Source organism: Sphingomonas sp. BL-S-30 (genome assembly GCF_055521475.1).
Genome location: NZ_CM145481.1, coordinates 3838460 through 4057500, shown reverse-complemented (window position 1 = coordinate 4057500; position 219041 = coordinate 3838460). Strand labels below are relative to the sequence as shown.

The 219041-nt window shown below is 65.9% G+C and carries 186 protein-coding genes, 1 tRNA gene, 2 rRNA genes and 3 pseudogenes (2 of these 192 running past the window's edge); 80 read left to right on the top strand and 112 right to left on the bottom strand.

Features of this window, described 5'->3' with window-relative positions:
- The 3 genes from ACZ1I5_RS18850 to ACZ1I5_RS18840 all read left to right on the top strand — a co-directional run.
- Window positions 1-2169: ribosomal RNA gene (locus ACZ1I5_RS18850) — 23S ribosomal RNA — on the top strand; it begins 627 nt to the left of the window's first position.
- Between the two features lie 245 nt (window positions 2170-2414).
- A 5S ribosomal RNA gene (gene rrf, locus ACZ1I5_RS18845) occupies window positions 2415-2529 on the top strand.
- A gap of 88 nt (window positions 2530-2617) precedes the next feature.
- Window positions 2618-2694: transfer RNA gene (locus tag ACZ1I5_RS18840), tRNA-Met, on the top strand.
- 232 nt (window positions 2695-2926) lie between these two features.
- Here ACZ1I5_RS18840 and dinB read toward each other — a convergent pair.
- A complete protein-coding gene (dinB, locus tag ACZ1I5_RS18835; protein WP_465173997.1) occupies window positions 2927-3961 on the bottom strand; it encodes a DNA polymerase IV in 1035 nt (344 codons plus the stop codon).
- 57 nt (window positions 3962-4018) lie between these two features.
- Entirely contained in the window at window positions 4019-4672 is a 654-nt protein-coding gene (locus tag ACZ1I5_RS18830; protein WP_465170774.1) for a sulfite oxidase-like oxidoreductase, read from the bottom strand.
- Window positions 4673-4978: 306 nt separating this feature from the next.
- Between ACZ1I5_RS18830 and ACZ1I5_RS18825 the strand changes: the two genes are divergently transcribed.
- Window positions 4979-6214: a TolB family protein gene (locus ACZ1I5_RS18825; RefSeq protein WP_465170773.1), complete on the top strand. Its 1236-nt coding sequence runs from the start codon at window positions 4979-4981 to the stop codon at window positions 6212-6214.
- 207 nt (window positions 6215-6421) lie between these two features.
- On the opposite strand, the gene ACZ1I5_RS18820 is transcribed toward ACZ1I5_RS18825, so the two are convergent.
- The gene (locus ACZ1I5_RS18820) at window positions 6422-7018 is read right to left on the bottom strand and encodes a DUF1989 domain-containing protein (RefSeq protein WP_465170772.1); all 597 of its coding nucleotides are present in this window, start codon (window positions 7016-7018) and stop codon (window positions 6422-6424) included.
- A complete protein-coding gene (gene gntA / locus ACZ1I5_RS18815; RefSeq protein ID WP_465170771.1) occupies window positions 7015-7722 on the bottom strand; it encodes a guanitoxin biosynthesis heme-dependent pre-guanitoxin N-hydroxylase GntA in 708 nt (235 codons plus the stop codon). The genes ACZ1I5_RS18820 and gntA overlap by 4 nt, the downstream gene beginning before the upstream one ends.
- Window positions 7723-7867: 145 nt before the next feature.
- Between gntA and ACZ1I5_RS18810 the strand changes: the two genes are divergently transcribed.
- The 5 genes from ACZ1I5_RS18810 to ACZ1I5_RS18790 all read left to right on the top strand — a co-directional run bounded on the left by ACZ1I5_RS18810 (window position 7868) and on the right by ACZ1I5_RS18790 (window position 12151).
- Window positions 7868-8950, top strand: a complete 1083-nt coding sequence (locus ACZ1I5_RS18810; RefSeq protein WP_465170770.1) for an FAD-binding oxidoreductase — start codon at window positions 7868-7870, stop codon at window positions 8948-8950.
- Complete coding sequence (locus ACZ1I5_RS18805; protein ID WP_465170769.1) at window positions 8943-9344, top strand: hypothetical protein; 402 nt, start codon at window positions 8943-8945, stop codon at window positions 9342-9344. Before ACZ1I5_RS18810 ends, ACZ1I5_RS18805 begins: the two co-directional genes overlap by 8 nt.
- A gap of 92 nt (window positions 9345-9436) precedes the next feature.
- The gene (locus tag ACZ1I5_RS18800; RefSeq protein ID WP_465170768.1) at window positions 9437-10510 is read left to right on the top strand and encodes a winged helix-turn-helix domain-containing protein; all 1074 of its coding nucleotides are present in this window, start codon (window positions 9437-9439) and stop codon (window positions 10508-10510) included.
- A 91-nt stretch (window positions 10511-10601) separates the two neighbouring features.
- On the top strand, window positions 10602-10892 hold the full coding sequence (locus ACZ1I5_RS18795; protein WP_465170767.1) for a UvrB/UvrC motif-containing protein: 291 nt from the start codon (window positions 10602-10604) through the stop codon (window positions 10890-10892).
- Window positions 10889-12151 (top strand): NRAMP family divalent metal transporter, encoded by a 1263-nt coding sequence (locus tag ACZ1I5_RS18790; protein ID WP_465170766.1) that lies wholly within the window; start codon window positions 10889-10891, stop codon window positions 12149-12151. The genes ACZ1I5_RS18795 and ACZ1I5_RS18790 overlap by 4 nt, the downstream gene beginning before the upstream one ends.
- A 3-nt stretch (window positions 12152-12154) precedes the next feature.
- On the opposite strand, the gene ACZ1I5_RS18785 is transcribed toward ACZ1I5_RS18790, so the two are convergent.
- The 3 genes from ACZ1I5_RS18785 to ACZ1I5_RS18775 all read right to left on the bottom strand — a co-directional run bounded on the left by ACZ1I5_RS18785 (window position 12155) and on the right by ACZ1I5_RS18775 (window position 14756).
- Entirely contained in the window at window positions 12155-13258 is a 1104-nt protein-coding gene (locus ACZ1I5_RS18785) for an NADH:flavin oxidoreductase/NADH oxidase (RefSeq protein WP_465173996.1), read from the bottom strand.
- A 242-nt stretch (window positions 13259-13500) separates the two neighbouring features.
- Window positions 13501-14322 carry a ferredoxin--NADP reductase gene (locus ACZ1I5_RS18780; RefSeq protein ID WP_465173995.1) on the bottom strand — a complete coding sequence of 274 codons (822 nt, stop codon included), beginning with the start codon at window positions 14320-14322 and terminating at the stop codon, window positions 13501-13503.
- A gap of 2 nt (window positions 14323-14324) precedes the next feature.
- Window positions 14325-14756, bottom strand: a complete 432-nt coding sequence (locus tag ACZ1I5_RS18775; protein WP_465170765.1) for a hypothetical protein — start codon at window positions 14754-14756, stop codon at window positions 14325-14327.
- A 147-nt stretch (window positions 14757-14903) separates the two neighbouring features.
- Between ACZ1I5_RS18775 and ACZ1I5_RS18770 the strand changes: the two genes are divergently transcribed.
- The 4 genes from ACZ1I5_RS18770 to ACZ1I5_RS18755 all read left to right on the top strand — a co-directional run bounded on the left by ACZ1I5_RS18770 (window position 14904) and on the right by ACZ1I5_RS18755 (window position 18043).
- Entirely contained in the window at window positions 14904-15938 is a 1035-nt protein-coding gene (locus tag ACZ1I5_RS18770) for an acyltransferase family protein (RefSeq protein WP_465170764.1), read from the top strand.
- A 63-nt stretch (window positions 15939-16001) separates the two neighbouring features.
- Window positions 16002-16724 (top strand): hypothetical protein, encoded by a 723-nt coding sequence (locus ACZ1I5_RS18765; protein WP_465170763.1) that lies wholly within the window; start codon window positions 16002-16004, stop codon window positions 16722-16724.
- 39 nt (window positions 16725-16763) lie between these two features.
- The gene (trxC, locus tag ACZ1I5_RS18760) at window positions 16764-17207 is read left to right on the top strand and encodes a thioredoxin TrxC (protein WP_465170762.1); all 444 of its coding nucleotides are present in this window, start codon (window positions 16764-16766) and stop codon (window positions 17205-17207) included.
- Window positions 17208-17209: 2 nt separating this feature from the next.
- Entirely contained in the window at window positions 17210-18043 is an 834-nt protein-coding gene (locus ACZ1I5_RS18755; protein ID WP_465170761.1) for an aldo/keto reductase, read from the top strand.
- Between the two features lie 4 nt (window positions 18044-18047).
- Here ACZ1I5_RS18755 and ACZ1I5_RS18750 read toward each other — a convergent pair whose 3' ends face one another.
- On the bottom strand, window positions 18048-18452 hold the full coding sequence (locus ACZ1I5_RS18750) for a MerR family transcriptional regulator (RefSeq protein ID WP_465170760.1): 405 nt from the start codon (window positions 18450-18452) through the stop codon (window positions 18048-18050).
- Between the two features lie 62 nt (window positions 18453-18514).
- Here ACZ1I5_RS18750 and ACZ1I5_RS18745 point away from each other — a divergent pair, with 62 nt between their 5' ends.
- From ACZ1I5_RS18745 to ACZ1I5_RS18735, 3 genes are read left to right on the top strand one after another with little or no spacing between them, the layout of a single operon-like run.
- Window positions 18515-19159 carry a cation efflux transmembrane domain-containing protein gene (locus ACZ1I5_RS18745; protein ID WP_465170759.1) on the top strand — a complete coding sequence of 215 codons (645 nt, stop codon included), beginning with the start codon at window positions 18515-18517 and terminating at the stop codon, window positions 19157-19159.
- Window positions 19160-19207: 48 nt separating this feature from the next.
- A complete protein-coding gene (locus tag ACZ1I5_RS18740; protein WP_465170758.1) occupies window positions 19208-19594 on the top strand; it encodes a VOC family protein in 387 nt (128 codons plus the stop codon).
- Between the two features lie 56 nt (window positions 19595-19650).
- Window positions 19651-20439, top strand: a complete 789-nt coding sequence (locus ACZ1I5_RS18735; protein ID WP_465170757.1) for a hypothetical protein — start codon at window positions 19651-19653, stop codon at window positions 20437-20439.
- Window positions 20440-20446: 7 nt separating this feature from the next.
- Here the strand turns inward: ACZ1I5_RS18735 and ACZ1I5_RS18730 are convergent, their stop codons facing one another.
- From ACZ1I5_RS18730 to ACZ1I5_RS18695, 8 genes are all read right to left on the bottom strand, one after another.
- Complete coding sequence (locus ACZ1I5_RS18730; RefSeq protein WP_465170756.1) at window positions 20447-21490, bottom strand: rod shape-determining protein; 1044 nt, start codon at window positions 21488-21490, stop codon at window positions 20447-20449.
- A gap of 169 nt (window positions 21491-21659) precedes the next feature.
- The gene (locus ACZ1I5_RS18725) at window positions 21660-22400 is read right to left on the bottom strand and encodes a hypothetical protein (RefSeq protein ID WP_465170755.1); all 741 of its coding nucleotides are present in this window, start codon (window positions 22398-22400) and stop codon (window positions 21660-21662) included.
- A 453-nt stretch (window positions 22401-22853) separates the two neighbouring features.
- A complete protein-coding gene (locus ACZ1I5_RS18720) occupies window positions 22854-25514 on the bottom strand; it encodes a glycoside hydrolase family 3 C-terminal domain-containing protein (RefSeq protein ID WP_465170754.1) in 2661 nt (886 codons plus the stop codon).
- Complete coding sequence (locus ACZ1I5_RS18715) at window positions 25511-26449, bottom strand: alpha/beta hydrolase (protein ID WP_465170753.1); 939 nt, start codon at window positions 26447-26449, stop codon at window positions 25511-25513. The genes ACZ1I5_RS18720 and ACZ1I5_RS18715 overlap by 4 nt, the downstream gene beginning before the upstream one ends.
- A gap of 252 nt (window positions 26450-26701) precedes the next feature.
- Window positions 26702-28075 (bottom strand): Gfo/Idh/MocA family protein, encoded by a 1374-nt coding sequence (locus ACZ1I5_RS18710; protein ID WP_465170752.1) that lies wholly within the window; start codon window positions 28073-28075, stop codon window positions 26702-26704.
- 15 nt (window positions 28076-28090) lie between these two features.
- Complete coding sequence (locus tag ACZ1I5_RS18705; protein WP_465170751.1) at window positions 28091-29254, bottom strand: Gfo/Idh/MocA family protein; 1164 nt, start codon at window positions 29252-29254, stop codon at window positions 28091-28093.
- A gap of 24 nt (window positions 29255-29278) precedes the next feature.
- The gene (locus tag ACZ1I5_RS18700) at window positions 29279-29728 is read right to left on the bottom strand and encodes a cupin domain-containing protein (RefSeq protein ID WP_465170750.1); all 450 of its coding nucleotides are present in this window, start codon (window positions 29726-29728) and stop codon (window positions 29279-29281) included.
- 105 nt (window positions 29729-29833) lie between these two features.
- Entirely contained in the window at window positions 29834-31204 is a 1371-nt protein-coding gene (locus tag ACZ1I5_RS18695; protein ID WP_465170749.1) for an MFS transporter, read from the bottom strand.
- 146 nt (window positions 31205-31350) lie between these two features.
- On the opposite strand from ACZ1I5_RS18695, the gene ACZ1I5_RS18690 reads away from it, so the two are divergent.
- On the top strand, window positions 31351-32955 hold the full coding sequence (locus ACZ1I5_RS18690) for an alpha-glucosidase family protein (protein WP_465170748.1): 1605 nt from the start codon (window positions 31351-31353) through the stop codon (window positions 32953-32955).
- A 121-nt stretch (window positions 32956-33076) separates the two neighbouring features.
- Here ACZ1I5_RS18690 and ACZ1I5_RS18685 read toward each other — a convergent pair whose 3' ends face one another.
- Both ACZ1I5_RS18685 and ACZ1I5_RS18680 read right to left on the bottom strand, forming a co-directional pair.
- Window positions 33077-33994, bottom strand: coding sequence for a Gfo/Idh/MocA family protein (locus tag ACZ1I5_RS18685; RefSeq protein WP_465170747.1), 918 nt, complete (start codon window positions 33992-33994; stop codon window positions 33077-33079).
- A gap of 9 nt (window positions 33995-34003) precedes the next feature.
- Complete coding sequence (locus tag ACZ1I5_RS18680) at window positions 34004-35566, bottom strand: alpha-N-arabinofuranosidase (protein WP_465170746.1); 1563 nt, start codon at window positions 35564-35566, stop codon at window positions 34004-34006.
- A 93-nt stretch (window positions 35567-35659) separates the two neighbouring features.
- Between ACZ1I5_RS18680 and araD1 the strand changes: the two genes are divergently transcribed.
- The 4 genes from araD1 (at window position 35660) to ACZ1I5_RS18660 (ending at window position 43548) form a co-directional block, all read left to right on the top strand.
- Window positions 35660-36643, top strand: a complete 984-nt coding sequence (gene araD1 / locus ACZ1I5_RS18675) for an AraD1 family protein (protein WP_465170745.1) — start codon at window positions 35660-35662, stop codon at window positions 36641-36643.
- Between the two features lie 68 nt (window positions 36644-36711).
- Window positions 36712-37434 (top strand): FadR/GntR family transcriptional regulator, encoded by a 723-nt coding sequence (locus tag ACZ1I5_RS18670; RefSeq protein WP_465170744.1) that lies wholly within the window; start codon window positions 36712-36714, stop codon window positions 37432-37434.
- Between the two features lie 246 nt (window positions 37435-37680).
- On the top strand, window positions 37681-40380 hold the full coding sequence (galB, locus tag ACZ1I5_RS18665) for a beta-galactosidase GalB (protein WP_465170743.1): 2700 nt from the start codon (window positions 37681-37683) through the stop codon (window positions 40378-40380).
- A 222-nt stretch (window positions 40381-40602) separates the two neighbouring features.
- Window positions 40603-43548: a TonB-dependent receptor gene (locus ACZ1I5_RS18660; RefSeq protein ID WP_465170742.1), complete on the top strand. Its 2946-nt coding sequence runs from the start codon at window positions 40603-40605 to the stop codon at window positions 43546-43548.
- Window positions 43549-43730: 182 nt separating this feature from the next.
- Here the strand turns inward: ACZ1I5_RS18660 and ACZ1I5_RS18655 are convergent, their stop codons facing one another.
- Window positions 43731-45527, bottom strand: coding sequence for an IlvD/Edd family dehydratase (locus tag ACZ1I5_RS18655; RefSeq protein ID WP_465170741.1), 1797 nt, complete (start codon window positions 45525-45527; stop codon window positions 43731-43733).
- Complete coding sequence (locus tag ACZ1I5_RS18650) at window positions 45527-46663, bottom strand: aldose epimerase family protein (RefSeq protein WP_465170740.1); 1137 nt, start codon at window positions 46661-46663, stop codon at window positions 45527-45529. Before ACZ1I5_RS18650 ends, ACZ1I5_RS18655 begins: the two co-directional genes overlap by 1 nt.
- 104 nt (window positions 46664-46767) lie before the next feature.
- Here ACZ1I5_RS18650 and ACZ1I5_RS18645 point away from each other — a divergent pair, with 104 nt between their 5' ends.
- Window positions 46768-48063: a sugar MFS transporter gene (locus ACZ1I5_RS18645; RefSeq protein WP_465170739.1), complete on the top strand. Its 1296-nt coding sequence runs from the start codon at window positions 46768-46770 to the stop codon at window positions 48061-48063.
- Window positions 48064-48285: 222 nt separating this feature from the next.
- On the opposite strand, the gene ACZ1I5_RS18640 is transcribed toward ACZ1I5_RS18645, so the two are convergent.
- The 7 genes from ACZ1I5_RS18640 to ACZ1I5_RS18610 form a co-directional block, all read right to left on the bottom strand.
- Complete coding sequence (locus ACZ1I5_RS18640; protein ID WP_465170738.1) at window positions 48286-50004, bottom strand: cation acetate symporter; 1719 nt, start codon at window positions 50002-50004, stop codon at window positions 48286-48288.
- Entirely contained in the window at window positions 50001-50312 is a 312-nt protein-coding gene (locus ACZ1I5_RS18635) for a DUF485 domain-containing protein (RefSeq protein WP_465170737.1), read from the bottom strand. Before ACZ1I5_RS18635 ends, ACZ1I5_RS18640 begins: the two co-directional genes overlap by 4 nt.
- A gap of 230 nt (window positions 50313-50542) precedes the next feature.
- On the bottom strand, window positions 50543-51436 hold the full coding sequence (locus tag ACZ1I5_RS18630) for a hypothetical protein (RefSeq protein WP_465170736.1): 894 nt from the start codon (window positions 51434-51436) through the stop codon (window positions 50543-50545).
- A gap of 21 nt (window positions 51437-51457) precedes the next feature.
- Window positions 51458-52504 (bottom strand): DUF1176 domain-containing protein, encoded by a 1047-nt coding sequence (locus ACZ1I5_RS18625; RefSeq protein WP_465170735.1) that lies wholly within the window; start codon window positions 52502-52504, stop codon window positions 51458-51460.
- Window positions 52505-52614: 110 nt separating this feature from the next.
- Complete coding sequence (locus ACZ1I5_RS18620; RefSeq protein WP_465170734.1) at window positions 52615-53493, bottom strand: Nif3-like dinuclear metal center hexameric protein; 879 nt, start codon at window positions 53491-53493, stop codon at window positions 52615-52617.
- 6 nt (window positions 53494-53499) lie between these two features.
- On the bottom strand, window positions 53500-54414 hold the full coding sequence (locus tag ACZ1I5_RS18615; RefSeq protein WP_465170733.1) for a Nif3-like dinuclear metal center hexameric protein: 915 nt from the start codon (window positions 54412-54414) through the stop codon (window positions 53500-53502).
- A complete protein-coding gene (locus tag ACZ1I5_RS18610) occupies window positions 54414-55871 on the bottom strand; it encodes an alpha/beta hydrolase family protein (RefSeq protein ID WP_465170732.1) in 1458 nt (485 codons plus the stop codon). The genes ACZ1I5_RS18615 and ACZ1I5_RS18610 overlap by 1 nt, the downstream gene beginning before the upstream one ends.
- A gap of 232 nt (window positions 55872-56103) precedes the next feature.
- Between ACZ1I5_RS18610 and ACZ1I5_RS18605 the strand changes: the two genes are divergently transcribed.
- The 4 genes from ACZ1I5_RS18605 to ACZ1I5_RS18590 all read left to right on the top strand — a co-directional run bounded on the left by ACZ1I5_RS18605 (window position 56104) and on the right by ACZ1I5_RS18590 (window position 60682).
- Window positions 56104-57369, top strand: a complete 1266-nt coding sequence (locus tag ACZ1I5_RS18605) for an SGNH/GDSL hydrolase family protein (protein ID WP_465170731.1) — start codon at window positions 56104-56106, stop codon at window positions 57367-57369.
- Window positions 57370-57383: 14 nt separating this feature from the next.
- Window positions 57384-58286 (top strand): polysaccharide deacetylase family protein, encoded by a 903-nt coding sequence (locus ACZ1I5_RS18600; RefSeq protein ID WP_465170730.1) that lies wholly within the window; start codon window positions 57384-57386, stop codon window positions 58284-58286.
- A gap of 232 nt (window positions 58287-58518) precedes the next feature.
- On the top strand, window positions 58519-60465 hold the full coding sequence (locus ACZ1I5_RS18595) for a sialate O-acetylesterase (RefSeq protein WP_465170729.1): 1947 nt from the start codon (window positions 58519-58521) through the stop codon (window positions 60463-60465).
- A gap of 28 nt (window positions 60466-60493) precedes the next feature.
- On the top strand, window positions 60494-60682 hold the full coding sequence (locus ACZ1I5_RS18590; RefSeq protein WP_465170728.1) for a hypothetical protein: 189 nt from the start codon (window positions 60494-60496) through the stop codon (window positions 60680-60682).
- Between the two features lie 21 nt (window positions 60683-60703).
- On the opposite strand, the gene ACZ1I5_RS18585 is transcribed toward ACZ1I5_RS18590, so the two are convergent.
- From ACZ1I5_RS18585 to ACZ1I5_RS18555, 7 genes are all read right to left on the bottom strand, one after another.
- Entirely contained in the window at window positions 60704-61783 is a 1080-nt protein-coding gene (locus ACZ1I5_RS18585; RefSeq protein WP_465170727.1) for a sensor histidine kinase, read from the bottom strand.
- Window positions 61784-61857: 74 nt separating this feature from the next.
- On the bottom strand, window positions 61858-62007 hold the full coding sequence (locus ACZ1I5_RS18580) for a lmo0937 family membrane protein (protein ID WP_465170726.1): 150 nt from the start codon (window positions 62005-62007) through the stop codon (window positions 61858-61860).
- Between the two features lie 62 nt (window positions 62008-62069).
- Window positions 62070-64154, bottom strand: a complete 2085-nt coding sequence (locus tag ACZ1I5_RS18575; RefSeq protein WP_465170725.1) for a catalase — start codon at window positions 64152-64154, stop codon at window positions 62070-62072.
- A gap of 148 nt (window positions 64155-64302) precedes the next feature.
- Window positions 64303-65766: a class I SAM-dependent DNA methyltransferase gene (locus tag ACZ1I5_RS18570; RefSeq protein ID WP_465170724.1), complete on the bottom strand. Its 1464-nt coding sequence runs from the start codon at window positions 65764-65766 to the stop codon at window positions 64303-64305.
- Complete coding sequence (locus ACZ1I5_RS18565) at window positions 65763-67163, bottom strand: restriction endonuclease subunit S (RefSeq protein ID WP_465170723.1); 1401 nt, start codon at window positions 67161-67163, stop codon at window positions 65763-65765. Before ACZ1I5_RS18565 ends, ACZ1I5_RS18570 begins: the two co-directional genes overlap by 4 nt.
- 26 nt (window positions 67164-67189) lie before the next feature.
- The gene (locus ACZ1I5_RS18560) at window positions 67190-69922 is read right to left on the bottom strand and encodes a type I restriction endonuclease subunit R (RefSeq protein ID WP_465170722.1); all 2733 of its coding nucleotides are present in this window, start codon (window positions 69920-69922) and stop codon (window positions 67190-67192) included.
- A 407-nt stretch (window positions 69923-70329) separates the two neighbouring features.
- Window positions 70330-71304: an SDR family oxidoreductase gene (locus tag ACZ1I5_RS18555; RefSeq protein WP_465170721.1), complete on the bottom strand. Its 975-nt coding sequence runs from the start codon at window positions 71302-71304 to the stop codon at window positions 70330-70332.
- Between the two features lie 114 nt (window positions 71305-71418).
- On the opposite strand from ACZ1I5_RS18555, the gene ACZ1I5_RS18550 reads away from it, so the two are divergent.
- On the top strand, window positions 71419-72681 hold the full coding sequence (locus ACZ1I5_RS18550) for a DUF763 domain-containing protein (RefSeq protein ID WP_465170720.1): 1263 nt from the start codon (window positions 71419-71421) through the stop codon (window positions 72679-72681).
- Window positions 72682-73027: 346 nt separating this feature from the next.
- On the opposite strand, the gene ACZ1I5_RS18545 is transcribed toward ACZ1I5_RS18550, so the two are convergent.
- From ACZ1I5_RS18545 to ACZ1I5_RS18515, 7 genes are all read right to left on the bottom strand, one after another.
- The gene (locus tag ACZ1I5_RS18545; RefSeq protein WP_465170719.1) at window positions 73028-73684 is read right to left on the bottom strand and encodes a peptidylprolyl isomerase; all 657 of its coding nucleotides are present in this window, start codon (window positions 73682-73684) and stop codon (window positions 73028-73030) included.
- A gap of 71 nt (window positions 73685-73755) precedes the next feature.
- Complete coding sequence (locus tag ACZ1I5_RS18540; RefSeq protein ID WP_465170718.1) at window positions 73756-74088, bottom strand: GIY-YIG nuclease family protein; 333 nt, start codon at window positions 74086-74088, stop codon at window positions 73756-73758.
- Window positions 74089-74160: 72 nt separating this feature from the next.
- Window positions 74161-75579: an efflux transporter outer membrane subunit gene (locus ACZ1I5_RS18535; protein ID WP_465170717.1), complete on the bottom strand. Its 1419-nt coding sequence runs from the start codon at window positions 75577-75579 to the stop codon at window positions 74161-74163.
- Between the two features lie 12 nt (window positions 75580-75591).
- Window positions 75592-78768, bottom strand: coding sequence for an efflux RND transporter permease subunit (locus ACZ1I5_RS18530; protein WP_465170716.1), 3177 nt, complete (start codon window positions 78766-78768; stop codon window positions 75592-75594).
- 133 nt (window positions 78769-78901) lie between these two features.
- The gene (locus ACZ1I5_RS18525) at window positions 78902-80170 is read right to left on the bottom strand and encodes an efflux RND transporter periplasmic adaptor subunit (RefSeq protein ID WP_465170715.1); all 1269 of its coding nucleotides are present in this window, start codon (window positions 80168-80170) and stop codon (window positions 78902-78904) included.
- A complete protein-coding gene (locus tag ACZ1I5_RS18520; RefSeq protein WP_465170714.1) occupies window positions 80167-80583 on the bottom strand; it encodes a hypothetical protein in 417 nt (138 codons plus the stop codon). The genes ACZ1I5_RS18525 and ACZ1I5_RS18520 overlap by 4 nt, the downstream gene beginning before the upstream one ends.
- Window positions 80584-80896: 313 nt before the next feature.
- The gene (locus ACZ1I5_RS18515; protein WP_465170713.1) at window positions 80897-81511 is read right to left on the bottom strand and encodes a TetR/AcrR family transcriptional regulator; all 615 of its coding nucleotides are present in this window, start codon (window positions 81509-81511) and stop codon (window positions 80897-80899) included.
- Window positions 81512-81695: 184 nt separating this feature from the next.
- Here ACZ1I5_RS18515 and ACZ1I5_RS18510 point away from each other — a divergent pair, with 184 nt between their 5' ends.
- Window positions 81696-83933 carry a TonB-dependent hemoglobin/transferrin/lactoferrin family receptor gene (locus ACZ1I5_RS18510; protein ID WP_465170712.1) on the top strand — a complete coding sequence of 746 codons (2238 nt, stop codon included), beginning with the start codon at window positions 81696-81698 and terminating at the stop codon, window positions 83931-83933.
- Window positions 83934-84054: 121 nt separating this feature from the next.
- On the top strand, window positions 84055-85041 hold the full coding sequence (locus ACZ1I5_RS18505) for a DUF6607 family protein (protein WP_465170711.1): 987 nt from the start codon (window positions 84055-84057) through the stop codon (window positions 85039-85041).
- A gap of 172 nt (window positions 85042-85213) precedes the next feature.
- Here ACZ1I5_RS18505 and ACZ1I5_RS18500 read toward each other — a convergent pair whose 3' ends face one another.
- The 3 genes from ACZ1I5_RS18500 to epsC all read right to left on the bottom strand — a co-directional run bounded on the left by ACZ1I5_RS18500 (window position 85214) and on the right by epsC (window position 87501).
- Window positions 85214-85519: a ribosomal protein L7/L12 gene (locus ACZ1I5_RS18500; protein WP_465170710.1), complete on the bottom strand. Its 306-nt coding sequence runs from the start codon at window positions 85517-85519 to the stop codon at window positions 85214-85216.
- A 1-nt stretch (window position 85520) separates the two neighbouring features.
- Complete coding sequence (locus tag ACZ1I5_RS18495) at window positions 85521-86417, bottom strand: TauD/TfdA dioxygenase family protein (protein WP_465170709.1); 897 nt, start codon at window positions 86415-86417, stop codon at window positions 85521-85523.
- Window positions 86418-86580: 163 nt separating this feature from the next.
- Window positions 86581-87501 carry a serine O-acetyltransferase EpsC gene (gene epsC / locus ACZ1I5_RS18490; RefSeq protein WP_465170708.1) on the bottom strand — a complete coding sequence of 307 codons (921 nt, stop codon included), beginning with the start codon at window positions 87499-87501 and terminating at the stop codon, window positions 86581-86583.
- 257 nt (window positions 87502-87758) lie between these two features.
- Between epsC and ACZ1I5_RS18485 the strand changes: the two genes are divergently transcribed.
- The 4 genes from ACZ1I5_RS18485 (at window position 87759) to ACZ1I5_RS18470 (ending at window position 91915) form a co-directional block, all read left to right on the top strand.
- A complete protein-coding gene (locus ACZ1I5_RS18485) occupies window positions 87759-88523 on the top strand; it encodes an AcvB/VirJ family lysyl-phosphatidylglycerol hydrolase (protein ID WP_465170707.1) in 765 nt (254 codons plus the stop codon).
- Window positions 88520-88921 carry a DUF2147 domain-containing protein gene (locus ACZ1I5_RS18480; RefSeq protein ID WP_465170706.1) on the top strand — a complete coding sequence of 134 codons (402 nt, stop codon included), beginning with the start codon at window positions 88520-88522 and terminating at the stop codon, window positions 88919-88921. Before ACZ1I5_RS18485 ends, ACZ1I5_RS18480 begins: the two co-directional genes overlap by 4 nt.
- Window positions 88891-91479: a bifunctional lysylphosphatidylglycerol flippase/synthetase MprF gene (mprF, locus tag ACZ1I5_RS18475; RefSeq protein ID WP_465170705.1), complete on the top strand. Its 2589-nt coding sequence runs from the start codon at window positions 88891-88893 to the stop codon at window positions 91477-91479. The genes ACZ1I5_RS18480 and mprF overlap by 31 nt, the downstream gene beginning before the upstream one ends.
- Window positions 91480-91705: 226 nt before the next feature.
- Window positions 91706-91915, top strand: a complete 210-nt coding sequence (locus ACZ1I5_RS18470) for a hypothetical protein (RefSeq protein ID WP_465170704.1) — start codon at window positions 91706-91708, stop codon at window positions 91913-91915.
- Between the two features lie 37 nt (window positions 91916-91952).
- On the opposite strand, the gene ACZ1I5_RS18465 is transcribed toward ACZ1I5_RS18470, so the two are convergent.
- From ACZ1I5_RS18465 to ACZ1I5_RS18455, 3 genes are read right to left on the bottom strand one after another with little or no spacing between them, the layout of a single operon-like run.
- Complete coding sequence (locus ACZ1I5_RS18465; protein WP_465170703.1) at window positions 91953-92876, bottom strand: alpha/beta hydrolase family protein; 924 nt, start codon at window positions 92874-92876, stop codon at window positions 91953-91955.
- Between the two features lie 40 nt (window positions 92877-92916).
- Window positions 92917-93360 (bottom strand): EF-hand domain-containing protein, encoded by a 444-nt coding sequence (locus ACZ1I5_RS18460; protein WP_465170702.1) that lies wholly within the window; start codon window positions 93358-93360, stop codon window positions 92917-92919.
- A gap of 59 nt (window positions 93361-93419) precedes the next feature.
- The gene (locus tag ACZ1I5_RS18455; RefSeq protein WP_465170701.1) at window positions 93420-93902 is read right to left on the bottom strand and encodes a hypothetical protein; all 483 of its coding nucleotides are present in this window, start codon (window positions 93900-93902) and stop codon (window positions 93420-93422) included.
- 158 nt (window positions 93903-94060) lie between these two features.
- Between ACZ1I5_RS18455 and ACZ1I5_RS18450 the strand changes: the two genes are divergently transcribed.
- On the top strand, window positions 94061-94777 hold the full coding sequence (locus tag ACZ1I5_RS18450) for a response regulator (RefSeq protein WP_465173994.1): 717 nt from the start codon (window positions 94061-94063) through the stop codon (window positions 94775-94777).
- Window positions 94774-96111, top strand: a complete 1338-nt coding sequence (locus tag ACZ1I5_RS18445) for an ATP-binding protein (RefSeq protein WP_465170700.1) — start codon at window positions 94774-94776, stop codon at window positions 96109-96111. Before ACZ1I5_RS18450 ends, ACZ1I5_RS18445 begins: the two co-directional genes overlap by 4 nt.
- On the opposite strand, the gene ACZ1I5_RS18440 is transcribed toward ACZ1I5_RS18445, so the two are convergent.
- Together ACZ1I5_RS18440 and ACZ1I5_RS18435 are read right to left on the bottom strand one after the other, a co-directional pair.
- Entirely contained in the window at window positions 96108-96251 is a 144-nt protein-coding gene (locus tag ACZ1I5_RS18440; RefSeq protein WP_465170699.1) for a hypothetical protein, read from the bottom strand. The genes ACZ1I5_RS18445 and ACZ1I5_RS18440 overlap by 4 nt on opposite strands.
- 89 nt (window positions 96252-96340) lie before the next feature.
- Window positions 96341-96796: a hypothetical protein gene (locus ACZ1I5_RS18435; RefSeq protein ID WP_465170698.1), complete on the bottom strand. Its 456-nt coding sequence runs from the start codon at window positions 96794-96796 to the stop codon at window positions 96341-96343.
- A 149-nt stretch (window positions 96797-96945) separates the two neighbouring features.
- Between ACZ1I5_RS18435 and ACZ1I5_RS18430 the strand changes: the two genes are divergently transcribed.
- A complete protein-coding gene (locus ACZ1I5_RS18430) occupies window positions 96946-98034 on the top strand; it encodes a sensor histidine kinase (protein WP_465170697.1) in 1089 nt (362 codons plus the stop codon).
- Between the two features lie 4 nt (window positions 98035-98038).
- Window positions 98039-98836 (top strand): LytR/AlgR family response regulator transcription factor, encoded by a 798-nt coding sequence (locus ACZ1I5_RS18425; protein ID WP_465170696.1) that lies wholly within the window; start codon window positions 98039-98041, stop codon window positions 98834-98836.
- A 157-nt stretch (window positions 98837-98993) separates the two neighbouring features.
- On the opposite strand, the gene ACZ1I5_RS18420 is transcribed toward ACZ1I5_RS18425, so the two are convergent.
- From ACZ1I5_RS18420 to ACZ1I5_RS18405, 4 genes are all read right to left on the bottom strand, one after another.
- A complete protein-coding gene (locus ACZ1I5_RS18420) occupies window positions 98994-99545 on the bottom strand; it encodes a hypothetical protein (protein ID WP_465170695.1) in 552 nt (183 codons plus the stop codon).
- A 123-nt stretch (window positions 99546-99668) separates the two neighbouring features.
- Window positions 99669-101033 carry an MFS transporter gene (locus tag ACZ1I5_RS18415; RefSeq protein ID WP_465173993.1) on the bottom strand — a complete coding sequence of 455 codons (1365 nt, stop codon included), beginning with the start codon at window positions 101031-101033 and terminating at the stop codon, window positions 99669-99671.
- A gap of 2 nt (window positions 101034-101035) precedes the next feature.
- Window positions 101036-102226: a mandelate racemase/muconate lactonizing enzyme family protein gene (locus tag ACZ1I5_RS18410; protein ID WP_465170694.1), complete on the bottom strand. Its 1191-nt coding sequence runs from the start codon at window positions 102224-102226 to the stop codon at window positions 101036-101038.
- A gap of 72 nt (window positions 102227-102298) precedes the next feature.
- Window positions 102299-103234, bottom strand: a complete 936-nt coding sequence (locus ACZ1I5_RS18405) for a dihydrodipicolinate synthase family protein (protein ID WP_465170693.1) — start codon at window positions 103232-103234, stop codon at window positions 102299-102301.
- Between the two features lie 125 nt (window positions 103235-103359).
- Here ACZ1I5_RS18405 and ACZ1I5_RS18400 point away from each other — a divergent pair, with 125 nt between their 5' ends.
- The 6 genes from ACZ1I5_RS18400 to ACZ1I5_RS18375 all read left to right on the top strand — a co-directional run bounded on the left by ACZ1I5_RS18400 (window position 103360) and on the right by ACZ1I5_RS18375 (window position 112797).
- Window positions 103360-104076: a FadR/GntR family transcriptional regulator gene (locus ACZ1I5_RS18400; RefSeq protein ID WP_465170692.1), complete on the top strand. Its 717-nt coding sequence runs from the start codon at window positions 103360-103362 to the stop codon at window positions 104074-104076.
- Window positions 104077-104287: 211 nt separating this feature from the next.
- Entirely contained in the window at window positions 104288-107182 is a 2895-nt protein-coding gene (locus ACZ1I5_RS18395; RefSeq protein WP_465170691.1) for a TonB-dependent receptor domain-containing protein, read from the top strand.
- A gap of 938 nt (window positions 107183-108120) precedes the next feature.
- Complete coding sequence (locus ACZ1I5_RS18390; RefSeq protein ID WP_465170690.1) at window positions 108121-111060, top strand: TonB-dependent receptor domain-containing protein; 2940 nt, start codon at window positions 108121-108123, stop codon at window positions 111058-111060.
- Between the two features lie 92 nt (window positions 111061-111152).
- Window positions 111153-111602, top strand: a complete 450-nt coding sequence (locus ACZ1I5_RS18385) for a VOC family protein (RefSeq protein WP_465170689.1) — start codon at window positions 111153-111155, stop codon at window positions 111600-111602.
- Between the two features lie 124 nt (window positions 111603-111726).
- On the top strand, window positions 111727-112095 hold the full coding sequence (locus tag ACZ1I5_RS18380; RefSeq protein WP_465170688.1) for a YciI family protein: 369 nt from the start codon (window positions 111727-111729) through the stop codon (window positions 112093-112095).
- A 54-nt stretch (window positions 112096-112149) separates the two neighbouring features.
- Complete coding sequence (locus ACZ1I5_RS18375; RefSeq protein ID WP_465170687.1) at window positions 112150-112797, top strand: glutathione S-transferase family protein; 648 nt, start codon at window positions 112150-112152, stop codon at window positions 112795-112797.
- A 16-nt stretch (window positions 112798-112813) separates the two neighbouring features.
- On the opposite strand, the gene ACZ1I5_RS18370 is transcribed toward ACZ1I5_RS18375, so the two are convergent.
- The 3 genes and pseudogenes from ACZ1I5_RS18370 to ACZ1I5_RS18360 form a co-directional block, all read right to left on the bottom strand.
- Window positions 112814-113803 carry a 3-keto-disaccharide hydrolase gene (locus ACZ1I5_RS18370; protein ID WP_465170686.1) on the bottom strand — a complete coding sequence of 330 codons (990 nt, stop codon included), beginning with the start codon at window positions 113801-113803 and terminating at the stop codon, window positions 112814-112816.
- A gap of 78 nt (window positions 113804-113881) precedes the next feature.
- Window positions 113882-114664 (bottom strand): carbonic anhydrase, encoded by a 783-nt coding sequence (locus tag ACZ1I5_RS18365; protein ID WP_465170685.1) that lies wholly within the window; start codon window positions 114662-114664, stop codon window positions 113882-113884.
- Window positions 114665-114886: 222 nt separating this feature from the next.
- A pseudogene (locus tag ACZ1I5_RS18360) lies at window positions 114887-115114 on the bottom strand (alpha/beta fold hydrolase); the annotation flags it as partial.
- A 276-nt stretch (window positions 115115-115390) separates the two neighbouring features.
- On the opposite strand from ACZ1I5_RS18360, the gene ACZ1I5_RS18355 reads away from it, so the two are divergent.
- Genes ACZ1I5_RS18355 through ACZ1I5_RS18345 form a run of 3 tightly spaced genes read left to right on the top strand, consistent with a single transcriptional unit; the run spans window position 115391 to window position 117342 of the window.
- Window positions 115391-116188 (top strand): type 1 glutamine amidotransferase domain-containing protein, encoded by a 798-nt coding sequence (locus ACZ1I5_RS18355; RefSeq protein WP_465170684.1) that lies wholly within the window; start codon window positions 115391-115393, stop codon window positions 116186-116188.
- A gap of 46 nt (window positions 116189-116234) precedes the next feature.
- On the top strand, window positions 116235-116531 hold the full coding sequence (locus ACZ1I5_RS18350) for a putative quinol monooxygenase (protein WP_465170683.1): 297 nt from the start codon (window positions 116235-116237) through the stop codon (window positions 116529-116531).
- Between the two features lie 49 nt (window positions 116532-116580).
- Window positions 116581-117342 (top strand): alpha/beta hydrolase, encoded by a 762-nt coding sequence (locus ACZ1I5_RS18345; RefSeq protein ID WP_465170682.1) that lies wholly within the window; start codon window positions 116581-116583, stop codon window positions 117340-117342.
- 78 nt (window positions 117343-117420) lie between these two features.
- On the opposite strand, the gene ACZ1I5_RS18340 is transcribed toward ACZ1I5_RS18345, so the two are convergent.
- Window positions 117421-118143, bottom strand: a complete 723-nt coding sequence (locus tag ACZ1I5_RS18340) for an SDR family oxidoreductase (protein WP_465170681.1) — start codon at window positions 118141-118143, stop codon at window positions 117421-117423.
- A gap of 150 nt (window positions 118144-118293) precedes the next feature.
- On the opposite strand from ACZ1I5_RS18340, the gene ACZ1I5_RS18335 reads away from it, so the two are divergent.
- From ACZ1I5_RS18335 to ACZ1I5_RS18310, 6 genes are all read left to right on the top strand, one after another.
- Window positions 118294-119190: an AraC family transcriptional regulator gene (locus ACZ1I5_RS18335; RefSeq protein WP_465170680.1), complete on the top strand. Its 897-nt coding sequence runs from the start codon at window positions 118294-118296 to the stop codon at window positions 119188-119190.
- Between the two features lie 92 nt (window positions 119191-119282).
- The gene (locus tag ACZ1I5_RS18330; protein WP_465170679.1) at window positions 119283-119669 is read left to right on the top strand and encodes a BlaI/MecI/CopY family transcriptional regulator; all 387 of its coding nucleotides are present in this window, start codon (window positions 119283-119285) and stop codon (window positions 119667-119669) included.
- On the top strand, window positions 119666-121318 hold the full coding sequence (locus tag ACZ1I5_RS18325) for a M56 family metallopeptidase (RefSeq protein WP_465170678.1): 1653 nt from the start codon (window positions 119666-119668) through the stop codon (window positions 121316-121318). The genes ACZ1I5_RS18330 and ACZ1I5_RS18325 overlap by 4 nt, the downstream gene beginning before the upstream one ends.
- A 120-nt stretch (window positions 121319-121438) precedes the next feature.
- On the top strand, window positions 121439-121873 hold the full coding sequence (locus tag ACZ1I5_RS18320) for an excisionase family DNA-binding protein (RefSeq protein ID WP_465170677.1): 435 nt from the start codon (window positions 121439-121441) through the stop codon (window positions 121871-121873).
- Window positions 121874-122066: 193 nt separating this feature from the next.
- Complete coding sequence (locus tag ACZ1I5_RS18315; protein WP_465170676.1) at window positions 122067-123386, top strand: glycerate kinase type-2 family protein; 1320 nt, start codon at window positions 122067-122069, stop codon at window positions 123384-123386.
- A 32-nt stretch (window positions 123387-123418) separates the two neighbouring features.
- The gene (locus ACZ1I5_RS18310) at window positions 123419-125110 is read left to right on the top strand and encodes an L-lactate permease (RefSeq protein ID WP_465170675.1); all 1692 of its coding nucleotides are present in this window, start codon (window positions 123419-123421) and stop codon (window positions 125108-125110) included.
- Here the strand turns inward: ACZ1I5_RS18310 and ACZ1I5_RS18305 are convergent.
- The 3 genes from ACZ1I5_RS18305 to ACZ1I5_RS18295 are packed head-to-tail and all read right to left on the bottom strand — an operon-like array spanning window position 125091 to window position 127451.
- The gene (locus ACZ1I5_RS18305; protein ID WP_465170674.1) at window positions 125091-126458 is read right to left on the bottom strand and encodes a HAMP domain-containing sensor histidine kinase; all 1368 of its coding nucleotides are present in this window, start codon (window positions 126456-126458) and stop codon (window positions 125091-125093) included. The two genes, ACZ1I5_RS18310 and ACZ1I5_RS18305, sit on opposite strands and share 20 nt — an antisense overlap.
- Window positions 126451-127128: a response regulator transcription factor gene (locus tag ACZ1I5_RS18300; protein ID WP_465170673.1), complete on the bottom strand. Its 678-nt coding sequence runs from the start codon at window positions 127126-127128 to the stop codon at window positions 126451-126453. The genes ACZ1I5_RS18305 and ACZ1I5_RS18300 overlap by 8 nt, the downstream gene beginning before the upstream one ends.
- A gap of 35 nt (window positions 127129-127163) precedes the next feature.
- Entirely contained in the window at window positions 127164-127451 is a 288-nt protein-coding gene (locus ACZ1I5_RS18295) for a PepSY domain-containing protein (RefSeq protein WP_465170672.1), read from the bottom strand.
- Between the two features lie 249 nt (window positions 127452-127700).
- On the opposite strand from ACZ1I5_RS18295, the gene ACZ1I5_RS18290 reads away from it, so the two are divergent.
- The 4 genes from ACZ1I5_RS18290 to ACZ1I5_RS18275 all read left to right on the top strand — a co-directional run bounded on the left by ACZ1I5_RS18290 (window position 127701) and on the right by ACZ1I5_RS18275 (window position 133566).
- Window positions 127701-128705 (top strand): YncE family protein, encoded by a 1005-nt coding sequence (locus ACZ1I5_RS18290; RefSeq protein WP_465170671.1) that lies wholly within the window; start codon window positions 127701-127703, stop codon window positions 128703-128705.
- A gap of 266 nt (window positions 128706-128971) precedes the next feature.
- Window positions 128972-129466 carry a hypothetical protein gene (locus ACZ1I5_RS18285; protein WP_465170670.1) on the top strand — a complete coding sequence of 165 codons (495 nt, stop codon included), beginning with the start codon at window positions 128972-128974 and terminating at the stop codon, window positions 129464-129466.
- 26 nt (window positions 129467-129492) lie between these two features.
- Entirely contained in the window at window positions 129493-131412 is a 1920-nt protein-coding gene (locus tag ACZ1I5_RS18280; protein ID WP_465170669.1) for a RiPP maturation radical SAM C-methyltransferase, read from the top strand.
- A 144-nt stretch (window positions 131413-131556) separates the two neighbouring features.
- Window positions 131557-133566 carry a hypothetical protein gene (locus tag ACZ1I5_RS18275; protein WP_465170668.1) on the top strand — a complete coding sequence of 670 codons (2010 nt, stop codon included), beginning with the start codon at window positions 131557-131559 and terminating at the stop codon, window positions 133564-133566.
- A 536-nt stretch (window positions 133567-134102) separates the two neighbouring features.
- Here ACZ1I5_RS18275 and ACZ1I5_RS18270 read toward each other — a convergent pair.
- Genes ACZ1I5_RS18270 through ACZ1I5_RS18260 form a run of 3 tightly spaced genes read right to left on the bottom strand, consistent with a single transcriptional unit; the run spans window position 134103 to window position 141843 of the window.
- Complete coding sequence (locus ACZ1I5_RS18270) at window positions 134103-134348, bottom strand: hypothetical protein (protein WP_465170667.1); 246 nt, start codon at window positions 134346-134348, stop codon at window positions 134103-134105.
- A gap of 6 nt (window positions 134349-134354) precedes the next feature.
- Window positions 134355-136433, bottom strand: coding sequence for a response regulator (locus ACZ1I5_RS18265; protein ID WP_465170666.1), 2079 nt, complete (start codon window positions 136431-136433; stop codon window positions 134355-134357).
- Between the two features lie 22 nt (window positions 136434-136455).
- Window positions 136456-141843: a HAMP domain-containing protein gene (locus tag ACZ1I5_RS18260; RefSeq protein WP_465170665.1), complete on the bottom strand. Its 5388-nt coding sequence runs from the start codon at window positions 141841-141843 to the stop codon at window positions 136456-136458.
- Window positions 141844-142148: 305 nt separating this feature from the next.
- On the opposite strand from ACZ1I5_RS18260, the gene ACZ1I5_RS18255 reads away from it, so the two are divergent.
- Window positions 142149-143261, top strand: coding sequence for an acyltransferase family protein (locus ACZ1I5_RS18255; RefSeq protein WP_465170664.1), 1113 nt, complete (start codon window positions 142149-142151; stop codon window positions 143259-143261).
- 32 nt (window positions 143262-143293) lie between these two features.
- Here ACZ1I5_RS18255 and ACZ1I5_RS18250 read toward each other — a convergent pair whose 3' ends face one another.
- The 3 genes from ACZ1I5_RS18250 to ACZ1I5_RS18240 all read right to left on the bottom strand — a co-directional run bounded on the left by ACZ1I5_RS18250 (window position 143294) and on the right by ACZ1I5_RS18240 (window position 145001).
- Window positions 143294-143923 (bottom strand): JAB domain-containing protein, encoded by a 630-nt coding sequence (locus ACZ1I5_RS18250; protein ID WP_465170663.1) that lies wholly within the window; start codon window positions 143921-143923, stop codon window positions 143294-143296.
- Window positions 143854-144309 carry a hypothetical protein gene (locus tag ACZ1I5_RS18245; RefSeq protein ID WP_465170662.1) on the bottom strand — a complete coding sequence of 152 codons (456 nt, stop codon included), beginning with the start codon at window positions 144307-144309 and terminating at the stop codon, window positions 143854-143856. The genes ACZ1I5_RS18250 and ACZ1I5_RS18245 overlap by 70 nt, the downstream gene beginning before the upstream one ends.
- Before the next feature lie 149 nt (window positions 144310-144458).
- The gene (locus ACZ1I5_RS18240; protein ID WP_465170661.1) at window positions 144459-145001 is read right to left on the bottom strand and encodes a response regulator transcription factor; all 543 of its coding nucleotides are present in this window, start codon (window positions 144999-145001) and stop codon (window positions 144459-144461) included.
- 195 nt (window positions 145002-145196) lie between these two features.
- On the opposite strand from ACZ1I5_RS18240, the gene ACZ1I5_RS18235 reads away from it, so the two are divergent.
- The 3 genes from ACZ1I5_RS18235 to ACZ1I5_RS18225 all read left to right on the top strand — a co-directional run bounded on the left by ACZ1I5_RS18235 (window position 145197) and on the right by ACZ1I5_RS18225 (window position 148200).
- Window positions 145197-146345 (top strand): aldose epimerase family protein, encoded by a 1149-nt coding sequence (locus ACZ1I5_RS18235; RefSeq protein ID WP_465170660.1) that lies wholly within the window; start codon window positions 145197-145199, stop codon window positions 146343-146345.
- Between the two features lie 48 nt (window positions 146346-146393).
- Window positions 146394-147266 carry an NAD(P)-dependent oxidoreductase gene (locus tag ACZ1I5_RS18230; protein WP_465170659.1) on the top strand — a complete coding sequence of 291 codons (873 nt, stop codon included), beginning with the start codon at window positions 146394-146396 and terminating at the stop codon, window positions 147264-147266.
- A 76-nt stretch (window positions 147267-147342) separates the two neighbouring features.
- On the top strand, window positions 147343-148200 hold the full coding sequence (locus ACZ1I5_RS18225; protein ID WP_465170658.1) for a pirin family protein: 858 nt from the start codon (window positions 147343-147345) through the stop codon (window positions 148198-148200).
- 3 nt (window positions 148201-148203) lie between these two features.
- Here the strand turns inward: ACZ1I5_RS18225 and ACZ1I5_RS18220 are convergent, their stop codons facing one another.
- Entirely contained in the window at window positions 148204-149199 is a 996-nt protein-coding gene (locus ACZ1I5_RS18220; protein ID WP_465170657.1) for a UbiA family prenyltransferase, read from the bottom strand.
- Between the two features lie 137 nt (window positions 149200-149336).
- Between ACZ1I5_RS18220 and ACZ1I5_RS18215 the strand changes: the two genes are divergently transcribed.
- Window positions 149337-150560, top strand: coding sequence for a glycosyltransferase family 4 protein (locus ACZ1I5_RS18215; RefSeq protein WP_465170656.1), 1224 nt, complete (start codon window positions 149337-149339; stop codon window positions 150558-150560).
- 4 nt (window positions 150561-150564) lie between these two features.
- Here ACZ1I5_RS18215 and ACZ1I5_RS18210 read toward each other — a convergent pair whose 3' ends face one another.
- Both ACZ1I5_RS18210 and ACZ1I5_RS18205 read right to left on the bottom strand, forming a co-directional pair.
- Window positions 150565-151458 (bottom strand): sulfotransferase, encoded by an 894-nt coding sequence (locus ACZ1I5_RS18210; protein WP_465170655.1) that lies wholly within the window; start codon window positions 151456-151458, stop codon window positions 150565-150567.
- Window positions 151455-152510, bottom strand: coding sequence for a prenyltransferase/squalene oxidase repeat-containing protein (locus ACZ1I5_RS18205; RefSeq protein WP_465170654.1), 1056 nt, complete (start codon window positions 152508-152510; stop codon window positions 151455-151457). Before ACZ1I5_RS18205 ends, ACZ1I5_RS18210 begins: the two co-directional genes overlap by 4 nt.
- 126 nt (window positions 152511-152636) lie before the next feature.
- Between ACZ1I5_RS18205 and ACZ1I5_RS18200 the strand changes: the two genes are divergently transcribed.
- Window positions 152637-153362, top strand: a complete 726-nt coding sequence (locus ACZ1I5_RS18200) for a class I SAM-dependent methyltransferase (RefSeq protein WP_465170653.1) — start codon at window positions 152637-152639, stop codon at window positions 153360-153362.
- Here ACZ1I5_RS18200 and ACZ1I5_RS18195 read toward each other — a convergent pair.
- The 6 genes and pseudogenes from ACZ1I5_RS18195 to ACZ1I5_RS18170 form a co-directional block, all read right to left on the bottom strand.
- Window positions 153359-153532, bottom strand: a complete 174-nt coding sequence (locus ACZ1I5_RS18195; RefSeq protein ID WP_465170652.1) for a Trm112 family protein — start codon at window positions 153530-153532, stop codon at window positions 153359-153361. The genes ACZ1I5_RS18200 and ACZ1I5_RS18195 overlap by 4 nt on opposite strands.
- Window positions 153533-153549: 17 nt before the next feature.
- Window positions 153550-154611, bottom strand: a pseudogene (locus ACZ1I5_RS18190) (ABC transporter ATP-binding protein); the annotation flags it as partial.
- A 217-nt stretch (window positions 154612-154828) separates the two neighbouring features.
- Complete coding sequence (locus ACZ1I5_RS18185; RefSeq protein WP_465170651.1) at window positions 154829-155650, bottom strand: ABC transporter permease; 822 nt, start codon at window positions 155648-155650, stop codon at window positions 154829-154831.
- Window positions 155651-155687: 37 nt separating this feature from the next.
- Entirely contained in the window at window positions 155688-156533 is an 846-nt protein-coding gene (locus tag ACZ1I5_RS18180) for a phytanoyl-CoA dioxygenase family protein (RefSeq protein WP_465170650.1), read from the bottom strand.
- Window positions 156534-156553: 20 nt separating this feature from the next.
- The gene (locus ACZ1I5_RS18175; protein WP_465170649.1) at window positions 156554-157558 is read right to left on the bottom strand and encodes a methyltransferase; all 1005 of its coding nucleotides are present in this window, start codon (window positions 157556-157558) and stop codon (window positions 156554-156556) included.
- Window positions 157555-158700 (bottom strand): cytochrome P450, encoded by a 1146-nt coding sequence (locus ACZ1I5_RS18170; protein WP_465170648.1) that lies wholly within the window; start codon window positions 158698-158700, stop codon window positions 157555-157557. Before ACZ1I5_RS18170 ends, ACZ1I5_RS18175 begins: the two co-directional genes overlap by 4 nt.
- Window positions 158701-158983: 283 nt before the next feature.
- Here ACZ1I5_RS18170 and ACZ1I5_RS18165 point away from each other — a divergent pair, with 283 nt between their 5' ends.
- Window positions 158984-160918, top strand: coding sequence for a CocE/NonD family hydrolase (locus ACZ1I5_RS18165; RefSeq protein WP_465170647.1), 1935 nt, complete (start codon window positions 158984-158986; stop codon window positions 160916-160918).
- Between the two features lie 155 nt (window positions 160919-161073).
- Here ACZ1I5_RS18165 and ACZ1I5_RS18160 read toward each other — a convergent pair whose 3' ends face one another.
- The 3 genes from ACZ1I5_RS18160 to ACZ1I5_RS18150 all read right to left on the bottom strand — a co-directional run bounded on the left by ACZ1I5_RS18160 (window position 161074) and on the right by ACZ1I5_RS18150 (window position 165011).
- On the bottom strand, window positions 161074-161502 hold the full coding sequence (locus tag ACZ1I5_RS18160; RefSeq protein WP_465170646.1) for a ribose-phosphate pyrophosphokinase: 429 nt from the start codon (window positions 161500-161502) through the stop codon (window positions 161074-161076).
- 561 nt (window positions 161503-162063) lie between these two features.
- Window positions 162064-163881 carry an acyltransferase family protein gene (locus ACZ1I5_RS18155; RefSeq protein ID WP_465170645.1) on the bottom strand — a complete coding sequence of 606 codons (1818 nt, stop codon included), beginning with the start codon at window positions 163879-163881 and terminating at the stop codon, window positions 162064-162066.
- Window positions 163882-163943: 62 nt separating this feature from the next.
- Complete coding sequence (locus tag ACZ1I5_RS18150) at window positions 163944-165011, bottom strand: glycosyltransferase family 4 protein (protein WP_465170644.1); 1068 nt, start codon at window positions 165009-165011, stop codon at window positions 163944-163946.
- A gap of 147 nt (window positions 165012-165158) precedes the next feature.
- Here ACZ1I5_RS18150 and ACZ1I5_RS18145 point away from each other — a divergent pair.
- Window positions 165159-165278 (top strand): annotated as a pseudogene (locus ACZ1I5_RS18145) (IS481 family transposase); the annotation flags it as partial.
- Between the two features lie 1039 nt (window positions 165279-166317).
- On the opposite strand, the gene ACZ1I5_RS18140 reads toward ACZ1I5_RS18145, so the two are convergent.
- The 5 genes from ACZ1I5_RS18140 to ACZ1I5_RS18120 all read right to left on the bottom strand — a co-directional run bounded on the left by ACZ1I5_RS18140 (window position 166318) and on the right by ACZ1I5_RS18120 (window position 170051).
- Entirely contained in the window at window positions 166318-166557 is a 240-nt protein-coding gene (locus ACZ1I5_RS18140) for a hypothetical protein (protein ID WP_465170643.1), read from the bottom strand.
- A gap of 1 nt (window position 166558) precedes the next feature.
- The gene (locus ACZ1I5_RS18135) at window positions 166559-166795 is read right to left on the bottom strand and encodes a hypothetical protein (protein WP_465170642.1); all 237 of its coding nucleotides are present in this window, start codon (window positions 166793-166795) and stop codon (window positions 166559-166561) included.
- Window positions 166792-167154, bottom strand: a complete 363-nt coding sequence (locus ACZ1I5_RS18130) for a tlde1 domain-containing protein (RefSeq protein ID WP_465170641.1) — start codon at window positions 167152-167154, stop codon at window positions 166792-166794. Before ACZ1I5_RS18130 ends, ACZ1I5_RS18135 begins: the two co-directional genes overlap by 4 nt.
- A complete protein-coding gene (locus ACZ1I5_RS18125) occupies window positions 167154-167459 on the bottom strand; it encodes a hypothetical protein (RefSeq protein WP_465170640.1) in 306 nt (101 codons plus the stop codon). Before ACZ1I5_RS18125 ends, ACZ1I5_RS18130 begins: the two co-directional genes overlap by 1 nt.
- Window positions 167460-167693: 234 nt before the next feature.
- Entirely contained in the window at window positions 167694-170051 is a 2358-nt protein-coding gene (locus ACZ1I5_RS18120) for a GDSL-type esterase/lipase family protein (RefSeq protein ID WP_465170639.1), read from the bottom strand.
- 158 nt (window positions 170052-170209) lie between these two features.
- Between ACZ1I5_RS18120 and ACZ1I5_RS18115 the strand changes: the two genes are divergently transcribed.
- The 5 genes from ACZ1I5_RS18115 to ACZ1I5_RS18095 all read left to right on the top strand — a co-directional run bounded on the left by ACZ1I5_RS18115 (window position 170210) and on the right by ACZ1I5_RS18095 (window position 176599).
- On the top strand, window positions 170210-170824 hold the full coding sequence (locus ACZ1I5_RS18115) for a class I SAM-dependent methyltransferase (protein ID WP_465170638.1): 615 nt from the start codon (window positions 170210-170212) through the stop codon (window positions 170822-170824).
- A gap of 349 nt (window positions 170825-171173) precedes the next feature.
- A complete protein-coding gene (locus ACZ1I5_RS18110) occupies window positions 171174-172808 on the top strand; it encodes a hypothetical protein (RefSeq protein WP_465170637.1) in 1635 nt (544 codons plus the stop codon).
- Window positions 172790-174394: a Dyp-type peroxidase gene (locus tag ACZ1I5_RS18105; protein ID WP_465170636.1), complete on the top strand. Its 1605-nt coding sequence runs from the start codon at window positions 172790-172792 to the stop codon at window positions 174392-174394. Before ACZ1I5_RS18110 ends, ACZ1I5_RS18105 begins: the two co-directional genes overlap by 19 nt.
- A 59-nt stretch (window positions 174395-174453) precedes the next feature.
- On the top strand, window positions 174454-175620 hold the full coding sequence (locus ACZ1I5_RS18100) for a cytochrome P450 (protein ID WP_465170635.1): 1167 nt from the start codon (window positions 174454-174456) through the stop codon (window positions 175618-175620).
- A 40-nt stretch (window positions 175621-175660) separates the two neighbouring features.
- On the top strand, window positions 175661-176599 hold the full coding sequence (locus ACZ1I5_RS18095; protein ID WP_465170634.1) for a glutaminase: 939 nt from the start codon (window positions 175661-175663) through the stop codon (window positions 176597-176599).
- A gap of 5 nt (window positions 176600-176604) precedes the next feature.
- Here ACZ1I5_RS18095 and ACZ1I5_RS18090 read toward each other — a convergent pair whose 3' ends face one another.
- The 5 genes from ACZ1I5_RS18090 to ACZ1I5_RS18070 are packed head-to-tail and all read right to left on the bottom strand — an operon-like array spanning window position 176605 to window position 181036.
- A complete protein-coding gene (locus ACZ1I5_RS18090) occupies window positions 176605-177159 on the bottom strand; it encodes a virion core protein, T7 gp14 family (protein ID WP_465170633.1) in 555 nt (184 codons plus the stop codon).
- Window positions 177159-177557: a hypothetical protein gene (locus ACZ1I5_RS18085; protein WP_465170632.1), complete on the bottom strand. Its 399-nt coding sequence runs from the start codon at window positions 177555-177557 to the stop codon at window positions 177159-177161. Before ACZ1I5_RS18085 ends, ACZ1I5_RS18090 begins: the two co-directional genes overlap by 1 nt.
- 55 nt (window positions 177558-177612) lie before the next feature.
- Window positions 177613-179391, bottom strand: coding sequence for a phage tail protein (locus ACZ1I5_RS18080; RefSeq protein ID WP_465170631.1), 1779 nt, complete (start codon window positions 179389-179391; stop codon window positions 177613-177615).
- Window positions 179388-180392, bottom strand: coding sequence for a ubiquitin-activating E1 FCCH domain-containing protein (locus ACZ1I5_RS18075; RefSeq protein ID WP_465170630.1), 1005 nt, complete (start codon window positions 180390-180392; stop codon window positions 179388-179390). The genes ACZ1I5_RS18080 and ACZ1I5_RS18075 overlap by 4 nt, the downstream gene beginning before the upstream one ends.
- Complete coding sequence (locus ACZ1I5_RS18070) at window positions 180392-181036, bottom strand: phage connector family protein (protein WP_465170629.1); 645 nt, start codon at window positions 181034-181036, stop codon at window positions 180392-180394. Before ACZ1I5_RS18070 ends, ACZ1I5_RS18075 begins: the two co-directional genes overlap by 1 nt.
- 196 nt (window positions 181037-181232) lie before the next feature.
- On the opposite strand from ACZ1I5_RS18070, the gene ACZ1I5_RS18065 reads away from it, so the two are divergent.
- The 3 genes from ACZ1I5_RS18065 to ACZ1I5_RS18055 all read left to right on the top strand — a co-directional run bounded on the left by ACZ1I5_RS18065 (window position 181233) and on the right by ACZ1I5_RS18055 (window position 183986).
- Window positions 181233-181979 carry a helix-turn-helix domain-containing protein gene (locus ACZ1I5_RS18065; protein ID WP_465170628.1) on the top strand — a complete coding sequence of 249 codons (747 nt, stop codon included), beginning with the start codon at window positions 181233-181235 and terminating at the stop codon, window positions 181977-181979.
- 170 nt (window positions 181980-182149) lie between these two features.
- Window positions 182150-182542 (top strand): tetratricopeptide repeat protein, encoded by a 393-nt coding sequence (locus ACZ1I5_RS18060; RefSeq protein ID WP_465170627.1) that lies wholly within the window; start codon window positions 182150-182152, stop codon window positions 182540-182542.
- A gap of 4 nt (window positions 182543-182546) precedes the next feature.
- Window positions 182547-183986, top strand: a complete 1440-nt coding sequence (locus tag ACZ1I5_RS18055; RefSeq protein ID WP_465170626.1) for a FecR family protein — start codon at window positions 182547-182549, stop codon at window positions 183984-183986.
- A 21-nt stretch (window positions 183987-184007) separates the two neighbouring features.
- Here the strand turns inward: ACZ1I5_RS18055 and ACZ1I5_RS18050 are convergent, their stop codons facing one another.
- The 4 genes from ACZ1I5_RS18050 to ACZ1I5_RS18035 are packed head-to-tail and all read right to left on the bottom strand — an operon-like array spanning window position 184008 to window position 188685.
- Window positions 184008-185096 (bottom strand): S41 family peptidase, encoded by a 1089-nt coding sequence (locus ACZ1I5_RS18050; protein ID WP_465170625.1) that lies wholly within the window; start codon window positions 185094-185096, stop codon window positions 184008-184010.
- Window positions 185097-185140: 44 nt separating this feature from the next.
- Window positions 185141-186637, bottom strand: a complete 1497-nt coding sequence (locus ACZ1I5_RS18045) for a M56 family metallopeptidase (RefSeq protein ID WP_465170624.1) — start codon at window positions 186635-186637, stop codon at window positions 185141-185143.
- On the bottom strand, window positions 186634-187020 hold the full coding sequence (locus tag ACZ1I5_RS18040) for a BlaI/MecI/CopY family transcriptional regulator (RefSeq protein WP_465170623.1): 387 nt from the start codon (window positions 187018-187020) through the stop codon (window positions 186634-186636). Before ACZ1I5_RS18040 ends, ACZ1I5_RS18045 begins: the two co-directional genes overlap by 4 nt.
- A 48-nt stretch (window positions 187021-187068) precedes the next feature.
- The gene (locus tag ACZ1I5_RS18035; RefSeq protein WP_465170622.1) at window positions 187069-188685 is read right to left on the bottom strand and encodes a winged helix-turn-helix domain-containing protein; all 1617 of its coding nucleotides are present in this window, start codon (window positions 188683-188685) and stop codon (window positions 187069-187071) included.
- 127 nt (window positions 188686-188812) lie between these two features.
- Between ACZ1I5_RS18035 and ACZ1I5_RS18030 the strand changes: the two genes are divergently transcribed.
- Window positions 188813-189121, top strand: coding sequence for a UrcA family protein (locus ACZ1I5_RS18030; RefSeq protein ID WP_465170621.1), 309 nt, complete (start codon window positions 188813-188815; stop codon window positions 189119-189121).
- Between the two features lie 21 nt (window positions 189122-189142).
- Here ACZ1I5_RS18030 and ACZ1I5_RS18025 read toward each other — a convergent pair whose 3' ends face one another.
- The 4 genes from ACZ1I5_RS18025 to ACZ1I5_RS18010 form a co-directional block, all read right to left on the bottom strand.
- Window positions 189143-190468: an alginate export family protein gene (locus ACZ1I5_RS18025; RefSeq protein WP_465170620.1), complete on the bottom strand. Its 1326-nt coding sequence runs from the start codon at window positions 190466-190468 to the stop codon at window positions 189143-189145.
- On the bottom strand, window positions 190465-191856 hold the full coding sequence (gene chrA, locus ACZ1I5_RS18020; RefSeq protein WP_465170619.1) for a chromate efflux transporter: 1392 nt from the start codon (window positions 191854-191856) through the stop codon (window positions 190465-190467). The genes ACZ1I5_RS18025 and chrA overlap by 4 nt, the downstream gene beginning before the upstream one ends.
- Complete coding sequence (locus ACZ1I5_RS18015) at window positions 191853-192692, bottom strand: chromate resistance protein ChrB domain-containing protein (protein ID WP_465170618.1); 840 nt, start codon at window positions 192690-192692, stop codon at window positions 191853-191855. Before ACZ1I5_RS18015 ends, chrA begins: the two co-directional genes overlap by 4 nt.
- Window positions 192693-192805: 113 nt before the next feature.
- On the bottom strand, window positions 192806-193273 hold the full coding sequence (locus tag ACZ1I5_RS18010; RefSeq protein WP_465170617.1) for a nuclear transport factor 2 family protein: 468 nt from the start codon (window positions 193271-193273) through the stop codon (window positions 192806-192808).
- Between the two features lie 120 nt (window positions 193274-193393).
- On the opposite strand from ACZ1I5_RS18010, the gene ACZ1I5_RS18005 reads away from it, so the two are divergent.
- A complete protein-coding gene (locus tag ACZ1I5_RS18005; RefSeq protein WP_465170616.1) occupies window positions 193394-194383 on the top strand; it encodes an aldo/keto reductase in 990 nt (329 codons plus the stop codon).
- Between the two features lie 7 nt (window positions 194384-194390).
- Here the strand turns inward: ACZ1I5_RS18005 and ACZ1I5_RS18000 are convergent, their stop codons facing one another.
- The 6 genes from ACZ1I5_RS18000 to ACZ1I5_RS17975 all read right to left on the bottom strand — a co-directional run bounded on the left by ACZ1I5_RS18000 (window position 194391) and on the right by ACZ1I5_RS17975 (window position 200407).
- A complete protein-coding gene (locus tag ACZ1I5_RS18000; RefSeq protein ID WP_465170615.1) occupies window positions 194391-194546 on the bottom strand; it encodes a hypothetical protein in 156 nt (51 codons plus the stop codon).
- A 52-nt stretch (window positions 194547-194598) separates the two neighbouring features.
- Window positions 194599-195021 (bottom strand): hypothetical protein, encoded by a 423-nt coding sequence (locus ACZ1I5_RS17995; RefSeq protein WP_465170614.1) that lies wholly within the window; start codon window positions 195019-195021, stop codon window positions 194599-194601.
- A gap of 92 nt (window positions 195022-195113) precedes the next feature.
- Complete coding sequence (locus ACZ1I5_RS17990; RefSeq protein WP_465170613.1) at window positions 195114-195734, bottom strand: peptidylprolyl isomerase; 621 nt, start codon at window positions 195732-195734, stop codon at window positions 195114-195116.
- Between the two features lie 83 nt (window positions 195735-195817).
- Window positions 195818-198829 carry a TonB-dependent receptor gene (locus ACZ1I5_RS17985; RefSeq protein ID WP_465170612.1) on the bottom strand — a complete coding sequence of 1004 codons (3012 nt, stop codon included), beginning with the start codon at window positions 198827-198829 and terminating at the stop codon, window positions 195818-195820.
- Window positions 198830-198944: 115 nt separating this feature from the next.
- Window positions 198945-199874, bottom strand: coding sequence for a FecR family protein (locus ACZ1I5_RS17980; protein WP_465170611.1), 930 nt, complete (start codon window positions 199872-199874; stop codon window positions 198945-198947).
- The gene (locus ACZ1I5_RS17975) at window positions 199871-200407 is read right to left on the bottom strand and encodes an RNA polymerase sigma factor (RefSeq protein WP_465170610.1); all 537 of its coding nucleotides are present in this window, start codon (window positions 200405-200407) and stop codon (window positions 199871-199873) included. Before ACZ1I5_RS17975 ends, ACZ1I5_RS17980 begins: the two co-directional genes overlap by 4 nt.
- Window positions 200408-200615: 208 nt before the next feature.
- On the opposite strand from ACZ1I5_RS17975, the gene ACZ1I5_RS17970 reads away from it, so the two are divergent.
- Both ACZ1I5_RS17970 and ACZ1I5_RS17965 read left to right on the top strand, forming a co-directional pair.
- Window positions 200616-201503 carry a metallophosphoesterase gene (locus ACZ1I5_RS17970; RefSeq protein ID WP_465170609.1) on the top strand — a complete coding sequence of 296 codons (888 nt, stop codon included), beginning with the start codon at window positions 200616-200618 and terminating at the stop codon, window positions 201501-201503.
- A 64-nt stretch (window positions 201504-201567) separates the two neighbouring features.
- Window positions 201568-203034, top strand: coding sequence for a carotenoid oxygenase family protein (locus ACZ1I5_RS17965; protein ID WP_465170608.1), 1467 nt, complete (start codon window positions 201568-201570; stop codon window positions 203032-203034).
- 130 nt (window positions 203035-203164) lie between these two features.
- Here the strand turns inward: ACZ1I5_RS17965 and ACZ1I5_RS17960 are convergent, their stop codons facing one another.
- The 8 genes from ACZ1I5_RS17960 to ACZ1I5_RS17925 all read right to left on the bottom strand — a co-directional run bounded on the left by ACZ1I5_RS17960 (window position 203165) and on the right by ACZ1I5_RS17925 (window position 211320).
- Window positions 203165-203956 (bottom strand): DUF1295 domain-containing protein, encoded by a 792-nt coding sequence (locus tag ACZ1I5_RS17960; protein ID WP_465170607.1) that lies wholly within the window; start codon window positions 203954-203956, stop codon window positions 203165-203167.
- Entirely contained in the window at window positions 203953-205179 is a 1227-nt protein-coding gene (locus ACZ1I5_RS17955; protein WP_465170606.1) for an acetyl-CoA acetyltransferase, read from the bottom strand. Before ACZ1I5_RS17955 ends, ACZ1I5_RS17960 begins: the two co-directional genes overlap by 4 nt.
- A gap of 65 nt (window positions 205180-205244) precedes the next feature.
- Entirely contained in the window at window positions 205245-206117 is an 873-nt protein-coding gene (locus ACZ1I5_RS17950; RefSeq protein ID WP_465170605.1) for an RDD family protein, read from the bottom strand.
- Window positions 206117-207154: a stage II sporulation protein M gene (locus ACZ1I5_RS17945; protein WP_465170604.1), complete on the bottom strand. Its 1038-nt coding sequence runs from the start codon at window positions 207152-207154 to the stop codon at window positions 206117-206119. The genes ACZ1I5_RS17950 and ACZ1I5_RS17945 overlap by 1 nt, the downstream gene beginning before the upstream one ends.
- Window positions 207151-208461, bottom strand: coding sequence for a DUF58 domain-containing protein (locus ACZ1I5_RS17940; RefSeq protein WP_465170603.1), 1311 nt, complete (start codon window positions 208459-208461; stop codon window positions 207151-207153). Before ACZ1I5_RS17940 ends, ACZ1I5_RS17945 begins: the two co-directional genes overlap by 4 nt.
- Window positions 208458-209429: an AAA family ATPase gene (locus ACZ1I5_RS17935; RefSeq protein WP_465170602.1), complete on the bottom strand. Its 972-nt coding sequence runs from the start codon at window positions 209427-209429 to the stop codon at window positions 208458-208460. The genes ACZ1I5_RS17940 and ACZ1I5_RS17935 overlap by 4 nt, the downstream gene beginning before the upstream one ends.
- On the bottom strand, window positions 209405-210619 hold the full coding sequence (locus tag ACZ1I5_RS17930; protein ID WP_465170601.1) for a hypothetical protein: 1215 nt from the start codon (window positions 210617-210619) through the stop codon (window positions 209405-209407). Before ACZ1I5_RS17930 ends, ACZ1I5_RS17935 begins: the two co-directional genes overlap by 25 nt.
- Window positions 210616-211320 carry a DUF4129 domain-containing protein gene (locus ACZ1I5_RS17925; protein WP_465170600.1) on the bottom strand — a complete coding sequence of 235 codons (705 nt, stop codon included), beginning with the start codon at window positions 211318-211320 and terminating at the stop codon, window positions 210616-210618. Before ACZ1I5_RS17925 ends, ACZ1I5_RS17930 begins: the two co-directional genes overlap by 4 nt.
- Before the next feature lie 169 nt (window positions 211321-211489).
- On the opposite strand from ACZ1I5_RS17925, the gene ACZ1I5_RS17920 reads away from it, so the two are divergent.
- Window positions 211490-212302: a DUF7847 domain-containing protein gene (locus ACZ1I5_RS17920; RefSeq protein ID WP_465170599.1), complete on the top strand. Its 813-nt coding sequence runs from the start codon at window positions 211490-211492 to the stop codon at window positions 212300-212302.
- A gap of 20 nt (window positions 212303-212322) precedes the next feature.
- On the opposite strand, the gene ACZ1I5_RS17915 is transcribed toward ACZ1I5_RS17920, so the two are convergent.
- Entirely contained in the window at window positions 212323-213171 is an 849-nt protein-coding gene (locus ACZ1I5_RS17915; RefSeq protein ID WP_465170598.1) for a YncE family protein, read from the bottom strand.
- The gene (locus tag ACZ1I5_RS17910) at window positions 213171-215768 is read right to left on the bottom strand and encodes a TonB-dependent receptor (RefSeq protein WP_465170597.1); all 2598 of its coding nucleotides are present in this window, start codon (window positions 215766-215768) and stop codon (window positions 213171-213173) included. The genes ACZ1I5_RS17915 and ACZ1I5_RS17910 overlap by 1 nt, the downstream gene beginning before the upstream one ends.
- A 261-nt stretch (window positions 215769-216029) precedes the next feature.
- On the opposite strand from ACZ1I5_RS17910, the gene ACZ1I5_RS17905 reads away from it, so the two are divergent.
- The 3 genes from ACZ1I5_RS17905 to ACZ1I5_RS17895 all read left to right on the top strand — a co-directional run.
- The gene (locus tag ACZ1I5_RS17905; RefSeq protein ID WP_465170596.1) at window positions 216030-216257 is read left to right on the top strand and encodes an SHOCT domain-containing protein; all 228 of its coding nucleotides are present in this window, start codon (window positions 216030-216032) and stop codon (window positions 216255-216257) included.
- Between the two features lie 440 nt (window positions 216258-216697).
- Window positions 216698-218689, top strand: a complete 1992-nt coding sequence (locus tag ACZ1I5_RS17900; protein ID WP_465170595.1) for a hypothetical protein — start codon at window positions 216698-216700, stop codon at window positions 218687-218689.
- Window positions 218690-218781: 92 nt separating this feature from the next.
- Window positions 218782-219041: the 5' portion of an AI-2E family transporter gene (locus ACZ1I5_RS17895; protein WP_465170594.1), read on the top strand. Its footprint extends 820 nt past the window's final position; the window shows 260 of its 1080 coding nt (coding positions 1-260); the start codon lies at window positions 218782-218784; its stop codon lies off the right edge, out of view.

Here is a 219041-nt window from a genome sequence, read left to right as displayed (position 1 = left end):
TATCAAGCAAGCTTAAGCCGTTAGGTGTAGGCGCAGCGAAAGCGAGTCTGAATAGGGCGACTAAGTTTGATGTATTAGACCCGAAACCCGGCGATCTAGGCATGACCAGGATGAAGGTGCGGTAACACGCACTGGAGGTCCGAACCGATTAACGTTGAAAAGTTACCGGATGAGTTGTGTTTAGGGGTGAAAGGCCAATCAAGCCGGGAAATAGCTGGTTCTCCGCGAAAACTATTTAGGTAGTGCCTCGGATGGACACCGCAGGGGGTAGAGCACTGGATGGGCTAGGGGGTCGCGAGATCTACCAAACCTAACCAAACTCCGAATACCTGCGAGTGATATCCGGGAGACAGACGGCGGGTGCTAAGGTCCGTCGTCAAAAGGGAAACAGCCCTGACCTACAGCTAAGGTCCCCAAGTCGTGTCTAAGTGGGAAAGCATGTGAAACTTCCAAAACAACCAGGAGGTTGGCTTAGAAGCAGCCATCCTTTAAAGAAAGCGTAACAGCTCACTGGTCTAAATAAGAGGTTTTGCGGCGAAGATGTAACGGGGCTCAAGACACGCACCGAAGCTTAGGGTTCATCGCAAGATGAGCGGTAGCGGAGCGTTCCGTACGCCAGTGAAGGGATCTGGTAATGGATCCTGGAGGTATCGGAAGTGCGAATGCAGACATGAGTAGCGATAAAGAGGGTGAGATGCCCTCTCGCCGAAAGACCAAGGGTTCCTGCGCAAGGCTAATCCGCGCAGGGTGAGCCGGCCCCTAAGACGAGCCCGAAGGGGGTAGTCGATGGGAACCACGTTAATATTCGTGGGCCTGGTGGTGTGTGACGGATCTCGTGAGTTGTTCGCCCTTATTGGATTGGGCGGGCTTCGAAGAGGTTCCAGGAAATAGCCCCACCGTATAGACCGTACCCGAAACCGACACAGGTGGTCAGGTAGAGTATACCAAGGCGCTTGAGAGAAGTGTCCTGAAGGAACTCGGCAAATTGCCTCCGTACCTTCGGAAGAAGGAGGCCCTCACTATGCGCAAGCACTTTGAGGGGGCACAGGCCAGGGGGTAGCGACTGTTTAGCAAAAACACAGGGCTCTGCTAAGTCGGCTTCAAGACGACGTATAGGGCCTGACGCCTGCCCGGTGCCTGAAGGTTAAGTGGAGTGGTGCAAGCTGCGAAATGAAGCCCAGGTAAACGGCGGCCGTAACTATAACGGTCCTAAGGTAGCGAAATTCCTTGTCGGGTAAGTTCCGACCTGCACGAATGGCGTAACGACTTCCCCACTGTCTCCAGGACATGCTCAGCGAAATTGAATTCTCCGTGAAGATGCGGAGTACCCGCGGTTAGACGGAAAGACCCCGTGCACCTTTACTGCAGCTTCAGAGTGGCATTAGGAAAGAACTGTGTAGCATAGGTGGGAGGCTTTGAAGCGACGGCGCCAGCTGTCGTGGAGCCATAGGTGAAATACCACCCTGTTGTTTTCTGATGTCTAACCTCGATCCATGAAACTGGATCAGGGACCCTCTGTGGCGGGTAGTTTGACTGGGGCGGTCGCCTCCTAAAGAGTAACGGAGGCGCGCGAAGGTTGGCTCAGGACGGTTGGAAACCGTCTGTTAGAGTGCAATGGCATAAGCCAGCCTGACTGCGAGACTGACAAGTCGAGCAGAGACGAAAGTCGGTCATAGTGATCCGGTGGTCCCTCGTGGAAGGGCCATCGCTCAACGGATAAAAGGTACGCCGGGGATAACAGGCTGATAACCCCCAAGAGCTCATATCGACGGGGTTGTTTGGCACCTCGATGTCGGCTCATCACATCCTGGGGCTGGAGCAGGTCCCAAGGGTTTGGCTGTTCGCCAATTAAAGTGGTACGTGAGCTGGGTTCAGAACGTCGCGAGACAGTTTGGTCCCTATCTGCCGTGGGCGTCGAAATTTGAGAGGAGTTGACCCTAGTACGAGAGGACCGGGTTGAACATACCTCTGGTGTACCTGTCGTTTCGCCAGAAGCGCAGCAGGGTAGCTATGTATGGACGGGATAACCGCTGAAAGCATCTAAGCGGGAAGCCTCCCTCGAGATAAGATTTCATAGAGCCGTCGGAGACCACGACGTTGATAGATCGGATGTAGAAGTGCGGTAACGCATGGAGCTAACCGATACTAATTGCTCTATTTGCGCTTGAGAGTCCCACCATCAACGACAATCCTGGGTTCAGATCCAGCACTGTCCGCGATCGTCGGATGATTGACAGCAACGCCTAATAAACAACTACACCTGAATTCAGGCTAAAGCGTGCATCGATTTTAAGGGAACCCATCAAAGTATCACTTTGATGGGACCCGTAAGAACCGTTTTTCGAGACAGATCCTCACAAGGGATCTGCCCGCGGTCAGGAAACTGACCGCGAGCTGTCTCACCGGCCTCATTGCTTGGTGGCTATAGCGTCAGTGCCCCACCCGATCCCATCCCGAACTCGGCCGTGAAACCTGACTGCGCCGATGGTACTATTGCTCAAGCAATGGAAGAGTAGGTCGTCGCCAGGCATTGAAGCCGGTGAAACAACACGAAAAACGGATCTATCAGAACCCATTCACAGTCATCCACCCGCCAACCAGCGGGTGCGAACCTTGGCGCGGGGTGGAGCAGCCCGGTAGCTCGTCAGGCTCATAACCTGAAGGTCACAGGTTCAAATCCTGTCCCCGCAACCAACGTCTCAACTCCAACGCCGAAACGGCGACAGAACCCATCTCATACCAACACCCACAGCCCGCAAAGCATCCGCTTCGCGGGCCGCAACGCGTTCGGCCACGGCCTCCAAAAATGTCAGTGACCTTCATGACATTTTGCGCCCCAGACCCTCGAGTCAAAACACCAGCCTCCGACTAGAGACAATACTCCGACGATCGCAAAACGCCGGCGCTCTTTCTCAACGTCGAAACCTCACCCCAGTAGATCCAGCTGCGCTTCGTCCTCACCCCCATCGAAGGTCGACAGGGTCACCCCGATCAGCCGGATCCCCGCTCGCAGCGGGTACAGCGTCCGCACCAGCGCGATCGCCGTGTCGTGCAAGGTCTCGCGGTCGTTCACCGTCGCATGCCGTGTCCGGCTGCGCGTCACCGTCTGGAAATCGGCATAGCGGCATTTCACCGTCACCGTCCGCCCGCGCCCGCCCGATTTCTCGCACCAGGCCCATACATCGTCGGCCATCGCCCGCACGCCTTCCTCGACCTGCTCGGGTGTCTCGCGATCCTCGCTATAGGTCGTTTCCGAGCCCGAGGATTTGCGCGGCCGGTCCGGGTTGACGATCCGGTCGTCCTCGCCCCGCGCGATCGCATGATACCAGGCGCCGGCCTTGCCGAAATGCGCCTGCAGGAACGCCATTTCCTGCGCGCGCAGATCCGCGCCGGTGAAGATGCCCAGCCGGTTCATCTTCTCCGCGGTCTTCGGCCCGACCCCGTGGAACCGCCCGACCTCGAGCTTCTCGACGAACGCCGCGCCTCCGCCGGGCGTGATGACACATTGCCCATTGGGCTTGTTCTGGTCCGAGGCGAGCTTGGCCAGGAACTTGTTGTAGGAAATGCCGGCAGACGCCGTCAGGCCCGTCGTCTCGAAGATTCGTGCCCTTATCTCCGCCGCCGTCTCCGTCGCGGAAGGAAGCCCGCGCAGATTCTCCGTCACGTCGAGATAGGCCTCGTCGAGCGACAACGGTTCGACCAGCGGCGTATAGTCGAGAAAGATCGCCCGGATCTGCTGCGAGACCGCGCGGTACACCTCGAAGCGCGGCGGCACGAACACGAGCTCGGCGCAGCGCCTGAGCGCCGTGACCGATGGCATTGCGCTGCGCACCCCGAAGCGCCGCGCCTCGTAACTCGCCGCCGCGACCACGCCCCGCCCGCTCGGGCTGCCCACCGCCAGCGGCCGGCCGCGCAGCGACGGGTCGTCGCGCTGCTCCACCGACGCGTAAAAGGCGTCCATATCGACATGGATGATCTTGCGGGTCACGGCCCCGCCTTCTGGCACTGACGGCACGGTTCAGGAATAGCGCTCCTCGGTCCAGGGATCGCCGCGCATATGATAGCCGTTGACCTCCCAGAAGCCGGCCTTGTCGGCGGCCAGAAAGTCGATCCCCTTGATCCACTTCGCGCTCTTCCAGAAATAGAGATGCGGCACCACCAGCCGCGCCGGCCCGCCATGCTGGCGCGCCAGCGGTTTGCCCTGCCAGCCATGCGCCAGGATCGCGTCGGGCGCGGCAAAATCGGCCAGCGGCAGGTTGGTGGTATAGCCGTCATAGCCGTGGAGCAGCACGAACGCCGCGTCCTCGCCGGGCTGGACCAGATCGAGCAGGTCGCGCGTCAGCACGCCCTGCCAGTCATTATCGTAGCGCGACCAGGTGGTGACGCAGTGAATGTCGGTGCGGATGCCCGTCTGCGGCAACGCCATGAACGCCTTCCAGTCGAGCGCGACCGGGTTGTCGACCAGTCCGCTCACCGTCAGCATCCAGCGTTCGGTCGGCACATCGGGCTGCTGGCCCAGGTCGAGCACCGGCCAGTCGCGCACCAGATGCTGGCCGGGCGGCAGGCGCTCGGTGTCGGGGCGTGCGCTGTGGCCGGTCAGGAACTTGCCCTCGCTCGCCCAGCGCTGCTTCGATCGGGTGAGCTTGCTCGCTTCGGGGATGTCGTCGTCCATCCGTCGCTCCTGTGCCGTGCGCGCCCTGATTACAGCACGCGCTTCGCCGGCAACAGGGCCTTGTCGATCCGCGCCGACACGCCGACGCTGCGCCCCGCGAGATTGGCGATGGTGAGGCGCACCGCGCTGCCGAGCTGAGCGCTCTCGGACAGGGTCAGGCCCTAGTCCTGCTGCAACCACTGGATCAGCCCGGTGGTCGGGCCCTGGTCGGTGCGTCGAGTGGCGCAAAGCAATGTTAGCTATAAATCAGATATGCTATATGATCCGCGCAGGCGGAATCGCCGCTGCGTCGGGGAGGATTATCGAATGACGTTGTCGCGCTGGGTAGCCATGTCGATCGCGCTCGTAGCCAGTGTTGCGGGCGCCGAAACGCCCCGGCCGGCCGGGCAGTTCGTCGATCACCGCGACATCGGCGGGCCGGCGCATCCTGGCAACACCTCTTACGATGCGAAGACCGGCACCTATTCGATCACCGGCGGGGGCAGCAACATGTGGGCTGGGCACGACGCCTTCCAGTTCACCTGGAAGCCGATGTCGGGCAATGTCGCGATGCAGACCGACCTCGATTTCACCAGCCCGAAGCCAGCGCCGACCGCAGGCGGCTTCCTCCACCGCAAGGGCGGCGTGGTGCTGCGCCAGGATCTCGATCCGGATTCGGCCTATGTCGACGCGATCCGCATGAGCAACGACCAGCTCTCGCTGCAATATCGCGAAGTGAAGGGTGGGCAGACCCGGCTCATCTGGATCAACACCAGCCGCCTCGGCACGGTGAAGCTCGAGAAGATCGGCGACTATGCCTATCTCTCGGTGCCCGGCACCGATGGAAAGCTCCACCGCGCCGGCGGCTCGTTCAGGGTGAAGATCACCGGCACCTATTATATCGGCCTGGGCGTCTGTGCGCATGACGACACCACGAGCGAGACCATGGCGTTCAGCAAGGTGAAGATCACCCCGCTTCCCGCGAACGCGACGGGCCGTTCGAACGATACCGTGCTGCAGACCATCCAGGTCACCAATGAGTTCGAACAGACCGTGCTCCACCGCAGCAGCGGCCCGATCGCGATCGCCGGCTGGTCGCCCGACGGCAAGGACATCGTCTATCACACGGGCGGCGCGGCCTGGAGCGCCACCGGCTGGGACAGCGACCGGGTCGGGAAACTCACCGGCGCGGCACCCGCGCTGGCGGCCCTTCCGGGTGGCGACTGGGTCTATTCGAGCGCCCCGGCCGGTCCGGCCTCCGGGCTCTGGCGCGCCCGCGCCGATGGCAGCGCCCGCACCCCGATCGAGACGGGCGCGGGCAGCGCATTCGATCCGCGCCTGTCGCCCGACGGCAAGTGGCTGGTCTATCTTGCGACCGAGACGCCGGTCCGCACCCTTGCGGCCACGACCGATGTCGCGCTGCGCCGCATGCCGGTGACGGACGGCGTGCCCCAGCCCGACAAGGCCATCACCCTGTCGAAGTTCCGCGGCGGCGCAGGCTCGCTCGACAAGGCAGCCTGGTCGCCCGACAGCAGACTGATCGCCTTCGTCACGCGCGACTGAGGCGGGAGGGCCTCCGCTGGGGGATTTGACCGGCGTCAAAGCGCCACCGGCAGCCGGGGCGCATCCCACCATCCTCACCTGGATGGAGCCTTTGAGATGATCGCCAACGCCTTTCCGCTGCTCGTTATCGTCAGCATGGTCCTGTTCGCGCTGGTGCTCGGCGGGATCGGCATCGAGGACGCGGTCCGCCACCGCGGCGAGTAAGGCTCAGCCCGCCGGTTCGATCCGGTAGTGGATCGGCTTGAAGCTGCCGCCGTTGGAATCCGGCGCCGAACAGGCGGTGAGGCCAATGATCAGATCGGCCGCCGCGCGAAAGGCGATATGGTCTCCGGCCCTGCTGATCGGCGGCAGCACCTTGAGTTCGCCGGTCTCGCCGTCGACCGGCACGTTCATGAAGCAGTTGAACGCGGTCGGGATTCGGTCCGGCACCACGCCATAGGGCGCCAGCGCTTCGGCGAGATTGCCGAAACAGCCGCGGTGCGGCGCCAAGTCGTCATAGAGCAGCCGGAAGGTGTCCGCCGAGCAGGGCGTCAGCAGGAAGTCGTGCCGGCCGACCATGTCCTCGACGATCTCCAGCAGCACGTTGGAGCGATTCGAATAAAGCTTGTCGCCCGTCGTCAGATAGAGGCGCGAGGCATAGTCGAGCGTCCGCCCCGACGAGATCACCTCGTCCACATCATCGGCGTTGAAGGCCAGCAGATCGGCCACCTGCTCGCCGCGCGGGTCGATCACCACCAGCGTCTCGCCTTTGGCGAGCCGGAAGGCCGTGCCGCTGCGCTCGGGAATCTCGGTCACGTCGTTCACTTGGCGTCCCCTGCATAGCGAAACGGACAGGCCCAGTCCGAGCCCACCGCGCGACCGCTATATTGCCGCGCCTCGCTCGTGTCGCCGTGCCGCGCCAGCATCGGGTTGCGCGATCCGGCCAGCGCTTCGTCGCGCAGCAGGATCTTCTCGCGCATGCCCTCATATTTGCCCTGGGCGCGCAGCGTCTCGAACTGGTCGTGCAGGTTGAAGATCATCGCCGGCTTCGCGAAGCGCCGCGCCGGGCGGCTGGCATGCGGGTGCAGGCCGACGATGAAAAAGGCCTCGCCGCCGAAGCTCAGCGAGAAATGCGGGTTTTCCGGGTCGGGGCTGACGGCGGGATCATAATCCTGGCCGCGCCACACATCCTTGTCCGACAGCGACTGGACGCGTTCCCACAAGGCCGCCTCGAACCTGTCCTCGGCCAGATCCTCCGGCCCCTCGAACACCACCGCGAAGCTGCGGAACAGCGCAGGCGCCGCGCGATAGGCGCCGGCAAAGGCGATCAGCCCGTCATGGATGCGCAGATCGTCCCACGCGCTGTCGATGCGGTTACAGGCGAGCACCTGCAACGTGCCGCGCGCCAGGGCCGCCTTGGCGCCGACACAGGGGAAAGCCGGATCGTCGACCATGGCGTGCATCATGGCCTGCAATTCGTCCTGCGCATGATGCTGCCAGGGGTGAAGGGGGGTGCTGGGTGGTGACATAGCCGGGGGAAGACGCTTCACCGCCGCCGCCGTTCCCGGGATTCGCACTGATCTACAGCAAGCGCGCCGCGATGAAATAAAACGACATTGGGGCCACCTGCGCTTGGGCCGTCCGGGAGAATGTGACATTTTCCGGGCTATGCCGATGTTCGAACCGACTTCACGGCCGATGACCGATTATGGCGGATTTCATCAAAGCAGCGGCATCTATTGGCGCTTCGCCCCGCCTGATGTGGGGTCTTTATGGGCCGGCCTGTCCGAAGTGAAGGCACGCGGCATGGCCGTGCGTGTCCGCGGCGCCGGCCATTCGATGAACGGCTCCTCGATCCCACGCTCGGGCGAAGTACTGGTCGAGACCAAGGGGCTCGATTCCTATGTCTTCACCCGGCCCGGCACGATCACCGTCGGCGCCGGCGCGACGATGTGGGACGTGCAGCGGCTGCTCGCGCCGCTCGGCTATGAGCTGCCTGTCCTGAACGACGGCAATGCGCCTTCCTCCACCGTGGGTGGCTTTGTTTCGGCGGGGGGCTTCGGTGCGGAAAGCCGGCGGCATGGCGGCTTCTGGGAATGCGTAGAGAGTATCGACGTGGTGACGCTCGACGGCGCGGTGCGCACGGTCGGCCGGTCCGATCCGCTCTTTCCCTGGCTGTTCGGGTCGATGGGGCAGCTCTGCATCATCGTCTCGGTGACCATGGCCGTGCGGCCGCGCGACGGGGAAGACGCGGCCTTGCCGCTCGGCAAGCGGGGCCGCGTGCCGGCGAGCCGCCATCATTGGGAAAAGGCGATCTGGTTCTGTGCCTTCGTGCCGCGCCCTGCCTGGAGCCAGGCCCGGCGCGAGCTCGTAGCGATCGCGGAACGGCACCAGCATGCCTGGCAGGCGCGGCCGGCCTATGCCTATTCCCTGCCGTTCGGGCGCTTCACGCCGCCGCTGATCCATCCCGCCCAGCAGGATCTGGTCGCGGTCGGCATCTGGGGCGAGGAGCCTGAGGCGGGCTTCGATCACGCGGTGATCCGTGCGCTCGAAGCGGATTTCACCCTGTGGCTGCGCGCTCATCCGGATTTCCGCCGCTATGCCCAGGCCGAGCTTCTCTATCCCGGCTTCGATATCGCCGCCCATTTCGGCGCCGAATGCTTTGCCGGCTTTCGCAAATGGAAGCAGCAGCTCGATCCGTCGGGCCGGCTCGCGCCGGGCCTGCTCGATCTGCCGGCCCGCCGGGCAAGTGCGTGATCCGCCTGCCGGCCTGATCGGATCGGCCGAAGCACGCTTGGCGGCGCGCCCGGAGCAGGGCATGGTTCACCCGCCGCCGCCCGGCGGCATACACGGGCTCACCGCCGCTCCGGCGGTGCTGAGGGGAACGGGTTTGGATCTCGACGCGCTGCTCCATCATTATTTCGGCACGACGGCGATCGAGACGCTCGACGACGCGGCGATCGAACTGGGCATCGAGAGGCTCGGCACGGCCTTCTGGACTGAAGCCGAGCCCGGCCGCCGCTTCGCGCTCTGGGCGTTGCTGCACTCGCTCGGCGAGGCGCCAGATCCGGAGACTGCGTTCAAGACGGCGCGCGAGCGTGAGGCGGCCCATGCTTATGCCCGCGCGGCCTACCGGGCCGAACAGCCCTGACCGAGAGTCTTTCGCTCGCACAGGCGCGGCGGATCGCGCTCGCCGCGCAGGGTTTCGGCGCCGCGCATCCCGCGCGCGCCGATCAGGGTCATTTGCGCCGCACGCTCGACCGGCTCGCGCTGCACCAGATCGACAGCGTCAACGTGCTGGTCCGCGCGCATTATCTGCCCGCCTTTTCGCGGCTCGGCGGCTATGACCGCACCCTGCTCGATGCCGCCGCCTGGGGCCGCAAGGCCGAACGGCGGCTGTTCGAATATTGGGCGCACGAGGCGTCGCTGCTGCCGCTGTCGCTTCACCCCTTGCTGCGCTGGCGCATGGCGCGCGCGGATTCGGGCGTGGCCGGCTGGAAGAGCATGCGCGTCTTTGCCGGGGAGCGCCGGGCCGAGGTCGAGGCGATCCTTGCCCGCATCCGCGCCGAAGGGCCGCTCGCCGCCTCGGATTTCGAGGAGGGCAGGAGCAGCACCGGCTGGTGGGCATGGGGCGCAACCAAGCATGCGCTCGAATGGCTGTTCTGGGCCGGGCACATCACCACCGCGACCCGGCGGCGCAGCTTCGAGCGCGTCTATGACCTGACCGAGCGCGTCATTCCCTCCCGCATCCTCGCACTGCCGACGCCGCCCGAGGCGGACGCGCACCGCGCGCTGATCGAGATCGCCGCCCGCGCACACGGCATCGCCACCACGACCGATCTGCGCGACTATTTCCGCCAGACGCCGGATGACGCGAGCCGCGCGGTCGCCGAACTGGCGGAGCAAGGCGTGCTGGTCCCGGTCGCGGTCAGGGGCTGGACGCACCAGGCCTGGCTTCACCGCGACGCGAAGCGCCCGCGCCGGGTGCAGGCGGCGGCCTTGCTCGCCCCGTTCGATCCGCTGGTGTGGGAACGCGCCCGCACTGAACGCCTGTTCGATTTCCGCTACCGCATCGAGATCTACACGCCGGCGGAAAAGCGCATCCATGGCTATTATGTCCTGCCCTTCCTGCTTGACGATCGCCTCGTCGCGCGCGTGGACCTGAAGGCCGATCGCCAGGCCTCGCGCCTGCTGGCGCACCGAGTCACGCTCGAGCCCGGCGCACCGGCCGGGACGATGGAGCGGCTGACCTTGGAGCTGCGGCGCATGGCGGATTGGCTGGCGCTGGACGATGTCGTGGTCGGGCCAGTGGTGTGACGCACTTTCTTCCAACCCTTCCCCGGCGGATGCCAGGGAAGGAGAGTGTGCGTCGTCCGGGACCATTTCCGCCTCATGGCGTTATGCGGCCATGAGCGCCGAGATCGAAGAGCTGCAAAAGCGCATGGAGGCCGCTGCCGCCGCGCTGGATTTCGAGGAAGCGAAGCGCCTGCGCGACCAGCTCAATCTGTTGCGTGGCGGTGCCTCGGCCGAGGAGGCCGCGGCCGCCGACACCTCGGGGCTGATCCGCCAGCAGCCGGGCCGCATGGGCCTCGGCACCAGCCAGCAGCGCATGACCCCGCCGCCCGGCTGGACGCCGCCGAAGAAACCTGATCCGATGACTCGCGCGACCGGCCGGCGTCGCGCCAAGGATCCTTCATGATTCCCGAAAAAACTGCCCGCAGACCCGGCCTGATCAAACAGCTCGGCCCCGGCCTCATCACCGGCGCGGCGGACGACGATCCCAGCGGCATCGCCACCTATTCCCAGGCCGGTGCGCAGTTCGGTTTCGGCCTGCTCTGGACCTTGGTGCTGACCTATCCGCTGATGACCGCGGTGCAGCTGGTCAGCGCACGGATCGGCCGGGTCACCGATGCCGGCCTTGCCCGCAACATGGCCAAGGTGCTGCCGCGCTGGGCCGTGACCGGGCTGGTGCTGCTGCTGTTCGTCGCCAATACGATCAACATCGGTGCCGATCTCGCCGCGATGGGCGCGGCGGCCGAACTCGTCGCCGGGGCGGGCGGCCATCTGTTCACCGCTGCCTTCGCCATCGTTTCGCTGCTGCTCCAGGTCTTCGTGCCCTATCACCGCTATGCCGCCATCCTGAAATGGCTGACCCTGGTGCTGCTCGCCTATGTCGCCCTGATTCTGATGGTCCATGTCGACTGGGCGGCGGTCGGCTGGGGCCTGGTCTGGCCGAGCGTCGCGGGCGTCGGCGCGGTCACCACGATCGTCGCGGTCTTCGGCACCACGATCAGCCCCTATCTCTTCTTCTGGCAAAGCTCGCAGGAGGTCGAGGAAGTCGACCGGGACATCGCCAAGCACGCGCTGAACGACGCGCCGGACGAGGCGGCGGGCGAATTCCGCCGGATCAGCTTCGACACGTTCAGCGGCATGGCGGTGTCGAACCTCGTCGCGCTGGCGATCATGATCGGCACGGCGGCGACGCTCCACGCCTCGGGCAAGACGGACATCGCCAGCGCCGCCGATGCGGCCAGCGCGCTTCGGCCGGTCGCCGGGCAGTTCGCCTTCCTGCTGTTCAGCCTCGGTATTATCGGCACCGGTATGCTCGCCATCCCGGTGCTGGCCGGCTCAACGGCCTATGCGATCGCGGAATCGCGCGGCTGGAACACCGGCCTCGAACGCAAACCGCTCGAGGCGAAGGGTTTCTACGCGGTCATCGCGATCTCGACCCTGCTCGGTATCGGCATCGACTGGTCGCCGATCGACCCGATCAAGGCGCTGTTCTGGAGCGCGGTGATCAACGGCGTGGTCGCCGTGCCGATCATGGCGGCGATGATGATCGTCGTCTCGCTGAAGTCGACCATGGGGGACTATACCGCCCACAAGGCGCTGCTCTTCTTCGGCTGGGTCGCCACGGCGGTGATGGCCGCCGCGGCAGTGGCGATGGTGGTGATGTAGCGCTCAGCCCTTGAACAGGTCGCGAAACTGCCGCGGCTGCGACCGGAGATACTGGTCGGGCGCCTTGACCTGCCCGCCGAGATGCGCCGCCGCATGCCAGGGCCAGCGCGGATCGTAGAGGATGCCCCGGGCCAGCGCGACAAGGTCCGCATCGCCGGTGCCGATGATCGCTTCGGCCTGTTCGTAGTCGGTGATCATGCCCACGGCCACCACCGGCATACCGGTCGCCTGCTTCACTGCGCGCGCCAGCGGTACCTGATAGCTCGGGCCGGTCGGGATATGCTGCCGCGGGTCGAGCCCGCCACTCGACACATGCACTGCGCTGCATCCCCGTGCCTCCAGCGCCCGGGCAAAGGCGATGGTCTGGTCGACGTCCCAGCCGCCCTCGACCCAGTCGGTCCCGGACACCCGCATCGTCACCGGCTTGTCGGCCGGGAAGGCGGCGCGCACGGCATCGAACACTTCCAGCGGAAAGCGCATCCGGTTTTCCAGGCTCCCGCCATAATCGTCGTCGCGCCGGTTCGACAGCGGGGACAGGAACTGGTGGAGCAGATAGCCATGCGCGCCGTGCAGCTGCACCGCGTCGAGCCCGAGCCGCGCCGCGCGCTGCGCAGAGGCGACAAAGGCGTCGCGCACCCGGTCCAGCCCGACCTTGTCGAGCCCGAGCGGCGCATGGTCATTGTGGTGGAAGCCGATCGGCGAGGGCGCGACCGTCTGCCAGCCATGCGGGTTGCCGGGCGCGATCTGCGCGCCGCCCTTCCATGGCACTTCAGTCGATGCCTTGCGGCCGGCATGGGCCAGCTGGATCGCGATCGGCATGTCCGACCAGCGCCGCACGCTCTCGATCGTCCGCGCGATCGCCGCTTCGGTCGCGTCGTCATACAGCCCGACATCGGCATAAGTGATCCGCCCTTCGGGCAGCACCGCGCTTGCCTCGATCGTCAGCAGCGCCGCGCCCGACAGGGCAAGCGAGCCGAGATGCATCAGGTGCCAGTCGGTCATGCACCCGTCGACCGCCGAATATTGGCACATCGGCGCGATCACGATCCGGTTGGACAGGGTCAGCGCCCCGATCGACAGGGGTTCGAACAGCCTGGGTCCTGCCATCTTCATGTCTCCGCCATCGCAACCGGGGCAACATGCCGCCGCGCCGTGCAGATCGGAATGGCGCATCCGACAATCAACCGCACCCCCTATTTAAGGGTGAGTGCAATCAATGCCCCTTCCCCGGCGAAGGCCGGGGTCCAGTTGGGAAGGCTAATGTGACGACGCGCAACGCTAGTTTACGACTGTACTCCAACTGGACCCCGGCCTTCGCCGGGGAAGCGGCCTGCGCGGATAGTGTCACATCACCCCACGAAAGCCCGTTCGATCACATAATGTCCGGGCTTCGCATTCGACCCCTCCTCGAACCCGCACGCCTCCAGCATCGCGGCGGTATCGCGGATCATCGCGGTGCTGCCGCACAGCATCACCCGGTCATGCTCCGGATCGAACGCCTTGGCACCGGCCAGCGGCGTGCCGAACAATTGCCCGGTCTCCACCAGTGCATCGATCCGTCCGCTGGTGTGGAACGGCTCGCGCGTCACGGTCGGCACATAATGGAATTGCAGCAATGCCTGGTCGCCCACCAGCGGATCGCCGGCCAGCTGCGCGGTCAGCTCGTCATGATAGGCAAGGTCGCTCACGCGCCGCACTGAATGGACGATCACCACCTGCCCGAACCGGTCATAGACATCGGGGTCGCGCGCCACGCTCAGGAACGGGGCGAGCCCGGTGCCGGTCGACAGCAGGAACAGCCTTTTCCCGCCGAGCAGCGCATCGAGCACCAGGGTGCCGGTGGGCTTTTTGCCCAGATAGAGCTGGTCGTCCGGCCGGATCGTCTGCAGCCGCGAGGTGAGGGGGCCGTCGGGTACCTTGATCGACAGGAATTCCAGCTCGTCCGACCAGGCCGGGCTGGCGATCGAATAGGCACGCATCAGCGGACGGCCGCCGGCATCGTCGTCGCCGGGCAGCCCGATCATGACGAATTCGCCCGACCGGAAACGGAAGCTCGCGGGCCGCTCGATCGCGAAGCTGAACAGATGCTCGTTCCAGTGCCGCACCCAGCGCACCGGCACGGTCTGGAAGGCGGCATGGTCGGCAATGGTGCGCGGCGCGCGGACGGGCATGTTCATGGGTGCCCGGCGCCCGTGCCGGTGGCTGTGTCGCTGGCCATGGCGGTCGCGACGAAATCCGCCGCCTGGGCCAGTCGCGCCACCGCATCCTCGACGACCAGCCCGGCGGCCACCCGCTTGAGCCGCGCGATCGGCCCCTGCTGCGCGACCTCGAACAAGGCGAGCATGCGCGCCTCGTCGTCGGTCACCCGCGCCGATCCGGCGGCGCCGAAGCGGATCTGGCCGAAGCCGTCCTGGTCGAGCGTCGCCATCATCATGTTGAAATCCGGCAGCGCCTCGGCGATGCCGCGCCGCGCGAAGCCGGCATGGAGCGCATGGCAGCAGCACCGCCCGGCCCGCGCCGCGCCGACCCAGGTCCGCATCGCGACGAGCAGGAACTGCTCCGGTTCGTCGAGCCGGCGGATCGCGCGGTCGAGATAGCGGTACATGACGACTCCTTATTGCGAGTGCGTCGCATTATTGTGAAGCTGGACATGCGTCAATGCCGTAATGCCCCGAAGCGGGAGTGGGAAGGCCCAACCGCTTGAGGACGCGCCGATCGCGCTTTATCGTCCGGTGAAAAGGGGGAAGGCGGCGTGACGATCGACCAGCCGGGCGCGCCCGAACGCCCTTCGCAAAGCCCGCTCGAGCGTCCCCCCGAACGGCGGCGCCTGATCGGCCTGCAATATCTGCGCGGCATCGCCGCGACCGGCGTGGTCCTCTTCCATGTGACCGAGGCGGCGGGCGTGCCCTGGCGCTATGGTGCCTGGGGCGTCGACCTGTTCTTCGTGCTCAGCGGTTTCCTGATGATCGCGATCACGGATGGCGGGGCGCGGCCCTGGGCCTTTTTCAAGGATCGCCTGCTCCGCGTCGCGCCGCTCTACTGGATCGCGACGTCGGCGATGGTGGTGGCCGCGCTGATCGGCATCGCCCCCAATGTCGCGATCGATCCGGTGCGGGTGTTCACCTCCTTTGCCTTCATTCCCTATGGCCCGCAGATCATGCGGAACATCGCCTCGCCGATCCTCGCGGTCGGCTGGACGCTCAACGTGGAGATGCTGTTCTACACGCTCTTCACCCTGATCCTGTTCCTGCCGCGCTACCGGCTGGCGGTGCTGACCTGTATCCTCTGCGGGCTCGTGCTGCTCGGCAGGATGCTTGGTCCGAGCGGCCCGATCCTCGCCTTGTGGACTCTCCCGATACTCCTCGAATTCGTGGTCGGCGGCTGGGTCGCCATGATGTGGCTTCGGCCGGCGCTGCGCCGTCCGCGCGTCGCGCTGGCGGCGGTCGTGATCTTCGCGTTGCTGGCCCGCCCTGCGATGGTCCTGGTGACGGCGATGCTGGTCGGCACATTGATTCTGGAGGCGCGCGGCAGAGTCCCGACATGGCGGCCGTTCCTGCTGCTCGGCGACGCGAGCTATTCGATCTATCTGTGGCAGATCTTCCCGCTGCAATGCTGCTTCGTCCTCGCCCGGCTGCTGCACCTGCCGATGGCGCCGATGGCGGTGGTCGCGTTCTTCGGCGCGATCGGTGGCGGGATCATTGCCTATCTCCTGATCGAGCGACCGCTGCTGAAATTCTTCCATCGCCGCCGTACGCGGCGCGGCATCACCATCCCGTCCGGCCCATGATGACACTGGTGAGCGGCGCCGGTTTTTGATACCCTGCCGCAACGTTTTGCGGGGGCGGGCGATATGGCGACATTGGCGGGCGGTTTCGGGCGCGACAGCGTCTCCAGGGACCGCGGTTTCTTCCTGATCATGGCGCTGGTGATCTCGGCCACCGTGGTCGCCGGCTTCAGCCTCCAGCTCGTCGCCGGCCGGTCGAGCTTCGGCGCGCCCTGGTGGGTGCATGTCCACGGCATCACCTTCATGGGCTGGCTCGGCATTTATGTGACGCAGAATCTGCTCGTCTATCAGGGCAATCTCGCGCTCCACCGCCGGCTCGGCCGCTTCGCCGCTGTCTATGTCGGCTGGATGGTGCTGGTCGGGGTCAGCGTGAACACCCTGGCGGCGATCCATCACCGCATCCCGCCCTTCTTCGAACCCAATGTCTTTCTCGTGATGGACTGGCTGACCGTGCTGGTCTTTGCCGGCCTCACCTGGGCGGGCGTGCAGATGCGCGCGCGTACCGACTGGCACCGCCGGCTGATGCTCTGCGCCGCGATCCAGATCATGACGCCCGGCGTCGGCCGGCTGCTGCCGCTGCCGCTGCTCGGCACCTGGATCATCTGGACGATCTGGTTCATCATGCTGGTCTTCATCGGCATCGCGATGACCTATGATCTGTTCACGCGGCGCAAGGTGCATCCCGCCTATCTCTGGGGTTTCGGCGTGATCACCCTGGCGGTCGCGCTGACGCGCCCGCTTGCCTTCACCCCGTCGATGCTCGCGCTCACCGCTGCGCTGACGGGCTGATCCGGGAACCGCAAGCGCCGGGCAGGGTTGGAGACGCGCATGCCGAATACGGAAACCCTGCTGGTCGCCTGCCCGCATGACGGCGCGCTCAACCGCGTGCCGCGTGCCCGGCTCGACCAGAACCCGACCTGCGGCAAATGCCACCGGCCGCTCTTCGCGGGCAAGCCGGTCGATCTCACCGCGGCGAGCTTCGACCGGCATGTGGCGCAGGGCGATCTGCCCGTCGTGATCGATTTCTGGGCGGCCTGGTGCGGCCCCTGCCGAATGATGAGCCCCGCGTTCGAAGCGGCCGCGGCGCAGCTCGAACCCCGGGTCCGCCTCGCCAAGCTCGATACCGAGGCCGAATCCGCCATCGCCGCGCGCTACGGCATTCAGGGCATCCCCAGCATGATCCTGTTCCGCAAGGGGCGGGAGATCGCCCGCACCTCGGGCGCCATGCCGACGCAGCGGATTGTCGCCTGGATCGAACAGGCGCTCGGCTGATCATGCGCCTTCGCCCCTTCGGCAGCACCGCACGCGACGTCGCGATCATCGGCCAGGGCAGCTGGCGCATGGACGGTCGCAACCGCGCTGCCTCGGTCGCGGCGCTGCGCCGCGGCCTCGATACCGGCATGACGCATGTCGATACCGCCGAAATGTACGGCGATGCCGAACTGATCGTCGGCGAAGCGATCGCCGGCCGCCGCGACGAGGTCTTTCTCGTCTCCAAGGTCCTGCCGCACAACGCCTCGCGCGCCGGCACGATCACCGCCTGCGACCGCTCGCTCGCGCGCCTCGGCACTGACCGGCTTGATTGTTACCTGCTCCACTGGCGCGGCAGCTATCCGCTCGAGGAGACCATCGCCGGCTTCGAGCAGCTCGTGCGGGCCGGCAAGATCCTGTCCTGGGGCGTCAGCAATTTCGACGAGGACGACCTTGACGAAGCACTGGCCATCGCCGGTCCGGGCCGCATCGCCTGCAACCAGGTGCTCTATCATCTGGAGGAGCGCGCCATCGAACATGCCGTGGTCCCGTGGTGCGACCGCAACGGCGTGGCGGTCGTCGGCTACAGCCCGTTCGGCAGCGGCGCCTTCCCCGCGCCGTCGAGCCCGGGCGGCCGCGTGCTCGCCGGCATCGCGGCGGAGCATGGCGCGACCGCCCGGCAGGTCGCGCTCGCGGCGCTCGCCCGCCATGCCTTCGTCATCCCCAAGGCGTCCTCGCCGGACCATGCCGCCGACAATGCCGGCGCGGGCGATCTCATTCTCGACGACGCGGCGCTCGCCCGGATCGACGCGGCCTTCCCGCTGGGACGAAAACCCCGCAGCCTGCCGATGATCTGACTCCTCAGGCGCACGGTGCCAGCGCCTCGAGGATCCGGCAGTCGGATATGGTCCCGCCCCGGCACGACGAAATCAGCGTGCTCAACTCCCGCCGTAATGCGGCCAGGTCGGCCAGCTTGCGGTCGATCTCGGCAAGATGCCCGGTCGCCATCGCATCGACCGACCCGCAATCGCGCTGCCCCTGCGCGGCCAGATCGAGCAGCTCGCGTACCTGGTCGATCGAGAAGCCAAGATCACGCGCGCGCCGGATGAAGCTCAGCCGCGACAGCGCCTCGGTCCCATACGCACGGTAATTGCCCTGCGTCCGCCCCGGCGCGGCGAGCAGCCCGATCCGCTCATAATAGCGCACCGTCTCCACCTTGGTCCCGGTGGCCCTGGCGAGATGCCCGATCGTGAATGCGTCCGCCATGGCTTGACCCTGTAGTTGCTACAGGGTGCATATGCCCGTTCGACTCCTGATCTGTCGAGGGAATGGCGATGGCCTGCAGCAGCTGCGCGAGCGAGGCGACACCGACCAATGATCCGCGCTGGCGGCGCATCCTGTGGATCGCGCTCGCGGTCAACGCGGCGATGTTTGTGGGCGAGATGGGCGCGGGCGTCGCGGGCGGCTCGCGCGCGCTTCAGGCCGACGCGCTCGATTTCCTCGGCGATGCCGCCAATTACGCGATCAGCCTCGGCGTCGCCGGCATGGCGCTGGCCTGGCGCGCCCGCGCCGCGCTGGTGAAGGGCGGCACGATCTTCGCCTTCGGCCTGGCCGTGCTCGCCGCCACTTTCTGGGCCGCGCTTCACGGCGCCACGCCAAGGGCCGAGGTGATGGGCGTGGTCGGCTTCATCGCGCTCGTCGCCAATGCCGCGGTCGCGGCCCTGCTGTTCCGCTACCGCACCGGCGATGCGAACATGCGCTCGGTCTGGATCTGCTCGCGCAACGACGCGATCGGCAACCTCGCGGTGATGCTCGCCGCGCTCGGCGTGTTCGGCACCGGCACGGCCTGGCCGGACCTGATCGTCGCCGCGATCATGGCGGGGCTCGGCCTGTGGGGCGGCGCCCAGATCATCGGCCAGGCCCGCGCCGAACTGCGCTCCGGCCCCGGCATCAAACCGGCCACGGCGTCTTGACGCGCCCTCCCGCCCGGGCGAGAATCCCGGCGCTAGGGGAGAAACGCGATGTTCAGTCACATGACGGTCGGCAGCAACGATATTGCCCGGTCCAGGACCTTCTACGATGCGCTGTTCGGCGCGATCGGCGGCAAGCCCGCCTTCGAAGACGATAGAGGCCGGCTGGTCTACCGGCACAATGGTGGCACCTTCCTCGTCACCACGCCGATCGACGGCAAGGAAGCGTGCTGCGCCAATGGCGGCACGATCGGCTTCACGATGAGCGGCCCGGAAGAAACCGATGCCTGGCACAAGGCCGGCGTCGAGCATGGCGGCACCTCGATCGAGGACCCGCCCGGCATTCGCGCAGGCGGCTTCGGCAAGCTCTACCTCGCCTATCTGCGCGATCCCGACGGCAACAAGCTCTGCGGCGCGTACCGGGTGCCGGCGGGCTGACCTCACTGCGCGGTGCGAAGCCGAACCCTCGAATATTCCTATAGGCAGGTCAGCCCATGTCCACTTGCTTAGCCTGGTCAGCCGCGCTCGTTTTGATAGGGGCCGCAAGCATTGGGGCGGCGAGGACGCCGAACGCGCGCGAGATTGCAGCGATTGATCTGTCGAAGCCATTCGTCACGCGTTCGGCATGGCGTTTCACGGCCGTTCAGGGTCCTGAGATCGACGATTCAATCTCGGGAGACAAAGCGCCGGGCGCCATCGCGCTGTGCGTCAGCAACGACGGCGGGCGATCCTGTTCCCCTGATCTGCAACGAATATTGCAGTCGACTGAGGGGGATGATCTCTTTTCCCAACCCCATTTCCTGGGCAAGGCACAGGTCGTCACGCCCCGTGGGCAGGCGCTGCTGCTTGTGCAAATGGCCAGTCTTCACAGCGCCAACGGAAACCAGCGTGTGGCCACGCAGATTCTGGCCTATGATCGATCCCATGACCGGTTCCGGTTGATCTACGCAAACCAGACCGGGCGGAACAACAACGAAGATGTCCGCTTAGTGCGCGAGGGGCCGCTTGAAGGCGATATCATCTCGGCCGAGCCAACCCAAAACGCGCCTTACGGCTATTGGATCACCGTCAACAGGCTTACCCGGGCCTATAGTTATCGACAGGCGCTACGCTTTCGCAGCGCCACGACCTATGCCGACGGCAATGCCCTCGCGGTAATCGATTCCGAGATGCCGAATATTCAGCGTCGGCTCGGGTTGTGGAGGCCGGGCAACCCCATTCCGGTGCCAAAAACGGGTTGCTCCAAACCCCATTTGGTCAGGATGGAGCTCTGGTGCAGCTAGGCTGCGCTCAGGCCTCCACCATCACGCCGCTCAACACCGGGTCCTCCAGCGCCCGCCCGGCGCCCATCGCCACGCAGATCAGCGCATTCTCCGCGACGATCACCGGCAGGCCGGTGGCCTTGGCCAGCGCCTCGTCGATGCCCGCCAGCAGCGATCCGCCCCCGGTCATCACGATGCCCTGGTCGTAGAGATCGGCGGCCAGTTCCGGCTCCGTCCGCTCGAGCGCGCCGAGGACGGTCTCGACCACCTGGCCGACCAGGTCGGCCAGCGATCCGGCGATCTCGGCCTGGCTGACCTCGACTTCCTTGGGTACGCCGGCGACCAGGTCGCGCCCCTTCACGCGCATGATCAGGCTGGTCGATGCGGATTCCTCGCACGCCTTGCCGATTTCGATCTTCACCCGCTCGGCGGTGGATTCGCCGATCATGAGATTGTGCTTGCGCCGGATATAGGAGGCGATGGCATCGTCCATCCGGTCGCCGCCGACCCGCGCCGAAGTGCTATAGGCGAGCCCGCGCAGCGACAGCACCGCCACTTCGGTGGTGCCGCCGCCGATATCGACCACCATCGCCCCGATCGGCTCGGTCACCGGCAGACCGGCACCGATCGCCGCCGCCATCGGCTCCTCGATCAGATGGACCTTGCGCGCCCCGGCATTCTGCGCCGCCTGGCGGATCGCGCGGCGCTCGACCGGGGTCGCGCCCGAGGGGATGCAGATCGCGATCTCCGGATTGCGCGGCAGCCGGCTCTTCCCGCCATGCGCCTTGTCGATGAAATGCTTGATCATCTGCTCGGCGACGTCGATGTCGGCGATCACGCCGTCGCGCATCGGCCGGATCGCGCGAATGCTCTCGGGGGTCTTGCCCATCATCAGCTTGGCCTCGGCCCCCACCGCGCGCACGCGCTGGACTCCGTTCAGCGTTTCGAGGGCGACGACTGAGGGCTCGTTGAGCACGATGCCGCGGTCGCGCAGATAGACGACGGTATTGGCGGTCCCGAGATCGATCGCCATGTCATTGGACGATCGGCTGAACAGGCGAGGAATTCGCATTTAAAATCAATCACTCGAAAGGCGGCCAGGATACGCGGCACGCCGGTATTGGGGTAAAGAGCGGCGGCGTGGGCGCGTCGGCCGAACGCGTCAAGGGTCCGAAGCGGACCCGTGCGCCCGACCGGCCTGTGCGGGCGACGAAGGGGGCCGGAAGCGCCCCGCCCGGGCCTCATTTCAGCGGCGTCGCCAGCAGCTGCCGGCCCTTGCCCCGGGTCGTCAACGCCTCGAGCCTTGGTTCATGGATCCAGACGTCGCCGGGTCCATCGAGCAGGAAGCCAAAGCTGATCGACCAGCCCTTTTTCGGGACATGCGGGATTTCGAGCGCGAAGGGCGTCCATCCCGTCTTGCGATCGAGCGGTGCGGTCGGCGTGCCGTTGCCGGCGATCACGCCGCGTTTCTCGATCCCCACCGCCAGCCAGAGACGGACGTTCGCGCCCTTGTTGGTTGCGATATAGCCGCTGAAGCGCACGCCGCGCCCGCGATAGGGCGCGGCATCGACGATCTGCCGGAGCTGCCCGAAGCCCGCCGGCAAGCGGGCACGCGCCCCGATGCACAAGGGCGATCCATCCACCGGCGCGCGAAAGACATAGTCCCGGATCGCGGTCCCGGCCCGCTGCCAGTCGGTCCCGCCGATCGGGTCATTGTCCCGCGCCAGCATGAACTGGCCGCTCGACGGATCGCGCGCGATCATCATTTGCGGACCGGAGGATGTCCGCGAGACGTCCACCGCATCGCTCGGGTCGCCGGTACGGCGCACGCAGGTCGGTAGCCGCCCATTGACCACGATGTCCGGCCGGACGCCGGTCACCACGATATCGGCGGGGTGTGCCGCATCCTGCTCCCCGGCCAGCGCGCTGCCCGACAGCAGCATGAGCAGCGCCGCGGGCCAAATCCGTCGTGCCTGGGCCATCGCCCTTCTCCGTTCGTACGGGCATTCATTATACGCCGTACCGGTCGCAAGCATCTGCTTTATGAGGTGTCTCCGCGCGCGCCGATTCAAGCCGGCGCGCTTTCGTGCTGAACTCCCCGACTCGCCGGCCCGCGAAAGCCGTGCCGACTATTCGCGTTCAGCCCGAAGAAAAGCCTCATGATAAACCGATACCCCTCGCGTAATTCGGGAAATAATCCGTCCCTATCGCGGCAATACCGTCATGCGCCCGAATCGCATGATTCAGCTATTCCTGCGCCCCTCCAACCGCCCCGCTCCCTATTCGCCGCGCAACGCTCAAGAACCGCTCGATTTCGCCCCGCTCGCAGGTGCCTCGCGAAATTCGGCGACTATTCGACCGGATCGCGCAACGCCGCGCCTTCTCCAACACCTGTTGTAGGCGTTTACTGCGCCGGTCCGATCCGGGCGCGCGCTTTACTCAGCGAGCGCGGCAGACCCGGTCACCCGAAAGCCGGCGGCCATGGTCGCGGCTCCGGTTCCCGGCTGCCCGCCGCCGACCGTCAGCCCATAAGCCCCCGGCGCCACGATCCGCTTGCCCGCCTCGGTCACGCTCGACAGCCCGCGCGCATCCAGGTCGAAATGCACCCTGGTCGCGGCGCCCGCGGCCAGATGCACCCGCGAAAAGCCGCGCAGCGCCCGGACCGGCATGCCCGGCGCCTGCGGGAAGCTCAGATAGAGCTGCACCACTTCGTCGCCGGCGAGTTTGCCCGTGTTGCGCACCGTCACGTCGACGCCGAGCGCATCGCCCGCCTTCACCGTCGCGGCGGAGAGCAAGGGCTTGCCATAAGCGAAGCTGGTATAGCTCAGCCCGTGCCCGAACGGGTACAGGGGCTTGCCGGTGAAGTAGCGATAGGTCCGCTCCTTCATCGCATATTCCTTGAACGGCGGCAGCTGGTCGACTCCGGTATAGAAGGTCACCGGCAGGCGCCCCGCCGGGTTGTTCGCGCCCGACAGCGTCTCGCCGATCGCGGTGCCGCCGGCCTGGCCCGGATACCATGCCTCGAGGATCGCATCGGCATTGGCCGCCGCCCAGTTCACCGACAGCGCCGATCCGTTCATCAGTACCACGGCCAGCGGCTTGCCCGTCGCCTTGACGGCCTTCAGCACCTCTTCCTCGGGCGCGGGCAGGTCCAGGCTGGTGCGGTCGCCGCCGACGAAGCCCGGCACGTTCACCGTCATCTCCTCGCCCTCCAGCGCGGAAGTGATGCCCACCACGCCGATGACGAGGTCCGCGCCCTTGGCCGCCGCGACGGCACGCGCGAGCGCGTCGGTGCGCACCTCGTTCCACACGAAGCGCGGCGGGAAACGGCTCGGCGTCTGCTCGATCAGCACCTTGTGTTTCACGCCCTTCTCGAAGCGCATCTCGACCAGGTTGGCGCCGCGCTGCTGCGGGTTCATGTTGTCCGCGACGAGCTTGTCGTCGATCCACAATTTGGCGGATCGTCCGTTGATGCCGATCTTGTACAGCCCGTCGTCCGGCGCCGCCACGAAGCCGCTCCACCGCGCGGAGGTCACCGCCGCATCCGGAATCACCGCGGGCGTGTTGCGGCTATAGGCGATGATCGCATCGGTCCGGCTCACCGCCGGCGCGCCCGCGAAATCCGCGCCGCGCCAGAATTCGGCCTTGAGCCCCGGCGCTCCATCGGGCGTCGAGAGCGACGCCGTCGGCACCGGCTCGGCCGCGCGCAGGAAGTCGGTGCCCGGCTCGAACAGGATCTCCGCACCGGGAAAGGCCTTGCGGATACCCTCCAGCGCGCTCACCGGCGCGACCGGCGTGCCGTTGTAATTGCCGTTCAGCACATCGACCTGATCCGCCAGCGGACCGACCACGGCGATCCGCTTCACGCCAGGCTTCACCGGCAGCACGCCATTGTTCTTGAGCAGCACCATCGCCTCGCGCGCCAGCGTCGTGGCGAGCGCGCCATGCTTGGGCGAATTGAGCGCGCTGTCCGGAATGGCGTTGAACGGCACCATTGCCGGCGGGTCGAACAGCCCCAGCCGCATGCGCGCCGTGAACAGCCGGCGCAGCGAGGTGTCGACCACCGCCTGGCTCACCAGCCCCTGCTTCATCGCATCGACATAGCGATCGTAATCGGAAGTCGCGCCTGCGCTGCGGCCATATTCGGCGCAATCATTGTCGACGCCCAGCTTGAGCGAGATCGCCGCCGCCTCGGCCACCGTCTTGGTATAATGATGCCCGCGCTCGATATCGGCGATCGAGTCGCAATCCGACACCACATGCCCCTTGAATCCCCAGGCCTCGCGCAGCCGGTCCCTGAGCAGGAATTCATTGGCGCAGGCAGGCTGGCCGTTGATCGCATTGTACGCGCACATCACGGACTCGACCTTGCCGTCCACCACCAGCGCACGGAATGCGGGCAGATAGGTATCTTCCTCGTCGTGCAGGCTGACGGGGATATTGTCGCTGTGCCGCCCCGGCTCGGGGCCGCTGTGCACCGCATAATGTTTGGCGGTGGAGGACACGCGGTAATAATGCGCATCGTCGCCCTGCATGCCGCGCACGAAGTTCACGCCCAGCGTGGCGGTCAGATACGGGTCCTCGCCATAGGTCTCCTGCCCCCGGCCCCAGCGCGGATCGCGGAAGATGTTGATGTTGGGCGACCAGAAGGTGAGGCCCTGCATGATGCGGTGTTCGCCCCCGGCCTTTTCGATCAGGTTCCATTTCACCCGGCCCTCGGTGCCGATCGCCTCGCCCATCGTCTTGATCGCGGGCGCATCGAAGGTCGCGGCAAGCCCGATCGGCTCGGGAAATACGGTGGCGAAGCCGTTGTTCGCCACACCGTGCAGCGCCTCGCTCCACCAGTCATAGGAAGGCACCCCGAGCCGCGGAATCGCGCGCGCCTGGTTGACCAGCTGCGACGCCTTCTCCTCGATCGTCATCTGCGCGATCAGCGCATCGACGCGCTGCTCGGTGGGCAAGGCAGGGTTGCGCCATGGCGCCGGCGCTGTCTGCGCAAAGGCAGTGCCGGACAGCAGCAGCGCAGCGAGCGAAAGGCCAAGCCCCGCCCTCCTGCCTTCGCCGGGGAAGGAAGAAGAGAAAGAACCAAAAATCATTTCCGATACCCCTGCCAAAGCCATTCGATCGCCCCCGGCAAGGTCTGCCCAACCACCCGCTGGTCGACATGAACCGAGTCCCTCGCGAACACGTAATGATAGGAATAACCCTTCGCCTTCAGCGCCGCGGCCATGCGCTGGTTCGCCATCGGCCAATTGTGGAAGGTCGATTCCGGATCGTCGTAATGCAGGTCCTTCTCGCCGACATGCATCCAGATGCGGATCGGTTTCCGGGGGCTCTCGGGGACCAGATGCGCGTGATAGTCCCAGGCGCCCTCGGGCGTCGCAGGATCGGGCGGGCTCTGCTGGTTCACGAAGGTGCCCGAATAGGACAGCACCCGGCGATACCATTCGGGGTGGAACCAGGCCATGCTGAACGCCGCTGCCGCGCCGGAACTGGCGCCCATGGTCGCCCGCCCTTCCGGGTTTTTGGTGAAATTGACCCGGTAGTTGCGCGTCACCAGCGGCAGTACTTCGCGCTCGACGAACTCGGCATAACGGCCCGAGACCGCGTCGTACTCCAGCTCGCGCTCGGAGCCCTGCGCATCGCCGCCGCCCGACTGGATCATCACCGCGACCATCGGCGGCACGCGCTTCTGCGCAATCAACGTGTCGAGCGCGAGCGCCACCCGTGTCGCATAATCGCGCCCGTCCTGGACGACCATGAACGGCGTCTCGGTCCCGGCTTTATAGCCTGCCGGGATGTAGACGATCACCTCGCGGCGATAGGGCGCCGGTTCGGACTGAAGCTCGGCCTTCGCTGCAATCCGGTTGCCAAAGCCGTCCCGCTTCGCCGTCGTCTCGTTCTGCAGCTGCCGGATGCCGGGATAGATTGTCGAATCCTGCGACAGCATCACGAAGCCGTGCAGCGTGCCCATCGGCTGGCCCGGGTTGACCGCCATTTCCGGGGCATCGGTGTAGGCGGGGCCGATCACTTCCTCGGTCTTGGCGTCCTGCGCGAGGGCGCCAGTAGCCAGCAGAAGCGCCCCAACTGTTCCTCCCCACGCAGTGGGGAGGGGGACCACCCGCTTCTTCAGCGGGTGGTGGAGGGGACTTGGAGCGAGGCGACGTCGCCGCGCTCCAAGTCCCCTCCACCGCGCAAGCGCGGTCCCCCTCCCCATCTGCGATGGGGAGGAAAGAAGATCACCATCACCAAATCTCATCGCGTTAGCCCCTCCGGCCCGTCGTCAGATCGCATAACCCTTGCGCTGCGGCCGGCTGAGCATCGCGTTCGCCGCATCGTCGCCGATGAAGCGCTCCTTGACCGGGTCCCAGTGCAGCCGCCGTTCGGTGCGCATCGCGGTCCAGTGCAGCAGGCAGGTCGAGCAGGCCCGGTGCCCCAGCTCCGCCGGCGAGATGTTGGGTTTGCGCGTCCGGATCGAATCGATCCAGTTGCGATGCTGTTCGGGGCTGCGCGGCAGGTGGATCTCGTTCGGCCCGATCACGCTGTCGAGGATCTTGGGGTTGCTCGCCAGCAACCCGCTCGTCCCCGCCGCGGCGATCGCCGGATCGCTCGCCGTCACCCCGCCGCCGGTGCGCGTCACGAAGATCGAACCCTCCGTGCCGATGAACTTCACGCCATTGGGCAAGGCGCCGGAGATCTTCATCTCCACCCCGTTCGCATATTTGCCATAGGTCTCGAACGGCCCATGCACGTTCCACAACCCGCTCTTGGGGAACTCGGCCTTGCCCCAGATCTCGACCGGGCCGCTATGTTCGGTGTCCATGCCCCAATGCGCGATGTCGACATGGTGCGCGCCCCAGCCGGTGATCATGCCCGCGCCGAACTGTTCGCAGCGCAGCCAGCCCGGCCGGCTGAACGTGCCGTCCTGCGGATGCACGCGGATTTCGGTATAATAGACCTCGGGCGTCGTCCCGAGCCACGCGTCGTAATTCAGGTTGGCGGGGATCGGCATCGGCGGCGCCTCGGGCCCGGAAGGATCGCCCGGCAGGCCGATCTCGACATGCGTCAGCTTGCCGATCCGCCCGTTGCGCACCAGCTCGCACGCGCGGTGGAATTGCGGCCACGGGTCCTGCGATCGTTGCTGCGATCCGATCTGCAGGATGCGGTCGGTCTTCGCCACGGCGTCGGCCATCTGCCGCCCCTCGGCGATCGTCAGCGATGCGGGCTTCTGGCAATAGACATCCTTGCCCGCCCGCACCGCATGGATCGAATTCGGCGCGTGCTGATGGTCGGGCGTCGAGATGATGACCGCGTCGATGTCCTTGTTGGCCAGCAGCTCGTGATAGTCGGCATAGCCGCGCGTGCCCGAATAGGGCTTGCCCGCCTTCTCGCCGTACGTCTTGTCGACCAGCTCGATGCCCTGCTGCACGCGCCGCGTGTCGAGGTCGCACACCGCCACGATATGCGCGTCGTCGAACTTGAAGACCTCGGCCATGTCATGGATGCGCGAGATGCGCCCAACGCCGATCGCGCCGATATTGATGCGCTTGCTCGGCGCATTCGCGCCGAACACGCTGGCCGGCACGATCGACGGAAAGCCGACCGCGGCCACTGCCCCGGTCCTGATCAGGTCGCGCCGCGAGAAACCTTTGGTCATGACAATGTCTCTCCGTCAGGCCGTGATCGGCCGGGTGGCGTTTTTCTGGGCCTTGAGCACGAGCTCGGCGGCGAGCAGTGCCTGTTCCTGGTCCTGCGCGATCGAAGTGCGCTCGACGATGTCGGTCACGAATTGCGGCCCGAACGGCAGATAGACCTTGCTGCAATCCAGATAGCGCGCGCTCTTGCCGTCGACGACGAACAGGTGGTTGCCGCCGGGCTTGCCGGTCGGGTCGGCATATTTGCGCAGCTCGATATAGCCCTCGGTGCCCAGCACGAAGAGCCGCCCGTCGCCCCAGGTGCCGAGCCCCTTGGGCGTGAACCAGTCGACCCGGAGATAGCCGGTGCCGCCATTCCCGCGCATCGTCATGTCGCCGAAATCTTCGAACAGCGGCTTGTCGGGATGGTTGATGTTGCCGGTCTGCGACGCGACGACCTCGGCGCGGTTGCTCCTGGTGAAGAACAGGAACTGCTCGGCCTGGTGGCTGCCGATATCGGTCAGGATGCCGCCGTACCGCGCCTTGTCCCAGAACCAGTCGGGCCGGCTCGCCGGGTTCACCTGGTGCGGGGCGATGTTGATCGTCTGCACGACCCGGCCGATCGTGCCTTGATCGATCAGCTCGCCCGCCTTGATCGCGGCGGGCACTTCCAGCCGCTCGGAATACATGATCGCGAACTTGCGCCCCGTCGCCTTGATCGTCGCGCGCACATCGGCAAGCTGTTTCAGGCTGGTGATCGCCGGCTTGTCGCCGAGATAATCCTTGCCCGCCTTCATCGCGCGGATGCCGAGCGGCGCGCGCAGGTCGGGAATCGGCGCACCGGCGATCAGCTGGATCGATCTGTCCTCGAGGATCTCCGCCTCGCTCCGCGCCAGCTTCGCGCTCGGGAAGAGCTTCTGGAAAGCGGCGAGCTGCTTTGCATCGGTGGCATAGACCCAGACCAGCTCACCGCCGCCGCGGATCACCGCCGCGGTCATCGAATAGATATGGTTGTGGTCGAGCCCGATCACCGCGAATTTGATGTGATGCTTCGGCCGCGGATCGCTCGGCGCGCCGGTATTGACCGTCTCGGGAACGGCATTGCCGCTCAGCGCCTGCGCCATCACGTCACCCGGCAGCGCGGCGGCAAGCCCGGCAAAGCCGGCGCCGGTCAGCATCGAGCGGCGGTCGATCGAATTCATGTCGTCTCTCCTGGTGGCCGGCGCTCAGTTCTTCGGCGTCGCCGGCGTCGTCCAGTTTATCACATGATAGGTCGTGTTGGTCGTGCCGACATTGCGCAGCCCGTGCAGCGAATTGGACGCGTTGAAGATCACCGATCCCGGCCCGAGCCTTTTCCACACGCCGTCGGACAGGGTCTCGACCGTGCCTTCGCGGATGATCACCAGCTCCTCGTTCGGGTGCTTGTGCGGGGCGTGGGACGTCTGGCCGGGCTTGAGCGTGGTGACGTGCATCTCGAGATCGTCGAGCGTCGCGGTCGGCCCATTGCCCAGGCTGCGCACTTCGCCGACATCGGTCGGAGTGACCTTCATCGTATTCCAGTCCCACACCGACGGGCCGATGATCTTCCTGGTCTGGGTTTGCGCCATAAGGCCGGCGGAACAGGTGAGCGCTACCGACGCCAGCGCCACGACCAGGTCCCTACGCGTGATGCGCATCGCGATAATCCTCTCCTGGCCGGTGCGCCCGTGCTTCTCGGACGTCAGCGGAATCGCGCCGGTGGTAGCGCTAACCGGGTAGGTATCGTGTATCCTATAGGATTGTCAAAGCGCCATCTTCGGATCCGCGCTGATTCCGGTGGCTTCTTGCGGCTGGTCGCTCAGGCGCAGCATCGCCACGGCGGCGAACGCCATCAGCATGGCCGCGATCGCGATCGTCCAGATCGGCTCGGTCGGGAAGAATCGGTGGATCACCGGACCCATCACGAGCGCGATGAACAGCTGCGGCAGCACGATGAAGAAATTGAAGATGCCCATATAGACGCCGAGCTTGCCCGTCGGCAGCGCGTTCGCCAGCATCGCATAGGGCATGGTGAGGATCGACGCCCAGGCCACGCCGATCGCGATCATCGGCAGGATCAGCATCTGCGCGTCGTGGATGCCCAGCATCGCGGCATAGCCGGCCGCGCCGATCAGCAGGCAGATCATGTGAGTCCGCGCGCAGCCGATCCGCCGCACCAGCAGCGGCAGCAGAAAGGCGGCGGGCACCGCCACGCCATTATAGACGGAGAACAGGATGCCGACCCAGTCGGCACCGTCATTATAGGCTTTGGACGACGGGTCGGTCGATCCGAAGACGTACCGGGTCACCACCGGCGTGGTATAGACCCACATGATGAACAGCGCAGACCAGGAGAAGAGCTGGACGACCGCCAGCCGCTTCATCTCGCCCGGCATGTGCACGATATCGCGCAGGATCTGCGCCACGGCATTGCCCGCTTTCCCGTCATCGCCCGCTTTCCCGTCATCGGGCGCCGGCGCCGCATCCTCGCCGGCAAAGACACGCAGCGCCTCGGGCGGATATTCGCGCGTGGCGATCACGGTCCACAGCACGGCGGAGAGGATCGCCGCCGCGCCGAGATAAAAGGCGTAGCGCACCGCATCGGGGATCACGCCGGGCGGCGCGACATTGCTTGCCCCGAGCGCGGTGATCGCGAAGGGCGCGAGCGACCCCAGCACGGCGCCCGCGCCGATAAACGCGGTCTGAAAGGCATAGCCCATGGTGCGCTGCGCCGGGCCGACCATGTCGCCGACAAAGGCGCGGAACGGCTCCATCGACACGTTGATCGCGGCGTCGAGCACCCAGAGCAGCAATGCCGCGGCGAGCAGCACCGGCGCATGCGGCATGCCGATCAGCGCCAGCGCGGCGAGCAGCGCCCCGATCAGGAAATAGGGCCGCCGCCGCCCGAACCGGCCCCAGGTGCGGTCGCTGAAATGCCCGATCAGCGGCTGGACGATCAGGCCGGTGATCGGCCCGGCGATCCAGAACAGGGCAAGGCTGTCGACATCGCTGCCGAGCGACTGGAAGATGCGGCTGATATTCGCGTTCTGCAGGCCGAACGCGACCTGGATCCCGAAGAATCCGAACGAAATATTCCACAGTCCGGCCAAGGACTGGCGCGGCCGTCCGGTCACTCTGTCCACCCCTGCATGTCTATTTTTTTGTTTTCTGCCGGTCAGGATGTCAGTGACTTGGCGTCGCGGCAATCCCCGTTCGCGTATGGCCGTTGCTTTCAGCCCGGGGCGGCGCGCAAAAGGACGGAAACCGTAGGGGAGGGGCTGTGACGCGATCGGACGAGACGAGCGCATGGTGGCGCGGCGCAGCGATCTACCAGATCTATCCGCGCAGCTTCGCCGATTCGAACGGCGACGGCGTGGGCGATCTTGCCGGCATCACCGCGCATCTGGGTCATGTCGCATCGCTGGGCGTCGATGCAGTGTGGCTGTCGCCCTTCTACCCGTCGCCGATGAAGGATTTCGGCTACGACATATCCGATTATTGCGGCGTCGATCCGCTGTTCGGCACGCTGGCCGACGTCGACGCGCTGGTCGCCCGCGCACACGGCCTCGGGCTGAAGGTGATCGTCGACCAGGTCTGTGCCCACACCTCCGACGAGCATGCATGGTTCGCCGAGAGCCGGTCCGACCGCACCAATCCGCGCCACGACTGGTATGTCTGGGCCGATGCGAAGGTGGACGGCACGCCGCCCAACAACTGGCAGTCCGTGTTCGGCGGCCCCGGCTGGACCTGGGACGCACGGCGCGGCCAATATTACATGCACAATTTCCTCAGCAGCCAGCCGCAGCTCAACGTGCATCTGCCTGCCGTGCAGGACGCGTTGCTCGACGTGGCGCGCTTCTGGCTCGATCGCGGGGTGGACGGGTTTCGGCTCGACGCGATCAGCTGTGCGATGGTTGATCCCGCGCTGCGCGACAATCCCGCGCGTCTCGGCAACAGCCGCCGCACCCGCTCGTTCGATTTCCAGTTCCATATCCACAACCAGTCGCACCCGGATATTCCGCTGTTCCTCGAACGCGTCCGCGCGCTGACCGATCGCTATCCGGATCGCTTCACCGTGGCGGAGGTCGGCGGCCCCGATGTCGAGCCCGAGATGCAGAGCTTCACGCAAGGCGATCACCGGTTGAACACGGCCTACGGTTTCAACTTCCTCTATGCGAAGACGCTGACGCCGGCGCTGGTCCGCGACGTGCTGGAACGCTGGCCCGATACGCCCGGCATGGGCTGGCCGAGCTGGGCGTTCGAAAATCACGACGCGCCCCGCGCGGTCTCGCGCTGGGCGCCGCCGGGGCATGAGGCGGCGTTCGCGCGGATGAAGATGCTGCTGCTCGTGGCGCTGCGCGGCAACATCTTCCTGTATCAGGGCGAGGAGCTCGGTCTCACCCAGGTCGACATTCCGTTCGACCGCCTGCGCGATCCCGAAGCGATCGCCAACTGGCCCCTGACCCTCGGCCGCGACGGCGCCCGCACGCCGATACCCTGGGCGGCCGGGGAAGCGGGGCGGGGCTTCTCGGCGGTGGAGCCATGGCTTCCCTTCGGCCCGGACCATGCGGCGCTGGCGGTCGACCGGCAGGAAAGGGACGGGGCGTCGATGCTGGCACTCACCCGGCGGCTGCTGGCGATGCGTAAGGCGAATGAGGCACTGCGGACCGGGACGATCCGGTTCGTCGAAGCGTCGGAATCGCTGCTGGCGTTCGAGCGGGCGTCGGCCGGGCAGCGGCTGTTGTGCGTGTTCAACTTCTCGGCCGAAGCGCGGGGGTGGGCGCTTGAGGATGCGGACTCATGGAAGGTGATCGAGCAAGTGGGCGACATTGATGGCTGGGCGGTCGGCCCATTCGGAGGATTGATTGCAGAACGCGCCGCCTAACCCCTCACCGTCACCCCGGACTTGTTCCGGGGTCCATCGTGGTTCGGGCGCTTCGCTTCGCGAAGTGGGCTGCGCCCCGCCGCAGAATGGATGCCGGAACAAGTCCGGCATGACGGTAAGGTCAGGCGAACGCGAACGCCTCAACCTCACGCCGCACTCCAACCTCGAGCGCCTCCGCTACCAGCCGCAACGGCGCCAGATCCACATCGCTCTCCCCGCGCTCGACCAGCTCGGCGAAGCGCGCATAAAGCCGCGGATATTCCACATTCGCCCCCACCGGAATCGCCTCGCCCGCAATGGTCAGCTCTGCGCCACCCATCGCCAGCTTCAGCATGCCGTCGGGCGTATCGATCTCGATGTCCCAGCGCTGCACGCCCTCATGCAGGAAATCGAGCGTGACCGAGACCGGCACCGCGCCGCTGCGCAGCGCCAGCGTCCCGGCGATCGGCTGCGACCGACCCGCCGGCACGTCCAGCCCGGCCGACTCCACCGTCAGCGGTGCTGGCAGCAAGTCGGTCAGGATCGACAGCGCGTTGATCCCCGGATCGAACACGCCGAAGCCGCCCGCTTCGAGGATCCATTCCTGCCCGGGATGCCAGACGCGGATGTCTTCCTTCCAGGTCACCCGAACCGCGTCGATCGTCCGCCCCGCCAGCCAGGCGCGCGCCGGGTCGACCCCGGCCGCTTCCTGCGAATGCCAGGCCGTGAACAGGGTGACGCCCGCGTCTTGCGCCAACGCTTGCAACCCGGTCACCTCGTCGACGGTCAGTCCCGGTGGCTTCTCCAGCAGCACGTGCAGCCCCGCCGCGATCGCCTCTCGCGCCGCCGTAACGCGGGCGAAGGGCGGGGTGCAGATCGCCACCGCGGCCGGCGCATTGGCCGCGAGCAGCTCGGGCAGATCGGGATAGATCCGCACCTCGCTGGGCGCCGCATGCGGATCGACCGCCCCGACAAGCTGGAACCGGGCGTCGGCACGGATCGCCGGGACATGCTGATCCCGGGCGATCTTGCCCAATCCGACAATGGCGATCGGCAGCATCAACGCTCCTTACTTCAGCGCCACGACGGTCACCGATTTGGCCGGCAAGGTCAGCACTGCCTTGCCCCCCGTCACCGTTACCGGTGCGATGTCGCGCGGCGCAACCGCCAGCGGCTCGCCGATGCGATTATGCGCGTCGATCCGGTCGGCGGTCAGCACGCTGCCGGTCACGGTCGATGCCGTGCTGCCATCGACGTTCAGGGTCACGGTCAGCGCATTCACCGGATCGAGATTGGCCAGCGAGACATGCACCACGCCGTCAGCGCTGCGCACCGCCGAACTGCTCAGCGACGGCATCACCCACTGGTCCTTGTTGTACCAGGGGCTGGTCATATCGACGGGCAATTGCGTCGCGTCCTGCCACGGCACGTACATGCCGAATATCTGATAGGTCGGCGTCACCACCATCTTGTCGCCGTCGGTCAGGATCATCGCCTGCAGCACGTTGATCATCTGGGCGATATTGGCCATCTTCACGCGGTCCGCATGGCGGGTGAAGATATTGAGGTTGATCGCCGCGACCAGCGCATCGCGCAGGCTATTCTGCTGCTGCAGGAATCCGGGATTGCTGCCCGGCGTCGGATCGTACCAGGTGCCCCATTCGTCGACCGCCAGCCAGACGCGCTTTGCAGGATCGTACTTGTCCATGATCGCGCTGTGCTTGGTGACATACTCGTCCATCAGCAGCGTCTTGGACAGGGTCTTCGCCCAGTCCGCTTCGTCGAATCCGGTCGCCGAACCCTTTTTCTGCCAGGTGTCCGGCACGGTGTAATAATGCACCCCGATGCCGTCGATGGTGCGCCCCGTCTCGCGCATCATCACTTCAGTCCAGTCGTAATTGGAGTCGCTGGCGCCGCTGGCGATCTTCAGCGTCTTCGTCCCTTGCGGGACTTTGACGAAGGTCGAATAGCGCTTGGTTACGTCGGCGGCATATTGCGGGCTCATATTGCCGCCACAGCCCCACAGCTCGTTGCCCAGCCCGAAATAGGGGAGCTTCCACGGCTCCTTGCGGCCGTTCGCGCGGCGTTCGTTGGCGAGCGTCGAACTGGTCGGCGAGGTCATATATTCGACCCAGTCGGCCATTTCCTGCGGCGTGCCGCTGCCGACATTGCCGGAGACATAAGCCTCCGCGCCGACCGCTTCGGTGAAGTTCATGAACTCGTGCGTGCCGACCGCATTGGGCTCGGTCACGCCGCCCCAATGGGTGTTGACCTTGACCGGGCGCTTCGTGCCGACGCCCTCGCGCCAATGATATTCGTCGGCGAAGCAGCCGCCCGGCCAGCGGATCAGCGGCACCTTGATCGCACGGAGCGCCGCGATCACGTCGTTGCGAAACCCATCGGTGTTGGGAATGCGCGAGTTCCTGCCGACCCACAGTCCGCCATAAATGCCGGTGCCGAGATGCTCGGCGAACTGGCCGAAAATCTCGCGCTGCACCTTCGGGCCGGGCTTGTCGGCATGCACGGTGATGCTCGCCTCTTTCGCCTGTGCCCAGGCAGTGCCCGATCCGAGCGCCATCGCCGCCGCCAACGCGATCCGCGCAACCCTTTTCAACCGTCCCATTGCCGCCATCGCCCCGATCCTCTCACAGATGCCGTTTAAGACGGCTGGCTTTAGCTTATTGTCTGAGTATATGATTACGCAAGCGCTAATCAGGAGAGGGTCATGCGAACGTCGCTCGTGCAGTTCATCGATGGCAGAGGCACGCGTGGTGTGGCCGTGCTGCGCGGCACGGAATCGCCGCGGCAACTGGCCGGGGTCGAGAGCGTCCGTGCGCTGGCCGAGGCGGCGCTCGCGGCGGGCGTGACGCTTGCCGAGCAGGCGGCGCAGGCCGGCGATGCGGGTCCGGTCGATCTCGATTCGGTCACGCTGTTGTCACCGATCGACCACCAGGATCCGGCGCATCTGCTGCTCACCGGCACCGGCCTCACCCATCTCGGTTCGGCCGAGGGGCGCGACAAGATGCACCGGTCGATGACCGAGGCAGCGCAGCAGACCGATTCGATGCGCATGTTCCTGATGGGCGTCGAGGGCGGCAAACCTGCCGCCGGCGAGACGGGCGCGCAGCCCGAATGGTTCTACAAGGGCAATGGCGAGCAGCTGACGGCACCCGGCGCGCCGCTTCGCTCCCCCGCCTTCGCGCTCGATGCGGGCGAGGAGCCGGAGATCGCCGGCATCTATCTGATCGATGCGGACGGCAATCCGGTCCGGCTCGGCTTCGCGATCGGCAATGAATTCTCCGATCACGTCACCGAGCGCGGCAATTATCTGTGGCTCGCCCATTCGAAGCTGCGCGCGGCGGCGCTCGGCCCGGAATTGCTGCTCGGCGGCCTGCCCGAGGATATCCGCGGCACCAGCCGCATCGTGCGGAACGGCGAGACCCTGTGGGAACGCCCCTTCGTGACGGGCGAGGCGAACATGTCGCACAGCATCGCCAATCTCGAGCACCATCATTTCAAATATGACCTGTTCCGCCATCCCGGCGACGTGCATGTCCATTTCTTCGGCACGGCGACCCTGTCCTTCTCGGAAGGGATCCGCACTGAAGCGGGCGACGTCTTCGAGGTGGAGGCGCCGCCTTTCCGCCTGCCGGCGCGCAATCCAATCGCGATCGAGCCGGCACGTGATGTTCGGGTACGAATGCTATAGGCTATCGATGGGCGAGCCTTTCTGCGACGACGGGAAGGCCGGACAGGGAGAAGGTGGATGGGGGACAGGTGACGCCGGGAAAGCAACCAAAAGGGCGCCGGATCCACGGCACGATCGCGCATGATCTCGGCGTCCAGATCGTCACGGGGGTCTACAAGCCGGGCGACGTGCTGCCGGGCGAGATCGAATTCGCCGAGCAGCTCCAGGTATCGCGCAGCGTGTACCGCGAGGCAGTGCGCATGCTGATGGCCAAGGGACTGGTCGAAAGCCGCCCCAAGGCGGGCACCAGCGTCAGCCCGCGCAGCCGATGGAACCTGCTCGACCCCGATGTGCTCGCCTGGATGTTCGAGGGCGAGCCGAGCGAGGGCTTCATCCGCAGCCTGTTCGAGTTGCGCATGATCGTCGAGCCTGCCGCCGCGGCCGTCGCGGCGGAACGCCGCACGGGCCGCGAGCTGGCCCAGATGGGCCATGCGCTGGAGGAGATGGGGCGCTACGGCCTCGCCACGCCCGAGGGGCGCGCAGCGGACCAGCAATTCCATCATCTGGTCCTCGAGGCGACGCGCAACGAGCCGCTGACCACACTCTCCAGCACCATTGCGGCGGCGGTCGGCTGGACCACCATCTTCAAGCAGCGCAACCGCAAGCTGCCGCGCGATCCCTTGCCCGAGCATCAGGCGCTGTACGACGCGATCGCCGATTCGAACCCGGATGCGGCCCGCGCCGCGATGGCGGAGCTGATCCGCCGCGCGCTGGAGGATACGGAATTGTCGATGGAGCCGGGTGGGGCGTGAGGCCCTCCCTTTTCTTTTTTCTCTTCCCCGGCGAAGGCCGGGGCCCAGTTGGGAAGGCTCTTGTGACGACGCGCAGCATCCGTTTATCGACGTCCCCTATCTGGGCCCGCACCTCCGCCTGGGAAGGCAAATAGGGGAAGAATAACTCCTACAAATTTCTTGACCCGTTCGCGTCGCGCGCCATAGCGTCCCGCCGTTCCGGGAAGGGCGCGACCGCCAGGGTCGCCGTGCGTGGAGAAGATGTCCGTGACAAATCTGGCTCGAACCCTGGCGCGACTGTCCGCGCTGATGGTCACGGCAACGCTCGCGCTGTCGGGCGCCCAGGCCCAGACCGCCCCGCGCGAGCGCGTCCCGATCAACAGCGGCTGGCGTTTCCATATGGGCGACCCCGCAGGCGTCACCGGCCTGTCCTATGACGTGCGGCCCGAGATCGGGAAGAGCGAGGACGGCAAGGCAGCCGATGCGAAGCCCGACGAAGCCAGGGCCGTCACCGCGGTCGCCCAGTCCGTGCTCAAGCCCTGGATCCTGCCCAGCGCCAATGCCTTTATCCGCGATCCGGCGAAGCGCCACGTCCGGCCCGCAGGCAATCCCGGCAGCGACGTCTCCTTCGTCCAGGCTGGCTTCGACGACAGCGCCTGGCAGAAAGTGACGCTCCCGCATGACTGGGCGATCGAGCGGCCTTTCCTGAAGACCGGTCCCTATGGCGGCATGGGCCGGCTGGAGAGCTGGGGCATTGGCTGGTACCGCAAGGCGCTCGATATTCCCGCGCGCGACAAGGGCAAGTCGGTGTTCCTCGATGTCGAGGGCGCCATGTCCTATTCGGCGGTCTGGCTGAACGGCAAGCTCGTCGGCGGCTGGCCCTATGGCTATAATGGCTGGCGGCTCGACCTGACGCCTTATCTAACGTTCGGCGGCAGGAACGAACTGGTCATCCGCCTCGACAATCCGCCCGAATCGGCGCGCTGGTATCCCGGCGGCGGGCTCTACCGGAATGTCTGGCTGACCAAGGCGAATCCCGTCCATGTCGGCCAATGGGGCACGCGCGTGACCACGCCCGACGTCGCGAAGGACAAGGCGATAATCGCACTCGACGTCTCGCTCGACAATGAGTCCCGCATCGAGGCGAATGCGAGCGTGCGCACCGACATTTATGCGCTCGATGCCGCCGGCCGGAAGACGGGCGCCGTCGTCGCCCGCATCGCGCCCGCCAACACGCGCATCGCCGCCGGCGCCAGCGCCAGCGTCGCGGGCTCGACCAGCCTCGCCAATCCGCGCCTCTGGGGCCCGCCGCCGACTCAGCAGCCCAACCGCTATGTCGCCGTCACCACCGTGACGCTGGGCGGCAAGCCGGTCGATCGTTACGAAACCCCGTTCGGCATCCGCAGCGTCACCTTCGATGCGAACAGGGGCGTGTTCGTCAATGGCGAGCGTGTCGAGCTGAAGGGCGTCAACAATCATCACGATCTCGGCGCGCTCGGCGCGGCGTTCAACGTGCGCGCGGCGGAGCGGCAGCTCGAATTGCTGCAGGAGATGGGCGTCAACGCGGTGCGCATGAGCCATAACCCGCCCGCGCCCGAACTGCTCGAGCTGACCGATCGCATGGGCCTGCTGGTGATCGACGAAGTGTTCGACGTGTGGGAGCGCAAGAAGACCCCGCTCGATTTCCACCTGATCTTCCCCGACTGGCACGAGGCCGATCTGCGCGCGATGCTGCGCCGCGACCGCAACAATCCGTCGGTCGTCCTGTGGAGCGTCGGCAACGAAGTCGGCGAGCAATATACCGCCGAGGAGGGCGCCGCGATCTCGCGCGGGCTGGTCCAGATCGTCCGCGAGGAAGATCCGACCCGCCCGACCACCACGGCGATGAACTATGCCAAGCCGGACATGGCGCTGCCCGGCACGGTCGACGTGATCGGCCTCAACTATCAGGGCACCGGCGTCCGCGCCTATCCCGGCCAGTTCGCGGCCTTCCATGCGAAATATCCCGACAAGGTGATCCTGAGCACCGAAAGCGCCTCGGCGCTCAGCAGCCGCGGCGAATATCTCTTCCCTGTGGCCGGTGCGATCAGCGGCCCGGTGCGGCCGGGCTCGGGCGGCGACCCGGACCGGATGCAGGTCAGCGCCTATGAGCTGCACGCCGCCGATTTCGGCTCCTCGCCCGACCGCGTCTTCGCCTCGAACGACCAGAATCCGTTCGTCGCGGGCGAATTCGTCTGGACCGGCTTCGACTATCTCGGCGAGCCGACGCCCTATTATGCCGCGCGCAGCTCCTATTCGGGCATCATCGATCTGGCGGGTTTCAAGAAGGATCGCTTCTGGCTCTATCAGGCGCGCTGGCGCCCGGAACTGAAGTTCGCGCATGTCCTGCCGCATTGGACCTGGCCCGGTCGCGAAGGGCAGGTGACGCCGGTCCATGTGTTCAGCTCGGCCGACGAAGCGGAATTGTTCGTCAACGGCAAGTCGCAGGGCAAGAAGACCCGCGCGCCCTATGAATATCGTTTCCGCTGGGATTACGTCACTTATGAGCCCGGCGAACTGAAGGTTGTCACCTGGAAGGGCGGCAAGCCCTGGGCGACCGAGGTGGTGAAGACCGCGGGCGCGCCCGCCGCGCTCGAGGCGACGCCCGACCGCGCGCAGATCGACGCCGATGGCCGCGATCTGTCCTTCGTCACCGTGCGCATCACCGACAAGGACGGGCTCACCGTGCCGCGCGCCGACGATCCGGTGACCTTCACGGTCGAAGGGCCGGGCGAGATCGTCGCGACTGACAATGGCGATCCGACCAGCTTCGAGTCGTTCCAGTCGCCGACCCGCAAGGCGTTCAACGGCCTCGCGCTGGTGGTGGTGCGGGCCAGGGTCGGCAAGACCGGGACGATCACCCTGCGTGCCCGGTCCGGGGCGCTCAAGGACGCCACGATCGTGCTGAAGAGCATGGCCTCGAGGTAACGCTATCGCTATTGCCCGCGCTCCGGGCGGCCTCTTGCCGGAGGTCGCGACGGCGCTGCATCGCGCAAAGAGACGATGCGTTCCGGTTCTGCGCTCAACCGAACATCGCTGCTTGACAGATTTTACCCAGACAATTAGCGGCCCGGATTGGTAGCGCTACCAGCGTTTTGTGCAATCAGGCGATCCGTCGACGAGCGGGCGCCTTCGGAGAGGTAAATCATTATGTTCCTGCGTAATCAGTCCCTGCGGGCCGCCCTGCTGGCCGCCACCGGTATCGGTGCCCTGACGATCGCTGGAACTGCCTCGGCACAGGAAACGGCCGCTCCGGTCGTAAATACTCAGAGTATAAATACTGCGCCCGACGCTGCCGCGTCGCAAGAAACCAATCCGGCGAACCCCGACGACGCAACGGGGGACGACATCGTCGTCACCGGCATCCGCGCCTCGCTGCGCAGCGCGACCAACGCCAAGAAGAACGCCGTCGCCTTCGGCGATTCGATCTTCGCCGAGGACATCGGCAAACTGCCCGCGACCAACCTGGCCGAAACGCTGAACCGCATGCCAGGTGTGAAGCTCAACCGCGACATCAACGGCGAGGGCCTGCAGGTCTCGATCCGCGGCCTCGGCCCCAGCTTCTCCAAGGTGCTGCTCAACAACACGCAGATCGCGATCGCCTCGGACGGCGGCACCAATGGCGGCAATTCGAACCGCGAGGTCGATCTCGACTTCTTCCCGTCGGAGCTGTTCACCCGCCTCGACGTGGCGAAGAGCCCGGTCGCCTCGACGCTCGAGGGCGGCATCGCCGGCACCGTCAACCTGCGCAACGCGCGCCCGTTCGACAATCCCGGCCAGCACGTCACCGTGATCGCGCAGGGCCAATATACCGATAGCAACCAGCAGGTCAGCCCGCGCGGCGCGATCGTCGCCAGCAAGACCTGGGACAATTTCGGCGTGCTGATCGGCGTCTCGGGCGTGAAGACCAAGACGCGGATCGACGGCTTCGAAACGATCGGCTGGACCGATGCCAATCTCACCTGCCCGACCGCCAGCTGCAATGCAGGCGGCAACGGGTTCTCCTATGCGTCGGTCACGCCGAACAATGTCGGCCACGGCCTGACCCCGGGCACCCCGCTCGATCTCGCCGCGACCTCGGGCCTGTCGCTCGACCAGCTTTCCAAGGCGATCATCCCGCGGCTCGGCCGCAACAGCTTCACTGACGGCACGCGCTCGCGCATCTCGGCGCTGGCGTCGGTCGAATGGCGGCCGAGCGACACGCTCAGCTTCGCCGTCGACGCCATCTACGCCAAGTCGATCCGCGATTATTACCGGCTCAACATGAACTGGTATGTCCGCAACTCCGGGCCCGGCACCTCGCCGACCTCGACCGGCGGCATGGTCCCGATCGGCCTGACGGTCGATCAGAACAATGTCGTGACCAAGGGCACCTTCGCCAACTCCAGCTTCTTCCTGGAGAATGACGTGTTCCACCAGACCACCGAGTTCTGGAACGTGAACCCGAACGTCTCGTGGCAGCCGGCCGATAACGTGAAGATCGACGCGCAGCTCAATTACGGCCATTCGACCTTCTTCCGCGAACAGCCCCAGTTCGATTTCCAGACGCCGCGCGAATCCGGCCTGGAGGTCACCTATGACAACAGCACCGGCGCCGCGCAGCCGATCATCACCACCAACCGCGACCTGGGCGATCCCAATCTCGGCTGGCAATGGTACCGCGTGAACGTGCAGAATGTCCGCCGCGAGACGACCACCAAGGGGGCGCATCTCGACACGACGATCGGCGACAAGACGACCAACTTCAAGTTCGGCCTGGCCTATGACGAGGCCTCGCGCTCGATCCGCGCCTATGACAACAGCATCGCCTTCCAGACCTCGGTGTGCGGCGCGACCTGCAACGGCCTGACCGGCTCGGTGCCGAATTCGGCGGTGGCGCAATATCTGTCGCGCTGGAGCGTCGACAATTTCGGCCATCTCGCCGATGGCAGCGTCGGCTATACCAGCATGATCATCCCCAATCTGGCGGCGCTGGAAAAGGCCACCAACTATGCGTCCTTCCGCGACAGCGCGCCGGAGAGCAGCGGCGCGGTGACCGGCGGCGCGACCGGCGACATCGCGGAAAAGACCTTCGGCGCCTATGCCGAGACCAATGCCGTCGCGACGGTCGCGGGCAATGATCTGCACATCAATGCCGGCATCCGCTACGTCCACACCAACCAGACGGTGGTCGGCCCGACCCAGACCGCGACGGGCCTGGTCGATGTCACACTGAAGACCGGCTATGACGAGTTCCTGCCCTCATTCAACGCGACCTATGACCTGACCAGCCGGATCAAGCTGCGCGTCGCCGCCTCGCGCAGCATGACGCGTGCCGATGCCAGCCAGTTGCTGCCGGGCCTGACCTTCTCCGATCCGTCGGCGCAGATCGCGACCGCGGGCAACCCGGATCTGAAGCCCTACACCTCGAACAATATCGATATCGGCGGCGAATATTATACCGGCGGCATCGGCTATGTCGGCTTCGCGGCGTTCCACAAGAATGTCGACGGCTTCACCGTGACGCAGCAGTCGACCGTGCCGTTCACCTCGCTCGGCATCAACTATAGCGACCTCAACACCACGCAGCAGCAGGCGATCGACCTGCGCGGCGGCCCGAATGTCGCGACGGTGACGGTCAACCGGCCGGTCAATCTGCAGAATCTGGTGCTCGACGGCATCGAGGGCACCTGGGTCCAGCCGCTCGACTTCGCGGTGAAGGGTCTCGGTGCCTCAGCCAACGTGACCTATATCAAGCAGAGCTCGTCGAGCGGCCTGTTCGCGCCGGGCGTGGCGCCGTGGAGCTACAACCTCCAGGGCTTCTACGAAGGGCACGGCGTCTCGATCAGCGTCAACTATGTCTGGAACGACAAGACGGTGGCGGCGAACGGCCCGCAGAACAATCTGCCGGTCGGCCTGATCAGCGATGCGCGCGGCCAGCTCGATCTGTCCGCCGGGTACGAACTGCCGTTCCTGAACAAGGCGTTCCGCCTGACGCTCGACGTGCTGAACATCACCAACGCGCCGCTCCGCACGACCTTCGGCTACGAAAACGCGACCTACAGCGTCTATTATCCCGGCCGCCAGGTCCTGTTCGGCGTCCGCTCCAAATTCTGAACCCTTTCCTCTCCTCCCCCCTCCGGGCCGGCCTTCGCGCCGGCCCTTTTTTTGGGTTGGGGGGCATTGTGTCCCCGCGACGGCGGGGACCCAGTCTGGGCTCCCGCCTTCGCGGGAGCACAAGGAAGCAAAGGACACCGTCTCGCTTACGTCGCTGACTTCGGCAGCGATGGGCTGGCCCTTTAGTGATTATCCCGCGGCAACCCGCGCGTCTGGGCGATCCGCTGATATTGATCAGCCCCTTCCAGGATCGCGCCGCTATCCAGCTGGCCGACGATCGCACGCTGGATCTCCTGCCACGGCGTCTGCGAGGCGGGATAGGCATAGCCGCCCGCCGCCATCAGCGCGCGGCGGCGCTCGGCCAGCTCCGCATCGTCGATCAGTACATTGGCCGTGCCGGCGCGCAGGTCGATGCGCACCCGGTCGCCGGTGCGGATCAGCGCCAGGCCGCCATTGGCGGCCGCCTCGGGTGAGGCGTTGAGGATCGAGGGCGAGCCCGACGTGCCCGATTGCCGCCCGTCGCCGATGCAGGGCAGGGCGTGCACGCCTTCGCGGATCAGATAGGCGGGCGGGCGCATGTTCACGACTTCCGCCGCACCCGGATACCCGATCGGCCCGGCGCCGCGCATGAACAACAGCGTCCGGTCCGTGATGCCGGTCGCCGGATCGTCGATGCGCGCGTGATAATCCTCGGGCCCGTCGAACACGACCGCGGGGCCTTCGAACGCGTCGGGATCGTTCGGGTCGGACAGGTAGCGCGCGCGGAATTCGGGGCTGATCACGCTGGTCTTCATGATCGCCGCGTCGAACAGATTGCCCTTGAGCACGACAAAGCCCGCATCCGCCATCAGCGGCTCGGCGAAGGGGCGGATCACATCGGCGTCCTCGATCGTCGCGTCACGGCAATTGTCGCCGATCGTCCTGCCATTGGCGGTGATCGCGTCCTCGCGGATCAGCCCCTGCTTCATCAGCTCGGCCACCACCGCGGGCACGCCGCCCGCATGATAGAAATCCTCGCCGAGATATTCGCCCGCCGGTTGCAGGTTGACCATCAGCGGCACCTTGTGGCCGTGCGTCTGCCAGTCGTCGAGCGGCAGGTCGACGCCGATATGGCGCGCGATCGCGGCGAGATGGATCGGCGCATTGGTCGATCCGCCGATCGCGGAATTGACCACGATCGCGTTGGTGAAGGCGTCGCGCGTCAGGATGTCGCTGGGTTTCAGATCCTCGGCGACCATCTCGACGATGCGCTTGCCGGTGCGCCACGCCACTTCCTGCCGGTCGCGATAGGGGGCGGGGATCGCCGCCGATCCGGGCAGCTGCATGCCGAGCGCCTCGGCCAGCGAGTTCATCGTCGTCGCCGTGCCCATGGTGTTGCAATAGCCGGTCGAGGGGGCCGACGAGGCGACGAGCTTGACGAAGCCGGCATGGTCGATCTCGCCCGCCGCGAGCAGCTCGCGCGCCTTCCACACGATCGTGCCGGATCCAGTGCGTTCGCCCTTGTGCCAGCCGTTGAGCATCGGCCCGACCGACAGCGCGATGGCGGGGATGTTCACCGTCGCCGCCGCCATCAGGCAGGCCGGCGTGGTCTTGTCGCAGCCGATCGTCAGCACCACGCCGTCGAGCGGATAGCCGTATAGCACCTCGACCAGCGCCAGATAAGCGAGGTTGCGGTCCAGCCCCGCGGTCGGGCGCTTGCCCGTCTCCTGGATCGGATGGACCGGGAATTCGATCGCGATGCCGCCCGCTTCGCGAATGCCTTCGCGCAGCCGCTCGGCCAGCACGAGGTGATGGCGGTTGCAGGGGGAAAGGTCTGACCCGGTCTGGGCGATGCCGATGATCGGCTTGCCCGATTGCAGCTCCTCCTGCGACAGGCCGAAATTCATGTAGCGCTCGATATAGAGCGACGTCATGTCGATGTTCGCGGGGTTGTCGAACCAGGCGCGCGAACGCAGCCCAGAAGGTGGTGGTGTCGTCATCAGCGTGGCGCCACCGAGACGCGGTAGATCATCAGGTGGCGATAAGGCTTGCCCGGATCGACCCGTGCCGAGCCGAAGGCCGGCTGGTTGGGCGTATCGGGGAATTTCTGCGGCTCCATCGCGACGCCGTCGCCCATGCGATAGACATGGCCGTGCTTGCCGACCAGCGTGCCGTCGAGGAAATTGCCGGTATAGAGTTGCAGTCCGGGCTCGGTGCTGAGCACTTCGAGCACCCGGCCGGAGACGGGGTCCTCGAGCCGCGCGGCCAGCTTGGGCTCGGCGGTCAGCCCGGCATCGATCGCGAAATTATGGTCGTAGCCGCGGCCCGCGACGATCTGCGTGTCGCGCCCGTCACGCAGGCCCTCCGCCAGCACGCGCGGCTTGCGGAAGTCGAAGACACTGCCCTGGACCGGGCGCAGCTCGCCGGTCGGGATCAGCGTGGCGTCGACCGGGGTATAGGCCTTGGCCGGCATGGTCAGCCTGTGACCCATCGCCCCCATCGGCGACCCTTCGCCGCCCAGATCGAAGATCGCATGGTTGGTCATGTTGACGATGGTCGGCTTGTCGCTCGACGCCCTGTACTCGATCGACAGCGATCCCTTCTCGTCGAGGCCGTAAGTGACGGTCACGTCGAGCTTGCCGGGATAGCCCTGGTCGCCGTCCGGGCTGACATAGCCGAAGGTCACGCGCGCCACGGGCCCGTTCTCGACCGAGACGACGCGCCACACCACCTTGTCGAACCCCTTGGTCCCGCCGTGCAGCGAATTGGGGGCGTTGTTGATCGGCAGCTGATAGGTCTTGCCGTCGATCGCGAACTGCCCCCTGGCGATGCGGTTGGCATAGCGGCCGACGGTCACGCCGAAATAATTGGGCTTGTCGACATAGCCGGCAAGATCGTCATAGCCGAGCACGATATCGGCCGGCTTGCCGTCGCGGTCGGGCGCGACCAGCGATTGCAGCGTCGCGCCATAGCTCAGGATGCGCGCCGTCACGCCCTTCGCATTGGACAGGGTGATCGCCTCGACCTTCGCGCCGCCGACCTCGCCCACGGTCTCGCGCGCCGCGGAGGCGGCATGGGCCTCGGCGGCGACGCCAAGGGTTCCAATCGCCGCCAGCATGATCAAAACCTTCTGCATGAAAAATCGCCCTCCACCACGGCTGCTCGAACCGGCGCCGTTGACCGCGATTTTGCTTACATATACTCAGACAAAAAACAAGCGATGCAGCAGAGGACGTGAAAATGGCGGGACCGATACTCAATACGACGGCGCCGCTGGGGGCAGGCGCCGGCGCGGGCCCCGGCTACCGGGCAACGCTCAGCCTGCTCGCCACCCTGTTCTTCATGTGGGGGTTCATCACCGTGATCAACGGCACGCTGCTGCCGCATCTGCGCAGCGTGTTCGATCTCAATTATACCCAGACAACCCTGATCGAATCGGTCTGGTTCATCGCCTATTTCTTCGCTTCGATCCCCTCGGCGATGCTGATCGAGCGGATCGGATACAAGCGCTCGATCGTCGCCGGCCTGATCATCATGGCCTTCGGCGCGGTGCTGATGGTCCCCGCCTCGATGATCCCCTCCTATGGCGTCGTGCTCGCGGCCCTGTTCATCATCGCCGCCGGCATCACCTTGCTGCAGGTCGCGGCCAACCCCTATGTTGCGGTGATCGGATCGCCCGAAACCTCCTCGTCGCGCTTGAACCTGGTCCAGGCGTTCAACTCGATGGGCACGACCTTGGCGCCCCTGTTCGGCGGCTATCTGATCCTCGGGCGCAGCACCTCGGGCACTGCGGCAGCGGGCGCGGTGCTGACCCCGGCGGAGCGGCTGGCCGACGCGCAATCGGTGCAGCTGCCCTATCTGATTGTCGCCGCGGTGCTGGTCGTGCTCGCGGTGGTGATCGCGCGCTTCAAACTCCCCGACATGAACGCCTCGACCCGCGGCCAGGCGCGCGAGGCACGGCACGGCCACAGCCTGTGGCGTCACCGCAACCTGGTGTTCGGCGTACCGGCGATCTTCATCTACCTGATCGCCGAGATCGGCGTCGGCAATTTGTTCATCAACTTCGTCTCCGCGCCGGAGATCGGCAATCTGACGCACGAACAGGCCTCGCATTATCTCTTCCTGCTATGGGGCGGGATGATGGTCGGGCGTTTCCTCGGCAGCTATCTGATGCAGCGTATCCCGGCCGAAACCGTGCTCGCGGCGTTCAGCGTGGGAGCGCTGGTCGTGATGCTCATCGCGACCTTCACCACCGGTCCGATTGCGATGTGGGCGCTGATCTCGGTCGGGCTGTTCCACTCGATCATGTTCCCCACGATCTTCACCCTCGGCATCCGCGGCCTCGGCCCGCTGACCGAGGAAGGATCGGGCCTGCTGATCATGGCCATCGCCGGCGGCGCGCTGGTGATCGTGCAGGGCTGGCTGGCCGATGCGTACGGCCTGCAACTGTCCTTCCTGCTGACCGCGGCGTGTGAGCTCTATGTGCTCTTCTATGCGCTGTGGGGGGCGAAGTCGGTCGAGGCGGCGGCGGACTGATCCGCCGCCTGCGCCACGCCGTCAACTCGGACCTGTTCGGTGGCGGTCCCGCTGAAGCATGTACCTACTCGTTCCCCGGCGAAGGCCGGGGCCCAGTCGGGAAGGCTATCGTTGTGAAGCGGGGCGCCAGTTTATAGGCGTCCCCCAACTGGGCCCCGGCCTTCGCCGGGGAACAAGTAAAGTAGGTACCACCGGACAAGTCCGGCACGACGGAGGGAGCGGTCAGTGGCTGGAAGCCCCGGCCGCCCCGATTCCCGTCTCCGACCGCACCCGCTGCTCGAGATACGCCCCTCGATCCACCGCCGCCCGCGCGGACGTATCGAGCACCGACACCAGCCAGATCGTGAAGAACGCCAGCGGCACCGTGAAGATCGCCGGCGACGAATAAGGGAAGATCGCCTTGTCGTGATGCAGGATCGCGACCCAGATCGCCGGCGACAGGATCGTCAGCACCAGCGCCGTCACCAGCCCGACCGATCCGCCGACCACCACGCCCCGCGTCGTGCAGCCCTTCCACAGCAGCGAGAGCAACAGCACCGGGAAATTGCCCGATGCCGCCAGCGCGAAGGCCAGGCTCACCATGAACGCGACATTCTGCTTCTCGAACAGGATGCCGAGCAGGATCGCGACCACCGCCAGCACCAGCACCGTCCGCCGCGACACGCGCAGCTCGGCCGCTGAATCGGCCGCACCTTTCCGGAACACCGTCGCGTAGAGATCGTGGCTCACCGCCGAGGCGCCCGACAGGGTCAGCCCCGCGACCACCGCCAGGATCGTCGCGAACGCCACTGCCGAGACAAAGCCGAGAAAGATGTTTCCCCCGATCGCCTGCGCCAGATGAATCGCCGCCATGTTGCTGCCGCCCCGCAACGCGCCGGTCGCGTCGAGATAGCCCGGGTCGGTCGCCACCAGCACGATCGCGCCGAAGCCGATGATGAAGGTCAGCAGGTAGAAATAGCCGATCCACCCCGTCGCCCACAGCACCGAGCTGCGCGCCGCCCGGGCATCGGGCACCGTAAAGAAGCGCATCAGGATATGCGGCAGGCCGGCGGTGCCGAACATCAATGCCATGCCGAACGAGATCGCCGAGATCGGGTCCTTGATGAAATTGCCCGGCCCCATGATCGATCGCCCGCGCGTCGTCGCTTCCGCGCCCGACAGGCCGGTCGCCACGGCGAGATCGGTCTTCACCTGCACGGCGCGCGCGAACAGCGCCTCGGGCGAGAAGCCGAACTGGGCCAGCACCATGAACGCCATGAAGCTCGCGCTGCCGAGCAGCAGCACCGCCTTGATGATCTGCACCCAGGTCGTCGCGGTCATGCCGCCGAACAGCACGTACAGCGTCATCATCACCCCGACGATCACCACGGCATATTCGTAACGCAGCCCGAACAGCAATTTGATCAGCTGCCCCGCGCCGACCATCTGCGCGATCAAATAGAACAGCACGACGACCAGCGTGCTCAGCGCAGCGAAGGTCCGAACCGGCGTCTGCGCGAAGCGGAACGAGGCGACATCGGCAAAGGTATAGCGCCCGAGATTGCGGAGCCGCTCCGCCATCAGGAACAGGATGATCGGCCAGCCGACCAGGAAACCGATCGAATAGATCAGCCCGTCATAGCCGTCGGCGAAGATCTGCGCCGAGATGCCGAGGAAGCTCGCCGCCGACATGTAGTCGCCGGCAATGGCCAGCCCGTTCTGGAACCCGGTGATGCCGCCGCCGGCAGTGTAGAAATCGGACGCGGTGCGCGTGCGCCGCGCCGCCCAGCGGGTGATGCCGAGCGTCAGGATCGCGAAGGCCGCGAACATGGTGATCGCGGTCCAGTTGGTCGCCTGCTGCACCGTCTGGCCCGCCACGCCGTCCGCCAGGGCAGGAGTGGCGATCAGCAGGGCGGCGGAGGCGATAGCGACAATGGGCGCGGCGGCGCGGGCGAGGGTCATTCGCCCTTGCTCTCGACCAGGCTCTGCACCAGCGCGTCGTAGTCGCGATTGGCGCGGCGCACATACAGCCCGGTCAGCCCGATCGCGAGCAGGATCACGCCGAGCCCGACCGGAATGCCGACCGATGTCACGCCCGATCCGATCGGCGCGGCAAGCGCGCTCTTGTCGAAGGCGATGAGCAAGATGAAGCCGAAATAGGCAGCGAGCATCACGCAGGTCAGCGTCCAGGTGAACCGGCCGCGCTGTCGCGTCAGCGCCAGGTATCGGGGGTCCGCCGCAATGCGCGCCAGACGTTCTGAATCAGCCATCCCCACTCTCCCTGCCGCTCGTTGGCGGTATCGCTACCATGCCGCAACCGGGCATCGATGCAAGCCTCGTTTCTCCCCTTTCTACCTTCCCCGGCGGAGAGTACCGGGTCGGATCGTCCCCCGGACGATCCTTGAACATGCGGGGCATGTTCAACCCGGTACTGGGTCCAGTTGGGAAGGCAGCAATGAGACGCGTTGCGGGTAGTTGGGTGGAAACGACGAGCGCTTCGTTATCGCTCGCCGGGGCCGGTGCCGGACCCGCTATCGATCGTGACGCTGTAGGTAATCCGGTCCGGCAGTGCCTTCTCGATCGTGAACGCCAGGTCGCGAATATGGACCTGCCCTGTGCCCAGCCTGAAGGTCTCCGTCTGCCCCGATCCGGGATGCACCAGATCATCGATCGAATAGCCGCGGACCTCGAACTGCATCTCGCCGTTCTTGATGCCCTGATAGGCGATGTCGTAGATTCGCCCGACCTCGATCGCGTCATGGTCCCTGGGATCGGGCACCTGCGGCCCCCTGGCATAGTCGCGTGGCGGCACCATCGGCTGCCCCATCGGGACCGTCTGCTTCTTCCCGAAGCTGGCCGGCGGCGGCGCGGAGGAGCGAACAACCGGCACGGTGACGTCGGCGGCCAGGCGATCGTGCAGGGCGCGCGGGGACTGGCCCGTATTGGCCTCGTCGAGGACCGCCGCGGTAAATGCCGCATCGTCGATGGCCAGAGGGAAATAGCCGGCCGCTTCCCGTGCGGCTGCGTCGGAACAGGCAAAATCCAGCTCGGCCTGTGCTATCGGGCCGTCAGGCTTCGCCATCTCCGGGGCGCGGCGGGTCGAGGTGTCGATCACTGCCTCGTCATGGCCGAAGCGCTGGACGCCTACCCAGCCCAGGACGCGGCCGGCGCAGTCCGCGCGCATGAACTTGACCCGCATCGCGACGGGATCGCCTTGGCGGCGGATCACCTCCTTCGACGCGAAGTTGACCCTCTGCCCATCGCGCTCGACCGATCCCGCATCGACGAACACCGCCCGGTCTCCGGCATGGCCGGCATACCACCAGGGCGCCGCCGTTGCCGGCGCGGCAGCGACGGTCGCAAGCATTGCAAGAAGCTTCCATGAAATACGCATCGATCGTCCTTTGTCTGACTGCTAACGGGTCGATCGAAACAGCGTCGGCCAGTCCCCCGGCGCGGTGCCCCCACAGGATTGCTGGAGCGTCATCTCGGAGAGGCGGAACGTCTCACCGTCCCAGATCCAGCTCGCCGACATGCCGCAATCGGCAAGCCCGCGCCCCTTGGCCGCCATGCTCAGCGTGCCCGTCTTCGGATCGAACGCGCTCTCGGTGAAATAGGCCGCGCCCGATCCGTCGGATCCAGCGCCGCGATACGGGGTCGGTGCGATCAGCCGATGCGCGGCGCCACCCGCACGGGGGGCGATGAAGGCAAGGGAGGACCCCTGATACGCGCCCATGATGCAGGGGATCAGGACGAGCGCCCGGCCCTCGTCCAGGGCATGTGCCTCGGGCAATTCCGGCGTCTCCCCGCATTCCTCCTTGTCGAATTCGGCCTTCTCGCTGGCACGAACTGCGGCGATCAGTCGCGCTTCCTCGCCCGCGGCCAGTTGCGCGCGGATCGGGTGGCCGGAAATCCTCGGGGCCATCGGCGCCGCGGGCACCCGAGCAGCGGGCAGCGGCCCCGGTTTCAGCAGTGCGCTAACGCCGCCCACTCTTCCCTGACGATCGTCGAGGCGCAGGACAGCCGCGGCGAACCCGTCCAGCGGCACCGCAACGTCCCCGCCCAGCGTCAGTGTCGAGGCCTTACGCAGGCGCTGCACGATCGCCCGCACCGCGCCAGGGTCGTCACTCGTCGCCGATGTCTCGCCGTCCTCGCTCGTCAAGTGCCAGGCCGGCGCCGCCAGGCCTGCCGGCCGGCCGTCGATCGCGACATCGCCAAGCGCAAAACCATGATCCGCGCTGATCGAGACGATCGCCGCGCCCTTCGGCCCCGCATCCCGCTCGATCCGGATCTCGGCGCCCGCGTCACTGTCGCTGAAGCCCTTGGCGACACAGGAGAGCGTGTTGTCACAGGCAACGAACCAGGATTGATAGCTGTCGTAAGACTGCACGATCTCGTGCGCTGCGGGAGCCGCGCCGGACGCCGACGCTGCCGCAGCCAGCAGGAGGAGGATTTTGGCCATTGCTCGCACAATCCCGGGCACCGGTGTTCGTTCCGAACGCTTCCGCGCTAAGCCGGAAGAATGCGCTACCTGCCCCCAAGCCTTCGCGCCTTCGCGCCTTCGCGTGAAAATCAAATCTGCGTGTTGATCCCGAACACCGGCTCGTCCGGATTCCAATAGGGCTCCACCTCGGCGATGAACGCGACCGGCACTTCGTCGATGATCGTCGTCAGCCACTCCGCGCAATAGCGCATCCCGCCCGCGACCGACTTCGCCTGGCCGAGCAGGATCAGCGCCTTTTTCCTGCCCGCTGCGATCAGGTCCTGGGCATATTCCACCGCTTCCCATTCGCGCGTGTAGCCGCACACCACCACATCGACCGCGCTGTTGAACAGGGCAATGGTCGGCAGCTGAGAGGCATTGCCCCAGCTCGTCGCGACGGTTGTCACCGGCAGCTTCGGATCGCCGACGATGCGCATGGTGCGGTCGCCGAGCTTGTCGTGAAGCTGCTGCGCCAGGCCGAGCAAGGTCGTCGGCGCCAGCTTGAACAGGTTGAGATTGGCCGGATCGGCGAGATTGCCCGACCAGCCCAGCTCCTTCGCCATGCCGGTCGCAATCCCGTCGGGCGTACGGTCGCGCCAGTGATCGTGGAAGTTGAAGATCACGAGGTTGTGCGTGCGGATGAAGTCTCGCTTGGCCTTGAACAGATCGTCGCCCTCAAGCCGGTCGAGATTGTCGCTCTCGGACCAGAAGGGTGGATCGAAGGTGACGATCAGATTGGCGCCCTTGGCCGCCGCGGCCCTCAGGCAATCGAACGTCGCCATGGCGGTGGTGGCGATGCCGGTGACGGCGGTAGTCGGGTCGCCCGCGACGATCCGGTCGACCGTCTGCGGCCGGCCCGGCGCGCCGGACTTGGCGATGATGCGGTCGACCAGTTGCAGCGCGGTCACCGGTCCGGTGTGGAGCGGGGGGCGGGCAGGGGCGGCGGGTCGGGCGGTGGCTTGAGTCATGGCGCCTCAGATCCTCGTATCGATCTCGAACACCGGGCGGCGCACGTTCCAATAGGGCTCGATGATCGGCACGAACCTGACCGGCACTTCCTTCACGAACCCGCCGAGCCATTCGGCACAGGCCTTCATGCCCCATTGCTCCGACTTCACATGGCCGAGCACGATCAGCGCCTTTTTCCGGCCCGACGATACCAGGTCCTGGGCATAGGCGATCAGGTCCCAGTCCTGCGTCTCGCCGATCACCAGCACATCGGCTTCGCTGTTGAGGAAATTGATGCCGGGAAAGGCGCTGCAATTGCCCCAGCTTTCATAGACGATCGACACCGGCAGCGCCGGATCGCCGATCACCCGGATGGTGTTCGCGCCCATGTGTTTCTGGAAATCCTTCGACAGTGCGAGCAGGCTCGTTTTCGGAATGGTGAACAGCCGCTGGTTGTCGGCATGCATGAACTTGGTCCAGCCCATCAGCTGCATCGTGCCGAGATTGATCCCGTCGACCGGGCGCAGCGCATGCCAGTGATCGTGCAGATGGTACGACACCAGATCGTGCGTCTTGGTATAGGCCAGCTTGGTCCGGTAGAGTGGATCGTCCTCGATCCCGCTCAGCCGGTCCTGATGCGAAAACCAGGTCGATTCATGCGTGATGATCATGTTCAGGCCCTGGCGCGCTGCGGCCTTCATCGCGTCGAACGTCGCCATCATCGTGGTGGCGATGCCGGTGACGATCGTGTCGGGGCCACCGGCCTTGAAGCCGTCCACCCCGCCGTCGCGCCACGGGCCGCCGATCTGCAGCTTCATCCGCTCGATCACCTCGCCGGCGGTAAGCTTGCCCGCGGCGAGGGCAGGGCCGGCGCTCGCGGTCAGCGCCGCACCCGCGCCCAGCGCGAGCACGCCGCGGCGCGACAAGTCGAGCTCGCGCATCATTTGAGTTCTTTCTGCGCGAACTGGATGAAATAGTGCCAGTTGGGGTTGGGCGTATGGCCCCAGGGATGCTGGCGGAACGCAACGTCGCCGCTGTCGATCAGCGTCTCGACCTTGGGGAAGGTCGAGGTGCCGATGCCCTTCCTGCCCAGCACTTCCCAGGCCGGGCTGGCTGCGACGGCGGACATGAACATGCCCTGCGCGTCCTGCCACGCATCGCCGGGAATGGCGCAGGGCGGATCCATGATCAGCCCGCCGCCGCCGATGAAGATCGGGCGCGGCGCGACCAGGGCGACGAACTCGTGCGCATCGACCGGCATCTCGTCGGCGGTGTGGCCGACCGCGGCATATTTCAGGAAATTGCCCGCCATCCAGTGGAATTCATTGGGCGCCGCGACATTCTCCAGCAGCTCGCCATAATTGCGGCGGTACAGGTTCGCGCCGCCCGCGCCCGAAGAGGAGATGAAGCCGATCGCGAAGCGCGGATCGTCGACCAGCGCCACCAAAGCCGCCTTGCCGCCGCGCGAATGGCCCATCACGCCGACCTTCTTCCCGTCGACATCGGGGTCGGTCAGCAAATAGTCCATCGTCCGGCTGGTGCCCCAAGCCCAGGCGCGCAGCACGCCCCAATCGTCCATCGATCGCGGCTGGCCCTTGTTGACCAGGCCGATGATGCCCTTGGTCAGCCCGGCGCCATTGTCAGCCTGCACCGCATTGTTGTCGACCGAGACGAAGCCCCAGCCTTTCTCGAGCAACTGCTTGCCGGAGGAATCGACCACCGGGCCGCTCAGCATGCACATGCCCGTGGTAGCGCGCGTCGGCGGAGCGAGCGGCATCGGCCGTGGGCGCAGCGATCCGCCGCCGATGATCACCGGTACTTTCCTGCCCTTGGCCGAAGCCGGCGTGACCACGTCCGCTACGATCTCGACGCTGATCGCCGGATAGGCCGCATTGTCGACATGGCCGACGACATGCTTGACGATCACGGGGATGCCCTCGAAAACCTGCTCCGCGGTGCTCGCGACCGTCCAGGTCACCTTGGGCAGGTGGGCCGGATATTTGCCGTAGACATGCTCGTCGAACAGCGCCGTGATCTCCGCCCGGCGCTTCGCCCATCCTGCCGCAGTCGTCACCTTGGTCCCATCGCGCAGCGTCATCAGCGCCGGCAAATTGGGATAGGGATTGGCTTTGGCCTCATCGTAATTGGTGAAATCGGGTCGGCCGGGGATCACGGCATTCTTGGGGATGCGCAGCGCATTGATGCCCTGCGCCTTCATCTCGCGCACCAGCTCGACGGTCGAGGCATCGAGGATCGCCTGGGCTTCGGGCGATCGCGGCCGGGCAGCGGAGTCGCTCGGAATAACCGGCGTCACGAAGTCCTGGCCCGCGGCCATGGCGACGCCGCCGGCCGACATGGCGCTCAGCAGCACACCGCACAGCAGATGCGATCTCTTCATGCTTTCTCTCCCCGACTCGGATATATCCGATATTCTATATGATTCTGGGCGCGGTTATCTCGCTGTCCGGGGTCGCTGGCAAGGGGCAGGTGAGCGCGATCATTTCTGTTGCGAAACGTCCGATTCGGGCCAGTTGGAGTCGCGGATAACGCCCGCTATGGTACCGCTATCGCGGCACCGGCCGAGGGCAGGGAATGACCGTCACAAGGCGGCGAAACGATAAAAGGAGAAGATGGTGAGAAGCTTCCGTCCCTATCTGTCCCTCGCCGCATTGGCGCTGGTGAGTCAGCCGCTGGCCGCCGCCGCCCAGTCGAAGGTCTGGACGAGAAGCTGGCAGGCTGTGCCGATGGAGCGCCCCGGCCAGCGCCCCCCGCCGCCAGTACAGCCGGGCCAGCCGACGCCGCCACCGCCCCAGCCCCAACAAGGCCCCACCGTCCCGACCTCGGACGTCACCTATCGCATGGTCGCGCATCTCTCGGCCGGCGGCTCGACCCTGCGTCTGCGCCTGTCCAACGAGACGGCCACTGAACCGCGTCCGATCGGCGCCGTCCATGTCGGGCTCGCCGGCCCCAATGGTGAGGTCGTCCCCGGCAGCGACCGAATCGTCACCTTCGACGGCGACGCCTCGCCCGTCATCCCGGCCGGCGCCCCCATGGTCAGCGACCCCGTCGCGCTCAGAACTGGTCCGCTCGCCAATGTCGTGGTCAGCATCCATGTGCCCGGCGACACGACCTCGCTCAGCGTCCACGCCCTGGGCGTCGCGACTACGCAGATCGCCCCGGGCGACCAGACCGCCGCCGCCAGCTTCCCGCCCGGCGGCCCCACCAATACCATGCGCGTGCTGCTCACCGGCATCGACGTCTCGGGCGGCCCCGCCACCGCGACGATCGTCACCATCGGCGATTCGATCACGGACGGCGCGCAATCGAGCCGCGACACCAACAATCGCTGGCCCGATATCCTGGCCGCGCGGCTGGCCAGGGCAGGCAAGACCGGCTTCGCCGTCGCCAATGCCGGCATCTCGGGCAATCGCCTGCTCGCCACCGGCAGCGGCCCGGCGGCGCTCGCCCGCTTCGATCGCGACGTGCTGTCGGTGCCCGGCGTGCGCTATGTCGTGATCCTCGAAGGCATCAACGACATCGGCAGCGCGACCCGCGCCAAGACCGCGCTGCCCAGCGTCGCCGACATCACCGGCGCCTACCGCCAGATGATCGCCCGCGCGCATGATCGCGGCGTGAAGGTGATCGGCGCGACCGTGCTCCCCTACAAGGGCGCCGGCTATTACAGTCCGGAAGGCGATGCCGTGCGCACCGCGGTCAATGCCTGGATCCGCACGCCCGGCAATGTCGATGGCGTGATCGATTTCGACAAGGCCATCGCCGACCCGGCCGATCCGCTGCGCATGGCCAAGGCCTATGACAGCGGCGACGCGCTTCACCCCGGCGATGCCGGCTACCGCGCGATGGGTGAGTCCATCGACCTCAACCTGTTCCGCTGATCCGGAGAATGACGATGCTGCGCAGCATGATGATCGCCGCGACCCTGATCGCGGCAAGCGGAACCGCACAGGCACAGGAGATCGCCTTCACCTGGGACGATCTTCCCTCGCACAGCGCGCTGCCCGAGGGCACGACCCGGGTCGAGATCGGCGACAAGATCATCGCCGCGTGGAAGGCGGCGAAGCTCCCGCCGGTCTATGGCTTCGTCAACGGCGTGCGCACCGAGGAGGAACCGGCATCGACCGCGATGCTCGATCACTGGCGCGCCGCGGGCCTGCCGCTCGGCAACCATGCCTGGTCGCACATGAACCTCGCGACCCACACCGCGGGCGAGTTCGAGCAGGACGTGATCAGGGGCGAAGGCGTCGTCGCCGATCGGATGAAGGGCGAGAACTGGCACTGGTTCCGCTATCCCAACCTCTCGGAAGGCGACACGCCGGAGAAGAAGGCGACGGTGCGCAAGCTGCTCGCCGATCGCGGCTACCGCATCGCCGGCGTCACGATGAGCTTCGGCGACTATATGTGGAACGCGCCCTATGCCCGCTGCGTCGCGAAGAAGGACGAGCACGCGATCGCCTGGCTGAAGAAGACCTATCTCGACGCAGCCGACGAGAGCATCACCTATGGTCGCGGCGTCTTCAAATCGCTGCTCGGCCGCGATATCCCCTACGTCCTGCTGATGCATGTCGGCGGGTTGGATGCGGAGATGCTGCCGCAACTTCTCGACCTCTACAAGAGCCGCGGCTTCAAGTTCGTCACGCTGGAAGAGGCGCAGCGCGATCCCTGGTACAAGGGCTATATGGACCCACGCGAACCCGACGCCCCGGGCCGCCCGGAATCCCAGCTCCAGGCAAAAGGCCTGCCGGTACCCGAGCGCCACAATTACGGCCCGGAGCTGGAAAAGATCTGCGCCTAGTTCCTCCCCGGAACGGGGAGGGGGACCATTCGCTTCTTCAGCGAATGGTGGAGGGGCTTGGAGCGCGTAACATCTGCCCCGCACGCCAGCCCCTCCACCCCGCGCTGAAGAAGCGCGCGGTCCCCCTCCCCGAGCAAGCTCGGGGAGGAATGAGGAGTCACTGGACAACCCCCTCAAACGCTGCTCCTATATCCTATACGATCCGCGCGAGAGCGGACGGGGGAGAGCGACGATGAAAGGCCCATTCCGCGCATTGTTCCTGGCCAGCCTTGGCCTCGCCACACCCGCCATCGCCGCAGACCCCCCGCTGCTCCACATCATGTTCCAGGATCACGCCGTCCTCCAGCGCGACAGGCCGATCCCCGTCTATGGCCAGGCCGCCCCGAACACGACCGTCACCGTCAATCTCGGCACCGCCACCGCCACCGCCAAGGCCGACAAGGCCGGCCAATGGCGCACCACGCTCCCGGCGCTCCCCTCCGGCGGCCCCTACATTCTGGAGGCGCGCAACGGCGCCGCAACCCAGTCCGTCCAGGACGTGCTGCTCGGCGACGTCTTCCTCTGCACCGGCCAGTCCAACATGCAGCTCGCGGTCCGCGCCGCGGGCAATGCGGCGTTCGAGATGCGCGCCGCGACCGACGGCCAGATCCGCCAGCTCGGCATCGCGACGAAGGACAGCCTGACCCCGCTTTCCACCTTCGCCACGCCCGTGTCCTGGACGGTCGGTTCCCCCGACACGGTCGGCAATTTCTCGGCGAGCTGCTATTATTTCGCGCGCGAGATCAGGAAGACCACCAACGCCCCGGTCGGCCTCGTCGTCTCCGCCTGGGGCGGCAGCCGGGTGCGCGACTGGGTAAGCGAGCCGAATCTGCGCAAGCTCGGCCAGTACAACGCCGATCTCGACATGCTCGCGCTCTACCGCACCGACCCCCAGGCCGCGCAGCGCCGCTGGGACGCAAGCTGGGAAAGTTGGTGGAAAGCGAACGGTGCCGCAGCCGCCAGGGGCAATCCCTGGGAGCCCGCCTATCCCGTCACCGACTGGAAAACCGCCCCTGCCGCGCTCGGCCCCTGGGCGCTGTGGACCGGCAATTCGCCCGACGGTTTCGTCGGTCAGATGTGGTTGCGCACCAGCGTCGATCTCACCGCGGCGCAGGCAGCGCAAGCCGCGACGCTCGATCTCGGCTCGGTCAATGAGGAGGACCAGAGCTGGATCAACGGCAAGGGCGTCGGCGGCACCAGCTGGTCGAAACAGGCGCTGCACGAGATCCCTGCGGGCGTGCTTCATGCGGGCGCCAACATCATCGTCACCAACATCTTCTGCAGCTGGCGCAATTGCGGGATGAGCGGCCAGGCCGAGACGCGCGCGATCCGCCTGAAGGACGGCACCGCCGTGCCGCTGTCCAGTCCATGGCGCTATGCGGAAGTGCCGAACGGCCTCATCGCGCCGCAGCTTCCCTGGGGCCCGACCCACGGCGTCACCCAGCTCTATAACGGCATGATCGCCCCGATCGGCGGCTACGGGTTCAAGGCCGCGATCTGGTATCAGGGCGAATCCGACATCTATTTCAGCAGCCGGTATCAGGCGACGCTGGCGGCGATGATGGGCGACTGGCGCGGCCGCTTCGGCGCGGACTTGCCGTTCCTCATCGTGCAAATCCCCAATTACGGCCCGCGCCCGACCGCGCCGGTGGAATCGGTCTGGTCCGAAGTCCGCGAGGCGCAGCGCCGTGCCGCGAATGCCGATGCCAGGGCCGCGTCGATCGTCACGGTCGATATCGGCGACGCGACCAATCTCCACCCCTCGAACAAGCAGGACATCGGCCGCCGCCTCGCCATCGCCGCGCGCCACACCGTTTATGGTGACGCAACCCCGCCGGCCGGCGCGGTGCCCGGCGCCGTGCGCCGCTCGGCCGATGGCGTGATCATCCCGTTCGGCCAGATCACCGGCACGCTGGCGGCCTGGAGCGGCCAGCCCAACGCGTTCGAACTATGCGGCCCGGCGGCCGGATCGTGCCGCTACGCCGACGCCCGCATCGACGGCACGACCGTGGTGGTGAAGGCTGATGCCATGGATGCGACGCGTATCCGCTATTGCTGGGGCGACAGCCCGACCTGTACCCTCACCGACACGAGCGGTCTGCCGGTCACGCCGTTCGAGCTGGCGATCCCGCCGCGCTGAGCGCCGGGACGGGGCAGGGGGAAGGTTGATGTGGTTCTGGTTTCTCGGGCTGCCGGTGGTGGCGGTCTATTGCATCTGCCAGGCCGTCCGCGATTTCCGTCGCGGCGAGCGCGCAATGGGCTTGCTCGGCGCGGTCTGCGCCGGTCTCATCCTGCTCATGCCGATCAAGACTCATGCGGTGAAGGTCACCTTGCCGATCGGCACGCACGCCCGCTGAGCCGACAGGACGCGCCCCGTCTCAATCCTCTTTCGGCGCGGCATCGGCCCGCGCGAAAAAGATCGTGACGCGCATGCCCGTATCGGGCGCGGATTCCACCTCGACCTGCGCCTTCGCATTCTGCCGCAACGACTGGACGATCAGCGCCCCCAGCTTGCCCTTCTTGGGCCAGCTGACCCCGTCCGCCAGCCCGATCCCGTCATCGGCGACGACCACCCGGCATCCGTCATCGTCGACGATGCTGAGCAAGGTGATCGTGCCGCCCTCACGCCCGGCAAAGGCATGTTTCAGCGCATTGGTCAGCAGCTCGTTGACGACCAGCCCGGCCGGCATCGCGACATTGACTGACACCGGCCAGGTATCGACCTTCAGGTCGAGCCGGATGCCCTCGACCGCATGCGCGCGCATCACCGAAGAGGCGATCTCGCTGAGATAGATACCGAGATCGACGCTCTCGCTCACCCCTTCGTCGGACAGTGAGCGATACAGGAGCGCCAGCGCATCGATTCGCCCGGCCAGCCGGTCAAAACGCTGCTCGGTCGCGTTGTCCGGCAGGTTGCGCGCTTCCAGCCGGATCAGCGCGGTGATCATCTGGAGGTTGTTCTTCACCCGGTGCTGCAGCTCGCGCAGCAACGTGTCGCTCGTCTGGAGTTTCTGCTCGAGCTCGTTGTCGTCGCTGCGCTGGCCGATCTCTGCAAGCGCGACGAGGCGGAACAGCGGCGATCCGTCCTCGTCCTGGATCACGTTCGACCAGGCATCGACCGTTCGCTCCCCGCCGTCATGCGCGATGGTGAAGCTGCCGATATGTTCGTCGCCGCCGGTCACCGCTTCGCTCAGCGCGCGCCCGTCCGCCGCCGTCGCGCTGCCCGGCAGCGCCGCCCAGCTTTTCCCCTGCAACCAGCCCGCCGACTGTCCGGTCAGCCGCTCGAACTCGAGATTGGCATAGGTGATGCACTCGCTCGCGCCCAGCTCGGCGACTGCGATCGCCACGGGCATATGGTCGAGGAACTGCTTGAACCGGTCGCTTTCCAGCGCATCGGCCAGGTTGGGCGACTCGAGCAATTGCTCGACCTGCCGCGCATTGTCGCCATTGTCACTCATGATACGCGCCGTTCCCGATTAGCTGGAGCGCGGTGGGCTACCAGATAATCGGGCGTCGCGTCGAAAAGACTTGCCTATACCGTGCGGCGGCCAGTCACGAAGTGAAGGATGATCATCACCACCGCGATGACCAGCAGCAGATGGATCAGCCCGCCTGCGACGTGAAAGGCAAAGAAGCCGAGCAGCCAGAGCACCACCAGGATTGCAGCAATAGTTCCCAACATCATATTATCCTTTTCGTTGAACCCGCGAAACGACTTGGAAGGCCTTGTGGTTCCGTCGTCCATCAGGCGAGCGTGCGCACGCCCGGCTCGCGCTCCCAGAAACGCTTCGCCGCCGCCGCGGTGAAGCCCTTGTCCGCCGGCACCACGCCCTCGTCCGGCACGACCCCGGCCTTGTCGAGCAGCGGCTGGGCTTCGGGCGAATGGCCGATCGCCTTGAGATGGCCGAACGCATCCATCGCGAACTGCACCGCCGCCGCTTCCTTCAGCAACGCCGCGCAGCCTTCCTCCGACAGGATGATCGCCACCGCATCGGCCAGCACCGAGGGATAGCCGGCGAGCTGCGCATCGGCCTTGAGCAGCTTGCCGTCGGACAGCTTGGCCCCGCCGACCTTGGGCGCGACGATCACGGCGCGGGCGCCCGCGCCGGTGATCGCGTCGACCATGGTCGCGACGGCCTTGGCGTCCGATCCGTCGGCGATCAGCACCGCGATCGACCGGCCCTTGATATCGGCGGGCGCGCGCGGCCCCTCGACGATGCGCAGCGCGGGCGAGGGATCGAGATCCTGCGGCGCCACCGCCGCCTTGGACGCCTTGGGCAACGGCATGTTGAGCCCGTCCGCGACGCGCTTGGCGAGCGCGGCATCGACATTGACCAGGTTCGACATCATCCGCACCCGGACATGCTCGAGCCCGACCTTGGACAGCTCGAACACCAGCGCCGACGCCAGATGCGCCTGTTCCGGCGCGGCGAGCGAGCGGAAGAACAATCGCGCCTGGCTGTAATGATCGGCAAAGCTCTCGGGCCGGATGCGCAGCTTGTCGCCCTGCTCGTCCGGGCCGTCGGCCGCGGGGAAGCTGGTGAAGCCGGTCATCGGGCATTCGCGCGGGCCGCCATCCTCGCCCGCTTCGGACAGGCTGTTCGGCTCGTAATTCGCGCGGCCCTTGGGGATCGCCATCTGCATATGCCCGTCGCGCTGGAAATTCATCACCGGGCATTTCGGCGCGTTGATCGGCAGCTGGTGGAAATTGGTCGAGCCGAGCCGCTTCAGCTGGGTGTCGAGATAGGAAAAGAGCCGCCCCTGGAGCAGGGGATCGTTGGTGAAGTCCACGCCCGGCACGATGTTCGCCGGGCAATAGGCGACCTGCTCGGTCTCGGCGAAGAAATTGTCCGGATAGCGATCGAGCACCATCCGCCCGATGATCCGCACCGGCAGCACTTCCTCCGGGATGATCTTGGTCGGGTCGAGCACGTCGAAGGGCAGGCTGTCGGCGAATTTCTGGTCGAACGCCTGGATGCCGAGCTCCCATTCGGGGAAGTCGCCCCGGTCGATCGCCTCGAACAGGTCGCGCCGGTGGAAATCGGGGTCGGCACCGGCGATTTTCACCGCTTCGTCCCAGCAGGTCGATTGCACGCCCTGTTTCGGTTTCCAGTGGAATTTCACGAAGGTCGACTTGCCCTTGGCGTTGACCAGCCGGAAGGTGTGGATGCCGAACCCCTCCATCGTGCGCAGCGACCGCGGGATGGTCCGGTCGGACATCGCCCACATCACCATGTGCGTCGATTCCGGCATCAGCGAGATGAAGTCCCAGAAGGTGTCATGCGCGGAGGCTGCCTGCGGGTACCCCGTCTGCGCCTCCATCTTCACCGAATGGATCAGGTCGGGAAATTTGATCGCGTCCTGGATGAAGAACACCGGGATATTGTTGCCGACCAGATCCCAATTGCCCTCCTTGGTGTAGAATTTTACCGCAAAGCCGCGCACGTCGCGCGGCGTGTCGACCGATCCGGCGCCGCCCGCCACGGTGGAGAAACGCGTGAACAGCGGCGTGCGCTCGCCCGCGCGCTGGAACAGATCGGCCTTGGTGATGTCGGCCAGGCTTTCATAGCATTCGAAAAAGCCGTGCGCCGCCGAGCCGCGCGCATGGACGATCCGCTCCGGGATGCGCTCATGGTCGAAATGGAAGATCTTCTCGCGAAGGACAAAATCCTCCAGCAGCACGGGGCCGCGCGGGCCGGATTTCAGCTGGTTCTGGTTGTCCGAGACGCGGATGCCCTGGTTGGTGGTCAGGCCGTTCTCCGCCTCGTTCGACGCCGTCTGGTGGGTTTCGCCGCCATTGCCCGATGTCACGCCGCTTTTCGTCGCCATTGTCCGCTCCCGTCACTGTTCGCGGGGTCAACTGCAGGGCGACGGGAAAGGTCCGCGCGATCGGCGCGACTTGCTCTGGATCAGCGCGATTCTTCGGCCCGGGCGGGATTACCGGCGATCGTCCCGCCGCTGGATGATCGCGCGCCCGCTATCCCGAGGTGCCGGCGCTCAGCTTCGCCGCGACCAGCCTGAATTTCTCCAGCGCCAGCTCCAGGCTGTCGACGATCTCCGCCGCAATCTCGGCCGGCGGCGGCAGGCTGTCGGGGTCGGTCGCGCTCGCGTCCTTCAGCCAGAAGATGTCGAGGTTCAGCTTGTCGCGCTTGGCCAGCTCGTCATAGCTGAAGCAGCGGAAGCGCTCGCTCGCCTCGCGCTCGTGGTGATGGTGCCTGTCCCTGAAGCACGCGACGAAATCGTCGAGGTCCGCGCGCCGCAACGGGCGCTCGCGCAGCGTGAAATTCTTGTTGGTGCGCAAGTCATAGACCCACAGCGCCTCGGTCGCGATCGTGTCGCCGGGCGGCGCGCGATCGAAGAACAGCACGTTCGCCTTGACGCCCTGGCTGTAGAAGATGCCAGTCGGCAGCCGCAGCAGCGTGTGGAAATCGAATTCCTTCAACAGGCGCCTGCGCAGCGTCTCGCCCGCGCCGCCCTCGAACAGCACATTGTCGGGCATCACGACGGCGGCGCTGCCGTTGACCTTCAGGATCGACATGATGTGCTGCAGGAAATTGAGCTGCTTGTTGCCCGTGGTCACGGTGAAATCGTCGCGGACATAATCCTGCCGCTCGCTCTCGATCCCGCCATCCTCGCGCACGATGCGGAAGGACTGGCGCTTGCCGAAGGGCGGGTTGGTCAGGATCACGTCATAGCTGGCGTCGCCGCGATCGAGCAGCGCATCCTTCTGCGTCACCGGGGAGGTCGTGCCGCCGACGCCGTGCAGATACAGGTTCATGGCGCACAGCCGGATCACGTCGGGCACGATGTCGGTGCCGGAAAGCCTGGTCTCGCGCAGCGCCCGCGCCACCGTCCGGTCGCGCGCGGCATCCTTCCGCTTCATATGCTCATAGGCGGAAAGCAGGAAGCCGCCGGTGCCGACCGCGGGGTCGTGCACGGTCTGGTTCGCCTCGGGATCGACCACCTCGGTGATCGCATCGATGATCGGGCGCGGCGTGAAATATTGCCCGGCGCCCGATTTGACCTCACCCGCATTGCGTTCGAGCAGCCCCTCGTAGATCGTGCCCTTCACATCGACGTTCAGCCCCATCCAGGTCTCGCCGCCGATCAGCGTGACGAGCCGCTGGAGCTTGGCGGGGTCGTTGATCTTGCTCTCGGCCTTCAGGAACAGCGTGCCGACGATGTCGTCGCGCTTGCTCAGCGTTTCGAGGATCTTCTTGTACCGCGTCTCCAGGCTCTCGCCCGCGAGGCTGGCGAGCGCATCCCATTGGCACTCGACCGGCAGCGCCGAAGGCTCGCCGAGCGCCTCGGTCCGTTCCTTGTCCATCTTGAGGAACAGCAGGAAGCTGATCTGGCCCAGATAATCGCCATACGACACCCCGTCGTCGCGCAGGACATGCGCATAGTTCCACACCTTCGCGACGAGCGCCTGTTCGTTCATGCGACGAGTTCTCCACGGAAGGCGGCGGCTAGGATGGATTGGCGGAGGGTGGCAGGGCTTTCCGCCAAAAGCGCTAGCTCATCAGCTCCAGCATCGGCCTCAGACGATAAGCGTTTCAAGAGCATATTTATCGCGACGATTTCATCCGCTGGTGGCAGCGGCAATGCAACGGCGGCGATATCTCCCTGTGAGATTTTCAAAATACCCGCAGTCGATTTTGCAAGTGACAATAAGCGTTTCCGACTTTGCGGCGCAGACCATGCTGCGCGAACCCAACCGTGAAAATCGGAGCCGCCCCATAGTGGATATCGGATAGCGGTATCAGGGAAGACAGTGTCATCGCGACCCTCAGTCACTAAAGAGCACCGCCCTACGAATTCTGGTGAACCATTGGCGCGACTTACGAGTAAGTCCCCAGCACTCAACAAATAATTTGAAGCTTTTCCTAGGCTAATTGGTAAATACCGAACTTTCGTCCAGTCAATACCGTTCGCTTGAAGCGCGTTCAGGCGAAGGCCTTTTACCTCGGTGCGTTCACCGGATTCTTTTACGGAAAGGCCATTGCGAATCCCGCCTGTTGTCAACTGTTCCAAACCAACCCAAACCCAACCGTTCGGCAATCGCGGTAGCTCGGTCGTCTCGGGGGCAGCAGGTTCGGCATAGCGCTTCCCTTTGTTGCGCGGCTCAGCATGCCAACGTGCGCGACGGTCGGCCAGGATGCGAAAGAGTAGGTCCTTGCCAGTCTCAATCGCAGGATTCACGGCGCGCCAATCAGCGGTCAACTCACCGGTAACGGCGGCCTTCAGCAGCGATTTGCGCCATGTCGCGAGATCATCACGCCCCCGCGACAGAGCCGCGTCGCCATTCTCGACTTCCGCAAACAACTCGGTAATTTTCTGCGCCACAACGCGCTGAGTAGCTAGCGTTGGAAGCGGAACAAGGTGCGCGAGAAAAGGTCCGCGGTTAATATGCATCATCGTAGATCCATGCAAATGCTCAGTCTTCTTCAGATTCTCAATTTCATTTTTGAGCAGAAAAAACATGTATTGATGATCAATTAATTCGGTGTTCGGCGTAACCTTGAAGATGTGTTGATTCAGCCAAGCGTCTTCTCTGTTCCAGACGAATGCGTCAAGCGTTGCGGACCAACTAACCAATAGATCACCGGCCCTCACAAGCAGGCGAGGATCGATGGCTCGATTCGTGCGATTCATCTCCCGATCTGGGTTATTGAGATTTTGGATACGGATGATGGGCACACCTTCCGTACCCCAATCTGTAGGCTTGAAGGCAGCACCGTTGCGAAAGTCGCCGAGACTACCCAAGGGCACCCACCGCCACCCATCCGGCAATGCCCAAGGCCCCTCGATCGGCTCGCCCGCCGTCGATCGCTTCACACCACCACGCGCCACTAAAACCCCCGTCACGCCACCAGCGCGTCCTGAAGCTCGTCGAGTAGGCTATCCAGCCGGCCGCCGAAAGCCCGGCGTGCGCCGATGACGCCGCCTTTCGCGCCGAAACTGTCCTGCACATCGGCCATCGTCACCTCGATGTTCGCCGCGAGATAGTCGCGGATCGCCTCCAGCCAGCCGAGCTGCTCCTGATCGTACACGCGCCCGGCGCGCTGTTCGCGGCCGAGCCACAGGTTGAAACGTCCGGCCATGTCCTGCGACAGCGGCGCCAGCGTCTCCGCCTCGCCGATCGCGAAGCGCACCAGCGCGACGATGTCGGTCAGCGTCTTGGCCGGGTTGGCACGCACCTTGTCGCCCTGCAGGCGGCGGTAGGCGCTCCATAGCGCCAGCGGCTGGAGCAGCCAGGGCGGGCGCAGCATCGCGTCGCGCAATTCCTCCAGGCTGGCATAGGTCAGCCGCTTCGCCGCGGCGGGCAGGCCGTACAGGATGCGCAGCGCCAGCAACTGGTCGCGATGCTCGTCCAGGAACCGCATGAAATCGCTCGTCATCGCCGCCGCCTGTTCGGGCGACCAGGCGGAGGAGATGACGATGTCGCGGCTGATATCGTCGATCACCACTTCGGATGCGGCCTTCAGCTCGATCAGCAGCTTGCGCAGCGCCGGATCGTCATAGGTGGCGAGCACCGCCTCGCGCATCCTGGCGGCCACGGTTTCCACCTGCGCATCGGTCGGCGACGGTCCGTGTTCGGCACGGGCTGCGGCATCGATCCGGTCGATATCGATGGCGTCGACCAGCGCGCCGGCCAGCGCCGTGAGCGGACGGCCGGCGACCTCGGCGATGCGCGCCTTGGCCGCATCGTCGAGCTTGCGGTCGAGCCGGGCAAGCCGGCCGGCGAGGGTGGACACCGCATCCTCGTCGCTGCGCCCGCTCGCGATCTGTTCGATCAGCTTCTCGAAGGATACCGCATGGTTGCGCTCCAGCGGCGTCGCCTGGACCTTGAGCGTATCGGTGACGCCGACGGCGTCGATCAGGATGAAGCGATCCTTGGCGATCGCGCCCGGCGTCACGCTCGCCAGCACGCTCGCGTCGATCGTCCGCACGCCGCGCCCGCGCATCTGCTCGAAATAGACCGAGGAGCGCACGTCGCGCAGGAAGATCAGCACTTCGATCGCCTTCACGTCGGTGCCGGTGGCGATCATGTCGACGGTAACGGCGATGCGCGGATGATAGCTGTTGCGAAATTGCTGGATCAGCTCCTCGGCATATTTCGCGCCGACCTTGTAGGTGATCTTCTGCGCGAAATCATTGCCCTTGCCGAACACCTCGCGGGCGATCGTCACGATCTCCTCGGCATGGTGATCGTCCTTGGCGAAGATCAGCGTCTTGGGCACGTCGCTGCGTTCGGGGAACAGCTCCGTGAACAGCGTGTCGCGATAGGTTTCCAGCACCGTGCGGATCTGGTTGCGCGCGATCACGCTGCGGTCGAGATCCTGCGGGAGATAGACCAGATCGTCGTCGAGCAGCCGGAAACGCTGGGCGCGCGTATGGCGGTCGCGCACCGGCAGGGTGAAGCCCTTCTCCACTCGCCCGCCATGCTCGCCGATCTGGGTGCGGATACGGAAAATCTCGAACGGCACGTTGACGCCGTCCGCGACCGATTTCTCATAAGGATATTGCGCGACGATATTTTCGCCGAAAAACGCCATGGTCTGCACCGTCGGCGTGGCGGTCAGCCCGATGATATGCGCGTCGAAATAGTCGAGCAGCTGGCGCCAGGTGCCGTAGATCGATCGGTGGCACTCGTCGACGATGACGATGTCGAAACTCTCCGGCGGCAGCGCCGCACTATAGGCGATCTCCTTCGGCGCCGGATTCCATGGCTGCTCGAAAATGCTCTCCTCTTCGTCTTCCTCGGAAAGGTCGTCGCCGGTCAGTTGCGCGAAGACGCGCTGAATGGTCGAGATCACGACCTTGGCGGGCTCGTCCAGCCCGGCCGGGCCGAGCCGCTGGACATTATAGAGTTCGGTGAACAGCCGCCCGGTGCCGGGCGGGCGATAGCCCTGGAATTCCTTCAGCGTCTGCCGGCCGAGATTGTTGCGGTCGACCAGGAACAGGATGCGCTTCGCACCGGCATGGGCGAGCAGCCGATAGGCGAGCGTGGCGGCGGTGAAGGTCTTGCCCGCGCCGGTCGCCATCTGGACGAAGGCGCGCGGGTTGTCGCTGTGCAGCGACGCCTCGATGCCTTCGATCGCGTCGATCTGGCAGTCGCGCAGACCATCGACGACGAGCGGCGGCAGATCGACGAGGCGCGCCCGCAGCGACGACCCGGCCTTGAGCCATTCGAGCAGCGTTTCGGGCCGGTGAAAGCCGAACAGGCGGCGCGATCTCCGTTGCGGATCGACCCGGTCGGAGAACAGGATTTCGGTTCCGGAGGCTTCATAGTCGAAACGGAGCGGGTCGCTCCATTTGGCCAGCATCGCGGGCGCCGACGCCTGATAGCTCATGGCCTGTTGCGCGACCCCGGAAAGGGTGGCGCCAGCGGCCTTTGCCTCGACGACGCCACATGCCTTGCCGCCGACGAGCAGGAGATAGTCGCACGGGCCGGCCGCGAGCGGATATTCGCGGACTGCCACACCGATCGCGGCATTGCGGTTCATCGTGTCGCGATCCTGCACCACCCAGCCTGCGGCCACGAGTTGCGCATCGATGACGTCTCGGGCCCGGGCTTCAGGTGTCAGTGCCACGACGGTGATATGTACCGGGAAACGTCGCGGTCGCAATGGCAACGGCCGCGGCGTTCGATTCAACCGGCTCCCGCCGCGTCCTATGCTGCGGTCGTCGTCGGCCCATGCCGCCGCACCGGAGCCGTCACGCCATGCCCTTATCCGATGACGAGGTGACAAATAACATCAGGAATACCGTAAATACTCCTGATCAATTCTCGAAAATGCGCAGGAAAAACGGTAATATTCATGCCGATCGAATTCCCGGCGCTCTTCCTGGAAATACGACTGAGCGGGGCATGGATAGCCTGGGCGCCATCCGTCGCCACAGTAACGCGCCGAAAATTCGGGGTCGACGTTGGCTGGCGAAAATCCCGCTTTACTGTCCGTTTTTCCGCGGGTTCCAACAGAATTACTTGGGCTGCGGATCACCCGCCGCCATAGCCCCCGATGATCGGCAATATCTCCCCGGTGATGTAGCTGGAGCATTGCGGCGAGGCGAGGAAGACATAGGCCGGCGCGATTTCCTCGGGCTGGGCCGGGCGCTTCATCGGCGTGTCGGCACCGAAGGTCGCGACGTCGGGCGCTTCCTTGTCACTCGGGTTGAGCGGGGTCCAGACCGGCCCCGGCGCAACCGCGTTCACCCTGATGCCCTGCGGGATCAGGTGCGTCGCCAGGCTGCGGGTAAAGGCATGGATGCCGCCCTTGGTCATCGAATAATCGAGCAGATCCTTGTTGCCCATGATGCCGGTGACCGAGCCCGTGTTCACGATCGCGCCGCCCGGCTTCATCTTCGCGACCGCTGCCTGCGCCATGAAGAAATAGCCGTAAAGATTGGTCTTCAGCGTCTGGTCGAAATGCTCGGCCGTCAGGTCGGCAAAGCTGGAATGGACCTGGAAGGCGGCGTTGTTGACGAGGATGTCGAGCCGCCCGAACGCCTTCGCCACCTCTTTCACCGCGGCCTTGCAGAATGCCTGGTCGCGCACGTCGCCCGCGATGACGATCGCGCGCCGCCCTTCCTGCTCGACCGCCTTTTTGGTGACCTGCGCATCCTCGTCCTCGTCGAGATGCAGGATCGCGACATCGGCGCCCTCGCGCGCGAACAGGATCGCGACCGAGCGGCCGATCCCCGAATCCCCGCCGGTGACGATCGCCGCCAGGCCCTCCAGCTTGCCCGATCCCTTGTAGAAAGGCGCATCGTACAGCGGCGCCGGATCGAGCGCGGATTCCTTGCCCGGCTTCAGCTGATGCTGCTGCGGCAGCGGCGGCTCGGGATATTTTCGCGCACCGGCCTGCATCGCGCCGCCCTTCTTCTTGGGCTTCTTGTCGGCTTTAGCCACCTGCGCCTGGATCGCGCGCTGCTCGGCGACGGTCTTTTTCGGGTTCGATTTCGCCATGGTCATCCTCGCCGGTTGAGGCGACCTCAATGCATGGGGGCGAGGGACCGTTCCCCCGTTCGTTGTGGCCAGCGCCGCGATCGCCTGCTAGCATGTTCCCAGTTCGTTCCAGAGGTGATGATGGCCAATCGCGCCGGCAGTGCCGATCTTCCCCTCCATGGCGGCCATGTGCCGCCATGGCTGAGTACGCGCATGGCGAGCCTCGGGGCGGTCATGGCGCAGGCGATCGTGCATCATTACGGGCGGGACGAGCTGCTGCGCCGGCTTGCGCACCCCTTCTGGTTCCAGAGCTTCGGCGCGGTGATGGGCATGGACTGGCATTCCTCGGGCATCACGACGAGCGTGATCGGCGCGCTGAAACGCGGTCTCGCGCCGCTGTCGGGCGAGCTCGGCCTCCATGTCTGTGGCGGTCGCGGCAAACAGTCGCGCCGCACGCCCGCGGAACTGGTCGCGATCGGCGACCGGGTCGGGCTCGACGGCGCCGGCCTCGCGCGCACCAGCCGGCTCGTCGCCAAGGTCGACAGTGCGGCGGTGCAGGACGGGTTCGATCTCTATCTCCACGGTTTCATTATCGCCGATGACGGGCAATGGGTCGTGGTGCAGCAGGGCATGAACGGCGATCTGCGCCAGGCCCGGCGCTACCATTGGTCGTCCGAGGGGCTGGGCAGTTTCGTCGACGCGCCGCACGCCGCGATCGAGGGCAGGGGCGGCGGCGAGATCGTCAACCTCACCGATCGCCGCGCCGCCGCGTCTCGCGACGCGCAACTCGACCTGCTCCGCGATCTCGGCCCCGACCGCATCGCCCGCGAGGCCGCCGCGCTCGAACCGGTCAAGCCCGCCGCGCCGTCCGACCAGCCGATGCTCCCGCACCTGGTCCTGCCCGGCCATCACGAGGTGCGCCCGTCCGACGTGATGATCCGCCGCCTCCACGGCACCCTCGCCGCCGCGGCCGAGAATGGCCCGGCCGATTTCCCCGAACTGCTGCTCGTCCCCGGCGTCGGCGCGCGCACGGTGCGCTCGCTGGCGATGGTGGCGGAAGTGATCCACGGCGCGCCCTGCCGCTTCGCCGATCCCGCCCGCTTCTCGCTCGCGCATGGCGGCAAGGATCGCCATCCCTATCCGGTGCCGATCAAGGTCTTCGACCGGACCATCGCGGTGATGAAGCAGGCGGTCGGCAAGGCGAAGCTCGGCAATGACGAAAAACTCGCCGCGATCCAGCGCCTCGACGCCCAGGCCCGCGCCATGGAACGCCACGCGACCGGCCCGACCCTGCCCGAATTCGTCGCGGAGGAATGCCGCAACTCGCACGACTATGGCGGCCGCAGTGTGTTCGGCTGGGAGCCCCCCGCTGCCGACGCCGAAAAGGCTGCACGGAGCCTTTAGAAGCGCAGTTAGCCCAAGGCAGACGTCAGTCGTCATTCGAGCAAAGAACCTTGTGTCCCCGCGAAGGCGGGGACACAGCCTGGGCTCCCGCCTTCGCGGGAGCACAATAAGGCGCGAGGCGCTCTATCGTCGATTCAACTATTCGCTGGTCTGGGACAGTGTACCGATCAGGCGCGTGAAACCCGCCCCACTGTTTCTCATGATGGCCGATTGCTCGCGCTTCGATCCGTCCCTGTTCCCCGACCGAGCCGCCCTGTTCCGCGGGAAATTCACCCTGTTAATGCGGCAGAAAAAAGGTCGCCATGTTATACTCACGTAACAGGGCAGGCGGGTGTTCACCGCGCCGCTATTTCACCCCGATCAGCCAGGGCTGCACCACGCCGGTGGGCTTGGCTGTGCCGTCGATCCGCTCGGCGCGGATCAGCGGGATCGGTTTCAAGATCATCTGCCCCTTCATCGGGCCCGATCCGCCGCCGATCGGCTGGGCGAGGATCTTGCGCACCACGTCCATGCCCTCCACGACATGGCCGAACGCGGCATAGCCTGTGTAACCCGCCTTCGCGTCCATGCTCGGATGCGCGCCGAGCATGATCGCGAAATTGCCCGTCGCGCCATTCTCGTCGCGGCCATGCGCCATCGAGATCACCGTATCGACATGGCGGATACCGGTCCGGCTGGTCGACTCCAGCGGCACCGGCGACGGCAGCATGCGCCGCGCATCGGTGCCGATCCCGCCCTGGACGAAGCCATAGGTCGGGTCAGCCTTGCTCCGCGCCGAGCGATAGAAGCTGGTATTGTCGAGCCTCTTGTCGTCGACATAAGCGAGGAAGTTCGCGGTGGTCTTCGGCGCGCGCCTGGCGTCGAGCGCGATCACGATCGGGCCGAGCGCGGTGACGATCCGCACGCGCACCAGGCCGGGTGCGGGTCTGCTGTGCTGCTGCGCCGTGGCGGGTGCCGCCAGCGCGAGGAAGGCGAGGGCGAGGAAGGAGAGAATCGGGCGCATCGGGCTCGCTCGAAGGGGGTGAAGCCCCTGCGCGCTAGGGGCTGGGCGAGGGGGACGCAAGCGGCGCAACGTTAGAGTTGGGGCGGATCCCACTCCTCCGTTCGTCCTGAGCTTGTCGAAGGACTGTTCTTCCCTTTCGCCAGTCGTGAAATGAGATCCCAATCGCCACGGATCAGCGCCAGCTTCTTGGCACGGCTCCACCCTTTGATCCGCCGTTCGGCCTCAAGTGCCTCGATCCGGCTCGGAAATTCCTGCGACCACACAAGCGTCACCGGACCATAGTCTCGCGTGTAACCAGGGATCAGTCCGCTTTGATGCTGACCGATTCTGGCTTCAAGATTGTCGGTGTGGCCGACGTACAATCGGCCGGCCCGGCAGTGCAGCATATAGGCCCAGAAGCTCATTGGGCGAGCCTAAGGGGAAGAACAGCCCTTCGACAAGCTCAGGGCGAACGGATGGTGGGGGGTTCCCTCCCCCTACCGCGCCGCGATCACCGGCCTTTGCCACCCGCCGCCGAGCGAGCGGAACAGGTCGATCTGCGCGCCGGCGATCCGCGCGTCCGACGCCGCCAGGTCGGCGTCCGCATCGGCGAAGGTGCGCTCGGCATCCAGCACTTCGAGGAAGTCGATCTGTCCCTCGCGCTGGCGGGCGCGGGTGATGCGGGCGGCCGCTTCCGCCCCGTCGCGCGCGGCCTGCAGGGCGGCGCGGCGCTTCAGTTCGCCCTGATAGGTGGCCAGCGCGGTCTCGGTCTCTTCCAGCGCCTGGAGCACCGTCCCGTCGAACTGGGCAAGCGCCTCGCGGCTGCCTGCTTCGCTCTCGGCGATGCGCGCCCGCGCCGCTTCCTGGTTGGGGAAGGACCAACTGATCAGCGGCCCGAGCAGGAAGCGCAGCGCGCCGCCGCCGAACAGGTCGCCGATGCTCGTGCTGCTCGACCCGACCGATCCGCCCAGCGTGATGCGCGGATAGAGCTCTGCCGTCGCCACGCCGATGCGCGCCGTCGCCGCCGCCAGCCGCTGCTCGGCCGCGCGCACGTCCGGCCGCCGCGCCAGCAGCGCCTGGCCGTCGCCGACCGGGATCGGCTGGTCGAGATGCGGCGTGTCGGTCCGCGCCGCGGCGATCTCGGGCAGTTCCTGCGGCGTCCGGCCGGTCAGGGTGGCCAGCCGGAACAAGGCCGCCTGGCGCTCCGCCTCGATCGCGGGGACGAGCGCGGCGCGCTGGTCGCGCAGGGTGGTGATGCGCACCTGGTCGAGCTTGGCCGCGCGGCCTGCGTCGACCCGCTTGCCGGTCAGGGTCGCGGACTTGTCGAGCAGCTCGACGATGCGCTTCGCCACGCCGAGCCGTTCGGCCGAGGACGCGGCATCGACATAGGCGCGGGTGGTCGCGGCGACCACCGCGACGCGCACCGCATCGGCATCGGCATCGGCCGCGCGGACATCGCCGCGCGCCGCCTCGATGTTGCGGCGGACGCGCCCGGCCAGGTCGACCTCATAGGAGACGCTCAGCCCTATATCATAGGATTCGCCCTCGGCGGCCGAGCCCGGCAGGCGCTGGCTGTCGGGGGTGCGGCCATAGCCGCCGGTCGCGCCGATCGAGGTCTGGGGCAGCCGGTCCGACCGGACGCCGCGCAGCGACGCGCGCGCCTTGTCGAGCCGCGCCACCGCCACGCGGATATCGGTGTTGGCGGCGAGCGCCTCGGCGACGAACTGGTCGAGCGCCGGGTCGCGGTAGAGCTGCCACCAATGGTCGTCCGCCGGGGCGGTCGAGACGCTGGGGCTGGCGCTGCCGATGAACTGCCCCGCCGCCTTGGGCGGGGCGACCGGCGCGACGAAGTCGGGGCCGGCGGCGCAGGCGGACAGCGCCAGCGCTGAGATCGAGGCAAGCAATAGCTGTTTCATGACGGCCGCTCCTTATTCGGCGGGCTGAAGAGTCGCCGGCAGCTGGTGCTCGCGACGGCGGGTGAACCGCATCGCGAGCGCCCGGCAGACGACATAGAAGGTCGGCGTGAAGAGCAGGCCGAAGCCGGTGACGCCGATCATCCCGAAGAACACCGCGGTGCCCAGCGCCTGGCGGAGCTCGGCGCCCGCGCCGGTCGCGATCACCAGCGGCACCGAGCCGAGGATGAAGGCGAAGCTGGTCATCAGGATCGGGCGGAGACGCGTCTGCGCCGCCCGCACCGCCGCCTCGATTGGCGACAGGCCTTCCTGCTCCTCGGCCTGCTTGGCGAACTCGACCACGAGGATCGCGTTCTTCGCGGCCAGCGCGATCAGCACGACCAGACCGATCTGGGTCAGGACGTTATTGTCCATGCCGCGCAGGTTCACGCCGGTCATCGCCGCGAGCAGACACATCGGCACGATCAGCACGATCGCCAGCGGCAGGGTGACGCTCTCGTATTGCGCTGCCAGCACCAGGAAGACGAACACCACCGCCATCAGGAAGACGAGGCCGGCCGTGCTGCCCGCTGCCTTTTGCTGATAGGCGATGCCGGTCCACTCATGGGAATAGCCGGCGGGCAGGGTCTTGTCGGCGAGCTTCTCCATCGTCACCAGCGACTGGCCCGAGGAGAATCCGGGTGCCGTGTCGCCGTCCACCTCGACCGCGGGGAAGAGGTTGTAGCGGACGACGCGGTACGGCCCGGTCTTGTCCTGGAAGGTCGCGACCGACCCGATCGGTACCATCTGGCCCGAATTGGAGCGGGTCTTCAGGTTGGCGATATCGGCGGTGGTGTTGCGGAACGGCGCATCGGCCTGGGCGGTGACGCGATAGGTGCGCCCGAGCAGGTTGAAGTCGTTCACGAATGCCGAGCCGAGATAGACTTGCAGCGCCTCGAACACCCGCTCGGGCGGCACGCCGAGCATGTTCGCCTTGGTCCGGTCGACATCGGTGAAGATGCGCGGCGTCGCGGTGTCGAAGAAGGTGTAGATCTGGGCGAGGCCGCTGGTCTGGTTGGCCTTGCCGATCAGGTCATAGGAATTCTTGCCCAGATCGGCGTAACCGCGTCCCTCGGTATCCTGCACCATCATCCGGTATCCGCCGGCCGAGCCGATGCCCTGGATCAGCGGCGGCGGCACGATCAGCAGCCGCGCCTCGTTCACGTCGGCGGTCGCCTTGCGTGCCTCGGCCATGATGCCCTGGAAGGTGACGCCGAGCTTCCTGCGTTCCTCGAAGCTCTGCAGCGGGAAATAGGCCGCCGCCGAATTGGGCGCGAGCGTCTGGGATGGGCCGTCGAAGCCGGCCAGCATGACCGAGCCCTTGATGCCCTTGAGCGGCAGGATCTTGGCCGCGACCTTGCGCATCACCGCGTCGGTCCGCTCGATCGAGGAGCCTGGCGGCAGCTGGATCACGGTCAGGAAGTAACCCTGGTCCTGCGCCGGCACGAAGCCGGTCGGCGTGATCCAGAACACCCCGCCGGTCAGCGCGATGAGGCCAGCATAAGCGAACATCATCTTCTTCGGCGCGCTGACCAGCCGGCGGGTCAGCGCGGCATAGCCAAGGCTCATCCGCTCGAAGCCGCGGTTGAACGCGTCGCCGGCACGGTTGACGATCCGCTGGAAGCGGTTCTCGGTCCCGGTCGTCTCCTTGTGGCGGAGCAGCAGCGCCGCGAGCGCGGGCGACAGGGTCAGCGACAGGACGAGCGAGATGATCGTCGCGGTCGAGATGGTCACCGCGAACTGGCGGTAGAAGGCGCCCGACAGGCCGGTCAGGAACACCGTCGGCACGAACACCGCGCACAGCACGAGCACGATCGCGACGAGCGCGCCCGACACTTCGTCCATCGAGGTGCGCGCCGCCTCAAGCGGGGATAGCCCGCGCTCGAGGTTGCGCTCCACATTCTCCACGACGACGATCGCGTCGTCGACGACCACGCCGATCGCCAGCACCAGGCCGAACAGCGACAGGTTGTTGAGCGAATATCCGAATGCCGCCAGCACCGCGAAGGTACCGATCAGCGACACGGGAATCGCGACCACCGGGATGATCGCCGCGCGCCACTTCTGCAGGAACACCAGGATGACGAGCACGACGAGCACGATCGCCTCGAGCAAGGTGTCCTTCACCGCGTCGATCGACTGCGCGATGAACTCGGTCGGGTTGTAGATGACCTTGTATTCAAGCCCCTTGGGGAAGCGCGCCGACATGGACTTCATCTCGGTGGAGACGCCCTCCGCCGCGGCGAGCGCGTTGGAGCCGGGGCGCTGGAACACCGCGACGATCACGGTCGGCTTGCCCGAGAGATAGGTGTTGGAGCCGTAATCCTGCGCGCCGAGCTCGACCCGGGCGACGTCCGACACCTTGACCTGGCGGCCATCGGGATCGGTACGGATCACCACGTCGGCGAACTGCTTGGGGTCGGTCAGGCGGCCCTGAGTCTCGACGTTGAGCTGGAAGGCGTTGCCGCTGGCATAAGGCGGCTGGCCCAGGGTGCCGGCGGCGACCTGCACGTTCTGCGCGCGCAGCGCCGCGACGATCTCGCCGGCGGTCAGGTCGAGCGCGGCGGCGCGGCCGGGATCGATCCAGACGCGCATCGAATAGTCGCGCGACCCGAACAGCTGCACGTCGCCCACGCCGTCGATGCGGCTGAGGCGGTCGCGCACCTGGGTGAGCGCATAGTTGGAGATATAGCCGCGATCGAGCGAGTTGTCGGGCGAGATCAGGTTCACGACCATCAGGAAGTCGGGCGAGGTCTTGCGCGTCACCACGCCGAGCCGCTGCACTTCCTCAGGCAGGCGCGGCACCGCGATGGCGACGCGGTTCTGCACCAGCACCTGCGCGGCATCGAGATCGGTGCCCTGCTTGAAGGTGACGGTGATGACGACCTTGCCGTCACCGGTCGATTGCGACGACTGGTAAAGCATGTTGTCGACGCCGTTGATCTCCTGCTCGATCGGCGCGGCCACGGTCTCCGCGACCGTCTCGGCCGAGGCGCCCGGATAGGCAGCGCTGACCGTCACGGTCGGCGGCACGATGTCGGGATATTGCGACACCGGCAGGGTCATATAGGCGATCGCACCGACAAGCGTGATGACGACCGCGATCACCGCGGCGAAGATCGGCCGCGTGATGAAGAAGCGCGAAAAGCGCATGGATTTCGTCCTTCAGAGAGGAAATATCTTCACCACCGTTCGTGCTGAGCTTGTCGAAGCACTGTTCTTCCTTCTCACCGTCGAGAAGAAGAGCAGCCCTTCGACAAGCTCAGGGCGAACGGGGTGGTTGGTATCAGTTCGCGATGGTCGCCTCGCCGGCGACGGGCAGCGACACCGCCGGTGCGGCCGACGCCGTCGTCGCGGCGGCGATGCGGCCTGCCGTGGGGGCGACCTTGGCGCCGGGCATCGCCATCTGGTTGCCGGCGATGATCACCCGGTCCTTCGGCCCGATGCCCGAGCGGATCACGCGCAGGCCGTCGACCACCGGACCCAGTTCGACCGGCTTGGCCGAAACCTGGTTCTGCGCGTCGACCGTCAACACGATCTTGCGCGCCTGGTCGGTCTGGATGGCCGTGTCGGGCACCAGCAGGGCCGGAGCCTTGCCGCCGCTCGCCAGCCGCATGTTGCCGAACATGCCGGGCGTCAGGAAATAGCCCGGGTTGGACAGCACCGCGCGACCGCGGATCGTGCCGCTGCGCTGGTCCAGGCCATTGTCGGTGAAGTCGAGGCGGCCCTTCCAGCGATGCTCGGTCTCGTCCTGCAGCTGGATCTCGACCGCCGCCGGCTCGGCGCCGGGCTGACGGGCGCGCTGCGTCTTCAGGTACAGCGCCTCCGACCCGTCGAAGGTGAAGTAGATCGGGTCGAGCGCGTTGATCGTGGTCAGCACCGTGCCGTTGGTGCCCTCGCCGCCCGCGACCTGGTTGCCGGCATCGACCTTGCGGTCGGAGATGCGGCCGGCGATCGGCGCGCGGACCTGGGTGAACTCGATGTCGAGCGCCCGGACCCGGACGCGCGCATCGGCGGCGGCAAGTGCGGCCTGCGCTGCCTGCACCTTGGCACGCAGCGAATCCACTTCACCCGCCGACACCGCCTCATCGGCGATCAGCCGGGTCGCGCGGCCGAGATCGGCCTGGGCCAGCGCCAGCGCGCTGCGCGCGCTCGCCGCATTGGCACGCGCCTCGGCCAGAGCCGCGGCGAACGGGCGGGGATCGATGGTGAAGAGCAGCTGGCCCTTCTGCACGATCTCGCCGTCGCGGAAATGGATGCCGGTCACTTCGCCCGCCACGCGCGGACGGATCTCGACCGTGCGGCTCGGCGCGAAGCGGCCGACATAGTCGTCCCACTCGTTGACCTCGCGCACCAGAGGTGCCGCGACCGTTACCGCCGCCGGGGGAGGAGCGGCGGCAACGGCCGGGGACTCACCGGCCAGCTTGGTGCCGGCCGCGGCGACGATCGCCAGGGGGATGAGGACGATCGCCGCACGCCGCGTTCGCGACATGCGGTTGAAACCGTCGACCAGCGGTCGCGCGGTCGTGCTCTCGATGGGGGTGATCATGTTCATGCGGCGATCCTTGGATTGGCGTAGATCTGGACGAGGCCGACCCGGTCGCCGGTGACGCTGGCCACCAGGGTCTCGGCCTGGGAAAGGGTGAAGCCGGCGTCGAGGAACCGGTCGATCTCGGCCTGGGCGATGGCATAGCCGCGGCGCCAGGCATGGACGGCGAGCCGGCGCAGCGCCTCGAGCCTGGTGTCGGCCAGCCGCGAGCGGGTGCCGATGCCGAACAGGCCGCCCAGCGCGCGGGAGACCCGGCCGGGCTCCTCCAGGCTGGACAAGGTGTCGCGGCGCGAGACTGCGATTACGCTCCATTCGAGCGCCGAGAAGCTGCCGGTCTCGCCGTCCGGCGCGATCGAGACCTCCATCGCGCGGCTGCGGACGGGGGCGGCGAACATGTTGTCGATGTCGAGATAGGCCATGGCTATTCCCCTTGAAGTGATTGGCCACGAGGCGCCGGGCGCGACGACATCATGTCTCGCGGGCGGATGCGCTCGGGGCGTGAAGGGCCGGCAACGGACAGCCTCATGCCATCCGCTCGTCGATCCTCGAAAATGATGATGCGCGATTGGCCTCAGGCCGCTCGCAGGTGGTTCAGCAGTCCGACTTGGTCATGGGCGTTTCCCTCCGCCATGGCGAGCCGGTGAAGGACCCGCATTCAATACCGATCGGTATATAACGCCATGCTGCGGCGCGTCAAGCGCCTTTCATACCGGTGGGTACAATTAATTTCAATCATCGAGTGGGCCAGACCGAGAGGCTGGTTTCGACGAGCTGGCTCAGCTCCTGGCAGGTCGCGCCCGAACCCGCCTGGACCGACAGTCCCTGCAGTAGCGCGGTGAGATAGCGCACCAGCGCGACCGGCTCGATCGTCTCCGGCAAGTCGCCCTCTTCCCTGGCACGCTCGAAGCGCGCGATCATCGCGGCTTCGGAGGAGGCACGGCGCTTGACCACCTCGGCCTTGATCGATTCGGCCTCGAGGCCGCACGCGCTCATGCTGATCACGCCGAGGCAGCCCTTGGGGTCGCAATTGCTCATCTGGATTTCGAGCGCACCGCGCAGCAGCTTCTCCGCCACGCCGCGCGCGGTCGGCGCGTCGAGTGCGTAGCGCATATAAGCGAGCTTTTCGCGCTCATAGAGGTCGAGCGCCTTGTGGAACAACGCTTCCTTGTTGCCGAACGCGGCGTAGAGACTCGGCTTGGTAATGCCCATCTCGGCGGTCAGCTCGGACATGGACGCGCCTTCATAGCCGCGGCTCCAGAAAACCCGGAGGGCAGAGGCGAGCGCGCTTTCCACGCAGAATTCCCGGGGCCGTCCCTTGGTGGGTGCCGGGGCAAGATCCTGTTCCATACCGATCGGTATATAGCGCGCTTTCCGTAAACGTCCAGTACCCGCAATTTCCGTCCTAGTTCCTCCCCGGCACGGGGAGGAATGCGAGCTTCCTCGCCAGCGAATTGACACCCGCCCCCATCGCTCCTAGCAGATGCAAACGCGAATCACTCGCATTAGCATTACGTGTCACTTCGGGGGTATCATGATCGACCACATCACCACGCCGCGCGCGCCCATCCGCACCGGCGCCGCCGCGTTCGCGATCGCCTGGGCGCTGGCGGCCGGCGCGGCGCACGCCGCCGACGAGGCTCGCCCCGCCGACGAGGACAAGGACCTCGTCACCGTCACCGCGACGCGCACACCGCTGCTGATCTCCGACGTGCCCGCCACCGTCACAGTGATCACCGCCGAGACGATCGCCGACCAGCTCGCGAGCGACATCAAGGATCTGGTCCGCTTCGAACCCGGCGTCAGCGTCCGCCGCGCGCCGACCCGTTTCGGCGCGGCGCAAGGCGTCACCGGACGCGACGGCAATGCCGGCTTCAACATTCGCGGGCTCGAGGGCAATCGCGTGCTGATCCAGGTCGATGGCGTGCGCGTGCCAGATGGGTTCGAATTCGGCGCGCAGTCGGCCGGGCGCGGCGACTATGTCGATCTCGGCGTGGTCAAGTCAGTCGAGATCCTGCGCGGTCCGGCCTCGGCGCTTTACGGCAGCGACGGCCTGGCCGGCGCGGTCAGCTTCGTGACCAGCGATCCGCAGGATTTCCTCACCGGCGGCAAGAGCTTCGGCGGCATCGCCCGCGCTGGCTTCGATTCGGCTGACGACCAGTTCTCCGAAACCGGTATCGTCGCCGGCGCGATCGGCAACTGGTCGGCGATGGTCGCCTATACCGGCCGCGACGGGCATGAGCTCGACAACATGGGCACCAACGAATCGCCCAACGCGAACCGCACCGCGCCCAACCCGCAGGACACCAGCTCGAATTCGGTGCTGGCCAAGCTCGTCTGGTCGCCCGATGACCATAACCGCGTCCGCCTGACCTATGATCATCTCGATGGCCATGTGCGCACGACCGTGTTGAGCGGCATCTCCGCCGCCGTGCCGGTCCCGGCGACCGGCGTGATCGGCCTCACCGCGAGCGACCGCACCAAGCGCGACCGCGTGGCGCTCGACTGGCTCTATATCGGCACCGGGGCGATCACCTCAGCGCATGTGACGGGCTGGTACCAGGACGGCGAGAACCGCCAGTTCACCGCCGAGGATCGCAACACCGCGGCGGACCGCACGCGCCTCAACACCTTCGCGAACCGTGTCTATGGCGCGAGCGTCGAGCTGCGCAGCGACTTCGCGACCGGCGCGCTGACGCACAAGCTGGTCTATGGCGGCGATGTCAGCGTCACCCGGCAGGAGGGCATCCGCGGCGGCACCGTGCCGACCGCGCCCGACGTCTTTCCTACCCGGGCCTTCCCGATCACTGACTATACCCTGGTCGGCGGCTATATCTCGGATGAGATCGGCCTTGCCGATGGGGCCTTCACCTTGTTCCCGGCGCTGCGCTTCGATCATTATGCGCTGACGCCCAAGCCCGACGCGCTCGTCCCGACGGCCTCGGCGCCCCCCGGCAAGCAGAGCGGGTCGCGGGTCTCGCCCAAGCTCGCCGCGCTGGCGACCTTCGGCCCGATCCGGCTGTTCGCCAATTATGCGCGCGGCTTCAAGGCGCCGTCGCCGACTCAGGTCAACCAGTTCTTCGACAACCCGACCTCGCCGCAATTCGCCTATCGCTCGATCCCCAATCCCGATCTCCGGCCCGAGACCAGCGAAAGCTTCGAGGGCGGCGCGCGCATCGTCACGCCCGTGGTGAGCGCCGGCGTGACTGGCTTCACCGGCAAGTACCGCAACTTCATCAGCCAGGAGATGGTCGGCAATCATGCGGGCACTCCCGCCGATCCGATCATCTTCCAGTTCATCAACCTTGCCCGTGCCCGCATCAGCGGCGTGGAAGGCAAGATCGACGTGACCCCGGTCGCGGGCGTCACCGCGCGGTTCGCGGCCAGCTATACCAAAGGCACCAGCACGGGCGCCAATGGCGTGAAATCGCCGCTGGTGACGGTCGATCCGGTCAAGCTGGTCGGCGGTATCGGGTATGACGCGCCCGACCGGCGCTTCGGCGGCCAGATCGTCGCGACCTATTCGGCGCGCAAGCCCAAGTCCGAGGCTGCGTCCACTGCCTATCGCCCCGACAGCTTCACCATCGTCGATGCGACCGCCTATGTCCGGGTCGCCGATGTGCTCACCCTGCGGGCGGGCATCTTCAACGTCTTCGACCGCAAATATGCCTGGTGGAGCGATGTGCGCGGGCTCGCCGCCAGCTCGACCGTCACGGACGCCTATACCCAGCCCGGCCGTAACGCGAGCGTGTCGCTGACCGCGAAGTTCTGACCGTTTCCCCTCCCTACCTCTCCGGGAGGGGCTGGGGAGGGAAGCAGTCGCACCCACCGGATTTGCCCCCCGGGACTGTTTCTCTCCCCCTCTTGTCCGATCATCACGAGGAACCATGCTCATGAAGACATTCCCGTTCCGTCTGGCGCTCGTCGCAGGCCTGCTCACTCTTCCGCTCGCGGCGCCCGTACTCGCCGACGGTCCTGTCGCGCCGCGCAGCGCCGCCGAGGAAAGGGCGGCGTTCGAAGCGGATCGCGCCGCGATCCTCGCCATGGCGGGCAATTACAAGGTGACCTTCGACATGAAGGAAACCACGCCCTGGCGCGCCGACTACACCCCGATCCCGGCGAAGATCTCGGGCGGGCATGAAAGCGTCCGCGTCATCGAGGACAGTGGCCGCCATATCGTGCTGCAGCACATGCTCGTCGTCACCGGCGAGGGCGGCAAGACCATGGTGATCAAGCACTGGCGCCAGGACTGGAGCTTCGAGCCGGCCTCGTTCCTCGCTTATGCCGGCAATGGCCGGTGGAATGTCGAAGCGATCCCGGAGCGGATGCGCAAGAGCCGCTGGTCGCAGACCGTGTGGCAGACCGACGATTCCCCGCGCTACGGCGGCTGGGGCGAATGGACTGACGATGGCGGCGTGCGGCGCTGGCGCAGCAGCTGGACCTGGCGTCCGCTCGCCCGCCGCGATGCGGTGCGGCATCCGCGCTACGATCGCTATCTCGGCATCAATCGCCACTCGCCCTCGCCCGCGGGCTGGATCCACTGGCAGGACAATATCAAGATGGGCCCGGTCGACGGGAAGATCGTGCCCTTCGTCCAGGAATCGGTGCTCAACACCTATGCCACGGACGACACCTATGACGTGAAGGCGGCCGACGATTACTGGGCCGCGACGAAGGACTATTGGGCAGCGATCCGCGCCGCCTGGGACGCGGCGATCGCGAAGGACAAGGGCGTCTCGGTCGCCGAAGTCGCCGAGACCGGCTCGGCCTCGGGCGAGCGGCTGATGGATTATGCCGATCAGGTGCAGGCAGGAAAGCTGACCACCGCGGCGGCGATCGAGCAGGGCAGGGCGGTGATCGCGGAGGTGACGAAGCGGTAGGGGGCCATGGTAGCCACTACTTTCGTCCCACCCACTCCGTCACCCTGAACTCGTTTCAGGGTCCATGCGCGGTCAGCTAACCCAAGAGCGACGCTGATGGGGCAGGTGACCGCGCATGGATGCTGAAACAAGTTCAGCATGACGGCGGTGTCATAGTCGCGCTCGACCCGCCTCACTCAAGCGATTCCACCAGATCCTTGGTTTCCTTCAGCCCCAGATGCGTCGCATCCCGCGCCAGCTTGATCGCGTCGATCTTCCGCCCCGCCGCGAGCAGCGCGCGAACCTGTTCCTCCACCTCGGGCGGCAGGGAGGTAGCAAGTGCCTCGGCCGGAAGGCGAGGCGCAGCCGGCGCGCGATAGACCGGCGCCTGTCCGCCCCCCATCAACGGATCGCGGCTGCGCGCCGACCGCAGGGCCAATGCAAGCAGCACCAGAAAGACGACGCCGGCCGCGATCAGCACCGGGACGGGAACGAACATTCTAGCGCGTCACCACGTCGCCGGAGACCGTCACCCGCTCCAGCACACGGTCGGCGGGCCAGTAATCGCCGACGGCATAATGCTGAGTCGATCGATTGTCCCAGATGCCGATCGCGTTCGGGGTCCAGCGGAAGCGGACCTGATATTCGGGCACCTTGATCCGATCGTAGAGCAGGCGCAGCAGCTCCTTGCTCTCCGCCTCGGGGATGCCGAGGATCCGCGTCGTGAAAGTGTAGTTGACGTAGAGGATCTTCTCGCCGGTCTCGGGATGGGTGCGTACCACCGGATGCGCCACCGCCGGGAAATCGCGGGCGAGCTGCGCCTTTTTCTCCTCGCTCACGCGCCCGCCGAAGCTGGCGACGATGTCATGCTCGGCATCGAGGTTCGCGATGCGGTCCTTCACCGGCTGGGGCAGGCCCTCATAGGCCGCCGCCGTATCCGACCAGATCGTGTCGCCGCCCAGCGCCGGCAACAGCCGGGCGCGCAGCACCGAAGCGATCGACGGCCGCTCGCGGAAGGTCACGTCGGTGTGCCATTTGTTATAGGCCTTGAATGGGGTGAAGGCGTCGGCGGTGAGCTGCACGCCCTCGACGCCGCGGATCACCAGCACTTCCGGATAGCCCTCGACATGCGGGATGACCGGATGGCCCTCCAGCTCGCCGAACAGCCGGCCGAGGCGGAGATGGCTTTCATAATCCACGTCCTGGTCGCGGAAGAAGATCACCTTGTGGGTGAGCCAGGCCTCGCGGACGATCTCGGCCACGCTGTCGTCGAGCGGCTGGTTCAGGCCGATGCCCGATATCTCGGCGCCGATCGTCGGGGTCGAGGGCATGATGACGATCCCGCGCGAGGCGGCGCGTTCCTGCAGGTCGGTCCGGATGTTCAAAGCGGTCGCCATGGCGATCTCCTCTCCATGCTCAATGTCTGCCCTTGCACAAGGTTGCGCAACCTTTCCCGTTCGGCCCCGGATTCGATCCGGGGTTGTCGAAGCCCTGTTCTTCTCTTCGCAGGCAGAAAGAACAGCCCTTCGACGAGCTCAGGGCGAACGGGAGAGGGGGCGCTTAAGTCTCCGGAAACAGCGCCGGCCCTTCTCCCTCGGCGAAGGACAAGGCCGGCGGCTGCATCACCAGCGCGCCGGGGGCGACATCCCCGGTCACCCATACATTGCCGCCGATCGTCGCACCGCGCCCGATCCTGACCCGGCCGAGGATCGTCGCCCCGGCATAGACCACTACATCGTCCTCGACGATCGGGTGGCGGGCGAAGCGCTCGCGCACGCTGTGCCCGTCCTCGGGCGGCAGGCGCCGCGCGCCGAGCGTGACATGCTGGTACAGCCGCACGCGCGCGCCGATGATCGCGGTCTCGCCGATCACCACGCCGGTGCCATGGTCGATGAAGAAGCTCGGCCCGATCGTCGCGCCCGGATGGATGTCGATGCCGGTGCGGGTATTGGCGATCTCGGAGATGACGCGCGCGACGAGCGGCGCGCCCAGTTCGAACAGCTGGTGCGCCAGCCGGTGGTACATCACCGCCACCGCGCAGGGGTAGCAGATCAATATCTCGTCGACGCTGCGCGCGGCGGGGTCGCCCTGAAAGGCAGCGGCGACATCGCTGTCGATCAGCCGGCGGATCTCGGGCAGGGCGGCGGCGAACAGGCGGACGATGGTGTCGCCATGGTCGCAATCGAACCGGTCGCCGGTTTCTGCTTCCCAGTAACGCAGCTCGCGCCCGATCTCCGCCTCGAGCAGGCCGAGCGCCTGGTCGAGGCGGAGCCGGACGAAGACGTCCTCGGTCGTGCCCTCGAAATGGCCGAGCCGCTGCGGGAACAGTGCCGCTTCGAGATGCTCGAGCATGAACTCCAGCGCCACGCGCGACGGGAAGCGCGCGGTGCCGGCATTGGCGTGGCGCTGGTGCGCGGCGCGCCAGTCCCGCCGCGCCGCAGCGAGGCCCAGGACCACGCCGTCGATCGAATCATTGGCCATCAACATGTCGCACCTTACCTGCTTTCGCGGATATTCCTATCATTTGGATAGGATATAAAAAGGCAAGTTCGGCTTGCCGACCCGAAAGCGCGACTAACGGCACCGGCAGGCCACCTCCCCGGAGATAAACCTTAGTCTGTGTTATCGTCCCCACCGCTCGGCACTATCTCAGGACAACGAGCGGCAAGGCGCCTGGATGACGGGTTTTTCATGTTCCATCCATCACGGCGTCAGGCGGCCCGGCATAGGAGCGGGCGATGAAAATGACCTTCCAGGACCGCGCGAGGCGGCGCGGTTCCTCTTCCAGGGCGCTGCACTGGGCTGGCGGCATCGCGCTCGCGATTGCTGCCGCGCTGTTGGCTTTGGCAGCGATGGCCGGCTTCTTCGATCGCGATCCGATCCGCCTGTTCGGCGATTTCGGTCGCGGACGCGTGCCGGTCGTCGCCTTGTTCTTCTCGGGTGATCTCGGCCTGCGCTTCGGCATGGGGCCGCATGTCACGCAAGCGCTGGCGGTGCGCGGCATCCCGGTGATGGGGGTGAATTCCCCCACGGTCTTCGGCCGGCACCGCAGCCGGGCCGAGGTCGACGGGCTGGTCGCCGATGCCGTGCGCGGCGCGCTCGCGCGGGCGCATGCCGACCGGGTCGTGCTGATCGGCCAGTCCTTCGGGTCGGATGTGCTCGGCACCGGTGCTGCCCGCCTGCCGGCCGACCTGCGCACGAAGGTCGCGGCGATCGTGCTGGTGGTGCCGGGCCAGACCGTGTTCTTCCGCGCCGACCCGACCGATCTTTCCTATCGCGGCACACCCGACGCCCGCGCGCTCGATGCGGCGCGTACTCTCTCCTGGGCGCCGCTGACCTGCATCTATGGCGTCCGCGAGACCGACAGCCTGTGTCCGTTGCTCCCCGCACCAGTGACGCGGATCGCATTGCCGGGCGGGCATTTCCTGAACAACGACCCGCACCGGCTGATCGCGACGATCGTCGCAGCGCTTCGTCCCGTGCTGCCGGGAATCCACGCATGATCGCCGCGCTCCTGTTGATGCTCGCCGGCGCTCCGGCCGGGGGCGGCGGCATGACCGCGACCCGCGACCTGCCGGTCGGCCTGTGGCAGAATCCGAAGGCGACGCTGCGGGTGCGGACCGCGCCGTGCGGCGATGCGCTGTGCGGCGCGATTGCCGCCGCGACCCCGACGGCCGAGGCCGATGCGCGCGATGCCGGGATCGACCATCTCATCGGTATCGAGCTGCTCAAGGACTATCGCCGGGTCGGACCCGATCGCTGGGCCGGCACCGTCTATGTGCCCGACATGGGGCATAGCTTCCCCTCGCGGATCGAGCGGCTTTCGCCCGATACGCTGAAGATCTCCGGCTGCCTGATCGGAGGGTTCCTGTGCAAGTCGCAGATCTGGAAACGCGTCTGATCCGGTCCCCGGGGCGGTCGGGCGCGACGCAGTGGATGCTGCGCCGCCGCCGCTGGCTGGTCGCGCTGGCCGTGCTGGTCGTCGCCCTGCTCGGCTTCGCAGCGCTCCATGCCCTGCTCGCCGAGGTACGGCTGAAGGATGTGCGCGCCGCGTTGCACGCCATTCCGGACGCACGGATCGGGCTGGCGCTGGCGCTGACCATCGGCAGCTATCTCTGCCTGACGCTCTACGACCTGCTGGCGCTTCGGGCGATCGGCCGGCCGCTGCCGTGGCGGACGGCGGCGCTCGCCTCGTTCACCAGCTACACCGTCAGCCATAATCTCGGCCTGTCGCTGCTGACCGGCGGATCGGCGCGCTACCGCGTCTACGCCAATGCCGGGCTGGAGCTGGGCGATGTCGCGCGCGTCACTCTGCTCGCCTCGGCGACGTTCTGGGGCGGGGTGGCAGTGGTCGGCGCGGCAGCGCTGTTTTCCGTGGGGGTGCCGATCGACCTCGGCATCGTCACCATCGCGCCGCTGGCCGGGCATGTCGCCGGCGCGGCGATGCTGGTGGCCGTTGCCCTGCTGCTCGTCGCACGCGCCGCCGGGCGCGACCGGATCGGCCGGGGCGATTTCGCGCTGCCGGTGCCGGCGCTGCCGATCATGGGCGCGCAGATCGGCGTGGCGGCGCTCGACCTGCTGCTCGCCGCCGCCACGCTCTATGTCCTGATCCCCGCGCCCTCCGCGCCGCCGCTCGACCTGTTCCTGGTCGCCTATGCGGTGGGTCTGGTCGCGGTGCTGGTCACGCATGTGCCGGGCGGCATCGGCGTGTTCGAGGCAGTGATGCTGGCGATCGTCCCGGGCGACCGGCCCGGCCTGTTCGCCGCGCTGCTGCTTTACCGCATCGTCTATTATCTTCTGCCGCTCGCCGCGGCGGCGGGACTGCTCGGTGTGCTCGAGGGACGGCGGCTGCGCCGGCCGATCGCGGCCGGCGTGTCGATGGTCGAGCAGGCCAGCCGCGCCCTGGCGCCGCCGCTGCTGGCCGCGCTGGTGTTCACCGGCGGGCTGGTGCTGCTCGTATCGGGCGCGCTGCCGGCGGTGCATGACCGCATCTTCTGGCTGGCCGACATCGTGCCGCTGCCGTTCATCGAGGCATCGCATTTCTCGGCGAGCCTGGCGGGTACCGCGCTGATCCTCGTCTCGCCGGCGATCAATGCCCGACTGCGCAGCGGCTTCATCGCCGCGCGGCTGCTACTGGTCGGCGGCGCGATCTTCTCGATCCTGAAGGGCGTGGATTATGAGGAAGCGGCGATCCTGGCGGTGATCGCCGGCATCCTGCAATATTGCCGCCCGGCATTCTACCGCCGCGCCGGGGTGTTCGACGCGCCGTTCCAGCGGCTCTGGCTGGCCGCGGCGATGGTGGCGCTCGCGCTCAGCCTCTGGGCCGGCTTCTTCGCCTACAAGCATGTGCCCTATTCGACCGATCTCTGGTGGGAGTTCGCGTGGAAGGGCAATGCCCCGCGTTTCCTGCGCGCGAGCGTTGGCGCGGTGGTCGTCCTCGTCGCCGTGGCGATGTGGCGGCTGCTTGTCGCGCCGGTGCGCGCGCATGGCGAAAGCGTCCTGCCGCGCGACCTGGCCGATCGCGCGCTGGCAGTCGCGTCACGGGCCGATGCGGCGCTGGCCTTCACCGGCGACAAGCATTTCATCGTCTCGGCCTCGGCCGACGCTTTCCTGATGTACCGCGTACAGGGCCGCACCTGGGTCGTGATGGGCGATCCCGTCGGCCCCGCTGCCGCCTGGTCCGAGCTTGTATGGCGGATCCGCGCCGAATGCGATGCGGCGCATGGCCGGCTGTGTTTCTACCAGGCAAGCACCGAGATGCTGCCGCTGCTGGTCGAACTCGGCCTGCAGGTGATGAAATATGGCGAGGAAGCGCATGTGCCGCTCGATCGCTTCACGCTCGACGGCCCGGCGGCCAAGTCGCTGCGCCATTCGGTGCGGCGCGCCGATGCCGCTGGCCTGCGTTTCGAAATCCTGCCGGCAGCCGACGTCGCGGCACATGGCCCCGCGCTGAAAACCGTGTCGGACGACTGGTTGCGCGGCAAGGCGGGGGTAGAGAAGCGCTTCAGCATCGGTCGATTCGATCCCGATTACATCACCCGCTTCGACTGCGCCGTGCTGTGGCAGGATGACCGGATCGTCGCCTTCGCCAATATCTGGGCGACGCGGAACCGGTGCGAGCTGTCGGTCGACCTGATGCGGCATCTGCCCGATACGCCTTATGGCACGATGGATTTCCTGCTCGTGTCGTTGATGCAATGGGGCGCGGCGCACGGGTACAAACGCTTCAACCTGGGCATGGCGCCGCTGTCGGGGCTGGGCGGCGGGCGTCTCGCGCCCGGCTGGTCGCGGATCGGCCATGCGATCTATGGCCATGCCGAGGCGCTGTACGGCTTCGCCGGCCTCCGCTCGTTCAAGGCGAAGTTCCACCCCGACTGGCAACCGCGCTATGTCGCGACCCCGCCCGGCCTGCCTGCGGCGCGCGCGATGATCGACCTGATCGCGCTGATCGGCGGCTGATCGAACGGCGTTTCCGGGACAGCGCCCTTGCCACCGGCGGCAATAGCGCCCACACGCCTCTTGCTGGCACTCCTTCGGGGAGCGCCAAATCGCAAATCGGCGGCGCTGGCTTCCCGCTTGTGAAAGCGGCGATGTCGTCGCGACCCAGCGACCGATCGGCCATCTCATGACCATTCGACCGCCCGAAAACCGGTCCTTGTTCGCGGCCCATTTCTGAGGAGTATCTATGTCCAGAATCCCCGTTCGCCCCTTCCTCGTCGCCAAGGACGAGGACGGCGTATTCCGCGTCACCGTGCGGACCACGCGCTATAATTCGCAAGGCTATCCGCTCGTGTCGGCCGAGCTGCTCGAGGACACCTTCCGTACGCAGACCGCCGCGCGCGCCTTTGTGCGGGAAACCTACAAGGCCGAGACGGGCGACATCGCCAGCAAATAGGCCGGGCTGACCGGCTGTCGCAGGGCAGCCGCCAGGTTCAGCGTTTTTCGAAGCGATCCGGCGGCGGGAGAGTCGCGCCCAGCCGATCCAGCTCGGCCTTCGCCGACATGTCGCCACGCAGGGTCCAGCGCCAGAACAAGGTGGTCGCCCGTGCCACCACCGCGCGCACATGCGGCACCGGGCTACTGTCGGGCAGCGGGATATTGTCCTGCCCGCTGAACATGCGGTGGTTAGCGCCTTCCATCACCAGGAGATATTTGCCGCCCGGTGCCATGGCACGGAACGGGCGTTCGCGGTCCTTCGGCGTGACCGTGTTGAGCCAGGCGACCTGGTCCTTCGTGCCCGTGATCGAGAAGAAGGGCATGCTGATGCCGCCGAACGCGCTCGTATCGCGCGCGGCGACGGGCGGCTGCGGACTGAATGCGATCGCTGCCGTCACCCGGCCGTCGCCGAAATTCATGCCGGCCACCGGATACTGCTGCCCCGCGATCGACAATGTCGTCTGCGCGCCGAAGCTGTGGCCCGACATGCCGATGCGATGAAGGTCGAGCCTTGTCAGGTCGCACGCGCCCTCGCGCCTGTGTTTCGCCAATGCGTCGATCGCGAAATGCACGTCGTCCGCCCGCGCGCGAAGCTGCTCGATCGACATGGCGGCGCGAAGGCCGCCACTGCCGATGATGCCGCTGTCGCTGCCCGCATGCTGCAGGTGGATCACCGCGTCGCCATCGCGCACCCAGGCCTCGGCCCAGAGCGTCCCGGCGTCGAGCGAGCCACCCAGTCCATGGCTGAACAGGATGACGGGCACCTTGCCGGTGCCGGCGGGCATGCGGATGCGCACCGGCACGATGCGGTTGCGCGCGGTATCGCGCCACTGCGCTTCGCAGACCGCGCCGCTTGGCTGCGGCGACGGGGCGGCCGCGATCGAGGTCGCCGCGATGGCGGCGAGGAACAGGCTTTTCATAATGTCTCCACGGCGCCCGGTGGGGAAAGCCCGAGCGGCATCAGCCTTTCCGCTGCGCCTTCAGCGTCTCCAGAAGCTGTTTCGCCGCGGCGAGCTCGGCCTGGTCGACCTTGTCGTCATTGTTCGCGTCGGCGCGGTCGAACATCAGGGTCGGGGCGCCGGCGAATTCCTCGCGGCTCACCCGGCCGTCGCCATTCTTGTCCATCTGCGCGATCAGCGCGTTCAGGCGCTCGCCCGCCTGGGGGCGAAGCTTGAGCAGCCGGCCGAAATCGTCGCGCGCGACGGCGCCGTCGCCATTGCGGTCCATCTTCGCGAAGCGGGCGCTGCGCGCGGCGAGGAATTCGGCGCGGGTGATGACGCCGTCGCCATTGGCATCGGCATTGGCGAACGGGTCCATCGCATCGCCCGCGCCGAACATCTGCGCGCCGGCGGGCGCGGCGATCATGGTGGAGAGCAGGACGGCAATCAGGAAAGTCTTGGTCATGTCTGGGTCTTTCGAAAAAGGAGCGGCCGCGCCGGAGGGGATGGCGCGGCCGTGGGGCGTCAGGGGCGGGGGACGGTGCCGCTGACGGTTCGGCTGTTGCCGTTGAGGCGAGTCACGGTGCTGCTGTAGCTCGCCGTGCCGTCACCATTGTTGGTCGCGCTGGTCGAGCGGCCGGCGGTGCGGCCGTCGCCGGTCGTGGTGGTGCGGCCGCCGCTATAGCCGCCATTGCCCCAGCTCGCGTCGCGCGAAGTATCGTAGCCGCGGCCGTTATTGGCGTGGACGCTGCGGTCGCTCGAATAATGGCCGGGGCCGTATTCCCGGCTGCGCGATGCCTCATAGCCGCGGCCGCTATTGGTCTGCAGGCCGCGATGGACCGAAGCCGCGCCGCGCTGGCGGTTGACCGAGCGGGTCTGGACCAGGCCACGCCCATGCGCGCCCTGGATGCTGAGGACATGCCCGCGCGAACGGGCCTCGGCGGGCGTCGCCGATGCCGTGCCCAGGGCGGCGGCGAGGGCGGCGAAACCCAGCATATGCTTGTACATGATGACTCCTTGCACTGGCGGCGATCCGGCCGCCGCGCCCCGGCTTATGCAGCCATAGCGTAAGCGGTTGGCGTCGATCAGGTGTCACTTGGTTACAGAGTGTAACAGCCGGGCCGCCCCTCTTTCGCGCGGGCGTGGGGCAGGGCAATCTGGCGACGATGGAAAATAGCTGCATTGCCGTGGTCGAGGACGACCGGGAGATTCGCTCGATGGTGGTCGATCTGCTCGCGCGTGAGGGATTCCGCGCGATCGGCTGCCGTACGGCCGCCGAGTTCGACCAGCTGCATGAACGCCAGCGCGTCGATCTCGCGGTGCTCGACGTGATGCTGCCCGGCGAGGACGGCTTCTCGCTGTGCCGTCGCTTGCGCGCGGCGGGCGACGTCTCGATCGTGATGGTCACCGCGCGCGGCGACGATATCGACCGGATCGTCGGGCTGGAGATCGGTGCCGACGATTATCTGCCCAAGCCGTTCAACCCGCGCGAACTGGTCGCGCGCGTTCGCGCCGTGCTGCGCCGGACGCGCGAGCAGCACCGGGTGACGGCGGCCCTGCCGGTCGAGCGCTACCGCTTCGCCGGCTGGGCGATCGATGCCGGCGCGCGGTGCGTAACCTGTCCGGAGGGCGAGGAGGTCGATCTGACCGCGGGCGAGTTCGACCTGCTGCTGTGCTTCGTCACGCACCCTCAGCGTGTACTCAACCGAGATCAGCTGCTCGACTGGACCCGCGGCCGCAACGCCGCCGCGTTCGACCGCGCGGTCGACGTCCAGCTCAGCCGGTTGCGGCGCAAGCTCGCCGACCGCCCGAGCGGGGCTGCGCTGATCAAGACGGTGCGCGGCGGCGGCTATCAGTTCACGGTCGGCGTGGAACGGGCATGACGATCGCATCGAACCTCTCGCTGCGCATCACCGCGATCCTGCTCGCAGGCTTCGTCGCGCTGCAATTGCTGATCGTCGCGGCGACCAGCCTGCCGACGCGCGGCGACGATCGGCGGCCCTATAATCTGCCGCTTCCTGCTGAAGCCCGCGCGATGGCCGATGCGCTCGATCGCGCGCCGGCCGGCCAGCGCCAGGCATTGCTCGATGCCTTTAACGGCGGCCTCTACACCGTGGCGCTCGCGCCCGACCTGCCCGCTATCACCGCCACGCCCACCCCCGATCTGGAACTGCTGTCGCTCTATTATGCTCGTGCGCTGCCCGGGCGGGATATCGCGGTTAACGGCCGGCGTCCCGGGTTCGGCCGGCTGATCGGAACGCATCCGCGCCCCGCGCGCTTCTTCGCGCCCGTTACCGTGGCGATCGGGTTGCACGAAGGCGGCGCGATGGTGCTGACCAGCCGGCCCTCGCCCTCGATGCGCGGCTATTTCCGCTCGCGCTCCTGGCTGGGCGCGATCGGCGGGTTGATCGTGCTGGCCGCGCTGGCGCTCGCGGTGCGCCAGACGACCAGGCCACTGGTCCGGCTGTCGCGCGAAGTCCAGCGGTTCGGCACCAGCCTCGCTGCGCCCGACCTGCCCGTGACCGGTCCGCGCGAGGTGCGCGAGCTGTCCTCGTCGTTCAACGAGATGAAGGGGCGGATCCGCGACCTGATGGCCGAGCGCACCCGCATGCTCGCCGCCATCGCGCACGACATGCGCACCTATCTGACGCGGCTGCGCCTGCGCGCCGAGTTCATCGACGATCCGCGCCACCGCGACGGCGCGGTGCGCGACCTGGACGAGATGTCGGCGCTGCTCGACGATACCCTGTTCCTGGCACGCGGCGAGGCGGAAGCGGTGCCGCCGATCGAGATCGATCTCCATGCGGCGGCGGCCGCGCTCGTCGCGGTGCGGCGGGACCTGGGCGAAGCGGTGACGATCGAGCCGGCCGGGCCGCTCCGGGTGCGCGCGACGCCGCTGTCGCTGCGACGCATCCTCGGCAATCTGATCGACAACGGCCTGCGCTACGGCACCGCCATCACGGTGCGCTTTGCGACCGGAGCGGGGACGATCGACCTGATCGTCGAGGATGACGGGCCGGGCGTACCGCCCGAGGTGCTCGCGCGGCTGGGTGAGCCGTTCAACCGGATCGACACCTCGCGCAATCGCGAGACCGGCGGTGCGGGGCTTGGCCTCGCGATCGTCCGCGCGCTGGCGGGTCGCGACGGAGCCGACGTGATCTTCGCCAACCGCGCCGAGGGCGGGTTGCGGGTGACCGTGCGCTATCCGGCGGCCTAGGCCAGCGCTTCCCGATGGTCCATCGTGTCCGGCGTCCATTTCTGCAGGATTGCACAGGGCGGGCGCTTGTCCTCCTTCGCGCGCGGGGCTGCCGGCGCCGGGCGACGTGCGTCCGGCTGCGCCGACGCGAGTCGCGTCATCGGATGAGTGCAAGGCCTGGCCAGCGCGGGCTCGGACGCACAGCTGGCGATCAGGGCAAGGGCGAGAGCGTATCGCATGGCGCCATTATTCACACTCCGGCCGACCAGTCCATAACCTCGGTCGCGCCGATCCACAGTGAGCGCGATCCCCGTGCGTCACGCTCGACATGCAGGCGCAGGCCCCAGCCGCGGATCGTTTCGATCGGGTTGCTCGCGCCCATCGCGGCGAACTTGCGGCGAATGCGGAACACCAGCACTTCGCAGGTGTCGGGCCGCGCATTGCTCGCGGTGAGCATCTCGCGCAGGTCCGACCAGGGCGCGCGCTCGCGCTTGATCAGCCGGGCCATGATCGCGGCTTCGAGCGGGGATAGCGGCACGCGGCTGCCGTTCCAGCAGATTTCGAGCGGGTCGAACGTCGCGGTCAGCGCGCCGCGCTTGATCAGCGGACGCCTGCCTTCCGCGCCCATCATCGGCGGCGCGACCGGGGTGCGCGATACGATGTCGGAACGGGATGCGGTGCCGTGCATGCGGTGTATGATAGCCATGCGACACGGCGTCTCACCCGGGATGCCGCGAACAGCGCCGAGCCCCCGACGAACGGCATAAATGGTGCGAACGGCACGCTGAGGCCGACCAACGTCACGGTGGCGCTGTTTACCCGTCAAGGTGTCGCTCGCTACGATGGCGGATGCACGTGAAGATCGAAAACCTGCCGGAAGAGACTGACAGCATCCGGGCGATCCGTCGCACGATGACCTGGTTCATCCTGCTGTTCTGGACGACTCAATTTTCCATGCTGACGCTGATGCGGCGGCTCAACATGGGCGAAGAGGAGAAGCTGTCCTATTTGTTGCCGCGCTTCTGCGTGACGGTGGTGGCGATCGGCCTGTCCTTCCTGATCGCGCAGCAATTGCGGCGGCTGGCCAGCCGATCGATGCGTGTCAAGCTCGGCGCGGCGGCGGCGATGGCGGTCGTGGGCTGCATCATCCATGGCGCCGCGAACCTCACGATCTTCGAATTGCTCGTGCCCGAATCCAACATGGAGTCCTTCTCGGTCGGGCTCTACCTCGCGGCATTGCTGCAATGGTTCTGGTCCTATGCTGCGCTCTGCGCGCTGCTGCTCGCCGTCACGTCGAGCCTGGAACTGAGCGATCGCGAACGGCGGATCGCGCATCTGCAGCGCGTCGCGCATGCCGCGCAGCTCCGCGCGCTGCGCTACCAGCTCAACCCGCATTTCATGTTCAACACGCTCAATTCGATCGCCGCGCTGATCTCCCGGCGCGAGGCGGAGCGCGCCGAGGCGATGGTCGAGAATCTCGCCGACTTCCTGCGCGCGGGCCTGTCGCTCGATCCGCATGAGGACATCCCGCTCGCAAAGGAGATCGAGCTCCAGTCGCTTTATCTGTCGATCGAGGAACTGCGCTTCCCCGACCGGCTGAAGGTCGAGATCGACGTGCCCGAACAGGTCCGCGCCGCTTTGGTGCCGAGCCTGGTCACTCAGCCCCTGGTCGAGAATGTCGTGCGCCATGCGGTCGCGACCAGTCTCGAGCCGATCCTGTTGTCGATCGTCGCACGGCATGAGGGCGAGAGGCTGCGCATCACCGTGCGCAACAGCGCGCCGATCGGCGGTGCGCCGGTCAGCAAGGGCACCGGCGTCGGCCTTGCCAATATCGCTGAGCGGCTGCGCGCGCGCTTCGGGCAGGACTGCCTGTTCCTGGCCGAACGGCAGGGCGATGGCGGGTTCCTGGTGGTGATCGAACTTCCCTGGTCGACGATGGGCTGAGGCGATGATCAGACTCCTTCTGTGCGATGACGAATTGCTCGCGATCCAGCGCTTGCAGGACCTGCTTGGCCGGATCGACGGCATCGAGGTGGTCGGCACCGCCGCCAATGGCACCGCCGCGCTGGCCGAGATCGCGGCGCTCGCCCCTGATGCGGTGCTGCTCGATGTCGAGATGCCCGCGCTCGACGGGTTCGACGTGGTCGAGGAACTGGCGCGCGCCGGCGAATCCGCGCCGTTGATCGTGTTCGTCACGGCCTATCCGCATTTCGCGGCGACCGCGTTCGAGACGGGGGCGATCGATTTCCTGACCAAGCCGATCCGGCTCGGCCGGTTGCAGATCGCGATCGATCGCATCCGCCGCTCGATCGAGGATCGTAGCGCCCGCGCGCGCCTCACCGAATTGGCCGGCCAGCTCGACGCGCTGCGCCGCGAACGGACCGGCGGCGACGTCGCCGAAGCCCGCCATATCTGGGTGCAGCGGCGCGGCGAGACGGTGCGGGTCGATCTCGACCGGGTCGACTGGGTCGCGGCAGAGGGCGAATATGTGCGGCTCCATGTCGGCGATGCCAATTACCTGCACCGGGAGTCGCTGACTGCGCTGCTCGAACAGCTCGACCCGCAGCGCTTCACCCGCATCCACCGTTCCTACATCGTCAACCGCGACCGCATCGCCTCGGTCAAAAGGATGGCGACGGGGAGCTATCAGCTCGGCACTGACGCGGGAAACAAGCTGCCGGTCGGGCGCAGCTATCGCCGCGTCGTGCGCGACATGATCGCCAACGACCGGATTCCGTCGGATTGACCTTCTACAGCCTCCCTAAATCCTTCCCCGGCGAAGGCCGGGGCCCAGTCGGGGGACGATTCTGATTGGCGTTGCGCTCTGTTACTTCAACCTTTCCGACTGGACCCCGGCCTGTGCCGGGGGAGGAAGAAGGGGCGGCCTTAAGAAGGAGCGGTCCTCAATCAGCCCCCATATCGCCGCGCATCAAATGGTTCAGCATGGAATCGAGCCACGCGATCCGTGCCCGGATCGATCGCACCGCATTGTCATGAACGAACGCCTTGAACGGCACCGAGACCCCTTGCTCATAGCGTTCGAGCCGCTCGATCTGCGCGGCGAGCTGGTCCTTGGCGCCCAGGATCCAGTCGATCCGCTCCGCCTCGCTGAGCAGGCCGAAGGACTGGACCTTGGTGCGCAGCGGATCCTCGAGCAGCAAATGGCTCGGCCGGATCTCCTTGACCCAGGCGCGCACCGCTTCCTCGCCCGCGGGCGTGCAGCTCAACTGCTCGGTCCCCCGCGCATCGCCTTCGACGACCTGCTTGTCGAGCAGCCCGCGCTCCGCCAGTCGCCGGATCAGCGGGTAGATCTTGCCCTTGCTGGTGTTGAAGTTGCTGACCGGCGATCCGTCATAGATTTTGGAGACGAGATAAGCCGTGACCGGCTGAATCCGCAGCACCAGCGCAAGAAAGGTGCCCTCATGATCGGTAAGGCTGAGGTCGCGATCAACCAACGGCATTCCCCATGCTGTGAACGGGGCTTAGCAGGTGCGCGACGCCGCCAGCAAGACGCTGGCCGATCCGCGCTTGCCGCGGTGCCGTCGATCGGATTCAACCGCGGCATGGGGATGCCTGCCCTACCGGGCGGTGCGCTCGCTGGCGGTGGGCGCGTCCAGCACATAGCGCTCGATCCGCCCGACGATCAGCCAATAGGCCGCGACGGCCGCCAGGACGTGGAAGCCCACATAGAGCAGCGCTCCGTCATAGGATCCGGTGCGTGCGACGATCATGCCGATCGCGATCGGTGTGATGATGCCGCCGATGCTGCCTGCGGCGTTGAACAGGGCGCCCGTCACGCCGATCGCCGCCGCGGGCGCGGTGTCAGCGATCACCGTCCAGCCGAGCGCACCGAAGCCTTTGCCGAAAAAGGCGGCGCACATGATGACGACGACGACCATGTTCGCGTCGGTGTAGTTGCACAGGATGATCGTCGCGCTGAGGCAGAGGCCGATCGTGATCGGCACCTTGCGTGCGATGGTCAGCGATCCGGTGCGCCTGAGCAGCGCATCCGAGAAGAATCCGGCGGAGACGCCGCCGATACAGCCGCAGATCGCCGGCAGCGCCGCGACGAATCCGGCCTGCAGCATGCTGAAATGCCGGGCCTCGACCAGATAGCTCGGGAACCAGGAGATGAAGAAGGTGGACAGTGACGCGATGCAATATTGCGCGAAGAAGATGCCGACCAGCATACGGTTGGAAAGGATTCGCAGCACTGTCGTGCCCGCGCCCGGCTCGGGGCTCGCCCCGGCGCGGGGCGCAATGTCGCCCAGCTGAGTCAGCGCCCCGCGCGCGGTGATATCGTCAAGTTCGCCCGGGGTCAGCCGCCGGTCGCGGCGGGGCGAGTTATATTGCCCGATCCACACCAGAGCGAGCGCGATGCCGATCGCGCCCATCACCGAGAAGATGTGTTCCCAGCCGAAATAATGGAACAGAAAGCCCATCAACGGGGTGAAGACCGCGAGCGAGAGATATTGGGCCGAGTTGAAGATGGCGCCGGCAACGCCGCGTTCGTCCGGCGGGAACCAGGCGGCAATGACGCGCGCACAGGCCGGCGTTACCGGCGATTCCAATACGCCCAATAGAATGCGTAGCGCATAGATGGCGAGGATCGGCGCCGCGAAATAGCCGACGCCGGTGGTGAGCAGGGTGGCGATCGACCAGCCCAGCACGGCGACGAAGATGGTGATCCGCGCGCCGATCCGGTCGACGAGATAGCCCGCCGGCACCTGGGCGAGGAAATAGCTCCAGGAGAAAGCGGAAAAAAGCCAGCCCATCTCGACCGGGCCGATGCCGAGATCGCGCGAGATGCCCGGTGCCGCGACCGACAGGGTCGCCCGGTCGCCCGTGCTGACCGCAAGCACTGCGGTGATCAGCGCAAGGACGAGGAAGCGGCGCCCGGGCCTGCGGGAGGAGGGGGCTGCACCGCCGGATACGCCGTTCATACTCACGCGAACGCGATCGAGCCGTCCGGGCGCTTCGGCAGCTTGCGCTCCCACCGGACATAATTGTCCGTGGCGAGATGCGCCTCGTCGATCTCGACGCCCCAGCCCGGCCGGTCGGGGCGCAGGTCGAGGTAACCGTCGCGCGGCAGATAGGGATCGCGGACATAATGCGCGTCGCCGACCGCTTCGCCCTTCATCCCCTCGCGTCCGCCGGGCAGGACGTCCGGGTTGGGCAAGCGATATTCCAGGATCTTGAAGTTCTGCTGCGCCGCGCAGAAATGCACGTTCACCGCGGTCGCGAGCGGTCCCATCGGATTATGCGGCGCGACCGTGACATAATGCGCCTCGGCAATGGCGGCGATCTTGCGCATCTCCAGCAGCCCGCCGACCACGCAGATATCCGGCTGGATGATGTCGCACCCGCCGACTTGCAGCAGGCGCAGGAATTCGTATCGGCTGTAGAGCGATTCACCGGTGGCAAGCACGCAGGTGAGGCTGCGGTTCAGTTCCCCCCATTTCTCGACATTCTCCGGACGGATCGGCTCCTCGAAGAACAAGGGATCATAGGGCGCGAGCGCATTGCCGAGCTGGGCGGCCAGGCGCGGCTCGAAGATCTTGGCATGCGCGTCGAACGCGATGTCGATATCGGGCGCGGCATGCTCGCGCAGCGACCGGAAATAGTCCGCGCTGGTGCGCACCACTTCGCCCCAGCGATTGGCATGGATATCGATCCGGTAGGGGCTGAGCTTGAAGGCCGTGAAGCCCCAATCCTCGCGCAGCATCGCCATCGTGTCGGCCGCCGCCTGCGGATCCGGGGCAGTGTAGATGCCCGAATAGGTGCGGACTCGGTCGCGCGCATTGCCGCCGAGCAGCATATAGACCGGCACGCCGAGCGCCTTCGCGGAAATGTCCCACAGGCAATGATCGATCGCGGAAATCGCGGCGAGGCCGAGCGCACCCGGCGGGAAGCGCGCCTGCTGCATCAGCAGCTGCATCAGATATTCGATGCGGCGCGGATCCTGCCCGGCGATGAACTCGGCGAGATAGTCGAGGATCGGCGGTAAGGCGCGGTCCGGCCCATGATTATAGCATTCGCCCCAGCCGGTGATGCCGGCATCGGTATCGATCGCGACGATCACGCGCGGCCGTCCGCCATCACGGGTCATGAAGGCACGGAGGCGATCTATTCTCATCGGGTCGTCCTCGTCCTTGGTTGCGCCTGCGTCACGGACATCTGCCGTCACGGCGGCGATTGTTTGCCGGCGTCAGCTTTCGGCCAGCGCCGCAGCGTTATCGGCGGCCACGTCCCGCAGCAAATCCGCAAGGACCTGCCGGGCATGATCGGACAGCGGCCAGGCTGCGGGCGGACGCGGCGGGCCGCAATCATTGCCGAGCAGCTGGAGCGCCGCCTTGACCACCGAAACGTTCGCGCCGTTGCGCTCTTCGGAGCGCAGCGCCTCGAACGGGGCGATGCTCTCGACCAGGGATCGCGCGCCGGCATAGTCGCCCTTTTCCAGCAGCCGGCTGATCGCGACCGAACGCTCCGGCCACAAATTGATCAGGCCCGAGGTGAAACCGCGTGCGCCGACCGCGTAGAAGATCGGCGCCCAGGTCTCGGCCAGGCCGCCACTCCATACGAGCGACGGATCGTTCGCCCTGATCGCCTCGGCCAGGCGCAGCGGCGTGGGGCTGGCCCATTTGACGCCGACAACGTTCGGAATGGCGCAGAGATCGCTGATGGCGTCCATGCCGATACCGTCATCACGCAGGTATAGAAGGACGGGCAGGCCCTGTCCGGTCTCGGCGATGCGCGCGACATAGTCGACGATTCCGCGCGGCGCGGCGAAGGGATCGGGCGGCTGGTGCACCATCAGGCCGGCGGCGCCCGCCGCGCGCGACGCGCGCGTCAGTGCCAGCGCATCGCCGATGCTGCGGCCGATACCGGCGATCAGCGGGACGCGGTCAGCGACGAGCTCGGCACCGGCATGCACCATCGCCTCCGCCTCGGCGGTGGTCAGCGCATAGAATTCGCCGGTATTGCCGTTGGAGACCAGAACATCGACGCCGGCGCCGATCGCGCGGTCGATCACCGGGGCGAGGCGGGCGGGTGCGAGCCGGTCGTCGGCATCGAACGGGGTCGTGAGAATGCCCGAGACGCCGCGCAGGGCGGTCCTCAGCCGATCATCCGGCTTGCTCGCCATTCACCCGTCTCCCCGTCGCGTTCTATGCTGCTACCTTGTCATTTATATTTACATGTTAAGAGCGATGTCAACCGTACGCGATCATGCTAGCCTTTGGCGCAGGGATGTTCCCGGAGAAGGCCGATTTGACCAACCTGATTGCGATACCGGAAAAAAAGGAGCGCCTGGGCGACCGGCTCTACGGGCAGATCCTCGAGCAGATCGTCTCGGGAACATTGCGGCCGGGCGACAAGCTTCCTTCCGAAAACCAGCTCTGCGGTCTGTTCAACGTATCCCGGCCGGTCGTGCGCCAGGCGCTGGTCCGGCTCCAGGCGGATGGGCTGGTGATCACGCGCAAGGGCCTTGGCACGGTCGTGCAGAATGCCCCGCCGGAAGGGCTGACGCGATTTTCCCAGCCGAGCGATGTCGCGCACATGCTGCGGTGCCTCGAACTGCGCCTGGCGCTGGAGGGCCAGGCGGCGGCATGGGCCGCGACGCGCCACACCGCGGCGGAGCTGCGCCGGCTCGGCCGGGCGATGGAGGCCTTTGAAGACCAGATGCGCATCGGCGGCGTCACCGCGTCGGCCGATTTCGCCTTTCATCAGGCGGTTGCGGCGGCCAGCGGCAATATGTTGTTCGAACAGGTGTTGCAGTCGCTCGATGACGCGATTCGCCGCGGCATGGTGATCGCGCTCGGCCTGACGAAGGAGCGCAGCCCCGAACGGGCGCAGCGGGTGATGGACGAACATCGCGCGATCTACGACGCGATCGCCCGGCGCGACGGGCAGGGGGCGGAACTGGCGATGCGCTATCATCTCGATCGCGTACGCCAGCGCGTGACCGACGGAAGGCGCGACCAATAATCGGCTATTGACGTTCGCCACCTGTTAGTTCAATTTACAAGTAGAGACGAGCAAAGACGCTTGCCCGATTCCGTTGGGGTCATGGCAGACGACCACGCCGTCGCTCAACACCCCGACAGGTCCAGCCTGGAGGCCGTGGCCCCGCGCCGCGGAAAGGTGGCGTGCAACAAATGAGCCGGTCGATGAAACCGGACGATCAGGAAGGATGCCGATGCGGAAGGGCCTTATCGCCACGTTGTTGACGGGCAGTGCGATTGTTCCGGTGCTGGCGATTGGCGCACAGCCGGCCGGCGCGCAGGTCGTCAAGGAACCGCCGGCGCAAGCCGCCCAGGAGGATGCCGCGCAAGCTGCGGCGGCAACCGAAACGTCCGAGGACGCAAGTCAGGATATCGTCGTCACCGGCAGCCGTGTGGCGCGTGCCGGTTACTCGGCGCCGACACCCGTCACCATGCTTCAGGCGGATTCGCTTACCGCAAAGGCGCCGGCCAGCCTGTCCGACGGGCTCAACCAGCTCCCCGTATTCACCGGCTCGATCAGCAATGCGCAGGACCGCAACTCCAATGCCGGCCGCGTGCGCACGGGCAATTATCTCAATCTGCGCTCGCTCGGTGCCCAACGCGTGCTCGTGCTTCAGGACGGCCAGCGCCTGCCGCCGACCGGCAACGCCGGCGGCACCGATGCGAACATGATCCCGCAGCTGCTCATCGAGCGGATCGATGTCGTGACTGGCGGCGCCTCCGCGGCTTACGGGTCGGATGCCGTCTCGGGCGTGGTCAATTTCATCCTGGACAAGAAATTCACTGGCCTGAAGCTGCAGGCGCAGGGCGGCATCTCGTCGCGCGGCGACAATGGCTCCACGCGCCTCGGCGCCGCGTTCGGCCACAGCTTCCTTGACGACCGCCTCCACATCATCGGCAGTGCCGAACGCTATCAGTCGGACGGTATCACGCAGCGCTCGTCGCGCGCCGGCGTGAACGAGAATTACGCCGTGATCGGCGCCGGCACGGTGGCCGACCCCTTCTCCAACGTCTCCGGCGTGCGCTTCAACAACGTCACGGATGGCGGCTATATTCTCGATGGCCCGTTGCGCGGCCAGCAGTTCCTGTCGAACGGCCGTGTCGGCGCATTCAACGCCGGCACCCCGACCGGCCGCTCGGGCCTGAGCTATGGCGGCGAAGGGTCGGTGTTCCCTGCATCGAAGAGTTCGCTCAGCGCCGCGGCGACGACCGAGCAATATCTGGGGCGCGTGTCGTTCGATCTCGGCAGCGGCACGTCGATCCATCTGCAGGGCACCTATAACCATGCCGTGAATTCGGATCACCAGTTGCCGGTGACGCGCAGCTCCTCGACGACGGGCATGCGCATCTTCGCGGAAAATGCCTATCTCAATCCGGCAGATCGTGCTGCGCTCGGCGCGACGCCGAGCTTCGGTCTGACCCGCTTCTTCTCCGACTTCCCCTTTTACACCGCGAAGCAGGAAACACGCGCGACGGTGCTGAACGCCGGTATCGAGGGCGGTCTCGGCAGCTTCAAATGGGGCGTCAACTACACCTATGGCCGGACCCGGCTCGATTCCTCGGCGCTCGATCTCGACATGGAGCGTTTTTATGCCGCGGTCGATGCGGTCCGTAACCCCGCGGGGCAGATCGTGTGCCGCGTCACCATCACCAATCCGGGCGTACAGGATGGCTGCGTCCCGCTGAACGTGTTCGGCGTCGGCAATGCGTCGCCCGAGGCGATCGGCTATGTCATGCGCCGCACGACGTGGCGCGCGATCAACACGATGCACGATGTCGAGGGCAGCATTTCGGGCGAGCCCTTCTCGACCTGGGCCGGCCCGGTTTCAGTGGTGGTGGGCGCTGAATATCGCCGCCAGACGCTCGACCAGGTTACCAACAGCAACCCCGCGACCCCGCCCTCCTTCACCGGCATTCGCGGTGTGCCGACCAATACTTTCGCCTTTTCGTTCACCAATGTGACCGCCGCGACCGGCGCCTATTCGATCAAGGAAGGTTTTGGCGAGGTCGTCGTGCCGCTGGCCAAGGACTCGGTGATCGGCAAGTCGCTCGAGCTGAACGGCGCCTTCCGCTACACCGATTATTCGACGTCCGGCTCAGTCCAGACATGGAAGGCCGGCGGCACCTATGAGCCCGGCTTCGGCCTCAAGGCCCGCGTCACCGTCTCCCGCGATATCCGCGCACCGACGCTGTATGAGCTTTTCGCCGGCCCGACGCAGCGCGTGCAATCCTATTCGGACAAGCTCACCAACCAGCTCGCGCAATATACCGAGGTCAGCCAGGGTAATCCCAACCTGCGGCCGGAAGTGGGTTCGACGCTGACCGGCGGCCTGGTGTTCCAGCCCGGCTTCCTGCGCGGCTTCGCCTTCTCGGTCGATTATTACCGGATCAAGATCCGCGACGCGATCGCAAGCCAATATTCCAGCATCCAGGTGCTCGATCTCTGCGCGAACAGCAACTATACCAGCCCGGTCTGCAGCCAGATCATTCGCCCGTTGGGGCCGACCAACACGACCACGGCCAACTTCCCGAGCCGGGTGAACATCTTCCAGAGCAATGTGGCGAGCGCTCGCACCGAGGGGCTCGATATGGAGGCCTCGTATCGCACGTCGTTGTTCGGCGGGACCTTGTCGAGCCGTCTGCTCGCGACCCGCCTGATCAGCTACACGGTGCAGGGATCGGCCACCGCCGCCGCGGTCGAATATGCCGGCACCGCCGACTTCGCCGATTCCGGCAACCAGCCCTTCCCCATGCCCAAATGGCGCGGCAATCTGGATCTGTCCTACGCCCAGGGCGGCTTCACCATCGGCGCACAGGGCCGCTACATCGGCGGCTACAAGCGGTCGAACCTGTTCGTGTACAAGAACAACGCCATCGGCTCCGTGTTCTACACCGACCTGAATCTCAGCTACGATATCAAGACGCCGCACGGGGATTTCCAGATCTTCACGACGGTGAACAACCTGTTCGATCGCGGTTATCCGATCACCCCGATCGGCTCCAACCCCGGGCTCGCGGTTTCCACCTTCCGGTCGATCTACGATGTGACCGGCCGCTACTTCACTACCGGGGTGCGCGTCCGCTTCTGACCAGATTCCGTATCCGTCGCCTCTCCAGGGGCGACGGATGCTGATCTTGTCGATCGTCGGCCCGGTTACCGGCGCGGCCAAGGCTCTCAATGCGCACGGGCGAACCTTCAATAGAGCCCTGGCGGAAGTTCCGTTCGTGGCCGCGCGGATTCCTTCATGGGTCGTGGCGCCTTGTTTGTCGGCCGCCGGGCGGCTTCCCACCGGGTATCGCCTGTGGCTGCAGGCACGAGGTAGCGGGCGTCCATCCGCCACGCCTATCGCGGTAACAGGCCCGGCCCGGATGAAATGCGCCGAGCGTCCGGCCTCGTGTCGCCACCGTCGCCCCATGCCGCCGAGTGGCACGGTTTTTCGGCCGAACGGCATGCGCAGACCAGAATCCATCGCCTGAAGGCTGCAAACGCCGCAGGTCCAGCCGCGTCATCATGCTGATCCAATGGGACGGCTGAACCTCACCGAAGTTATCGCAACCATTGCTGCCCTGGCGAGGGCAGAGCGGTAAACGCATCTGATCGCGACAATGACGGAAATCCCGCTCCTTTGGTGCCCCGCGCGCCAGAGTGGCTGGAGATGTGTGCGGTAACATTACTGCGCACCAGCTGGAAGTAGTCGAAATTTGTTGCGGTTTTTCGACCGTGTATGCAAGTTTCCACTATCCTATATCATATTTGCCATTCTATTTAATCCGTGAACGTCGATTCGGTCCTTCGAAACCGAGCGACGAAAAGGGGAGAGGAGACGCGCGGGGCAGGCAGGCCGCCGCCCATATTTCCGTGACAAAACAAGAAGCTTCAGCGCCCGCAGAGGCGTGGGGGTCCGGGAGGCGTGCGCGCGGTGGAGCTTTGCCGATCCGCGATGCGCGCGATGCACCATCAGGGGAGACTGAAATGATCCAACCGATGCGATGGCTGATCCACAGGATATCAGCCCTATTGCTGATCATGGCGTCCATGATCGCCCTACCACAATCCATATCGGCGCCCGCCTGGGCACAATCCACGGCGGCGCCCACGGCGCCGGCTCAGGTCACCGAACAACTGCCGCAGGACGATGCCGGACTGAGCAGCGAGGACATCGTCGTCACCGGCACCAGCATCCGCGGCGTCGCGCCCGTCGGTGCCAACCTCGTCTCGGTCGGCCGCGAAGCGATCGAGCAGACCGGCTCGGTCAACGTGCAGCAGATATTGAAGACCGTGCCCTCGATCACGGGCCTTGGCGGCGCGGGTGTCGGGCAGACGGCGGGCAACAGCTATTATGCCCCGACCATCCATAGCCTCGGCTCGTCGGCGTCCAACTCGACCCTGACCCTGATCGACGGCCACCGCCTCCCGCTCGGCGGCACCAACCATGCGCTGGCTGATCCGTCGATGCTGCCGACCATCGCGATCGAGCGCGTCGAAGTCCTCGCCGAGGGCGCGTCCTCGACCTATGGCTCGGACGCGGTCGCCGGCGTGGTCAACTTCATCACGCGCAAGAACTACAAGGGCTTCCAGGCCAATGGCCAGGTCGGCTTTGGCGATGGCGGCTATCGCACCTACAGCGGCGGCCTGCTTTACGGGAATCGCTGGGATACCGGATCGGTACTGGTCGCGTACGGCTTCTCACAGGCCGGACCGCTGGTGAACGATTATGCCGCTCGGCCCTTCCTCCAGCCCAATCACATCGACGAGGGCGGCAGCAATTTCCAGAGCTTCAACTGCTCGCCGGCTACCATCCAGATGGGTACCGCCGGCTCGGCGCCAGTCTATCTCTCGCCGACCGCCACCTCGACCGTGGCGAACTCCGGCGCCAATGCGCCGTGCGACACGACGATCTTCTCCGATCGCCTCGGCAAGGAAACCCGCCACACTGCCTATGTGAAGATCACGCAGGAAGTAGGCGACAACCTGACCTTCACCGGTGACTTCAACTATTCGAAGCGCAAGAACCTGTCGCGAGTGGGCCGCGGCGGCATCACCGCCCGTGTGTTCCAGACCGACGCCGCGAATAGCGGCGGCGATCCGACCAATGCGATCGGCCAGGCCAATCCCTTCTACATCAACCCGCCGGGGCAGACGGGCACCACGCAGACGATCCGCTGGAATGCCGATCAGCTGCTCGGTCCGGGCGCGACCAGCGAGAATTCGGCGCAGACCTGGTTTGCCACGGTCAATGCCGAATATCGCCTGGGCGAGAATTTCCGCATCACCGCGCTCGGCATGATCGGCCAGGACGAGACGCTGGCGCTCACGCAGGGCACGCTGTGCACGGCCTGCGCGCTGCTCGCACTCAACGGCACGACCAACGCGAACGGTGTCGCCAACCAGTCAAACCCCGGTCGCACCGACGTCGTTCAGCAAAGCCTGACCGGCGCCAATGCGCTCGATGTGTGGAACGGCCCAAGCGGCAACCGCACCTCGGCGGCAGTGCTCGCGCGCCTCATCGACAGCCGCTCGGCGCAGCGCGGCAAGAACGTCATAAAGCAGGGCCGCATCGGCATCGACGGATCGGTTTTCGAACTGCCCGCCGGCAAGGTGCGGATCGCCGTCGGCGGCGAACTGCTCAGCTACACGCTCGACACCGCGGTCGATCGCCCCAACGGCACCGGCCCGTCGAGCCTCGCCAATCAGAGCTTCTTCTTCCCGACCAGCCGGTCGGTACAGTCGGCTTATGGCGAATTGCTGGTCCCGGTCATTGGGGTGGATATGGGCGTGCCGCTGGTGCGCCAGTTCGATATCAGCGTGTCCGGCCGCTACGATCATTACAACGATTTCGGCAGCACCTCGAACCCCAAGGTCGCCGCGAACTGGGAAGTGTTCGACGGCCTCAAGATCCGCGGCAACTGGTCCAAGTCGTTCGTGGCGCCGTCGCTCCGCTCGCTCGGCGATCCCAATGCCAACGGCCTCTACAATGAATCGGCCGTCGTCCAGCTGAGCGATACGCAGCAGGTACCAGTCTCGTCCTTCCCGGACGTCGCGCTGATCCCTGGCATTCCGTGCTCGAACGGATTCTGCCAGATCAGCGGCACCACCCCGGGCATCCGCATCCAGACGGGCAATCCGGGCCTCAACCCGCAAAAGGGCACGACCTGGTCGATCGGCTTCGATTTCGCGCCGAAAGACTTTCTGAACGGGCTGCGCATCTCCACCACCCTGTTCAACAACAAGCTGCGCGGCGGCATCACCTCGCCTCCGCTCTCGGCGATCATCAACTCGGCCTCGATCAACAATTTGCTGGTCTTCTATCCACAGGGCCTGTCGCCGACCGACCCGATCGTCGCGGCGGCGATCGGCAATGTTCCGATCACCACCGGGCTGCCGACGCGCATCTATTACATCTACGACTTCCGTCAGCGGAACACGTTGAACCTGACGATTCAGGGCCTCGACATCGCCGCAAGCTGGCGCATCCCGACCGGCATCGGCACGTTCACGCCGGGCGGCTCCGTCACCCAGTTCCTGAAATACGACCAGAATTTTTCCGGTGGCCGTACCTTCAGCGTGCTCGGCACGACGGGCTTCAACACCACCTTCCCGTCGATCCGCACCCAGGGCCGCGCCTATCTGATGTGGGACTATCAGGGCATCTCGGCCAGCATCTTCGCCAATCATGTCGGCGGATATCGCAACTGGTCGGGTTCCACGATCAGCCCGGTGGTGATTGCCGGCGGCGCGCCCACTGGCGCCGGCGGCGACCGGGTCCGCCCGAACACGACGATCGACACGCATCTCGCCTGGAACTTCTCCAAGGGCGGTCTGCTCGGCGACAGCGAAGTCTATGTCGATGTCGAGAATCTGTTCGATCGCGATCCGCCTTTCTACAACGGGTCGCCTGGCTATGACTCCTACGGCGCCAGCCCGCTGGGCCGGGTGATCAGTATGGGCCTCCGCGCGAAGTTCTGAAGGCATTTGCGCCGCCTCCGCTTCCGGGCGGAGGCGGCGCTTCTTTTCCATCCCATGCTACAGAAGGGCCGACTCGAAGCAGGGAGAGAGCGATGCTGCGCGGAATCGGGGTGATGGCGATACTGATGATGTCGGGCGCGCCCGATATGGCACAGGCTCAACAGGCCGGACGGATCACCGGCGTCGGCGGCATCTTCGTCAAGAGCAAGGACCCGAAGGCGCTTGCTGCCTGGTACCGTGACGTGCTGGGCATTCAGGTGGAATCGTTCGGCGGCGCGGTGCTTCGCTACGATGCGCCCGGTCATCCCCCGGTTCTCGCCTGGAACGCGTTCCGGCAGGGCAGCAGCTATATGGAACCCTCGACCCGGGAGTTCATGATCGATTTCGCGGTCGACGATCTGGACGCCTTCATCGCGCGCCTGACGGCAAAGGGGGTCGAGATCCTCAAGCGCGACGATAGCGACCCGAGCGGCCGGTTCGCCTGGATCCTCGATCCGGACGGCACCAAGATCGAGCTGTGGCAGCCAAAGGCGGATCGCTAGGCCCGCAACGCCGACGCGCCAGGCGGCACGAAAAAATATCGCAGGACCTTGTCGATTCCCGACAGCCCCGTTCGTCGTTCCAATGTCGGGCAGCTGAGCCCGGCTCGAACAAGGGAGACAGCCAGTGCATGTGATGGTGTTCGTGAAGGCGACCGAAGACAGCGAAAAGGGCTTTGTCCTCACGCCCGAGACGGCGGAGATGATGGAGGCGATGGGCAAGTTCAACGACGAGCTGCGTGATGCCGGCATCCTGCGCACCGCTGATGGCCTCAAGCCCACTTCCGAGGCCAAGCGCGTCGCGTTCGATGGACCCGGCCGCACGGTCATCGACGGGCCTTTCGCCGAAACCCGGGAACTGGTCGCCGGCTTCTGGCTCTGGGAAGTCAAGGACATGGACGAGGCGGTCGCCTGGGTGAAGCGCTGCCCCAACCCCATGCCGGGGCCGAGCGAGATCGAAATCCGGCCGCTGTACGAGGCGAGCGATTTCCAGTGAGGTGCCGACGCGGGCTCGGTCCCGGCGCACCTTGCCATCGATCGGAGCGTGAAGATGACCATTACCATCACCGCGTTTGAAACATCCCCCGATCGCGGCAGGGGCCTCGCGCGCGACATGCGCGTCCGCTGGGCGCTCGAGGAAGTCGGCCAGCCCTATGACGTCCGCCTCGTCTCGTTCGCCGAGATGAAGGAGCCCGCGCACCGGGCGCTTCATCCGTTCGGGCAGATCCCGACCTATGAGGAAAATGGTCTCGTCCTGTTCGAATCCGGGGCGATCATCTTCCATCTCGCGGATCGCTATCCCGGCCTGTTGCCGGACGAGCCCGATGCCCGGGCACGCGCGATCACCTGGATGTTTGCCGCGCTCAGCACGGTGGAGCCGCCGATCCTCGATCTCGTCGTCGTCAAGTTCATGGAAGGCGACAAGCCCTGGGCGGAGGAACGCCTGTCATTGGTGCAGGATCGCATCCGGGACCGACTGGGCGACCTTTCGCGCCGGCTTGGCGATGCCGACTGGCTCGACGGAGCGTTCAGCGCGGGCGACCTGATGATGGTGGAGGTGCTGCGCCGGTTGAGCGCATCGGGGCTGCTGGACGAATATCCGAACCTCGCGGCCTATGTCGCCCGCGCCGAAGCGCGGCCCGCGTTCAAGCAGGCGTTTGCCGCCCAGCTGGCGGTCTTCACCGCCGCGGGCGGCTGACAACAGGGCGGCACCGCTAGCTGCCCGCCACGACGAGTCGCGGCAGGGTGCGGATCGGCTCGATCGTGATCGCCCGGAACCAGGTCTCGGCGCCCTCGGACTGGAGCTGGATATGGCCATGAGTCAGCGGCACCCGCGTCCCGTCGGGCGCCAGGGTCGCCAGACCGCGCACCTCGGCCACAGGCACGCCGTTGACCACGTGAATGGCACGGTCGCCAAGCACATAGAGATCGAGCGTGTTCCAGGCGCCGACTGGCCGTTCCGCATCGCTTGCGCCCTCGACGTTCCAGGTCGGGGTGCCGTTGATCATGTCGATCTCCGTGCCCCCCATGCGAAAGCGCAGGTGCGGCGCGATCAGCGAGGGATCGAACGCCACGTTTGTCCGTGCCCGCACCCTGGTGCCGACGGTGACGACCATGCCGGTCGACCCCTTCATGATCTCGAATTCCACCGACGGCCGCCATGTCCCGAACACCTCGCCGGGCGTTCCGTGGGTGTGGTAGAGCAGGCCGTTGTTCTGCGGCAGGTGCTCGCGCGGCGGCCATGTCCGTGCGCCCCATTTATACTGGAGCCGGAGATGATAGTCGCGGAGGTCGGCATGGTGGACGAGGCTGCCCCACGTCTCGCCCTTCACCCGGATCGCCGGCGCGCCGTCGACCTGCCGGACGGCGAAATCGCCGCTGGTGTCGCGGCTGGCGCCGATCGGCGCGCTGCCGGGATTGCCTTTGTAGGTCACCGCCGGGTCGGCATAGCCGAGCCAGGGCTGCCACCCCGCAAGGCTGCGGCCGTCGAACAACGCGATTCGCTTGCCCGCCGGTTTCGGAAGGTCGGCGAGGGTGAGGCGCTGCGTCGCGGCGGGCGGGTCGCCTGCGATGGCGCGCGCCCGCTCGGCTGAATCCTGCGCCAATGCGGCGGCCGGCATCAGCAGTACAGCTAGCAACGCTCGGTTCACCACCATGATCTTCTCCCTCGTCACGTCGCCGTGCTCGGCGCGCCCGCGAGTCAACGGACGGAACTCACTGCGGGAGCTTGCGTCAGCAAGTGGCGACGGACAATGGCGGACGATACCGGGGGGCGACTTCGGCTAGCCGAGATCGAAGAAATCCACCTCGCCCCGGGCGAGGCTGTAGGTGCCGCCAACGATGCGCAGGCTCTTTTCGGCGATCGGCGTCATCAGCATCGGCTCGGAGGCGTGGCGAAGCTGGCTGACGATGCGCGACACGTTGCGCCTCGTGGATGCTTCGAGCAGATCGGTTGCGCCCGCCCGCTGCGCCTGGAGCACAGCCGGCACGATCGGTTCGATCATCCGGCCGATCGATCCGGGATAGTCCTTTCCTTTCAGGACCACCGACACCGCGGCATCCACCGCGCCGCAACGCTCGTGCCCGAGCACCAGGATCAGCGGAACCTTCAGCACGGCGACGCCATATTCAATCGAGCCCATCGCCACCGTGTCGACGACGTTGCCGGCGTTGCGGACGACGAACAACTCCCCGAGGCCGCGCCCGAACAGGAGCTCGGGCGGCACGCGCGAATCCGAACAGCAGACCAGGGCCGCGAACGGGCTTTGCGACTCCACCAGCGAAAGCCGGCGCTTCTCGCTCTTGTCGCGATCGGGCGCCTTCCCGGCGGCATAGTCACGATTGCCGTCTTGCAGCAACGCCAGTGCTTCGTCGGGCGTCTTGCCCGAAACCGGGGGAACCATCTCCTGGGCGGCGGCGGCCCAGGCGAAACCCGACATCAAGGGGAGGGTGACGGGGGCAGCAATCATGGTGCGACGTGAAATCATCCGATCAACTCCCACCCGAATGTCCGTATTCGACAGAGATTCTTTATGATCCGGGCGAAAGCATTCTGTCCAACGCATTCGCGACACTCAGGCGGACTCTTGCCCGGTGTTGCCGCCACTGTGCGCCAAATGGCATGGAAACTGTTCCAGTTGCGGCAAACTCCTGACAAGTGACAGATAGATCGGAAATAGTTCTATCTGGTGATAATGCGATGTCGGCGGACCGATCGCATTGGGGCCGGAAGCAGCTGATCCGCTCCCGGCCCCATGATCATCCTCTTCGTTGCGCCGAAGCCGTACTCAGCTCCGGATGAACGCGAGCAGATCGCGGTTGATGATGTCGGCGTGCGTGGTCGGCATCCCGTGCGGAAGACCGGGATAGGAGATCAGCGTGCCGTTCTTCAGCAGCTTGACCGAGCGCGCGCCGGTGGTGGTGAACGGGCAGATCTGGTCGTCCTCGCCGTGCAGCACCAGCACCGGCACCTCGATCGCCGCGAGATCGTCGTAGAATTTGGTCTCGGACAGCGCGCTCGCGTCGCGGATACGTGATCGTTACCTTGAGACTGGTTTCCCGGACGAAGTTGGTCCGGCCATGCCGCGAGGAACAGCTCCTTGCTTGCTGTGCCTCGCTCGCCTGCTCCCATCGTTGCGAAGCAGCCTAAAACTGTCGAAATTTAACGTTGTTTAACCTGCGCTGGTCTGCGCGCCAGGCTATTCCGGCCCCGCCGGCACGGGGATGCGCGCTCTTGTCACAAGTCACCGTCGACCGGCACGCATCAATGTCGACCGAAGGGAGAACCGATCATGTCCATGGGGAAAGTGCTCGTTGTTGGCTCCAATGCTACCCGGATCGAGATTCAGGGCGGCGGCACCGGGCCGACCGGCCAGTATCTGAACGAGCTGGTCGTGCCGGTGATGGCGCTGGTCGAGGCAGGCTATGACATCGTCTTTGCCACGCCGAACGGCACCAAGCCGTTTATCGATCCGGTCTCCGACCAGACGATGCATTTCGACAATGACGAGGCGGCGCACAGGCGTGGCCGGCAGTTCTTCGACACGCATCCGGCGATGAACAATGTCTCGACCCTGCGCGCGATCATCGACGGCGGGCTGGATCCCTATCTCGCCTTCTTCACGCCCGGCGGTCAGGCGCCGGTGGTCGATCTGATGCAGGATGGCGATCTGGGCGAGATCCTGCGCCACTTCCACACCCAGGGCAAACCCACTGCCTTTCTCTGTCACGGCCCGATGGCGTCCGTTTCCGCCATGCCGCGCGCCCGGGAATTCCGTGCAGCGCTCATCGCCGGCGACAAGACCAAGGCGGCCGAGCTTGCCACGGACTGGCAATATGCCGGCTACAACATGACAGTCTATTCAGCGAGCGAGGAGAAGCCGATCGAGGACAATATCCTCCACGGCAAGCTCTATTTCCACATGCCCGAGGCGCTGACGATCGCGGGCGCCCATGTGGAGACCGGCCCGGATTTCGCCCCCAAAGTGATCGAGGACCGCGAAGTGATCACCGGCCAGAATCCGCGTTCGGACCATCCGATCGCCAAGGCGCTCATCGCGGCACTGGCGCGCACGAGCGTCGAAGCATGAGCGGCGCGCGCGATCACGGCGCCGTTTCCGATCCGGGGAGAGCGCAATGCCTGGTCCAGTGAAACTCATGGCGATTCTCGTCGCGCGCCCCGGCAAGGTGGCGGCGTTGCGGGCGCTGCTCGACACCATGATCGCGCCAAGTCGGGCTGAGCCAGGCAATCTGCGATGGGATATCTGGCAGGATCAGGCCGACAGCGACCGCTTCGTCCTCGACGAGCTCTACACCGACATGGCTGCCGCGGTCGCACACCGTGAATCGCCGCACTTCCGTCACTATGCCGGCAGCGTCGGCGACCTCGCCGACCGAACGCCGCTGACGCTCGATCCCGTGGCGATCGGCTGATCGCTCGATCCGCCTGCGCCGCCGCGCACCGACCAACTGGAGACCTTCGATGAAACGCATGATCTGGAGTTTGTTCGCCATGATGGCCATCGCCGCCCCGTCCGCCACACCCGCCGCCGCCCCTGAGAAGCCGGTTTCGATCGTCCTGGTGCACGGCGCCTTCGCCGACGCATCCGGCTGGAAGCAGGTCTACGACATCCTGTCGCGCGACGGCTACGAAGTCCTGATGGTCCAGAATCCCACCATCACCCTTCAGGGAGATGTCGATGCAACGCGCCAGGTCATCGCCAGGGCAAGGCATCGCGTGGTGCTGGTCGGCCATTCCTATGGCGGGGCCGTCATCACTGAAGCCGGCACTGACCCCAAGGTCCAGAAGCTGGTCTATTTCGCGGCCTTCGCGCCCGATGTCGGTGAATCGGTGTTCGATCTTGCGACCAGGCCGACGCCCGGCGAGGATTCCGCCCCGCTGCTGCCGCCGAGCGAGGGCTTCCTCATGGTAGATCCGGAGAAATTCCCGAACGCGTTCGCCGCGGATATCGACCCGTCGGTGTCACGCTTCATGGCAGCCGCGCAGGTGCCCTGGGGGCTTGGCGCGGTGCAGCCGAAGATCGTCAACGCCGCGTGGAAGACGAAGCCTTCCTTCTACATGCTGACGCTCAAGGACCATATGGTGGCGCCGAGCACGCAACGCCTGATGGCGACCCGGGCTAAGGCGACGATCGCCGAGATACAGAGCAGCCATGCGGTAATGCTGTCGCATCCTCAGCAGGTCGCCGCCTTTATCGAAACCGCGGCAGGCGCGGCTAAATAGCTCCTGGATGCAAGGAACTGCCGGACTTTCGGAGGAGCGTGGCAGCTCGTCCGAAAGCCAGCAGGCAGCTGCCGCGCCTTACATATTGGCGGCGGTCGGCCGCACGATGACTTCGTTGATATCGACGCCCTCGGGCTGTTCCAGCGCGTAGCGGATCGCGCGCGCGATCGCGTCCGGTGTCAGCGATTTCTGGCGCCAGTCCTTCAGCGCCGCCGCGATCTGCGGATCGCTGATGTCGTCGCCCAGTTCGGTTGCGGTCACGCCGGGGGAAATGACGGTGGCGCGGATGTCGTCATGCTCTTGCCGCAGCCCTTCGGTGATCGCCCACACCGCATATTTGGTGGCGCAATAGACCGCCGCCGTCGGCAGGACGAAGTGCGCGCCGACCGAGGCGACGTTGACGACATGCCCGCTGCGCTGCGCGACGAAGCGCGGCAGCACCGCCGCGATGCCGTTGAGCACGCCGTGGATATTGACGTCGATCATCCGGGTCCATTCGTCGGTCTTCAGCGCGGCGAGCGGCGACAGCGGCATGACGCCGGCATTGTTGATCAGCACGTCGATCCGCCCGAATTTCTGCTCGGCGGCATCGGCGAACGCAGCGAAGTCGGCTGCGTCGGTGACGTCGAGTTCGCGCCACGCGACATTGGCACCGAGTTCGGCGGCCAGCGCCTGGAGCCGCTCGCCGCGACGCGCGCCGATGAACAGCCGCGCGCCCGTGGCGGACAGTTCGCGCACAGTCGCTTCGCCGATGCCGCTCGATGCGCCGGTGATGAGGATGGTCTTGTCGAGGCTCGTCATGGTCATGTCCTTCTTGCCCTGAGGTGGTGACGGAGAAATGGGGCGAGCGGGGTGGCGAGTGGTAGAGCGATCGCCCGCAGGCTTTGCACGATCCTCCAAAAGTGACGGTCGAACCTTGCACGTCTGCGCGGGATCGTGTCTCACCGTGCCATGCATCGTATCGCCGACCTGACCGACCTCATTGCACGTCACGCGCCGCAATCCGGCATTTCCGCGACGGCGGTCCCCAGGCTGTCGCTGATCCGCGCGGATGTTCCGTCGGTACCGGTGCCGGCGGTGTATGAGGCATCGCTTTGCCTGATCGCCCAGGGGTCGAAGCGCGTGTCGCTGGGCGATCACAGCGTGATCTATGATGCGTCGCGCTATCTGCTCGTCTCGGTCGACCTGCCGCTGGTCGGCCATGTGCTCGAAGCGAGCCCGGATGCACCCTATCTGTGCTGCAAGATCGATCTCGATCCCGCCATGCTCGCCGACCTGGTGATCGCCGATGGCGGCACGCCTGCCAGGAGCGCGCTGCCCGCGCTCGCGGTCTATCCGGGCGATCCCGACCTGATCGACGCCGCGTGCCGGCTGGTGCGGCTGCTCGACCGGCCCGACACGGTGGCCGCGCTCGCGCCGCTGATCGAGCGGGAGATCGCCTATCGCTTGCTGACCGGGCCGCATGGCGCGATGCTGCGCCACATGGCGACCGCGGACAGCCATCTGAACCAGGTCAGCCGCGCCATCGCGCGCATCCGCCGTGGTTTCCATGAACAGCTGCGCATCGACGAGGTCGCCGCGGCGGCCGGGATGAGCGCGTCGTCGCTGCACGCGCATTTCAAGGCAGTGACGCGCATGACCCCGCTCGAATATCAAAAGCAGCTGCGCCTGCAGGAAGCGCGCCGGCTGATGCTCGCAGCGGGCACCAGCGCGGGCGCGGCCGGCTTCGCGGTCGGCTATGACAGCCCGTCCCAGTTCAGCCGGGAATATCGCCGCCTGTTCGGCGCCCCGCCGCGCCAGGATATCGAGAGCTTGCAGGCGGCGCAGAATTACGGCGCGGGCGTCTGAGGCCATTCTGCTCCATGCAGTACAGCCGTCGCCAAACCACCTACGAAAGTCTTCGTTGACACCTACGAAGTTCTTCGTATAGAGAGTCGACCATGACGCGGACCGATCTTCCCAAGCCGACCGAGGCCGAGCTGGAGCTGCTCGCGGCGCTGTGGGCAAAGGGCGAGGCGACGGTGCGCGAGCTGTTCGACGGCCTCGGCCAGGATCGCCCGCGCGGCTATACCTCAGTGCTCAAGACGCTGCAGATCATGACCGAGAAGGGGCTGGTCGAGCGGACCGAGCAGGGCAAGGCGCATCTCTACCGCGCTGCCGCCAGCCAGAGCGACACTCAGAGCCAGCTGCTGCGCGACCTCACCACGCGGCTGTTCGCCGGGTCGGCCGCCCAGCTCGCCATGCATGCGCTGTCGATGGAAGCGGTCGATGCCGACGAGCTCGGCGAAATCCGCAAGCTGATCGACGCGAAGAGGCCGAAGCCGTGACCCTGCACGCCGACGCCCTGGCCTGGACCCTGATCCATTTCTCCTGGCAGGCGGCGGCGATCGCCTTTGTCTATGGCGTCGTCGACCGGGCGCTTTCCGGCCTGAGCAGCCGGGCGCGGTACGGGCTGGCGCTGGCGGCGCTGCTGGCGATGGTCGCTGTGGCGATCGTCACCCTGATCCACCAGGAGGCGTTGGCGCGGGTCGCTGCGCAATCCCTGGCCATCCCGATTGCCGACGAGGATGTGCCCCTGGCGCTAGCGGCGATGAAGGATGGCACGGCGTTCCGGTCGGCCTGGTCGCCAGCGCATGACGCGTTGCTGCTCTGGCTCGACCTGGCATGGCTTGCCGGCGTGTCGCTGCTGTCGGTCCGGGCGATCGGTGGCTGGATCCTGCTGCGCCGCCTCGTACGCGCGGCCGATATCGAGGTCCCGGCGCCCCTGGCGGCGATGGTCGAACGGCTGCGCCTGCGCATGACGCTGCGCCCGGTGGTGTTGCGGCTGTCCTGGCAGGCGTCGGGGCCCTTCGTCATGGGCCTGTTCCGCTCGGTCGTGGTGGTGCCGGTTTCGGCGCTCGCCGCGCTGACGCCCGATCAGCTCGAAGCGGTGCTGGCGCATGAGCTCGCGCATATCCGCCGCGCCGATTATTTCTGGAACCTGCTGCAGACCCTGGTCGAGACCTTGTTCTTCTTCCATCCCGCCGTGTGGTGGATCGGCCGGCGGCTGCGTGAAGAGCGCGAGCATTGCTGCGACGATCTCGCGCTCGTGGCGTGCGGCGATCCGCTGGCCTTCGCCACGGCGCTGTGCACGCTCGAAGCGGCGCGCATTCCAGCGCCCACCCTTGCGCTGGCGCTTGACGGGCATCGGCCGGCCTCGGCACTGCGCTTGCGGGTCGCGCATATCCTGGGCGAGGCTCTACCCGCGCCGCGTCGTGCGGCGCCGTTGATGCTGGCGGGCATCGCCGCGCTCGGCCTGTGCGCCGTCACGATCCTGCCGCGCGCGCGCGCCGCCGTCGTTCAGCCCGTCCGGCCGAAGCACGCCCCGATGATCCGGATCGCCGGCGGGGCGACCTTCACGGCCACCACCATCGCTACGGAAGCGCCCGTGCCGGCAAGGGTACCCGAGCCGCTGCCGGCGGCGGCCGTCCAGAAGGAGGACGCCGTCGATCCGGCTCCGCCCGCATCGGCCGCCGAATCCTATGAGGCGGCGATGCTCCGAGCGGGTTATGGCGGGGATCTGCGCGCGCTGCCGATGCTGGAGAAGCTTGGCATCACGCCCGACTATCTGCGCTCGATCACGGCGCTCGGGCTTGGCCTGCCCAATGCGAAGCAGCTCCAGATCCTCTGGTCGCACGGCGCCCGCGCCAGCGATGTCGAAGCCTTCCGTGCCGTGGGCGCGGCACCGCCCAACCTTTATGATTTCGTCGGCTACCGCCTCTATGGCGTGACCCCCGCGCTGGTCACCGGCATGCGCGCGGTCGGGTTCGACGGCATCCCGTCGAGGAAACTCGTCCAGCTCGCCAAACTCGGCGTCACCCCGGCCTATGCCGCCGCGGCGAGGCGGGCGCGGCCGGAGATCGATCTCTGGCACCTGATCGGCCAGCGCATGGAAGAACGCGACAGGCAACACCAGGCCGGCGACGGGGCGGGTTAGCCGCAACGCATCACAGCAGCCGAAAAATCACCAACCGTGTGACGGCGGACGCCCCCGGCTCGTCCGCGATCAAGGAGCAGCGATGAGACGTGAGACTCGCTTTCCCAAAGGCGCCTGCTGATGACCTCGGGCAGAAGCGCGATGGCCGAATGGGCGCTGAACACGGCTGATGTCCGTCCGCCCAGCGGCGCCGAGATCGATGCGGCGCGCGCCGCGGCAGACCAGTTGTTCAAGCTCGATCGCGGCGACGACCTGGTCAGCCTGCCTGCCGGTGTCGGTCGGGACGCGATCATGCTGCCGGCAACGGTGTTCCGCGCGCTGCTGCGCATGGTGGCGGAAACCGGCAAGGGCAATGCCGTGGCGGTGGTGCCGTTCGAGGCCGAACTGACCACGCAACAGGCGGCCGATCTGCTCAACATGTCGCGCCCGCACCTCGTCAAGCTGCTGGCCCGGGGCGAGCTGCCCTACCGAATGGTCGGCACCCACCGGAAGCTGCCGGTGCGCGAGGTGCTCGATTACCGCGCGGCCCGCGCCGCCGCGCAGCAAGGCGTGTGATGTGATCGGGCCGTTCGGCCGGCGCCATCCATGCTGCGTCCGGCGGCTGAAGGCGTCGCGGGAATAGCGCTCCTCGCCAAACACTGACATTGCAGTCGCCGGCCCTTTCACCGAAGGTGCCGACCGGTCCGTCCCCGAAAGGCGAGGCGGAGACGGCAGGACAGGGGAGGGTAAGGTTGCGGCCATCAAGGTCATGTCCGGATTCTGCGCGGACGCGCCACCGGTGACGGCTGTGTCCGATGCGATGCCGCCGCGCCAGTTGCTCCGGGCCCTGTTCGACACGGCGGTCGATGCCGTTACTGCCGATCGCTGCATCCCGGCCGATGTCGTTGGAGAGCCCGTCGCCGGCCGCACGCTGATCGTCGCGGTGGGCAAGGGCGCAGCGGCGATGGCCTCGGTCGCGGCGGATATGGTTCAGGGGCCGCTGTCCGGGCTGATCATCACCCGCCACGGGCATTCCGGCCCGCCGCACCATATCCCGTCCGATTTCGAGCTGATCGAGGCCGGGCACCCCGTGCCCGATGCCGACAGCCTCGCCGCGGCGACCCGCGCGCTTGAATTGGTACGGCGGCTCGGGGCCGAGGACCGGCTGCTTGCGCTGATCTCGGGCGGCGGATCGGCCCTGCTCACCCTGCCGGTGCCCGGCGTGGCGCTTGCCGACAAGCAGGCCGTGACCCGGGCGCTGCTGCGCTCGCGTGCAACCATCGCCGAGATCAACAGCGTGCGGAAGCATCTCTCGATGGTGAAGGGCGGCCGCCTCGCCGTCGCCGCCGCGCCGGCGCGAGTCACCTCGCTGGTCATCTCCGACGTGCCCGGCGACGACCCGAGCTTCGTCGCCAGCGGTCCGACCGTGGCCGATCACACCACGCTGGAAACGGCTCGCGAGATTCTCGCCCGCCACCGCATCGCGCTGCCCGCGACCGTCGTCGCCGCGCTCGACGATCCCGCCAACGAGACCCCGGCGCCCGCCATGGTCACCGGCGAGTTGCTGGTCGTGGCCCGCGCCCGCGACGCGCTGGCGGCGGCAACCCGCCTTGCCGAAGCCCAGGGCTATGCCGTCACCGATCTCGGCGATGGTCTGGAAGGCGAAGCCCGGCGGCTCGGTGCGGAGCACGCCGCGCTCGCTCTCCGGCGCGCGGCGGATGGCCGGGCGCAGGTCATCCTCTCGGGCGGCGAGACCACGGTGCGCGTCGCCAACCCGGACGGTCGGGGCGGGCGCAACCTGGAATATCTGCTCGGCCTCGCCATTGCGCTCGATGGTGCGCCGGGCCTCCACGCGATCGCCTGCGATACCGATGGCATCGACGGCACCGAGGATAATGCCGGCGCGATCGTCACGCCCGACACGCTCGCCCGCGCCCGCGCGCTCGGCTTCGATGCGCAGGCGATGCTCGACGCGAACCTGGCCTATCCCTTTTTCGAGGCGCTCGGCGACCTGGTCGTCACCGGGCCGACCCGCACCAACGTCAATGATCTGCGCGCGATCCTGATCGCGCCGGCAGGGGTCGACTGACAACACGACAAGATTCAGCGAGGGGTGCATCGATGACCTGGTCACAAGACTATCATCCATTGGGGAACTGGCTGTCGGTCGTGCTCGCTGCGGCGCCTCTGGTCGTCCTGCTCGGCTGTATCGGTCTGTTCCATGTTCGCGCCCATATCGCGGCGCTGCTCGGTCTCGCCGCCGCCCTGCTGATCGCGGTCGCCGCCTTCGGCATGCCCGCCGATCTGGCTGCTCGCGCGGCGGGCTATGGCGCGGCCTATGGCCTGTTGCCGATCGGCTGGATCGTGCTCAACATCATCTTCCTCTACCAGCTGACCAACGAGCAGGGGCAGTTCCAGATATTGCGCGATTCGATCGCGACGGTGACCGAGGACAGCCGGCTCCAGTTGCTGCTGATCGCCTTTTGCCTCGGCGCGTTTTTCGAGGGCGCGGCCGGGTTCGGTACCCCGGTCGCGGTGACCGGCGCGATGCTGATCGGGCTCGGCTTCACCCGGCTCCAGGCGTCGGGCCTGTCGCTGATCGCCAATACCGCGCCCGTCGCGTTCGGCGCGCTCGGCACCCCGCTCGTCACGCTCGCGACCGTCACCGAGCTGCCGCTCGAGGATCTGTCGGCGATGGTCGGGCGGCAGATGCTGCCCTTCTGCCTGATGGTGCCTTTCTGGCTGCTGGTGGCCTATTGCGGCTGGCGGCGGACACTGGCGATCTGGCCCGCGGTGCTACTGGTCGGTGTGGTGTTCGGCTTCACCCAGCTGCTCATTTCCAATCTGCACGGGCCATGGCTCGCGGCGATTGGCTCGGCTCTGGTTACGCTCGTCGTGCTGGTCGGCTTTCTGCGCGTGTGGAAGCCGCGCGACATCATGCACGTGAACGAAGCGCCGCTTGCCAGGGGCGACGAGCGGGTGCCGACCACTGACGCGGCGCATGTCACCGAGCATGAGGACGCGGTGGTCACCCAGGCAGGTCCGGTCAGCGCGGCGGCGATGCGCAAGGCGTGGATGCCCTGGCTGATCCTGACGGTGATCGTTTTCCTGTGGGGCGTGCCCGCAGTGAAGGCAGCGCTCGACGGCATCTTCAAGCTCGCCATCCATGTGCCGGGGCTCGACATGGTCATCATGCGCGTGCCGCCGGTGGTGGCGACAGCCGCGGCGGAGCCGGCGATCTTCAACTTCAATCCCTTGTCGGCGACGGGCTCGGCGATCCTGATCGCGGGCGTGATCAGCGGCTTCCTGCTCGGGCTCAACCCCGCTGGTATCGCCAGAAGCTATGGCCGTACCTTCGTGATGGTCATTCCCTCGCTGCTGACCATCGCCGCGATGCTCGCGCTGGGCAACGTCACGCGCTTCTCGGGGCTTGATGCGACCATGGGCCTCGCCTTCGCCGCGACGGGCGTGATGTATCCCTTCTTCGGCACGATGCTCGGCTGGCTGGGCGTCGCGGTGACCGGATCGGACACTGCCTCCAACGTCCTGTTCGGCGGTTTGCAGAAGGTGACGTCGGAACAGCTCCATCTCTCGCCGACCTTGATGGCGGCGGCGAACAGCGCGGGTGGTGTGATGGGCAAAATGATCGATGCGCAGAGCATCGTCGTCGCCTCCACCGCGACTCAGTGGTTCGGGCAGGAGGGGCGGATTCTGCGCTATGTTTTCCTGCACAGCATCGTGCTGGCGTCTCTGGTCGGCGTGGTGGTAATGCTGATGGCCTATGTGCCGCCCTTCACCTTGCTGGTGCGGTAAAGGGCCGACGCGGCAAGGTGACGGTCACGCGCAGGCCGGGCTTGTTGTCGCCGATCGTTACTTCGCCGCCATGCGCGGCGGCGACCGCCGCGACCAGGTTAAGGCCAAGCCCATGTCCTGGCGTCGTCCGGCTCGCATCCAGCCGGGCGAAGCGGCGAATGATCCGCGGCCGGTCCTCGGCCGCCACGCCGGGCCCATTGTCCGCGACGGACAGTCGCGCCCATTCCTGGTCGGCATTGGCCGCGACGACGATGTGGGTGCCCGCCGGCGTATGGCGCTGCGCATTGTCGAGCAGGTTGATCACTGCCTGGGCGATCAGCTCCCGGTCGCCGTTCACGCCGATGTCCGGGTCGATCTCGCACCCCAGGCTGCGGCCGCCATCGCTGATCGCGGGAGCATAGCTGTCGCACAGATCATGCAGCAGGTCGCTGAGGTCGAGCGGCGCGAAGGTCCGGGCGAGCGCGCCGGCCTCGACCTCGGAGATGCGCAGGATCGCCGCGAACAGCGACAGCAGATGATCGCTCTGCTCGATCGCCTGTTCCAGCGCGGCGCGCGTGGCGGCGGGGTCCTCGGCATCGTCGAGCGAACCGGCGAGCTGGTTGCGCAACCGGGCGAGCGGCGTGCGCAGATCGTGCGCGACGTCGCTCGAGACCTGGCGGAGATTGTCGAGCAGCTGTTCGATCCGGTTGAGCATCGCGTTGAGCGCCAGGGCGAGCTCGTCGAACTCGTCGCCGCGCGCGCCGACCGGCATACGCCGGGTCAGGTCGCCCGACATGATCGCCTGCGCGGTGCCGCTGATCCGGCCGAGCCGCCGGCGCAGATAGCTGCCCAGGATCAGCGCCCCGACCATGCCGACCAGGACGACCAACACGAACGCCCCGGAGAACAGGCCCAATATCGTCTGGTCGATCTGCTCCAGCGCCTCCGTGTCGGCCGCCACCACCAGCCGGAGCCCGCCGGGCAGGTCGCTGGACAAGGCGCGGGCCGGGTCCGGCCCCTCTCTCGGGTCGAGAAAGCTGATATCGTGCCAGCCGGGTGGCGGCCGCGGCGTATCGAGCAGGCCGGCGATGCGGTTGCCGTCGCGATCGAACAGCGCATAGCCAAAGGCGTGAGTCGACGCGACGGCTTCGCGCGCGCGGATCTCATTGGTCAACTCTTCCGTCCCTTCCTCACGAAAGGCCCGCATCAGTCCGGCGCTCTCATCAGCGATAGCCACGTCCTGCTGGCGCCGGAAATCGGCGTCCGCCGCGACATAGACGGCCATGCCCAGCACAACGATCGCCAGCGCCAGCGCCAGCGAATAGGTGAACGCGATGCGGTACGCGGCGCTCGCCGCGACTCTAGCCATCCACGCGCATCCGGTATCCGATGCCGCGCAGGGTCTCGATCGGATCCGTCGCGAAGCCTTCCTTCAGCTTCGACCGCATGCGGCTCAGATGGCTCTCGACGATGTTGGTCTGGGGGTCGAAGTGGAAGCCCCAGACCGATTCGAGGAACATGGTGCGGGTCACCACCTTGCCGGCATGCCGCATCAACTGTTCGAGCAGAGCGAATTCGCGTGGTTGCAGATGAATATCGCGTCCGTCGCGCCGCACCTCGCGTTTGAGCAGGTCGAGCGTGATGCCGCCATTCTCGAACCGCGTCGGCACCTCGTTGATCGGCGGCCGACGCAGCAGGGCGGCCAGCCTAGCCGCCAGCTCGGCAAAGGCGAACGGCTTGACCAGATAATCGTCCGCGCCCGCCTCCAGCCCGTCGACCCGGTCAGTGATCCCGCCGAGCGCGGTGAGCATCAACACGGGTGCATTCACTCCGACCGCGCGCCATCGCCGCAATATTTCGAGCCCGTCGATGGTGGGGAGCATGCGATCGAGCACGATGACGTCGAACATCTCGACCGTGCCGAGATGCAGGGCATCTTCGCCGTCCGCGGCGACCGTGACGACATGGCCGCGTTCGGTGAGGCCGCGCGCGACGAACCGGACCGTTTCCGCATCATCCTCCGCGATCAGGATGCGCATCTTGCCGATCCTGTCCGTCGCGCGTGGGTCACCAGTCAGTCCCTGTCGTTCAGGGCTTCGTACTTGTTCTCGACGATATGCCCGTTATTGGCGTCGACGCCGATCTCATGGATGCGCTTGCCCTGGCGGATGTCGAACGAATAGCGCCAGCCGCCGCCTTCTTTCTCATATTCGGCGTCGGCGATCTTCCCCGGCGCGATACGCAGCGCGATCGTGCGGGCCTGAGCTATGGTCAGCTTCGCCTTGGGGGCATGGGGCGTCGCGACGGCGGTCTGGGCGAGGACTGCGGCGAGGCCGACGGCGGTGATCGAAACGAGCTTCATGATACTACTCCTGTACCGGGCACCCGACATGGGGCCATGTCCCTTCCTTACGCCGTCCTCCATTGCACCGCGGTGGCGCCCCGTTCCGTTGATCCCAATGTACATGAACGACCGCGGGTGGACATGCCCGGCAGGCCGTCAGGACCTATATAAAATCCCAATGTTGGGCGCAGGCGGCCGGCGTGGCTCGCCCTGCGGGCGTAGGACTGACAAAAAGGCTGCGCCCTCTTCCCCCTCGAAAGGCCGGTCATGACGTCCCTGCTGTCGCGTATCCTGCTCGTTTCCGCCGCCATCCTCCCCGCGGCTGCGTCCGCCTCCGACTATAAGGTCGTGCGATCGATCGCCGTTCCCGATGGCAGCTGGGACTATGCCAGGGTCGATGATGCCGCGGGGCGGCTCTATGTCGCGCGCAACGAGAACGTCACGGTCGTCGACCTGAAGGACGGCACGGTCTCGTCGATCGGCGCACTTGTCCATGGCCATGCGGTCCTGCCAATCCCCGGCAGGCCGACGCTGCTGGTCACCAGCGGGCGGGACGACAGTGTCCGGCTGTTCGACACCGGCACCGGCAAGGAGACGGCGAAGATCGCGGTCGGCAGCGATCCCGATGCGGCGCTTTACGATCCCACGACCGGCGATGCCGTGGTGATGAACGCAAAGGCGGGCACGGTCTCGATCGTCGATCCGGCCAGCGGCGCGATCGTGCGGACGATCGCACTGAAGGAAGGCCTGGAATATGGCGCGATCAAGGGCAGCACGCTCTATGTGAACAATGAGGATGCGAACGAAGTCGAGACGGCGGACATCGTCTCGGGTGCGGTCGGGAAGGCCATCCCACTCGCCGGCTGCACCAGCCCGAGCGGTCTCGGCTACGATACCGCGCATGATCGCCTGATCTCGGCCTGCGCCAATGGCAAGGCGGCGGTCGTCGATCTCGCCACCGGGCACGTTGCCCTGCTGTCGATCGGTCTCGGTCCCGACGCGGTGATCATGGACGAGGGCCGCGGCAAGGCATTCATTCCCTGCGGTCGTGACGGCACGCTCGCCGTCATCGATATTTCGGGCAAGACCGCGACGGTCGAGGCGACGATCAAGACCGAGCAGGGCGCACGCACCGGCGCGCTCGATCCGCGCGATGGCTCGCTCTATCTTACGACCGCGACGTTCGCGCCGGCGGCGACCCCGGGCGCACGCCCCATGGCCGTCCCGGGAACCGCTCATGTGCTGGTAATCGGCGAAGGTCGGGGCATCTAGGGCGTCAAATGCCGGAAGCACCGCGATTGTTGAGTGCGTGAAAGCGCCGAGTCATCATCTGCCGCCGTATAAGTAGTTCCCATGTTACCTTTCGCCCTGGTATCGATCTCCTTTCAGGGCGTCCCATCGGTTTTCGATACTTTGAAAATTCGGCCGAATACTGTGCGGAGTGGTGGCATCTACTTATTGCCGTAAAATGCGAAAAGAGGCAGCCTCTTGCCCGCGTCGCTTGGCGCTCCCGCTTTAAGCGACTCGGAGTAATCGTCATGGCTGCTGCTGTTTCGACCCGACCCGATATCGTCTTCCAGCAATCCATCTTCGGACGGGACAAGCTCGTGCGCGGTGGCCGGCAATTCGAAAGGCTTATCTCCAGCGGCGAACAACTGGGCGCGGCGTTCGAAAAGGCTCAGGCGCACCCGATGTGGAAACGCGATCCGCGCCTCGGCAAGATTCCCCGCGAGGTGGCGGACGAGGTGCTCGCGCTCTACAATGCGGTGATCGCCGATGGTCGCCACATCCGGGATTTCGTCCATGATCCGCGCAAGGCGGCAGACGCGCTGAAGATCAAGCTGTCGGACCGGGCGTTCGAGACGATCCGCGTGGTCGGCTCCAATCTGGGCAATGCGGAAAATCCCGCCGGCGCCATCGCGGTGATCTCGATCTCGGTGGTGGCGATCGCGGTGACGACGGCGATCGTGAGCTCGGCCGCCGATCCGCGCAGCCGCATCGTCATCGACGAATCCGGCATCGTGAAGGTCTGACACGCCCCTCTTTCGGAGACCCTCCGATGGCCAGAACGCCCAGGGTCGTGCTGGTGAGCATGCCATGGACCGCCATTTCCGAGCCGTCGCTCGGGCTCGCGATCCTTAAGGCGCAGCTTGAGAGCGAGCAGATTCCGGCACGCGTGCTGCATCTCAACCTGCTGCTCCTGCGGCACATTACCGGCGCGACCTATCAGCAGATCGCGAGCTGCTGGGCACTGAACGAGTTCGTCTTTACCGGCGCGATCGATCCCGATGTCGGCCCCGAACAGGCCGAGCGGCTGGTCGAACGGTGCCAGGCCCATGCCAATCCCAATTATCCGCAGGCTTATGCCGATCCGGGCGATTTCGGCCGCCTGCTGATCCGGCTGCGCCACGAGATCATCCCGCGCTACCTGATCGAGTGCGCCGAGGAAATATTGGCGCAAGAGCCGACCATGGTCGGTTTCACCTGCCTGTTCGATCAGACCATGGCCTCGATCGCGGTGGCCAGGCTGTTGCGCGCGGCCCGGCCCGATCTCCAGGTCGTGCTCGGCGGCTATGCGCTGGAGGGGCCGCCGGGACGCGAGGTGCTGCGATCCTTTCCCTGGATCGACGCCGTCGCCGGCGGCGACGGAGAGCCGATCATCGGCCGGCTCGCCCGGGCATCCGTCGGGGAGGGGGCGCTTGACGCGATCCCCGGCGTGATGACGCGCGCCAACCCGTCCGGGCCGCCGCGCACGCTCTATTCCCTCGAGAACAGCCCCACGCCGGACTATGCCGACTGGTTCGCCGATCTCGAGGCGCTGAGCGAGCGCGACAAGCTGCATATCACCACGACGGTACTGCCGATCGAGAGCTCGCGCGGCTGCTGGTGGGGGCAGCACCAGCATTGCGTCTTCTGCGGCATCGACGAGCAGACTTTGGTCTATCGCCGCAAGAAACCGGAAACCGTGATACGGCTGCTGGCGGAGATGCGCGATCGCTATGCCGACACGCCCTATCGCTTCTCCGACTATATCCTGCCCAATGACTATATCACCGAGCTGCTGCCCGAGCTTGCCCGCGTCTCCCCGCCCTATGAGATGCACTGCGAGATAAAGGCCAATCAGAGCGAGACGCGCATGGCCGCCTTCGCCGATGCCGGTTTCACCGAGGTCCAGCCGGGCATCGAATCCTTCGACAGTGCCGTGTTGCGGCTGATGAAGAAGGGCGTGCGCGGTATCCACAATGTCCAGACGCTCAAGCTCGGTTATGAGCATGGCATCCTGGTCAATTACAATATTTTGTATGGTATCCCCGGCGAGACGGCGGACGGCTATCTGCGCATGACCGAGCAATTGCCGCGCCTCTATCACCTGACGCCGCCGGTCACCCGAACCGAGGCGATCGTGACGCGTTTCGCCCCGCTCCACGCCAGCCCCGCCGCGTTCGTGCCCGGATGCGGCGAGGATTTCCGGCCCGAGCATCACAAATGCTACGACACGCTGTTCTCGCCCAAATGGCTTGCCGAAACCGGCTTCGACCTCGACAATTACGCGTATTATTTCGAGCGCTATTTTGACTATGCCGACGAGAATGCGCTGCTTTATTCGCTGATCGTGCGGATCGTGGATCACTGGAAATCGCAGCACCTCGCGCGCGACGTCCATCTTTCCTGGCAGGAGGTGCGCGGCGGTCTGGCGATCGACGATGCGCGTTTCAGCCGGCCGATCCGCACCATGCTGGGCGGCACCACCGCCGCGGTCTACCGTGCCTGCGATCGCGCGCCCGTAACGACGGCCACCTTGGCTGCGGCGCTCGATCTCACCACCACCGAGATCGAAACGGCGATCGAGGAACTCGACGAGACGCGCCTGATCTGGCGGGAGGACAATCAGGTACTCGGCCTGGCGATCCCGGCCGCCATCGTCGACCGGCACCGACACAATGGCTGGCGATCCCGCTGGACGTCCGTCTATAGTTAGAGCCTTTTTGAGCTGGATTGACCCACCGCCTCCGGCTGGCGCGGATCGATTCAACATATGGTCTGCGCGTCATAGTCCTCCTTGGAACCAAGGAGTGTGCCCCCATGACCATCATTTTCCCAAACACACGACCGGCACACTGAGATGCCGACGGTCCCCACAGAACAGAACCGCGCGGGCATTGCCGGCGTGACCGACGCAAAGCTCCAGCCCGGCGATTATACCGGCACTGGGCTGCAGGCGCTCGGCGCCGGGATGCGGCAACTCGGCGGAACGGGCGCGACCATCGCCGGCGAGATGCATCAGCGGCAGGACCGCGACGACGAGCTGGAGGTGAAGAAGGCGTGGAACGCCTATGCGGAGGGCGCCCGGGCGATCAGGGCAGACGCGCTGGGCAGGTTCGAGGCCGACCCGCGGGGCATGCTCGACAGCCTGACGCGGGATTATGGCGGCTTGCGCGACTGGATTCGCAGCGGGCTGAAGAATGATCGCCAGCGCGGCCAGTTCGACGAGGTGATCGCCGAGCGGTTCGCCTATGACCTGTCCGGCGCCCGCTCCGCCGCCGATCAAGCGCTGCGGCGCGGCCAGGACGAGCAGGGCCTGCGGATCGAGCAGAATGCGGCCGACGACGCGGTCGACACCTGGGACGATCAGGCGCTGTTCGACAAGCATCTGGAGACGGGGGTGGAATCGCTGGTGGCGCGGGGCCAGGCACGGGGGGACGATTCCGCCACGATCGAGCACAGCGCCGCCGCCTATCGCTCCGGCGTCCAGCGCCGCGTGGTGCAGGATATGATCGAGCGCGATCCGGTCGCCGCCGCCAACCGCTACCGTCTGATGCGCGACGGGATGACCCCCGCCGATCGGCAGGCGACCGACGCGATGATGATTGAACCGCTCGCTCGCGCGCTGGCGAGCGCGGAAGTGGACAAGCGCCTGCTCCCGGACAAACGGGGCGGGGCGCTCTCTCCCGAGCGGCAAGCGATGATCGCGTCGGAAATCGAAGACGGGCCCATCGCAGATGCGCTGAAGCGTTACGCGTTGGACGATCTGGATGATCGCTCCTCCCTGCAGGCTCGCGCCAGTAAGAAGGCCGCGGACACAGCCCGGGAGGCGGGCCTGGCTGTCGTTGGGCAGCTTGGATCGGACTTCACCTCGATCTCGCAGATCCCGGTAGCCGTGCGAAGCGACCTCGACGAGGAAACCGATCAGGCGCTGCGTGGCTTGGCGAGGGCCAACCTCGATCCGACGCCGGTCACATCGGGCGGCGGTACGTCGCTGATGATGAACATCATGGCCTCCGAAAACCCGGCCGCGTTCGCCAAGCAGGATATGCGACTGATCCGCGCCAAGGTCACGCCCGAGGAATATGAGAGGCTGGCGCGGATTCGGAACGCGGCCGGCGGCACGCCGCGCGCTATCAATGGGCGGCCTTATCGGCGCATATGGGATAGGCTCCAAATCGGTGTTGCGAGCGCTGACGGCGATGATCTCGGCACCCAAATTGGCGATCCGCGCCTCGTGCGGATTTCCCAGGACGAAACATCTGCGACGCAAGGCATCGCCGACAGGAAGGGAGCAGGAGAAGCAGATCGCCATCTCGCTCCGGCGGTTACTGTGCCAGAACGCAGCCGCAACGGAGCATCAGGGCGGCATCGCGGTTCCCGGAACCAGCCGCGTGATAGCGGACTTCGGCCAAGTCGCGGTCGGGATCCGGCGACAGAGCCGACCGCAATCCCGCCTGATCGGCGGATAAGGCGTATCTTTCGTGGAATACCACGAGGTTCCGTGACGCTACAGGCGCCGGATGGCGCAACTTTTCTGGCTCCCGCGAACGCCGATTTCAAAGCAGCCTATCGATCGGCTGCGGGGCATTGGAACAGTTGGACGGCAAAGGCCCCGATCAAGGCAGCCGTCGGGCATTGGGGCACTTATGATTTTCAGCGCAGAGGCGACATCTTCATTCCGCGCTACACTGACGCGTCCAATTATGCGGTTGGAGTCGTGATGGCAGGTGCCGGATATACGCTCGAGGAAACTTTCAGTATCGCAGGCGGCTTTGCCGCTTTGAATTCTTCGAACGCAGGTTCGGCGCGTCAAAGGTTATGGTGGAAGAGGGGGTGGATCGCGGCGATGAGGGGCACTTACAAATAGGCGTGATCTCTCCCGAGTTTTCGTATCATCTCCCCTCGAACATATCCTTCGTTGGTCATCCATCGGCTACGTGCGTCAGGATCTGGATGGCGCAACGGAATCCTCCGCAAATCCTCAAAACCTCATGCGATATTCGATATGGTTTGCCTATGTTCTTCACTTGTACCGCGACGGGGAGTGAGTCGATGTCGATGCGCAGTTTTACACGGTCAGCGATCTCCCAGCTCTCGTGGGGCTTGGTCGTCGCGATTATATCTCTGCCAGTTTCCCCATCGATCTACGCACTGATGGCGTATGGGCATCAGTGTGCCGATACTATCGAGCCCGGATCGGATTCCGCATTTCTATGCCTGGTAAATCTCGCGGCGACTGCGCCTCTTCTCGCAATAACGGGATCCCTGGCTGACGATGGCGCCGACACTAAAATGTGGTTCGGCATCGTTCTCGTTTCGTTGGCTATCGGACTATCCTTTTCGGTAATCGGTGCCTGGCGGCCGTCAGCACGAAGGACTGGAAGATAGGATAACGCCGCGTGGCTATCCGGGCGACGCCGGCCGCCGCATCGCCGTTGATCGCGACCGAATTGGCCCAGCCCAGCGGCTCGGTCGACGACGTGACGACATATTTGTCACCGCATCGAACTTAGCGCCGATCGGGTCATCCTGCTGGAAAGGCCAATGGGCGGCGAAGATCTCATAGGTGAACCGCCCGAGCAACAGGTCGAAATCGCCGTCCAGCACGCCGTCCATATGCTGGCCCATCACGTCGTCCCACAGGGCCATCTTGCTTTACGCGGGTCGAAGCGCGGCCGTCTCCATTGCCCGGCGGATCGCGTCCTTCATCTGGGCGGGTGAGAAGGGCTTGTTAACCGCGACGACATGCTCCGCCGTCAGGTCGAGCGCGCTGTTGTCGGCATAGCCGGTGATGATGATCGCGGGCAGCCCTGGCCGGATCTGGCGGGCGCGGCGCACCACCTCGGCACCGGAGACGTGCGGCATGGCATAGTCGCTGATGATCAGGTCCACCTTGGCCGGATCGCGATCCAGCAGGTCGAGCACCGCGGGGCCGTCCGCCGCGGCGACGGGTGCATGGCCAAGGTCCTCCAGCAATGCCGCGGTGGTGGCGCGCACGCCCTCATGATCGTCGACCAGCAGGATGTTGAGGCTGGTGCCTTCCGCGAGGGCCTGGACAGGTTCGGCCGGTATCGGCCTGGGGGCGCAGTCCGCCGCGCGGGGCAGCCACAGGGCGACGCTCGTGCCCTCGCCCTCGCTGCTGTCGATCCGCACCGTCCCCCCCGACTGGTTGGCGAAGCCATAGACCATGCTGAGGCCGAGGCCCGTACCCTTGCCGACATCCTTGGTGGTGAAAAACGGCTCCATCACGCGTTCGAGCATGTCGGGCGCGATGCCGAAGCCGGTGTCCGCGACGGTCAGCACGACATAATCGCCCGGCGGCAGATCGAGATCGTCGCGCGCGCCGGCCTCCGCCCCGACCATGGCGTTGCGCGCGGAGATATGGATCGTCCCGCCGTCCGGCATGGCGTCGCGCGCGTTGATCGCGAGGTTCATGATCGCGAGCTCGAGCTGCGCTTCGTCGGCATAGGGGTGGGCGACGCCGGGCTCCAGATCCCAGGCGATCTCCACCAGCCCGCCAAGCGTATGCGACAACAGGTTGCTGACCGAATCCGACAGGCTGGTCAGGTCGATCGCCGCCGGCTCAAGCTTCTGCTTGCGCGCAAAGGCGAGCAGGCGGGAGACCAGTTCGCTGCCCTGGCCGGCCGCATGCTGCGTCATTGCAAGGATCTTGCGATGCTCGTCGGCCAGCGGCACGCGGCGCTCGATCATGCCCAGGCCGCCGATCACCGCGGCGAGCAGGTTGTTGAAGTCGTGCGCGATGCCGCCGGTCAGCTTGCCGATCGCGTCCATCTTGCGGACATGCAGCAGCTGCGTCTCCAGGTCCTTGCGATCGGTCACGTCGAGCAAGGTGCCGGCATATTCCATCGGCTCGCCGTCCGCATCGCGCATCAGCACGGCCTGATCAAGCACGTGGCGATAACGTCCATCGGCATGCTGCCAGCGATATTCCATCGCCAGCGGCGCGCCGTGCCCGCGACCCTTTAGCGTTTCTTCGACGCGCTGCCGGTCCTCGGGATGGATCCGGTCGTGCCACAGCGTCGGCGTGCGCCGAATCTCGTCCAGGCTGAAGCCCGTCATCGCGGTGAAATCGCCGGAGATCAGCTTCGGCCGTCGCGGAAAAGTGCCTTCGGTCTCGAGGTACAGCAGGATCGGCAGCGACTGGATGATCGCGCCCTGGCGCTGTTCGGCGAGGCGAAGCGCGCGTTCGGCGCGCAGGCGCTGGTCGTTCGCCTTCAGTGTGGCGTCGAGCAGTTTCTGCTCGGCCTGCGCCTTGCGGCGTATCTCAAGCGTCATCTGGAACAGATCGACGAACACCGCGACCTTGGAACGCAGCACGATCGGTTCGACCGGCTTGAACACATAATCGACCGCGCCCATCGAATAGCCGCGGATCAGATGTTCTGTCTCCTTGTTGACGGCGGAGAGGAAGATGATCGGGATGCGCTTGGTCTGTTCGCGGCCGCGGACCATCTGCGCGACCTCATATCCGTCCATGCCCGGCATATAGACGTCCAGCAGGATCACCGCGAAATCGCCGCGCAGCAATTCGCGCAGTGCCTCCGGGCCCGATTTCGCGACGACCACGTCCCCCACATCCTCCAGCACGGTCCGGATCGCGAGCAGATTATGTTCGTCGTCGTCGACCACCAGGATGCGCGCACGCGGAGCCGGCTCGGCGACGACCGTGAGCAGCGGTGCCGCCTCGGCCAGCGTCACAGGCTGAACCGCCAAAGGATGCTTGCGCCCCACCCGGTCACTCCGCCGCCGTCACGGCACGCAGCGGCGCGGCGGGCACACGATCGCGCGATCGCGCCACCCAGACGCGGAGCAGGGCGAGCAGCAGCTCGATGTCGACTGGCTTGGCGATGTAATCGGAGGCGCCGGCGTCGAGGCACTTCTGGCGGTCGCCCTTCATCGCCTTGGCCGTCACCGCGATCAGCGGGATATCGGCAAGCTCGGGAAGAGCCCGAATGCGCTGCATCGTTTCGTACCCGTCCATTTCGGGCATCATGATGTCGATCAGCGCCAGGTCGATGCCCGGTGTCTGTTCCAAGATCAGGATACCGTCCTTGCCACCCTCGGCGTGCACGACCTCGACGTCGTAGCTCTCCAATACGCTCGTGAGGGAGTAGATGTTCCGGATATCGTCGTCGACGATCAGCATCTTCGATCCGGCGAGTTCCGGCACCTCAGGCAGGCCGGCGGCGGGTTCGGCACCATCGATAATCGTCACTTTGGGCGTTGCCGGGTGCGTCCGCGCGACGCGGGCCAGCTCGCGGAACACCGCGGACAGCGTTTCGGGCGCGGCCGGCTTCTCGGTCACGCCGAACGCGCCCATGTCCATCGCCATGGCGAGCTTGTCGGCGCCGGAGATGACATGGATCGGCAGATGCATGGTCTTGGGGTCGTGCCGCAGCAGATCGAGCAGGACGAAACCGTCGATATCCGACAGGCCGAGATCGAGCGTGATCGCATTAGGCTGCAGCTTGCGCGCCAGCGCCAGTGTGCCGGCGCCAGCGGTCGACACGACACCCTTCAGCCCGGTCTCGCGCGCGATGTCGAGCAGGATCGAGGCGAAGGTCGGATCGTCCTCGACGATCAGCACGAACGGAGAATCGCCTAGGGAATCCCGATCGTCGGTCACGTCGATCGGCGCGGGCAGGGCGTTGGGCACGATCGCGCCGCTATTGTCGTAGCGCGCGGTGGTGGTCGCGACCGGACCGGCACCCGCGTCGACCGCCTGAAGCGGCACGAACAGGGTGAAGGTCGATCCCTCGCCCGGCGTCGAGCGCACTTTCAGTTCGCCGCCGAGCAGGCGGGCGATCTCGCGGCTGATCGAAAGGCCGAGGCCGGTGCCGCCATATTTGCGGCTGGTCGTGCCGTCGGCCTGCTGGAACGCCTCGAAGATCAGCTTCTGCTTGTCCTGCGGGATGCCGATGCCGGTATCGGTCACCGCGATCTCGATCGCATGATCGGCATTGCGCAGCACCGGATGATTGCTGCTCCACCCCGCCCGGGCATTGCCGACCGACAGGGTGACCGATCCTTGCGCGGTGAACTTGAACGCATTGGACAACAGGTTGAGCACGACCTGTTGCAGGCGCTTCTCGTCGGTGCGGATCGTGGCGGGCAGATCGCCGTCGAACTCGACCTTGAAGTCCAGATTCTTGTCCGCCGCGAGCTGACGGAAGGTCCGCTCCATATGCTGTTTCAGCGCGTTCATCGGCATGTCGCCGATCTCGATCGAGACGGTACCGGATTCGATCTTGGACAGATCGAGGATGTCGTTGATCAGGTTGAGCAGATCGGACCCGGCCGAGTTGATCGTGCGGGCGAACTCGGTCTGCTTCTCGTTGAGATTGCCCTGCGGATTGTCCGCCAGCAGCTTCGACAGGATCAGCAGCGAATTGAGCGGCGTGCGCAGCTCGTGCGACATGTTGGCGAGGAATTCGGACTTGTATTTGGAGGTGAGGGCGAGCTGCTCGGCCTTTTCCTCCACCGCGCGCCGCGCCATCTCGATTTCGAGATTCTTCGCCTCGACCTGCTTCTTCTCATTCTCGAGCAGCTGCGCTTTCTCCTGCAGCTCCTCGTTGGTGGCGTGCAGCTCTTCCTGCTTGGTGGTCAGCTCGGTCTGGCGCGCCTGAAGCTCCTGGGTGAGCAGCTGCGACTGTTTCAGCAGGCCCTCGGTGCGCATCGTCGCGGCGATGGTGTTGAGCACGATGCCGACCGATTCCATCAACTGGTCGAGGAAGGTCTGGTGCGTCTCGTTGAACTCGCTGAACGAGGCGAGCTCGATAACCGCCTTCACTTCGTCCTCGAACAAGGCGGGCAGGATGTTGACGTTGGTCGGCGCGGCATGGCCGAGGCCCGAGCCGATCCGGATGAAGTCGGCCGGCATGTTCTGCAGCAGGATCGGCCGCTTGTCCGCCGCGGCCTGGCCGACGAGTCCCTCGCGGAGCCTGAACTCGGATTTCAGCGCGCTGCGATTCTCCGCGCCATAGCTGGCGGCGAGCTCCAGCACCGTCTCGTCATTGTCGCGGTTGGTGACGTAGAACACGCCATATTGCGCGTTCACCAGCGGTGCGAGCTCGGTCATGATCAGGTTCGACACCGTGGTCAGATCGCGCTCGCCCTGCAGCATGCGCGAGAAGCGGGCGAGGTTGGTCTTCAGCCAATCCTGCTCCGCATTCTTGAGCGTCTGCTCCTTCAGGTTGCGGATCATCTCGTTGATGTTGTCCTTGAGCGAGGCCATCTCGCCCGAGGCTTCCACCGCGATCGATCGGGTAAGGTCGCCCTTGGTCACCGCGGTCGCCACATCGGCGATCGATCGCACCTGGTTGGTCAGGTTGGCGGCGAGCTGGTTCACGTTGTCGGTCAGGTCGCGCCACAGGCCGGCGGCACCCGGCACGCGTGCCTGGCCGCCCAGCCGGCCCTCGATGCCGACCTCGCGCGCCATGTTGGTCACCTGATCGCCGAAGGTGGACAGCGTCTCGATCATGCCGTTGATCGTGTCGGCGAGCGCGGCGATCTCGCCCTTGGCGTCCACCGCCAGCTTGCGCTTGAGGTTGCCCTGCGCCACCGCGGTGACCACGTCGGCGATGCCGCGCACCTGGTTGGTCAGGTTGGTCGCCATCAGATTGACGTTGTCGGTAAGATCCTTCCACGTGCCGCCCACGCCCGGCACCTGCGCCTGGCCGCCGAGCTTGCCTTCGGTACCTACTTCGCGCGCCACGCGCGTCACTTCGGAGGCGAAGCCGTTGAGCTGATCGACCATCACGTTGATGGTGTTCTTCAGCTCGAGGATCTCGCCCTTCACGTCGACGGTGATCTTCTTCGACAGATCGCCCTTCGCCACGGCGGTCGTCACCTCGGCGATGTTGCGAACCTGGCCGGTTAGATTGTCCGCCATCAGATTCACGTTATCGGTGAGATCTTTCCAGGTGCCGGCGACGCCGCGCACCTGCGCCTGGCCGCCCAATTTGCCTTCGGTACCCACCTCACGCGCCACGCGCGTCACTTCGGAGGCGAAGGAGTTCAGCTGGTCCACCATGGTATTGATGGTGTCCTTCAGCTCGAAGATTTCGCCTTTCACGTCGACGGTGATCTTCTTGGAAAGGTCGCCCAGCGCCACCGCGGTGGTCACTTCGGCGATGTTGCGCACCTGGCCGGTCAGGTTCGCGGCCATCGCGTTCACATTCTCGGTCAGGTCCTTCCAGGTGCCGCCGACGCCCTCGACCTGCGCCTGGCCGCCGAGCCGGCCCTCGGTGCCCACTTCGCGCGCCACGCGCGTCACTTCCGACGCGAAGGAGTTCAGCTGATCGACCATCACGTTGATGGTGTCCTTCAGCTCGAGGATCTCGCCCTTCACGTCGACGGTGATCTTCTTCGACAGATCGCCGCGTGCCACGGCGGTGGTCACTTCGGCGATGTTGCGCACCTGGCCGGTCAGGTTGCCGGCCATCAAATTGACGTTGTCGGTCAGATCCTTCCAGGTGCCGGCAACGCCTTCCACCTGCGCCTGGCCGCCGAGCTTGCCTTCCGAGCCCACTTCGCGCGCCACGCGCGTCACTTCGGAGGCGAAGCCGTTGAGCTGATCGACCATCACGTTGATGGTGTTCTTCAGCTCGAGGATCTCGCCCTTCACGTCGACGGTGATCTTCTTGGAGAGATCGCCGCGCGCCACGGCGGTGGTCACCTCGGCGATGTTGCGCACCTGGCCGGTCAGGTTCGCCGCCATCAGGTTCACATTGTCGGTCAGGTCGGCCCAGGTGCCGGCGACGCCCGGCACCTGCGCCTGGCCGCCCAGCTTGCCCTCGGTGCCGACTTCGCGTGCCACGCGCGTCACTTCGGAGGCGAAGCCGTTGAGCTGGTCCACCATGGTGTTGATGGTGTTCTTCAGCTCGAGGATTTCGCCCTTCACGTCGACGGTGATCTTCTTGGACAAGTCGCCCAGCGCCACCGCCGTCGTCACTTCGGCGATGTTTCGAACCTGGCCGGTGAGATTGTCGGCCATCAGATTGACGTTGTCGGTCAGATCCTTCCACGTGCCGCCCACGCCCGGCACCTGCGCCTGGCCGCCGAGCTTGCCCTCGGTGCCGACCTCGCGCGCCACGCGCGTCACTTCGGAGGCGAAACCGTTCAGCTGATCGACCATCACGTTGATGGTGTTCTTCAGCTCGAGGATCTCGCCCTTCACGTCGACGGTGATCTTCTTCGACAGATCGCCCGATGCCACGGCGGTGGTCACCTCGGCGATGTTACGCACCTGGCCGGTCAGGTTGTCCGCCATCAGATTGACGTTGTCGGTGAGATCTTTCCACGTGCCGGCAACGCCTTCCACCCGCGCCTGACCGCCCAATTTGCCTTCGGTGCCGACCTCGCGCGCCACGCGCGTCACTTCCGACGCGAAGCTGTTGAGCTGGTCCACCATGGTGTTGATGGTATTCTTCAGCTCCAGGATTTCGCCCTTCACCTCCACGGTGATTTTCTTGGACAAGTCGCCCGACGCCACGGCGGTGGTCACCTCGGCGATGTTGCGCACCTGGCCCGTCAAATTGGTCGCCATCGCGTTGACGTTGTCGGTCAGGTCCTTCCACGTGCCGGCAACGCCACGCACCGTCGCCTGTCCGCCCAGCTTGCCTTCGGTGCCCACTTCGCGCGCCACGCGCGTCACTTCCGACGCGAAGGAAGCGAGCTGCTCCACCATGGTGTTCACCACCTTGCCGATGCGCAGGAATTCGCCGCGCAAGGGGCGACCGTCGATCTCGACCGTCATGGATTGCGACAGGTCGCCCTTCGCCACCGCGCCGATCACGCGCGCGACTTCGGCGGTCGGCTGGACCATGTCCTCGATCAGCTCGTTGACCGAGCGGATCGCGCTTTCCCATCCGCCGGTCGCTGCTTTCACGCGGCCGCGCTGGGTGATCTTACCTTCCTTGCCGACGACGCGCGACAGGCGCTCGAATTCCTCGGTCATCTGCTGGTTCAGCCCGACAACCTCATTGAACAAGGTGGCGAGCTCCGCGTCGGGGCCCTGCAGATCCTCCGACAGGCGCGTCGTGAAATCACCCCGGCGCAAGGCGCGCAGGGCGGACACGATCTGGCGGCGGTCAAGCGACTCGCGGGGGGTTTCGATGTTCAAGATCAGCTCCCTGGCACTCTCCCCCCGAAGGTCCTTGTCCAGCCCCCCGGCCTCGCGGTGCGCAGCATACCGCAACCTTCTCCAACGGCTACTGAATTTTTCGAGAGAGCGGGGCCTGAATCCGGCGCGACGAAGCACGGGAACGCGGGCCGTCGTAACGGACGTCCGATTCCTGATCCAGATTAGCGCGTTGGCCGGATCGTCCGACCGGGCAGCGCGATGCCGCGGTATCGCACGAGGCGCGCCGGCGGGCTCAAACGTAATTCCGTTTGCGGACAGGAGCGATGGTCTGTTAGCCGTTCATCATGCGCGACGCGATACGCGACCTGTTTTCCACGCCTCGCAATACGAGGGACCATTTTCACACGGTGGACCTGTTGCGCGGGATAGCGGCGCTGGCTGTCGGGCTGTTCCATTATCTGAACTTTTTCATCCCCCCCGCGCAGCAACAGCCAGTGGCGAATTTTCTCGATCGAGAGCCGCTTCGCGAGGTTCTTTGGCCCGCCTATCATTACGGCCTCTGGGCGGTGCAGCTCTTCTGGCTCATCTCCGGCTTCGTCTTCGCCGCCGTCTATGTGGACACTGCCGTATCGGCGCGGACGTTCGCCATTGCCCGCATAGCGCGGCTCTATCCGCTGCATCTGCTGACCTTGTTCGTCGTCGCCGGGCTCCAGTTCTGGCGGCTGTGGTGGTTGGGGAATTTTCAGATATTCCAGTTCAACGACCTGTATCACTTCATCCTGAATCTGTTTTTCGCGTCGAGCTGGGGATTTGAGCGCGGCCTGTCGTTCAACGGCCCGATCTGGTCCGTATCGGTGGAAGTGGCGATTTATGCCGTGTTCTGGGTGACGCTGAAACCGCTTTACCGCGTCGGTGTGCTGGGACCGCTGGCGCTTGCCTGCCTGTTCACGACGGGATCGATATTCGATCTGCCCGGGACCGTCTTCTGGCAGTGCGGATTCTATTTCTTCACTGGGTCCGCGATCTACGTCGCTTTCTCGTTTCTGCGGCGCAGTCCCTGGCTATTTTTCGTCGCCGGCCTGGCGTCGCTCGCGGCGGCTATCCTGGCTGCCTTGCATGTTTCGTTCGAACATCTGATGCCGGTCATCATTCCGGGGCTGTTTCTGCTCGCCTGCGGGGTTGAGGCCGCGGGTTGGGGCCGCTCCTCCCGCTGGACGGAACTGATCGCCAACAACACCTATGGCGTCTATTTGTGGCATATCCCCGTCCAGCTCGGGTTGATGCTGATACTGGATGGCGTGGTCGGCGATCGAGCGGCCGTCTCAACCGGATGGTTCCTGCTATTATATCTCGGTCTGGTGATCGTCATCGCGCGGCTATCGTATCTGAACATCGAGCGCCCCGCCGGCCAGGCCATCCGGAGATTGTCCGCGAGGCGCCCGGGCGCGCCCGCATAAGCGCTTTCGCACAGGGCGCTAACGCGCGCGGCCTAGATCAATCCGAGGGCTCGCATGCTGGCATGCCCGCCAGTCGACATTATCAGATGATCGTGCACCGCGATCCCCAGCGGCTGGCCCGCGCGGGCGATGCGCCGGGTGAGATCCACGTCGGCGCGGCTCGGCGTCGGATCGCCGCTGGGATGATTATGTACCAGAATGATCGACGTCGCATGAAGCTCCACCGCGCGGCGGACCACTTCGCGCACATGGATCGCCGCCTCGTCGATCGTTCCGCGCGATATCACTTCGTCGAGGATCAGCCGGCCCCGCCCATCGAGATGCAAGGCACGAGCGATCTCGACGGCGCTGAAAGCGTGCGCCAGCCGCAAATAGTCGAGCAGCGCCGGCCAGTTATCCAACACCGGCCCACGCGAGAAGCGCAAGGTCGCGATATGCGTCAGGGCGTCATCGAGTCCGCCGATCAGCGCTTCCAGATCATGCCGGCCATCCAGCACCCGCAGCCGTGCATGGCCGCTCGCCATGAGCACGCCAGGCAGCGAGCCGAACTCCCGTACCAGCCTCGCGGACAGGCCAGCCGCGTCAGCGCCCGCTATGGAGTGAAGGAATCCCGCCAGGATGTGTCGGCACCGTAGATCCGAAGACGCTTCTGGTGCCGCCACGCGCCGATCGCCACCAGCAGCAGCATCGGATAGGCCTCGAACGAGATCAGGAACTGATATCCCCGGGGCAATGCGCTGTGGTCGATCGCCCGGATCAGATGCGCGATGACGGCGAGGAGCTGCAAACCGGTGAGCCAGAGCGGCCAGAACCGCGTCGAGACGAGCGCCAGCACGAACAGGCCGACCAGCAGCAACAGATCGATCGCGAAGACCCAGACCTGCACCTTGAGAAATGATCCCGAAAAGGGTTGCGCCTGCGTGGCGAAGCTGGCGACCGAGGCCACCAGCATCATGGCCGCCGCAGCGCGTTCCGGCGCGCCGCCCCGGGCCAGCGCGTAGGCGCAGCAAAGGACGAGAATCATCTCGTACAGGATGACGCGCAGCATCTCGGGACCGGAGCATTCAACCGGGCCCCGCGTCAACCGCGATCAGGCGGCCGAGCCTGTCGACTGCGTCGCGCGCCGCGGAAACATGGTCGTCGAGCATGCGTGCCCCCGCAGCGCCGGCGCGGCGCGCGGGCGCTGTCAAAATACCGTCAGTAAGTGCCGTTCAGGATCGCGCCAACGAACCGTCCGGCCCCATTGATCACCCCGAACCCGAGAAACAACATGGCCATCACGGACGCCGCGATCGCGAACGGCCATGCCAGGCGCTGGATCGTGCTCAGGTCATTGCGTTGCCCTTCCCGCGTAGGGATGGGCCAGCGCGCTTCCGGTCCGGTCGGCGTCAACCGCTCGCCCGGTCGGGGCCAGCTGTCGCGAACCGAAGCGGACGGCTGAACCGGGCCCTCCTCGTCCGGGAACGGGATTGCACGGGAATCGATGGGATCGGGGAGGTGGGATGGACCATAATGTGGTTCGACCGAACCCTCCCAGCCCTCGCGCGTGGCGACTATCAGGAGGGCGGCGCGAGTCGAGGCGACACCCAGCTTTTCGCGCGCGCCGCGCAGATGCCCTTCCACCGCGCGCTGGGAAATGCCGAGCTCGAACGCGATCTCCTTGTCCATCTTCCGATCCCATTTGCCGCGAAGACATTGCAGCTGGCGAGCGGTCAGGCCGTCAAGTCGAGTCGATCCCATTTGGAGCAATCTACTTCATGCCAAGCGCTTGGAAAGCATGCACACGTCCGAAATTATCGCTCCGGGAATCGTCGCAATTCGGTGCTCCAGGCGCCGCAATCGGCATTCGGCCGACAGAACGTCATGGCATCTCCTGCCAAATCCTATAGGATCGCAACAAGAAAACCGCCATGGTTGCGCAGGAGAGAGCCGATAATGTCCCGAACCCTGACCATGGCCCTCGCGCTTTTCGCGCTCGCTTTCGCCGCCAGCCCCTGCACCGCCGCGGAGGTCGAGCGTCGCAGCTTCGGCACGTTGCAGGACGGCACGGCGATCGAGGCGATCTCCCTGACCAACAGGCACGGGGTGAAGGCGACCGTGCTGACATGGGGGGCGACGCTCCAGTCCCTGCTCGCGCCCGACCGCAAGGGACGGCTCGCCGATGTGGTGCTCGGCTATACCGACATGGCTTCCTATGAACGCAATAATTCCTTTTTCGGGGTGACGGTCGGACGCGTCGCGAACCGCATCGCCAAGGGTAGTTTCGTGCTCGATGGCCGCACCTATACGCTGCCCAGCGTCAACGGACGCGTCGCGAACCTCCATGGCGGGACGCGCGGCTTCGACAAGATTGTCTGGCAGGTGGAATCGGTGAAGAACGGCCCCACCGCGAGCGTGACCTTCAAGCATGTTAGCCCCGACGGCGACCAGGGCTTTCCCGGCACGCTCACCGTCCACGCGACCTTCTCGCTCGATGAACGCGACCAGTTGCAGATCGAATATCGTGCGACGACCGACAAGCCGACGATCGTCTCGATGACCAACCACAGCTATTTCACCCTGGCAGGCGAGGATGTCGGGCGCGGATCGGACAACCAGCTGACGCTCTTCGCGGACGGCTATACCCCAGTCGACAAGGACCTGATCCCGACGGGCCAGATCGTGCCGGTCGCCGGCACGCCGTTCGATTTCCGCACGCCTCGGGCGGTCGACGCCCGGGTGCGTGACGTCCGCGATCCGCAGATCCTGATCGGCCACGGATACGACCATAATTTCGTGCTGCGCGATGGGCATGGCGCGGTGCGGCTCGCGGCGCGGCTCAGCGATCCCGTGTCAGGGCGGGTGCTCGAGCTCTCGACCAACCAGCCGGGGTTGCAGGTCTATAGCGGCAACGGGCTGAACGGGGCGCAGATCGGCAAGGCCGGCCGGGCCTATCGCCAGGGCGACGGCGTCGCGCTCGAGGCGGAGAATTTCCCCGATGCGATCAATCATCCCGCCTTCCCTTCGGCGCGGCTCGATCCGGGCAGCGAATATCGCAACGTCATTGTCCTGAAGCTGTCGATCGAGTCCTCGGGCAAACGCTGAGCGTCGCCCAAGCGCGGCTTTTCCAACGCAAGAACCAAGAGGTATTTCATGGACGTCGGTTTCATCGGACTGGGCCTGATGGGCAGCGAGATTGCTGCCAACCTGATCAAGGCGGGTCACAAGGTCACCGTGTGGAACCGCAGCGCCGACAAGGCCGCGCCGCTGGTCGCGGCGGGCGCGACCTTGGCCGCGACGCCGGCCGAGGCAGCGCGCAGTCCGGTGGTGATGAGCATGCTCGCCGACGACAGGGCGCTCGAGGCGGTGGCGTTCGGTGAGGGCGGCCTATTGTCCTCCGGCACCCCGACCATTCATGTCTCGATGAGCACGATCAGCGTCGCCATCGCTGACCGTTTGGCCGAGGCCCATGCGCAAGCCGGCCAGACCTATATCTCCGCGCCCGTGTTCGGCCGCCCGCTCGCCGCCGCTGCGCGGAAGCTGTTCGTCGTCGCTGCCGGCCCGGCCGAGGCGGTCGCCACCTGCCAGCCGCTGTTCGACGCGGTCGGCCAGCGCAGCTTCAACCTGGGCGAGACGCCGCACAAGGCGAACATCGTCAAGCTCAGCGGCAATTTCATGATCATGACGGTGATCGAATCGCTGTCCGAGGCGATGACGCTCGCGGGCCGCTACGGCGTCGACAAGGGGACGCTGCTCGACACGCTGACGGGGTCGGTGTTCGGCAGCATCATCTATGATGTCTATGGCAAGGTGCTGGTCGAAGAGAATTACGAGCCCGCCGGCTTCACCCTGCCGCTCGGTTTCAAGGACATGAACCTGGTCGCCGAAGCTGCCGTCGCGGCGGGCGTGCCGATGCCGATGCTGTCCCTCGGCCGCGACCGGCTGATCGCGACGATGGCGCGGGAGCGGCCGGAGCTGGACTGGGCGTCGATGGCGAAGACGGTCGAAGCCAATGCCGGGCTGTGAGCAGCGCATTCCCCCGCGCTTGCAACGCGGCGTCACCGGGCCGAGAACATAAGCCAGGCAAGGTGGAACGACCGACATGACTGAGCGCACCCTCAAGCGCGTCCACGCAGCGGTGCGCGACGATATCCGCGATCTGGTGACCCGGCGTCCATTGCCCGGGCCTGGTCTCGACCAGATCGATCCGTTCCTGTTCCTCAACCATCACGGGCCGCAGACCTATGCGCCCGGCAATCACGGCCTGCCCTTCGGCCCGCATCCGCATCGCGGATTCGAGACAGTGACCTTCATCCTCGAGGGCAGCCTGGCCCATTCGGATAGCGGCGGGCACGAAAGCATCATTCATGCGGGCGGCGTACAATGGATGACGGCCGGGTCGGGGCTGATCCATGCCGAATTATCGCCCGACGCGTTCAAGCACGACGGCGGGCCGATGGAGATCCTCCAGCTCTGGCTCAACCTGCCCGGCCGGCTGAAGATGACCGCGCCGCGCTATACCGGCCTGCAGCGGGACGCGATCCCGTCGACCGATCTCGACGGCGCGACCTTGAACCTCATCTCCGGAAAGATCGCCGGGCTGACCGGCCCGATCGCCTCGCTGACCGGGGTATTCATGGCGACCGCCTCGATTCCTGCCGGCGGACGGATCGCGCTTCCCGCGCCGAAGGGCCGACAGGTCTTCCTCTATATCGTACGTGGCAAGGTCCGGCTCGCCGGCGCCGAGATCGATCGCTGGCATCTCGCAGAACTCGACGACGATGGCGATACCGTGGCGATCGAGGCGATGGATGACAGCCTGATCCTCTTCGGCCATGCCGACCCGATCGGCGAACCGGTCGTCGCGCATGGCCCGTTCGTGATGAACACGCAGCAGGAAATCATCGACGCCGTGCGCGACTATCAGGCGGGCCGGTTCAACGTGGTCGCGGCGGGCTGACGCTTAGTGATGGATGCGACGCGGTAGCAGCTTCCAGGCGTCGCTGAACACCTGGCTCAGCCGGCCGGGAAACAGGATGCAGTGCACCGCGAGCAAGATCCAGTCGGCCGGATGCGTCAGGGCCGAGGCGACCAGTAGGGAGATCGGCAGGAACACCTCATAATAGCCGTTGAGCAGGATCAGCTGGCGCGGGCGCGGCTGGACGATCGCTGCGTGCATCTCGAACCGTTCGAGCTTGAAGATCACCAGAAAGGCGTAGAGCACCAGGGCGACGAACGGGATACGATCGTCGAGCAGCCAGAGCATCGCAACCAGCGCCGCACATTCCAGCGGAAACATCACGCATGATCCGATCGCCCGCGCCCACCGCCCCCCATGCCGCTGAACGAAGGTGCGGACATTGGCGGTACGGTCGGCCTCTTCATCGCTCAACTGGTGCCACAGGATGCCGCGTACCCCGAACGCGCCGGCCCATAGCGCAATCAGCCCGACCCAGACGGCATCCGGCGCGACGTTCGCCGCGTGAAAGGCGAGCAACGCCGCGACCAGCGCCGGGAAGAGATGCGCGCCGCTCGCATCCGCCATCACGCCGAACAACCCGCGCGCCTTCAGCCGCAATGGCGGCAGCGAATAGGCACTGAAGGCGAGCCAGGCCCCGCCATAAGCAGTCAGCAGCAGCGGATCGTCGCGCCAGCGCCACGCCATGGCGAGACCGATGAGCACGGGCACGGCGATGAGCAGGGCGATGACGATGGCCGATCGTCCTTCCGTCCGGTTCGGCTTACCTGCCCGCCTGTCTTCATCGCGGTCAGTGAGATCGTTGATCACGCTGACATAGACGGCGCCCGGTGCGATCGCGACCAGCAACGTGATCGCCATTGGCCACGCGGCGGCAATCGACGCATGGCGATAGGTGAGCGTCGCATAGAAGACGCCGAGGATCGGAAGCAGCTTATATTCCCACCACTCGGTAGCCCGGATGATTTCCCCGATCCGCACCTGATTTCCACCCCCTGGCTCGCGCGATCATCGCCGATAAATCGCCCCGGCATAACCGCCTTGTTGGTAATTTGGTGAGATTTTCCGTTGACGGAATAAAGCCGCGGCGTGGTAGCGACACTCGATAAGGGGATGCGATGTTGAACAGTGCCGGTCTGCGCCATATCGCTTTTATCAGCTGCAATGAGACCCATTGGGGCGGCAGCGAGGAGCTGTGGGGCGCAACCGCTGCGGAACTGGCGCGCCGGGGCCACCGCATATCGGTGGCGAAGCCCAACCTTCCCAAGGGCGAGCCGGCGATCAGGCGGCTTCACGAGGCGAAGTGCAAGTTGTACGATCTGGCCAAGTTTCCGCTGTTGCCCAAGAAATTTTACGGCATCTTCTCGCTGATCAGCCGCGCCGCCGGGCTGAGCTGGCAACTGACGCGCCTCGACATCGCGCTGCGCTTTTCTCGCCCCGACCTGGTAGTCCTGTCGCAGGGCGGCAATTGGGACGGTTTCCTCTATGCCGGGGTGCTGCGGCGGCTGGGCATCCCCTATGCGCTGATCTGCCAGAAGGCGACTGAGCTCTATTGGCCATCCGACTGGATGCGCGCGCGGTGCAAGGCGATGTATGCCGAGGCGGCGGCAGCATATTTCGTGTCGCGCCACAACCACCGGCTCACCGAAGAACAGATGGGCATGGCGATCCCCAACGCCGAGGTGGTGCGCAATCCATTCCTCACATCCTGGGATGCGCCGCTCCCATGGCCCGATGAGAGCAACGGGCTGAAGCTTGCCTGTGTCGGTCGCTTCTTCCCGATGGAGAAGGGGCAGGACATGCTGCTCCGCGTGATGGCACTGCCGAAATGGCGCGCACGCGACGTCAGCGTGACCTTTTTTGGCGAAGGCGACCGCATTGGGGGACTGAAGGAAATGGCCGCCTTTCATGGGCTGGACAAAGTCTTCTTTCCCGGCTTCGTTCGCAATGTTCAGGGCGGGATCTGGGCCCGGCATCACGCGCTGGTCCTGCCGACGCGCGCGGAAGGCCTGCCCCTGGTCGTGGTCGAGACGATGCTGGCCGGCCGTGTGACGATCACCACCGATGTGGCGGGCAGCGCGGAGGTCTGCACCGACGGCGAGACCGGCTTTCTCGCGACCGCGCCGACCGAGGCGGCGATCGACGAGGCGATGGAGCGCGCCTGGGCGGCGCGGGCGGACTGGCCGGCGATCGGCGCCGCGGCGGCCGCCAGCATCCGCACTCAGGTGCCGCCGAGCCCGGCGAGCGCCTTTGCCGATATCGTGCAGCGCCTGATCGACGGACGCACCACGCCGGCAGAGATTACGACGCCTGTCGAGGAATTCGCCAAGGCGGCCGAATAGGCGCTTATGCCCGCGTGCCGGGCTGGGAGAACAGATAGTCGCGGGCAAAGGGCGCATAGACCGCGTCTGCCGCGAGCCCGTCCGACAGACCTCGCGCCTGTTCGAGCAGTTCGTCCGTAACGATCGTGCCGTCGACGGGCCTCGCCGGCCGCAGCCGGTCGAGCAGCGCGATCAGCGGGGCCAGCCGGTTCTCGAAAACCAGGCCTAGATACAGGCGCGAGACGGCCCGGCGAAAGGGCAGGCGCCGGACCAGCCGGGCGAAGCGGGGATACCAGCGCAACTCGACCGGCGAGAGCGAGCGATTGACCACTGTATCCTCGAAATCGAACGGTGCGACATCGAGCCTGCGTTCCATCTCGGCGCGGAACGCCACGGGATCGCGCGCCAGCAATTCATAAGGCAGCACGATCACCCGGTCGCCGAACCGGGCGCGGTACATCGCGATCATCTCGTCATAGCGCCAGGGGTTCTCGCCGCCCTGCCATATCTGGGTCTCGAGGTCGTCGGCGCCGCCCACCCGGACATATTGCGAATAGGAAGACAGGATCATCGAACGGAATCCACGCGTGACGATCAGCACATGGGCGTCCGGGAAGGTTTCAGCGAGCAGGGTGCACGCCCGGGATTGCCGTTCGCCCAACGTGCCATCGCCTAGATTCGATAAATCGATACTGCGCGTCCCGGCATCAGGAAACGGCGACGTAAACGACTCCTGGCTGGTCACACGCCATCGATGGCCCGGCCTGGCCAGGGCTGCTTCCGCAACCATCGCATAGACGTTCCGGAAACCCCCGATGCCGCCTTGGACATAGGCGATCTGCGGATGCGCCGCGAACCAGCGCTGGAGAAAGGTCGAGCCGGTCTTGGGATAGCCGATATGGATCAGATGGCGGGTCATGCCGCCGCCTCCGGCAGCGAACGGGCGAGCGCCTCGATGGAGAAGCCGGTGGTCAATTCCTCCGATCCCCAATGCGGCGTATCCGGGTGGGCTGGCGCAAGGCTGCCGTCGCGGCGGCGTTCCCGCCCGCCGAAATAGACCGGCGCGCGAGGCCAGCTTCCGTCCGGCGACTGGGCTGCGATCAGCGCGCTGATCAGGCTCTCTCGCGGTGTTGCCCCGCAATAGCGCTGCGCCGCGATGGACAGAGCCAGCTCCAGTGCGTTGGCCGGCGCCGCAGCATCGAGCTTGGCGAGAAGCAGATCCCGCCCCTCCGCCGACCGGCTCCCGAACGCGCGGGCGAAGAAATACCAGAGCACGAACAGGTTCTCATACCATTTGTCGGCATCGGCCTCCCCATCGCGACGAAGAATGTCGACCAGCCGCGCGACCACGCGCTCATGTCTTGGGAAATCGCCGAGATAATGAAGGCAATTGGCGTTCACACCTGCATCGACATCGCCCGGCGCGGCCGAGGTTTTTTTGAAGAAGAACCAGAGCGTCGCCAGATGGCGAAGCTGGGGCAAGGTCACCCGCATATGCGCAAGGCCGGTCCACCGGGCGCGCGGCATGATCCAGGTCAGGAACATGCCCTGCGTGTCGCGGTTCGCCAACAGCAGCATGGGGTCGGCGACTTCCGTCGATCCCGCTGCGGCAAGCACCGCCGACACGCAGCTGGTGTCGTCCATGTCGGGTGGCAATTGCCGAAAAAAAGGATGGCCGGTCGTCCAGTGCCGCCACAGGCCGTGGCGGTCACGCTGAGTAAGCAGGAACGCCAGCGCGCGCTGTTTCATCGCCGCCGCTTCGGGTGCGAACGAAAGGGCGTGCGCGACGAGCGCGGTCGGAAAGATCGACGGGTCGGGTTCGCAGTCACCGGCCATGTCCCGGCGCAACGACGTGACGACACGGAACTCGCCGCTCGGCAATTGCGCACGGTCGAGAAAGGCCAGGGCCTTGTCCAGTGCCTCCCGCGCCGCCGTCGTCAAAGGGTCCGACCCGTTCCGGACGCTTGCCACGATCGTCATTCCCCCACGCGCCGGGCCACACATCCGTGCGCTGTCGCTGTCACGCGGTGTTTAGCCACTCGTCCGTTGCCTGTCGACGGCTGGACCGCCGAGGCCCGAGAGGCTAGCGCTGCCGTCATGGATGCGGAATCGTTCGGCACTCGCTATGACGCTCTCCTCCAGGCGCCGCGCATGCGCGCGCTGTACGGCGACAGCGGCTATTTCAACATCGGCTATTGGGAAGCGGGTGCGACCGACCTGGTGACAGCCTGTGGTCGCCTCATCGACGAGCTCGCATCGACCGTCCCCGACGACGCGTCCTTCATCCTCGATATCGGCTGCGGCATTGGCGGCGGCACACGTCGGCTGACCGACCGCTTTCCCGACGCGCTCGTGCTCGGCGCGAATATCTCGCGCTGGCAGCTTGCCCAGGCCAAGCAGCGCGGGGTAACCGTAGCCGTGATGGATGCCGTCCATCTCCCGATCGCCTCCGGCTCGACTGATGCCGTGATTGCGGCCGAATCCGCGCAATGCTTCGACACCCGCACCGACTTCCTTGCGGAGGCGTATCGCGTATTGCGGCCGGGCGGTACGCTTGCCGTGGCGGACATGTTGTTCCACGATACCGGCCCAACCGGAAGCTGGATGATCCCGCTCGCCAACAATGTCGAATCGCTCGACCAATATGCTGCACTGATCACGGATGCGGGCTTCGAACTGGGTTCGCTGCGCGATACTGCCGTCACTTGCTGGAAGCCGTTTTGCGCGGCGATGCGCGGCGTCTTTCCGGGCCACGAATCCCGCGTTGACGAGATCGAAGCCTCGCTTGCTTTCTACGCGATCGCCTTCGCCACCAAACCCTAGATTTTGCGCGCCGCCTCGATCAGCAGGACGGGGATGCCGTCGCGGATCGGATAGGCAAGGCCCGCCTCGTCCGAGATCAATTCGCTCGCGAGTACATCAAGGCGAAGCGGCGTGCGCGTCGCCGGGCAGACCAGCCTCGCGAGCAACGCCTCGTCGAAATCATGCTGCATTCCGGGCCTTTCCTCGGTCATTTGCCGTCAGCTACCGCCCCATGCGGCTCATCCCATTCGCTGTCCAGCCGCACCAGCTGATGTGCCCAGATCAGCATGTTCGTGACTGGATCGGCATCAGTGGAGACATCGACATGGCATTCCCGGCTGCGCGCGCTTTCGACGGCCAGCGGATACATGGTCGCGGCATCGAGGATCGTCCCGCGGACGATGTAGCGACCGGCAAGAAGCGGGAATTTCGGCAATGTGCAGCGCAGGATGCCGCGACCGGCATCGAGGCGGCGCGCCACCGGGTCCACCGTCCCGCCGATACAGGTCCAACGGTCCTCGGACCAGATGCTGAAGGCCCAGATCACCTCGGTCGGCTGGTCGGCTTCATAGCGGATCGTCACTTCGACCGGCCGGCCGGTGCGTACCTCATCGCCATCGAGCGACCGCATGCTCAGCCCGCCCATGCGCACTGGCCCGGCCGCCACGAAATCCTCGAGCTGGTTCGCGTCGGCCAGCGGCCGCTGCTCGAGCATCCGGCTGACCGTATGGGCGACATCGCCTTCATAGGCGACGCGCCCACGCTCGATCAGGATCGCACGGTCGCACACCGTCTGGACCTGCTGGACATTGTGCGAGACCAGCAGCAGCGATCCGCCCCGATGGACGAACTGCCGCATGTGGCGGATGCATTTGTGCTGAAAGGACAGGTCGCCGACCGCCAGCGCTTCGTCCACCAGCAACAGGTCCGGTCCGAGATGCGCCGCGAGCGAATAGGCGAGGCGCGCCTTCATGCCCGAGCTGTAGGACATCAGCGGCGTGTCGATAAACTCCGCGAGCTCGGCGAAATTGATCACCGTCTCAAGCAGGTGCGCGGTCGCGTCCGGATCGAAACCGTGCAGCGCCGCGCCGACTTCTATATTCTCGCGGCCGGTGAGCAGCGGGTTGAAGCCAGTGCCCAGCTCGATGATCGCCTCGGACCGGCCGGCAATGCGCACTTGGCCCGCATCCGGCTTCAACAGACCGTAGAGCACCCGCAACAACGTGCTCTTGCCCGCGCCGTTGCGGCCGATCACGGCCAGCGCCTCGCCGCGCTTCACCTCGAACGAGATATCCTCCAGCGCCCAGAACTCACCGGGCCTCAGGCCATGGGGTTTCGACTGCCGGCCTGACAGCTCGCCGACGATGTCATGGAGGCCGTAGAACAGCGCCTTCTTGAGGTTGCCGCAATATTTCTTGGAAAGGTTCGACACCGATAGAGCGGCGTCGTCGGCGTGCGGACCGGCGGGGTAGGTCGCAACGTCCATATCAGCCCAGCCTGCTGACGACGTGCGGTCGCGCCAGCCGGTACCAGAACCATGCGACCAGCAGGCCGGCCATGGCGATGGCGATCACAACGAAGAATTCAGTCGAGACATGCGCCCGGCCAAGCATCCAGACGCGGCCGGTAATGAGCAATGGCGCGACCGGATTGAGGTAGAGCAGGCCCTGGGCGGATATCGGATAGATGACCGGGGTCAGGAAGAACCACAAGGTCGTCACCAACGTGACTACCCGTCCGACGTCATCATACAGCATCCCAAGCGGCGCCAGCGCCAGTCCGATGGCGATGCCGAGCAGCACGAGCGCCATGACCCCGACTGGAATCAGCAGCATCACCGGCGCCAGCGGGACCCACCAGACGATGACCAGCATCGCCATCACGACGCGGATCGCGTTGTTGACCAGCACTTCCATCACCCCGGCGAGCAGGATTGCCTCATGAGGCACGCGGCTGCGGGTGATCAGCTGGCGCGCGGCGGTCAGGTGGAGCAACGGCGCATTGATCGCGTCGATGAAACATTGCCACAGGATCATCCCGGACAGAACGAACAGAGGGTAGGGCAGCTCGGTCGGCGGAATGCTGAGGATCCGCCGCGACTGGATATAGCTGCAGATCAGCGCGGTGCCGATGGCCGGCAGCAGCAGCCAGAGATAGCCGAGCAAGGTTCGCCGGTGCCGCACGCGCAAATTGCTGCGGAACAGCCGCCACGCGATCATGCCGGAAGCACGCAGATCAGCCATGGCCCTCGCGAGGAACTGGCGCGGCCGGCGCAGTTCCGGGGTGGCGGTGTAGACCACGTCTTCCATGACCGGGCTATGGCGTAATGGCTTCCGCAACGATAGCCTATCGGCCGATCAGGCGCCGGAACTGTTCCCGCGACACCGCCTGGTTGCGGTTCGGCACGAAGCCCAGGCTTTCCGCGATCCCCGCGCTTCCCGCCAGCCGATCGGCCACCGCAACCACCCCCGCGCCGTCCATCGCGAACAGCTCGAACCGGGCGCCGCCCCCGGCGCGATCGAGCGCATAGGTCGCTGCGCGCGCTCCCTCGGGGATACAGGCGGAGGAGATTGCCGGGCGCGGCCGCGAGGACCGATTGGCGCGCGATCCGTGGATGGTCTTGTAGTCGAAGATCACCGCTTCACCCGCTGCGAGCGGGAGCGAGACCGACAGTTCGGTGAGCAGATCGCCATAGTCGGCAAAGAACGACCGGACATGCGCGGCCTCGATATTGGGGACGAGCTTGTGGGTGCCGGGCAGCAAGGCGAGCGCGCCATTGCGGTCGTCGACATCGATCAGCGGGCACCAGATGTTGAGCGCGACCTGATCATTGTCCGGCAGCATGGTCCAGTCGCGATGCATCGACAGCGGCGCGGCGCCGGCCGGCTTCACCAGCAGGCCACCCGTCAGCATGCGATATCCAATGAGGACACGGCCAAGCGGCTCGCGCAGCGCGTCCTGCACGAAAGCCCAGGCCGCCTTGCGATAGGCGATATCGGGATCAAGCAGGCTGACATGATAAGCGTGATCGAGCGTCGACGTATTAGGCGTGAAGTCGAGCGCCGGCCTGATCGCCGGCAGCGCCGCGGCCAGCGCTGCCGCCGTTTCCGGCGAGAGCAGGCGAACGACGGTGTAGCCGTCACGATCGAAAGCGCGCTGCCGCTCGAGATCGGCGAAGATGCCTCGCGTCATCGCTTCCTCCGCGCCTCGTGTCATGTCGCCACCGCCTCGATAAGGGCGATGTCGAGCGAAGTACGCACGATCCGCTCGATCCGGAAACCCGCCCGTGCCAGGAAATCGGCATATTCCCCGGCCCGGCGAACGCGTCCGTTGACGGTCGCGAGCAGGAGCAGGTCGAACGCCTTGCCTTCCATACCCTGATCGTCATCGGCGATCACGTCCTCGACGATCAGCAGGCGGCCATCCGGCGCCATCGCGCTGCGGCAATTCCCGACGATCTTCAGGGCCTGTTCCTCGGGCCAGTCATGCAGGACGTGCGACAGCAGATAGGCATCGCACCCGTTGGGCACCGCTTCGAAGAAATCGCCGCCCATGACCCGACAGCGCTCGTCCAGCCCGAGCCGCTGCATCGACGCACGGCCGGCCTCCGCATTGGCCGGCAGGTCGAACAGAACCCCCTCGAGATGGCGGTTCGCGAGCAGGACGGCAGCGAGGAGATTGCCGGCGCCGCCGCCGATATCGGCGATCCGGCGGATGGGGCCGAAATCATAGGCGGCAACGATCGCATCCGGCTCATCGCCATGGAAGCCGATCATCGTTTCGCGCACCTGCCGCGCAGTGTCGGCGCGGTCATGATCGTACATTGCGCGCGGCCGGGCATCGAGCAGCGCCGAACGCCCCGTCCGGATGCTGTGGGAGAGTTTGCCGACCGCGTTCCACATGCCCGGCACCCCCAGCGCGCGGACGGCGCTGCGGAGATTGCTCGCATCGCTCGACCGCAGCGCCACACCGAGCGGGCCAAGCGAGAAGCGCCCGTCCGGTCCTTCCGCAAAGAATCCATGGCCGGTCAGAGAGCGCAGCAGTCGATAAACCGCGAGTTCGTCGGCGCCGCTTTCCCGCGCCAGTTCCGCCGCGGTCTTCGGCGCATGTTCCAGCATGTCGGCAAAACCAATGTCGGCGACTATCTGCACCGCGCGCGCCACGATATGGGCGCCGGCCAGGCCGAGCACCTGAGCACGGATGCTGCCGCCCGTCAAAGTCCCACCTGAAGGCTTTCCGGCGACAGCGCCGTCTCGGTCGCGAAATAGCGTATCTCGTCGAGCGGGTGGAGCGACCGCAGGGTCGATGAGCGGCGCAACAGGGTCGCGACCGCGATATTGACCGTCGCGCGGCCGATCTGCGCCCCGATACAGGCATGGGCGCCGGAGCCGAACGCGAAATGCCGGCTATTGCCCCGATCGAGCCGAAGCCGGTCGGCCTGCTCGAACTGCGCTGGATCGCGGTTGGCCGCGCTCAAGCACAGCCGAACCTCGGCGCCTGCCGGGATGGTCACCCCGTCAAGCTCGACATCGGCCCGCGCCACACGCGGCACCATATGCTCGGGCGGGTGGAGCCGCAGCACTTCCTCGACGAACGGCCGGACCAGGGTGGGATCGGTGCGGAGCGACTGCTGGTTCCGTTCGTCCTCGATCATGCGCAGAACCGCGCGGGCAATGACGCGCTGGGTTGTCGTGGTGCCGGCCAGCCACATCAGCCGGACGAGGCTCCGCGCCGACGCCTCGGGAACCTGCGCCTCGATCAGCGCGCCGAACATCGAGGAACGGTGTGCCATCGCATCGAGGCTCGTAATGAAATCGGCGAGAGGATCGGCTGTGTCCATGGAGCGCAGTTCGGCGGCGACGATATCCTCCACCCCCACCGCGTCGAGGCCGAGCAGGTCGGCGGTGATGCCCCGGCTGATCGGGATGCCAAAGTCGGAAACCATGTCCAGCTCGGGCCGTACCAGCGCATCGGCCAGCCGCGAGGCCGTTTCCTCCAACCGCGCCGTCACGGCGGGGGAGAAGAGCCTGGCGACCGTGCGCCGCATCGCCGTCTGTCCCGGCGGATCGGCGGCGAGCAGCACGGCGTCAACATCGCGATAGGGCGCGTTGGAGAAATGCTCGGGCCGCGCAAAGGCCGAGCGGACCGCCTCATGCCCCAGTACGATCCAATAATCGTGGCAGGGGAGGAACAGCACCGATCCCTCCCGCCGCAGCGCCTCGTAATACGGAAACGGATCGCCGACGACGAGCGGCGCGCGCAGGTCGATCGTCGCCGCCGAGAGGGGGGGCGCTGCCGGCGGCGGGCGACGCAACAGCGGCCGTACGCGGTGCGCGACGGCGGCGACATATCGCCTCATGGACCTTCCCCCTTTCGTTGCCCCCCGCCCAAGGCGATCCGCGGTCGGCCAGGGCAGCATATGCCCGCGATACTTCAGATGGTGTCGATATAGATCGGCCTGCCATCCCGCAACGCGCTGGGGAACGTGACGCCGTCACTGACATTTTTCAGTGACGCGATAGAGCGGGGCGCGGCGGCCGTCGCGGTCGGTTGGGGCATCACCGTCGCACCGGGTTGACACGGTGGAGCAGCCTTCGCCATTCCACACATTCGGGACACAAAATAACAAGGGACATTTGCTGATGCGGTTCGGGTTCGCGCTTCTCGCCACGACGCTCCTTTCCTCCATGGCGGTCGCTCAGTCGACGCCGACTGCCGAGCCAGCCAGGGATGTCTCGGCACCGGGCGGCGACATCCCGGCCAAATTCACGCCGCCCACCGTGAATTACAATTACGAGAAGCGCGACGTGATGATCCCGATGCGCGACGGGGTGAAGCTGCACACCGTCATCATCGTCGCCAAGGGCGCGAAGAACGCGCCGATCCTGCTGACCCGCACGCCCTATAATGCTTCGGGCCGCGTGGTGCGGATGGACAGCCCGAACATGATCTCGACGCTGCCCGAAGGCGACGAACTGTTCGTCAAGAACGGCTATATCCGCGTCTTCCAGGACATTCGCGGCAAATACGGCTCCGAGGGCGATTATATCGTCACCCGCCCGGTGATCGGCCCACTCAACAAGACCAAGACCGATCATGTCACCGACGCATATGACACGATCGACTGGCTGGTGAACAAGGCGAACCTGCCTGAGTCCAACGGCAAGGTCGGCATGCTCGGGTCGAGCTATGAAGGCTTCACCGTCGTCATGGCGCTGCTCAACCCGCACCCCGCGCTGAAGGTCGCGGCGCCCGAGAGCCCGATGATCGACGGCTGGATGGGCGACGACTGGTTCCATTACGGCGCGTTCCGCCTGACCAATATCGGCTGGCTCGCCTCGCAGACCGGCTACAAGGCCGCCGGCAAGTCGGCGACGTCACCCGCCTGGGACGATTACGATACCTTCCGCAAGGTCGGCTCGGCGGGCGACTGGGCCAAGCAGTCGGGCTTCGACCAGCTGCCATACTGGAATCGCATGTCGCAGCACCCGGCCTATGACGAATTCTGGTCGGGCCAGGCGCTCGACAAGCTGCTCGCCGCCGCGCCCTCCAAGGTGCCGACTTTGTGGGAACAGGGCATCTGGGACCAGGAGGACATGTACGGCGCGATCCACGCCTGGGAGGAGCTCAACAAGGTCGGGCATGGCGGCAATAATTTCCTGCTGATGGGCCCGTGGCGCCACAGCGGCTTCAACTATAACGGCTCGTCGCTGGGCGTGCTCAAGTTCGACGGCGACACCGCGCTCCAGGCCCGGCGCGACGTGTTGCTGCCCTTCTTCAACGCCTATCTGAAGGACGGCGCGCCCGCCTTCACCCCGCCAGCGGTGACCTTCTACAATACCGGCGAGAACAAATGGGACCGGTTCGACAAATGGCCGCTCGCCTGCGACACCGGCTGCGCCGCGCCGATGAAGCCGATCTACATGGCGGGCGACTGGGGCCTCAGCTTCGACAAGCCCGTGGTCGGCGACGACTCCTATGTCTCCGACCCCGCCAAGCCGGTGCCGCATCTGCCGCGCCCGGTGAATTTCGGCGATGGCCGCTGGCAGAGCTGGCTGGTGAGCGACCAGCGCCACGCCGACGGCCGCCCGGACGTGCTGACCTATGAGACGCCGGTGCTGACCAGCCCCGTCACCGTGTCGGGCGTGCCGATGGCGGACATCTATGCCAAGACGACCGGCACCGACGGCGACTTCGTGGTGAAGGTGATCGACGTCTATCCGGACGAAGTCGCGACCGACAAGACGATGGGCGGCTATCAGCTCGCGGTCAGCCTCGACATCTTCCGCGGCCGGTATCGCGACAGCTTTTCCAGGCCGAGCGCGATCCCGGCGGGCAAGGTGCAGCGGTACAAGTTCCGCCTGCCCGCGGTGAACCATGTGTTCCAGCCGGGCCACAAGATCATGGTCCAGATCCAGTCGAGCCTGTTCCCGCTCTATGACCGCAACCCGCAGACTTATGTGCCGAACATCTTCTATGCGAAGAAGACCGACTACAAGAAAGCGACCGTGACGATCGAACGCGGCGGCGCGACGCCGAGCGCGGTGTGGCTGCCGGTGGTGTCCGGGGCGGAGTAACCGCCTGCGCCGCCGGCGGACAGATCGCAGCCTGCGCCCGGCTCGGCGCGCGCCTGGCCAGGGGCGACGGTGTTCCGAAGGACGGGGCCGGCGCACATCCGCGGGCTTGAACGGATGATCGGGCGTTCCGGGACTGCCCGCCGTCACGCCGGTGCTTAGTCGCGCGACGCTCGATTTTCCGATGACCACCAGGCGAAAACCTCCTCCTGCAACCCGCGCACGAACGCCAGCGCCTCCCCGCCCGTCCAGGGACCATCATAGCCATGCCGCATGGCGATGCCGCCGACCCACCAGCCCTGGCCGGGCAGCCCGTCGGATTCGCGGACGACCAGCACCGCCAGTCCCGGCTCGCCCGCGGCGGCGCCCGCGCTGTCGATCGCGTCGAGCGTCTTGCATACGGCACGCATTTTCGGCCGGGTGAACCGGTGACCCAGCTCGGCCAGCAAATGCGAATAGCTGATCGGCTCGCCAGCTTTGGCCGAGGCGATCAGGATGGCACGGACGCGCGCCACGTCGCCGATCGCATCATCGGCGGGAGAGGGCGGGTGGGCCGGGCCGTCCAGGGCAGTGCGCGGTTTGCTCATCACCGTGGATGATGGCGCATCGCGTTTCGCTTCGCGAGGGCCTATTGTTCGGGCAGGTCGATTGCAGATCGGGCAATCGACGCGGCCAATTCCTTGTGCGGATATGTCAGCCATTATGCCGACGAGCGAGTGGTCCGGGGCGTGCGCAGGCTGCCCGCGAAACGACCTGATGGCCAGCCGCGGCGTCCGGCCATCCCTGACATTCGAACGGTAGCTCTTTGACAAAACGGGGAAGCGGCTCGATACATTAGCGTAATTTCGAGAGGGGGCTCCACACATTTTGTCGACTGCTGGTATTGTAGCGCCCTTATTGGAAGGCGACCCGATAGCTGGCTCGACGGTGTTCCGCCCGTCGCCCTGCCGGAGAGCGCGAAGCTGCCCGATGGCCATGACGATGCCCGGCCATGACAATCCGGCTTTGAACAGCAAACCGGGCAGCTGGAGATCGCGACCGGCCGCTATGCTGATGCGGTTGGTCGTCAGCCGGTGCGAAGCACGGGACGCGGCAGCGGTGAAGGAGGCCCAGCACAAAATGCCTGGGATATTCCGATTGGTCCCGGCTTACCGGCGCTCCAATCCCTTCGTGATCGCAGCATCAAGCAACGCATGCGTCATTGCAGTTCCGCTATCAGATAAGTGCCGCGAATCGAAGAACGCCAGCCTGTTGTCGGGAGCCAGTATCTGCACCCCGCCGTCAGGCGAGGCAAAGAGGTTAGCTACGTCAACGACCGTCACACGGTTGCCAGCAAATCCGGATGCTGTCGTAAGTGCCGCTATCCTCTTTCGTCGCGCACTCAGCGGCTCAAGGTAGGGCGCGTGTAAGCCGTTTCGGATGTTCTCTCTATTCACATTGTCGGGCAATATTGGGGGTTGCATGACAACGATTACATGCTTCGTGTGCGTTAGCGAAGTCGCGATTGTTTTCTGCAACACCTCCGGGCCACTCATTTTTTCGGCCCAATTGTCTATAAGCACGACCAAGTCGGGTTTCTTCTCAGCCATAAGCCTCGCCACTGTCGGCCAGCTTGTGTTTGCCGCGTCCGGCAACTGGTTCTTCCCGGCGGCGCCGACTGCGTAAAGCGTGAGCCCATGCTCTTTGGCGATCTCAGCGATTTCGGTGCCGTACATCGCCGCCTCGCTATCGCCAGACAGGAGGATGCTGCCCTTGTTGCCGCCGGCGACAACAAAGCCCCCGCGGGGAATGAGGCGCGTAGGCACGTCATAGTAGAGCGAGGTTCGTAGCCACACGCCGCCAGCCGCGACTGCGGCGATCACCGCAACAGTCCCGCCGAACAGGCGCCAGCGGCGCCCAGGGTTGTTGAGGAACGCGCGCGCCGGCGTTTCCACCAGGCGATAGCTCGTCTCGGTAAGCACTAGTGTGACTGCAACCTTGACCGCCGTCCTGCCCAATTCGCCGCTTTGGAACATCTCGTAGTCGACAAAGGAAAAGACGGGCCAATGCCACAGATACAGGGAGTATGACCGCTTGCCGATCGCTACCATCCAAGGCCGCGCAAGGAGCCGCAATGGTGCCGGGCCTCCTTCACCTACGGGGGCGATAAGCAACGCTGTGCCGAGGACTGGAAGGGCGGCCATCCATCCTGGAAACCCAGCGCCTTCATTCAACGTTGCGACCGCGAGAGCGATCATCACGGCGCCGATCCAAGCGGCCCCTGCTGCGCTCTTTGCTTCCAGCTTGCCGCCCTCCGCTCGGTACAGCGCCAAGCTTGCGCCGATCAGCAACTCCCATGCCCGCGTTGGGAGCAGGTAGAATGCCCATGTCGGACGGATGGGTGTGAGCCAGACGCAAGCCGCGAAGCTTACGGCAGCGATAAGCAGCAGGACCGCCAGCGGTCGCCTGACCAAGCGCATCAGGAAATACAAAAAGATCGGGAAGATGACGTAGAACTGTTCCTCAACGGCCAACGACCAATAATGAAGAAGCGGCTGCGCGTCGGCCGAAATCTGGAAATAGCTCCCCTGTGACAGGAGCTTGAAGTTTATGACCGAGAGAACCGCAGCCGCGCTGCTCACGCCGACAGAGGCGAGATCCTGCGCTGAATAGATGAAATAGCCTGCTGCGAACGTCGCTAAGACCACTAGGATCAGTGCTGGGAAAATCCGCGAGATGCGGCGCTGATAGAAGCGAGCGATCGAAAAGCGGTCTCGAGCGATGTCATAAAGAAGAATCGAGCTAATTAGATAGCCCGAAATCACGAAGAATACGTCGACGCCCACGAACCCGCCAGGCAGGATAGATCTTTTTAGATGGAAGAGAAAAACGGACAGAACCGCAACGGTGCGAAGTCCGTCGATCTCCGGCCAATATTGCCAACGCGGTTGACCGTCCGCAGGGCCGTCCGGCTCAAGATGCGTCATCGTGTCCCCCTCGTCCACGCGCATAGCGACCATTGCAGGAGCGAGGAAGGTGTAGCGTTCCGCTAAGCGAGGTCCGCTCCCGCATATTGAGCCATCACGCCTGCGGCCATGCGATCAATGGTGTACCCCCGTGCGGTCATAATTTCGCGGCCAAAAAGCGCGCGTTTCCGTAGCTCAGGATCTTGAGCTGCCTCTCGGACGCGCGCCACAAGAGCCGGTATGTCGAAGACGTCGACCATAGTGCATCCAGGAAGCGTCGCCATAACCTCGCTTCCACCGGAGGAGGTGTCATAGCCCAGCACGGCAACCCCATTCGCTAAAGCCTCCAAGACGACCAGACCGAAGGGCTCGCGGCTTGATAGCATCAACAGCAAATCGCTCGCCTGCCAGACCTCTTCCGGTTTGGTCACGAAGCCGAGAACGGAAACGTTTTGCGTCAGATCTCTATCGAGGATGCGCCGCCGGGCTTCGTCAAGGTCGCTGCCCTCGCCTGCTAGCAAGAACCTCAAGTCGGCCATGTCGCGCAATTGGTCTGCGATTTCAATAAAGTCGAAAAGCCCCTTCTCTCGCTCGGCACGACCCAGGAACGTGACCGTAAAGGGGCTGTGCCGGTCCTTCGGTGGTGAAGCGAACTTGCCCGGGTCAATCCCGTTGTGAACGACGCCTAGCCGGCGGGGCGTGACAAGGCGCCGATCAGCCCATTCATCGGCTACCGAATGACTGATAGCTATCGACCTGCGCGCCCAAAGACGCCGCGCCAGATTGATAGCGAGATCGCGCGGGCCACTCTTTGGATATACGTGAAGGTGGGAAACCCAACGCTTTCCGTAAGATGCAAGGATCGGCGATGCCCAGATCGGCTCGCAATGGCTATGGATTATCGCGCCGCGATTAGCTCGCAGCTCTGCTTTCAAGCGCGCGGACTTGCCGACCTTGCCGCCGGACAAGGCAACGACCTCTATGCCGGCATCCTCGCACCGAGCGATTACCCGCTCCGAATGGGCTAAGAGTATGATCTTGACACTCTCTCCCGCTACCTTCTGCGCCTTAGCTAGGTCCACGACCAGGGTCTGAAGGCCGCCGAAGGGCTCGGGCGGCATTACGTGGACGATGGATCTGGCTGCGGTCATGATGCGGCGTATGCCATCGCGCCCAATGGCCGACAAGCGGCGGACATCTAGCGTTCCACCTCGATTGCACCTCAGCCACCCTAGTTGTGTAGACCCGGACTCTGATGGCGCATCTTCGATCCTGAATCGTCAGGAGGAGGATGCCCTATGGCAAGCGTTCTTCACGGCAGCGCCCGCACGACGCTGTGTCTTCGAGCCGAGTTCCAAGCGTCGAAAAGGAGCACCCGAGCCCTTGCCACCCGCTACGGCGTGAACCCCAAGACGGTGGGCATCCGCGCGGAGATCGCCGCGGCTGGCGTCGAGGCGGTCATCCCCGCCGAGAGCAATTGTCGCATACCCATCCCGAACGATCGCGAAAAATACCGCTGGCGCAATCTCGTCGAGCGCTTGTTCAGCAAGCTCAAGAACTGGCGGCGCGTCGCCACCCGCTACGACAAAACCAAAGAGCCCTACCTCGGCTTCGTCGCTCTCGCTTCAATCGAACTGTGGATACCCTTTGTCCACGACGCCTACGCTGTGACGGCGTCCGTAAATTGTTCGACAGTAAGTAATCTCGGGATTAATATATTGGGGCCGTTGATGATCCTTGCGATTTCTGCAGCGGTGTTCATTTGGTTTTGAGCGGTCGCTGCTCGATAGGTTGAGCCCGCGCGACAAGGCCTAGCACTCGCGTGCCTTTCGCGCCGCCGCACATCCCGCGAAGGGCAGACCAGCGGAATCCCGACGCGTTATGGAACGGTCGAGGTGGTAGTTTTACGGGTCTGATGCGACTGTACCTGTGACGGCCGCGTGCGTATGCTACCCGGTGTTGCGTGAGTGAGGAGAGTCGTAATTCAGGTCGGAGCGTTGAACCCGACGGGTGAAGCTAGCGCGCCGGTGAGCCCGGCGACCATGTCCCTTGTCGTCCTGATTGTATTGGCCACCCTCATTGTGATTCCGTGGTTAATTCTGAAGTACCGGGGACGAAAGACCCGTGATCACCGTCGTGCCGGTAGAAGGCAGAGGATCGACTTGTTCGGCGAGGATCGACGGTGACGTTGAAGCGCTATTCGCTGCTTTCGTGCAGGCTTGGGAAGCGCCGGCGCACCAATACCGACAGGATGCAAAAGTCGAGCGCGAGCGACGCGCGGCGGGGTTATGCGAAGAGTGTGGTGAGAGGCCGGCGTCGACAGGGCCGATCTATAGAAGTCGCTACTGTGAGATTCATCGTGTTCTGGATTATCCCTGAACCGCGTTCTTTACCAAGCATGTCGGCAAATTCGGTGGAGCGATCCTGGATATGATTGCATCGGGCGGCGGTGCGATCTCAGGGATGATCGGCAGACACCGGATGCGGGCAGGCATCAACCGCGGCGAGCGTCGTTTTCGCGCCGTCGATTGCAGCCTGTCGCGCGACCAGGTCTTTGATCGATCCAGCAGCATTGATCGTCGTGACGGCCGAGAGCCGGACCGACACTTGGTGTGAACAGACATAGCTCGAGAGATTGCGATCGGAGACGCACGCGGAAAGAGCGAGCAGGCCACCAAGGAAGAAGAGTACCTTCAAGTCACTGGTCCTTTGTCGTGAGGTTGACGTCGCCGCCATCGGTCGCGGCGACGGAGGATCGGGAGGTCGGGATGCGCAGGACGCCGATCAGGCCCCCGGTGATCGTGCCAAGGCCGAAGGTTTCCATTTTTCCAATGACGGCGTCGCTGGCGATGCCGGCTAGCACCGCGACGGTGAAGACGATCACCAGCGCGCCGAGCGTCGACAGATAGGCTATCAGCTGCTCACGTGGCGTCATTTCACTACCTCGAGGTCGTGATCCTCGCTTGCCCAGATGCGCTCTCGGATGGCTCGCGGCAGGACAATGCAGCCTTGGCTCGCGGACTGGTTGCCCAGGCGGTTATCGCCGTGGATCCGGAAAGCGGTGCGGCCCAGCGGGTCAGTGCCCGGCGCGGGCTCCAGCACGATCGAGAACGGCCCGGTATTCGGGCTGTCCCGGACCTCCGTCAGGCGCCACCGGCCGCGCGGTATCGGGCCGATGCTCGACCTGTCCTGCAGCGCTGGATTGTTCACGCCGCGGCTGCGGCCCGAATAGCCATTCGACACGAACGTGCCATCCTTCCAGAGTTCGCCAGCGGACTGGTCCCATCTCCACATCACATTTTCCCTTTCAGCAGAGCCCACAGCGCGACGCCCGCCGTCGCCAGCCATCCGATCACCGGCGACTTGAGCAGCCAGCCGCCGAAGCCCATGGCGCCATCGCGCCGGTTCTTGTCCGCCTCGAGCTTCGCAACCCGCTCTTCGAGATCCTTGATCTTTGCGGGCAGGCCGGCGGCCCCGCCGCGCCATTCTGTCAGGCTGTCGATCTTTGCAGCCATGTTGCTGACGTTGTGAATGAGCTCCCGTAGCTGACCCTTCATCTCGCCCAGCATCATACCTGTGGTATCAATTGGGACCGTCATCGTGCGCCTCCTCGTTGCAAGGGAGCGGGGCGGGTATACGCTCAGAGCATGCTCCGGACCCTACGGCACGCTCTCTCGGCGCCTTTCCAAGCTTGGGCGAAAGCTGTGCGCGAGATGAAAGAGGACCAGGCGCGGAATAACGCGGCAGGCCGGTGTCTCGACTGTGGAAAGCGCCCGCCAGCCACGAATGGGCAAGCCTGTATTGAGTACTACGGGGCGAACGCGGCGCCATAATCACAGGCCGAGCCCGATTAGCGCGCTGTTGAGGGCGGCTTCGAAAGGGATCCAGCCCGCGGCGTTCAAATGGACACTGTCGCGCAGGTGTAGGTCCGGCGTGGTGCTTATCCAGCCAGAGGTGTCGATATAGAAGATGTTGGTGTCGCCGGCGGCCACTCGCGCGGCCACCGCTGCTTGAATGCGGGCGTTGTAGGCGACGCGGTCCGCATCCGAATAGGGTGTGGCATCGAACCGCGCTCGGTAGTGGTTATGGATGCCGAGGCAGACGATCGGTGCCGTCGCGTTCCCCGCGCGCTGGTTTGCCGTCATAGCCGTATAGTCGGCTTGCAGCGTCGCGAGTGGGGTCGAGAAATAATAATCGTTCACACCGAGCATGTTGACGATGATGTTGGCGGCCTGCGACAGGCCCGAGGTCACCAAGGCTGTGTTATCCCGGCCCCAGGTCGAAACTTTCTGCCCGCCCACGCCGCGTCGGATATTGGCCCAACCCCGGCGCTTGGCGAGCAGGAAGGACGCATGGGTGCGCGCATCTTCACCGGCCAGCATTTCGGTGTTGCTGTCGCCGTACCAGACATAGCGACTCTTGTTCGCGTGCGCTGCTGCGGTGAGCGTGTCGACTAGGATAGCGAAGCAATAGAAAAACCGGCCGGAATCGATGGGCCTGATTTCATATTCATGCGTGCCGGAAAGGCCAGTCGCCAAGGTGACACGTTCCATGGACGACAGATTCGGAAGGGTGATTACGCCCAGCGAGACACCGTCGCGCAGCAACTCGACGCGGCTCGCGCCCGTTACGCAATAGAGCCAGGCACTGACGCTCGTGGTCGTGGCACCGAACCGATGCCCCTCTCCACATGATGTGCTGAAGTAGCTGGTGCCGGCTGACGGAGTATAGTTGCCGGTGAAATTGTCCGGAGCGCCATCCTTCGAGATATAGGAGGCGTAGGCGGCGTCGTGGACACGATAGTAATTGGCAATATCCGCGGGCCGCGCGAGATTAGGGGCCGTCCCGCTCACCCGCATAGCTATATCGCTGTCAATCGCGATCCCCTTGATCCGGACACGATGCGGCCCATCCGGAAGCCCATTGAACAAGGGAACATAGGACCATCCCGCCGGCGCCGTAAAGGTGGACGCTACTCCATCGACCGTAATGGTATAGGTGCCCGCGAACAGCAGCGCATCGGCCCCTGTGCCGGCCATAATCGTCTCAACGTAGCTGTTGCTGATGCCGGACGATTGCACGAAAAGCACGACATTGTGGCCGCCCGAGAGCGTCGGCCCCGTGAAGTCCCCGAGTTTAGCGATAGCAGTGTCGGCGAAAGTAAAGAACGCCGTCGTCGCGAGCGGGATATATTCAATATAGCTTCCCGCCTTGACGATCGTCGCCGTCGCGTCTGAGATGTTCTGTGCCCATTTGAAGGTGAAGAATCCCGCAGTCGGACCGTTGTGGATCGTCGCGCTGAACTCAATGGAACCGGAACCCGAGGCACCGTCGATGCTGATATCGGCAGCGCTGTAGACTGTGTCGACCGAGATGCCGCTATAGGCACTCGCGCCAGGCGCCAGGGCATTGCGGTTCACCTGCACGCTGGTGGGAGCCGGAGGCCCAATGTGCCGCCACTTCATGTCACCGGCGTTGGACGCGGAATAGTTGATGTGCCCACGCAGGATCATCAACGAATTCGCGCCAAGTGGCACGGCAAGATCGGGGTCCGAAATCAAAACGGTCGAGGATACGACCGCCGTATCGAGCGGCTTTGCGGCCCGCCGGGGTTGGAAGGCAAGAAGGCTTTCGATCGCATCTCGATCATCGGCGACCTGCGCGCCAGCCTGCTCAGACCGTATCGCCGCCGACTCCGAACGGGCCACATCGCTGGCGACTGTGACCGCATCGTTGGGCGCCCAAACGAAGCCCCCCGGACCATATCCGAGGACGCGAGTTTCGCTTTGAGGGAGAGCAGGAAGATCCGCCGCCTCCGTCCCACGGGGAAATCTCAGCGCTCGACTTGCCGCATCTTTGAGCACTAAATCGCGAATTGCCGCGCGCCGATTGATCGTGTTCACCGTCGAAAGGTTATAGGCGCCCTGATCGGCAAACTCGCTGGCCTGGAGGAAGTCCGGCTCGGAAACGAGGAGGATCGCCGCCCCACTGGCCGGGGCCGTGGTGAAGGTCACCGTGCCGGAAACGTCCCCGAAGGCGACCGAAAAGTCAGCGCCATAGGCCTTGCGGATCCCATCGACATAGACGCCGACGTCCGTCGCGGCGACGACCGAGAAGTTGAAGGTGAAATCGGTTTTCGAGCCGGTCCCAAACTGGGGGGCGCTCGAAACATTCGGACTGATTGCGGCCACGCGACATCTCCTGTGATGAAGGAGGCATAAGGGGTGCGGGGAAAGGTTTGAATCGATCCGCGGATTGTCCGAAGCTCGGCAACCGCTACGGTTATAAGCGAGGCTAAGATGCTAGAACCCCGCTTTTGCATTGCTCATCGCTCTGATATCGTCGGCGGATGAACAAGCCTGCAGATTATAATTGGACCGGGGCGCCAGTTCACACCGCCACCTATCTTCACGAAATCGTTCTGAGTGAGGCTCGGCAGGCTCACGCCAGAACTATCCTTGATGTCGGGTGCGGGAATGGGCAGCTCGTCGCGCGGCTCCTAGAAGAAGGCTTTGATGCCATGGGCGTCGACGGCGACGAGGGTGGCGTCAGCGTTGCGCGCGGAATGTTCCCGTCGATACGGTTCGACGTCTCCCTTTTCAGCGATACGCCGCCGGGGACGTTTGACATGGTCTGTTCGACTGAGGTTGTCGAGCATCTCTACGCCCCGCACGAACTGGCCCGATATTGCTTTGATTCCCTTAATCCGGGCGGAAAGCTTGTCATTAGCACACCGTATCATGGTTATTTGAAGAACCTGGTGCTGTCGCTGGCCGGAAAATGGGACAGCCATTTTACCGCGCATTGGCACGGCGGGCATATCAAGTTCTGGAGTCGGAAAACGCTAAGCAAGCTTCTCGCCGATGCTGGATTCGAAGTGGTGCGGTTTCGAGGGACCGGTCGCTTTCCTTTCCTGTGGAAAAGCATGGTCCTTGTCGCCCACCGGCCGCTCGCGCACGGATAGTCGCCGGGCTGGAGTTTTCGCATCCGTCACGCCGGCGATGCCGACCCGGTTCCGCTTCGTGGGGACTGTCGGCATCTCAGCGTGCCGATCATGTATTGCGGGAAGTGGCGGCCATGCGCTCCTCCTGAGTTCAGGAGGGGCTTAGGGCGGGGACGGCGTAGGTTGAATCAATCGGCGCCAGCCGGAGATAGATCCAGAATTCGACCTATTATTGCGTTTGTCTGTGCGTCCTCCAAAGCTGTGACATAGTAGAAGGCCGAGTCGGGAGCGAAACGTTCGGGGCGGGAACGGTTCCTTAGGTCTATGTCGTCCAGACATGGGCGGTGGCACGAAGATGGGGAGCGGCCGGATGCGACAAACGACTTTGTCCGTGGCGCTGGAGGTCAAGCCGGAGAGCCATGACAAGCTCTCCGCCCTGATCGACCGGCTGCACGACAGCGGCAGCACGACGGGCACGGCCGGCGACTATGCCGGGTTCATGGCGGGCGTGCCCTCGGTCCACTTCCTCTCGATGAGCGTGTTCCCCGGCGAGGATTATGATCCGCTGTTCGTGCTCGAGGCCAATTTCGACGGCAGGCCGAGCGTATTCTGGGGCCAGCTCGAGGCAGCGATCGGGGCCGATCTGCGCGCCATGCTGCGCTGCTGCAAGCGTCCGCTCGATCCGTGCGGGCCGCTCTACGATGCGGTGACCGCGCCCGATTCCCGTGCGCCGGTCGCGCCCTATTTCCAGGCGCGCTCGCTCGAACCAAGCGTCTATCACCACGGCAATCGCGGCATGACCCGCGACCGGATCCTGACCGAGCGCGACCTGTTCCGCGCCACCCGGACCGAGATCGCGACCGCCAATGGCACGGGTCCCAGCCCCTATCGCGGCGAGGTTACCCCGGTCGAGATCCACCGCCATCTCCGCTCGGCATTGCTGCCGGCCTTTCCCTGGCTCGCCGAACGCGCGCCGGCCCGCGTTCCGTTCCTCACGCGCTGCGGCGATTATCTGAAGGTGGCGGGCTTCGCCCTGCTCGTCTTCCTGGCGCTCGCGCTGCCGGGGCTGATCCTCGCGCCGATGATGCCGGACAACCGCTTCTACCTGCTGCTCGCCTTTGGCATCCTCTATTGCGGCATCCGCCTCTACATGATCCGCGAGCCGCTTCCCGGCACTGACACGGCTGGCAAGTTCAACCTGATCAGCGCGCTGTTCAAGCCGCAGACCCTTATCCTGATCCTGGTCGGCGGCATCCTTTATGCCGTGCTCGCCCCGCTGATCACCATCACCATCTCGCTGATGACCGGCCTGCCGCTGGCAGAGGCAAAGGATCATGCGCCGCGCATCACGCTGTTCGGCGTGCTCAGCGTGCCTTTCTCCGTGCTGCTGATCCTGTGCTGGCTGCGCTGGCTCGAACGGCGCGATTCCTCGCAGGATGCGCCGCCGATCGACGAGGAGATGGTGCGCCAGATGGCGCAGCGCGAGGACTGGATTCCGCAGAACCATATGGGCTCTGTCGTGCTGATCAAGCCGGGCGTGCTGCGCACGCTCATCGTGCGCGCCGGCCATCACGGGCTCGGCCTGGTGCTGCGCGCCATGCCAAACAGCGGCATTCGCGGCTATCTCGGCAGCATGCGCACGGTGCATTTCGCGCACTGGGCGTTCGTCAACAATGGCAGCCGGCTGATGTTCTTCAGCAATTTCGACCAGAGCTGGGAAAGCTATCTCGATGATTTCATCGAGAAGGCGCATGTCGGCCTGACCCTTGCCTGGGGCTGCGGCGTGGGCTTTCCGGCGACCCGTTTCCTCATCCAGGACGGCGCCAGCCACGGCCGCAAGTTCAAGGCCTGGGCGCGGCATTCCATGGCGGTCAGCCGCTTCTGGTACAGCGCCTATAGCGACCTGACCGTCGACCAGGTCGAACGCAACAACCGTATCGCCAACGGCCTGCGCAAGCCGTCGCTCAGCACGAAGGAGGCGTCCGCGTGGATCAACGACCTGTGAGCGGGACGCCGCGGAAAAAACCGCCGAGCTGGCAGTTGAAGGCGCCGCACTGCACCCTGACTCAGGGCCTGGTGGTCAGCGGCTTCGCTTCCTTGCCGACCGGGCGGGCGCTGTTTCTCGAATTCACCTGGAAGGGGAAGGGCAGCGGCGCCTGGCTCAAGACGGTGGAGCAACTCGCCCCCGTCACCGACGCCGATGGGCGCGACGCGCGGGCGACCGCCATCGCCTTCGCCTATGCCGGCCTGGAAAAGATGAACCTGCCGAAGTCGGCGCTCGAATCCTTCGCGGCGCCATTCCGCGAGGGCATGTTTCAGGAGGACCGGCTCCGTCGTCTCGGCGATCGGCGCAAGGGCGAGTGGCTCGGCACCGTCATCGAAGGGGGGCCGAAATGGAGCTCGAACGCGCGGCAACGCGGCGCCCTCACCACGGTCGAGGAAGCCCAGTCGAGTGCCAAGACCTCGACTGGGCACCGCGAGGAACAGATCGTCACGCCGATCACCGTCCACGCCCTGCTGCTGCTCTACGACAAGGATGAGGACAGCGCCGAGGCCTGGGCCGAACAGGTCGAGGCGGCATTGAAGCCGCACGACATTCAGGTGGTCCATCGCCTGCCGCTCGATCTTCGCCCCGACGACAAGGGCGTCGCGCGCGAACATTTCGGTTTTGCCGACGGCATTTCGCAGCCTGTCCCCTTCGATGACGACGCAGTCGTGCTCAACACCGGGGCGCCCGCGGTGCGCGATTACTGGAACGGGGTCCCGCTCGGCGAGATCCTGTTCGGCCACACCAACGGCCATCACGAAAAGGCGCCCGGGCCGGTCGTGCCCGACGATGACAAGGGTCAGGCCGCGGGCCTGCCACCGCACCCGCTGGCGGAGGGTTTCCTCGATTTCGGGCTCGACGGCAGCTACATGGTCGTGCGCGAGCTGAAGCAGGATGTCGTCGCCTTCTGGCAATCAATGCGCGACAATGCCGCGCACATCCGCGCGCGCGATCCGGAAGGCTCGGCGCATGTCACCACTACCTGGCTTGCCGAGCGCGTGGTCGGCCGCAACACCAAGGGCGATCTTCTCTGTCCCGCCGGCTATCTGCAGCCCGACGCCTATGACATGCCGGACAATGATTTCGGCTTTTTCGACCGCGACCTGCACGGTGTGGGCTGCCCGGCCGGATCGCATGTGCGCCGCTCCAACCCGCGCGACGGTCTCGCGCCGACGCCGGCCGACAAGCAGACCCTGCTCGATGCGGCGAACAACCATCGCATCCTGCGCCGCGGCCGCAAATATGGCGCGACGATCAGCGTGCCGCCCAAGGAGGACGGGGTCGATCGCGGGCTGCTCTTCATTTGCCTCAACACCGACATCGCCCGTCAGTTCGAGTTCGTGCAGCAGACCTGGCTGCTCAACCCGAACTTCGCGACCCTGTTCGACGAGACCGATCCGCTGGTCGGCCCCAAGGGCAAGATGACGATCCGCGAAAAGCCGCTGCGCCGGATCGTCGATGTCGACACCTTCATCCGCATGGCGGGCGGGGATTATTTCTTCCTGCCGAGCATGCCGGCCCTCCAGTATCTGGCGCTGCTATGAGCATCCTGTCCTCAACCCAGGTATTGCGGCCGGGGCCGAAGGGCCTCAAGCGCTGGCTCATGACGAAGGCGATGGCGGCGATGCCGTTCTTCTTCAGGCTGCTGCGCTGGCTGAAACCCATCCCCCATTTCGGCAAGACCTATGTCGCGACGCGCTATGACGATGTACGCGAGGTATTCGCGACCGATCCGGCCTTTGGCGTGATCTACAAGGACAAGCTCGACGTCATCATGGGCGGCGAGCCCTTCTTCCTCGGCATGGCGAACACGCCACAATATCAGGTGGACACCGCCGCAATGCGCAAGGTCGTGCGTCCGGGCGATCTTGCCCGCCTGGCGGCTGATGTCGAGGCGCGGGCGGAGGCGATCGTGGCCGGAGCGGGAGGCCGGGTCGAGGTGGTCGACACGCTGGTCCGGCGCGTGACCTTCGATTTCATCGCCGCCTATCTTGGCGTGCCCGAGCCCACCGGCGGCGACCTGCGCGTCTGGGGTACGCGCCTGTTCGAATATCAGTTCGTGGCGAGCGACGAGCCGCTGGTCGAAGAGGTCAAGGTGATCGCCCCGGCGCTCCGCGCGCATATCCAGGGCCAGATCGAGCAACGCCGTGGGAAACCCGGTGCCGACGACGTGCTGGGCCGCTGCCTTAAACTGCAGGAGGCGGGCGAGCCCGGCTATAGCGACGCGCAGATCCGCACCGCGCTGATGGGCTTCATCGTCGGTGGGCCGCCTCAGCCGCCGATGGTCGTGCCGCAGGCGATGGAGCAGTTGCTGCGCCGCCCCGATGCATTGAAAGGCGCCCAGGCGGCGGCGCGCGCCGGCGACGATGTGCTGCTGGCCGGCTATGTGCGTGAAGCGATGCGCTTCGATCCACTCGCCCCCGGCCTGCCGCGGGTCGCGCTCGAGGACTGGACGATCGCCAGCGGCACGAAACACCAGACCCGCGTTCCGGCGGGATCGACGGTGATCGCCGCGTTCGCCTCGGGCATGCGCGACGGCCGCCGCGTGCCCGATCCGGAGCGCTTCGATCCGCGCCGGTTGCCTCATGAATATATCCATTTCGGCTATGGGCTGCATCAGTGCTTCGGCATCCACATCAATAACGCGACGCTTCATCTGATGCTGAAGCCGCTGCTGAAACGCCAGAATCTGCGCCGGGCGCCGGGCGCGGCGGGCAAGCTGCGCAAGAGCGGCGCTTTCGCTGAATCGCTGACGGTGGAGTTCGACTGAAGCTGCGTGATTATGCGGGCCGGGCTCGCTAACAACGCGCATGGCTTCCCTCGAAACGATCGTCGCCGATATCGCGGCCGAAATGGCGGATGCGCCCGACCGCGGCATCGTGGCCGATTATATTCCGGGCCTTGCCGGAATCGACCCGAAGAAGTTCGGGATCGCGGTGATCGAGGCGGATGGCACCAGCCACAGGGCAGGCGATGCCGACGAACCCTTCTCGATTCAGAGCATTTCCAAGGTGTTCAGCCTTACGCTCGCGCTGGGTGCGATCGGCGACCGGCTATGGGACAGGGTCGGGCGCGAGCCGTCGGGCAGCGCGTTCAATTCGATCGTCCAGCTCGAGACCGAATCCGGCATCCCGCGCAACCCGTTCATCAATGCCGGTGCGATCGTCGTCGCCGACATGATCCTGGGCGCGCACGAGCCGATCGAGGCGATCGGCGAGATATTGCGCTTCGTGCGGTCGCTGGCGGACGATGACAGCATCTTCATCGACGAACGCACTGCAAGGGCGGAGCAGGACACTGGATTCCGCAATTTCGCGCTGGCCAATTACATGCGCGCCTTCGGCAATGTCCGCCAGCCGGTCGAACGAACCCTGGGTGTCTATTTCCACCAATGCGCGCTGGCGATGAGCTGCCATCAGCTTGCCCGCGCCGGCGGTTATCTGATGGCGGGCGGTGTCAACCCGGCGACCGGTCACTCGATCGTCTCGACGCAGCGCGCACGGCGCATCAACGCGCTGATGATGACCTGCGGCCATTATGACGGCTCGGGCGAGTTCGCCTATCGCGTCGGCCTGCCCGGCAAGTCGGGCGTCGGTGGCGGCATCCTGGCGATCGCGCCGGGCAAGGCATCGATCGCGGTATGGTCGCCGGGACTCAACGCGCGCGGTACGTCGCAGCTGGGGGCATTGGCGCTCGAGCGGCTGGTCCAACGAACTGGCTGGTCGGTGTTCGAGACTCCGACCGAGTAGGGGGCTTAGCCGTTGTTTGACGCCCCCCGGCCCTCATCGCGAAAACGCGGCGCTTTCTTGCCGAATGGGTTCTTCATCCCCGCAACCTGGGACGCTCCACCCAGCGCCGTCGACAACCCATCGAAAATCCCCTTCATCAGCGCACCGCTCGCCTGCGCACGGTTGGCCGACGCCTGGGACCGGTAGTTGAATGCGTTGATGTCGAAGCCGCGTGTGCGCTCATTGCCGCCCTTGTAGATCTGGCCGATATCCTCCGCGCCGATCATCGCGGTGTCCTTCTGGATGGTCACGGGTGATCCGAAATTGAGGTCGACGCCATTGGCAGCCATCGCCGCGGTCTGCGCGCCCTTCATCTGCGCGATCTCGCGATAGCGGCGCTGCGCCTCGATATTGGTGTTATCGATCGAATCGCGCACCTGCTCATTGGCGAGGCGCGCATTCTGGTCGGCGATCTGCGCCTGATAGCGATATTGCTGCGCCTGGCCGATGCCGGCGGTCACGGCGCCGATGGACGAAATGGCGGTCGAGGCGATCAGCAGGGCTGTGGTGGGTTCGCACATCAGCGGCGCTCCTGGGAAAATTGGATAAAGCGGGTGCCGGCGATCATGATCGGCTCCTTTCCGATGGTGAAGCCGATCCGTTTCAGGAAGCGGACGGCGCGGTGATTGTCCTCCGCTACTAGATTCTCCAGCACGGGAGTTGAATCGAACATCGCCGACAGGATGCGCGGCCCCCAGCGCAGCATCGTGCGCGGGTGCCGGTAGACCGCGTCGCTGCCGAGCATCCAGGGCGACCCTTCGCCGCACAACGCATTGGTCACCACCAGCCCGACCATTGCCTCGGGCCGTCCGTCGACCATCGCCGTCAGGCACAGCGAGGACGAGAGCAGCCCCGCCCGCAACGCCTGGCGCGGCGTATGTCCCATCGCCGCGCATTCGGTCACATCGGCCGCGCGCATCCGTGACGCGATCGGGCCGACATGGACGGGCGTGGCGCCGACCAGCGCGATCCGCTTATTCGGAGACGGAGGGGTCGAGATAGATTGCGCTCACGGTCATCGGCAGCGGATCGTCGGATCGCACCACCATGCGCGCGCCGCCATTGATGTCGGCGCGCAGATAGGTCTCGTACAGGCCGGTCATCAGCGCGGGCGGCTGGCCGGGCAGCTCGTTGATGCGCGATCGCAGCGGCTCCAGCGCCGCGTCGGTCGGCCCTGCCTTCACGCCGCGGCTGTCGATCAGCCGGATGACTGCCTTGGCCTGAATCTGCGGCTTGGCGATCGTCCAGCCGGCCTGGCCCTGAAAGGCGAGCGGCAGCGTCTCGATCGTCGCCGTATAGGGCAGCCCGACCGTCACCTTGACCGCCGGTTGATCGAGCTCAACCACGCCGTTCGAGACGACCAGGCCCGTGACGACGCCGCCATCGGCGAGCGCGGAGACCGTCTTCCCTTCGAGATGGCCGAGATTGCGGAGCATCGTCTGCGGTTCGTCGAACTGATAGGTCACCGCGCTGTCGAGGAAGCAGCTATTCTCGACCGCATCCCAGCGCGTGGCCGCCATCCGTTCGATCAACAGCTTTTCACCGCGGCGGACGGTCAGGTACAGCCGGTCCTCGGACCCTTCCGATATGACACACACGCTCTCGACGGTCCCGTCCGTCTCGCACAGGGTCCAGCCCCAAACCTGCTGTTCCTGCTCCCAGGTGAAGCAGAGCAGCTTGCCGTCGTTGCGCACTGCCCAGATCACCGATCGCGGTTCCTGCGCATAGGCCCAGGCCTTGATGTCGAACCCACGGAACAGGTGCGGCGAGAAGATCGTGATGTCGTTCGAATCGATGCTGTCGGTCTGAAAGGTGTAGCCGAGGGTCCGGATCCCGTTGCCGACCCCGGTCTGATAAAAACACACGCTGTCGATCACCAGGGGCGAGAGCCTCGAGGATCCGCGCCCGTTCTGGCGCCGACTGACGAAATCGGTCGCGGTGATATACCCATTCTGCCCGCCCTCGATCTTGAAGATGGAATCGGAGGTGAGCGCGAGCAGGTTGTTCATCGAGACGAGCTGGTTCACCGCGTTGACCCGGCCGGCGACCAGGGCAAAGGAAAGGGCATCGCTGGCCTTCAGGGGACGCGAGATATCCATGTTCTCGAAGCTCCCGGAGCGCGAACCCCAGATCGCGTTCGGGTGATTGTTCGTGCGACCCCAAAGCAGGCGCTGTTCGAAGAAGGTCACCGTCGAGGGGTAGTCGCCAGCGCCGGGGAAGGGATTTTCGCCCACGGGTGGTCCGTCCGAATAGTCCGGCCCGATATTGTCGTCGACGAAGCTGGTCGTCGTCGTCATGCCGATATAGCCGAACTCAGCGGTGTTATCGGCCTTGTAGACCCGGTAGCGTGTGGCCCCGGTTACCGCCGACCACGCCAGCGCATTGCTGTTGCGCTTCAACGTCAGGTCGTTGGTCGCTGTGTCCGGAGCCGATGCCCGACTTTCCTGCCCGGAGAGGTCATCGACTGCGGTCACGACATAGGTCGCCGGCTGGGGGAAATAGGCATTGCCGGCATTGGCGGCATCGACATTTGGCGACGATGCGGTCGCCGTCAGCCCGGTCGGCGCGCCGATCGTCGGCGCGAAGGCGACCGATGAGAAGGTCCAGTCGGTATGGCCTGCCCTCACCAGCTTGGTCGGCGCGTGATTGATATGGGCGAGATACATCGTGTCGGCCGATTGTTCGAAATCGGCCTCGGCGAGCTCCGCGCCATTATAGGGCGAGCCGACGCGACAGAGACGGGCGACGCTCATGCCGGCCCGCTATCTTCTGGCGGATTGGCATCCTTGTTGTGCGACAGGATACCCGCCGAGACATAAGTGTGCGCGTCGGCGATATTGATCTTGGCGACCCACGCCTCCCCATCAGGCTCGCCGATCGAGTCCATCCGCACCCAGGCGCCGTCGATCCAGAAACGATGTTCCGCCGTGGCGCGCGGGAAGCCCGCGGCCTTCAACACTGGCTGCCACGAAAGTTCGATCGTCCGGACGGGATAATTACCCCAATCGCCAGCGCCGTCGCGATGCCGGGTATGGACCAGCTCCCCGACCTTGAGTAGCCGCGCCGCCTTCTCCTCGCCGCCGGCCATCCGAACCGGCGTGTCGTCGACAACGCACCAGCCGCCGCCCGGCGCACCGCCATATCCGCCACCCCCGGTATCAGGCGGCGGTGGCGGCGGCGGTGGCGGCGGGACTGGGGGTGGAGGAGGCGGGGGTGGCGGTGGTCCGGCCCGGACGGTCCCACCGGTGTCGGCGCTGAAGGGGGTGAAACCAGTGGAGTCGATATCCACGGTGAAATGGCTGCTGTCGCCGACCGTTGTAACGCGACCCGTCATGCCGTTGAGTTCGGTCGTGCCGGCGATGCCGGAGAAATAGACCCGGTCGCCGACCGTATATTCATGGAAGGCCGCCTCGATCTCCGTTGCCGCGCCCAGCGTGATGCTCTCGATCGTCAGTTTTTCTTCCAGCACCATGCCACCGAGCGCCGCCGGCCGCATATAGCCCTGACCCATTTCCAGCGCGTAGGTCTGGGTGAGCGAGAACTGGAACGGGACCAGTCGCACCGGGGCCGTGGCGTCGTGCACCTCTGCGACGAAGCGAGTGCCCGGCCGCTTGGTCACACCGCCATATTTGAGGATCACGACGTTGCGTGCGCGACGCAGCCCCGTCGCATAGGCGGCGACATCGACGCGGGAGATCAGGTCCTCGGCGAGTTCCCCCTTGGAGAAATTCGGCTGTCCGGTGCGCAGCGGCATCACAGACCCCCGATCGTGCAGTCGGCGCCCGCGCCGCGCACTGCGGCGATATCATCGGGGGAGGGCGCATCGCGATTGGGCTGGCGGTTGATATCGTCGGCAATGGCGCGCTGCGCCGCAACTTCGGCCTGCTGGAGCAGCTGCCCCTTTGTCTCGCGGCTGTCGCGCAGCGGCACGGCGAGCCGGGCGGCGAGCGCATAGGCAAGCGCGTCGGCGAACAGGCCGGGCATCGCCGCCTCGGTCACGTTGCGCGTGACATATTCCAGGATCGCCCCGCGTATCTGGCTGAACAGCACGCCGTCCTCGATGACGAAGGGCTGGGCCAGCACAGGCACCGCGGGAAGGTTCACTGACCCTGCCGGCCAGCCACCCACCGGTGGCACGAGCCGTTGCGCGGTCGCCAAATCCGCGGGCAGGGCATAGGCATGCGCCCATTCGCTCGCCCGCGGATTGACGCTGAGTTCGGCGAGCGCCGTGATCCTGGTGGCGAAGCTCCAGTCGAAGCGTTCGAGCAGCAGCTTGAGGCAATGCGCATAATAACGCCGGCACTCCGCCGCCTCGGTGGTGGGCTCGTCGATATCGGCGATGGGCGGTGCCCGAAGCTCGCCAAGGGCGAGGTTGCAGATGGTGATGCTGATGGCCATGCGCCGTGTTTAGGCCGGCCGGAACGGAGTTTGAATCAAGCGCCGGAGGAGCCTTTTTCGCCTGCAGCATGCCGCGCAGCAAAACGTCGCTCGAAACCGGAAAAATCCCCCTGTTTTGGCGCCTTGGCATGCACAGGGCAGTTGACGAAACGACCGCAAACGTGCGGATAATCATGGCTTGCGAAAAGGGGAGAGAATGCAGGACCGCGATCTTCTGGAAGGCGAAACGCGCGAGGTCGGCCGCCGTGTACGCGAGCAGATCGCGCGCCGCCGCATCTCGCGCCAGGCGCTGGCCGATATGGCGAAGATCAGCCTGTCGACGCTTGAAAAGGCGTTGTCCGGCGGACGTCCGTTCACGCTCGCCACGACGATCCGGCTCGAGGAAGCGCTTGGCGTCACGCTCCGTCCGGTGGCGCCGCCCGCGCCCGCCCTGTCCCATGACCTCGCACCCGAAACCATGGGCGCCTATGCCCATGCCGCGGTGCGCTGGATCGAGGGGCGCTACCTGACGCTCAGGCCCAGCTTCGGTAGCCCGGGCGACATCTTCGCCTACGTCACCACGATCCGCTGGATCGACGAGGCGGGGCATCTCGGCTTCGCTGAATCGCAGCGCATGGATGCGCGCTTCGAACAGGCCGGGCATGTCTCAATGCCGAACCTGTCGGGCCATATCTACCTCGTCACCAATGTCGCCGGGCAACATCGCATGGCGATCCTCGGCCGTCCGACGATCGAGGGCGCGCTCTACGGCGTGCTGACCACGCTGCAGGTCGGCACCGGCTCGCAGCTCGTGCCGGTCGCCTGCCCGATCGCGCTGGCGAAGCTGGGCGGCGAGGCCGATCCGGCGATTGGCCGCATTGCACCGGGCACGGCGGAGCATCCCGACTATCGCGAGCGGCTGGACGTCGCGACCCAGGGCGATTTCGTGCGCTTCTATAGATAGGCCACTATTGACCACCGGCCGAAAGGGGCTTGCATCCATATCGCCATTGGGGACGTATAGTCCGCATAACATGGTCGCGTCCGTCAGCCCGTGCCGTTTCGCGGTACTGGCAAAGAATGATAAGATCCACACGCCGCCCCGCTCGCGGGTGGCGCTTGCGGGGCGAGACCATGGCTGTCCGGAACTGCATTCACCCGATCTGCATCGCGTTGGCGTGCGCTCTTGGCGTGGCCGCGCCGCTTGCCGCCCAGACTGATCCCACCGCCGAGCTCGACATGTTGTCACGGGATTCGGTCCAGACAGGGCCGGGCATCGCGCTTGCCCGCCGGCAGATCGGGGAGGGCGATCTGATGGCCGCCGTGGCCACGCTCGAGCGGGTGCTGATGGCGCATGGCGATGCCGATGCCGCGCTGCTGCTGCATGCGACCCTGCTCTGCCGCCTCGACGACCGCGAGGGCGCCCGGGCCGAGCTGGAGGCGCTCGACCGGCCGCCGCCTGGCCCGGCCTGGGCTGAGATGACGGCGGCCTGCGGCCCGATGCAGCGTCCCGGAACGGGAGGTTGATGCCATGACCCTTCTGGTCCCCCGCATCGCCGCCGCGCGCCTGTTGCTCGCCGCCACCGCGCTCACCATCGGGGGCGCTTCCCTTGCCGCGGGCGCGCCGGAGGTGATCGGCATCAACGCCGCGGTCCTCAACAATGTCCGGATCCGCCCCGGTGGCGCGACGGTCGCGCGCACCGCGGTCGTGCGGCAGCGCGTGGCGCTTGCCGACGAGGTGCAGACCGGCGGCAGGAGTCAGCTCCAGGTCCTGCTGCTCGACAGATCCACCTTCACGGTCGGGGCGAACGCACGGCTGACGATCGATCGCTTCGTCTATGATCCCGCCCGTGGCGCCCGCTCGGTCGGCGCCTCGGTGGTCAAGGGCGCGTTCCGTTTCATGTCTGGCCGGCCCGATGCGAAGGGCAGTTCCTCGATCCGCACGCCCGTCGCGACGATCGGCATCCGCGGCACGATCGTCGACGGCGTGGTTGGCGAGGATGCGGTGCGTATCGCCGCCGGGGAACGCGGCGTCGGACCGGACGTCCGCAGCGATCCCGCCACTGCCTCGCTGATCATCCTGCGCGGGCCCGGTCGTGGTGCGCAGGGCAGGGTGCAGCCTGGCATCATCGACGTGTCGTCGGGCGGGCGGACGGTCACGGTCGATCTGCCGATGCGCGCCGTCTATGTGCCGCGCCCCGGCGCCGCGCCGATTGGTCCCTTCGTCATTTCGCCCGAGGGATTGCGCGCGGTGCAGGCGCTGATCTTCCCCTCCCTGGCGCCGCGTTTCGGGCTCGCGCCGGAAATGGCCGGCCAGCCTTACTACCCGGTCCAGCCCACCACCCGTCCGCGTCCGCCCGGCGGCCCGGACTATCTGGAGGACAGTGCGGGCGGCAATCCGACTGGCTATCCCGGGGGCTATCCTACCGGCTATGCGCCGCAAGGGCCGGGCAGCTATATCCCGACCATCCCGCAAGGGATGCTCGAGACGGCCCGGCGGCCGCAACGATCGGCGCCAACGGGCGATCAGCAAACGCCGGCACCGACACAGACATCTGGCGGCGAGAACGAACGGATAACCACCCAGAAGTCCACGCCCACGCCAACCCCGGTACCGACACAGGTCGATACGCCGGTGTCCGACCAGGTCCCGGCACCCGCATCGACGTCAGGCCCGAACGAGAAGATGTCGGTTCCGACACCGACGCCCACGCCGCCCGCGCCGAAACCGGTAGGCGCACCAGCGCCGGGACCCAACGCGCAACTGCCGGCCCCAACGCCGATGCCTACTCCGACGCCCAAGCCGGTTTATGCGCCGGTGCCGGGTCCGAACGACAAGGTGCCGACGCCTCCGGCCAAGCCGATCAATATGCCGGCGCCCACGCCGAGCCCAACGCCCACCCCGGCACCGCCACCCAAATATCCACCGGGCCAGAACCCCAATCCGAACAACCCGACGGTCGTGAAGTGATGACGCGGCCCGGCGGTCGCGTCAGCGGCGGGGCGTGTAGGCCGGCAGCTGGATTTCGTCCTTCTCGACGCTCGCCAGCGTGCCGGCCAGTCCCTGCCGGTCGCGTGGATCGGTCGCCTTGGCGGCCAGGTCCTTGAGGATCGCGGCATAGGCGATCTTCATCGCGCCGGCGGCGGGCACGGCGATGTCGGGTTTCACCCCGACATGCTCCCAATTGGTCCCCGTGACCGGGTTGATTGCCCGGCCGGTCGGGATGAAGGCGACGAAGCCCTGACCCAGCGGCACATAATCGCCCGGATTGGCGCCGCCGCCGGTCGTTTCGCCGACCAGTACGCCACGCTTCTGCGTCTGCAGGTCATAGGCGCATTCTTCGCCGCCCGAGAATGTATCGTGCGACGTCAGCACATAGATCGGCCTTGTATAGCGCACGCCGGCCGCCGGGCTGGTCCAATAGGCGCGCGTCTTGCCGTCGGTGCGGCTGTAAAGGTCATTCAGATGCCTGGCGTCGCCCTCGGCGAAGAAATGGCTGAGCAGCCAGGCAACGCTTTCCGGCTCGCCGCCGCCATTCTGGCGCAGGTCGATGATCAGCGCGTCGGTGCCCGACAGCAAGGTGATCGCCGCGGTATAGGCCTTGGCCACGAACGCCGTCGGGCCGAAGCCGCGGATATCGAGATAGCCAACATTGCCGGGCAGGCGCTGCACGCGGTTGATGCCGAAGGCACGCTGCGCCACCTCCTGCCGGCCCTGCGCGACCTGCTCCGGGGTCATCGGTCCATCCTCGCTGGGCGGCGCCCTGAATTGCGGCTCGAACCGTACCCGGAAATGCCCGTCCTTGCCGATCTCCCGCAGGTCGTTGCTCAGGGCATCGCCGAACGCGGCGCTGCTGCTGGCAGCGTCATAATCGCCATGGCGCAGCTTTGCCGACAGAGCGGCGGCGACCTTCGCAGCGGTGTCGGGAAAGACATAGTGGCTCTTGAGTTGCCGGCCCAGGGTCTCGACCACGGCCGCTCGGGTGGCGGGCGTAATCGGTGCGTCCGGCGCCGACTGAGCGAGCGCTGCGTGACTGGCGGTGAGGCCGAGCACGGACAACAGGGTGAGGGAAAGGCGCATTACTTCTCCTAATCGATTAGTAGATAAAGGTAAAAAGGGGGAGCTCAGCGGGGTGCGAGATCGAAGCTGGCGCCGGTTTCCGGGGCCACTTCGAGTCGCTGGAATTCCCAGGCATCGCCCTTGCGAGTGCCTACGGCATGCAGGCGCGCCTTGCCCTTCGGTCCCCACAGGGAAATCGTCATGTCGGTCCGATACTCATCGAGATAGCTCGGGCCTTTCGTGCCGATCGCGCTGACCGGCTGGCCGATCGCCCCGATTACGCGCTGGTCGCTGCTCACGGCGCTGGCGGCGGCCTGGTAGGCGGCGGTACCGATGAACGGGGGTGGCGGCAGCGGAGGCGCGGGCGGCAGGGGCGGCGGCGGCACGATCTGCGCGTCGTGGATCCAGCGGCGCACGCCCGCATCGATCGGGGCCGGACGGCCATCGACCGAATAGCTCTCGTAATGGCGTCCATGGATATCGGTGGAACGCTTGTACAGGCGCTGCCGCCCATCGACGGTGTCGTGGATTTCCATCGTGTTGCCGACCAGTCGGCCCCAGAAAGACATGCCGTCCCCGGAGCGCGCACCGGCGGGTGTTGCCTGCCCAGCGAGCACGACACCCGTGCCGACCAGCGCGAGCAAGCCGAGCGGCACGCCCCAGCGCAGTGTGGGCGGCGTATCGGGTGACAACAGGCGTTTGATTCGATTCATCAGTAATCCTCCATTGGCAGGTAAAGCGAAACGAAAACCGGGCATGCGCAGCCGCTCGAGCGTGCTCAGCGCCTCTGCCAGCACGATCGGATCGCCGCAGGCTGTGACCGCCAGATCGTCACAGGCATGTTCGCGCTCGGCCCGGATGCGGCGGCTCAGCCACCAGGCGGCAGGATGATAGAAAAGCAGCGTCTCGATCGCGCATTGCAAGCCGTTCCAGATCCAGTCGAGCCGGCGGATATGCGCCAGTTCATGCGCGATCAGCGCCTCGATCTGTTCGGGTGCCAGGCGTGTCAGGATCGATAGCGGCAGCCAGATCACCGGCCGCAGCGCGCGGGCGGTACAGGGCAGGACGGAATCGTGCAGCAGCCGGATCGCGACGTGCCGGCGAACGCCGATGGACCGGCGCAGCGCATCGGCGCGCGCCTGCCAGAGCGGAGGCAGCGGCTCGAATACCGTGGTGTCGAGCCGTCGCAGCATCGCCCAGCCTCCCGCCAGCCTGATCGCCATCAGCGCGACGCCGGCGATCCAGAGCCAGCCCAGCCAGAGCGGCGCATCGCCGGCACTCGTTCCGGGTAGCACCGCGAGGGGTGGGAGCGGGGCGCCGGCCGGCCTGGCCATGGCTTCGCCGGCCGGGATACCCGCCTGTTCGCCCATCATCGTCACGAACGTCAGTATCAGCGCCGCCGCCATCGCCAGCAGCACGACCATGCCGACCGCGTGACGCAGCGAAGCGCTGCGTCGTGCGAGCAGCGCGAACAACGCGGCGGCGATCAGGCCAAGCGCGGCACCCTGCCACAGCGATTGCAGCAGCGCGCTCGCCAGGGCTGCCTCGATCGTCTGGCTCATGATCCCCGCCGCCGTGCTTTCGCCTCGGCGATCATCGCCTCGATCGCGTCGAGATCCGCGGGGCTGGCGGCGTCCGCATCCAGCGCGCGCTGCACCAGCTGCACGGCCGATCCGGAAAAAGCCCGGGTCATCAGGTCCTTTAGCAGGGCGGATTGCACCGCCGGTTCGGGATGGGCCGCGGCATAGAGATGAGTCCGTTCGCGCTCGTCGCGGCTGACCAGGCCCTTCTCGGCCATGATCGTCATCATCTTCAGCACCGTCGTGTAAGCGGTGTCCTTGGTGCGGGAGAGCGCTTCGTGAACGTCGCGCACCGTGCACGGGCCACGACGCGCCCACAGCACCCGCAAAATCGCCAGTTCGCCTTCGGTAGGATGAGGGTTCACGCGTCGCTCCTTGGTACGACGCCTATAGTACTAATATGTTAGTAGATGTCAACCACCTGTCTGATAATCGGGCCGGCTACCCGATTCCCGCCAATACCGGGCCAGGCCCAGTTCCTCGACGAATCCAGCGAAGCGCGGGTCCTTCCGCATCGCGGCGGTCGAAGGCAGGAAGATCATGCGCGATCGCCGGGCGGTGGGCCGGCTGTAGATGCGCTGCTCGGGCGAGAAGCGGAGAGCGCCGATATCGAAGCTGCGCCCGAAGAAATAGCCCTCGGCGATCGCGAAGGCGGTATCGACCCGGCCCAAGGCAGCCGCGAACTGCATCGAATTCTCGGCATAGCCCACACCCTTGTGCGCTGCCTCGACCGCGACGGCGATCGCGGCGTCGATATCGGCGCTCGTTCGTGATCGCATCGCCTGCGCGACGCGCAGGAGCATGTCGAAATCCCAGTCGGGGATGCCGGTCGGTCGTCCGTCGACATTCTCGCCGAAGCCGATCGCCTCGTCGGCGCGGCCGGTGTAGAGCAGCAGATAGAAACGCGTGAACCAGACCGCGAAATGGGTCGGGAACAGGGCAAAGGCCTCGTCCATCGCGCGATCGGCCTCGTCGAGCCGGTTTGCAGCCCAATAGGCCACGACGCGCGCATAGGAGGAACCCGGCGTCGGCATCGATCGCGGCCACAGCGCGTCGACCAGCGTGGCACATTCGCGGCACCGCCCGACATCGCCGAGGATGCCCGCCAGCGCGCTCGTCAGCATGGGCTGGTTGGGGCGATCGGCGAGCCCGGCGCGGAGCCGCGTCTCGATCTGTCCCCAATGCCCGATCACCGGCGTCAGCACGCCCATCGCCGCGCCGGCATAGACATTGGCCGGGTCGATCTCGCGCGCGCGCTTGCTCGCCGCGGTCGACCGGGCGCGCAAATCGGCTTCGAACTGCGGCGCCCGGGCGATCGATGCCCCGGCATAGGCCAGCGCGAGCAGACCCCAGCCATCGGCATAATCGGGCGCGGTCTGAGTCACGCGGCGGAGCAGGCCGATCGCCTGGCTGTTGCCCTCCAGCGTTCCCTGTCCGATCGCGAGCACTGCCTGCTCGACAAGCGGGGCCACCTTGGCCGGCGGCCCCTTGCGCCCGAGCAGCTGCGGCAGCAGCAGCGCGCCGCCACTGGCCGCGGCGAGGGTTGCGACGGCGCCCGCGATGATAGCGCGCCGGTTCGGCGAACGCTCGATCATGGTGTTGACCGGCACGAGGATGGGCGGTGGCGTTTCCCGCGCCGGTTCGGTGGTCGCGACGGTCAGGCGATAGCCGACTTTCGTCACTGTCTCGATCGTGAAGGCGCGGGCGCCGATGCCGTCCGCCAGCCTGCGCAAGCGCGACATGACGCGGTTGATCGCATCCTCCCCGACGACCCGGCCTTCCCAGCAGCAACGGATAAGGTCGTCGCGGCTGACGACACCGCCCTCCGCGCGAGCGAGCGCCACTAGCACCTGCATCACGCGTGGTTCGACCACTTCGCGGGTGCCATCCTCCGCCGTCACCTGGCGAAGGTCCGGCCGGACGTCGATCGACCCGATCCGGAACGGCGCCGCATGCGCAAGATCGATCCGGTCGTTCACCCCATCGCCCTTTCCACCCCGCCGCGCCCGCGTCGAGCCCGCCGCAGCCATATCGGTTCTTGATCGGTATTTCATCGGTCAATCATCACCTCCTCATCCTCTCGGGCAAGCGCGGCGGAGGGCAATGTCGCAATGCCCGGCGCGGTCGTTCCGGCCGGCGATTTGGAGGAGAATGATGATGACGAAGACCCTGACGATCGCCGCGGCCGCGGTCGCCCTGTTCGCCGCGATGCCGGCCGCCGCCAACCCGATCGCAGTGCGTCATGCCGATCTCGATCTGGCGAGCCCCGCCGGTCGCGTCGAGCTGGACCGCCGCATCGCGCGTGCCGTCGAGGCGAGCTGCGGTTCCTATTTCCAGGCCTCGCCCGAAGAACAGCGGGATATCGACGCATGCCGCGCCGGTGCCGTTGCGGGGGTGCGGCCGCTGAAGGACGCCCTCATCGCCCGCGCGACCGGCACGGCGTCGACCAGGGTCGCGTCGCGCTGACGCGGATCGACTGCCTCGCGATCAGAAGCTCGTCGTCAGGTTGGTCGACACATATCTGGTGTTGCCGGATCGCGGCGCGTTCGGGGCATCGCGCAGGAAGCGCCCCTTGGCCAGCCACACCCCGTCAAGCTCGATGCGCACCCGGTCCGCAACCAGCCAGTATCGTACCCGCGCATCGACCTGATGGCCGGCAAAACGGCCTGATCGTCCCGTGACATCGCGCACGCCGGTGGTGGAAAAACTGTCGTTGCGATCCGCCAGCCATATCGGCCGGTAGCTCACGAACCAGTCGATCGCCCTGTTGGGCGTTGCCTCAAGCCGGATGCCCGGCGTCATCAGGTTGGCGCGGCCCACCGCATTGTACAGGCCGGCCGGAGCGAGATCGGCGCGGCGCATGCCGAACAGCGAGTCGAACCGGCCATAGGAGCCGCCCGGTCCGTCGCCGCTGGCCCGGTCGAATTCGATCGAGACATGGGGCTTCCATCCATGGGCAAAGCCGTAGCCGATCTCGGCATGGACGAAGGACGCGCTCACATCGAGCATGGCGGCCGTCGGCGCCAGGCTGCTGCGGATATGGCCGAGCTGGTAGATTGCCTCGACCTCATAGTCGAACCCGCCCGCCTTGGGCTCGCGGACGATGCGGGCGCCGATCGTGTTCAGCGACCGATCGCGGCTGGGCCGCTCCGGCGCATCGCGTTCGCCGAGATGGTAGAAGGACAGTTCAGCCATTGCGGGGCCGATCGTTTTCGTGCGCGAGACCGTGCCGCCCCACAGCACCTGGTCGAAGCTTTCCCGGTCGACCCTTTGCCGGTTGTCGAGGAGGGAGGTGAGGTCGTCCGGCAAGCGGATTTGCGGCAGGACGTAGATGAAGGTGCCGCGCACCCCGCCCCGGGCAGCGATGTCGGCGCGCAGGCCGGTATAGCCATTGGTGGTATTGCGATAATCGTCGGCGGCGACCAGCCGGCGCGAGCCGATATTGAGCAGGAAGCGCCCGCCCTGCAGCGAAAGAGTGGTGCCGGGACCCAGGGCATTCGGTGCGTCGACCGCGACATAAGCCTGTACGAGTTCGGCCGCATTCACTTCGCCGGTGGTGATGGGCGTACCGCGATCGGCCAGATAGGCCCGGCTGTCGTAGAGCTCCGCCGCGATCCGCACTGGCCCGTGGCGGTATTGCGCGGTCAGGATCGTGCGCAGGTTGATCAGCTCGTCGCTGGCGTTGAACCCCACGCGCGGCTGGCCGTCGATCGTCTCGTAGCGGAGGCGAACGCTGCCGCTCAAGTCGAGGCCTTGGCCGAAGGCGGGCGTGGCGGCGAAGAGGAGGCAGGCGGCCGTCGAGGCGCCTCTCATGCGGTAACCCCGGCGAGATAGAGCGCGATGCCCGCCGTCGACGTCGCCGCGAGCGTCGGGATCGTACCGGCCTTGAAGCGCAGCACCGCCGCCACCGCCGCGGCCGACAGCAACAACGCCCATGGATCGACGCTCGACAGGACCGGCAGGTCGAAGTGCAACGGGCCGGCCTCGAACGGCCGTACCGCGCGGAACAATGTGTGGACGGCAAACCAGATGGCGAGGTTCAGGATCACCCCGACAACCGCCGCCGTGATGGCGGAGAGCGCGCCGGCGATCGCCGCATTGCCGCGCAACCGCTCGATGAACGGCGCGCCGAGGAAGATCCACAGGAAACAGGGGATGAAGGTGACCCAGGTCGCGAGCAGTCCGCCCAAGGTGCCGGCGAGCAGCGGCGGCAGCACGCCCGGATCGCGATAGGCACCCATGAACCCGACGAACTGCAGCACCATGATCAGCGGCCCGGGCGTCGTCTCCGCCATGCCCAGCCCGTCGAGCATCTCGCCGGGCTGAAGCCAGTGATAGGATTGCACGGCTTCCTGCGCGACATAGGCAAGCACGGCATAAGCGCCGCCGAACGTGACCATCGCCATCGCCGAGAAGAAGGTCGCGATCTGGCTGAACACGTCGTCCGGGCCTAGCCACAGCAGCAGGACCGCGACGGGGGTCAGCCACAGCGCGAGCCAGATCGCGGCGATCCGCAATGCCTGGCCTTTGCTCATGCGCGCATGGTCGGGCAGCTCCTCGCCAAGCAGCGTGTCGCGATCTTCGACGATGGCGCCCTTCCATGCGCCGTGCCCGCCGCCGACACGGAACACCCCATGCCCCGCGCGACCACCGACATAGCCGATCGCGCCGGCGGCAAGGATGATCAGGGGGAAGGGAATGCGGGCGAAGAAGATCAGCAAGAACGCCGCGCCCGCGATCACGAGCATGACGCGATTCTTCAGCGCCCGCGAGGCGATCCGCACCACGGCCTGCAGCACGATCGCCAGCACCGCCGCTTTCAGGCCGAAGAACAGCGCCGTGACGATGCCGAGCTTGCCATAGATTGCGTAGATCCAGCTCAGTGCCATGATCGATATCATGCCCGGCAGGATGAACAGCCCCCCGGCGATGATGCCGCCCTTCGTGCGATGCATCAGCCAGCCGATATAGGTGGCGAGCTGCTGCGCCTCGGGGCCGGGCAAGACCATGCAATAATTGAGCGCGTGCAGGAATCGGTGCTCACCGATCCAGCGTTTCTCCTCGACCAGTACGCGGTGCATCATGGCGATCTGGCCCGCCGGCCCGCCGAAGGAGAGCGCGGCGATGCGCAGCCACACCCGAAAGGCCTCACCGATCGAGACCTGCTCGGGCGCCCGATGCGCCGTTTGGGCGGCGGTCATTTCGGGCTCCGCGATGTCGCCGGTTTGTGGGATGTCCAGTCATGCGTCTCGCCGGTCGCATCCCGGCACCAGCGATACAGCGCGTCATAGATCGGCATGCCCGCATCGAGCTGGGCCAGATCGTCGGCGAACATGCGTGACAGGCCAAGCGATATCGCGAGCAGCCCGGCGGCTTCGGGCACCAGGTCGAGGCGCGCGGTGTCGGCACCGCGCACGATGGTCGACAGGCGGACGAGCGCTTCGATGCCGCCCAGCCCGAATTCCTCGACCATTACATCGAACGTGCAGAGATCGCCGCGATGCGTCCAGCGCACGCCTTCGCCCTCCACATCGAACGGAGTCGCGCCCAGGCGCACGGCCACGCCGGTCACTTCGGGGGCGGGCACGAACAGGAACTGCGCGGCGGGATCGACGAAGCGGCGGATCAGCCAGGGGCAGGCGATCCGGTCGACCTTGGGCCGCGCGCGGGTGACCCAAAGCGTGCGGCCGGCGCCGTCGCGCGGCGGCACCGCGGATTGGTCGACCATGGCAAAACCTGCGGCCGCCCAACCGGGCACACCGTCCTCCAGCGCGTCGGCGTCGGCGCCCGCCTGGCGCAACAAGGCGGCGATGCCATGGCTGGCGGTATCGCTTTCGCCGGCAACGACAATGCCGCGTCCGGCAAGGGTCGGCCCCCACTCGGCCGCGTCGGCAAAGGCGCGCCGCACCGCGCCGGGGATGAGGCGCGGCTCGGCGACGAATTCGGCTTCCGTGCGGATATCGACGATCGTCGGGCAACCGGGGGTGCCGATCAGCTTCACGAGCTTGTCGGCGGCAATGGCATTGATCGCGGGCATGATGCGTCCTCAAACGATAAGGGACGCGATACTTCAGCCTGTCGCCTCATGGGGAGATCGCGATCCCCATGAGGGTAAAAGGCAATGTCGCGACGTTTCTGTCAAGCCTTGGATCAGGGCTTGGCGGTATCCAGCACGATGTCCTGCACCACGATCTTGTCATGGCGGACCACGAACACGTCGACGCCCGATACCTGTTTCGGCGTACCGCGGAACTGCATCCAGCGCAGCAGGGCGACGTCGCCGCCCAGCGGCTCGACCACCGTCTCCATCGCGCGGATGCCGTCGATGCTGCCGGGGCCGGTCAGCACGACGAACACTTTCCGCGCATTCGCCTTGCCCGAATAGACGCCGGGCGCGTTAGCCGGAGTCTGGCCGGGGACCAGGCCCGGCGGAGTGATCACGACCGTATCGTCGGCATAATCGGCCATCACCGCATCGACATTGGCGGTCTTCATCGAGACGACATGATCCTTCACGACCTGCTCGGGCGTGCGATCAGCCGCAAGGGCGGGCGTCGCGCCCAGCAGCGCCAGCGCGCCTGCGAGTTTCACCCCCATGGATTTTACCAAGGTCGACATCTCTCTCTCCGCCCGTTTTCGTTGGAACGCGTGATCGCTTAATATGATATAGGATTCAAGCCTGCTTCCGCTCATGGCTGGCGCATCCCATATCAGTGCGCCCCGATACGGAGATTCACCATGCTCAAGCGACGCGCCCTCGGAAACCAGGGCCTGGAAGTCTCGGCGCTCGGGCTCGGCTGCATGGGGATGAGCCAGTCCTATGGCAGCTTTGACGACGCCGAATCGATCGCCACGATCCACCGCGCGATCGACCTCGGGGTGACCCTTTTCGACACCGCCGAGGTCTATGGCCCGTACACCAATGAAGAACTGCTCGGCCGTGCGCTTCAGGGCAAGCGCGACAAGGTGGTGATCGCGACCAAGTTCGGCTTCGATCTCCGGCACGAGAATCGCACCGGCGCCGTGAACAGCCGGCCCGATCATATCCGCGCGGTTGCCGAGGCATCACTCGCGCGGCTCGGCACCGATCATATCGACCTTCTCTATCAGCACCGCATCGACCCGGCGGTGCCGATCGAGGACGTCGCCGGCACGGTCGGCGAGCTGATCCGCGAGGGCAAGGTGCGCTATTTCGGCCTGTCCGAGGCGGGGGTGGCCAATATCCGGCGGGCGCATGCGGTCCAGCCGCTCACGGCATTGCAAAGCGAATATTCCCTATGGGAACGCGGGCTCGAGGCGGAGATCCTGCCCGTGCTGCGTGAACTCGGCATCGGGCTGGTGCCGTTCAGTCCGCTCGGCCGCGGCTTCCTGACCGGCACGGCGATGCGCGCGGAGGACTATCCCGAAGGCGATTTCCGCCGCGGCGATCCGCGTTTCCAGGGCGGGAATTTCACCGCGAACATGCGCGCCGCCGATGCGGTGCGCGCGCTGGCCGAAGCGAAGGGCGTGAAGCCGGGCCAGATCGCGCTCGCCTGGCTGCTCCATCAGGGCGAGGACCTGGTGCCGATCCCGGGCACCAAACGGCGCACCTATCTGGAGGAGAATGTCGCCGCGGCGGAGATCGCGCTGAGCGAAACGGAACTGGCTGGGCTCGACGAAGCGCTGCGCCCAGGCGTCGTCGCGGGCGAACGGTACGGCGAGACCGGCATGGCGATGCTCGACCGCTGATCGCGGTTCAGGGCTTGTCGGTGAAGCGCTTGACCTTCACCGGCAGGTCCTTGCCCTTGGTTCGCCGCGACGGGATCTGCACCGGATGCTTCTTCTTCCACGCGGCGAAGGTCATCGGTCCGTCCGGCGTATCGATGATCAGGTCGTCGGTCGAATCGGCCATGGTGCGCTTCCGGTTGGCGGTGGCGCGGCGTCGATGCCGCCGCTCGGGACAATCAGCCCTTTACGGCCTTCGGCTTGGCATAGGGCACGAACTCGCCCAGCCCGACAAAGCCGGTCTGGAAGTGCACCGACCGGTCGACCAGCTTGATCGTGTCGAGGCTGCACAGCTGCGAGCCGAAGGTCCTGCTGACCAGGATATCGTCGCTGTCGAGCGAGCTTTGGCCGACGCGCGGGCGGTTGACGTACAGCGTGCTACCGATCCGGTAGACGATTGCGGTGCCGTCATAGACCGTGGACGAACTGATGTTCTGCTGGCTGATGCAGCTCACCGGCTTGCCGGCGACGCGGCCTTCCAGCGCCTTGGCGAGCTGGGCCTCGGCCTTGCTGTTGTCACGGTGATCGCGCGCCGCGGCGGGAACGGTGGCGCCCATGCCGATCAGCGCGGCGCCGAGGAACAAGGAGGAAAGGATACGCATAGGGACCCTCGCAGTTTTGAGTGTTGATGGCGCCCATAGCACATCGTTGCTGAACCGGCGATGAGTGACCGGGACAGAACCGGTTCCTCTGGTCAGGGCACGCGGCGGGCGGTGAGAACCTTGATCGTCGGCGCCAGCATCTGCCCCTTCATCACGCCCTCGCCTTCGGTGGGGGAGGTGGGGGCCATGCCGATGCGGCGCACCACGTCCATCCCCTCGACCACATGCCCGAACGCCGCGAAACCGAGATTGTCGCCGGGCTGGTCGGGTTTGGCATCGAGCGAGGAGAGATCGCCGATCGCGATGAAGAAATCGGCGGTCGCGCTGCCCGGCTTGTCCCGCGCCATCGAGATCACGCCGTCCTTGTTGGTGAGGCCGGTCTGGGTGGTCGGCTCGTGCGGCACCGGCGGGAACAGTTTTTTCGGATCGTTGCGCAGGCCGCCCTGGATCAGCCCGAGCTCGGGCTGGAGCTTCATCGCCCGGTAGAAGGTGATGCCGTCGAACCTTTTGGTGTCGACATAATGCAGGAAGTTTGCCGTCGTCTTCGGCGCGCGATCCTTTTCCAGCTCAAGCGTGATCGGGCCTTCGCTGGTCGTCAGTACCACGCGAACGGTGGCGGGCACCGGCGCCGGCACGACGGGTTCGGCGGTCTGGGCGGAGGCAGTACCGATGCCCAGACACAGGGCGGCGAGGAAGGCGAATCGTCTGAACATGCGCTCAGCCTAGAGCGTCGCCGCGCGCTCTGCCAAGCGGGATGGCTGCCCCCGCGCGGATCGGCCGCGCGGGGGCATGCGCATCAGAATTCGGCGCTCACGCCGAAGGTGAAGGTCCGGCCGCTGGTCGTATAGACCTCGGGACGGTCGGCATTGATGTCGGCGAACTGACGGATCGCCTCATTGGTCAGGTTGATGCCCTCCGCCACCAACCGGATCTTCGGCGTGATGTTGAAATGCGCCTGGAAGTCGATGTTGTTGGTGCCCTTGATACCGCCGCCGGTGTTGGCGAGATTGCCGGTGCTGGTCAGATACTGGCTGCGATAGGCGTCCGACACGCGCACGCCCCAGTCCTTGTCCTCATAGTAAAGCGTCACGTTAGCCGCCCATTTGGACAGGTTGAGCAGCGGCAGCGTCTCGATCCTGGTCGTCGTGCCGGAGGTGTAGAGCGCCTTCTGGTGCCCGTCGAACCAGGTGCCGTTGGCGACCGCGCCGAGATGGTTGAACGGTGCCGGCAGGAAGGTGAAGTCGTGCTGGGCCGCGACTTCGATCCCCTTGATGTCGGCGCCCGGACCGTTGACCGGCCGGCTCACATCATAGGGCGTGTTGCCGTCCTGGCCCTGGATCAGCAGCGACAGCGGCAGGCCCGTCTGGCTGTACGGGATCGTCGTGCTGTTCGTCGTGATGAAGCTGTCCATCTTCTTGTAGAAGAAGCCCACCGAGGCGAAGCCGGTACGGTCCATATAATATTCGATCGAGCCTTCGATCGAGGTCGCCTTGTACGGCTTCAGGAACGGATTGCCGAAGCTGGCGCTCCCCCCGTTCGGCCGCGTGGTGAGTGTGCCTGCTGCCGCCAGGTCGCCGAGCGCCGGCCGGTTGACGTTGCGGCTCGCGCTCAGACGCACGACCACATCCTTGGCGACGTCGAGCGCGAAATTGGCGGCGGGCAGCCAGCCATTGCTGTTGGTGCGGATCGTCACCGGCACCAAGGTGTTCACATTGTTCACCGGCACGGTGAGGTGACCCGAGGAGGTCAGGTCGGTCGAATAATAACGCAGGCCGGCATTGCCGCGCAGGCGCATGCCGCCAACCAGCGTGTCGAGATCGACTTGGGCGAAGCCGCTCCAGGTCTTCTCGTCGACCAGGAAATCGCTGCCGGCCTGCAGGTTCTTCGCCGCCAGGTCCCGCTGATCGCCGATATAGGCATACACCCCGTCCACATTGCCGACGATATAGGGCAGCAGCGAATCCCGCCCGATCACCTCCTTCAGATTGTTCGGAATCGCCACGTTCGCCGGGACGTTGTGGAACACCTTGTTGACGTAGATATAGCCGCTGTTGCTGAAGTGCTTGAATTCACCGCCGGCCTTGAAGGTCAGCGCGTCGGTCGCTGCGAAGGCAGCGCTCAGCTTGCCATTGGCATATTTGCTGGTGATCCCGTTTTCCTGCACGTCCAGGCGCTGCAGCGTCCAATTGTTGGGGTCCGTCAGGTCCTTGCCATAGGTGTTGACCGGGATGGTCGGCCGGTCGTCGAAGCTGAAGGCCATGTTCTTGGCCTCCATGAACACCTTGTCGAACACCGGCTGGCTGAAATCGGATTCCTCGTAACCGCCAAGCGCGCTGATCGTCAGTCGGTCGGTCACCTTCCAGCTCGCATTGGCCACGCCCTGGTAGAAATCGGTGTGGTTCTTGACGATGTGATGCTCGGAACGCTGGTCGATGCCGGTATAGCTTGCAGCGCGCAGCGTGTTGCCGTCGATCACCGCCGACTGGATGATCTGGCCGCCATTGACGGTGGCGCCGGTCAGCGCGTTGGTGCCGGCGCTGGCGATGGCATAGTCGTCGCGGTAATCCCACAGCCGGCCATAGAGGAAGTCGACGTCGAGCTTGAACCGGTCGCCAGGATGATATTGCAGCGACGACGTGACGCCCAGCCGCTTGCGGTCGGTGTACCAGGTCGACGGCGATTCAGCCTGGGGCGCGATGATGTTGCCCGATTGCAGCTGCTGAGAGGTCGCGGCGTCGATATTGGGGCCGATATTGCCAGGCGCATATTTGACGAAACCCCAGCCCCAGTTGCGATAGCCATATTCGTTGCTCTTGATCTGGCTGTAAGCGACCGAGACGAGCGCCCCGAAATCGCCCCAGCGCCCGGAGGCGAGGCCGACGACGCGCGGGGTGATGCCGCTGGTGTTGGTGTTGGTCTGGCCCTTGGCCGAGACGACGATTTTCGAGCCGTTATAATCGAACGGCTTGGCGGTGTTCAGCCCGACGGTGCCGGCGATGCCGCCTTCATCCTGCTCGGCCGCATAGGATTTCTGGATCGAGACGCGGTTGAACAGCTCGGACGCGAACAGGCTGTAGTCGAACGAGCGCGACCGGCTGACGCCGCCGCGATTGTCCATGCCCGATGCGGTGTTGCCCAGCACTTCCATGCCGTTCAGCTGCGTGCGGGTGAATTCGGCGCCGAGACCGCGCAGCGCGATCTGGCGGCCTTCGCCCGAATCGCGCGTGATGGTGATGCCGGCGACGCGCTGGAGCGATTCAGCCAGGTTCAGGTCGGGAAAGGCGGCGATATCCTGCGCCAGGATATCGTCCTCCGATCCCACGGCGGCGCGCTTCAGTTCCTGCGCGCGGGTGAGGCTCTGGCGATAGCCGGACACGACGATGTCGCTCTCGCTGATGGCTTCCTGCTCCGGCGCGGCGCCGCCGGTCTCGACCTGCGCGATCTCGCGCACGGCGTGGGTCGGACGGCGCAGGGCGGCGGGTGCGGCCACGGGCTTCAGCACCGCGACGCCGTCGCTGATCGACGCCGACAGGTTGGTCCCGCGCAGCATCAGGTCGAGTGCTTCGCGGACGCTATGCGCGCCGCGCACGCCGGCGGTGCGGCGCTTCGCCACGACGTCGGGCGCCACGATCACCTGTACGCCCGTCGCGCGCGAAAATTGCGAGATCGCCGTGCGCAGGTCCGATGCGCCGATATCGAAGCGCATCTGGCGTGCCAGCGTGCCCTCGACCGGCTTCGCCTGCGCCATGGCCGGCGCGGCGAGCGCCGCCGCCAGCGCGATCAATGAAAGTCCCTTTGTGCGATCCATGATATTCCTCCGCTCAGGCGTTTGTTCGCCTCGGACGGAGGACGGGGTTGGGCACCCGGTCCGGACAAAAGAATTTTGTTGCAGTGCAATGACAGTGACGGAGCGAAAACGCCTCTCACTCCGCCGCCGGCGCGAGCCGCAGCTTGTCGCCGTCTTCGACGACCTCGAAACCATAAGCGGTTCCGATCGCGCCGAGCAATTGGCGCGGTTTATCAAGCTTGAAACGGCCGGACAGGGCGATGTCGCCCAGAGCCCGTGGCGGCTCCATGATCACCGGTCCACCGCGCCGATTGAGCGCGTCGACCAGGTCGGACAGCCGCATATCGTCGGTATCGAGCCAGTCCTGGCGCCAATCCTGTTGCGTTGCGTCAAAGCGCGTCGGTGCCTGCGCCACCCCGCCCTCGAAGCGCGAGCGCCATCCCGCCGGCACCTCCACGCTGTGCGCGTCCGCGCCGGCGCCGCCGAACCGCACGCGCCCGCGATACACCGCGAGCTTCACCTCGCCGCGCGCCATGTCGACGTCGAAGGCGGTGCCGAGAACCTGAGTCGACGACGCGCCGGCCTGGACGATGAACGGCCGGTTCTTCTCGTGCGCGACGTCGAAATAGGCCTCGCCCCGGTTGAGCGCGACCTGCCGTTTGTCGTCGTCGATCGTCACGTCGATGCTGGTCGCACCATTGAGATGAAGCGTCGAGCCATCGGCAAGCGTGACGTCGCTCTGCTGCCCGCGCGCCGTTTCGTAATGCGCGACGATCGGGGCCGGGGCGCTGGCGAACCATCCGTTCGACACGCCGCCAATCCCCACGCCCGCCACGAGCATGGCGGCGCCGAGTGTCGCGATTCCCCGCCGCCGCGTGGCGCGCATCGCCAGAATATCGTCGTCGGAAAGCCGGCCAAAGGACGCTGATTGCTCGAGCGCCTCAGCCAAGGCGGGGTCGTCGAGCGTCGCCTGGACGTCATCGGCAAGCGGCGGCGGCGTCGCCGGGGCGGCATCTTCGGCCAGCGCCCAGTGGGCGGCATCGCGCAGGGCGGCACGGCGGCTCATGCCCGGGCTCCCGCCGGCAGGCCGCGCCGTTCCAGCGCGGCGCGCAGATCGGCCAGCGCCCGGCTGCAATGTTTCTCGATCGCCGAAAGGCTGAGCTGCAGGTCGTTCGCGATCACCGTCGCCGGAATGCCGTCGAGCCGCCGGCGCAGGAACACCTCGCGGCGTAGCGGCGGCATCACCTTCAGCGCGCGCACCAGGATGTCGACCCGCTGGCGGTAGTCGAGAATTTCCTCGGCGCGGGGCTGGGGACAGGCAATGTCCTCGGCCAGCTCGGCGGTCTGCGGTTGAGCCTGGCGGCGGCGCATATGGTCGAACACGAGGTTGCGCGCGACCGCGAAGCAGAAGGCGCCAACATCCGCCACCGGCCGGGTGCGGCGATAGCTGTAGAGCCGGACATAGGTTTCTTGGACGATGTCCTCGCCGTCGTTGCGGTCGCGCAGCCGGCCTTCGACGAAGCGCTGCAGCGCCTGGCGCAGGTCGATCTCATCCCGCGCGAGGCCCCGCGCGGCCGCGATGGGCGACAGCTCGTTCATGAGATCCGCCCGGCGCAGAGGGGCAGGGCGCGGCGGCGCGGCATGCCGGTCATTGGTCGCTCCCGTCCCTGGAAATTCACACGAGTCCCGTTCCCCTAGGCGCGCTCCATGACCCATCAGTGACAGTCGCGCGGATGAAGCGCTGACTCGTCGCTTTACTGTAACGCGCGGCCCTTAAGGCCCCGCCCTTTGGTGGCGGGAGTGGATCATGCGCGGAACGATGCTGATGGCGACGATGGCAGCGCTCGCCTTGGCCGGCTCGGCTCCCGCGCAAAAGCCGGAACGGCCGTTGTTCAGCATCGGTGCCATCGCCGATGCGCAATATGCGGTCGAGCCCGACAATGGCCAGCGCCTCTACCGCACTACTCCCGCCAAGCTCGCCGCCGCGGTCGCCGATCTCAACCGGCAGAAGCTCGCCTTTGTCGTCCATCTCGGCGATTTCATCGACCGCGACTGGGCGAGCTATGATCTGATCCTGCCGGTCGCGCGCAAGCTGAAGCACCCCTGGCAGTTCGTGCTGGGCAATCATGAATTCTCGATCGACGACGCGCACAAGCCGATGGTCCCGGCCAAGCTCGGCATGAAGGCGCGCTATCACAGCTTCGTGCAGCATGGCTGGATGTTCATCGTCACCGACGGCAACGACCTCAGCAGCTATGCCTGGCCCGAGGGCAGCGCCGAGCTCAAGACAAGCATGGCGGCACATGCCGGCCTCTACGCCGACAAGCCGCTATGGGACGGCGGCATCGGCGACGCGCAGCTCCACTGGATCGACGCGCAGCTCGCCGAAGCGGACAAGCGCGGGCTGAAGGCAATGCTGTTCAATCATTTCCCGCTCTATCCGGAAAACCCGCACAATCTGTGGAATGCTCCGGCGGTGATGGCGCTGCTCGAACGACACCCTTCCGCGAAGATCTGGCTCGACGGCCATAATCATGACGGCAATTACGGCGCCCGCGCCGGCATCCACTATGTCAACCTGAAGGCGATGCTCGACACGGAGGAAACCGCCTATGCCCGGCTCGACTTCTTCGCCGACAAGGTGGTGGTGCACGGTACGGGGCGGCAGCAGGACATGACGCTGTCACTGCGGTGACGCTGGCCGATCCCGATTTCCATGCCTAGACTGTGCGGGTCAGGGGCCGTGGAGAGGAACCGCCATGCAGATCGTCGACCGCGCGGCCGTGAAGGGCTCGCTGCGCCCGAGCAACCATCCTTATCTCAACGGTGCCTGGACGCCACTGCATGAAGAAGTGACCGCGATCGAACTGGAGGTGATCGAGGGCGCGATCCCGACCGATATCGACGGCGTCTATCTGCGCAATACCGAGAATCAGCTGCACCAGCCGCTCGGCCGTTATCATCCGTTCGACGGCGACGGCATGATTCACCAGATCGATTTCCGGAACGGTGCTGCCTCGTACCGCAATCGCTTCGTGCGCACGCGGTGCTTCCAGGCCGAGCAGGAAGCGGGCGGGTCGCTCTGGGGCGGGCTGGCGGATCGCGCCGGCACCTCGCTGCGCCCCGGCTTCGGCGCGCATGGCGCGCTCAAGGACAGCAGCAGCACCGACATCATCGTCCATGCGGGCAAGGCGATCTCGACCTTCTACCAGTGCGGCGAAGGCTATGTGCTCGATCCCGAAACGCTCGAACAGCATGGGATGGCGGCCTGGGTACCGATCGACGGCATCTCCGCGCATCCCAAGGTGGACGATCGCACCGGCGAGCTGATGTTCTTCAACTACTCGAAGCACGCGCCCTTCATGCATTACGGCGTGGTCGACCGGAACGAGAAGCTGACGCATTATATCCCCGTGCCGCTGCCGGGCCCGCGCCTGCCGCACGACATGACCTTCAGCGAAAACTGGTCGATCGTGAACGACCTGCCGGTGTTCTGGGATGCCGAGCTGCTCAAGCGCGACATCCACGCCGCGCGCCTGCATGAAGGCGTGCCCGCGCGCTTCGCGCTGATCCCGCGCCATGGCGGCCCCAACGAGATCCGCTGGTTCGAGGCGGCACCGACCTATGTCCTGCATTTCCTCAACGCCTATGAGGAAGGCGACGAAGTGGTGATGGACGGCTATTTCCAGGAGGATCCCACGCCGGCGCCGCTCGAGAACGCCGATGGCTATGGGCACCTCATGGCCTATGTCGATGAGCACAGCTTCCGCCCGAAGCTGCACCGCTGGCGCTTCAACCTGGCCGATGGGACGACCCGCGAGGAACGGCTGGACGATCGCATCCTTGAATTCGGGATGATCAACCAGCGCGTAGCGGGGCGGAAGCATCGTTACATCTATTCGACCACGTCAAAGCCCGGCTGGTTCCTGTTCAACGGCTTCGTCAAGCATGACCTGGAAACGGGAGAATCCTGGCAGCTGATGCTGGAGGACGGCCGCTATGCCAGCGAAGCGCCCTTCGCGCCGCGGACTGGCGCGGTGGACGAGGATGACGGCTATCTGGTCAGCTTTATCATCGACGAGAATCGCGGCACCTCCGAATGCGTGCTGATCGACTGCAAGAGGTTCGAGGAGGGACCGGTCTGCCGCATCGCGCTGCCGCACAAGATCTGCAGCGGCACCCACGCGCATTGGGCTGAGCGGTCGGTGCTGCGGGCTGCGGGGTAGAACCTCAGCCCAAAACGACCACGTCACCCCGGACTTGTTCCGGGGTCCATCGTCCCGCAAACATAACGGCTGCGGCGTCTGCGGAAACATGGATGCCGGAACGAGTCCGGCATGACGCAGTTTGGTGGAATTACGCCTTCGGCCACCATGGCACGAACCCCGACGTCCGCCGCACATACTCCTGATAGCCCGCCCGCTTGCGCTTCAGCCGTCCTTCGATCGTCGGCACGCCCGACCATCGGATCAGGGTCCAGGTGAGCAGCGCCGGCCCTGGCAGCGCCCATATCCCCGACCAGGTCTCGGCGGCGATGAGGTACAGGCCCCACCAGGTCAGCGCGTCGCCGAAATAATTGGGGTGGCGGGTGAAGCGCCACAGCCCCGTCGCCAGCACCTTGCCCGCGTTGGACGGGTCGCGGCGGAACTGCACCAGCTGCCAGTCGCCCACGCTTTCGAACAGGATGCCCGCGATCGCGATGCCGGCGCTGGCCAGCCCCAACAGGCCGACCGGCGGCTCGGCATCGATCTGTCCCAGCTGGACCGGCAGGCACACGATGAACAGCAACGGCGCCTGAGTCGCGAATACCAGCAGCAGCGACGCGCGGGCGAAACCCCAGCCCTTGGCTTCTTCCACCATGGCGAACATCTTGCCATAGCGCCGGTCCGGCCCCTGGGTGCGCCAGCGCCACAGCAGGTACAGGCCAAGCCGCACGCCCCACACCGCGCACAGCCCGAGCAGCAATGCCTTGCGGGTCGGATCGCCGCCGGTGTGGAGGAAGCTCGCGACGCCGAGGAACACCATGCCCAGCGCCCAGACGCTGTCGATCGGCGTCACGTCACGCGTCTTCAGGCAGACCAGCCAGAGCAGGACGAACAGGGTGACCAGCAATGCCGCATTGGTCGCAAGGAGGATGAGCGCGTTCATGCGGCCGCGCGCTCGACGATGAAGCTGACCGTCGTGGTGGTCGATCCACCGATATTGAGCGTCTGCACTCGCCGTGCCCCCTCGACCTGATAGTCGCCCGCTTTGGCGGTCACCTGCTTTGTTGCATCGAGCAGCATGCGCACCCCCGTCGCCCCCACCGGATGGCCAAGCCCGATCAGCCCGCCCGACGGATTGATCGGCAGGCGCCCGCCCATTTCGATCGACCCGTCTTCGATCGCCCGCCAGGACTCGCCCGGGTCGGTCAGGCCGAGATGGTCGATCGCCATATATTCCGTCGCGGTGAAGCAGTCATGCGTCTCGACCGCGTCGATCGCCCCGATATCCACGCCGGCCCGCGTCCTTGCGTCGAGAATGGCGCGGCGCACCTGCGGGAAGACATAGGGCTGGCCTTCGCTCGCCTGCACTTTCGCGGCGTAGGAAATGGGGGCGGAGCGATGCCCCCAGCCACTGATCCGCGCCAGGCTCTCCAGCGGCACGCCGCGCGTGCGGGCATAATCGGCGGCGCGTTCGGGTGAGGCGAGGAACATCACCGCCGCGCCATCGGTCACCTGCCCGCAATCCATCTTGCGCGTCCGTCCTTCGACCACTGGATTGGCCTCGTCATCGGCGGTGAAATGCGCCGGCGTGAAGACATGGCCGCGCGTCTGGGCATTGGGATTGCGCTTCGCATTGCCGAAATTGATCTCGGCGATGCGCATCAGATGTTCGTATTCAAGGCCGTGCCGCCGGTCATATTCCTCGGCGAGATCCGAAAAGGCGCGCGGCCAGACAAATTCGGCATCGCCATATTCATGCCCGTTCCACGCCGCCGCCCCGAGATGCTGCGCCGCCGTGCGCCCGGGCACGTTGCGCATCTGCTCGATTCCGACGACGCAGGCCAGGTCGTATCGCCCCGCCTCGATCTCCGCCGTCGCCGCCAGCAGCGCGACGCTGCCCGAGGCGCAGGCCGCCTCGTGCCGCGCGGTCGGAAGCCCGTCCCACGCCGGATCGATCAGCCCGAAGAAGCCGCCAAGCAATCCCTGGCCGGCGAACAGTTCGGCGGTGAAATTGCCGACATGGCCGGTCTCGACCTCATCCGCGTCGAGCGCGGCCGCTTGCAACCCGTGGCGCACCGTCTCGGCAAAGGCATCCGCGATATCGATCCCCTCGCGGCTCCAGTTGCGCGCGAAGTCGCTCTGCCACCCGCCCAGGATATAGACCAACCTCGCTCTCCCCTCTTTTCGCCGAGTGTCGCGCGTTTGGCGGCGCTTGGCAATTTGGCGTGCGGTTATCGCGCGCGGTCGTTCCCGAATTTGTCCGCGCGGCGCTGGCCGACCATCAGGCCCCGTTCCAGCCGGGCGCACAGCGCGGCATAATAATCCGACAGGAACCGGTAGTCGTCGCCGTCATCGGGGATGTCGGCCTTGCGCCGGATCGTCGCCGCGACCGTCGCGATCGCTTCGTCGCGGCCGCCGCGCAGCACATCCTCGAGCGTCTGGAGCTCATAGACGCCGTAAAGGCTGAGCGCTGCTTCGCTGAAGGTCCGCCGCTGTCGCGATACCTCTGCGCCCAGATCGTCGCCCAGCGTGTTGGCGACGGTGCGGACGACCCAGGTGCCGGCGATCAGGTCGCCCACCCGCAACCGGTCGCGATTGAACAGCGGGAAGAACAGGAAGATGCAGCTCCAGCTCAGCGAGAACAACACCAGGAACCCATCCGCCGTGCCCTGCGCCGATTGCATCGCCAGGAACGACAGCGGCAGGAACACCTCGATCTCGCGCATCGCGTTGCGCGCCAGCACGGCACCGCCGGTCAGCCGCGCGCCGTCGCGCGCGACCACGCGCAGGCCCATCAGCCGCTTGCCCGGCGTCGCGCCCCGCCCGCCCATTTCGAACAGCACGAACCAGCCATTGCGCAGGACGAAGAAGCCGATCAGCCACAAGATGGCGAATGACGTCGACTTGCTCGCGGTAAAGAGCAGGCCGATGACGATGGTCAGGATGATCAGCACGACCAGCATGGCTAGCCCGTCGAGCATGAAGGCTGCCGCGCGCGCGCCTGCGCCGCCCAGCTCGAGCTGCAGGTCCACGCCCTCCGGCGTCACGAAATTGCGGCGGAGCGACTTGGGGGCCGTGGGCCCCTTGTGGAACGGCCAGCGCATCAGCGCCGCCGCGGCAGGTAGAAATAGGCCAGCCAGCCGGCAAGCATCGCAAAGCCGATGCCGTAACGGGTGACGTCGCCCGTTATCGTCTGTCGGCCAATGCCTTCCAGCAGGCCCGCGATCGCCAGCATGATCACCGCGCCGCCCATCGCGACCGCGCCGGCGCGTCCCGCAACGACGACTGAATCGCCGCGCGCGAGCCGCCCGGGAAAGGCGATGGCAGTGCCGATGCGGAAGCCCGCGGCACCTGACAGGATGATGGCGAACATCTCCGTGGTGCCATGGATCGTCAGCCAGCCGATGAATTCTAAGCCGAGCCCCTTCGCGGCGAAAACCGCCACCATCGCGCCGAGCATCAGCCCGTTATAAATGATCAGCATCGCCGTCGGCACCGCGAAGGCGAAGCCCAGCGCGAAGGCGAAGATCGCGATCTGGGCATTGTGCGTGAACAGGAAGGTCGCGAAGGTCGCGAGCAGCTCTTCCTTGCTGTCGTAGAGCGTGGCCTTCAGCGTTGCTGCCGATGCGGTCGGGTCGCGCCCGCCGGCCATGTCGCCGCCGACGATCCCGTAGAACCAGGTCGGATCATGGATGACCAGCAGATAGCCGACCACGGCGCCGGCGATGGTCAGCAGCAGCGCGACCAGCGTCTCCCGCCACAGCGACTTCACCGCTTCCGGCCAGCCATGCGAGAAGAATCGGCCGAGCTGGCCCAGCGCCGATGTCGGCACGCCGTAAATCTGGAAATAAGCGCGCGCGCAGAGCTGCTCGAGATAGCCGACGAGCGAGCGGTCGAGCGAGGTTTCACGCGCGACCGACAGGGTCGACAGGGTCGAGCGATAGAGCAGCGGCAGGGCGAGCAGATCGTCGTCGGACAGCGACCGCACCGATCGTTTCTCGCACCGCGTGATCAGCTGGTCGAGCCGATCCCAATCGGCCGCATGCACCTTGCGGAACCGGCTGGCGTTGACCAGCACCGGCTGCGCATCGACAAAGGCCGATGCCTTGCCGGGCGTCCGGGCGTTCGCTGGCGCGGTCACAACAGGTTCCTCCGCTTGAGATCGATATAGCCCTCGACCAGCCGCTCGCTGACCTGGTCATGCTCGCTTTCGATCAGGTGCACGCCGAGATGGCGCAGCCGCGTCATCACGACCCGCCGGTCCTTGAGCAGCGCGGCGGCGGTCACCGCGCGCGTCACGTCATCGGCACTCTCCGGCGCACGGTCGGCGATCGATTCGACCTCCTCGTCGCGGAGCACGACGATCAGCAGCAAATGCGTCTTGGTGATCCTGGCGGCAGCGCGCACCAGGAACTCGGCGGTGGTCAGGTCAGTGAATTCAGTGAACAGGACGATCATCGATCGCCGTGTGAGCTGAGTCGCCAGGGTAGTCAGGGCGAAGGTGTAGTTGGTCTCCTCGCCGCTGTAATCGATGCCCGCTGCGAGTCGCTGCAGATTGGCGAAGGCGGCCGTGCCCGAGATCAGCCCGCTGGCGATGCGCGGTCGGGAATCGAAGGCGTGGAGCGCGATCCGGTCGCCCAGCTTCAGGGCGACCCACGCGGTCAGCAGCATCGCCGAGACGGCGCGGTCGACGCGCGGCAGGCCCGCGACGGGCTCGGTCATCTGGCGCCCGGCGTCGATCGCGAACACGATCTGATTGTTGCGCTCGGTGCGATATTCCTTGGCGTGCAGCTTCATGTGCCGCGCCGATTGTTTCCAGTCGATCGCGCGGCGGTCCATTCCCGAGCGGAACTCGACCAGCGATTCGAAGTCGGCGCCATCGCCGCGGTCGATCTGTGCGATCAGCCCCTGCAGCGCGTGCCGCTGGAAGATCTGCGCCCCGCGTTCGTGCACCGGGCGGATGTCGGGCAGGATCGGGAAGGTCAGGCTCACCGGTATTTCGCGCTGCTTCCATGCCAGGCCGAGCGGCCCGTGCCAGCGCAGCCAAAGCCGGTCGATCCGCGCCAGCCCGCGCCGCAACGCCGTCAGCGGCAGCAACGCCGCGCCCTTGCCATTCTCCAGGGCGATCCACAGCCGCCCGTCATCCTCGACCGAAACCAGCGGATCGGCGGAAACGGCGATCTCCGCCGATTTCGGCGCCCGCCCGTCGCTCAACGTGACGCTCACCGTCGCTTCTGTCGTCGCCCCGACGCAGACGCTCGGAATCGGTGCGATCTGCGCGCTGCCTTTGCGCGCACCGGAAAAGGCATCGATCAGGGTCAGCAGCAGCACGGCGATCGGCCAGGCCAGCCCGGCATACCAGCGCGACGGCAGGAGCACGGCGAGCAGCAACACGGCGGGAGCACCCGCCGCGGCTGCAATCACCGCCGTGCGCGTCGGATAGATCAACGGGGGGCCTCGATCGCCTCGATGATGCCGCGCAAGACGTCTTCGACCGTACGCCCGTCGATTTCGGCCGCTGGCGACAGGATCAGCCGGTGGCGCAGCAATGCCGGCGCCAGCGCCTTCACGTCGTCCGGGATCACGAAGTCGCGCCCGTCGATCGCTGCCCGCGCCCGCGCCGCACCGGCCAGCATTGCGCCGGCCCGCGGGCTCGCGCCGCTTTCCAGATCGGCCACGTCGCGCGTCGCGCGGATCAGCGCCGTGATGTAATCGATCACCTCGTCCGCCAGCCTGATGGCGGCCACCGCGGCGACGGCCGCATCGATCGTCGCGGCGTCCGCTTTCTTCTCCACGCCCCATTCGGCCGGCGTCATCGCCTGATGCGCGCCATGGTTCGCGACGATCCGGCGCTCGTCCTCGGCGGAGGGGTAATCGACCGTCTGCTTGAACAGGAATCGATCGAGTTGTGCCTCGGGCAGCGGATAGACGCCCTGCTGCTCGATCGGATTCTGCGTCGCCACGACCATGAAGCGGTTGCCGAGCGGCAGGCTCTCGCCGTCCACCGTCACGGTGCGCTCCTGCATCGCCTCGAGCAAAGCCGCCTGGGTCTTGGGCGGCGCGCGATTGATTTCGTCGGCCAGCAGCAGGTCAGTGAAGATCGGCCCGCGCGTCAGAGTGAAGGTCGATGTCTGGAAATTGAACAGGTTCGCGCCGATGATGTCGCCCGGCATCAGGTCCGGCGTGAACTGGATGCGCCCGAAGTCGAGCCCGACCACGTCGGCGAAGCTCCGCGCCAACAGAGTCTTGGCGGTACCGGGAGGACCCTCCAGCAGGATGTGCCCGCCCGAAAAGAGCGCGACGAGCATCAGCTCGACACTGTCCTCCTGGCCGACAACCGCCTTGCCGATCTCCCCGCGGATCGCCTCGGCGAGCGCGCGCACATCTGTCGTCACCTGTTCTTCTCCCACAACCATTGATGCAGCGCCTGCGCCGCGGAAAGGACTGAATGCCGGTCGCGCGCGTCGCGCGCTGCCTGGGCCAGCTCGCTGAAGCGCGCGCGGCGCCCGAGCCCGTCGAGATGCGTGTCCAGCGCCGCGTCGCGCAGGTGCGGCGGCACCGCGAAGATCGTGGCGGCCCGGTCGCGCACCGCATCGGCATAGCGCGTGCCGAGCATCGCATAGCGGCCGGCCTTACGCACCAAGGCGGCGGCATTGTCGATCAGCGCGGCCTTGCCGAAGGCGATCGCGCGGGCGCGCCGCCGCGGCGCGCCGAACCGCACCGCCCCCTGCCACGCCGCGAGCAGCACGGCGATGAATACCGTCAGCGTCATCGCCAGGAAAGGCGGGTCGAGCGCCAGCTTGAGCGGGCTTGGCGATTTGCCGAAGCCATTCAGCGTTACGTCGAAATAGATCGAGGTCGCCTCGTTCGAATTCAGCCAGTCGAGCAGATCGAGCGCCGAGGCCGCCTGACGCGGATCGGCCATGCCGATATTGGAGAGCAGGTCGGGATCGGCCAGCACATAGAGCGGCTGGTCGGCCAGTTTGGCCAGGACGATGCGGCCCTGCGCGTCAGTGATCAGCGGCGTCAGGCCGGTGCCCGAGATCGTCTGGAGCGGCCGCGGTGCCGTGAAACGGATGGTCTTTGGCAGGTCAGGCGAGGTGACGAGCGGCCTGCCGCCGCTGCGGTGCCGGGCGGTTTGGAGCATGGTGCCGGGCGCCAGCACCCCATTGGGTTCGGAGACGGGTTTCAGACCCTGCTGGTGGACCCAGCCGGTCCGGTCCTCGTCACCCACCGTCTGCCATTTCGGCAGGACGACGAGCGTCGGCTTTCCCCCACGCTGGCTGAGCACGGGCGAAAGATTGGTGGCCGCCGCCTCGGGCGTCAGCACCACCAGATCCTCGGTACCTAGCAGATGCACGTCGCGCGTGACCTGCGGATCCCGGTCCGTCGCTTCGGCCAGGCGGACGAGCCCGCTGAAACCGGTCGCGGCGTTGGACAGCGCATGTCCGCCGCCGTTCCGGCCGGACCGCATGTCGGGGGCATAAGCGCCCAGCACCAGCGTGCCGATAAAGCCGAGAATACCGATCGCCAGGATCAGCACGACCGTGCGGGCCCTGAACACGCCGTCCGAGACAGCCGGAGTTCCGATCGCGATGTCGCTCATACGCGCCAGGTCCCCGGCAGCGCGAAATCGGCATAGGCGGCGCGTGCCGTTTCCCAATCGTCAGCGGAAACGGGCCGGCCGCCGAACAGGCTCTTTTCCACAAGGCGCGCGATGCCGGTGAACAGATCGCGGGCCGATGGCGGGATATCGGCCGCCGCGGCGAGTTCCCGGCTGGTGAGCGCGGGGCGGACGAGGCGCGGGCGGCGGCGCGCGATATCCTCGATCGACCGGGTCAGCAAATGGTGGACCGCCTCGGCAAAACGGCCCTGCCTCGCCATCGCATCGGCTTCATTCAACCAGGCGCGCGCCGGCGCCGCTTCGGGCGCCCAGGCCTCTTCGGGCATGTCCGTGGATGCGCCCTGCGACCGCCGACGCCGTGGCAGGCGCCAGACGCCATAGCGGATTCGTTCATACACCACCCACAGCAATGCCGCGGCGGCCAGGGCGATCACCGTCCACAGGAAGATGCGGGCGTAAGGCGCATCGGGCATGAAGCTGCTGAGCCAGCGGAAGAACCGGCCGACCGGCCTCAACACTTCCGTCAGCCATTCGCCGAAGCGCACCAGCCATGCCGGCGGCTGCGGTGGTGGCGGCGCCGGGGTCAGCGTGAATTGAGTCGACGGGTCGGCCTTCAGCGCCCGGTAAGCGCTGGCGAACCGCTCGGCTGCGGCTGCCGCCTCTTGCGAATTACCCCCGCTCACCTGTTCCCCCGGTCGTAGTCCGCTTCGCCCCGACACTAGCCGCTACATGCGCCGGCGCAATCACGGATATCTGTCCAAAACGGTTATTACTTGGGGCTTTACAGCGAAAGGGGTCTTCGTCAGTCTGCCCCGGATAAGGCGCCAAGGCGCCTTCAGGGGGACGCGAATCATGGCGACGAGCATTGACGGCGCAAGCGACCGGTCCGTTTCGATCGGACGAATCTTCAGCCGAGCCTTTGGGACGATGGGCGGCAATCCGATCACCGTTTTCGGCATCTCTTTCGTGTTCGGCGCGGTCCCCGGCGTGCTCATCAACTATGTCGCGCAGAGCCTGGGCTATTCGCAGCAGAATCTCACCACTGGCGTGATCTCGCCCATCCTGTTCTTCACCATCCTGGCGGTCACTCTCGTGCTCGGCGTGGTTTTCGCGATGCTCAGCCAGGGTGCGCTGGTCCGCGCGACGATCGCACACAGCGAAGGTCGCGAGGCGAGCTTCGGCGACTGCGCGATGACCGGCCTGCGCGTCGTCGTCCCGCTGTTCCTGCTCGGCATCCTGCTCGGTCTCGGTGTCACGTTCGGCTTCCTGCTGCTCATCGTTCCCGGCATCATCCTCTATCTGATGTGGGCGGTCGCGGCGCCGGCGCTGGTGGTGGAGCGGACCGGCGTGATCGAGGCGTTCGGCCGCAGCAGCTATCTGACCAGCGGTGCGCGCTGGAAGATTTTCGGCCTCGGCCTGATCATGCTGGTGATCTACTGGATCTTCTCGGCAATCAGCGGCGTCGTCATCGTCAGCATCTACGGCCTGCAGGGCATGGTCGCCGCTACCCAACAGGGGCTGCCGATCGGTTTCCTGCTCGTGAGCGCCGTGATCTCGACGATCGTCACCGCCATCGTCGCGACGGTCCAGACCTCGCTCTATGTCGAGCTGCGCAACTGGAAGGATGGCCCGGACACTGAGGCGCTGAGCGAGATTTTCGCCTGAACCAGCCGACAGGGGCGGGATCAGCGCAGCGGAACGGCCGGGATACGGCTCGTCACGACGTTGCGGGTCTGCCGGTCGAGCGACCACAGCATTCGCGGCGCCGAACGATCCCAGGAGATCGCCTGGCCGCCGGTCGGCAAGGGGATGGTCGCGACATGCTCGAGCACCGTGCCCGCTTCGGGCAGGCGCAATGCATAAAGCTCGGGCCGGTCATGGCCGGTGACGTAGAGCAGCCCGTCATCGCCCCATGACCCGCCCGAACAGCTCATCGGATCGAAGCGCGCCAGCACGCTCGCCGGGAAATGCCAGGAGGCGGTCGGGCGGAAGTCGGCATCGAGCCGGACCAGCAGGGTCCAGCGATGGTCGTGCCCCGGCTCGCCGCCATGGTCGGCGGGGTAGTTGGCAAGGCCGGCATACCAGTCCTTGCCGCGCCGCTCGATCCAGGTGAGCGAGCCGGGCAACGGGGGCAGGGCGATGCTGCGGATATGTTTCAGGGTGGCGGTATCGAAGATCTCGACCGCACTCGACATCGGCACGGCCGGATAGTTGGACGCAGCACAGATGAGCTGCGTGCCCTCGACCACGCACGAATTCATATGCGGATACAGCGCCCGCGGACCTTCCCACTGGGCCACGCGCTTGCCGGTTTTCTTGTCGTATTTGCCGATGCGGTTGTTGGTCATCGGATAGAAGAAGCGGGCATCGGCGGCGACGCCCTGCCGCGCTTCCTCGGCGGTCCAGCGCGCGACCGGCTGGGCCGCGCCAAGTTCGGGCACGGCCGCCGGTGACGGAGCCGCCACCTCCTGCGCACCGCCGGTCGTGGCGGAGATCATTGCCGTGGCGGCGGCGAGCAGGAGGAAGCTGCGCATCAGAACTTGGCCGATACGCCGGCGTAGAAGGTCCGGCCATAGCGTTCGTTCTGGATCAGCCAGTCGGGATTGCCCGCCTGATATTGCCGGGTCGGCTCGTCTGTCAGGTTCTGCGCTTCGGCGAAGATGCGGACTCCTTCGAACACGCCGACGCTGATCTTGGCGTCGAGCCGGCGCAGATCGTCATTATACTGGTCGTTATAGGAAGGGCTGCCGATCGCGAGCAGCGCCTTGCCGGTGTTGTGATAGGCGACCGAGGCCTCGACCGGGCCCTTCTGGTAGAACACCTCGGCACCGTAGAGATATTTGGACTGGTTCGGGAAGGTCGAGCTGCGCCCGTCCGGCAGGGTCAGGGTCGAGCTGGTCAGGGTGCCCGTCAGCTGGATGCCGAGGCCGGAGAGCAGTCCCGGCAGGAACGTGAACTGCTGCTGATATTGCGCCTCGATGCCGACGATGTCGCCGTCGGTCGCGTTGAACGGCTGCGTGATCGTCAGGGTCGGATAGGCCACCCCGTTATAGGTCGTGTTCTTCAGCACCGTCGCCTGGGAGAAGATCGGGTTGCTGATGAACTTGGCAAACACGCCGACGCTCAGCAGGCCTCCTCGGGCGAAATACCATTCCGCCGTCGCGTCCAGATTTTGCGCGCGATAGGGCTTCAGGTCGGGGTTGCCGAGCGACACCTGCGCATTGATCGTGTCGATCGATCCGCCGGGCGAGAGATTGCTGTATTCCGGCCGTCCCAGGCTGGTCGAATAGGCCAGGCGAAACACCGTGTTGCCGCTCGGCTTGATCCGCACCACCAGCGAGGGCAGGAAATCGTCATAGCTGCTGTTGCGCGCCGCCGGCGTGATCGTCGTGCCGTTCTGGAGCTGGAAGCCCGTGATATCGAGCGCGGTGTGCTCGTAGCGGATGCCCGGCGTCACCGTGATGTCGCCGAAATTCAGGTTCGCCATGGCGTAGACCGCCGCGACCTTCTCGGTCAGCTGGAAGTCGGACAGCGTGTTGTTGGCCAGCGTCGCCACCGGATCGAGCGGCATGAGGGCGTCGCCCAGATGCGCGTCGGTGAATTGCTGCAGCGCCGGGATGTTGAAGGTCGGGCTGTTGCTGAAACATTGATCGGTATCCGCGCTGTTCGGATAGACGCAGATCGCAGGGCCGCCGAGATTATACTGGCCGAGTGTCCAGCGGTTCGCTGCCGAGCCGCGCACCCAGGTCGGGTTGTCCTGATCGAAATCGCGGTTGGTCGTGCGGTATTTCGCGCCGGCCTTCAGGAAGCTGCCCTCGCCGAGGCTGTCGAGCTGATAGGTCGCGTCGAACCGGCCCTGCCAGATCTTCTCGGTGTTGAGTTGATGTTGTTTGGTGAACTGGCGGAACTGCATCTGGTTCGCGACGCATTCGGTGTCGGGCTTGGCCGAATAGACCTTGTCGCTGAAATCGAAGGTCACGCGGCCCGGGTTGCAGCGGAACTGCCAGATCGGGAATTTGTCGAGCGTCTCGTTGCGACTGTACGCACCCTCATAATCGAGCTTGAGCGCGCCGAGATCGGTCGAGCCGCCGACCATGCCCGTCGCCAGCCACTTCGCCTTGTAATCGAGCCGCAGATCCTCGCGCCGCTCCGGCCCGGTGCCGGGCGCGCCCGTCATCGAGCTTGCGGTGCCGTTGGTGAAACCGGTCAGCCCGTCGGCATTGAGCGTATAGGGCGTGGTCGTGAAATCCAGGCGATAGCGCGGGCGCACCTCGTCCTCGATGAACTTCGAATAGACGCCGCGGATGTAGAAGCTCTGGGTATCGCTCGGGCGCCAGTCGAATGCGCTGGTCGCGCCGATACGGTGCCGGTCGAGCGAATATTCGGTATATTTGATATTGTCGGGCAGGCCGCCGCGCGCCGCGCCCGCGACCGGCTTCCAGTTGTCCGGATAGAAGCCCTCGCTGGCGAAATCGCGATTGGAGAAGCTGCCGCCGAGCACCAGGCCGAACTGCTCGTCGGCCCCGAACCTGGTGGCGATGCTGAGGTCGGCCTGCACCGGCACCTTGTGGTTGAGTTCCTGATATCCCGCCTTGGCGCTGCCGGCGATGGTGAACTTGTCCTTGAAGTCGAACGCGGTCTGCGTGACCAGGTTGATCGTGCCGCCGATGCCCTGGCCGTCCATGTCGGCGGTCTTGACCTTGGCGACCTCGACTCGGTTGAGCAACTGGCCGGAGATGATGTCGAGCGGCAGCGACCGGGTTGTTCCGTCGGGATTGCCGATCTCGATCCCGTTCAGCGTGTAATTGTTGAGGTTCGATGGCACGCCGCGGATCGAGACGTAACGCCCCTCGCCCTGGTCGTAGGTGACGCCGACGCCGGGCAGATGCTCGACCACTTCGGAGACGTTGCGGTCGGGCAGGCGGCCGATCTCGTCGGCGCTGGCGATGTCGGTCACGCCGATCGCGTCGCGCTTCAGTTCGATCGCCCGCTGCAGGCTGCCGCGCTGGCCGGTGACGACGATATCCCCGGAGGTGTCGCTGCCGTCGACGCTCTGAGCATGGGCGGTGGTGGCGGTGCAGATGGCGATGATCGAGACGCCGACCCGGCTGACCGTGCGAATGCGCTTCATGAAGTTCCCCCTGAACATCTGCGGCGAGGCAATAGGTACCACCGCTTTGGTGGCAATCTCCTCGCCGACGCCCTTGCGGTTCAACGTTACCGCGCCATGACCGGCTTGTGGCATTTCCGTTACGGAATCGGGTTTTTGTCGAACGATGCGGCCGGCAACTAGGACCATAACGGTACTGAAAATAGTGTCAGGCGGGGCCAGGGTGCATCCATGCGGGGAATTTGGGCGTAGCTTGCCTCATCGCCAGAAATGGAGAGAACAATGTCCAGGCGAACGATCGGAGAGGAACTTCAACACCTGTTCGCCCGGCGCGATCAGGGCCTGCTGCCCGAGGACGAATTCCAGCGGCGCAAGGCGCATCTCCTGCGGGTCAGCGCCTGCCGGCTGCCGGCAATGGCGCCCGACCCGATCGGCACGCTCGCAAAAGCGGCGGCGATCACGGGTGGGGCCATCGCACTTGTCGCGCTGATGGCGGTCGGGGTCGCGTGATGGAGCAGTCACCGCAGGTCAACGCCGGTCTTCGCCTCTCCATCTTAGATCGGGGCCCCTGCAGGTGCGCATGGCATTGCCGCGTTCCAGCTCGTGATTCTGGCTCCATAGCGCGCTTGCCGCCGGTGTCGCCCTGCCGCGTTGTTCGTCGAACAGCATCGCCGGCTTCAGCCGGGCGATTTTCCCGGGAAGTGCAGCCGATATGGCAGTAGTTTCCCTCTGCTTCGCAAGAATCGCTGTTGTGACAATGTAAATGCCTGAATCGTCAGAATATCCATGTTAGTTAGTAAGCCGGAAATGTCGCTTCCAGCCAATACACGTTTTCAAGGCCGGCAGTATTCGAGCGGCGAGGGACGAATCGATTAGTCGATTCGGTATCGATACAAATATCCGCAGGGTCGCAGACTCACTCGGGGGGCACCATCCTGAGGAGAAGATTCATGGCTGACCATATTCAAGATATCGAGATACTGGGCGATCTGCTCGGACAATCCGACGCGATTGCCAATCTGCTTCAGGCGCGGGGCGCCTTCGATTCGGCCTATGCCGCGTTTCGCGCCGAGGACGCGAAGAAGTTCCAGTCCGTGCTCGACCGCGCGCAGTTGCAGATCCATTGCCACAGGATCTGCCACTGGATCCGCACCAAGGAATGCGTCTTCCTGTGCCTGGAGCTTGCAGGCCCGCCGGCACCGGCAACCGCGCTCGATCCGCGTGTCCTGGCCAAGGCGATCGTCCGGCTCGGCGAGGATGAGAAGCTGGTGCGGCGCGTCGCCGAGGTGCTGGCCAGGCGCGACAAGGCGGGCTTTGCCGAGATACTGAAGCTGCTCGAGATCGAGCCCTATGCGCATCTGTTCTGCCACTGGCTGTGCGTGATCCGATACCGGCTGGTGTGCCGCTGGATCTGTCATGTCGGCAAGATCGAGCGGCCAGTGCTCTGGGTCGAGCTACAGTCGGCGGCGCGCGCCATCGCCGTGCTGGTCAAGGACGAGAAGGCGTTTCGCGCCGCCGTCATCGCATCGACGGCCGGGGACGCGGCGAAGCTCGGCGCGGCGATCACCGGCGCGCAGCTCGGCCTGCGTTGCCACTTCGTATGCGAATTCTTCTGTTCCTGGCGCTGTGTCCTGGTCTGCCTGACCCTGGCGCGCGCTTATCCGTTCGCGGCGATCGAGGGGCCGGCGCAGATCAAGGAAGCCCATGAATTCGCCGCCGCCATCGTCAAGCTCGCGCAGAACCCGACGGACCTCATGCGCTTAAGCGCGGCGGTCGGTAGCGGCAATGTCGACGCCTGGGCGGCGTTGATCAAGCAGTACAAGTTCGAGCGCTTCGCCCTTCAGCTGTGCCACTGGATCTGCGGCTGGCGCTGCAGCCGTTTCTGCCGGCTGGTGTGCGTCAACATCGATTATCATCCATGGTTCACGCATATCGGCGATTTCAGCATCACCGGCGATATCAGCCCGGCGACCGGCCGGACGGTCGGTCCGCGCGGCGGCCATGGCGGGCCCGATTTCGGCTTTTTCGGCGGGCTGAGCCTGCGCGGCTTCTGCCCGAAAAAGGACCCTGCTCATCCGGCCGAGGATATGGCGTACCGCTTCCTGTTCCAGCCGGCGGGCGCGGCACAGCCGATCCCGATCGGGCCCGGTTTCGTCGCCGAGGTATTGGTGGGCACGCGCTACACCTTCTGGAACGGCAACCCCAACACGCTGCAGACCGTGCGCCTGCGCGGGACCAACCCGACGCCGACGCCGCCGACGCCGAACGCGGATCCCAGCCCGCCCGATCATTTCATCGTGCCGGACGCGGACGGCTGGGTGCTGGTCGATCAGGGCGCGCTGGACGATGCGTTCAGCGGGTATCTGATGGGGTTCAATTCGGGTGCCGCGATCCTGCCCAACGGCGCGGCACCAACCGGCGTCGCGGCTGGAACGGCAGTGCCCGCCGGAGACCAGAAGAACGGCGTCGATTGCGCGATCATCTTCCAGGCGACGCGTGTCAGCACCATCGCTCTGGTCAATGGCGGCGCGGCGCCGGACTATACCAACCAGATCGGCAAGGTGCGGATCAACAACTGGAGCCAGGTCGCGCTGCTTGACCTGCTGCAGTTCCACACCAGCGGCGGCACACCCTGCTCCCCGCTGAGCTCGGCGCTCGATATCGAATATAGCGTCGATCATGAGCTGATCGCTGCCTGGAGCATCGGGCTGTCGACCGCGGCGCCGGGCGTGTCGCTGACCAACCCTCCACCGCCGCCTTCCACTGCCCGTGGCGGCGCCGGCACGCATCATGAGGACATTTCAACCTGGCCGACCTGTTCCTACACGGTGACGCTGACGACGCGGCGGCGGCTGACCAACGGATTGAACGACGATCCGAACTGGCCGATCTCGAAGACCTTCTGCATCGGCCGCGGCACGGTCAGGCCCCGCCCGGTCTGATCGCGCCCGGCTTGATCGCGGCGAGGGTCGCCACCTCACCCTTCCGCCTCGTCGAACGAGACGGAAGGGTGGGAGTGCGCTAAACTGCTGCGATGGACCAATCCGAGACCACCGCGCCCCGCGCCACCCTTATCGCCAGGCTGACGCTCGCGGGCCTGCTCGTGCTTCTCGGGCTGTGGATCGCCTGGACGTTTCTGCCGTCGCTGGCCTGGGCGGTGGTGATCGCGGTGGCGATCGATCCGCTGCAGCTGTGGCTGCGCGCGCGATGGCCGGGGCCGGCGGGCCGCACCTGGATCGCGGCGGCGATCACGCTGCTGGTCGCGTTGCTCGTGCTCGTGCCCGTCGCGGCGGG

Excerpts from the sequence above, each read along its gene's own strand:
- ACZ1I5_RS17900 (WP_465170595.1), top strand. The coding sequence starts at position 216,698 with ATGGCTGACCATATTCAAGATATCGAGATACTGGGCGATCTGCTCGGA.
- ACZ1I5_RS18210 (WP_465170655.1), bottom strand. The coding sequence starts at position 151,458 with ATGACCCGCCATCTGATCCATATCGGCTATCCCAAGACCGGCTCGACC.
- ACZ1I5_RS18620 (WP_465170734.1), bottom strand. The coding sequence starts at position 53,493 with ATGACTCAAGCCACCGCCCGACCCGCCGCCCCTGCCCGCCCCCCGCTC.
- ACZ1I5_RS18685 (WP_465170747.1), bottom strand. The coding sequence starts at position 33,994 with ATGCTGCCGATCGCCATTGTCGGATTGGGCAAGATCGCCCGGGATCAG.
- ACZ1I5_RS18555 (WP_465170721.1), bottom strand. The coding sequence starts at position 71,304 with ATGACCATGGCGAAATCGAACCCGAAAAAGACCGTCGCCGAGCAGCGC.
- ACZ1I5_RS18660 (WP_465170742.1), top strand. The coding sequence starts at position 40,603 with ATGTTCCTGCGTAATCAGTCCCTGCGGGCCGCCCTGCTGGCCGCCACC.
- ACZ1I5_RS18050 (WP_465170625.1), bottom strand. The coding sequence starts at position 185,096 with ATGCGCCTTTCCCTCACCCTGTTGTCCGTGCTCGGCCTCACCGCCAGT.
- ACZ1I5_RS18390 (WP_465170690.1), top strand. The coding sequence starts at position 108,121 with ATGGCGTCCATGATCGCCCTACCACAATCCATATCGGCGCCCGCCTGG.
- ACZ1I5_RS18415 (WP_465173993.1), bottom strand. The coding sequence starts at position 101,033 with ATGAACGGCGTATCCGGCGGTGCAGCCCCCTCCTCCCGCAGGCCCGGG.
- ACZ1I5_RS18510 (WP_465170712.1), top strand. The coding sequence starts at position 81,696 with ATGATCGACCACATCACCACGCCGCGCGCGCCCATCCGCACCGGCGCC.
- ACZ1I5_RS18750 (WP_465170760.1), bottom strand. The coding sequence starts at position 18,452 with ATGGCGGACGCATTCACGATCGGGCATCTCGCCAGGGCCACCGGGACC.
- ACZ1I5_RS18330 (WP_465170679.1), top strand. The coding sequence starts at position 119,283 with ATGACGCGGACCGATCTTCCCAAGCCGACCGAGGCCGAGCTGGAGCTG.
- ACZ1I5_RS18545 (WP_465170719.1), bottom strand. The coding sequence starts at position 73,684 with ATGCGCCCGATTCTCTCCTTCCTCGCCCTCGCCTTCCTCGCGCTGGCG.
- ACZ1I5_RS18625 (WP_465170735.1), bottom strand. The coding sequence starts at position 52,504 with ATGGCCAAAATCCTCCTCCTGCTGGCTGCGGCAGCGTCGGCGTCCGGC.
- ACZ1I5_RS18700 (WP_465170750.1), bottom strand. The coding sequence starts at position 29,728 with ATGCGCATCACGCGTAGGGACCTGGTCGTGGCGCTGGCGTCGGTAGCG.
- ACZ1I5_RS18295 (WP_465170672.1), bottom strand. The coding sequence starts at position 127,451 with ATGAAGCTCGTTTCGATCACCGCCGTCGGCCTCGCCGCAGTCCTCGCC.
- ACZ1I5_RS18830 (WP_465170774.1), bottom strand. The coding sequence starts at position 4,672 with ATGGACGACGACATCCCCGAAGCGAGCAAGCTCACCCGATCGAAGCAG.
- ACZ1I5_RS18130 (WP_465170641.1), bottom strand. The coding sequence starts at position 167,154 with ATGTGGAGATGGGACCAGTCCGCTGGCGAACTCTGGAAGGATGGCACG.
- ACZ1I5_RS18735 (WP_465170757.1), top strand. The coding sequence starts at position 19,651 with ATGTCCACTTGCTTAGCCTGGTCAGCCGCGCTCGTTTTGATAGGGGCC.
- ACZ1I5_RS18745 (WP_465170759.1), top strand. The coding sequence starts at position 18,515 with ATGGCGATGGCCTGCAGCAGCTGCGCGAGCGAGGCGACACCGACCAAT.
- ACZ1I5_RS18720 (WP_465170754.1), bottom strand. The coding sequence starts at position 25,514 with ATGATTTTTGGTTCTTTCTCTTCTTCCTTCCCCGGCGAAGGCAGGAGG.
- ACZ1I5_RS17960 (WP_465170607.1), bottom strand. The coding sequence starts at position 203,956 with ATGAACGCGCTCATCCTCCTTGCGACCAATGCGGCATTGCTGGTCACC.
- ACZ1I5_RS18185 (WP_465170651.1), bottom strand. The coding sequence starts at position 155,650 with ATGGAAGACGTGGTCTACACCGCCACCCCGGAACTGCGCCGGCCGCGC.
- ACZ1I5_RS18110 (WP_465170637.1), top strand. The coding sequence starts at position 171,174 with ATGCGACAAACGACTTTGTCCGTGGCGCTGGAGGTCAAGCCGGAGAGC.
- ACZ1I5_RS18180 (WP_465170650.1), bottom strand. The coding sequence starts at position 156,533 with ATGACGCGAGGCATCTTCGCCGATCTCGAGCGGCAGCGCGCTTTCGAT.
- ACZ1I5_RS18810 (WP_465170770.1), top strand. The coding sequence starts at position 7,868 with ATGTTCGAACCGACTTCACGGCCGATGACCGATTATGGCGGATTTCAT.
- ACZ1I5_RS18550 (WP_465170720.1), top strand. The coding sequence starts at position 71,419 with ATGGCCAATCGCGCCGGCAGTGCCGATCTTCCCCTCCATGGCGGCCAT.
- ACZ1I5_RS18225 (WP_465170658.1), top strand. The coding sequence starts at position 147,343 with ATGACTGAGCGCACCCTCAAGCGCGTCCACGCAGCGGTGCGCGACGAT.
- ACZ1I5_RS18425 (WP_465170696.1), top strand. The coding sequence starts at position 98,039 with ATGATCAGACTCCTTCTGTGCGATGACGAATTGCTCGCGATCCAGCGC.
- ACZ1I5_RS18460 (WP_465170702.1), bottom strand. The coding sequence starts at position 93,360 with ATGACCAAGACTTTCCTGATTGCCGTCCTGCTCTCCACCATGATCGCC.
- ACZ1I5_RS17975 (WP_465170610.1), bottom strand. The coding sequence starts at position 200,407 with ATGAACGAGCTGTCGCCCATCGCGGCCGCGCGGGGCCTCGCGCGGGAT.
- ACZ1I5_RS18365 (WP_465170685.1), bottom strand. The coding sequence starts at position 114,664 with ATGCGTTGGACAGAATGCTTTCGCCCGGATCATAAAGAATCTCTGTCG.
- ACZ1I5_RS18755 (WP_465170761.1), top strand. The coding sequence starts at position 17,210 with ATGCGCCTTCGCCCCTTCGGCAGCACCGCACGCGACGTCGCGATCATC.
- ACZ1I5_RS18825 (WP_465170773.1), top strand. The coding sequence starts at position 4,979 with ATGACGTTGTCGCGCTGGGTAGCCATGTCGATCGCGCTCGTAGCCAGT.
- ACZ1I5_RS17930 (WP_465170601.1), bottom strand. The coding sequence starts at position 210,619 with ATGAGCGACATCGCGATCGGAACTCCGGCTGTCTCGGACGGCGTGTTC.
- ACZ1I5_RS18025 (WP_465170620.1), bottom strand. The coding sequence starts at position 190,468 with ATGAGAGGCGCCTCGACGGCCGCCTGCCTCCTCTTCGCCGCCACGCCC.
- ACZ1I5_RS18035 (WP_465170622.1), bottom strand. The coding sequence starts at position 188,685 with ATGGCTGCGGCGGGCTCGACGCGGGCGCGGCGGGGTGGAAAGGGCGAT.
- ACZ1I5_RS17990 (WP_465170613.1), bottom strand. The coding sequence starts at position 195,734 with ATGTTCAGACGATTCGCCTTCCTCGCCGCCCTGTGTCTGGGCATCGGT.
- ACZ1I5_RS18155 (WP_465170645.1), bottom strand. The coding sequence starts at position 163,881 with ATGACGCATCTTGAGCCGGACGGCCCTGCGGACGGTCAACCGCGTTGG.
- ACZ1I5_RS18340 (WP_465170681.1), bottom strand. The coding sequence starts at position 118,143 with ATGACGAGCCTCGACAAGACCATCCTCATCACCGGCGCATCGAGCGGC.
- ACZ1I5_RS18450 (WP_465173994.1), top strand. The coding sequence starts at position 94,061 with ATGGAAAATAGCTGCATTGCCGTGGTCGAGGACGACCGGGAGATTCGC.
- ACZ1I5_RS18465 (WP_465170703.1), bottom strand. The coding sequence starts at position 92,876 with ATGAAAAGCCTGTTCCTCGCCGCCATCGCGGCGACCTCGATCGCGGCC.
- ACZ1I5_RS18195 (WP_465170652.1), bottom strand. The coding sequence starts at position 153,532 with ATGCAGCATGATTTCGACGAGGCGTTGCTCGCGAGGCTGGTCTGCCCG.
- ACZ1I5_RS18115 (WP_465170638.1), top strand. The coding sequence starts at position 170,210 with ATGAACAAGCCTGCAGATTATAATTGGACCGGGGCGCCAGTTCACACC.
- ACZ1I5_RS18160 (WP_465170646.1), bottom strand. The coding sequence starts at position 161,502 with ATGAGCAAACCGCGCACTGCCCTGGACGGCCCGGCCCACCCGCCCTCT.
- ACZ1I5_RS18170 (WP_465170648.1), bottom strand. The coding sequence starts at position 158,700 with ATGAGGCGATATGTCGCCGCCGTCGCGCACCGCGTACGGCCGCTGTTG.
- ACZ1I5_RS18350 (WP_465170683.1), top strand. The coding sequence starts at position 116,235 with ATGCCTGGTCCAGTGAAACTCATGGCGATTCTCGTCGCGCGCCCCGGC.
- ACZ1I5_RS18095 (WP_465170634.1), top strand. The coding sequence starts at position 175,661 with ATGGCTTCCCTCGAAACGATCGTCGCCGATATCGCGGCCGAAATGGCG.
- ACZ1I5_RS17920 (WP_465170599.1), top strand. The coding sequence starts at position 211,490 with ATGGCGACGAGCATTGACGGCGCAAGCGACCGGTCCGTTTCGATCGGA.
- ACZ1I5_RS18585 (WP_465170727.1), bottom strand. The coding sequence starts at position 61,783 with ATGAGTGACAATGGCGACAATGCGCGGCAGGTCGAGCAATTGCTCGAG.
- ACZ1I5_RS18275 (WP_465170668.1), top strand. The coding sequence starts at position 131,557 with ATGCCGACGGTCCCCACAGAACAGAACCGCGCGGGCATTGCCGGCGTG.
- ACZ1I5_RS18305 (WP_465170674.1), bottom strand. The coding sequence starts at position 126,458 with ATGGCTAGAGTCGCGGCGAGCGCCGCGTACCGCATCGCGTTCACCTAT.
- epsC (WP_465170708.1), bottom strand. The coding sequence starts at position 87,501 with ATGGCCAATGATTCGATCGACGGCGTGGTCCTGGGCCTCGCTGCGGCG.
- ACZ1I5_RS18725 (WP_465170755.1), bottom strand. The coding sequence starts at position 22,400 with ATGGCCCAGGCACGACGGATTTGGCCCGCGGCGCTGCTCATGCTGCTG.
- ACZ1I5_RS18165 (WP_465170647.1), top strand. The coding sequence starts at position 158,984 with ATGCGGTTCGGGTTCGCGCTTCTCGCCACGACGCTCCTTTCCTCCATG.
- ACZ1I5_RS18235 (WP_465170660.1), top strand. The coding sequence starts at position 145,197 with ATGTCCCGAACCCTGACCATGGCCCTCGCGCTTTTCGCGCTCGCTTTC.
- ACZ1I5_RS18245 (WP_465170662.1), bottom strand. The coding sequence starts at position 144,309 with ATGCTGCGCGTCATCCTGTACGAGATGATTCTCGTCCTTTGCTGCGCC.
- ACZ1I5_RS18335 (WP_465170680.1), top strand. The coding sequence starts at position 118,294 with ATGCATCGTATCGCCGACCTGACCGACCTCATTGCACGTCACGCGCCG.
- ACZ1I5_RS18315 (WP_465170676.1), top strand. The coding sequence starts at position 122,067 with ATGTCCGGATTCTGCGCGGACGCGCCACCGGTGACGGCTGTGTCCGAT.
- ACZ1I5_RS18500 (WP_465170710.1), bottom strand. The coding sequence starts at position 85,519 with ATGTTCGTTCCCGTCCCGGTGCTGATCGCGGCCGGCGTCGTCTTTCTG.
- ACZ1I5_RS18630 (WP_465170736.1), bottom strand. The coding sequence starts at position 51,436 with ATGCGTATTTCATGGAAGCTTCTTGCAATGCTTGCGACCGTCGCTGCC.
- ACZ1I5_RS18285 (WP_465170670.1), top strand. The coding sequence starts at position 128,972 with ATGGCTGCTGCTGTTTCGACCCGACCCGATATCGTCTTCCAGCAATCC.
- ACZ1I5_RS18230 (WP_465170659.1), top strand. The coding sequence starts at position 146,394 with ATGGACGTCGGTTTCATCGGACTGGGCCTGATGGGCAGCGAGATTGCT.
- ACZ1I5_RS18480 (WP_465170706.1), top strand. The coding sequence starts at position 88,520 with ATGATCGCCGCGCTCCTGTTGATGCTCGCCGGCGCTCCGGCCGGGGGC.
- ACZ1I5_RS18030 (WP_465170621.1), top strand. The coding sequence starts at position 188,813 with ATGACGAAGACCCTGACGATCGCCGCGGCCGCGGTCGCCCTGTTCGCC.
- ACZ1I5_RS17915 (WP_465170598.1), bottom strand. The coding sequence starts at position 213,171 with ATGCGCAGCTTCCTCCTGCTCGCCGCCGCCACGGCAATGATCTCCGCC.
- araD1 (WP_465170745.1), top strand. The coding sequence starts at position 35,660 with ATGCGAACGTCGCTCGTGCAGTTCATCGATGGCAGAGGCACGCGTGGT.
- ACZ1I5_RS18435 (WP_465170698.1), bottom strand. The coding sequence starts at position 96,796 with ATGGCTATCATACACCGCATGCACGGCACCGCATCCCGTTCCGACATC.
- ACZ1I5_RS18080 (WP_465170631.1), bottom strand. The coding sequence starts at position 179,391 with ATGAGCGTCGCCCGTCTCTGTCGCGTCGGCTCGCCCTATAATGGCGCG.
- ACZ1I5_RS17965 (WP_465170608.1), top strand. The coding sequence starts at position 201,568 with ATGCAGATCGTCGACCGCGCGGCCGTGAAGGGCTCGCTGCGCCCGAGC.
- ACZ1I5_RS18125 (WP_465170640.1), bottom strand. The coding sequence starts at position 167,459 with ATGACGGTCCCAATTGATACCACAGGTATGATGCTGGGCGAGATGAAG.
- ACZ1I5_RS18785 (WP_465173996.1), bottom strand. The coding sequence starts at position 13,258 with ATGGCAGGACCCAGGCTGTTCGAACCCCTGTCGATCGGGGCGCTGACC.
- ACZ1I5_RS18085 (WP_465170632.1), bottom strand. The coding sequence starts at position 177,557 with ATGCGCGCGGCCGATGTGACCGAATGCGCGGCGATGGGACATACGCCG.
- ACZ1I5_RS18320 (WP_465170677.1), top strand. The coding sequence starts at position 121,439 with ATGACCTCGGGCAGAAGCGCGATGGCCGAATGGGCGCTGAACACGGCT.
- ACZ1I5_RS17985 (WP_465170612.1), bottom strand. The coding sequence starts at position 198,829 with ATGGATCGCACAAAGGGACTTTCATTGATCGCGCTGGCGGCGGCGCTC.
- ACZ1I5_RS18605 (WP_465170731.1), top strand. The coding sequence starts at position 56,104 with ATGGTGAGAAGCTTCCGTCCCTATCTGTCCCTCGCCGCATTGGCGCTG.
- ACZ1I5_RS18640 (WP_465170738.1), bottom strand. The coding sequence starts at position 50,004 with ATGACCCTCGCCCGCGCCGCCGCGCCCATTGTCGCTATCGCCTCCGCC.
- ACZ1I5_RS18595 (WP_465170729.1), top strand. The coding sequence starts at position 58,519 with ATGAAAGGCCCATTCCGCGCATTGTTCCTGGCCAGCCTTGGCCTCGCC.
- ACZ1I5_RS18520 (WP_465170714.1), bottom strand. The coding sequence starts at position 80,583 with ATGGCCTATCTCGACATCGACAACATGTTCGCCGCCCCCGTCCGCAGC.
- ACZ1I5_RS17970 (WP_465170609.1), top strand. The coding sequence starts at position 200,616 with ATGCGCGGAACGATGCTGATGGCGACGATGGCAGCGCTCGCCTTGGCC.
- ACZ1I5_RS18570 (WP_465170724.1), bottom strand. The coding sequence starts at position 65,766 with ATGAACGAACAGGCGCTCGTCGCGAAGGTGTGGAACTATGCGCATGTC.
- ACZ1I5_RS18215 (WP_465170656.1), top strand. The coding sequence starts at position 149,337 with ATGTTGAACAGTGCCGGTCTGCGCCATATCGCTTTTATCAGCTGCAAT.
- ACZ1I5_RS18635 (WP_465170737.1), bottom strand. The coding sequence starts at position 50,312 with ATGGCTGATTCAGAACGTCTGGCGCGCATTGCGGCGGACCCCCGATAC.
- ACZ1I5_RS18255 (WP_465170664.1), top strand. The coding sequence starts at position 142,149 with ATGCGCGACGCGATACGCGACCTGTTTTCCACGCCTCGCAATACGAGG.
- ACZ1I5_RS18575 (WP_465170725.1), bottom strand. The coding sequence starts at position 64,154 with ATGGCGACGAAAAGCGGCGTGACATCGGGCAATGGCGGCGAAACCCAC.
- ACZ1I5_RS18000 (WP_465170615.1), bottom strand. The coding sequence starts at position 194,546 with ATGGCCGATTCGACCGACGACCTGATCATCGATACGCCGGACGGACCG.
- ACZ1I5_RS18270 (WP_465170667.1), bottom strand. The coding sequence starts at position 134,348 with ATGGCCCTGTGGGACGACGTGATGGGCCAGCATATGGACGGCGTGCTG.
- ACZ1I5_RS18765 (WP_465170763.1), top strand. The coding sequence starts at position 16,002 with ATGGCGACATTGGCGGGCGGTTTCGGGCGCGACAGCGTCTCCAGGGAC.
- ACZ1I5_RS18385 (WP_465170689.1), top strand. The coding sequence starts at position 111,153 with ATGCTGCGCGGAATCGGGGTGATGGCGATACTGATGATGTCGGGCGCG.
- ACZ1I5_RS18705 (WP_465170751.1), bottom strand. The coding sequence starts at position 29,254 with ATGAATTCGATCGACCGCCGCTCGATGCTGACCGGCGCCGGCTTTGCC.
- ACZ1I5_RS18780 (WP_465173995.1), bottom strand. The coding sequence starts at position 14,322 with ATGCCCGTCCGCGCGCCGCGCACCATTGCCGACCATGCCGCCTTCCAG.
- ACZ1I5_RS18650 (WP_465170740.1), bottom strand. The coding sequence starts at position 46,663 with ATGCAGAAGGTTTTGATCATGCTGGCGGCGATTGGAACCCTTGGCGTC.
- ACZ1I5_RS18375 (WP_465170687.1), top strand. The coding sequence starts at position 112,150 with ATGACCATTACCATCACCGCGTTTGAAACATCCCCCGATCGCGGCAGG.
- ACZ1I5_RS18345 (WP_465170682.1), top strand. The coding sequence starts at position 116,581 with ATGAAACGCATGATCTGGAGTTTGTTCGCCATGATGGCCATCGCCGCC.
- ACZ1I5_RS18075 (WP_465170630.1), bottom strand. The coding sequence starts at position 180,392 with ATGCCGCTGCGCACCGGACAGCCGAATTTCTCCAAGGGGGAACTCGCC.
- ACZ1I5_RS18535 (WP_465170717.1), bottom strand. The coding sequence starts at position 75,579 with ATGAAACAGCTATTGCTTGCCTCGATCTCAGCGCTGGCGCTGTCCGCC.
- ACZ1I5_RS18795 (WP_465170767.1), top strand. The coding sequence starts at position 10,602 with ATGAGCGCCGAGATCGAAGAGCTGCAAAAGCGCATGGAGGCCGCTGCC.
- ACZ1I5_RS18590 (WP_465170728.1), top strand. The coding sequence starts at position 60,494 with ATGTGGTTCTGGTTTCTCGGGCTGCCGGTGGTGGCGGTCTATTGCATC.
- ACZ1I5_RS18495 (WP_465170709.1), bottom strand. The coding sequence starts at position 86,417 with ATGGCGACCGCTTTGAACATCCGGACCGACCTGCAGGAACGCGCCGCC.
- ACZ1I5_RS18150 (WP_465170644.1), bottom strand. The coding sequence starts at position 165,011 with ATGACCGCAGCCAGATCCATCGTCCACGTAATGCCGCCCGAGCCCTTC.
- ACZ1I5_RS18645 (WP_465170739.1), top strand. The coding sequence starts at position 46,768 with ATGGCGGGACCGATACTCAATACGACGGCGCCGCTGGGGGCAGGCGCC.
- ACZ1I5_RS17995 (WP_465170614.1), bottom strand. The coding sequence starts at position 195,021 with ATGCGTATCCTTTCCTCCTTGTTCCTCGGCGCCGCGCTGATCGGCATG.
- ACZ1I5_RS18200 (WP_465170653.1), top strand. The coding sequence starts at position 152,637 with ATGGATGCGGAATCGTTCGGCACTCGCTATGACGCTCTCCTCCAGGCG.
- ACZ1I5_RS18070 (WP_465170629.1), bottom strand. The coding sequence starts at position 181,036 with ATGGCCATCAGCATCACCATCTGCAACCTCGCCCTTGGCGAGCTTCGG.
- ACZ1I5_RS18525 (WP_465170715.1), bottom strand. The coding sequence starts at position 80,170 with ATGAACATGATCACCCCCATCGAGAGCACGACCGCGCGACCGCTGGTC.
- ACZ1I5_RS18470 (WP_465170704.1), top strand. The coding sequence starts at position 91,706 with ATGTCCAGAATCCCCGTTCGCCCCTTCCTCGTCGCCAAGGACGAGGAC.
- ACZ1I5_RS18065 (WP_465170628.1), top strand. The coding sequence starts at position 181,233 with ATGCAGGACCGCGATCTTCTGGAAGGCGAAACGCGCGAGGTCGGCCGC.
- ACZ1I5_RS18055 (WP_465170626.1), top strand. The coding sequence starts at position 182,547 with ATGACCCTTCTGGTCCCCCGCATCGCCGCCGCGCGCCTGTTGCTCGCC.
- ACZ1I5_RS17910 (WP_465170597.1), bottom strand. The coding sequence starts at position 215,768 with ATGAAGCGCATTCGCACGGTCAGCCGGGTCGGCGTCTCGATCATCGCC.
- ACZ1I5_RS18395 (WP_465170691.1), top strand. The coding sequence starts at position 104,288 with ATGCGGAAGGGCCTTATCGCCACGTTGTTGACGGGCAGTGCGATTGTT.
- ACZ1I5_RS18280 (WP_465170669.1), top strand. The coding sequence starts at position 129,493 with ATGGCCAGAACGCCCAGGGTCGTGCTGGTGAGCATGCCATGGACCGCC.
- ACZ1I5_RS18615 (WP_465170733.1), bottom strand. The coding sequence starts at position 54,414 with ATGCGCGAGCTCGACTTGTCGCGCCGCGGCGTGCTCGCGCTGGGCGCG.
- ACZ1I5_RS18015 (WP_465170618.1), bottom strand. The coding sequence starts at position 192,692 with ATGCCCGCGATCAATGCCATTGCCGCCGACAAGCTCGTGAAGCTGATC.
- ACZ1I5_RS18790 (WP_465170766.1), top strand. The coding sequence starts at position 10,889 with ATGATTCCCGAAAAAACTGCCCGCAGACCCGGCCTGATCAAACAGCTC.
- ACZ1I5_RS18010 (WP_465170617.1), bottom strand. The coding sequence starts at position 193,273 with ATGTCGACCTTGGTAAAATCCATGGGGGTGAAACTCGCAGGCGCGCTG.
- ACZ1I5_RS18440 (WP_465170699.1), bottom strand. The coding sequence starts at position 96,251 with ATGACGCGACTCGCGTCGGCGCAGCCGGACGCACGTCGCCCGGCGCCG.
- ACZ1I5_RS18530 (WP_465170716.1), bottom strand. The coding sequence starts at position 78,768 with ATGCGCTTTTCGCGCTTCTTCATCACGCGGCCGATCTTCGCCGCGGTG.
- trxC (WP_465170762.1), top strand. The coding sequence starts at position 16,764 with ATGCCGAATACGGAAACCCTGCTGGTCGCCTGCCCGCATGACGGCGCG.
- ACZ1I5_RS18505 (WP_465170711.1), top strand. The coding sequence starts at position 84,055 with ATGAAGACATTCCCGTTCCGTCTGGCGCTCGTCGCAGGCCTGCTCACT.
- ACZ1I5_RS18060 (WP_465170627.1), top strand. The coding sequence starts at position 182,150 with ATGGCTGTCCGGAACTGCATTCACCCGATCTGCATCGCGTTGGCGTGC.
- ACZ1I5_RS18540 (WP_465170718.1), bottom strand. The coding sequence starts at position 74,088 with ATGAGCTTCTGGGCCTATATGCTGCACTGCCGGGCCGGCCGATTGTAC.
- ACZ1I5_RS18100 (WP_465170635.1), top strand. The coding sequence starts at position 174,454 with ATGACGAAGGCGATGGCGGCGATGCCGTTCTTCTTCAGGCTGCTGCGC.
- ACZ1I5_RS18300 (WP_465170673.1), bottom strand. The coding sequence starts at position 127,128 with ATGCGCATCCTGATCGCGGAGGATGATGCGGAAACGGTCCGGTTCGTC.
- dinB (WP_465173997.1), bottom strand. The coding sequence starts at position 3,961 with ATGGACGCCTTTTACGCGTCGGTGGAGCAGCGCGACGACCCGTCGCTG.
- ACZ1I5_RS18740 (WP_465170758.1), top strand. The coding sequence starts at position 19,208 with ATGTTCAGTCACATGACGGTCGGCAGCAACGATATTGCCCGGTCCAGG.
- ACZ1I5_RS18355 (WP_465170684.1), top strand. The coding sequence starts at position 115,391 with ATGTCCATGGGGAAAGTGCTCGTTGTTGGCTCCAATGCTACCCGGATC.
- ACZ1I5_RS18600 (WP_465170730.1), top strand. The coding sequence starts at position 57,384 with ATGCTGCGCAGCATGATGATCGCCGCGACCCTGATCGCGGCAAGCGGA.
- ACZ1I5_RS18135 (WP_465170642.1), bottom strand. The coding sequence starts at position 166,795 with ATGACGCCACGTGAGCAGCTGATAGCCTATCTGTCGACGCTCGGCGCG.
- ACZ1I5_RS18610 (WP_465170732.1), bottom strand. The coding sequence starts at position 55,871 with ATGAAGAGATCGCATCTGCTGTGCGGTGTGCTGCTGAGCGCCATGTCG.
- ACZ1I5_RS18710 (WP_465170752.1), bottom strand. The coding sequence starts at position 28,075 with ATGACCAAAGGTTTCTCGCGGCGCGACCTGATCAGGACCGGGGCAGTG.
- chrA (WP_465170619.1), bottom strand. The coding sequence starts at position 191,856 with ATGACCGCCGCCCAAACGGCGCATCGGGCGCCCGAGCAGGTCTCGATC.
- ACZ1I5_RS18455 (WP_465170701.1), bottom strand. The coding sequence starts at position 93,902 with ATGTACAAGCATATGCTGGGTTTCGCCGCCCTCGCCGCCGCCCTGGGC.
- ACZ1I5_RS17950 (WP_465170605.1), bottom strand. The coding sequence starts at position 206,117 with ATGCGCTGGCCGTTCCACAAGGGGCCCACGGCCCCCAAGTCGCTCCGC.
- ACZ1I5_RS18240 (WP_465170661.1), bottom strand. The coding sequence starts at position 145,001 with ATGGGATCGACTCGACTTGACGGCCTGACCGCTCGCCAGCTGCAATGT.
- ACZ1I5_RS18580 (WP_465170726.1), bottom strand. The coding sequence starts at position 62,007 with ATGTTGGGAACTATTGCTGCAATCCTGGTGGTGCTCTGGCTGCTCGGC.
- ACZ1I5_RS18515 (WP_465170713.1), bottom strand. The coding sequence starts at position 81,511 with ATGGAACAGGATCTTGCCCCGGCACCCACCAAGGGACGGCCCCGGGAA.
- ACZ1I5_RS17980 (WP_465170611.1), bottom strand. The coding sequence starts at position 199,874 with ATGAGCCGCCGTGCCGCCCTGCGCGATGCCGCCCACTGGGCGCTGGCC.
- ACZ1I5_RS18290 (WP_465170671.1), top strand. The coding sequence starts at position 127,701 with ATGACGTCCCTGCTGTCGCGTATCCTGCTCGTTTCCGCCGCCATCCTC.
- gntA (WP_465170771.1), bottom strand. The coding sequence starts at position 7,722 with ATGTCACCACCCAGCACCCCCCTTCACCCCTGGCAGCATCATGCGCAG.
- ACZ1I5_RS18005 (WP_465170616.1), top strand. The coding sequence starts at position 193,394 with ATGCTCAAGCGACGCGCCCTCGGAAACCAGGGCCTGGAAGTCTCGGCG.
- ACZ1I5_RS18775 (WP_465170765.1), bottom strand. The coding sequence starts at position 14,756 with ATGTACCGCTATCTCGACCGCGCGATCCGCCGGCTCGACGAACCGGAG.
- ACZ1I5_RS18485 (WP_465170707.1), top strand. The coding sequence starts at position 87,759 with ATGAAAATGACCTTCCAGGACCGCGCGAGGCGGCGCGGTTCCTCTTCC.
- ACZ1I5_RS18410 (WP_465170694.1), bottom strand. The coding sequence starts at position 102,226 with ATGAGAATAGATCGCCTCCGTGCCTTCATGACCCGTGATGGCGGACGG.
- ACZ1I5_RS17905 (WP_465170596.1), top strand. The coding sequence starts at position 216,030 with ATGTCCAGGCGAACGATCGGAGAGGAACTTCAACACCTGTTCGCCCGG.
- ACZ1I5_RS18445 (WP_465170700.1), top strand. The coding sequence starts at position 94,774 with ATGACGATCGCATCGAACCTCTCGCTGCGCATCACCGCGATCCTGCTC.
- ACZ1I5_RS17935 (WP_465170602.1), bottom strand. The coding sequence starts at position 209,429 with ATGGTTGTGGGAGAAGAACAGGTGACGACAGATGTGCGCGCGCTCGCC.
- ACZ1I5_RS18680 (WP_465170746.1), bottom strand. The coding sequence starts at position 35,566 with ATGGCGGCAATGGGACGGTTGAAAAGGGTTGCGCGGATCGCGTTGGCG.
- ACZ1I5_RS18655 (WP_465170741.1), bottom strand. The coding sequence starts at position 45,527 with ATGACGACACCACCACCTTCTGGGCTGCGTTCGCGCGCCTGGTTCGAC.
- ACZ1I5_RS18730 (WP_465170756.1), bottom strand. The coding sequence starts at position 21,490 with ATGCGAATTCCTCGCCTGTTCAGCCGATCGTCCAATGACATGGCGATC.
- ACZ1I5_RS18045 (WP_465170624.1), bottom strand. The coding sequence starts at position 186,637 with ATGAGCCAGACGATCGAGGCAGCCCTGGCGAGCGCGCTGCTGCAATCG.
- ACZ1I5_RS18310 (WP_465170675.1), top strand. The coding sequence starts at position 123,419 with ATGACCTGGTCACAAGACTATCATCCATTGGGGAACTGGCTGTCGGTC.
- ACZ1I5_RS18405 (WP_465170693.1), bottom strand. The coding sequence starts at position 103,234 with ATGGCGAGCAAGCCGGATGATCGGCTGAGGACCGCCCTGCGCGGCGTC.
- ACZ1I5_RS18090 (WP_465170633.1), bottom strand. The coding sequence starts at position 177,159 with ATGTGCGAACCCACCACAGCCCTGCTGATCGCCTCGACCGCCATTTCG.